Genomic DNA, 230686 nt, shown 5'->3' with positions numbered 1-230686 from the left:
GCCTTATGGAAAAGGATGAACCAAGCGATCCTCAATAAAACACTATTTACTCAGGTATAGGGTTTGAACTTAATCGCTAGGCTCGACATAATGCTTGGCATCATACCGTCATAATTACTACCCATGCTAAAACGGCTAACAACATTAGCAATACTTTGGGGCGCCTCACAGAGTGCGGTGGCCGCAGATTACATGGCTAATGTGCTAAAGGTTATTCAACCGCCCCATTCACAAATCGCCATAACAGCAACAGACTTGGCTAGCGGCAAGCTGATTTTTGAACAGAACGCCGATACGCTGATGTTACCTGCCAGTACTCAAAAATTGTTAACCGCAGTCACTGCAAGTTATCTACTAGGCCCGGATTTTAGTTTCCAAACTCAGCTTAAAGCGGCTAGCCCAATCGTTCACGGGCATTTACAGGGCGATCTGTTCATAGAGTTCAGCGGCGATCCGACCCTATCCAGTGATGAGATCCGCAGTTTACTATTACAACTTAAACAACATGGCGTTGAACATGTTGATGGCGCAGTTTATCTTGTCGGCAATAACAGTAGCCAAACCCAAGCAAACGGTTGGGTGTGGGACGACCTTGGGATCTGTTATGCGGCGCCTGTCTCTGACTTTGTAATAAACCAAAACTGTATCAAGGCACAGTTAAAGCCCAAGCTGGCCAGTAAGCAAAGCAGAGTCGTGTACCCTAACTATCTACCAGCAGTGATTACAACGTCCGCTACATTTGATAAAACCCGCGACAAAACATTTTGCCATTTAGATCTAAAACGCTTGCCTGAGAATCATTACCACATCAGTGGTTGCCATGCGGACAACAAAACATTACCTCTGGCGATTGCGGTATCGGATCCCGGACTATACGCGCAAAAAACCTTATCTAGCCTACTGAGCCACAGTCAAATTTCAGTGGCGAAAGGTGTTTACGTAATAGAGCGCTCGCCAGCTGACCTGTTCCTGATTGCTGAACATCGCTCGCAAAAATTAACCGCACTACTAAAAACGATGTTGGAAGATTCTGATAACCTCATCGCTGACAGTCTGTTTAAGCAACTTGGGCAACATTTTTACCAACGTCATGGAAATTTCAATAATGGCGCCCAAGCGATGGCATCGGCTCTAACCGATCTAGGTGTCGACATTAAACACGCGCAAATCGCCGATGGTTCAGGCTTGTCACGTTACAACCTAATAACGGCTAATCAATTAGCGCAAGTTTTAACGCTGATCCATACAGAACCAAAATTCAAATACTTACGTGAGCTTTTACCGGTATCGGGTAAGAGTGGTACGTTGAGATATAGATCGCTGTACACGCAAACACCCCTAGCTGGCGCTGTTGCCGCCAAAACGGGCTCAATGCAAGGGGTGGATAATTTGGCGGGCTTTATTCATACAGAGCGCTTCGCCGATACCCTGTTTGTCATACTTGAAAATGGTTTAAGTCCTAATGAGAAAGAACAACAATTAGCACCTTTCAATGCGTTGTTTTTGCAAAGTTTGCTCGATAGAAGCCAACCGCCTAGCAATCAATAGGACAAAAAAAGCCACAGCACTTTATGCTGTGGCTTTTCATTAAAACCAATGTCTATCAGAATAAATCTTGGTCGACCTGCATAATCGCCCTATCACCTGCATCCACTTGAGCAAGATGATAGTCTACTTTAGGCAGTAATTTATCCATATAGAACTTGGCTACCGCCAACTTGATATCGGCAAATTGTTGGTCTTCGTGGCCTACGGCTCTATCGGCTAGTAACACACTGTAATAGCCATAGATGAGGTAGCCAAATGCATCGAGGAAATCCACAGCACAGGCATTGATCAGTGCCGGAGAGCTTAATTTGTTGGTGTTGATATATTTAGCTGTTGAAAGTAAGGCATCAAAACGTTGACTGAGTGCCAATTTGTCTTTATCGCTAACTGATTGTAATTGCTGCAATGTCGATAGACACTCTTCGCTAAATTCAGTCAAAGCTGCTAGGCTATCGCCTGTGGTTTTACGGCCCAGGAAGTCAATTGCTTGAATGCCATTGGTGCCTTCGTAAATTTGCGCAATTCGTGTATCACGGACCAATTGCTCAATGCCTGTTTCGCGAATATAGCCATGGCCACCAAACACTTGCTGTGCCATGATTGCCGCATCTAATCCTCGGTCACTCAAAAAGGCTTTTGCCACCGGCGTCAGTAGGCCAACGTAGCGAGCAGCTTTGGCTTTTACCTCACCTTCTCCATGCTTAGCTAAGTCCAGTTGTTTACCGGTAAACACTGACAAAGCTCGCCCAGCATCAGTTAGCGCACGAATGGTTAACAGCATACGGCGAACATCACCATGGACGATAATCGGATCGCTCGTCGCGCCAGTGGGAGAGCCGCCGGCTGCAATACCTTGTACCCGCTCTTTGGCATAATCGGCAGCCATTTGATACGCTGCTTGCGAGGTGCCTAAACCCTGAATGCCAATTGCCAAGCGTTCGTAATTCATCATAGTGAACATACACACTAAGCCGCGGTTAGGCTTACCGACCAAATAGCCTTCGGCTGCGTCAAAGTTCATCACACAGGTAGCAGAACCTTTAAGGCCCATTTTGTGCTCAATTGAGCCTACAGTCACGCCATTGGCTGCGCCGATATTACCATTGTCATCGACTTTGTATTTAGGCACTAAGAACAGGCTAATACCGTTGGTATCCGGCAGTTTTGCCAACACCAGGTGGATAACGTTTTCGGTTAAATCATGATCACCGCCGGTAATAAATATCTTGCTACCTGTGATATGGTAACTGCCATCGTCGTTAGGCGTGGCTTTAGTGCGGATATTACGTAAATCGGAACCCGCTTGAGGCTCTGTCATATCCATAGCACCGGCCCATTGGCCACTGTACAAATTGGGCAAGTATTTTTCTTTTAACTCTGCTGTCGCGTGGGCATTGATCGCCAGTGCAGCACCAGCGGTGAGTGAGCCATACAAGGTAAAGGCGTTACATGCACTATAAGCCATTTCATCTACAAGTACGCCAAGCATTTTAGGCATACCCATTCCGCCATACTCAGGATCGCCACATAGACCAACCCAACCCCCTTCAGCATACTGATCATAGGCTTGTTTATAGCCATCGGGTGTGATCACCTTAGCATCTTCAAAGCGCACACCTTGCTCATCCCCTTCTCTATTTATAGGATGAATTAGCTCTCGGCTGATTTTGTCAGCTTCTTCCAAAATAGCACTTGCAGTATCAAGGTCGACGGCTTCAGCTAAAGCTGGCGTTTGCGCCCAAGTGGCTGGTGCGTCAAACACCTTTTCTAATAAAAAGCGCATTTCAGTCAGTGGAGCTTGGTATGGGTTCATTCGACTCTCTCAAACATGGGATTAAAACAGTTGTTTTAATTTAACGTACTCTAAGGTTAAAGCAAACCTTTTTTTAACCTATTCACCGTTAATCTGTGATGCTAATCGGTAAAGCCTAAGCAAAAAAAAGCCCCAAGCTTGCGCTTAGGGCTATATGGCGGTAACCATTACCACATTAAGTCATCTGGGATAACATAATCAGCATAAGGGTCGTCCTCTTCCACCTGAGTCGTACTATCGGTTGCCTGCCAAAGATAGCCACACCAATCCGGTACTAACAAGTTAACCCTTTCTGCTAACTTATGCGGCACTAGGTAACTCGTATCATCATGACGAACAATACCTAACTGGCCGTTAAGCAACTGGTTCTGCAATTTATCATCAACATAAACCGCAAAAATTTTATTATTTAACGTGTAGTTAAACTTTATCTCCGCAGACTGCGGCGGCTTAATTGCTAAGCGAGTAAACTCAGTGACTAAACCACGCACTAACCCTTTTTCGTTAGCTTGATTAAAACGTTCAGTATTAAGCGCTTTATCTTTTTCTGCTTGCAGACGTTTCTTCTCTGCTATCTCAGCTTTTAATGCGTCACTGCCGTCATCAACTTTTGCTTTTCTGTCTCTACGCTTTTGCGTTTTAGCCTTTTGCACTTTTTGCTTACTGACAAGGCCTGCTTTGAGCAGTTGTTCTTGAAATGGGTTAGCCATTTTACATCTCGCTATTATTTACTTTTTAAAACCGGTTATTGTTGCTGTGCCAACCTGCCTAGCTCAGCCATTGCCATACTGGCGCCGCCCAATGACCAACCACCATCCACAGGAATGACTGTGCCAGTGACATAACTTGCCATTGGCGATGCCAAAAATAGCGCTACATTGGCGATATCTTGACAAGCGCCATTACGTTGCAAAGGTACACTCTGTGCGACCCGCTGTTGCAAAGCTTCACTCGGTGCTAGGCGATTAAATCCTTCTGTATCGGCAATTGGGCCAGGGACAATGGAATTAACTCTAATCCCTTCAGCGCCCCACTCCAGTGCTAAGCTCCTAGTCAGCATATCCACGCCGGCTTTTGCTGCACTGACATGACTTTGCATTGGCATGGCAATATATGCTTGCGGTGCACTAATCTGAATAATGACCCCAGGCCGAGTGAGATATTGATGAGCTTGCTTCATTACATGGAAACTGCCCAGTAAGTCGATATCAACAACAGATTTAAAACCATTTTCAGAGAGCTTCGCCGCAGTTGCAGGAAAGTTACCAGCTGCACCGCTAACTAATACATCAATATTTTTAAACTGTTCAACAATCTTAGTAAAACCTTGGGCTACCGCATCAACGTCACGAACATCGAAACTCACTCCTAAGTGAACACCACTTTGGTTAACACTGTTAAGCGCGCTGACTGCTGCATCGACTTTATCTTGGCTACGACTTGCTACGGCCACATTAGCGCCTTGTGCTGCAAAGGACTTAGCTATTTGTAAATTGATGCCGCTTGTACCACCAATTACAACAACGTTCTTGCCTTGGTAATCAAACATAGTTACTCCGACCGTATTTCAGTTAAGCGTCCAACCTAAAAGGTTTGACTGATTAGTCAACTTATTTTATCGATTGGTAGATAGCCGTTAGCGCTTCTAAAGGTTTGTCTGCTTTGGTTATTGGTCGGCCAATTACTAAGTAATCTGAGCCTGCGCTTAGCGCTTTGGCTGGGGTCATCACACGGTGCTGGTCACCTTGATCTGCCCCAACTGGTCGAATACCTGGCGTGATTAATTTAAAATCTTGTCCAAATTGATGCTTAAGCATTTGAGCCTCTTGCGCTGAGCAGACGATGCCATCCAAACCAGCCTGCTGAGTTAGCCCGGCTAATCGCTTGACGTGGTCGGCAGCACTGACATCAATACCGAGCAGCGCTAAGTCTTGATCGCTCATAGATGTCAGCACAGTCACGGCAATCAGCATCGGCGCATCATCGCCATAGTTTTGTAGTGCTTTACTGGCTGCTTCCATCATTGCCAAGCCGCCGCTTGCATGGACGTTGGTCATCCATACGCCAAGTTCGGCCGCTGCGCTTACCGCTTTAGCGACGGTGTTAGGGATATCATGAAACTTTAGATCAAGAAACAGATCAAAATCTCGACTGTGAATATCTTTGACTAATTGCGGACCAAATAAAGTAAACATCTCTTTGCCGATTTTCAATCGACACATACTTGGGTCAAGCTGGTCGATAAGCTGCAAAGCGGTATCTTTGTTGTCATAATCTAAAGCGACAATGATAGGTTTATTACTCATTATGTTCTCCAATTGCTTTGCGTTGTTATCGTTACTCACCATCTAAGCCGCGCAGGCGCTTAATACTGCCCCAATTTTTACAAGACGGACAGTGCCAATAGAGCCGATGGGATGGGAATCCACACTCTATACAGCGGTAACCTGGGCGGAACTTAATCTGTTGTTCAACAAGCTTTTCTAACATGGTCAAACTCTCTTTTGCTTGGCCATCTTCCGCTTGTTGCAGATGCATTTTCATCAAATGCTGGAAACTTTTCATCGTTGGGTGACGGTATAATCCATCTAACACCAATTGTTCGGCCTCTTTTATTTCACCGAGCTCAATCATGTGTTGCGCCAGGGTAATAGCCACACTTGCCCCGCCCCCTTGGGACAGCGCTTGACGCAGCAAGTCTTCATAGCCTTGGGTATCTCCCAACGCCTTAAAGGTTTGTTTGGCAATATTGAGCGCTTCAGGGAAAAACGCGATATCTGCATCAATAATCCGCTGCAAACATTCATTTGCTTTGGCATACTCTTTGGCATCTAAATAACACTGGGCAGCAGCAATTAATGCCCGGCAACATTGATTATCGAACTTTAACGCCCGTTGAAACAGTGCTAAAGATTCCGTCTTATCGGATTGTTCAGCTGCTAATTCGCAGCAAAGATGCGCACTAAGGTGTTTTAGCGTCTGCTGGCGCTTACGCTTAAGCTTTTTAATAATGCCAAGTGCTTTTTGCCACTCTTTTGTGACTTGATAGATAGCGATAAGCTGATCTTCTGCTTCCTCGCTGTGATCGTCTTGCTCAACTAGATTAATAAATATTTCTTCGGCGCGGTCATAAAAACCCGCTGCAAGATAGTCTTTACCTAACTCCATCATCGCAATGTCGCGTTGCTCTGTGGTTAAACTTGGGCGGGCAATGAGGTTTTGATGAATGCGGATCGAGCGGTCGACTTCACCGCGTTTACGAAATAGTGAGCCTAAAGAGAGATGGGTATCAATGGTATCGTCATCGACATCTAACATCGAAATAAATAGATCAACTGCTTTGTCAGATTCATTAGAAAGCAGAAAGTTAAGGCCAGTAAAATAATCACGGCTCATCTGCTTGCGCTGAGTTTTTTGCTTATGGCGAACGCTACGCCGCCCCATATACCAACCGTAGCCGGCTGCGATGGGCAAAAGCAAAAATAAAATCTCTAACATTAAGCGTTAGCGTCCTTGGCAACCGAAACCGCGGTTTCGACAGGCGGTTGTTTACCTTGAAGTAATTGATTTTCTTTTTTTAACGCCCTAACCGTGAGGCGCATACGAGTAATATGGTAGATAGCAAATAGCCAGCTTACTAAAAATCCGGCAAGAAAAACCACGGCTAACACGACAGGAAGACGATACTCGCCTTGAGCGACAAAGTAACTGATGGTTACCACTTGTTCATTACGCGCACCGAATATCAGTGCTAATACAAAAAACAGCGCGACTAATATGGTTACAATAAAAGACTTCACCTTGTTCTCCATTTACTCGGTCATAGACGCCAATTATCTAAGAATTTCACCTAACTAGCCAGCGTTACCTAAAAGATAGGCACAAAAAAGCCTCCAGTTGGAGGCTTTTAAAACAAACTCATTTACGAGTTGACGAGATCAACGCGTTCGCGCAGTTCCTTGCCAGGCTTAAAGTGCGGTACATACTTGCCATCCAATTCAACTGAAGTCCCAGTTTTAGGATTACGACCAGTACGCGGTGCACGATAATGAAGAGAAAAGCTACCAAAGCCACGGATCTCAATGCGATCACCGCCTTCTAATGTTTGAGCCATTTGCTCCAACATCTCTTTAATTGCACTTTCTACTTCTTTTGCCGACAGCTGCGACTGCCTAGTGGCAAGTTTTTCGATCAGTTCGGATTTTGTCATCCTATACCCTCTATTATCAAGCCAAACACAGTCACCTAACAGGGGTGCAAGCACCCCCGAACTTCAGGCGATTTACTTACGAGCTGCTTTGAACGCTTCAGCCATGGCATTGCTCATTGCAACGTCATCTTGCTTGTTCAAGTTAGCCATCGCTTCCTTCTCATCAGCTTCATCTTTCGCACGGATAGATAGGCTGATAGTACGGTTCTTGCGATCAACGCCCATGAACTTAGATTCAACAGCGTCACCTACTGAGTATACAGTAGAAGCGTCTTCGATGCGCTCACGTGAGATATCAGCAACACGTAGATAACCTTCTACGGTTTCTGCTAGCTCAATAGTTACACCTTTAGCATCAACTGCAGTAACAGTACCGTTTACGATAGCACCTTTCTTCTTATCTGCAAGGTATGCATTGAAAGGATCGTCTTCAGTTTGCTTAACACCTAGGCTGATACGCTCACGCTCAGGGTCTACTGAAAGTACTACTGCAGAGATTTCGTCGCCTTTCTTGTATTCAGCAACAGCTTCTTCGCCAGTACCGTTCCAAGAAATGTCTGAAAGGTGAACTAGACCGTCGATGCCGCCGTCAAGACCGATGAAGATACCGAAGTCAGTGATTGACTTGATCTTACCAGAAACCTTGTCGCCTTTTTGGAAGCGCTCTGCGAAGTCATCCCATGGGTTAACTTTACATTGCTTAAGACCTAGAGAGATACGACGACGTTCTTCGTCGATATCTAATACAAGAACTTCTACTTCGTCACCTAGGTTAACAACCTTAGATGGGTGGATGTTCTTGTTAGTCCAATCCATTTCAGAAACGTGAACAAGACCTTCAACGCCTTCTTCGATTTCAACGAAACAACCGTAGTCAGTTAGGTTAGTTACGCGACCAGTTAACTTAGTGTTTTCTGGGTAGCGCTTGCTGATTTCTAACCATGGATCTTCGCCAAGTTGCTTAAGACCTAGTGAAACACGAGTGCGCTCACGGTCATACTTAAGTACTTTAACGTTGATTTCGTCACCAACATTAACGATTTCTGATGGGTGCTTAACGCGCTTCCAAGCCATATCAGTGATATGTAGAAGACCGTCAACGCCACCTAGGTCTACGAATGCACCGTAGTCAGTAAGGTTCTTAACGATACCTTTAACTGATTGACCTTCTTGTAGGTTTTCAAGAAGAGCATCACGCTCTGCACTGCTTTCAGATTCGATAACAGCACGACGAGAAACAACAACGTTGTTACGCTTCTGGTCTAGCTTGATAACCTTGAATTCTAGTTCTTTGTTTTCTAGGTGAGCAGTATCGCGAACTGGGCGAACGTCAACTAGAGAACCTGGTAGGAATGCACGGATGCCGTTTAATTCAACGGTGAAACCGCCTTTAACCTTACCATTGATGATACCGATTACAGTTTCAGCATCTTCGTAAGCTTTTTCTAGAACGATCCAAGCTTCGTGACGCTTAGCTTTCTCACGAGAAAGTTGAGTCTCACCGAAACCATCTTCAACAGAGTCAAGCGCAACGTCAACTTCGTCGCCAACAGCGATTTCAAGTACGCCTTGAGCGTTTTTGAACTGTTCAGCTGGGATTGGGCTTTCAGACTTAAGACCAGCGTCAACAAGTACAGTACCGTTTTCGATGCGTACTACTACGCCGCGAACGATAGAACCTGGACGGAACTCAAGTTGTTGAAGGGATTGTTCAAATAGATCAGCAAAAGATTCAGTCATGTTTAATTTACTTTAAGTAATAAACCACGGTCTATCCTAGACGTGGAGTCAGTATAGTTATCCGCATCATCCTTGTTGCGAATGGCAAAAAACCTCACACATTTATGCAAGGTTTGATAATTTATCTTCAATGTGACTCAAGCATTGGTGCAATACATCGTCGATACTCACACCCGTGGTATCAATAACTAATGCATCCTCTGCTGGGACTAAAGGTGCAACCGGGCGATTCATATCGCGGTCATCTCGCTCTTTAATCTCGGTCAAAAGACGGTCGATATTAACATCGAAGCCCTTGTCCTGCAACTGATTATAGCGTCTTTGCGCCCTTTCTTCAGCAGAAGCTGTCAAATATAATTTGGCCGGTGTATTCGGGAAGACCACTGTGCCCATATCTCGCCCATCTGCGATCAGGCCAGGTGCTTCGTTAAACGCGCGTTGGCGACGTAATAACGCTTCTCTTACTCGAGGAAAAGCGGCCACTTTTGACGCCGCATTAGAGCACTCTTGGCTACGTATCGCTTTCGATACATCTTCACCCTCCAGGACAACTTTAATGCCATTATCTTTGTTGGTAATGAATTGCACGTCTAAGTGCGCGGCCAGTAAGGCTAAAGATTCTTCATTTTCAACGCTGACATTGTGGTGTAAAGCGGCTAGTGCCAATACTCGATAAATTGCACCACTATCAAGAAGCTTCCATCCTAAACGGTCCGCCAAAAGCTGACTAATGGTACCTTTCCCAGCACCGCTAGGGCCGTCGATTGTGACAATAGGAGCCCGTTGTGACATATGATTCTCCAAAATAAAATCCATCATCCCTAAAAGATTCGTTAATAAGTCTACGAAAAAATAAGCGCGCGCATTATATACCAATTCACAGTATAAAGCGGTAAAAACTTACTCTTGAAAACAAATTGATTCAGGAAACAAACAGGAACTAGCGCCAGCTATTGGCTGGCGCTAGTGATACATCTAGGATTTTACTCTGCTAAGCTAGCAAATTGAGTGAAATAGTCTGGGAAAGTCTTAGAAGTGCAATCAGGATCGTTAATGGTTATGCCACAATCTGCGAACGCCATCATTGAAAAGCACATCGCCATCCGGTGATCGTTATAGGTATCAATGGCCGCAGTATGTGGCACGCTCGGTGGCGTAATGCTGATGTAATCATGTCCTTCATCGACGGTAGCACCCACTTTACGAAGCTCCGTTGCCATCGCTGCCAGTCGATCGGTTTCTTTAATACGCCAGTTATAGATATTGCGCATGGTCGTCGTGCCTTTGGCAAACATTGCCGCCGTGGCGATGGTCATGGCCGCATCTGGAATATGATTCATATCTAAATCGATAGCGTTCAACTCCCCTTTTTTGGCAATAATATAGTCATCGCCCCAGGTGATCTGTGCACCCATTTTTTCTAACACATCGGCAAATTTAACATCACCTTGAATACTCTTAAGCCCAACGCCGGTGACTTTGACTTCGCCGCCTTGAATAGCGCCTGCTGCTAAGAAATAAGATGCTGAAGATGCATCACCTTCTACTAATACGGTACCTGGGGATTGATACTGCTGATTTGCTGGTATTTCAAAGCGTTTGTAGTCTTGATTAATGACCTTTACGCCAAAACGTTCCATTAACGCTAGGGTAATATCGATATAAGGTTTAGAGACGAGTTCACCAGTAATATTGATATTAACTTGGCCTTTAGCTAGCGGTGTGACCATCAACAAAGCGGTAAGAAATTGGCTGGATAGATCACCGGCAATATCGACATCACCGCCATTAATCCCAGTGGCATTAATGGTTAAAGGCGGAAAACCGTCATTTTTTAAATAAGTAATATCAGCGCCTAAGGTTCTCAGTGCATCGACTAAATCGCCAATGGGGCGCTCTTCCATACGAGGTTCACCGGTTAACGTAAACTCTCCCGCTCCCAGTGCTAATGCCGCACACAACGGACGCATAGCGGTGCCTGCGTTACCCAAAAACAAGGTTTGCGCTTCTGTCGTGGTGAGTGGTCGCCCTAAGCCTTCAAGCTCACATACAGTGTTATTCTCAGACAGACTAAATTTAACCCCAAGTTGTTTGAGCGAGGCTAACATATAGCGAATATCATCTGAGTCTAATAAATTAGTCAGTGTTGTTGTGCCACTGGCCAGTGTTGCCAGTAGTAATGCACGATTTGAAATGCTTTTAGAGCCTGGGATATTAATGGTGCCCTGAACGTGTTTGATTGGTTCTAGTCGTAATTGCTTCATTGATCACTTCTTTGATTTATGGCGAACCCGAGCTCGCAGTTTTTAGATTACCATCACGACAAAATGGTGGGCTGTTCAAATACTGACTAATCAAGCATTGAACCTCGTGGTTATTAAATTACTGATTGAGCCGCAGGATTCAACCATTTTTTGCAAAATAGGCCTGCTTTTGTGTGTTTTTATTTCACTCTAATCCGAAAACTGAATTTCAAGGCCAAATCTAAGGGCTAAATTGTCATTTGTTTAATGTTGGAACTCTAGATTGCCAATCTATTAGATCAGATATCTACCCTGGTAGGTGTTCCCTCAGCGGATAATTAGTTTATGCTAACCCTAATAACAAAAACGGCTTTGCCAACCCTCAAACAGATTAAAGGTAGTTTTCATGAAGTTCGATTCTCTCTCCCCTATGCCAGCCGATCCCATCTTAGGATTAATGACACAATATCGCCTCGATAATCATCCTCATAAGATTGATTTGGGTGTAGGTGTGTACAAAGATGAAGCGGGTCATACGCCAATTTTGGCTTGTGTAAAAGCAGCGGAACAACATCGAATCGATACAGAGGAAACTAAAGTTTACATTGGGCCCACCGGTTCTGCTGACTTTAATCAACTCATTGCTGAATTGGCTTTTTCAGCGTCACATCAAGTGATTGAGCAAAATCGAGTGAGAACGGTATCCACTCCTGGTGGAACCGGTGCACTGCGCGTGGCTGCTGACTTTATCAAGCGGGTAAATCCACAAGCTGTCATTTGGGTCAGCGACCCAACCTGGGCAAACCATACAGGTCTGTTTGAAGCCGCGGGTATTACAGTTAAAACTTACCCCTACTATGATCATGACAACAAGACACTTAAATTCGATGAGATGCTCGCTTGCCTAGAACAGGTTAGCAGCGATGATGTGGTATTACTGCATGCTTGTTGTCATAACCCAAGCGGCATGGACTTAACGAATGCGCAATGGGATCAAATTGCAACTCTTGCGAGCGATAAGAGCTTTACGCCACTTATCGATATGGCCTACCAGGGTTTTGGTGACGGGGTTGATGAAGATGCGTACGGCGTAAGAACAGTTGCAGCCCAAGTAGAAAGCATGATTTTGTGTAGCTCATGCTCTAAGAACTTTGGCTTATACCGAGAACGCATTGGTGCGTGTTCTATTATTGGCAAAGACAGTCAAGCAGCGGATATCGCGTTTTCTGTGTTGTTATACGTGGTTCGCTGTATCTACTCTATGCCGCCAGCGCACGGGGCAGCGATAGTAGAAACAATATTGGGTTCACAAGAGTTAAAGCAGCAATGGTTAGATGAATTAGCTGTCATGCGAAATCGCATCAATGGCAATCGTGCCATGCTAGTTGACCAACTAAAAGCCCTAGGTGTACAGCGAGACTTTAGCTTCATCGCTAGCCAGAAAGGCATGTTTTCATTCTTAGGTATTAATCCACAGCAGGTAGCGGAAATACAAACTAAGCATAGTGTTTACATGGTTGATTCGAGTCGCATATCGATCGCAGGGATTGGTGAGGCTAACGTTGATTACTTAGCTAAAGCCATCGCTGACGTACTATAAAATCAGCCATTAGTTTGCGAGTAAAAAAGGGGCGGTATTTACAGCCCCTTTTTTCATTTAAACAACAACACTTCGTTCAAAATCTTGCATAAATTTAATTAAGGCCTCCACACCACAAAGAGGCATCGCGTTATAAATACTTGCACGCATCCCGCCTACACTGCGATGGCCTTTAAGCGCGACTAAATTGCACTGCTTTGCCGCCTCAAGAAACTGCTGATTTAAACTTTCATCTTGCAGATAAAAAGTGACGTTCATCTGTGAACGATTTTCTCTCGCAACTTTAGACAAGTAAAAATTACTGCTATCAAGGTATTGATATAGCGCATCCGCTTTTTGTTTATTGATTGCCGCCATGGCACTGATGCCGCCTTGGGCTTTAAGCCAGGCAAACACCTCTGCTGCGAGATACCATGCAAAGGTAGGCGGCGTATTGTACATTGAGCCGTGTTTAACCGCTAAACGATAATCCATAATTGACGACTGCGGTAACGCCGGTAAAGTAAGCATGTCATCGCGTACAATGACGATACTTAACCCTGATGGTCCGATATTCTTTTGAGCACCGGCATAGATGAGGCCAAATTGGCTTACATCAATCTCTCGCGACATAATATTAGAGGACATGTCGGCGATAACGGGCCATGGGCATTCAATACTTTCAAAAATTTCGATGCCGTCAACGGTCTCATTTGGACAATAGTGCAGGTAACGATAATCTTCAACTGAACCTGTGAACTTTGGGATTTCTATACTATTGATACCATTTTCTTTTTTTACAATGTTAATGGTATCAATCTTATCTTCACCAGCCAGTTTCTTGGCTTCATCAACAGCTGCGTTAGACCAACTCCCATCGGTTAAATACAGTGCTCTACCATCATTGCCGAGAAAATTATTCACAACAGCTGAAAACTGCCCCCGGCCGCCGCCATGCATAAATAGCACATGATAATTGTCAGGAATGTTCATTAATCCACGTAGATCGGCTTCTGCTTGCTCCGTTAGCGCAATGAATTCCTTACTTCGGTGGCTTACTTCCATCACCGACACACCCAGTCCATTCCAGTCTAATAACTCCTCTTGTGCCTTTTGCATCACGGCAGCGGGTAACATCGCTGGACCTGCACAGAAATTATATGTTGCGCTCACTTAGTACTCCTTTATTCCACTTAATGACTAGTTTTTGCTTGTGGTGTGTAATGATTATTTTTATATAGTTAAAACAAAACGAGCGTCCAAATGGACGCCCGTTTATATACTTACTGCTTATGCTTCAGGTTGTTCAGCGTCTGTCGCATCGTCCTGTGCTTCAACAGTTTCATCAGGATTATCGTTCGCTATTACGATTGGGTTTCCCTCCTCGTCTAGCTCAATCTCTTCCTGAATCTCTTCGATACGCTGCAGACCAACGACGTGTTCATCCTGTGCCGTGCGAATGATTGTTACGCCTTGGGTATTACGCCCAATGATTGATACGCCTTCAGCTGGCGTTCTAACTAAGGTGCCCTTGTCACTAATTAACATGATTTCATCATTAAGGCCAACCTGCACCGCACCGACTACTGCGCCGTTACGTTCACTCACCTTAATAGAAACAACACCTTTAGTGCCACGGCTCTTAGCTGGATACTCTGCAAGCTCTGTGCGCTTACCATAACCATTCTCTGTAACCGTTAGAATTGCACCATCTTCTTTAGGCACAATCAAAGATACAACTTTTTGACCTTCTTCAAGCTTGATACCGCGAACACCTGTTGCGGTACGGCCCATGGCACGTAGTGCGACAATCTCTTCGCCGGTTTCAGGGTCAACTTTCACTTGGCCAGTTTCGGCATCACGTGCTTTCTCGTTAAAGCGAACCACTTTACCTTCATTTGAGAACAGCATGATGTCGTTACTGCCATCAGTAATATCAACACCGATTAACTGATCACCATCTTTCAGGTTAACTGCAATAATACCGTTAGCACGCGGATTGCTATAAGCCGTTAAGGCGGTTTTCTTAACAGTACCGTGTGAAGTCGCCATGATGATATATTTATCATCGGCATATTCACGTACCGGCAGAATTGCAGTAATGCGTTCACCATCAGCCAATGGAAGCAGGTTAACGATTGGGCGACCACGAGCCTGACGACTTGCCAATGGCAGTTGATATACTTTAAGCCAGTACATCTTACCAAAGTCAGAGAAACACAAGATAGTATCATGCGTGTTAGCAACCAATAGCTTTTCGACAAAATCTTCGTCTTTGACTTTAGTTGCCGCTTTACCTTTACCACCTCGACGTTGCGCTTGGTAATCGGTTAAAGGCTGATACTTGGCATAACCTAGGTGAGATAAAGTAACGACTACATCTTCTTCGTTAATCAAATCTTCTAAGCTAATGTCGACTGCTGATGCGTTTAGCTCAGTACGTCTTTCATCACCAAAGTTCTCTAGCACTTCTTGCAGTTCTTCTTTGATCACTTCCATTAAGCGTTCAGGGCTGCGTAAGATAAATAATAGCCCTGCAATAAATTCTAATAGCTCTTCATATTCGCTAAGAATTTTTTCGTGCTCTAGTCCGGTTAACTTGTGTAGACGTAGATCAAGGATCGCTTGTGCTTGCTGCTCAGTAAGGAAATAATTGCCGTCACGAATACCATACTCTGGCTCTAGCCATTCTGGGCGTGCAGCATCATCACCGGCTTTTTCTAGCATGCCTTGCACGTTACCAAGCTGCCAACCTTGGGCAACCAGTTTTACTTTTGCTTCAGCTGGTGTCGGTGACGCTTTGATTAACTCAATAATCGGATCGATATTGGCCAGTGCGATTGCAAGCGCTTCAAGGATATGCGCTCTATCACGGGCTTTACGTAATTCAAATACTGTACGTCGAGTGACGACTTCACGACGGTGAAGGATAAAGCACTCAAGCATCTCTTTTAGGTTAAATAGTTTAGGTTGACCGTTAGTCAACGCCACCATGTTAATACCAAAAGAAGTTTGAAGTTGCGTTTGTGAATAAAGGTTATTAAGGACAACCTCACCCACTTCGCCTCGCTTAACTTCAACAACGATGCGCATACCGTCTTTATCAGACTCATCACGTAGACCGCTAATGCCTTCGATCTTCTTGTCTTTAACAAGCTCAGCAATTTTTTCAATTAAGCGGGCTTTGTTAACTTGATAAGGGATTTCGGTGACGATGATGCGTTCACGACCATTATCTTCAATCTCAACTTCTGCACGGGCACGCATCACAGCTTTACCACGACCGGTACGGTAGGCATCTTCAATACCTTTGCGTCCGTTAACGATGGCAGCGGTTGGAAAATCAGGGCCTGGTATATAGTCCATTAGCTGTTCAATCGACAAGCTTGGCTCATCAATTAATGCTAAACAGCCTGAGATGACTTCCGATAAGTTATGTGGCGGAATGTTCGTTGCCATACCGACCGCAATACCCGAAGAACCGTTGACTAACAGTGCCGGAATACGAGTAGGTAAAACAGCTGGGATATGTTCTGTACCATCATAGTTAGGTACAAAATCTACAGTCTCTTTGTCGAGATCCGCTAATAGTTGATGCGCCAGCTTATCCATGCGGATTTCTGTATAACGCATTGCAGCCGCGGCATCACCATCTACAGAACCGAAGTTACCTTGGCCGTCTACTAACGTATAACGCATTGAGAATGGCTGTGCTAAACGAACGATAGTGTCATATACCGCTGAATCACCGTGAGGGTGATATTTACCGATCACGTCACCCACAACACGGGCAGACTTTTTATACGGTTTATTCCAGTCGTTTTTTAGTTCGTTCATCGCGAATAATACGCGGCGGTGAACAGGTTTCAAGCCGTCTCTTACATCAGGTAGAGCACGCCCGACAATTACGCTCATGGCGTAATCCAAATATGAATTCTTTAATTCGTCTTCAATATTAATTGGTGTTATAGATGAAGCCAGATCAGTCATAAACTGCTCGATCCCTTGAAATTTAGCTTACCCAAAAACTGCCTACTTTATGTACGCAATCTGGATAAAGCCTGAAAACGTGATTTGGCATTCTAACACAGTTATTTATTGGTGCTAGACCCTATTGAAATTTCCCTAAAAATAACTGCTAGCCAGCAAAAAGGTTGACCCAAATCAAAACGCTAGCAACTAGTGTTCAACTGTTTAGATAATCGTCAATTGGCGTCACTTTGTTGCTAGGCAATATTCTCGGTATCGGTATAATGCCGTTAAGACTATTTCGCTTAATTAAGGTGCGCACGTGGTAGATAACCAAAATGTTGATCCGCAAGAGATCGCTAAATTCGAAAAAATGGCCGCTACATGGTGGGATTTAAATGGCGAATTTAAGCCGTTACATAAGTTAAACCCATTGCGCCTTAATTACATCGACCAAACTGTCGGTGGTCTATTTGGCAAAAAAGTTATCGACGTTGGCTGTGGTGGCGGAATTCTATCAGAAAGCATGGCGCGAATAGGTGCACAAGTTGATGGGCTCGATATGGGTGAAGAACCACTGGAAGTGGCTAAGCTCCATGCCCTTGAATCACAAGTCACTATTAACTATATCCAATCGACCGCCGAAGCCCACCGAGATCAACATCGCCAAGCCTACGATGTCGTTACCTGTATGGAGATGCTAGAGCATGTGCCTAATCCAAGCTCTGTCATCCAAGCCTGTGCCGATATGGTTAAACCCGGCGGCTATGTGTTTTTCAGCACCATTAACCGTAACATCCGTGCTTATATAGAAACCGTCATCGGCGCAGAATACCTGTTAAAAATGTTGCCTGTTGGCACCCATGACCACAACAAGTACATCAAACCTGCTGAATTAATTGCGATGGCAGACCATGCAGATTTATTGTGTACTGATGCTACCGGTATCACCTACAACCCGCTAACTGATATTTTTAAATACACAGACAGCTTAGATGTCAACTACATGATAGCGACTAAGAAGATAGATGAATAAACTCCCGCTACCCCCGCAGGCTAGTATAAAGGCGGTGCTGTTTGATTTAGACGGCACATTGGCTGATACAGCGGCCGATTTAGTCGCTGCATTGAACCTAGCATTAAAAGATCATGGCCATGAAGCCGTGACGCTTGACGCGATGCGCCACGTTGCCTCAGATGGTAGTTTGGCTCTGGTTAAAGCCTCAACTACAGGTCTTAATGATGAGCAGTTAGAACAGGTTCGCCAGAGTTTATTGAAGCATTATGCCAGCGTGAATGGTCAGCAAGCGGAATTATTTACTGGCATGGCGGCACTATTAACTGCACTTAGCGATCGTAATATCGCTTTCGGGTTAGTAACAAACAAACCTGCACGCTACACACGCCCCTATATGGACCAAACCGGCCTAACAAGTAAAATGGCAACCATAATCAGTGGTGATACCACCACGTTGTCAAAACCGCACGCAGCGCCTATGTTGCTGGCAGCACAACAAATGGCAATCGAGCCACAGCAGATTCTTTATCTTGGTGATGCACTCAGAGATCTTGAAGCAGCTCAGGTGACGAACATGCTTGGTGGCGTTGCAGGCTGGGGCTATATAAAAGATGCCGATAGTGCAGCGCAATGGCCACATCATTTCTATTTTAATCAAGTAGAAGAAATCATTAAGACCATTGATGCTATAAATCAAAGTCGCTAAACCTTGCACTATTGATTGGCAATATTGTCACAGGCACGCGCAAATAATCGCCGTATCATCAAGCGAGTCGATCGCACGATCCATACTAGGATCTTGCGATCTAGCTGATTAAGTTTAGCCGCGCAAAAATCATCCATTAAGTTTAAGTCTATAGAAAAACAAGCTTTAAAGGTTAGCTGTTACTAACTCTTCACATTATCCTCAACTTATCCACAAGATACCCCCTGATTTCGTACTTGCATTATGGCGTCAACCTCACTATCTTGTACCTAACAAAATTAAAAGCACCATATATTGTGTGTAGGTAGCAATCAACGCACCACAGAACACGGATGTGAATAACGTCTTTTTTTGTTGCAAGATTGTTTTCATATAAAAACGAAGGGCCAATCAAGGCTCCTTTTTTAAGCGATATAAACAGGCCTATCTTTAATGAACAGCAATATGAAAGTCACCAAACGTAGTGGCGAGCGGGAAACCATTGATTTAGACAAGATCCATCGCGTGATCACTTGGGCAGCCAAAGGTCTAAACAATGTCTCCGTTTCAGAAGTTGAATTACGCTCGCACCTACAGTTTTTTGACGGCATCCCCACCGAAGCCATTCACGAGACCATTATTAAGGCTGCTGCCGATCTGATCTCTCCAGAGTCTCCAGATTATCAGTTCCTAGCAGCACGTTTAGCGATTTTCCACCTACGCAAGAAAGCATTTGGCCAATTTGAGCCTCCTAAGCTTTTTGATCATGTGGTCGGTTTGGTTGAGATGGGCAAGTACGATGCACATATATTGCAAGACTATAGCCGCGAAGAGATAGACACGTTAGATAGCTATATCGATCATTGGCGTGACATGAACTTCTCTTACGCAGCAGTTAAACAACTAGAAGGTAAATATCTAGTTCAAAATCGCGTAACCCATGAAATTTATGAAAGCGCACAGTTTTTATATATTTTAGTGGCGGCATGCCTATTTGCTAAATATCCACAAGAGACGCGCCTTAAGTACATTAAAGATTTTTACGACGCGACCTCTACCTTTAAGATTTCATTACCAACACCAATCATGGCCGGCGTTCGTACGCCCACTCGCCAGTTTAGTTCTTGTGTATTGATTGAATGTGGCGACAGCTTAGATTCTATTAACGCTACTGCGTCGTCTATTGTTAAGTACGTATCACAACGTGCAGGTATTGGGGTCAATGCTGGCCGTATTCGTGCACTGGGTAGCCCAATCCGTGGCGGAGAAGCGTTCCACACCGGTTGCTTACCTTTTTTCAAGTACTTTCAAACAGCGGTTAAATCCTGCTCGCAAGGCGGTGTACGTGGTGGCGCAGCTACCCTTTTCTACCCTATGTGGCATTTAGAAGTCGAGTCACTGCTGGTACTTAAGAACAACCGTGGTGTGGACGACAACCGTATTCGCCATCTTGATTATGGTGTACAACTTAACAAGTTAATGTATCAGCGCTTGATTAAGGGCCAGCACATTAGTTTGTTTAGTCCATCAGACGTACCTGGTATGTATGATGCGTTCTTTGAAGATCAACAAGAATTCGAACGCCTGTATTTGCAATATGAAGCCGATGAGTCTATCCGTAAAAAGCAGATAAAGGCATCAGAGTTGTTCTCACTGATGATGCAAGAGCGTGCCTCAACCGGTCGTATTTATATTCAAAACGTGGATCACTGTAATACACATAGTCCGTTTGATTCACGCGTTGCACCTGTACGTCAATCGAATCTTTGTTTAGAGATTGCCTTACCTACCAAGCCGTTGAACAACATCAACGATCCTGATGGTGAAATCGCGCTATGTACGCTATCAGCCTTGAACTTAGGTGCTATCAAAAATCTAGATGAGCTAGAGCCATTGGCCGATTTAGCCGTGCGTTCGCTAGATAGTTTGCTTGATTATCAAGACTATCCTATTACCGCAGCACACAAAGCATCGATGAATCGCCGTACCTTAGGTATAGGTGTGATTAACTTTGCTAACTACTTAGCTAAAGAAGGTGTGCGTTACTCTGACGGTTCTGCAAACAATATTACCCATAAAACATTTGAAGCGATTCAATATTATCTATTGAAAGCGTCTATGAAATTGGCTAAAGAACAAGGCGCCTGCCCGTCATTCCACGAAACCAATTACGCTAAGGGTATCTTACCGATTGATACTTACAAGCGCGATTTGGATAAGATTTGTGATGAACCACTGCATATGGATTGGGACACGCTACGTGAAGAGATCAAACAACATGGTCTGCGTAACTCTACCCTTTCAGCATTGATGCCGTCAGAGACCTCTTCTCAGATCTCGAATGCGACCAATGGTATTGAACCGCCACGCGGGTTGATCAGTGTCAAAGCCAGTAAAGATGGTCAGTTGAAGCAAGTGGTACCTGATTTTGAAAAGTACCAGTATAGCTACGAGCTACTTTGGCAAATGCCAAATAACGAAGGTTACTTGCAACTTGTCGGGTTAATGCAGAAGTTTGTCGACCAAGCAATTTCGGCCAATACAAACTATGACCCGACGCGTTTTGAAGGTCAAAAAGTACCGATGCAAGCACTATTAAAAGATTTATTGCTTGCCTACAAATACGGTGTGAAGACGCTTTATTATCACAACACTCGAGATGGTGCTTCTGATAAGCACGATGACATTACCAGCATAGAAAAAGAAGACGATAGCTGTGCCGGCGGTGCGTGTAAAATTTAAGCCCGTATCCTAGTTAATTAGATAATAATGTGGGGGCCTAGCCCCCATAGAATGGAAGAGTAAAAATGGCCTATTCAACTTTTTGTCAAACACCTAATAATGCCCAACTCGAGCCTATGTTTATGGGCCAACCTGTCAATGTTGCTCGTTACGATGTGCAAAAGTATGAAGTGTTTGAGAAGCTCATTGAAAAGCAGCTGTCTTTTTTCTGGCGCCCAGAAGAAGTTGACGTCAGCAAAGACAAAATTGATTACAATGCACTACCAGAGCATGAGAAGCACATTTTCATCTCAAACCTAAAGTACCAAACCTTGTTAGACTCGATTCAAGGTCGTTCACCTAACGTGGCTTTTTTGCCGTTAGTGTCATTACCGGAACTAGAGACTTGGATTGAGACTTGGTCATTTTCTGAAACAATTCACTCGCGCTCTTATACCCACATCATTCGTAATATCGTCAATGATCCTTCGGTAGTTTTTGATGACATTGTTGAAAACGATGAAATCCTAAAACGAGCCAGCGATATTGCTGTGTATTACGATACATTGATTAATCTTACCCAAGCGTACAACTTGCATGGTGAAGGTGTGCATGAGATTGATGGTCAATCAATCAATGTGACTCGTCGCGAGATTAAAAAAGCCCTCTATCTGTGCATGATGTCCGTCAATGTACTAGAAGCGATTCGCTTTTACGTTAGTTTTGCTTGCTCTTTTGCATTTGCAGAACGTAAAGTCATGGAAGGCAATGCAAAGATCATTCGTTTGATTGCCCGCGATGAAGCGCTGCATTTAAATAGTACTCAACACATCATCAAGATAATGCAAGGTGGCAAAGACGATCCAGAAATGGGTGAGATAGCCAAAGAGTGTGAAGAGCAAGCTACCGCTATCTTTGTTAAGGCTGCTGAGCAAGAAAAAGAATGGGCCAAATACCTATTTAAAGATGGCTCGATGATCGGTCTTAACGAGCAAATCCTTTGCCAATATGTAGAATACATTACCAACGAGCGCATGCGCTCTGTTAACTTGGTTAGCCCCTATAGTGAGATTACTAACCCACTACCTTGGATGAAAAACTGGTTGGAAAGTGATTCTGTCCAAGTCGCACCACAAGAAGTAGAAGTATCTTCTTATCTTGTTGGTCAAATCGATGCGTCTATCGATGAAGATGAGTTTGCCGATTTTGACCTATAACGTCATCAAAAAGGCGCCTATCGTTAGCCTTAAAGGACAACCTGTGCTGCTGTATACCCAGCAGCACACAAGTCTGTTGCATGCACTAGAAGCCAAGAAAGTGAAGGTATTTTCAGAATGCCGTAACGGCTTTTGTGGTGCATGTAAAACCAAAGTACTGAGCGGTAAAGTAAAATATCATACCGATCCGCTTGTAGAGTTAGAGTCCGACGAATGTTTACCTTGTTGCTGTCATCCCGACAGTGACGTCGACCTTGAGCTTTCCAGCCAAGGGGCCGATATCTTTCCTGTCAGACAAACGTTAAACACTCAGGAACGAGTAGATAACGACAATAACGTAAAAACCCGCTAAAGCGTTACCCCGGCTTTTCCATCTATTGACCATATTTAGTTTGCAGTGCTTCGAAGGTTTGGCTTGCTTGTAATTTGCTAAAACTGCGTTTTAGCGTTTCCATATCTATGTGTTCAGCATGTTTTTTAGATAACTGTACCCAAGGTGTTTTCACTTCTAACACCAAGGGCTCACCCAATGTCAGTTGCATATTATCTTCATTCTGTATGGATGCGACCGCATTATTAATCGACTGCAGCGACCCAATAATCGCATCAACTCTTCCTGCCATTAATAGCCGAACACCTTGGCGATAGTCCACAACATGATATTTAGATATCGCCGTATTGGTGTCAATTGGTTCATAAAATTTAGCCCCGCGTAAATAGGCTAACTTTTGGCCTGCTAAATCATCCAAATGGGATATCGCCCAATTTTGTAAACCTATGACGACTATTTTTTTTGACGGCAGCGCGGCAACATAATCAACATATTGTTCTAGTGCGGGATTACGAAACATAATGGTAAGGTCTATTTTGCCTTGTTTTAATGCACTGACAACGCGTGCGTAAGGCACCACTTTATTGTTATCGACATAGCCCGCGTCTTTCGCCAGCGCATTTGCAAACTCGAAATAAATACCACTGAAATGACCATTTTCATCAATGCCGTAGGGCTTAAAACCTATGGTATAGATATTTAACTGTAATGGTTCAGCCTTAACTGAACCCGTCTGAGTAAAACTAACAATTAATAGGATTATGCTAAAAGATAGGCATTTATCCAGCATACTTGCCCCACTTGAGAGATGTTACTACTAAAAATAGTTGAATCTTGCTTGATAGCAAAGTCATCAGCTATAGATATTTGCCCGACATAAAGGATTTGTCTGTAGTCAAAGACCCGCTATTTAGGTTTAGTAATTGACTGATGAATTCGATTAATATCCATCAACGCTGCGCTGCCATACCACGGATGCAACTCCATGACTAAGCTGCCCGCTTGTATGGCTGGATCTGTAGCAGTTAATGCTTGCGCCTCTTCAATGGTGGTGACATTAAATATATAAATCCCCCTTAAGTCACCCTCACCCAAAAACGGACCCGCTAGTACTAATTTCCCCTCTTTTGCTAAGCGACTTATATTGTCCATATGTTGTTTTTGCAATGTACTAGCGTGCTGCTTGTCTTGAGGGCGATGAGGCCCTTTTTTAAGTAATGCCATTACATAGCGTTTCATTCCATAGTCATCGCCTTGTAATCGCTCAGCAAGTTGCGCATCGTATTGCGCCCTAACCGTTGTACTGACACTGATACACATCATAAAAATAAAGGCCGCGCACCACAGGAGGAAGTTTGAGCGCTGCAACCAAGTTGTAAGTTGATGGGTTAAACCTAAATGAAATTTAGTCGAGGATACTTTCATTAACATGACCTGTTGCCTTATTGTTAGTATTAAAACTAACTGAGAAATACATTTTAGCAAGCAGCAAACTAGATTAAATTCAGTCTATTGACTGAGAGTATTAGTACTTAGCGACGTAGTTGCCCTATGCCTAGTTTGCTATAGTCCGGTCAAATTAAATTTCAGGGTAAAACCTGCCTAGTTAGGCCTAAATGCGGCTCCTCTAGCAACATGACCGAGCTATTACGCTACCCATGTTGTCGACACCTATAATTTACTTTAAGGAAGAAGTAATGAAACAGCAGTTTTCACAATACCTATCTCGTTTACCCGCTCCAGTTGTAATTGGTTTAATGCTTTGGCTGGCCTCGACACTAGCAAGTATTCTACTTGGCGTATTTCAAGAGATATTAGGCAGTGAATCTACTAGCGGCAATGTTATGACCATTGTGATGCCAGCTATATGTATTGGCCTATATTTAGGCCAAACTACCGGGGCATTGATCAGCCGAAAAACGCGATGGCTAGCGATAATCTGTTGGACTGGCTTAAACTTAGTCGCGTTGGCACTGCTAATGTTAACAATGGACACGGCTTTGATAGACGATTTTAGTGAGCTAGGTTGGTTTAACTTAGTGATTGCAGTCGCGATGATTGTCTATCTTTTGATTGCTTATTACTGTTTTAAATGGGGTGAAAAACTCGGCGTTAAGCAATATCACAAGCAAGCAGCGCAATAATCTGCTGCAAATAGTATAGAAAAAACCAGCTAAGGTTCGTAACCAAGCTGGTTTTCAATCTAAGGTTAACCGTTAAAGCGCGATCGCAAGTTCCGCCCCCTGTCTTATCGCTCGTTTAGCATCAAGCTCTGCTGCTACATCTACACCACCAATGAGATGCACTGGCAAGCCCGTGGCTTTCATTTCATCGACCAACTGGGTATTAGATTCTTGTCCTGCACATAAGACAACATGGTCGACAGCTAGCGTTTGTGGTTGCTGATCAACCTCTATATGGAGTCCTTTATCATCAAAAGATTGATAGCTGACGCCTATTTGCATAGCAACTTGATGTTGTTTTAACACTGAACGGTGGATCCACCCCGTGGTCTTGCCAAGACCTTTACCCATCTTGGTGGTTTTGCGTTGCAATAAATGCACTTGCTTATGTTGCGGGCTTTGTTCTGGCTGGGTTAAGCCCCCACGGTCTTGATAGCTTTTATCTATGCCCCATTGCTTTAACCATTTTTCAGGTTGTAAGGTGCTAGACTCCGCTTCACACAGGAAGTGGGCCATATCAAAGCCTATCCCACCGGCACCAATCAACGCTACCTTGTCGCCTAGCTCTACCTCGCCATTAAGTACTTGCTGATATGTGACAACCCGCGGATCATCAAACCCAGGAAGGTTAAGTTTTCTCGGCACCACGCCAGAAGCGATCACCACTTCATCAAACTGCTCTTCTTGCAGCGTTGTAGCGTCCAAACGAGTGTTAAGTCGCAAGTCAACCTGATGTAATTTCATCTGCTCGTTAAAATAGCGGATAGTCTCATTAAACTCCTCTTTACCGGGGATCTTGCGCGCTAGATTAAACTGGCCGCCCACTTCATCTTTAGCTTCAAACAGCACCACTTTATGCCCACGACTTGCCGCGTAAATGGAAAATGCCATGCCTGCTGGCCCTGCACCCATGACTGCAATGCGTTTAGCCTGGGTTGCGGGAGTAAAGTTGAGCTCGGTTTCATAACATGCTCGCGGATTCACAAGGCAGGTGGCACGTTTTAACGAGAAGGTATGGTCCAAACACGCTTGGTTACAGCCAATACAGGTATTGATCAGGTGACTTTGGTCCGCTGCGGCTTTATTAACAAACTCGGCATCTGCTAAAAAAGGTCTGGCCATAGACACCATGTCGGCCTGGCCGGACTCAATAATATGTTCAGCAATCTCTGGGGTATTGATTCGATTAGTGGCGATAAGTGGTAACTTAACCTCGCTCTTTAATCTTTCTGTCACCCAGGCAAATGCACCTCTTGGTACACTCGTCGCAATGGTTGGCACTCGGGCTTCATGCCAGCCAATCCCGGTATTGATAATTGATACGCCGGCTTGCTCTAACCACTTAGCCAGCTGCACAACCTCATCCCAATTAGAGCCATTATCAACCAGATCTAACATAGATAAACGGAACACGATGATGAACTCTTTACCCACTTTTTCGCGGATGGCGTTTACGATCTCTACTGGAAACTGTGCCCGCTGAGCAAAATCACCGCCCCACTTGTCGGTCCGTTTATTGGTACGACTACAAATGAACTGATTGATCAGATAACCTTCAGAGCCCATCACCTCTACACCGTCATAGCCAGCTTGCTTAGCTAGCTGCGCAGCTTTTGCATAATCTTTAATAGTCTTACTGACTTGCCTGGTCGACATTGCTGACGGAGTAAAAGGTGTAATGGGTGATTTGATCTTACTGGGTGCTTGTGAAAAAGGATGGTAGCCATATCGTCCCGCATGCAAGATCTGCATGCAAATCTTACCGCCTGCTTCATGGACTGCTTGGGTAACCTTTTTATGTTTGCCTATTTGCCAAGAATAGGTCAGTTGGCAAGCATTAGGAGCAAGACGACCGCGCAGATTAGGTGAAATTCCCCCGGTTACGATTAGCCCAACACCGCCTTCGGCACGTTCTTTATAGAAAGCTGCCAGTTTCTCAAAGCCGCCCTTTTCTTCTTCAAGACCAGTATGCATCGAACCCATCAACACTCGGTTCTTTAGCGTAGTAAATCCTAAATCTAAGGGTTCTAATAAATGTGGAAACGACATTCAAACATCCTTTTTAAACAAGTGATTTAATCCAGCATACAACGGCTGAAGTATTTGCTCAATAGCCAGCCACCGGTTGGCATGATTAGATTCATTTACAATTCTATTTTCCCCTGCCCTCGCTTTTCAGTTAGCATAGGCCTAATCGAGCGATAAAGGAGTGGGTAATGTCCGCTAAACCCTCATTATTTAAAAGAATAGTAAAGCTTATATGGAACCTAGTGAACGGTACTCGCAAACTTTTGCTGAACCTGTTCTTTTTTGGATTTTTACTGCTGTTTGTCTTTGTATTAACAAATGAAGAAACCATAGAGATAGAAAAAGGCTCTGCGCTGGTACTCGACCTTTCCGGGGTGATAGTAGAACAAAAGCGCCCTGTTGACCCAATAGAAGCGGCAATGAAAAGCGGAAGCAATCAAGGCGATGGCGAAATACTGCTAGCCGATGTACTGGATGTCATTAATAACGCCGCATCAGATCGCCGTATTTCCGCATTAGTGCTAGATATTGGTCACCTTAAGTGGACTGGGATCAGTAAACTGCAATCCATTGGTGAAGCGCTGCATCAGTTTAAGCAAAGTGGTAAACCTATTGTTGCCAACGGTAACTGGTATGGACAAAACCAATACCTATTAGCCAGCTTTGCCGATACCATCTATTTAAATCCCCAAGGCAGCGTTGAAATTGAAGGCTTAAGCCGTTATCGCCAGTATTATAAATCTGCACTAGATAAGTTAAAAATTAAAGCTCATGTGTTTAGAGTTGGTACCTTCAAATCCGCTGTTGAACCTTACCTGCGTGATGATATGTCCGATGCAGCCAAGGCTGCGAATAAAGACCTTCTTGATGACATCTGGCAAAGTTACCAGCAAACGGTAACTACTAATCGCGGCATTGCCGACGATGCCCTCATGCTAAGCGGTGAGCGTTATCTACAAGAACTCGACAAAGCGCAAGGTAAAGGCGCTCAAATGGCGGTTAATCTTGGTTTAGTCGACCAACTTGCATCGGCAGAAGAGTTTAGACTTGCGATGGTTGAGCTAGTGGGTGAGCAAGCCAATGCCGATAGCTATAAGCAAATAGGCTTTAACGATTATCAAACACTGGTCGCTAAACACCCTAGTTTAAGCATTGAAGATACCGTTGGTATTGTCGTTGCTAAAGGCACCATCTTAAATGGTAATCAGCCTGCTGGCCAAATTGGCGGCGAAAGCACCGCTAAATTACTCCGCGATGCACGTTTTGATGACAATGTGAAAGCCGTTGTTATGCGAGTTGATAGTCCAGGTGGTAGCGCGTTTGCATCTGAGCAGATCCGTCAGGAAGTCATCGCACTTAAATCAGCCGGCAAACCAGTTGTTGTCAGCATGGGTAGTTATGCCGCTTCAGGAGGCTACTGGATATCGGCAAGTGCCGACTATATAATGGCAACCCCAACCACGCTAACCGGCTCTATCGGTATCTTCGGTATGGTAACCACTTTTGAAGATTCTTTAGCTCACCTGGGTATCCATACCGATGGAGTCGCAACTTCTGAATGGTCTACGTTCTCGACAGCTAAAGGGCTAAACAGCGAACTTAAAGCGGTTATTCAACGCTATATAGAGCGCGGTTACCATGATTTTATCTCACTGGTGGCCACTGAGCGTAACATGAGTCTCGATGAAGTCGATGCTATTGCCCAAGGTCGTGTATGGTCAGGCGCCAAAGCAAAACAACTGGGTCTGGTTGATGAGCTCGGCGACTTAAACAATGCTGTGGCAAAAGCGGCTGAACTTGCCGAACTCGATAAATATGATACCAAAGTGATTGAGCAAGAATTGAGTGCTCAAGATCAATTGATTCAAGCGATGTTTGCCAAGGCGGTCAGTTATCTACCTGAGTCACAGCTTCAAAGTACGATATTGCAAGATATCTTGCAGCAATTGGACTCTGCAATAGAAGAGTTCTCATCATTTGATGACCCCAATAATATCTACTTGTATTGCGATACTTGCAATATTTAATGTCATTGAGTTAAAAGCCCGCAACAGCGGGCTTTTTTAATGGCGACAACCTCAGTATAATCGGCTAAAAATATTAGCTGAAAGCCCAAATCAATGACTAAACGTTCGATTTATGTCGCCTACACCGGTGGTACCATAGGTATGCAAAAAACCGCTAATGGTTTTGCACCTGTTCCAGGTTTTTTAACCGACTGTGTCAAATCAATGCCCGAGTTTTTTCATGAAGAGATGCCTCATTTTGAAATATCAGAGTATTGCCCGCTGATTGACTCTTCGAACATGGCTCCCACTGATTGGCAAATGATTGCTAATGATATTAAAGCCAATTATGACAAGTACGATGGATTTGTTATTTTGCACGGCACAGATACCATGGCATTCACCGCTTCAGCACTATCGTTTATGCTGCAAGGATTGGGCAAACCTGTCATTGTTACCGGCTCTCAAATTCCGCTAGCGCAACTTCGCTCGGACGGCCAAACTAACCTGCTTAACGCGTTATACATTGCGGCCAATTATCCAGTGGCTGAAGTATGCTTGTTCTTTAACAATAAGCTGTTTCGGGGCAATCGTACCACTAAGGCCCATGCCGATGGGTTCGATGCTTTTGCGTCCCCAAACTTCCCACTGTTACTCGAAGCCGGGATTAAAATACGACTTAAAGCCGGTAAAATTGCCGATGAATCTAAGCAGCAATTAGCGGTAAAGACGATTACCCCACAACCTGTTGGTGTAGTGACCCTGTATCCAGGGATCACCACAGATGTGATTGATAATTTGCTAAGGCAGCCGGTTAAAGCCTTAATCTTGCTAACATATGGTGTGGGTAACGCGCCACAGAACCCAGAGTTGTTAGCCTGCTTAAAACGGGCCTCTGAGCGCGGTATCATTCTAGTGAACTTGACTCAATGTTTACAGGGCAAGGTCAATATGGGTGGCTATGCAACAGGCAATGCGCTTGCTAAGGCCGGCGTGATAAGTGGCTTTGATATGACAACAGAGGCGGCACTGACCAAGCTGCACTATTTATTGTCTCAGCAATTAAGTCCAGAGCAAATCCGCAGTCAGATGCAGCAAAACCTATTTGGTGAATTAAGCGAAGACTAGTCCTGCTACTCGATTTTGCTATATCACTCAAAAATAAAAAGCGCCAATTTAGATCGGTATGATCTAAATTGGCGCCAAAGTTTTATAAGTTAAAGATCTTGCTCTTTAAACTGAGCTATCGACTCACCTTTAAACTGTTTTTTCAATTCCGCCTTCGACAGCTCGTTCACTTCGCCTTGATTATTGATGGTGAAATGATCAGTCTGATTAAGCCTGCGCGCCTGATATAACATCACCAACTGCTGGGTTTGATCCCGCTGTTGTTGGCTTAATACTGTGCCATCTTCCCATTTGCCAATTTCAACGGCACTTAATAAGCTTTGATACACCTCTTCGGGCATATCATCAATCACTTTGTTAATCTCGCTCATACGCTTTTCCGTTTGTGTAGTACGATTCTTACCCTAGCAATCAGGTAGCCGACAAAGCCAAAAACAAAACAGCTGCCCGCGACATAGGCGCGCATCCCAGTCGCACTTTCGCCACCCCAGAACCAAATAACCACACCGGCTATAAACAAGGTCATGGCGATAAAACTTTGGTTCATTAACTGATTTGAGCGACGAATATGGCTAATGCGCATTTGCGATTCATTAACCTCACCCATCACGCTACCACAATGAGAGCAAGACTTAGCTTGACTCGATATGCGCTTATTACACTGCTGACATTCTACTAACGCCATCGCTGTTACCTTAATTTATCAACTACAGCTAGCATGGCCAAAAGTGAAGCTTCACCTAAATACATGCTACGCTCTGGAGACCAACCTGAAATGGGATCAGGCATATTTGCATTATCTTTAAATGGCATTTCAAGCGTATTTGATAAACATTTGAAGTGCTCTGCTACCCAGTTTGAAGCCACGGTAAGGTTCGCTTTACCTGGTTCATCTTTGTCATAGCCAAACTTATCTTGGAAATCTGCGCTAGCCATCAGTAAAGCGTTCACGAAAGACTGCTGCAACGTTGCCATCTCTTGAGTATAAGACGGCACGCCTTCACAACCTGCCAAAAATACATAAGGCAAGCCTTCATCACCGTGCACGTCATAAAATAGATCAACACCTTCTTGCTTCATTTTGTTGATCACATGAAACACTTCAGGACTGCGAGCTAAAGATGGATTTTGCCATTCGCGATTTAAGTTCACTCCGGCCGCATTGGTGCGCAAATGACCTCGCGCGCTACCATCTGGATTCATATTTGGCACAATATAAAAATTGGCTTTATCAAGTAGCGCTTTAGCTGTTGGGCAATCGCTATCTAATAGGTTGTTGAGTAGCCCCTCTACCAACCACTCAGCCATGGTTTCACCTGGGTGCTGCCTTGCAGTGATCCAAATCTTGGCTTTTTGCTCATCATCGTCACCGACTTTGACTAACGTCAGGTCACGCTTATCAAGTGTTTCACCTAAATGTGTTAATGACACTAGCGGGTGAACTTGTACTGCGGCTAACAGATCTTGATGACGCTCGTAGCTATAAGGTGCGAAATAAGCAATTTGAATCGCATCGCAATCTAACTGCACATCAATGGTGAGTTTGCCATCTTGATAACTTGTCGGTAAGCGGAACCAGGTTTGTCTGTCATAGGTTGCAGCAGCTTGGTAATTTTCCCAGCCTTTAGGATAGGACGCGCCATCGGCATTAATAATGTTGAGGGTGTATTTAGCCCCAACAACGCCTTCCAATTTGAAGTTAAACCACTGGTAAAACTCCCCGCCTTCGTCTGGACGAATAGCAAGCTGAACATCGTCGAAGTTCTCTTGATTAATTACTTCGATGTTCCCACCATCAAAATTGGCACTTATCCGCATATCTTATCCTTAATTGTATTTGTTCGTGCAGGGCCTAAGCGGCTGCGAGATAGGCCATAGAATAACCTAAACCTAACGTTTTACCCATGTATGACATGAAAAAAGCCACTCAAGAGTGGCTTTTTTCATCAAAGTTAAACTTTTATAGGGCGGCGTAGCTGTATCCTTGGCCCCGTACAGTATTAATCAAGGTTTTAGGTAATTCTATTTGCGCCAGCTTTCTTCGCGTATTGCTGATGTGCATATCAAGATTGCGGTCAAATTTACCCAGCTCTTTTTGCAACACACGCCGCTGCAACTCAGCTTTAGTAATGACCTCACCTTTACGTTCAAACAGATATTTAAATAACTTGTATTCGGTCTGCGTTAAAGTGACTTTACGACTGTCAATCAGGACTGAGTAATCCAAATCGTTAAAGTTAATGTCGCTATTGACTTGTTGATTTACCCCTTGCGCTTGCGCAATTTCAACACGGCGTTGTAGTGCAACCATTCTGACTAGTAACTCCTTTATACTGAAAGGCTTGGTGACAAAATCATCCGCACCTAGTTCATACCCTTTAATCCGTTCTTCTTCGTTATCTATGGCAGAAATCACGATAACGGGTGTCGATTTGTCGCAACTATTAAGTAAGCCAAAACCATCCATCTTAGGCATCATAATATCGAGTAGGATGACATCTGGTTGAAAGTGCTTCAAACAAGTTAATGCTTCAATACCATTGGCAGCACAGGTAACTCCATGCCCCTGTTGCTCTAACGCCTGGCATAAAAGGTCACGAAACACTTGGTCATCATCAACTAATAATATTTGGCTCATTTATCACTTACTACGAATGCGAACGATTATCATTAAGGTTACATCAAAGGTGTGACAGGTGCTAGTAGTTTTTGCTTAATTTGCGATCTTGGTAACATTTACTTTAACCTAATAAACAAAAAGCCAGCATTTGCGCTGGCTTTTTAAACAGAGTCTAAGTTTCGTTATTGGGTTAACATCAGCTCTCTTACATATTTCACCGGAGCACTGCCATAACTTAAGAACTTTTCGTGGAACGCTTTTAAATCAAAAGCCTCACCCTGCATACCTTTGAGCTCTTCTCTAAAGTCATAGATCTCACGGTAACCAGAATAGTAGCTAGTTAACTGCACTTGGCTCAGTGTTGCACGGCGCCATTTACCTTCAGCTTCCGCCTGTTGCTGGAACGCTTCTTGAGTCATAAGCTCAATCGCCTCCGCTTCGGTCATGCCTTTAACTTGGATACTGTAATCTAAAATGGTATTGGCAATAACACGTAAATTCCATTTGTAGTACATCAACCACATTTCTGGCTCAAAGTTGCCGTAGCCCTCTTCCAGCATCATACGCTCGGTATACACCGCCCAGCCTTCAACCATAGCACCGTTACCAAACAGGCTTTTTATCATGCTGGGAGATTCGTTACTGTAAACCAGCTGGGTATAGTGACCTGGAATGGCTTCATGGATGTTTAGCACTTGCAATATCCAGTGGTTATATTCGCGAAGATAGCTCTCAGCTTGTTCATCACTCATGCCATCCAGCGGCGTCACATTATAATAAGTGTTGCTACTTTTCTCGTAAGGGCCAGGTGCACTGATAGAAGCACCCGCAAAACCGCGCATATATTCCGGTGTTTCTCTTACAACCAGCGGCTTAGAGGGATCTAGGGTAATGAGGTCTTTGTCATTGACGAATTTGACTAACTCAGGGATTTGCGCTCGAACCTCAGCAACAAAATTATCACGTTGCACATGTTTGGCACTTAAGTGATCAATCAATTGTTTGATAGCAACATTACTCTGCTTAGGCTGAGGTGTATCAAAATACTTGCTCCATAGCTTATCGGTAATTTTCGCCATTTCACCTTGCACACGAGCTTTGTCATCCATGGCTTTTTCATAAAGCGCTTTGCCACTCATTCCGGCTTGAATATCAAAGGCAAATTTTTGCTCATACAACTCTTCACCAATTCTAAAACTCTTAGCGCCAGATTTAACTAACTTAGATTCGAGATCTTCTAACCAGCTTATATGCTGGTTAATTGCCGTGGTTGATTGCTCGAACCTTTGTTTAAACAACTGTTTTTCTTGATCTGTTAAGCCTGATCTTGACACTTTTTCAAGTAATTCATCAGAAAAAACGCTGAATGCGCCTTTATTTTGCATCACAGCTAACTGGGTGTGTTCAAGTGTAGGCTTACTGATATTCGCTTGAGCAGCAAGGTAGTAAGCCGGTACGTTTTCCATTCTTGCTAGGAAGGATCTTAACCTGTCATCTAGTGGAGCAAAATCTTCATTAATGATTTGTGCAAAACCGCCCGACACGTTATAGCTGCTGGGGTTCCACTGCCAAGATTTAAAGACTTCAATCTCCCAAGCACCACGTTGCAACAGATTTTCAATCAAGCGATAGTCGATCAGTTCGTTTGGCGATAGTTGCGCTTTATCAAACGACTGTAGTTTATTGAGTTCTGCCTTGACAAAGGCTAAGTAGGCACTGCGCGCCGTGTCATTGGGAACTTGTAAAATACCATCATATTTATGGTAGCCACTGTATAAAGCCCAAGTTGGCGACTGTTGCCATAACCCTTCAATAAATTGCTCAGAAAAGGCAGCAAAGCCTTCGGCCGCGACTTGCTCAGCAGCGGCAGGCTGCGTGGTCGATGAAGACTGTTGTGAAGTACATGCAGTGAGACCTGTCAGAGCACTGGCAATGGTCAGTGCGATTAGCGCTTTTTTCATTATCCTATCCTGTGATATGTTGTTGTTCTTATATATTGCTATCATCTTACTCTCTACCTAAGTTAACCACTTTCTCAGTAAAGATTCAGCTAACTATTGCGACAATTCATAGCTTGTTACAAATCCATTAATAGTCCGCTTGGTTTATAGTAATTACACGGAAATTTCACATTGTATTGACCCTATGCAGAACCTCAGCATAGGGATAATCACTAAGCTGGCCAAAGCCATTTACTTTACGCAGTTTAAGTTTGGTAAAAAGCGGCATATGCAAACCACAAAGTGCGCGTGCAAGCCGTTCATCACTATAGTGTTTAGTTAAACCAGCCTTGAGTTCTGCGGCCATTGAGGCAACATTAACACTCGCTAAAGGTGATAGCGTATCAATCTCAGGTATATGGGCGGCGCCTGAGATGCAAGCTGAGCACTGGCCACAGGGTTCGATATCTTGTTGGTCATCAAAGTATCTGGCTAAGGCAACACTTAAGCATTGGTCAGTTTGTAGTAAATTAAGTAGATTATGAATGCGCGCAATTTCGCTCGCTTCTTTGTCTCTAAACTGCTCACTAAGTTGTTTAGTGACACTATCTAGATCAAACTGAGGCGTCAGTACTTCATAGACTTGTGTCATCTGCTTACTTTGCAACTCGATTAAGTTCTGCTCGTCAAGATAGCTTAGTGCTGTCAATCCTCGTTGTTGTTGGCGATAGTCACTATCGATGTCTTTCAAGTCGATACTATGCCAAACACGGGCGCTTTTTGCCGCTGCGAAAACTTGCCCCAAAAATGCCGAGCGCTGGGGATCAAAACGATTAAGAATCGCACCTTTGTCAGCAATAAACTTAAACTTATGCTCTGCAAAATAGCTATAAGCTGGGCGAATGATGCCCTTTAGCTCTATGTATACAAGTAAGGTTTTTAGTGCCAAAGGTCTGATATTGGTTTCTGTAGACAATGAGTTGAGCATGGTTTCCCATTGACCTTGGGCCCGGCTGATACGAGATAACACAGACTCAATTGCACTTGCTTCTGGGGTATCGCCGTAGACAAAGTTCTCTAACACAGTCAAATTGTCTTTATTGGCAAGCACCAAACATTCAGACGCTTGCCCATCTCGCCCCGCTCTGCCCACTTCTTGCGCGTAGTTCTCAATTGATTTGGGTAAATCGTAGTGCACCACAAAACGAATATCGCTTTTATCAATCCCCATACCAAACGCGATCGTAGCGACCATTAACGGGATCTCACCCTGCATAAATTGTTGTTGCAGTTGTTGGCGTACCTCGTGGCCCAGTCCAGCATGATACGCACAGGCAGAAAAACCTGCTTGCTTAAGCTGTTCAGTTAATGTTTCGGCACTTTGCTGCAAGGTCACATAAATAATGCCACTACTCTGGCTTCGACTATGTAACCACTGAGTTAGCTGAGAAAACTTATCTTTTGCAGCCACCCCTCGCACATTCAGAGCCAGATTAGGTCGGTGAAAGCCGGTACGGACGATATGTTGCGGCAATATATTGAACTTAGCACGCATATCATCGGCCACTTGTGCTGTCGCCGTTGCGGTTAATAGCAGCACCTGATCAATGGCCAACTCTCGCTGATAGCCCGGTAATTTCAAATAATCAGGCCTGAAGTTGTGGCCCCATTCAGAAATACAATGGGCCTCATCAACCACTAACAAAGAGAATGGCACGGCTTTAATAAACTGCCGAAAGCGCTCATTGTTAAAGCGCTCAACCGACACCATAAGGATTTTAATCTTACCTTGCCTTATATCAGCCATCACCGCTTGTATTTGCTCACGACTTTGCGAAGAGTCTATGCTGGTTGCCGCGATACCGTGTTGCGTAAGAAATGCGAGTTGGTCTTGCATTAAGGCTAGCAATGGCGACACCACAATGGTGAGGTGGGGAAGCTGTACTGCGCTTAGCTGGTAACAAAGTGATTTACCAGACCCTGTTGGAAAAATCGCCGCGGCGCTATGGCCGGCAAGAATTGACTCAACAACAGCTCGTTGCCCGGGTTTAAAATGTGAGAAGCCGAACGCATTTTCTAATAGTTGCTTTAACATGAGACTTTAACCATGGCCTTTAGTGCAACCATCATGCATGTGGATGTTTTTAAGTGCAAAAAAATAATTAAAACTATAGATCTTATGTAGTTTTTAGGCTTTGCCATATACTTAACGTTAACATTTTATTGCAAACTACTTTGAACGCGGCATTATAGACAAATAACAATAAAAAATATCTACATTAGGTCGCCCCATGTATTGGAGAAACCATTTGAAGTCTCGTTATTCGCTTTGCAAAATTGCGCTGTTATCAAGCATCAGTTTCATCAGCTGTTATAGCAACGCGGCATCACCCGCAATGCCTAATGTCATTACCATAGCCACCCAGGCTTGGCCCCCCTATCAAATAGAAAATGGCGATAAGCAATACGGTTATGCCATAGAAGCACTTGAATGTGTCATGACTTCTATTAAACAAGATTACCGGGTTGAATTTGTGCCTTGGGGAAGAGCCCAGTCGGGCACAGCCCTAGGGACTTATGATGGCTTTTTCTCTGCATCAAAACATACAGGTAGAGATGAATACGCCATTTTAAGCGATACCTTCATTGAACAGAAATGGTCGTTCTACCTACATAAAGACAGCACGCTGGCCACCGACCTCAACACGTTACAAACTAAGGCCGTTTTTGGTAGCAGAAAACACTCAAATACGCTTTTTTGGCTGCAAGATAATGGCTTTAAGAATATTCATAAATTTAATCATGTCGATGACTTAGTTAAATTACTGGTTAACCGTCGTATTGATGCCATTATGGAAAACGAAATTCTGTTCAACAACGCCCTGTATCATGCCGATGTAAAGAGCGATACCTTCATAAAAGTCGACAATATCGAAAAGCCATTAGGGGTCTATTTTGGTAAGCGATTTTTGAATCAGTATCCCAGCTTTTTAGGTAAGTTCAATCAAGCTACGCAACAATGCCGCTTTAGCCAAGACAATAACGAAAGTTAGTTATCTAGATTGAACTTAGCCGTTATCGGGTTATGATCTGACGCGGTTGAAGGGGTTGCACTAGCCTGTACTAGCTGTAACCCACGGTAGAACAGATGATCCAATGGTTGACCAAGGACACGACTGCGGTAGTCGTGTTGAAATTTGGCAGAAATCAAATCATATTGTGCAGCGAAATCACTGACCACAGCCATTCGCCCTGCCCGCCAAGTATTAAAATCACCAGCAACAATAATAGGCCCCGAATGGACTTGTAGTTGCTTAGCGACCAAGCCCCACTGCGCTTGGTAACTCGATAAACGCCAATCAAAGTTAACGCCATGAAGATTAACGACTAACAGTGTTTGACCATTCGATAACGGATAGCGACTCACCAAGGTAGATTTAGCAAACCGAATCCAGGGCTCAGTACTCTGATAAGCACAAGCTTCTTGCGCCTTACTATTAGATAGCGTCATCACGCCCATCGTGACACCGCGAATAGCAAAACCTTTCGCCATTACCGCATGTTTGTTTACTTCAACAATTTGCTGGTTTAAAGCCTGATTTAACTTAGCTTCTTGCAATAAGACCAGATCTTTGGTCGCCAAAGCATGCAGTTGTTGCTGCCAATTGGGCTTTTGTTGCTTGTAGATATTCCAAACCGCCACTGATAACACCCCAGCATCGTCTAACACCTCTGAACCTGACTCAGAGATACAATGGTGGGTAAAATGGGGTTGTTGGCCAACACTCATAACTGCAGCGTCTCCATTGAAGGATGCAATAATTTGATGGTAACAGACTATGGCAACACTGCTCAATAACACTGCCGCTAGGCTAAATTTAACGCTACGGATTTTCAAATGCCTATCTCAGTCAATGAATCACTTCGGCTTTTAACCGTAGAATAAATTTTACTGTATACTACTGGCAACCTCATTTTGCAAACCATCTCAGTTGGATAATTAATTCCGTCTATGGAAAATTTTTACCAGATCCTCACGCTTTTGAGTGTATTACTCTATTGGCTTGTGCTTGCGGGCGTGGTCGTCCGTGTGATCAGCAAGCGCAGAAATATTGGCGTATCATTAGCCTGGATGCTGATTATCTACTTTGTGCCCTTTGTCGGCGTCATCGCCTATTTAATGTTTGGTGAGCTCAACCTAGGTAAAACCAGAGCCAAGCGAGCGATAGAGATGTATGAACCCTATAAACAATGGTTTGCACAGCTTTACCAATTGCCACAACATCGTCCCGAAAAACTCAGTTCCTATGCACGCTCTATTAGTGCTTATTGCGATACTCATGTCGGTATACCGAGCTTATCTGATAATCAGATGACGTTAAAAACCACGCCTGAGCAAATTCTTAGCGCGATCATCGACGATATAGACAATGCCCAATCTCATATCTTCATGGAGTTCTATATTTGGTATCCCGGCGGTTTAGCTGATGATGTAGCCAACGCCTTGATTAAGGCGTCGCAAAGAGGCGTCAAGGTAAAGCTACTGATAGATAGCGCAGGTAGCCGACAATTTTTTAAATCTAGCTGGCCCAAAAATATGCGCAGTCATCATATAGAAGTGATTGAAGCGCTAAAAGTCAGCCCTTTAAGAATGTTTTTCCGCCGGTTAGATCTGCGACTACACCGTAAAATCGTCATCATTGATAACCGTATTGGCTATACCGGTTCTATGAACATGGTTGACCCCAAGTGCTTTAAACAAAACGCTGGCGTTGGCCAATGGATTGATGTCATGGTACGTATTGTTGGACCTAGCGTTCCTGTTATGAGCTGTATCCATGCTTGGGATTGGGAGGTTGAAACCAATCAGCGCACCCTTCCCGCCATTGAAGTACAAAGCGACGCTGCTGCTCAAAGTGATAATCAAATACAAGTTATCCCATCTGGCCCAGGCATGCCTGAGCAGATCATTCATCAAGTGTTGATGCAAAGTATCTATCAAGCCACTGAATCGATAGTCATCACCACCCCCTATTTTGTACCCAGCGAGAATTTACAAAATGCACTCATAGCCGCTGCCAATCGTGGTGTGAACGTGAATATCATCATCCCGAGGCATAATGACTCCACGATGGTTAAATGGGCCAGTAGGTCATTCTTTAATGATTTACTCAAAGCTGGGGTTAACATTTATCGCTTTAAAGGCGGCCTATTGCATACCAAATCTGTTGTCGTCGACAATAGTCATTGTTTGATTGGAACCGTCAATGTAGATATGCGCAGTTTATGGCTTAATTTTGAAGTGACCTTAGCCGTTGATGAGCGCGCATTTACCCAATCGCTAATAGAATTACAACAGGGTTATATGGCTGACTCTGAAAAACTAGATTACCAGCGCTGGCAACGTCGCCCCTACTATAAACGTGTAATAGAGCAAGTGTTTTACTTGTTTAGCCCATTACTATAACCACGACTATAAAAAGGCATTTGCTGTAAAAGCCACCAAGCCTTTTTATCTTCAGTAGAGACAACCTGGTCATTGGGTAAAAAGATCACCGTCTTATCAGCCCATTTGTTTAACGGAAACAGGTGGGCAGTCACCATATGTTGTTGCAGAAAAGCCAGTAAACTGCCATCGTCCCGGGCAGCAGTTAACCCGTAAGTTAGGCGTTCAAGTAACTTGGTGTTTTGCTTGTCGACAAAGAACCACATATTGAACGGGTAGACAATAAGCAGATCATCAAACAGCGTTAACCGATTCCCGTTTAATACATGATATTGAGCAATCTCGCTGTAGCCTTCATGTATGCCTCTGGGAAAGTAATCGCAGCGTTCACGCTCAAGCATCACAAAGTTGGCTTCATATTTGGATGAGGTCATTACCGATAAACCCGCTTGGCGTAAAATCTCGGTATCGGGCCAATGCTTTCCATGACAAGCGACCATTTGTTTTAAATCAGCAAGCTTGCTGATATTGAGGAATTGGGGCCTATCCTGCTTGCGAATTATCAACGCCCTTACCCCAAGAATACCGCCGAGCAGATCGACTGGCACAGCCGCATAGTCTTGCTCTCTTTGTACATCACTGCCAGCCCAAATAACATCAAGGTAGCGACTGCCTTGCAGCATACGAAACCAGCGACCCTGAGTCGAAGTATCTGGACTGAGTAAAACTTGCGCTTCGCCATATTTATCTTGCGAATGGCTAAGCGCCAATTCAAGCAAGCCTAAAAAATAGCTATGGGATGCATCATTTTCTGATTGTGGCGCTATGGTTCTTACCGCTGTGACAGGATCGGCTTTGCTGGTGATACTGGCAAAGACACTCCCGAGTAAAATTGCCAATACTAATAGTTTGCTAGCCATGGATACACTCTGTAAACCAATACTAGTATTAAGTGTAGGCCAAAAATTTGAAAGGAAGATGCGCTAAAGCAAGTGAGAGTAAAACGCAAAAAGGGTGACAGTAAATACTATCACCCTTTTTTAAATATGGCGGTGGAGGAGGGATTCGAACCCTCGATACGTTGCCGTATACACACTTTCCAGGCGTGCTCCTTCAGCCACTCGGACACCCCACCGGAGTTAACGGATAGATGCCGTTAACGGAGCGCTACTTTACGCAAAAGCCCTTTTAGGGTCAAGGGAAAAAACTGTAATACCAGACGTTTGCATAATTGCTAAGCGATTTTACGCTAGGCTAATGCGCATCTGTCTCTTTACGACACATTAAATTTACTCACTAAGTTAACCATTTCACTGGCTTCTTTGAGTAACTTTTCATTGAGCATACTAAGTTCATCGGCAACTTGCTGGGTGCTTTGATAAATTTCACTTATCTTCATCGCATTGCGATTAACTTCTTCAGACACCGCAGATTGCTCATGGGTTGCGGCCGCTATCTGCTCATTCATACTGTCAATCACGCCCACTTCTCGCACGATACGCTGCAGTTCTTCTCCCGCTTTTTCCGACTCTTCTACGCTGACTGTGGCCTGAGATTTACCAACTGCCATCGCCTTAACAGCCACGTCTGCGCCTTTTTCTAACCGCTCTGTCATATTGCGGATATCTTCGGTAGAGGCCTGCGCTCGCTGCGCCAAGCTGCGAACCTCATCGGCAACAACAGCAAAACCGCGGCCCATCTCCCCTGCTCGCGCAGCTTCAATGGCAGCATTTAACGCCAATAAGTTTGTTTGCTCTGCAATACCACTTATCACGCCCAGTACGCTAACAATGCCCTGTATATCTTGATCTAAGCTATGAATGGCAGACGATGCTTGCTCAATTTCACTGGCCAATACATGGATAGATTCAGAAGTTTTGACAACTTCGCGGTTACCCTCTTTTGCTTCTATGTTTGCCGCCGCAGAAGCCTCGGAGGCTTTTTCAGCATTATGGGCAATCTCTTGCACGGTCGCGCTCATCTCCGTCATCGCTGAAGCAACCTGATCGGCTTCAACATGGCCGGCTGAGACATCGTTTTGCATGGTCACGGCACAACCTTCCATCGCCTTAGAAGCCTTAATCAACGAGTCGCTACTATTGACCACTTGGGTGATCACGGCTTCAAAATCTTGCATCATAGCGTTGTAGGCCGTGGCTAACTGGCCCACTTCATCTTGATGGTTGCTGTTAACCCGTACGGTTAAATCGAAATTTTGTTGCGCATTAACTATGGTTTTATGTAGATAGGCCAAACTATTATGAAAGTAAGAACCAATGGCGATAGACAGACTGATAACCACCACACCCGAGACCAGCATCAATATAATCACGCCATACATTAAGGTATTGGCTGCACTTAAACGCTGCTGGGTATCGCCAATCAACTCACTAGAGAGTGCTTGTTCATTTTGGCGCACTAAATCGATTCGTGCGGTAGAGGTCGCAAACCATTGCTCAGATGAGGCATTGGCTAACTTTTGTGGATCTTGCGACTGCGCCAAATCACGATAGGTTTGCACCGCCGCAAATGGCTGCGAGTTGGCGATCTGTTGATAATTACGCGCGGCACTGTCGCTTGAGAGCGCTAAGAAACGCTCTTGATAACTATTTTGCTCAGAAACCAAATTAATAAACTTTACAAACATGCCTGGTTTAAAAGCGGAATTACCAAAAGTGGAACTCAGGACCGCCCGTTCAATTCCCGCACGTTCTTTCATCTGTAAATACGCGCTAAAGGCCGCAGCCTGAATGGCGATCTGCTTATCTGCAGAGGCTTTAACGGTATGGTCGACAATGGATAACAACGCACTGTTTAAGTCCGTGTAGAATTTAACTTCTTCGGGAACACTAATACTCAGCCCCGTAACACGTTGCCTTATACTGCTGAGCTCATTTAATGCCGTTTCCACTTGGCGTAAAGTGCTATCAAAACTGGCTGGCAAACTATTGCTGCGGACAAACTGCTGATAGATCGCGATTTGGCTATCACTGAGTTGGCGTTGTTGGGGTAATTTAGATGCGAAATTTTTACCACCAGAGCCAATAAACCCGGCGCTCATGCCGCGCTCTTTTTGTAACTCGTGCACTAAGTTACCGTTAACCACGGCTAACTCACTTAACACTGCCACTTGGCTAAGGCTTTTGCTGACTTGATATTGGCTATGAAGCACATAAAAACCAAACAGAATACAGCCGATAATGGGTGGCATAAGAACTAAAAAAAGCTTGTTCTTAATGCTAACATCACCAATCCAACGCATCTTCATGATATCGTCCCTGAAAAAAGAAGTAATACAAGTTCACTTAGTCTAGCTGATTCTCAAGCACAAACAAAAAAAGTCCCTAAATTAAGGGACTTTTTTTGTTTAATATCAACTACACCGGAATCTTCAGTGACACTTTGTACATCATTGGCTAATAATCAAGCATTACCTTTGACTTTCATATTAAGTGTTTTAGCAAAGTTAAGCATGCGGTCCAGTGGTATAAGCGCTTTTTCACGCAACTGATCATCAACATGAATTTCATGTTCTGACGAATTATCATTAATCAGTGCCGCCTCAATCGCCTTAAGCCCATTCATTGCCATCCAAGGGCAATGGGCACAACTTCTACAGGTTGCACCATTACCACCTGTAGGCGCTTCAATTAACTCTTTTCCAGGCGCGGCTTGTTGCATCTTATAAAAAATGCCTTTATCCGTAGCCACAATGAAGGTTTGGTTGTCCATTGTTTGAGCAGCTTTAATAAGTTGACTCGTTGAACCTACTGCATCGGCAAGTTCTACCACACTCGCTGGCGATTCTGGGTGAACCAAAATTGCTGCATCAGGATACTGCTGCTTAAGTTCGCGCAAGGCTTTAGCTTTAAACTCATCGTGGACAATACACTCACCTTGCCACATCAACATATCGGCACCGGTTTCTTTAGCAATATAGCTGCCTAAATGTCTGTCCGGTCCCCAGATAATTTTCTTATCTTCACTGTCTAAGTGCTCAACAATCTCTAAGGCAATACTTGAGGTTACGACCCAATCTGCACGAGCTTTAACCGCTGCTGACGTATTTGCATACACAACAACCGTATGATCTGGGTGTGCATCACAAAACTCAGTGAACGTGTCTATTGGGCAGCCAACATCTAACGAACACGTTGCTTCGAGTGTCGGCATTAGTACTGTTTTTTCAGGGCTTAAAATCTTAGAGGTTTCACCCATAAACTTCACACCCGCAACAATCAATGTTTGTGCTGGATGGTCGCGACCAAAGCGCGCCATTTCGAGTGAATCTGAAACACAACCACCAGTTTCTTCTGCCAAGGCTTGAATCTCTGGATCGGTATAATAATGCGCCACTAAAACCGCTTGTTTCTCTACCAATAACTGTTTGATTCTATTTTTATAAGCTTGCTTTTCAGCATCGCTTAGCGGAATAGGTTTTGCGGGAAATGGGTACTGGATTTCTGCGACTTGTGGGGCTAACTGACTCATGCTCAAACCATAAACGGGACTAATTAGCGGGATTATACTCAAACTTGCGAGTGCATTAAACAAAAAAGAGCGCCAGGCGCTCTTTTATAGACTAAAGATAGTTAAATATTATTGCATAGCTAATAACATTTCTTGCGGATGCTCAAGGTAAGCTTTCCATTGATTACAGAATCGCGCAATGGTGCCACCATCAATGACTCGGTGATCACCAGACCAACTCACCTGCATAATCTTACGAGCTTCTACTTCACCCTCATCGTTAAAGCGCGGTAGAGTTTGCAACTTACCTAAAGCTACGATTGCCACTTCCGGTTTATTAATAATCGGCGTTGCTACCGTACCGCCTAACGCACCAATGTTAGAAATAGAGATACTGCCGCCTTTAAGATCCGCTGGCGCCACTCGGCCACTACGCGCATCGTTAGTTAAGCGGGTAATATCAGCAGCGACTTCCAAAATTGACTTGGCCTGCACATTTTTCACATTCGGTACCAACAAACCAACCTTAGAGTCCACGGCCATACCAATATTGTGATCCGCTAGATAAGTCAGCTCGGTACAGTCTTGATTCACTCGACTATTGATGATCGGGTATAGCTTAAGTGACAAAGACATGGCTTTCATGAAAAATGGCATCATGGTCAACTTAAGATCATCAGACGAATATTTCACTTTCATCTGCTCTCTTAGTGCACAAAGCTCGGTTAAATCCAGCTCTTCACAATAAGTAAAGTGTGGAATCGTTGAAACCGACTCGGTCATCATCTTAGCCATCACCGCTTTGACGCCCTTAATCGGCTCGACACGATCCCCTGCACCACTCGCCACAGCTTGACTACTTATCGCACTCTGGCTTGCTTGCGTTTGCGGCGAGCTTTGCGCTGTAGTGGCTTTTACTAATTGACCACGATAACGCTCAACATCATCTTTGTAGACTCTGCCATTTTTACCGCTGCCAGGGATTTCTGCGATATTAATATCATAACTACGCGCTAAACGGCGTACAGCTGGACTGGCCAATGCTTTGCCTTGAGCCACATTGTTATTGCTGCTTGCCTCGACTTGGCTTGCTGATGGTTGCTCGGCGCTTTGCGCACTCACTGGATCAACAGCCGCTGTTTCACCTGCAACTTCAACCGCAACCTCAATGGCAAATAATGGCTGATGAACTTTAGCTAACTGGCCTTTACGATAATGCAATTTAGCCACTCGACCATTTTTAATAGCAGGGATTTGCACTAAAGCCTTATCGGTCATTACATCAGCAATCGGCTGATCTTCAACGACGTAATCACCTTCAGCAACCAACCACTCTACTAGCTCACACTCTACGATGCCTTCACCGATATCGGGCAATAAAAACTCTTCAATTTGTTGGGCACTTTGCATTGAAGGTTTTTCATCAATAACTTGTTCAACTGCCGCTTCTACCGGAGCACTTGATGTTTCAACTTGTTCACCTTCAGCGCTAGCGTCCACATCAACGCTATATAAAGGCTCATGCACGATGGCAATCTCACCTTTTTTGTAATGAAGTTTTTTGATGACACCTGCGTGAGGTGCTGGAATTTGCACTAAAGCTTTATCTGTCATCACATCGGCAATAGGTTGGTCTTCAACCACAGTATCGCCTTCAGATACTAGCCATTCTACCAGTTCGCACTCAACGACACCTTCACCGATATCGGGCAAAATAAATTCTTTAATCACAGTTTTGCTCCTAAAATTTGACCGATGCTTTAATGGCTTCAAACGTCTTTAAGGCGTCTGGCATGTATTCTTTTTCATGCACTAACGGGTAAGGAGTGTCGAGCCCACATACACGTGCAATCGGTGATTCTAAGTGCAAAAAGCACTCTTCTTGAATTGTCGCAGCAATTTCACCGGCAAAACCACCAGTCAGTGGCGCTTCGTGGTTTATCAGTAGACGCCCTGTTTTACGAACAGAGTTAGCCACGGTTTCAACATCCCAAGGTGCCAGTGTACGCAGATCAATCACTTCGCACGAAATGCCCTTCTTCGCAGCCATTTTGGCGGCGTCTTCAATGATTTCCATTTGTGCACCCCAACTTAGCAAGGTGATATCTGAGCCTTCTGTTACCACTTCAGCTTTGCCCAGTTCTATCTCATAAGCTTCATCTGGCACTTCGCCGACGTTGGCGCGGTATAAACGTTTAGGCTCAAAGAAAATCACCGGGTTTTTATCGCGAATAGAGGCAAGCAATAAGCCTTTTGCTTGATAAGCATTACGCGGTACAACCACTTTAAGCCCTGCAGTTTGGGTAAAATAGGCTTCTGGAGACTGAGAATGATAGTGTCCGCCGGCGATGCCACCGCCATATGGCGTACGGAAGGTAACGCCACCAACATTGAACTCATTACCACTGCGGTAACGGAACTTTGCGGTTTCGTTGACTATCTGATCGATGGCCGGAAAGATGTAATCTGCAAACTGGATCTCTGCAATCGCCGTCATACCATTTGATGCTAGACCATTGGCAAAACCTGCAATACCTTGCTCGGTTAATGGCGAGTTAAAGCACCGCTGTTTACCAAACTTTTCCTGTAATCCCGAAGTCGCTCTAAAAACCCCACCAAAGTGACCGACATCTTCACCAAATAGCATGGCCTTATCGTCTGTTTCCATCGCTATCGACAAAGCATCATTGATGGCTTGCAACATATTAATTTTAGCCACGACTACACTCTCCCTGCGCTATTTGGATAAGACTCTGGATATTTCTTCACATGCTGTTTTAATGACTCAAGTTGGGCTTTTAGCCTTGGCGTTGGTTCATCGTAGACATCTTGTATTAAGGTATCGACATGCGGCAGTGGCAGCTTTTCAGCTACTTTCAACTCAGCTAAGACTTCTTGACGATACTTATCATACAACTGATTGTCTTGCTCTTCAGTTAGCCAGCCTTTATTCATCATCCACAACTTAAAGCGTTTGACAGGATCATGCATTTGCCACTTCTCTTCTTCCTCTTTAGAGCGATAACCCGATGGGTCATCTGATGAAGAGTGAGCACCAAGACGGTAAGTCATCGCCTCAATTAATACGGGTGCGTTATTCTCTATCGCGTAGGCTCTAGCCTGTTGCGTTGCAGCTAACACCGCTAGCATGTCATTGCCATCAACGCGGATTGTATGCATACCGTAACCCACACCGCGGCTTGCAATGCCATTACCAACAAACTGCTCTTCAGTAGGTGTAGAGATTGCGTAGCCATTGTTACGACAAAAGAAGATAGTGGGAGAATTAAGCACTGCCGCCATATTTAGCCCGGCATGAAAATCACCTTCAGATGCAGCACCTTCACCGAAATAACAGATAGCCAGATTGCGCTTACCCAACATTTTTAGCGAGTAGCCCACACCCGTTGCTTGGGGGATTTGTGTCGCCAAAGGAGAAGAAATGGTTTGGTAATTAAGCGCTTCGCTGCCATAGTGAATCGGCATTTGTCGGCCCTTACCCAAATCTTTTTCATTACTAAACAGCTGATTCATAAACTGCTCAGTGGTGAAGCCGCGATAACGAATCGCTGCATGTTCACGGTACTGAGCTAAGATGACATCGCCATCATCTAGCGCGGCCGTGCTACCAATAATCGATGCTTCTTCACCGGTACAGGTCATGTAAAAGCTGATACGCCCCTGACGCTGCGCACCTAACATGCGCTCGTCTAACACCCGTGTAAAGACACAAGTGTCATAAATCTTTTCGGCCAACGCCTGATCAATGACCGGTAACACGGCCTTTTCATATGTCGTGCCATCAGCTTGAAGAATTTTTAGAATAGGAATGTTCATCGAATCCTTGTCTAAAAAACTCACGCGATGCACGGTTTCTGTGCTGCTTGTTGCGTTGCTCATACTCTATCTCTTAATCAGCTGAGTGCTATTGTTCTTGAAGCCCCGATAAACTCATCGAATCTTAACTGTTTGTTATACGCCGGAAAGACATTACGTTAACGTAAACTACCTATCAAGCAATAGCACATATTGAACATCAACTAAGGCTAAATTTAATTGTATAATTTGCTTTACAACGACCCTATTATCGCAGTCTAAGCAATATTTTCAGTCGATGCAGGTTTTAACATCAATACTGTGCGCTGCCCAACAGGAACATTGGCGTTAGGGAACACAATGGCTTCAACAGGTTGTTCAATTTTAATATCATTACCGCCCTCTTTCGCTAAAATGTAGCCCTGTGGAAAAGCAGTAAAATTCTCTACATCATTAGCAAAGGTAAACTCGAAATCTTCAAAGCCTTTGTTGATGGCTCGGCACACTTGATAAAGATTAAGCTTAGCGGCATCAAACGGCTCAAGTTCGAGCGGTTTAGCGCTAACTAATCTCACTAGCATTTCTTTAAGGGCGATAAAACGAGTCATATCGTTTTGCCCCATTGGCATGACCTTACCAAGCTCAATCGTAAATGCATCAGCTTGGTATTTTTCTGATGAGTAATAGCTAAAAGTTGTGGTCGGTTCATGGTGAAACAGCACAGTTTCAATACCGCACGCAGCTAAAAACATAATCTGTTCGCTGCTGTATGCGCGTCCGGGACGATAAGGGTAGATAGCAAACTTCTCATGTTTAGAGCCACGAATCGCTGTATGCAGATCATAATGAATCTTTTGACTAGCGGCATCGCCCTCTTCAAAAAAACGGTCAACGTAGCTTTCAAGCTTTTTAGCCCGTACTCGCTCGGGATTAGCTAATCCCTCACCTTTTGAATGCGCGCCACTGAACAAGCGATTTAAATTCTCATCAATAAAACGGGTGCCGTTATGAATTGCAGCCGGATTACCAATTAGAAACATCACCCGTTGATTCAGGGTAATCGTTTCGGCAAGTATTTCGCTAATGAGCTCGTTACACAGCTCTATCGGTGCTGTCTCATTACCATGCACCGCACAAGATAAAATGATGTCTTTACCTTGACTGTCACTGGGCTCAAACACAATTACACCTGTGTCCCAAACCGACACTTGGGTGGCGTTTTTTAAGCTAAAAGCGAGTTCCTCATCGAGGCTGAAAGGGTTATCTAGGGTGAGTTTTAAAAAATCTTTTGATGCTTGGAGTGCTTGTAACACGGTGGTCTCCTTTAATTGTGCTCGCTGCTGGGCATGTCAACATGCTCTCGTGCAGTTAGATCCTTGATGCGCTCGGCGCGATTTGGCACCGATAATAGCATTTAAAGACTTTGACCACTACGACAGTTAAAGACTTTTACCACTACGGCAGTTAAAGACTTTTACCTTAAAGCGCAACTGAAGGCTTATACCATTAGATAGCTTATTGAGGCCGACCCTTTACGCTAGTTAAGTGCAATTGAGCTTACACTCATTAACGCGATAAACATTGCAACAACGGGCCGATTTATTGGCTAAGTCAACCGAGCATAAGCATGACTTTTACAAAAAGGTGTTGCAATCATTTTACCGCTAAGTCATTATTAGGCCGTATAGACGTTTGGATGGCTAAAGAGATAAAGGTGAAGGTTTAAGTATGGCGATAGCAACTTTCGGCGCGGGCTGCTTTTGGGGTGTTGAGTACTTTTTCAGACAAATCGAAGGGGTACAAACTGCTACCTGTGGTTATATGGGCGGCAATGATCAGTTCACTCGGTATGAAGAGGTCAAACAAGGTGATACAGGCCATGCTGAGGTAGTGCAGGTTGAATTTGATTCGCAGCAAGTTAGCTATGAAGCATTACTGAATGTGTTCTGGCAAAACCATAATCCGACCAGTTTAAACCAGCAAGGTGGGGATATCGGTAGCCAATATCGTAGCTGTATCTTTTTCCATGACAAAACCCAAAAGCAGCAAGCAGAGTCATCTAAGTTGCAACTGATAAAAAGTGGTAAATGGGGAACAAGGCAAATTGTCACTGAAATCGTACCCGCTCTCACCTTCCACAAGGCAGAGGAATATCATCAAAACTATCTGCAAAAGAACAATTTACCAAGTTGCCACATCAGCTATTAAACAAAAAAGGAGCCTAAGCTCCTTTTTTTGTTTGATTATCTCACTTGCTGTAGTGCACAGTACTAAGCGTACAGTACTAAACGTGCGATTTAGTCCAGCATAGTTTTAATCAAATCCTGCGCTTCTTCCAATACTTGTGCTAAATGTTGCTCAGACACGAAACTTTCTGCATAAATCTTAAAAAGCGCTTCGGTACCAGAAGGACGAGCCGCAAACCATGCATTGGCAGTCGTCACTTTAAGGCCGCCAATTGCAGCACCATTACCCGGTGCATGAGTGAGTACTGCAGTAATGGCTTCTCCCGCAAGGTCATTTACCCCAATGCTCTCTTGAGTCACCCCTTGTTTAACCAACTCATTAAAACGTTGCTTTTGTGGTAAGGCTACAGGGTTATCAATACGACGATAAAAACTCTCACCGTGTTTGCTCACCAAATCTTGATAGCGCTGTGCTGGAGTTTGGCCGGTTACCGCCAGTATTTCCGCTGCCAATAGTGCCAAGATAAATCCGTCTTTGTCAGTACACCAAGTGGTGCCGTCACGTTTTAAAAAGGCCGCACCGGCACTTTCTTCGCCGCCAAAGGCAAATTCGCCGTTGGCGAGACCATCGACAAACCACTTAAATCCAACAGGGACTTCACATAGTTGTTGGCCTAAATCTTCACATACGCGATCGATCATCGCGCTAGACACTAAGGTTTTACCCACTAACAAACCAGTTTGCCATTGTGGACGATGGGTCATCAAATATTCTATCGCTACCGCCAAGAAATGATTTGGATTCATTAAACCATAACCAGGGCAGACTATGCCGTGACGGTCATAGTCAGGATCATTGCCTACGCAAATATCAAAATCATCTTGATGGCGTAATAAACCCGCCATTGCATAGGGTGATGAACAATCCATGCGAATTTTACCGTCTTTATCTAACGGCATAAACGCAAATCTAGCATCAAGATTATCGTTAACCACTTGGATATCGACACCATAACGTTTGGCGATATGCGACCAATAGTGGATGCCTGAGCCACCCAGTGGGTCAACTCCAATACTAATGTCTGCATCAGCAATGGCTTGCATGTCGATGACAGTGGCTAAATCTTCTACATAGGGGGTAATTAAATCCTGATCATCAACCAGACCCAATGCATTAGCTTCTGCAAGCGATACACGCTTAACCCCTTCGAGTTGATTGGCTAAATACTGATTGGCCCGCGCTTCAATCCACTGGGTTATCTCAGCCTCTGCGGGTCCACCATGCGGCGGGTTATATTTGATACCGCCATCTTGAGGTGGATTATGGGACGGTGTCAGAATCAAGCCGTCTATTTTATCTTTACGTTGATTGTTTTGACTAATGACAAAATGGGAAACAACCGGGGTCGGTGTATAACCATTTTGCTGATGAACAATTGCTTTAACGCCATTGCCACCAAGCACCTCTAGCACTGAAATATTAGCCGCTTCAGACAAAGCGTGAGTATCAATACCCACAACCATCGGGCCACTTATATTGGTACCATTACGGTAATCCACCACAGCTTGGGTAATCGCGAGTAAATGATCTTCATTAAAACTGGCATTTAGGGCACAGCCACGGTGACCGGAGGTGCCAAAACTCACTCGTTGCTGCGGTAATTCACTATCAGGGTTAACTCTATAATAGGCACTCATCAGCCTAGGTACATTAATCAAATCCTTTTGTTGCGCTAGTTGTCCGGCGCGATCATGTATAGCCAAAAGCTCACCCCTCTATTTGCCTGTGTTGATTAAACTTTGCTGGTAAATACTTCGATATCAGCGTCAACAATATCAAACTGTTTTAACACTTCGGTTAAAATGGTGCGTTTTTTCGCAGTATTGTTGTTAGTTGTGACCCAAAAACCGCTACTGCCAATCTCTTTAGGGTTAGCAGACTTACTGGCTTTAAGCAGTTCGGCTTTTGAAGTGGCAAAATAGAGACGATCGCGGCCTTTAATTTGTAACACTTGGTCAAACTGCTCAGGCGTAGCTTGGTAAACCACATTGAGCAAGAATAGAAAGCGGCTAACAGCACTTTTCTGCTCGGCAAGTTGGGGGTCATCGATGCTGTCTTGTAATGTTGCAAAGCTAACTGGCGTATCTTCAGTTGGTGCAACTTTGGCATGCTCAACGTCCATACTTGGCTGGCTAATCTCTATTGGTGCGGCGACATCTTGCTCGCTTAAATCTAAACCAAGTAATCGTCGAAGGATGTCAGAAGCACTCTCGCCAATGCGTTCCGTTTTACTGGCAATATGGCGGTACAACTCTTCATCAACTTCTATATATTTCATGGTTAACTTCTTCCTTAAGCAGTAAAAACAGCAAAATCATGCACCATCGTAATATCAGGTGACAAGAAACTAAAAAGACAACTTAGTGTATGGTATTTACTACCCGATAATAAAGGGCTGATCATTCAAAAAAAGCCAAAGATCTTCTACTGATCGATTTTATATTCGAGGTTTGGGCAAAAAGTCGGCAGTGACATTAGCAAAACAAGATTTAACCTTGTCACTGTTAGCTATTTGCAGGCACAATTTGCACTCAAAAATTGCATGAGCAGGAACGGGTTGATGATCCATTTTGAACAACAAGGCACAGGCGAGACTGTAATACTTATCCATGGGCTATTTGGTAGCGCGGATAACTTGAACAATTTAGGCCGCCATTTAGCCAGTCACTATCATGTAGTACGAGTCGATGTGCCTAACCATGGTAAGAGCCCCCATTGGCAACAGATGAGCTACGCCAAATTGTCTTTAGCCATAAAGGAATTGATGGACTATTTACAACTTGGTCACTGCCACCTTGTGGGTCACTCAATGGGCGGAAAAATTGCCATGGCAACAGCACAGGCCTACCCTGACAGCATTAGCAGTGTCGTGGCCGCCGACATCTCGCCAGTTAAGTATCCGCCACGGCACGATGCCGTGTTTAGCGCACTACACTCCACCCCGCTTTCTGAGCTAACCTCACGTAATCAGGCATTACAACACCTAATCGCCTGTGGATTAGATGAAGGTACGGCCATGTTTCTTATTAAAAACCTTCATAAGGGCACTCAGGGGTTTGAATGGCGTATGAATCTACACGGTTTACAGCAAGCTTATGCCGATCTCATCGACTGGCCCACTGCACAATTACGCTATAACGGCCCAGCTTTGTGTGTTCGTGGCGGCGACTCTGATTACGTTACCGCTGAACATCGGCAAGCTTTCGTTAGCCAATTTCCGCAAATACAGTCAAAAACCATTGCCGGTACCGGACATTGGTTACACGCACAAAAACCTGAGATATTCAATCGCATAGTGGCTGATTTTATTGGTAAACACCCAATAGAGTGATCCAGCTTAAGTGCGTAAATCGTATAGCAGAGTGTGTTGAACTATGGTATATTCGCGCCTCTTTTTAGGCCTGAGGGAACTGAAGTATGTTATCTCAGTATATGGAACAAATTGAGACCTTAGGTCTTAACTTATTTTTCGCAGCGATATTTTTCTTTATCGGTATGGCGATACATGACGTGCTAAAGCAAGGGAAAGTCCCTAAATTTGGGCGTTATATAGTATGGTTAGTGCTATTTCTCGGCTGTGCCGGTTTTGTAGCAAAAGGAATCATCCAGATGTCCTGGGAGACCTCAGGCATAGGTTAAGCAAGTATTCATGGCTAAAGAAACATCTGATAGAACAACAATAGACCTGTTTGCTAATGAAAAACGTCGTGGACGTCCTCGCAGTAACCCACTGCCTCGCGAGCAACAACTAAAGGTCAACAAGAGAAACCAAATTCAACGCGACAGAGCTGCTGGTTTAAAGCGAATAGAGTTAAAGGTGTCACAAGATTTGTATGACGCCTTGAATGAAAAAGCTTTGGCCAGTAACATCAGCCGCAGTCAATTAATTGAATCCATTTTACAAAAGCAAATTAACGCTTAAGCTAAAATGACTTCTACTAGATAGTGAACTAGATAAAGGAAAGACAATGGCAACTGTAGGTCTTTTTTTCGGTAGTGACACAGGTAACACCGAAGCCGTCGCCAAAATGATCCAGAAAAAACTGGGTAAGAAAATGGTCGACGTTAAAGATATCGCTAAAAGTACTAAAGAGCAGATCCAAGATTACGATTTGTTGATTTTTGGCATTCCAACTTGGTACTACGGCGAAGCACAATGCGATTGGGATGACTTTTTCCCAGAACTCGAGCAAATTGACTTTGAAGATAAGTTAGTGGCCATTTTCGGTTGTGGTGACCAAGAAGATTATGCCGAGTACTTCCTTGATGCTATGGGCATGGTCAATGAAATTGTAGAAGCGCGCGGTGCGATTGTTATTGGTCACTGGTCAACAGACGGTTACGATTTTGAAGCGTCTAAAGGCATGGCTGGCGACAAGCACTTTGTAGGTCTAGGTATCGACGAAGATCGCCAACCAGAACTGACTGAAGAGCGTGTCGACAAGTGGGTTAAACAGATTTATGAAGAGATGTGTTTAGCAGAACTAGAAGACTAATGTTCTCTAATACACCTTAATAAAAAAGCGGCTATGGCCGCTTTTTTTGATGGAAAATGGCATGGTACAACTAAAATCAAACCATTGGGATATCTTCTGCTCCGTTGTCGACAATTATGGTGACATCGGCGTCTGTTGGCGTCTAGCTAAACAACTTGCCAACGAATATCAAATTGAAGTGGTGCTGTGGGTAGACGATCTAGCCAGCTTTAACACCATCCAACCTGAGGTTGATTTAGCGGCAACAACGCAGCAACTCAAAGGCATTACTGTCAACCTATGGCATAAGCCCCTGCCCGTCACTTACATCCCCGGACAAGTGCTCATTGAGGCCTTCGCCTGCCAGTTACCCGCAGAAGTCATCCAACAGTTAGTTGATTTAAAACAGTGCGGCCAGGGCCAACCTTGCTGGCTCAATCTTGAATACCTTAGTGCGGAAGCTTGGGTTGATGATTGCCATGCCCTGCCATCACTGCAGGCCAACGGCTTAAACAAGTCTTTCTACTTCCCCGGTTTTAGCCGAAAAACCGGTGGCCTGCTGTGTGAAGCTGACCTATTTACCCAGCGTGACGTTTGGCAAGCCGATAGTGGTAACAGACTCGCGCTATTTGCAAAGCTGGGAATAGAGCACTGCTTAGACTCTGACCGATTTATTAGTGTATTTAGTTATGAGACGGCAGCGCTGCAAGCGCTATGTGACTATTGGCAACACAGTGCAACACCAATCCGCTTGTTGGTGCCATTGGGCAGAAGCCTAAATAGCTTTGCGAAGTTCTTTAATCTAAATAACCACCAGTTTTGCGCCGGCGAGCATTGGCAAAAAGGCAACCTTCACTTACATGTGCTGCCACTTACCGATCAAATAGGCTTTGATCGACTGTTGTGGAGTTGTGATGTCAATATTGTCAGAGGTGAAGATTCTTTCTTAAGAGCACAATGGGCAGCAAAACCTTTTATTTGGCACATATACCCACAAGATGAAGACTACCACTTGGTCAAACTCGACGCATTCATGCAGCGCTATTGCGCAAATTTAGAGCCGACTGCGGCACAAGCTTGGCAGCTACTAAGTCTGAATTTTAACCAAGACCAGCAAAAAGCCAGCGTTGAATCTTGGCAACACTATGATGATGCCGAAGAAAAACTCAATAAACACGCGAAAATATGGCCTATTAGTGCAATTGATGACGAAGATCTTGCAACACGACTAGTTCATTTCGTCAAAAATAGCTAAGATACGGCGTTAAATAAAAAACCTAGCATAGGAAATAAAGTAATGAAGACTGCTCATGAACTCCGTCCTGGTAACGTGATCATGTTAGATGGCAACCCATGGGTTGTATTAAAAACGGAAACAACTCGCTCTGGTCGTAACGCTGCTATTGTCAAAATGAAACTTAAAAACATTTTGGCTGATACGACAACAGAAACCACCTTTAAAGGTGAAGATAAGATGGAAGACATCATTCTAGAGCGTCTAGATTGTACTTACTCTTATTTTGCAGATCCTATGTATGTATTCATGGATAGCGAGTACAACCAATATGATGTAGAAGCTGGCAACCTAGGTGAAGCTGCACAATACATCGTTGATGGCATGGAAGAAGTTTGCCAAGTTACTTTCTATGAAGGTAAAGCTATCTCGGTTGAATTACCAACATCTGTAAGTCGTGAAGTCACTTACACTGAGCCATCTGCCCGTGGTGACACCTCTGGTAAAGTAATGAAGCCAGCCACCATTACTGGCGGTGCTACGCTAAGCGTTGCTGATTTCGTTAAAACTGGCGATATCATTGAAATCGATACCCGTACTCACGAGTTTAAGAAACGCGTCTAGTACCGAGTTATTGATAATAAGAAGCCGATGCCTGCATCGGCTTTTTTGTGCCCCCCTCTTATGCATAGCCAGTCTAAAACACCCCCTCAGACCTCCTAAGTAGATGATTAACCTTGTGAGAGGTTTAAAAATACACACCAACAGAATTATAATCTACCGGCTGCGCTAATAAAGTTGCGGTAAAAGGCTAATTTCTCTTTCTAAACCAAGACTTTTTGGTTATTGTGCCTATTATACCAATCAGTATGAACATTTAGTCACTCAGCGAGAGTTGAGCGGTTCTGATACAAGGCTGCGCTCAACATCAACAGCGGGTTAAATTGCCGATTAAGACGGTTAGTTTGATCACAGCGCTGAGGGTTGCGTATAAGCAGTAGAGACAAATACGCCCAAAATAATATAGGCATTAACGAGGTAGCCATGCGGCCGATAATTAAGTCCAATAAATTAGATTCTGTTTGTTATGACATTCGTGGTCCTGTCCATAAGGAAGCCAGGCGCCTAGAGGATGAAGGTCATCGAATTCTTAAACTTAATATTGGTAACCCCGCCCCCTTTGGTTTTGAAGCCCCAGAGGAAATTGTCCGCGATGTGATACTAAACCTGCCAAGCGCCCAGGGTTACAGTGAATCCAAAGGGCTATTTTCGGCGCGTAAAGCTGTGGTACAACATTACCAAGCTCAAGGCATATTTGGTGTCGATATTGAGAATATCTACATCGGTAATGGTGTATCTGAGCTCATAGTCATGGCGATGCAAGGTCTGTTAAACACCGACGATGAAGTACTGGTCCCCTCACCTGACTATCCATTATGGACTGCGGCAGTGCATTTGAGCGGGGGAAAAGCGCAGCATTATCGCTGTGATGAAGAATCAGACTGGTTTCCCGATCTTGACGATATCAAATCTAAAATCAGCCCGCGTACTCGCGGCCTAGTATTGATCAATCCCAACAACCCCACTGGCGCTGTGTATTCAAAAGAGCTGTTGCTAGAGGTTATTGAGATCTGTCGTCAACATGACATTATTCTATTTGCTGACGAGATCTACGATAAGATCCTTTATGATGAAGCACAGCATGTGCCAGCTGCTGGACTGTCTGACGATATTCTTACCGTTACATTTAACGGTTTATCAAAATCTTACCGGGCGGCGGGTTTTCGCGTTGGGTGGATGATGCTATCGGGCAATCTTAAGGCCGCAAAAAGCTATATTGAAGGCTTAGATATGCTTGCTTCTATGCGCCTGTGCTCTAATGTTCCTAATCAACATGCAATTCAAACAGCACTGGGTGGCTATCAAAGTATCAATGAGCTGGTTGCTGATGAAGGCCGTTTAAAGGTGCAGCGTGATACTTGCGTGCAGTTGCTTAATCAAATTCCTGGTGTCAGCGTTAAATGCCCTAAAGGTGCCTTATACGCGTTCCCGAAACTTGATGCCAAGAAATTCAATCTGCGCGACGATGAACGCCTAGTGCTTGATCTGTTAAAAGAGAAGAAAATACTCTTAGTACAAGGCAGTGCGTTCAATTGGCCAGAGCCAGATCATGTACGAGTCGTGTTCCTACCTCACAAAGAAGAGTTAGAAAAAGCGCTCACCGAGTTCGGCGAGTTCTTAGACGGCTATCGTCAATAACTTATTTTAAGGCGACCGAGTGTCGCCTTTTTTATTCGCTGACTATTTATATGCGGAAATTGCCACGCTTTTATGGCATAACATTATTAATCTGCAAATAATTTACGGGAGTAGTATGAGTCACCTGTTTGCCCATCTCGCTAGAATGAAGTTGATCCAACGATGGCCGCTCATGTACAACGTCCGCCGCGAAAACGTTCAAGAACATTCATTGCAAGTCGCTATGGTTGCCCATGCATTGGTTATTATCGGTAATCGCAAGTTTGGCACCAATTTATCCCCTGATAGGGCTGCAACCATTGCCATCTTCCACGATGCCAGCGAAATCTTAACCGGCGATCTGCCCACACCGGTTAAGTACTTTAATAAAGAGATTGAAGCTGAATACAAAAAAATTGAAGCGATTGCCGAACATCGACTGCTCGAAATGGTGCCAGAAGAATTTAAAGAAGATTATCGAGATCTACTCACCAGTGAGCACGCCGACAACGACTATAAACGCATCGTAAAATCTGCCGACACCTTATGTGCATATTTAAAATGCCTAGAGGAGCAAGGCGCAGGCAATCATGAGTTTAACACTGCTAAACGCCGCCTTGAATCGGCAATCATGAAAAACAGCGATCCTGCAGTGAAGTACTTTATGGAATGCTTTGTACCTAGCTTCACGTTAAATTTGGATGACATTAATCGGTTACTATAGCGTGATATACCAACGATGTAGAACCGCCTATTAGGGAGTGAGTATGACCTGTGAGTTATGGCACGAAAGACGACTAGCTGAGAACAAAAAACGCCGGGATGATCATCGCTCTCCTTACCAGCGCGATCGTGCCCGTATTTTGCACTCGGCGGCGTTTAGACGCTTGCAAGCTAAAACACAGGTACTTGGCGTCGGCATGAATGACTTTTACCGCACTCGCCTTACACACTCGCTTGAAGTCTCGCAAATTGGTACCGGTATCCGAGCCCAGCTTAAGCAAAAATATCCCGATTTAAACTATCTACTCGACTCGATGAGCCTGATAGAGTCACTATGCTTAGCTCACGACATTGGCCACCCACCTTTTGGTCATGGCGGTGAAGTCGCGCTAAATTACATGATGCGAAATGATGGTGGCTTTGAAGGTAACGGTCAAACATTTCGCATATTAACTTGCCTTGAGCCCTATACCGAACACTATGGCATGAACCTGTGCCGTAGAACCTTGCTCGGCATACTTAAATACCCGGCAGCCTATGGCACCCTATACCAAGAAGAGGTCCAAGAGGATGTGGTTAATCATCGCCAGTTAAAGCCGGCGCAATGGCCGCCAGTAAAAGGCGTCTTTGAAGACGATGTCGCTATCCTTAACTGGGTATTGTCACCGCTTTCAAGCCAAGATAAACATCTTTTTGGCAGTGCTACTCAAGTACAATCGGGTAGACACAAACGTACTCGTTATAAGTCGTTTGATGCCTCTATTATGGAACTTGCCGATGACACTGCATACGCTATCCACGATTTAGAAGATGCCATAGTAATGGGAATCGTCACCCAGTCGATGTGGCAACACGATGTGCAATCAAAACTCGAGCAAAGCGATGATGATTGGATTGCTAATGAATTTATCAGCATCGGTGAGGCGTTGTTTTCTGGGCAGCACCATTTAAGAAAAGATGCCATCGGCACCTTAGTTAATGGCTTTGTTACCGCAATATATATTGAAGAATTAACAGAGTTTAGTGAGCCATTGTTAAAGTATCAGGCAACGCTCACGCCAGCATTTAATGAAGCCTTGGCGGTCCTTAAACAGTTTGTGTTTAAATACGTCATTCGTAAGCCAGAAATACAAATGTTGGAATACAAAGGCCAACAAATTGTGATGGAGCTATTTGAAGCCTTCGCATCGGACCCTACGCGACTATTACCACTGAGCACTCAAGCGCGCTGGCAACACGCCGAGCAGCATGGTTTAAACAGCCAGCGGGTAATTGCCGACTATATCTCAGGCATGACAGATGAGTTTGCCGCGCGATTACACCAGCACCTGTTTAGTCCAAAAACGGATGCGATAATTGATCTTATATAGGCTTTTGCGGCAAATGGCGTAAGCACATTTGCCGCATCAGTTTTTGGCTAGGCTACCTTAACCAACTAGCCTACTTACCCTACTAGAGTGGGAAACAATCCTTTAAAGCCGGCTGCAATCACTTCTATGCCGATGGCCAACATTAACAATCCCATCAAACGGGTTATCACGTTAATCCCGGTCTTACCGAGAATTTTATAGATCATGGGCGCCAGTCGAAAAAGAGTAAAACTGGTTAAACCAAAAATCACTACTGTCAATGACATACCAATATGATTAATAAAACTATCGTGCTCTGCGGCGGAAACAATCACCGAGCTAATCGCACCGGGTCCTGCCATCAGGGGGAGCGCCAAAGGCACCACGGCAACCGACTCCATACCCGACGACTCGCCCTTCTCTTCTTGGTTACGCTTAACTTCACCAAGCTTACCTTGCAACATCGACATCGCAATAATGGCAATCAAACTGCCACCGGCAATTCTAAAGGCGGATAACGAGATGCTGAACATATTCAAAATATGTTGTCCCGCAAAGATAGTCACCACCAAAATAACCACCACAGCAAAGTTGGCAATTTTACCCGTTTGATTACGCTCTAAAGGAGTCTGATGACTGGTTAAACTCACAAATACCGGTAGCAAACCAATGGGGTTAATAATCGCCACCAAACCTAAGAAAAATTTAACATACAAGGTTAAATCCACTGCACAATCCCCATTACTACCTCTAGACCTTTCCACTAACATAAGTGACAAAATTTGATGCGCTAATGTACCTGAGGATTTGCCTAAGTAAAATGCAGATTTTCTAGCATATCTCACAACTTTGAATTAAAAATAAAGCAGAGAAATTGAGTAAATTGTTTACTCATTCAGCAAACAAGTCGTTAACATCGTTATTTAATTACATATACAGCCATAAATGCGGGTATGATCACAGATAACAAGCCGTTTTAGGTGTAATTTTTCTCCACAGGAGAGAATTTAGCCAAAAACGACTTTTGGCTAAATTTTTTCAAGGATCGCTTTATGACAGTCACTAATGAGCAAGAACTCAATCAACTGGTGCAGCGAGTAGCGGACGCGCAAGCTAAGTTCGCTAATTTCAGCCAAGCCCAGGTCGATAAGATCTTTCGCGCCGCAGCATTGGCTGCCGCTGATGCACGGATCTCGCTAGCCAAAATGGCGGCCAAAGAAACCGGCATGGGCGTCATCGAAGATAAAGTCATCAAAAACCACTTTGCGTCAGAATATATTTATAACAAATATAAAGATGACAAAACCTGTGGCATTCTCGATGAAGACCCCACTTTTGGTACCATCACCATAGCCGAACCTGTCGGAATTATCTGCGGAATTGTCCCAACCACCAACCCGACTTCTACAGCAATTTTTAAAGCGCTAATTAGCCTTAAAACACGTAACGGTATTATCTTCTCACCTCACCCAAGAGCCAAGGAGTCTACCACCACTGCGGCTAGACTTGTGCTCGAAGCCGCCGTTGAAGCGGGTGCACCGCAAGATATTATTGGCTGGATAGATCAACCAAGCGTTGCACTTTCTAACCAACTGATGACCCATGACAAAATCAATTTGATTTTGGCAACCGGTGGACCAGGCATGGTAAAAGCAGCCTACTCTTCAGGTAAGCCTGCAATTGGTGTTGGTGCGGGTAATACCCCAATTGTTATTGATGAAACCGCAGACATTAAGCGTGCCGTCAGCTCTATTTTAATGTCGAAGACGTTTGATAACGGCGTAGTGTGTGCTTCTGAGCAAGCGGTTGTAGTCGTCGATGAAGTATACGAGCAAGTTAAACAGCGTTTTGCCAGCCATGGCGGCTACATATTGAGCGCCGAAGAAGCACAAGCCATGCAACAGGTGATCCTTAAAAATGGTGGACTAAACGCAGATATTGTCGGACAAAGTGCAGCAACCATTGCAGCAATGGCCGATATTGTCGTACCAAGTTCTACTAAGGTGTTAATTGGCGAAGCGGATGACATCAGCGAAGCTGAAGCCTTTGCCCATGAAAAACTATCACCTCTGTTAGCCATGTATCGTGCCCAGGACTTTGAACAAGCCCTAGACAAAGCTGAAGCTTTGGTAACCTTAGGTGGCATCGGCCACACTTCTGGCTTATATACCGACCAAGATACCCAAACTGAAAGAGTCAAAACTTTTGGTTTTAGAATGAAAACCGCACGTATTTTGATCAACACCCCAGCCTCACAAGGCGGCATTGGCGATCTGTATAACTTTAAGCTAGCCCCATCGCTCACATTAGGTTGTGGCTCATGGGGTGGTAACTCTATTTCTGAAAACGTCGGGCCAAGTCATCTTATTAATAAAAAGATGGTGGCTAAGCGAGCTGAAAATATGTTGTGGCACAAACTCCCTTCTTCAATCTATTTCCGTCGCGGTAGCTTACCTATTGCATTAGAAGAGCTAAGCGATAAGAAACGAGCACTAATTGTTACGGATAAATACCTGTTTAATAACGGCTACTGTGACGAGACCATTAAAATCCTTAAGTCACAAGGTTTAGAAACTGACGTATTTTACGATGTTGAAGCCGATCCGACTTTAGCCATCGTTAACCAAGGCGCCAAAATGGCTGCCAGTTTCCAACCCGATGTCATTATTGCATTAGGCGGCGGCTCGCCCATGGATGCAGCCAAAATCATCTGGGTAATGTATGAACACCCAGATGTCGACTTTGCTGATCTAGCGCTGCGATTTATGGATATTCGTAAGCGTATCTATAAATTCCCAAAACTCGGTAAAAAAGCCAGTATGGTAGCGATTCCAACCACATCGGGTACTGGATCTGAAGTCACCCCATTTGCAGTAGTGACCGATGAAAAAACTGGCATGAAGTACCCCATTGCCGACTATGAACTCACGCCTAACATGGCCATTGTTGATCCAAACTTAGTTATGGATATGCCAAAATCACTTACTGCATTTGGCGGTATTGATGCTGTTACCCATGCATTAGAAGCCTATGTGAGTGTGATGGCCAACGAATACAGTGATGGACAAGCACTACAGGCGCTGGATTTACTGTTTAAACACCTACCTGATGCCTACGAGCACGGCGCTAGCGCTCCTATCGCTCGTGAAAAAGTTCACAACGGTGCCACCATCGCGGGGATTGCCTTTGCCAACGCATTTTTAGGTATTTGTCACTCAATGGCGCACAAACTGGGTGCGGAGTTCCATTTGGCCCACGGTTTAGCTAATGCACTGCTTATCAGCAACGTGATCCGTTTTAACGCCACTGATATGCCCACTAAGCAAGCGGCATTCAGCCAGTATGATCGCCCTAAAGCATTGTGCCGCTATGGCGCGATTGCCGACCACCTAAAACTGCAAGGCAATAGTGATGAAGAAAAAGTTGAAGCACTGCTTGAAAAAGTCGATGAACTCAAGGCGGCGATTGGCATACCGGCTTCAATTCAAGAAGCTGGAGTCAACGAAGCAGACTTCCTCGCTAAATTAGATGAACTAGCTGAAGATGCCTTTGATGATCAATGTACCGGGGCTAACCCGCGATATCCATTGATAGCTGAACTTAAACAGCTATTCTTAGACAGCTACTATGGCCGCGCATACCAAGATAGCTAACCGTTTATCGGTTTAACTTACCTATTAAAAAAGCCAGCAATATGCTGGCTTTTTTATGCGATTAACTGAGTTATTCGATTTATCGAAGCTCTACCCTACAGTGAAGCTTGTTGCGCTTTGGCTAACATTCTATTGGCGTGCAATAGCGGCTCAGTATAGCCTGACGGTTGCAGTTGGCCTTCGAACACTAGTGCACATGCTGTGTTAAAGGCAATACCGTTATAGCCCGGCGCCATACTTTGATAATCTTTATCATGTTGATTTTGGCCATCGACCACCACGGCCATGCGTTTTAAACTATCCATTACTTGGGTTTTATCACACACTCCATGGAGCAACCAATTAGCCAAATACTGAGATGAGATCCTTAAAGTTGCTCTGTCTTCCATGAGCCCGACATTGTGAATATCCGGCACTTTTGAGCAGCCTACTCCTTGGTCAATCCAGCGTACAACATATCCCAATATACCTTGGGCACAGTTATCGATTTCTTGCTGGATCTGTTGCTCGGACAGTTCATCAGCGTCAGTCATTAGCGGTAGGGTTAATAACTGCGTGAGTGTGGCTCTCGCTTGGCCTTTGAGCTGCTCCTGCTGCTGTTGCACATTAATTTGATGATAGTGAATCGCATGCAATACCGCGCCTGTAGGTGATGGAACCCAAGCCGTATTAGCCCCTGATTTAGGATGCGCGACTTTTTGCTCCAGCATTGCAGCCATTTCATCTGGCATAGGCCACATGCCTTTACCTATTTGTGCCACGCCTTGCAGCCCACAAGCTAGGCCAATATCGACGTTCCAGTCTTCATAGGCTTTAATCCAGTCTTGCTGCTTCATTTGCGATTTTGCCACCATAGCGCCAGCATGCATCGACGTATGAATCTCATCGCCAGTGCGATCTAAAAACCCTGTATTGATAAACACTACTCGCGCTTTAGCCGCGTGAATACAGGCTTGTAAATTAACCGTGGTGCGACGTTCTTCATCCATAATACCCATCTTGATGGTATTTGCTGCCAGTCCGAATGCCTGCTCAATACGGCTAAACAGTTTATCGGCAAAAGCCACTTCCTCTGGGCCATGCATTTTTGGTTTCACTATGTAAACTGAACCAGTACGGCTGTTACATTGGCCGTTGCCCTGTTTATTGAGATCGTGCATTGCAGCCAGTACGGTACACAAACCATCTAGGATCCCCTCTGGGATTGGCTGGTTGTGCTGATCTAACACCGCATCAATTGTCATCAGGTGGCCTACGTTACGGACAAACAATAGGCTGCGTCCTGGTAGGCTTAACGTGTTGCCGTCTGCTACTTGATATTGTCTATCGCTATTTAAGGTGCGAGTCAGTTGCTGGCCACCTTTGTTAAGCGAGGCCGTTAAATCGCCTTTCATTAGCCCAAGCCAATTACGGTAAACTTCTACTTTGTCTTCGCCATCGACTGCGGCCACTGAGTCTTCGCAATCCATAATGGTGGTGACAGCTGCCTCAATCAGAAGATCTTTAACCTTAGCGCTATCCTCTTTGCCAATAAGGTGGCTAGCATCAATTTGAATTTCTACGTGCAAGCCATTGTGTTTAAGTAACACCGCACTTGGGTTAGCTCGCTCGCCTTGAAAACCAACAAACTGTGCTGCATCTTTAAGAGATGTTTGCTCACCGGATGCTAACCTAGCAACTAGTTGCTGCTCGTCTATGTGGTAACTGACCACTTGCTCATGACTGCCTTGGCTGAGTGCAAAGTGGCTATCAAGCATCGCTTTAGCGTATGCAACCACCTTGGCGCCTCGAGCAGGATTATACTTAGTCCCTTTTTCTGCCCCGCCACTTTCTGAAATGGCATCGGTGCCATAAAGCGCATCATATAGACTGCCCCAACGGGCATTGGCGGCATTTAGCGCAAAGCGGGCATTTTTTACCGGCACAACAAGCTGCGGCCCGGCCTGATGAGTAATTTCGTTATCAACGTTTTCCGTGGTTATCGAAAATGGCGCAACATCAGCGACAAGATAGCCAATTTGCTGTAAAAACTGCTGATACTGACTGGCATCAAACTTATCGCTGCTATGTTGCTTATGCCATTGGTCAATTTGCTCTTGTAGCTGTTGACGTTTAGCCAACAAAGCGGTGTTCTCCGGGCCGAGATCCTTGACGATATCGGCTAGTGCTTGCCAAAATTGTTCGGCGGCGACACCTGAGCCGGGTATCATTTCAGCTTCTACCAATGCAGCTAACTCGCTATCTATTTGTAGTCCACTATGCTCAACATACATTTTCATACTGCATCCCCTGCGCTGTACTCACCGCATTGCCGTGATTAACTAAACCTTATTTGATACTAACCCAACCTATAAAAATAATAAAAATATATATTATCAATCACCAATATTCACCAAAGTTATTTTAGTCGCTATTTGTCAGTAATAAAACAACATTTTAACTTCTTCACTAACACTAAGGTTTAGTACAAGCGATTGAGATCATCAGCGGTTTGGCTGATAAGCTGCCGCATCCACCTATGGGCTGGATTGTGCTGTAGTAAAGGGCTCCAAGCCATTGTTAATGCAATAGGAGGGATAATAAATGGCGGCTCTACTATGGTTACATTAGGATTATTCTCGTGTTGACGCGCCATCTTACTTGGAATTGTGGCGATCAAATCTTGTTGTTCTGCCAACATACAGGCCGCCTGATAATGGCGAGTAAATACCGTTATTCGACGTTTCTGACCGATACGACTTAAGGCTTCATCTACCCAGCCTAAGCGCTGTACATCCGCCGGATCCATACCTACCCCCACGCCCATGCCGGTTTTACTGACCCACACGTGATTAGCGCTCAAGTAACTATCTAAGCTAAAGCGTTCTAAAACCGGGTTACTGTTACTGACTAAACAACTAAAGTCATCGTTCCACAGGACTTTTTGATGAAACGACTGCGGAATACTGTCAAAACGGTTAATGACCATATCAACCCGGCCCTGCTCAACATCAAGAAAGCTCACATCACTTGGGGTCATGATATCCAAGATAACCCCTGGCGCATGTTTACGTAATTTGTCGATAAGTGGCGGTAATAGTGTGGCTTCGGCATAGTCACTGGCCATAACCCGAAACACTTGTTCACTTTCTAACGCGTTAAATTTAGCTCTGGGTTGTACGGCTTTCTCCAAACCAATAATTAACTCACTGATTATAGGTTGGATTTCTTGAGCCCTTTCGGTTGGCGTCATGCCTTTACTGGTTCTTATCAGTAATGGATCATCAAATAACACCCGCAGACGTTTTAAGCCATTACTCATAGCTGGCTGGCTGATCCCTAACTGATCTGCAGCCTTTGTCACATTTCTTTCACGTAGCAATACATCCAAATAAACCAATAAATTCAGGTCAATACGAGCTATATTCATAAAACAAATACCGAGAATAGTAAGTATAAATTAGCGTTATTAAACACGATATGACTATTATTTTCAACGTAATCAATCGCCGCTAATCATTTGTTAAAGGAATACTATCATGACGAACTACAGAGCTAACATCGATGAAGCTGCTACCTTGATTAATGCTGAAGGTAGTGCTTGGAACGCAATCAACCCAGAGTCAGTAGCGCGCATGAAGCTGCAAAACCGTTTTAAGACCGGTTTAGATATTGCCAAGTACACTGCCAAAATTATGCGTGAAGATATGGCTAACTATGATGCCGACTCTTCGCAGTACACGCAGTCATTAGGTTGCTGGCATGGATTTATCGGTCAGCAAAAAATGATCTCTATTAAGAAGCATTTGCTGACAACTAAGCGCCGTTACCTATACCTATCTGGTTGGATGGTTGCGGCACTGCGTAGTGAGTTTGGTCCCCTTCCTGACCAATCTATGCATGAAAAGACTTCTGTAGCATCGCTTATTAAAGAGCTATACACATTCTTACGCCAAGCAGATGCACGTGAACTCGGTGGCTTATTCAGACAGTTAGACGCTGCCCCTGAAAGCGAAAAAGCGGCTATCCAAGATAAAATAGATAATTTTGAAACCCATGTGGTTCCGATCATTGCTGACATTGACGCAGGTTTTGGTAACGAAGAAGCGACCTACCTCATGGCCAAACAGATGATTGAAGCGGGAGCTTGTTGTATCCAGCTTGAAAACCAAGTGTCTGACGTTAAACAATGTGGTCACCAAGATGGTAAAGTTACGGTTCCACACGTCGAGTTTTTAGCAAAAATCAACGCTGTGCGTTATGCGTTCTTAGAGCTAGGCATTGATGATGGGGTTATTGTTGCCCGTACTGACTCTCTAGGTGCTGGCTTAACCCAAAAAATTGCCGTAACCAACGAGCCAGGCGATTTGGGTGAGCAATACAACGCTTTCTTAGACGTAGAGCCAGTAGATGCCTCAACCCTTGCAAACGGTGATGTGGTATTCCAGCAAAACGGTCAACTAGTCAAACCCGCCCGCTTGCCTAATGGTCTATTTAAATTCCGTCAAGGCACCGGTGAAGCGCGTTGCGTACTGGATTGTATTACCTCTCTACAAAATGGTGCGGACTTACTTTGGATTGAAACAGAAAAACCCCATGTGGCGCAGATTGGCGGCATGGTAAACGAAATCCGTAAAGTGATTCCAAATGCCAAGCTTGTTTACAACAACTCGCCATCATTTAACTGGACGCTCAATTTCCGTCAGCAAGTATTTGATGCCATGCAAGAAGCCGGTGAAGATACTTCAGCGTACGATCGCGACAAGTTAATGAGTGTTGATTACGACGGTACTGAGCTTGCAACTGTGGCTGATGAGAAGATCCGTACCTTCCAAGCAGACGCTGCACGTGAAGCGGGTATTTTCCATCACCTAATTACCCTACCGACTTACCATACGGCGGCCTTGTCTACGGACAACCTAGCTAAAGAGTACTTCGGTGACCAAGGTATGCTGGGTTACGTCGCCAATGTTCAGCGCAAAGAGATCCGTCAAGGTATCGCCTGTGTTAAACACCAAAACATGGCTGGCTCTGATATGGGTGATGATCACAAAGAGTACTTCTCTGGTGACCAAGCACTTAAAGCATCAGGTAAAGACAACACCATGAACCAATTTAGCTAAGCCGAGACTTGTCGGTGGTTTTTGAAGTGGACCACCTACCCTCAAATTAGCCATAAGCAAAAAGCCAGCATACGCTGGCTTTTTTACTTTTAGTGATTAGCACTATTTTTACCAATAGCGGAACAAATAAATTTACTTAATTGTCACCAAGCAAAATTATCAATTAATAACTCAGAAAATCAATAACATAATTACATGCCATACTTTGCTTTAACGCATTTTCTAGTCACAGCTAATGAGGCTAGTTTCCCCCTGCCTTTCAACCTAACTAAACTTTTACTGGCCTTGCCTCAGGTACGCTAAACTTTCGCGGAATGACTATATGTTGATACTGACTTTATGATTATTCACTGCAGGTAATTTGATAATGCCTACTCACGTTTTGGCTGATCTTTCCCCAGTTTGAGGCTTTTACCCTTAACTGGTGATGATCGAATGATGCTTGGCAATCGAACACTTCATACACATTGAATCTGTTTTCAATTTCATCATCGGGACTGACCTCAAACTTAATGCAGCCCGGTTCTGCTCTAGTTAACGTACTATGAAGCACAAGCCCGCGTTTGACCGCGTCCATATCAGCAACAGGCACCATGATGTAACCTTGCAGGACTATTTTTGCCAAATCCTTATCCCTCGTTGTGTATCAAGCAAGTTAGACAAAGTAAAACAAAAGCTACGCCCAGTCACTTAGAATCATTTCAACTTGGCCACGATGAGGTTAACACTGTTTAGCTGTTTACTTGTCCCCTTTGCGTACGCTTTTTAAAAGAGTACGCGCTATATAAGCTAAAGGCGACAATAGGACTGAGACATTATGCGAAGTTAAAATACTCGCAATACGTTCAGCCCAATTCATCCACTTCGCTTAGCCACAACACAGGCCAAATTCGCTAGTCAGCTATCAAACAGTCTGCAAACTCATCAAGATTGCCGTCTACTTGCTCAAGTTTACCTTCAGCAACACAGGCTAAGTAATAGGTATGGTAGCGCTTAAGTTGCTCTAGGGTATTGCCACCGCGGTACTGAAACAGCTTGTGAGTCTGCTGCAGTGCTTTGGCCTTACAGCCCTTTTCAAATGTCACTAGCTCGTTATGGCACGCCTTAGCAGAGTCGATATTTAGACATTGATAGAAGCGCGGGTCATGACATAACTGATTGGTACCATTAATGACGCTGTCGAAAATCGTGAAGGGCTCACTTCGTTGGCTGGCGTCGATAAACTCTGAGTCATCATAGGTTTGTATAACAAAATTATGCTGTGCTAATACTCGCTCTTGGTAAATAATCTCAAAGCTCCACACTCCCGCAACTAGCTCTGTGAGGTCGCTAAACTGCCATAATGCCTGGTTATGATCGTGCTCTAACATCGTGTCTGGCCAACTACTCACCGTACGTGCCTGGCCACTTCCTGTCGGTGTAATAGGCGGATGAGTTACACGCACTGTGATCGGAAATGCTTCAGAACCGGCGCGCTGGCTATTGGTGGTGACTTTATATTGAAACCCAATCAAATCCCCTAGTTGCGGCGCAATAATCTGGCTATAAAGCGGCCTAAAGTTATCTTTAATTGTGGGTTTCTTACCGCCTTTTAGTACTGTCACGGTGGGCACTACCGCCCCTAACGCATCACCGTCAAGATTAGCTTTAGCCACAGGAGTCCCCTCAATGGATAGATGTTTTATCACTTGATTATCATCAAGGGTAAAGCTCATCAAAGGGTTGTTAAAAGCGAGCAAGCGATCTAGCTGCTTATTGTGCTGCACATCTAATTCACCAATATTGTTGTTATGCAATTCCACGTTATTAAGCTGCGGTAAACCGGCTAAATCAACCACAGAGAGTTGGTTAAAGCTCGCAAATAGCTGGGTTACATTACCCACACTAGAAAGATTTATATCTTGCAGCTGGTTGTTTCGAACATTGAGCTTAACCAGTTGAGGATGTGTACCTAATACCAGTTTATTCAATTGGTTATTTGGTACCTCTAAATTTTTAAGGTGGATTAAATGAGACAGATCCATCGCCCCTAACTTTGCACCAGAAACAAATAACTGTTCAAGCTGATGGCTTTGACCTAAATCTAACTGAGTTAACTTACTTTGGGTTACACCTAACCGCTTAAGCCCAGTGAGGTGGCCAACTTGCAACGCCTCAAGCTGGGTTTGATAGGCATACAAGCCTTCAAGCTTACTGTTGTTGCTTAAATCAAGCTTTGTAATGGCATTTCTGGAGATATTAATAAATTCAAGTTGAGGGTTTGCACTCACATCAATGGCCGTTAAGCGGTTTTCTGGTACGGTCAGCCGTTTAAGTTGTGGAAGCGATGACAAGTCAATGCGCTCAACTTCATTTTGTACCAGTTGAATCTCTACTACCTGCGTAAAAAACTTAAGCTCACTGACATCTTCAATCTCACTGTGATTGCAGATGATATGGGTCACCTGCGCCACCTGTTCAACATTGAGTTTTTTAATACAGCGCTCGAAAGCGTCATCTTTAAATTGGATATCACTTATCAGCACAGGATTAGGCGTTAAGCTACAACCAGAGAGGATGAATAACAGCGTAAACAGCGGTAAAAACGGTTTCATATTGGTCCTAAAAGCAACGCATTAACAATAAGTTAAATGCCATATTTTAAAAATCGATAGTTTACAACAACAGCAATAGCATAAACGACCGAAATAAGACCAAAATAATTTAAAGAAACAAAGTGATACAGACTTAGAAGCCCTCGTTCATAGAACAGATAGTGAAAACTAATAGCCAGTGCATTTGCAGTAAAATAAACCGTAGAACAGCGCGGCTGCCACAGAACAAAGATAACAGGCAATGTTCGTTGGCCTACTTATATAAACTAAAGCGGCTGGCTAATCCTGCTTACATCAACGGTTAGTCTGTTGACTATTACTATTAATCCATTCAACAATGCGCTGATTAACTTCATCCATTATCGGAGAGGCGCAAGAGCGGGTATAACTTGACATTGAAGGCTGATGTTTTTGAAATCTTAGCGTATGGTCCATGCCTTCAATGACATGCACTTCTACTAGGCTTGGCGAAATCTGTGGAATTAACAAGGTATCATCCGGGTGACATTGAAAGTCTTTGCTGCCCCCAATCGCTAATATCGGATGCTGCGTAGATTTTAGAAACGATTTAACGTCATAGTTGAATGTCTCGCGATAAAATTTGGTACTCACCCTGGTAAAAGAGACCCACATTCTGTTGGATTTGGTTTTTTCAACCTTACGCCTTAGGGTAGTCATTGTCTTTAATGGATCTTTGGTATAAAAAAACCATCGTAGCAACATCCCTTTTAAGCCTTTTAGCTTATCGAGATCTCGATTCAGTACCGCAGCATTTTTCACTCCGTCCTCTTCAAAGCTTCTTAAACTGGCGCATAGCATCAAGATGCCACCAATACTTGGTCTTTTAGAGGCGATTTCAGGCGCTAATACCGCGCCTTCACTGTGCCCTAGCAGATAGATATTGCGTGAATCTATATTTGGCTGTTCGCTAATAAAATCAATTGCTGCACAGGCATCGTCAACCATTTCAGATAGTCCAGCAATTTTAAAGTTGCCTCCACTTTTCGCGCAGCCTCGTTTGTCATAGCGTAAAGAAGCAATGCCTTGCTCAGCTAGAGACTCGGTAATGTACTTAAATATTTGCATGTTAAAACCGGAGATATTGCCATCGCGATCTTGCGGGCCACTGCCATGAACCATAATCACGCAAGCTGGTACGTCACAATCGGGGACCGTAAGCGTACCTGATAGTAATACTTTATCTGATGGGAACGTGACTTCTTTGTACAACTCAAACTCCTTTTGAAAACTGGTGTTGTGTTAAGAAGTGAGCAAGGATATTAAAAAATATAAGCCAGTGGTAAGCCCCTAACTTCTTAGACACTTAACTGTTTCTCAAAGTATCGTTTTTCGAACTGCACAGGAAACAGTCCATTATTACTACCATGACGACGCACAGGATTATAGAAATATTCGATATATTTAAATATTTTTGAGCGAACCTCATCTCTGTTTTGATAGATTTTTCTCTTAACTCTATCTTTCTTCAGCAATGAGAAAAAGCTGTCGGCGACAGCATTAATGTGGCAGTTTCCTCTTCAACTCATACTGGCTTCCAAATTGTGCTTTTTAAGAACTACGCCAATCAGAACAGGTATATTGCACACCTTGCTCGGATTGTATCAAAACCTTACTTTTCCGCGAACGTCTGCAAATGGCCATTGATACCGCATCAATTACCTAGTCGCCTTTAGGCGTGTTTTACATCGCTCAGTCCACGATCTGAAAAGAGAAGAGGTCAACAATACGGTAAGGAATAGCCACCCCTCAAGAGTACGGATGGAGCTCATCGAGTTAGGGGAGTATGAGGAAGGTTTACGCAAAGCACTTGTCAGAAGAGGGTAAAGGTTAGTAGATCTAATTTAAAAGAAAAGTTAAAGCACTAGAAATACAAGTAGCACTAGCCTTTGAATGGTAAATACATTAAGAATGATTAGATTTTTAACCTTTATGCATTATGGTATTGGTTTTTCGGTATATCTTTTACCAATTTGTACTATGTGGGAAATAAGTCACTATTTACATCTGAGGGCTGAGGCTAACTAAAAAAGTATTGTGTCGAAGTAATATTTAATTTAGTTTGTATGCCCGAAGCTTAAATTTTGATTTAGGCTTTCGATTTTGGACGGTTTTTGTTCAAGCCAAGTTAACTTTTTAAAGTATTTAATGGAGTAAATATGAAAGTAGTAGGTTTAGCTTTTGGGCTATTGATGATGGTTTTCTCTCACTCTACTGTAGCAGGTGACTATTACGATGATTGGAAGGTAATTCAGGTTCCAACAGGTGAGACGGAGGAACTGTATTGGGGGGTCTATCAGTGCGAATGGACAGGTTTGGCGGGGGTTCAAACAGTAATTACTCATTTATATAATAACACTGACAATGCACAGCGAGTGCGTGCTCCAGTTCATTGGGTATGGGATATTGACGGGGAAAAGAAACCATGTGAGGCGGAATCCCGTGCAGGTTGGCTTAGCCAAACTGTAATCAAAGATATAATGAAAAATGAATATTCTCCTATCGCACCTTTCCCAACCTTAGCAGTTTATGAATATAACTCATGTAGTGGTAGTAAAAGAAATGGGGCAATATTCATAGGCACTAATAACGATGCAAATCAAATGAAAGTCTATGTAAACAAAGGGACAGCTTTTCCTGAAACGCTAATTTACAGTGGTTCAGTAATAAACGAAGTTAATTTCAATACATATCAATCTGGATACCATAGCGTAAGAGTTAAATTGGATAATGGATCTAGTATGTATTCCTTTGCTAATGTTAAAGCTTGCTCTAATCCACCTATTGGAGAACCTGACCATTAGAAAATAAGGGTTATTTTATAGATTTATTTTTCAGCCATCTTGTCTTAAAAAATAGAGTTAAGAAAGATTTTTTATTAAACAAGATGGCTAAAAGTATAACTTTATCATATCGTTAACTTTTCCACACCATACTAACGTCCAAGTTTTCATTGAAGGCTTTTTCCGTAAACCATTCCTTACCTGGAACCCACTTCAACTGATTCAAAATCCTAACCGAACAAAAAAGTCAACTAATATTTAGTAAGTAGATAGTGGGCTAAAATAGCACTTCAATAGCACTTTAATGAAAAATTTAACCAGCCATTGTTTATCACATAGCAAGGTTACTGCGCGCTGTTCAAGGACAAAGCAATTAAACACCTAAAAATGCTGTACTTAGTACAAATACACATTAGAAATCTACCAAAAATAACGAAATAGCCTCTAATTGCTGATTTAGAGGCGCGAGCGTTGTTTACCCGGCCAACAAGGCCGAGGATTGCGGAAATATGAAATTTTTCAATTTAGTTGGCTGATATAAACCGGCCACTACTTGAGAAATGTCGCCTTTGCTTGTGTAGATGTTTACAGTAATGACTAAACTCTTCCAACGTCCCAACTGGGCCTTGAAAAAGTTATCCAAATTCTGTCACAATTTTAAGCCAATTGGCTGAGGGTATGTTTAGTCGACTCACTAATTCACAAACCTTTGAATCAACCGCGCCCCACTTATCGTCTCGAATAAACCTACCTGTTTAGTCAACCAGCACGAGGTACTCTTGAAGTGAGAAAGCGATACCTTTGGATTGATGAGCACGTTCATTACCAATGAAATGTAAAAGGGCCATTAACGATGGGTGGCTATATGTTTTGCGTCCATACTCTCTAATACTCAGAAATACACAGCTATTATTAGTCAGTCTTACGGCTAACTCTGTCAGTAAAGCTGATGGATCTTCATAATAAAAAGCACTAACTATCAAAAGTTAGTGCTACGATTATTAACGCTATTTCTATGTTTACACGCTAATTCAAGGTCAGTAAGACTGAAACCAAATTTTCTGATATTGACTAGCCTCTATCAAGATGGAAGTCTAACTGTACGGTGCTCTCGGCTGAAATGGCCTTACCATTTTTAAATTTTGGTGCATATCGCCATTGCTTAAGTGCTTTTAATGAAGCTTTTTCAAATTTACTGCCGCCTTCTGAGCCAACAATAGTTGCATCTTTCACAAAACCAAACTCATCGACAGTAAATCTCATTTTGACCCAGCCCTGTTTCCCCCGCTTTGCATAAGCTAAAGGATATTCTGGGTGTACTCTGTAGAGAGGTTGCTGCTCTTGATCAGCATCCCAAGGTTTCATTTGCCCTATGGCTAAACAATGCTGAGTGGCTAGATCGCTCTTATCGGTTTTCTCAAAGATGTTAACTAGCACTGCATGGGCTTGTAGCTCAAACGGATGGGTAAACTCAAGTGCTTGCATTTGCTCAATGATATTGGTGTAGTGTTGGGTCGCCAGTTTATAATCCTTGCGATTGTAACGAATGGCGGCAACTATTCTCTCAGCTTCAATGCGATCTAATGCATTTTCTGGGTATTGAGTTTCGTATATCTCTAATGCTTCAAATGCCCATTTCTGTTTGCTTTTAGTATAATATTCCGTACTGGCAATTCGATTAAATGCTGCAATGTTTGTTTCTGCTATCAGAAGACTTTTTCCAGATTCATTGGCAATATCTACTGCTTCTTCAACCAAATTTTTTGCAATTCTTGCGTCAGTTTCAACTTTAGCGAGCTCGATTAATAGCTCGATGAGTTCAACTGCATTGTCATCAAAATTCACCCGATAAATAGCAAGCGCTTGTTGGTAAAGCTGGGTTGCGGTTTCAATTGACTGTTTCCTGTGATCTTTTGAAACTTCATCCTTATGCTCGACAAGCAAACTCGCGTAATTTATTGCTAAATTCGCGACTGACAGATCGTTTTCATCAAATTCAGCTAGCCCCAACTCATAAGCTTGCTCAGCAAATATTCTAGCTTGGCTTAAATCGTTCTGTTCAATGGCCAGCTGGTAGTCTTTATAGGTGTCTGAAAATGAACTGGCATGAAGGTGTGATGAGCATAAAAGTAGTCCAATCCCCACTGCCAAAGGCGTAAAATAGCGAGTAGTCATAATGAAGTCCTTATCAAAATTGATTCGATAAGATGACATATTTTAGTAAAAAGTAGAACAATAATTTGCAACAATCTGTATCAAACTAGTCACTTAACACAAAAAGTATGTTGGCAGCCATAGTCAATCCAAACAGTTTATGCCATTGCAATACGACGTCCCTGACCAGGCATTAACTTAATCAACATTAATATAAAGCGCGACATGAAGGGGGTTGCTCCCTGTCAATAACAAAGAGTACATATGCTGCAACATCAATTGCAAACACTTCGGTGAGCTTCAAGATTTGAGTTTCTACCCAACCACGGCGGTGGTCATAATTCTTGCCAGTGTATTTATCGTCACCGCATAAGAAAGCCCGTCGTACAACGCGACTGCAGCAATGATAATAAGGTGTGTCTTCGAGACTAATGAGGGTTCGTCTTGGCCTTGGCATGCAACCTCCTTGTTATATGCGCAAACAAAGCATAGTTGGAGGTTGTCATCTACGCCATTAACGATGGCTGTCTATATATTTTTTCAATAGCGAAACTACTTCTTTTTGGTGGATAAAACTCCATGCCTACCTTTTGCAATATAACGACCCATTCAGGGGCTTTTAATAGTTGGCTAAAATAACGAACGCAGTGAGGAAAGCCAACTGTTAAAAGTCCCGCACTGCAATGGCTTGTTATGTGACGATATTTCTCTCGATTTCGGCTGCTGATGTTTCGATAGACATTGTCGTGTTATCAATGTGTATTGTTTTTACATTTGGTATATCAACTGAGAAGTCAAACCGTTTCAAATAGTCATCTAAGTATTCTTTTGATTGGATCTTGTTTGTATTGCAACGACTTGTATTAGTTACCCTTTTTACATGTTCTTCATACTCACATGATAAACGTACAAAATTTGCGTTTATTCCTGATTTATTGAGGAAATCAAAAAGACCTTCAATAAAGTAATTACTGAAAGGGTGGACATAGCAAAAAGTAAAAACAATACCTTTAGTATTGTTCTCATAAAGTGTTTTAAAAGCATCTAGGCAAATTTTACGTTGATATGCTTCAAACCCATCTTTACCAAAACCGACAACGGCACATGCAACGTCAAAAGCTAAATGTTGAGGAAATACATGCCAATCATTTCTTTTAGCAAGTTCACGTCCTACACTTTCTTTTCCGATCCCTGAGGGACCATATATCATTGTGAATTTCAAATGAACTCTCCCTGAGTCACATAACGCCGCGCTCAGCCGCAGACAAAAATGGCGCTTGTTTTGCCGGCTTTTTTGGCAAAACGAGTGACAGTTTTGGCTGTCGGTTGCAGCGCCTTGTTATAGCTTTTAGCTCTCTATCGCCTTGTTGATTTTTTTAACCACACTATCACGTACATTCTGTTTTTTGAATGTAGTCGGGATATGTAGAAGAAATTTAGACCATTTATATTGATCAGTTTTTCTCTCGCTTGATGCGATGTAGTCTCTTAACTCTACTGCAGATTCTCGATTAAAAGCCCATAACTCTTGGCCTTTAATTGAAATGTTAAAGTATGCATCGTTTGGCCATTGCAGAACATATGGCTTTCTCATTTGGCAATGACTGCATGATACCGCGCCTAAATCAGTTCCGTGATTTCTCATTAAGTACTTAGAATGATTCCAATCTTCAGGTTTATATCCTTCAGGAAGATCTCTTATTGCTAGCGTTGATCCGCCATGTAGATTTGCGTAATAAACAGCGCCATGCCAAAGGTGCCCGCATGAGTCTTTAAATTTGTAATACTCAAAGAGATCACTTTGCTCAAAAAATGGAACATCTTTCTTAAGAGAAATCTTCACAACTTCCGCAAACTCGAATAATGCATGTTCACCACAAGATGGACATTTTATGTCTACCTTATGGGGCATTGGATTCCAATCGTAAGTTCCTGTCATCTCGATCTCGATAGGCTATAACGCCCTGTTAACAGGCTAAATATAGTTGGCTAGAATAAGCGACGAAGGAGCAAAAGCCAACTGTATTTTGTCCTTGTTAAACAGCTTGTTATACGTAATTAGCTCCCAAGTATATTAATCTTGGTTTCTACAATTAACCGCGCAATTTTTAAATCATGATTAGGATTGGAAGTCATTCCCATATTTTGAATGATCGAAGTTGATAAATGTTTGGCAATCTTCGATGCATCGGCATTATCTATTGCAAGCTTAAACGTATGTGGAACATAACTATCATATTCGTCATTCCACTCATTATCTCCGTCGTTTACACCAATAGGATCCCATTCTTCCCACAGTATTCTGGCAATTTCTTTATAAAAACTCTTTTGCTTGGTGCTTAACTGATTCATAGATTACGTATAACGCCTCATTAAGAGGCAATAAAATAGTTGGTTAAAATAAGCGAGGCACGAGCAAAAACCAACTGTTTTTTGTCCTGCTTTAATGACTTGTTATAACTCAAAGTTACCAGCGCTATCGCCTTTACCACCTAAATAATACGACGGAACTTTATTTGAAATACCAAGCCTATATATTCCAACACCAGATTCAATATTGGTTTTATATTTAGCTTGAATATTGTGGGATTTCCACAACAGTTCAATTGGAGTAAAGCTTTCACCATTTTCAGGTGCTATAGCAACCTTGGGTTTATGCCCGCCATTTGCACCCAATGGAATAATCATTACTTTATCGGCTTTAATATGTTCTTGAAGCTTTAGCTTCTTAGCTAACTCCCCAATTTGCTCTTCGAATTCTTCAAGTGTTTTATATTCTGTTTGATTCCATGACCATTCGATTAAATTAGCGGTTCTATGGGGGAGTTGTGGCGAAAATTTATTGAGTTCTTTCGCACTTAACGGTTCATTTCTAATAAACGAGTAATGGTTTGAACAAAACTCTTTCTCAAGCCGATAGAAAGTAGCACTTCTAGATTTATTCAGCCCCCAAGACTCATTATGTTCCCACCATGCGTCATAAAATACTTCATGATCATCAACACCTATAACCTTGATTATTGACTCACCATCATTTTCTTTTAAAACGTCGCCGAGATTAATACGCATGACTTTCCATTGAGTTATAACATTTGTATATAAGGCTTGCGCATTTTGCCAAGCTTCGTTGAGAAAGCGTGCACTCAAATTTCAGCTAAAAATCTATTCAAAACAACTCAATAACAAAGAGCCTGCAAAATTGCATTCAATACACTTTCGGTAGAAACGCGCATGCACGCTTTGCTTTCCTATTATCTCAATAACTCAAGGTTGCACACTTTCATATTACTGAATTTACACAACTTATTTACACCACGCAACAGCAAACCGAGATTTGAAAAGTCATACATGGCTTGATTTTTTAAAAAACACGATAATACTGTATGTATATACAGTCTTTATTCAGGTGAAAAAATGAAGCACACAAGCCCTTTTTTAGAATCGGTACGACAAGACATTCGCTTACGAGGTTACAGCCTACGGACAGAAAAAGCGTACTTATACTGGATCAAAAGATATATTCTTTACCATCAGAAAACGCATCCAGAAAACCTTGGAGCAATTGATGTGAAAAATTTCTTGAGTTGGTTAGCCAACAGTCAAAACGTGGCAGTGAATACGCAAAAAGTCGCACTCAATTCACTAGTATTTCTTTATCAGCAATGTCTCAAAGTTGAACTTGGGGTTTTAGGTTTTAGCTTAGCAACAAAGCAACGCACCTTACCCACAGTATTATCCCCTAGGGAGGTTTCTCAGATATTGTCTAATATGAATGGACCCGCAAAATTGGTTATTGAAATGCTCTATGGTAGCGGTATGAGAGTCAATGAGTGTTTAAGGTTAAGACTAAAGGATATTAATCTGGATAACTTATCATTGACAATTCGGGACGGTAAAGGCAAAAAAGACAGGCAGACACTATTAAGCAAAACATGCTGTAGTAGGCTAAGAATCTACATTGATAAGTCGATTCAACTGCAACAAAAAGACAACAGTAACGGCTATGGTCCCTCTTTACCCAATGCGTTAGCTAAAAAGTATCCTAATGCATATCGTCAGGCTGCATGGATGTATCTCTTTCCATCAATTCGTATTTGCGAACACCCAGTAACTGAAACGCCTTGTCGACACCATCGTCATGACAGTACGATACGTAAATCTCTTCAACAGGCGGTAAAGAGTTCTCGCTTACATAAAAAAATCAATTGCCATACATTCAGGCACTCTTTTGCCACTCATCTTTTACAAACCGGAACAGATATAAGAACCGTACAGGAGTTGTTAGGACACAACGATGTTAGTACCACACAAATCTATACTCACGTACTTGGTCAGCATTATGCGGGAACCGTTAGTCCACTAGATACACTTTAATAGTATTAACCCCTAATTATGCAGCACCTAACTACTAATCAAACAAAAAAGCCCGCAATATGCGGGCTTTTTTATCATTAACGACTAGTTTTTCTTAGTCTTTTTTAGTCCAGCGGTCTAACCAACCCAGTACATTGGCATACCACTGTTCTAGGTTATCAGGATTCAAGATCCAGTGGTTCTCATCTGGGTAAATTAACAGCTCAGATGGAATACCGTTACGTTGCATATAGGTAAATGCCGCTAAGCCTTGACCATAAGGAACGCGGAAGTCTTTCTCACCATGGATAACCAGCATTGGTGTTTTCCAGTTCTCTACGTAGTTAACTGGGTTAAACTTCTCATACAGTTCTTTATTGTCTTCGTACGTGCCACCAAACTCATACTCTGGGAACCACAACTCTTCGGTCACATAGTACATAGAACGCATATCAAACAGACCTGCGTGGTTCACTAGGCAGCTAAAGCCATCACTCCAGTTACCTTGGATCCAGTTCATCATGTAGCCGCCGTATGAGCCACCTAATGCACAAGCACGATCGCCATCTAACCATTTTTGCTGCTTAGTAACTGCCGCTAGACCTTTTTGCAGATCTTCAAGTGGCTTGCCGCCCCAATCTTTAGAGATAGAATCGGTGAATGCTTGTCCGTAGCCGGTAGAACCGTGGAAATCAATCATCACTACACCGTAGCCGGCACCCGCCCACAGTTGTGGATTCCAACGGCTACTAAATGAGTTGCCAAACGAGCCTTGTGGGCCACCATGAACCAAGAACGCAATAGGATACTGTTTGCCGGCTTTGTAGTCGGTAGGCTTAATCCAGTAACCGTATACTTCTTCGTTGTTCCAACCTTTAAAGCTAAATTGCTCAAACTCACCAAACTTAATTTTAGCCAGCTTGTCTTTGTTAATTTCGGTTAAGCGTTGCTGGGCTTGACCATCTAAAGACATAGTATAAAGATCGCCTGGCTCGACTAAGCTCTTGTGGCTGTAGATAATCTTATCTTGGCTAACGCCAACAATGCTATTGCTACCGTCATTAAATAGTGGCTTCACATCGCCAAACTGGGTGTTAACCTCAAAAATAGACACTTGGCCAACATCTTGTGCAGTCACATATAAGGTGCGGTTATCTTTAGAGAAAGTCAGTGAGTGCGGGCTGCGATCCCACAGCGGTGCCACTTCTTTTTCTTGGCCGGTAACGGTATCTCTTAACATAATGCGTTGACGGTCAGCTTCAAAACCAGGTTTGCTCATTGCCAAATATGCTAAATAACGACCATCACCACTGTAAGTTGGGTGCGAATCCCACGCTTTATTATCTTCGGTTAGGTTGACCGCTTCGCCGCCAGTGACCGGGACTTGCCATAAATCGTAGTTAGTGATCCAAGACTGATCTTTACCCGGGGCTTTGGCGCTGTAGACAACGTGCTTGCCATCTGGGGTGAAAGTCACCTCTTCCATGCCAGAAAACGGCAGTGGCGGCGTTTCAGTATCTAGTCCTTGGGTCACATCAATTGCATCGGTGATGAGCTCACCATTAAGCTTGGCAACAAACAAGTGGCTGCGACTATGATCGCTCCACGTATCCCAGTGGCGTACCATTAGCTGTTTGTACTCACGACCAGTAGTTGTCTGGTTTTCTAGCTCGTCAAAACGCTCTACCGAACACTTGATGTCTTTACAATCAGGGAACACACGCATGTTCATCACGACCTGGCTGCCATCTTGTGACAACTTAAAGCCCTCGACATCTAACGGTAAGTTAGACACCTTCTGTGCTTCGCCACCATCAAGCGCAAGCTGATATAACTGGCTTGAACCATCACGTGCGGCTAGAAAGTAAATAGACTTGTCGTCGGCGGCAAATGCCACGCTATGCTCAGTACCGGCTACAGAGGTTAGCTTTTTCGCATCACCGCCATTTACGCTTTGAATATACAGATCAGAGCTAGCATCACCATTGCTATCAATATTTTTAACAGCGTAAACAACTTTATCACCAGAGTTGGCTAAAGTTGCTGAATGAAGCTTATTAAGTTTGACAAGGTCCTGAACCTTAAAAGGCTCAGCAGCTTGGGCGTTGACAGAAGTCATCATGCCTGATGCCGCTAACGCGAGAATGAGTGCAGTTTTTTTCATTGTTATTGTCATCTTTTAGTTAGAATTGCTGATTGTAAATAATAAGTTAATAGCGTTTGTGAGCTATTTTGCATAGTTGGCAAGCACACTAAACAAAAAACAGGGTGTAAGCAAGTCGCTGACACCCTGTATTGTTGGCTAATTCGGCAATCAAGTTAACCAAGTTAGTTGTACGCTATGATAGATTGATTAGCTCAACTTCACTTTCCAACTGGCTGGGCCAGTTTCATGGGCGTTAACCCCTTCACTGTCTACCGCTACCGTCACTGGCATATCTTTAACGTCAAACTCGTAAATCGCTTCCATACCTAAATCTTCAAATGCCACTACACGCGCTTTCTTAATGGCTTTAGAGACTAAGTAAGCCGCGCCACCCACAGCCATTAAATAGCATGATTTATGTTGCTTAATAGAAGCAACGGTAGCTGGGCCACGTTCAGCCTTACCAATCATGCCCATTAGACCGGTTTTCTCTAGCATCACATCGGTAAATTTATCCATACGCGTTGCAGTTGTTGGGCCTGCAGGGCCAACCACTTCGTCGCCAACTGGATCAACTGGGCCAACGTAGTAGATAAACTTACCTTTAAAGTCGACACCTTCTGGTAGGCCTTCGCCACTTTCAATTAAGGTTTGAATACGCTTATGTGCTGCGTCACGGCCAGTTAGCATTTTGCCGTTAAGCAATAAGGTATCACCGCTCTTCCACTCTTGCATTTCTGCTTGCGTTACTGTGTTGAGATCAACGCGGCGAACACTTTCACCCACTTCCCAGGTGATTTCTGGCCAATCTTCTAGTGAAGGCGGGCTTAAATCAGCAGGGCCGCTGCCATCTAAGTGGAAATGTACATGACGGGTTGCTGCGCAGTTAGGAATCATCACCACTGGCTTTGACGCTGCGTGGGTAGGCGCAGATTTAATCTTGATATCAAGTACGGTTGTAACCCCACCTAGGCCTTGAGCACCAATACCAAGTTTGTTTGAGCGCTCGAAAATATCTAGACGTAGCTTCTCATCGGTTGTTTGTGCGCCGCGTGCTTGTAACTCGTGAATGTCTACTGGGTCCATTAAAGACTCTTTCGCCATCACAGCCGCTTTCTCAGCTGTGCCACCAATGCCTATGCCAAGCATGCCTGGTGGACACCAACCAGCTCCCATTGTAGGTAAGGTTTTCTCAACCCATGCCGCAATATCATCAGATGGATTCAACATCACCATTTTAGATTTGTTTTCAGATCCACCACCTTTAGCGGCAATGGCCACTTCTACGTGGTTACCTGGCACCATATCGATATGCACAACCGATGGCGTGTTATCTTTGGTGTTTTTACGGCCACCGGCAGGATCAGCAACAATCGACGCACGTAGCGGATTGTCAGGGTTGGTGTAAGCACGGCGTACCCCTTCATCAACCATTTGCTGTACAGTCATGTCAGTCTTATCCCACTGCACGCCCATACCTACTTTGACAAAACAGGTCACAATACCGGTATCTTGGCATAACGGACGCTTGCCTTCGGCTGACATACGCGAGTTAATCAGAATTTGTGCAATCGCATCTTTTGCTGCGGCGCTTTGCTCTTTTTCATAAGCTTCGGCCATTGCATCAACAAAATCTTTTGGGTGGTAGTAGGAGATATATTGCAGGGCATCAGCAACGCTTTCGATTAAGTCAGCTTGCTTAATAATTGGCTGTTCTTTACTCACAGACATTTCCTTTCTCACAGATTAGTGGTGTGTTCCCATGGACTGGGAAGCGTATTTTTTTTTAATCCTTTGCCAATATGATACTCTTTCGCGACTTTTAGATAAACATCACTTTTTAGATAAGGTTAATCGATGGCTAGCGAGTCTCACACTGCCGTTTTTAGCGATAAACTTGATTGGCACCACACCACAATTGACGTCTTTAGCCATTTTGCCGATGAACCTTGGGCTATGTTATTAGACTCCGCCGATGCTAAGCATCCAGATAGCCGCTATGACATTATCGTTTGTGACCCGCTTGCCACTGTCATCACAACGGCAAACCAGACTGACATCACCCATCGACAAACGGTCATGACCGACAACCTTGCTGCTCCAATAACAAACCAACAAGGCATCTGCCCGTTTACGACGTTACGTACAGCGTTAGATCATTACTTCCCAGACAACAAAACCAGCACGCTGCCGTTTAGCGGTGGTGCTATGGGTGCATTTAGTTATGATTTAGGCCGCCATATCGAGCGCTTTGACAATATCGCCAATAACGATATTAACCTTGCCGAAATGAATATTGGTTTATATGCATGGGCGCTAATTTATGACAATCAGCAACAGCAATGGCATTTGGTGCATTATCATGGCGCCAAGGCTTTTAATCGCACCCGTGAGCACATCGAGCGTCGATTACAACAGGCACGAAGCCATAAAACCTTTAATTTAACCCGTCCCTGGCAAGCGCAAATCAGCCAAACTGAGTATCGCGCTAAGTTTGAGCGGGTGCAGCAGTACTTGCATAGTGGCGATTGTTACCAGATTAATCTAACCCAACGGTTTGCAGCGCCCTACCAAGGTAGCGAGTGGCTGGCTTATACCAAGTTACGTGGGTGCAATGCGGCGCCCTTTTCCGCATTTATTAAATTAGCGGAGCAAAGCGTGTTATCCATTTCACCTGAACGCTTTATTCAGCTACAAGGAAGCAAGATACAAACTAAACCCATTAAGGGCACGCGGCCAAGGTTTACTGACCCACAACAAGATAGCGCTGCGGCTAACGATCTGCGTAATGCCGAAAAAGATCGCGCTGAAAACTTAATGATTGTCGATCTGCTGCGTAACGATATCGGTAAAGTCGCCGCCCCGGGTAGCGTTGCCGTACCTAAACTATTTGATGTTGAAAGCTTCCCTGCGGTGCATCATCTCGTTAGCACGGTTACCGCACAATTGGCAGACAACATTGATGCCAGCCAATTGCTGCGTGCCTGTTTCCCCGGCGGGTCGATCACCGGAGCGCCGAAAATAAGAGCCATGCAGATCATTGAAGAGCTTGAACCCTCTCGGCGCTCATTGTATTGCGGCTCTATCGGCTATATCAGTCAAGACGGTAATATGGATACCAGCATTACCATTCGCACCTTAGTGGCTGACCAAGGTAATTTGTATTGTTGGGCTGGCGGCGGCATAGTTGCAGACTCTGACGTGGATGCTGAATATCAAGAAACCTATGATAAGGTAAGTAAGATATTACCCATTTTAGCTGCGGACACGGCCGACTAGCTAACTGACGCATTCATCTACAGAGGTCGACTTAGCCATCACCATGGATATAGATCTGTTACGCACCCAGTTTCAATTAAACCAACTTGCCGAAGACACCACCCCTAAGGTGAACGGCAATTTGCGTCAAGCTGCGGTGCTGGTGGCCATTGAGCAGATAGAAAACCAACCACAAATAATATTAACCCGTCGCCCGCACCACCTGCGGGCACACCCTGGGCAAATCAGTTTTCCCGGCGGAAAAGTGGAACACACTGACAAAGATTACACCGACACCGCACTGCGTGAGGCTGAAGAAGAGATAGGCTTACATCGCCACAATGTTGAGGTCATTGGGCAGTACCCCAGTTTTAAGACATTTACCGGTTTTGAAATCACCCCAGTGATGGGTATTGTTAAGCAGCCATTTACACCTAATATCGATCCCGGTGAGGTCGCGGCCTTGTTCTCTATGCCACTGAGTTTTGCCCTTGAACCAAAAAACCGCCACGTTCGCTACTTTCAGCGCGGTGACATCCACTACCCCGTGTATTTTATTCAGTATCAACAGCATTTTATTTGGGGTGCGACTGCAGCGATCATCGATCGTTTTTGTCGTCAATTTGCACTTTAGATAAAAAAGCTCAGGTAGAGTCCGGCGGTCACTGAGGTCAATAAAAGTAACGGTATATTAAACCAGTAACCCATTTTAGAATGGGTCGCAAAATAGAAGTTGAACGCCAAACTCAATAGGCTAATCCCCGCGCACGTCCAAATCACATCTTGCAGTAACACCGTATAATCGGGATCCCAAGCCAAACGGATGCTGGCACCTTTAGACAAATAATAGCCAATGGCTCGATCGGGGCGAGCTTGATCAAACAGCAACAGTGCGTAGATGGCCAAACTCCAGCCCAAAATGGACAAGGTAGCCAATATCATTTGGAAGATTTTTCTTTTCTTCATACTGCCACCTTGAGTTTGGTTTAATTAAATTTGCTTAAGCAATCGCTGATTAACTATGAATAATATTAAGCATCAATGTGTTACCTCTACCACTTTAGCAAACTTGTCTAAAACTAGCCATAGTCACTCGGCATCGTAGCTGTGTTAGAGAGCAAGATAAAACCGTCTCTGATTTACGCGGTCTTTGGGTTTGAATAGAGCCAGCGACCGGGTATTAATTGGGCAGATTTGCTCAAGTTGTAAAAAAATCACCTCATCGGGCTGAATTACCGCTTTTTTCCTTGAGAAACCTCGCTATCAAGGTAATATGAACGTCCAAATTTTTTTATTAAAACGATTCGTTGGAGAACTAAGCAACAATGAGCATTACATCTGTCGCTTCTGTATTTAAAGGTGACTTTGCGATTGGATCGCAAGTGACCGTACGCGGTTGGGTAAGAACTCGCCGAGATTCCAAGGCAGGCATCTCTTTTCTTGCCGTATATGATGGTTCCTGTTTTGACCCAATTCAGGGCGTTGTGCCTAATAGCTTAGTCAATTATAACGAAGAGATCCTCAAGTTAACTGCAGGGTGCTCTGTCATTATGACCGGCGAAGTGGTTGACTCTCCTGGTAAAGGCCAAGCGTTTGAGCTGCAGGTGACCAATGTTGAAGTCACTGGTTGGGTTGACGATCCTGATACTTACCCAATGGCGGCCAAACGTCATTCAATTGAGCATTTACGTGAATTAGCCCATTTGCGTCCTCGTACCAACATTATTGGTGCGGTAGCGCGTGTTCGTAACTGTTTATCGCAGGCGATTCACCGCTTCTATAACGAAGAAGGTTTTATTTGGGTATCGACGCCGCTGATCACTGCATCAGATTGCGAAGGTGCGGGTGAAATGTTCCGTGTATCTACTTTAGATATGGAAAACTTGCCACGTACAGACGCGGGTAAAGTTGACTATAGCGAAGACTTCTTCGGTAAAGAGTCATTTTTGACCGTATCGGGCCAGCTAAATGCTGAAACCTATGCCTGTGCACTATCAAAAGTCTATACCTTTGGTCCAACATTCCGCGCCGAAAACTCAAACACAAGCCGTCACTTGGCTGAGTTTTGGATGGTAGAGCCAGAAGTCGCCTTTGCAGACCTTGATGATGCTGCGGCCCTTGCCGAAGCCATGCTTAAATACTGCTTTAAGGCGGTATTAGCTGAGCGCCGTGATGATCTAGAGTTCTTTGCCCAGCGTGTTGATAAGACCGTGATTGAACGTTTAGAGAACTTTGTAAACAGCGACTTTGCACAAGTTGACTATACCGACGCCGTTGAAATTCTTAAAGCCTGTGGCAAGTCGTTCGACTACGACGTTGAATGGGGTATCGACTTACAATCTGAGCATGAGCGCTATCTTGCTGAAGAACACTTCAAAGCCCCTGTGGTTGTGAAGAACTATCCAAAAGATATCAAAGCATTCTACATGCGCCTAAACGATGACGGTAAAACCGTTGCTGCAATGGATGTGTTAGCGCCAGGTATTGGTGAAATCATTGGTGGTGCGCAGCGTGAAGAGCGTTTAGATGTACTAGATGCACGTTTAGCTGAAATGGATCTTAGCCAAGAAGACTACTGGTGGTACCGTGATATGCGCCGTTATGGCACAGTCCCCCATGCAGGTTTCGGTTTAGGTTTTGAGCGTTTGGTTTCATATGTAACGGGCGTATCTAACATCCGTGACGTGATTCCTTTCCCACGTGCACCTAAGTCAGCCAACTTCTAAGCAATTAACGCTATTTGAGCCACATGTTGGCGCAATTAAGTGGTAAAAAAAAGCTCCTAATATAGGAGCTTTTTTTATTGCCTAGGGCTTTTAAAGCCTGCTTAAATAAGGGTTAATCTAAGCCAGCTTCAAAAGTTAAGAAGATTTCGTTGTTAACCTTATCTGCTAAAGGGTTGCCCTTGATGGGCTGCTGGTATTCCACATGTAACAAGTAACGACCGGCAGACTGCGGCGTAAAGCTAACCATACCGTCATTGTCAGAGGTGACTTTAGTCGCGTTAAGCTGATTACGGTATACCGTGCCCTCTTTCACAACAGACACTTCAGCGCCGCTAACAGGCTTGCCCTGATAGGTTATCTTAAATTCAGCGACATCTTGTTCAACAATATCAGCTGGGTGTGTCACAGGGATCAGTTCTAAATACTCGCCTGTTGGCGCCAGCGCAGTATCATTTGGCTTGTTAAGGGTTACATAAGACTCAACCCGTGAAAAGCTCATCACACCGACAAGATCGTAACCATTGGCTGGCATTTTCGCTTTAGTGGCTTCTTTATCAGCGCGGCTATATACCGGCTTATCTTCACCTTTTACTTTATAACTAGCGTAGTAACGTGGACTGGTTTTCTTTTGCAGTTTATAAGTACCATCAGCCACTAGTTGATAGTCGAATACTGACTTGCGTGAGCCTTTGTAGCTTGAAGATGGCCACTGCTTTTTACCTTGCGGGGTGATAATTTCTACATCTTCACTGCCATAAGGTTTGTCATATTGAAAAACTTGGTTGCTAGCGGTCACGTCTGAAGTGATCCAGACTCCTTTGCCAGCTTCCGCAGAAACGGTAAAGTGACTCGGTAAGATCCAACGGTCGTGGGCCACAGCACTGTGACTAAGCACCCCACATGCTAACGCTAATACGAGTGTCTTTTTCATCTTTTATCCTTTCAATTAACCTTAAGGTTGATACTTAATGGTGATTTCTGCAGTTTCATCGGTTGGCGGCAGTGTTACCGCAAATGCCTTGCCGTCATGGTTGAACTTATGGCGCACTAGCGAGCGGTTGCCGTGTTCTCGCACAACTTCCACCAACAAGGTGTACTTACCGGCCGCAACGCTTTTACCTTCACTGTCAGTGAAGTCCCAATCGAGTTTGTATTGACCAGATGGACGTGTTGCCCCGGTAACGCCATCAATAAATCCGGCTTCATCACGACCAATTTTGCGCCACCAACGACGAATATCTTTGAGCCACTTCTCGCCTTCATCCCAAGTCCACAGTGCGATGGTGTCAACGTGTTTACCGCGGCTATCTTCTACCCAAACAGCCGTGTATGGGCGTAAGTACTGACCTTCGGTGATCTCTGCTAGGCCTAAATCGATTTCGATCTTACTGGCCGATACCGGCATCGCTAACATTGATGTGCATAGCAATGCACCAAGCAGGGTCTTGTTCATATGAATACCTATGTTAAATTCCTATCAAAAATCGTAATTGCTCAATCGAAACCACAACACTTACAGCACACTAAACCAGTAAATACCGATACAGCCTATGCTGACCACACCCATGTAGCGCATAGAACGAAACAGCTTTTTGCGCTGCGGTAACAGTAGGTAAGCGCCGGTTAACGAGAAAATAATCATTAGCACGGCACTGATGTCGATCACCCATTGCCACACTACCCCGGCATGGCGACCTTTATGTAAATCGTTAAGAATGGCGATCACGCCATATTCTCTATGCTCATAAAAGGCCATTTGCTCATACACGTCGATTGTTAAGCTCTGGTAGCGGCCAGGTTTACTCTGCACAATCGCCACTTCATCCTCGCTAATCTCCGCCTCAGTAAGCGACAAACTAAATTCACTGTTAAGCCAATATTTGGCACTTTCTTGCCAAGCCGGCGTTAAAGGTTCAACAGGCAGCAGATGCTCCGGCAAGTTGATCTCTTGGTAATCTGACTCAGCGGTGTCTGCATTGAACCACTGTGGGTGGTTAAGTGTGATGCCTGTAAACGCAAAAAACAGCATCAACAGCAGCAGCGCCATTGACACATAAATATGGATAGTACGAGCAAGTTTGAGAGTGTGTTTACGTTGATTTTGCGAGTTGCGCGCCCTTAAAGGCGCTTTGGTTAATGGCTTGTTCATACTCTCATCTTGTTATTGTTTTGATCACAACTGCGGCGCTTAATCGTCACAGATCAATAACTACAACTTAGATGAAAATAATTATCATTAAAATTTGATTTACGAAATTTACATAAGCCAACTGAACCTAACTTGAGACACTCGCCAGCCCCAGAGCAGGCATAATAAAGTCTGCGATTTAAGAGCCCCAATGGGTTGATTCGTATTTGACGTGGCACACGGCGACATCTATGCCATGCCCAACTAACCAATCGAGCCACACCTTTTGGTTATCTTGTAATTTATCAGTCGGCCCTTTTACTTCAATAAGCTCAAAGCCACTACCATTAGGGTGATAGACAAACAAGTCCGGTAAACCACTGCGGTGATGTTTAAGCGACTGCAGCATATAGGTTAACAACAGCGCGATAAACTCATCGCTGACGCTATCAAGCAAACGCTGTAAATGAACCAAGGTAACCCGGCTCCAATCCACCCAATCATTAACATAGCCAAAGTACTGCTCGTACGCCTGCTCAATACGTTGATAAATATCGGCTGTAGTTGTTAGTGCTATCTCTTTAAGACGCTGATCGATAGCCGCTCGTCTTGTATCGGTAAAGCCTGACTGGTACATATCACTGGGCGCTGACTGAAATGGATGCTGAAATGCGCCAGGACTCGGCGTGAAAATAATATCCCAAAACAATAAACCGAACAGCGAACAAAACAGGCTGTTTTCGAGATGGAATGCCAAGTAGCCACGTTGCTGGTAGGTGTAGATGACATGCTCTTCTACGCCTTTCACGCCAAGTTCATTCATCTGTTGCAATGGCAACTGCCCAATAGTCAGTTGAATTATTTTGATGACATATTGATTTTGCTTCAATCCAGTCCCTGTCACCTCTATGCCTAACTTACGTTGGCATCGGTTGAGTAAGCGCAGAAAGATGAGCTGTTCTTCGGCGTAGAGCTTATCTGAATCTAGCACCTCATTGATAAGTGTTAGCGCAGCTTGATAATGCCCCTGAGCAATCAATACCCTTGCCTTGCGCTCGATAGCCGCCGAGTGACTTAGCTTGTCATAAAGGTAAAGCGCATCATCTAAATAGCCTTTGCGCTCTAAATCGCGGCCAATACTAAATTGCAACTTGCTGCGATAATACGCTAAAAAGTCACTGCAAGTGTTAGTGGGTATATCGCTCTCAAATTTTTTCACACCAATGTAGTCTAATTGGCGCCTTTGCAGTTCAAATTGCTCTATTGCATCGCTCAATAACCCTAACTGTTCTACTGAACGCCAGTCATTAAATAACCGGCTGTTACGGTCTAATTGATAGGGATAGAATTGTTGTAAACCTAGGTCGGCCACCACAAACTGAGTTAAATCTTGATAGCGATTGCCAAAAAACAGTACTAACAACGCATCGTAATGGCATTGAATATTGACCTTGAGCCAAAGTGAGCCAATAAACTCAGCAATCTTTACCTCTGGGTGCTCTGCGGCCAATTGCTGCAGCACTAGGCTTAACTCAGCCTTTTTGGACGGCATCTGTTTTGGCGCAATGGCATATGCACCTTTGAGGATCTGCTTTAGGGTTTTTACCGTGAGTTTAAGGGCCAAAACCTCTACAGGCGGATTAGTCACACAGCTCACTAAACAAGCTTGTCCAAGCTCCTCAATGGCAGCATCAATATCGGCTATCTCAGCATAATTGAGTTTTACGGATTCAAACCACTCTCCTTGCCTGCTACACAAGCGAACTAAAAGCCGCTGAGCATCGCGCGTCAGCTGCCGATAAGCCGTTAAACATTGACTCAGCTCGGCAGGAAATAGGTCTTGATACCGCGCTGTGACATGGTCAACCACATAGTTGAAGTTATCAAGGTAGTAATCTGCTGCAAGGGACGTATCTAAAGGCTCTGTACCCTGACTGTCGTGGCTCATGTACTCTCCTTTTCACTAACGGGCGGCAGTTGTATTTTGCTGTGGTATCAGGCAATCTGCGACAAACATTGCCAATATATAATCACTATGTGGACACAGCAACTCATTGAACTCACACCGCGCCGCCGCGGAGCTCACATTATCACCGACGAGCTTGAGGCCTATTTACCCGATGTAAAAGTGGGGGTTGCGCATTTATTGCTGCAGCATACTTCTGCGGGGTTGACGCTAAATGAAAATGCCGACCCAAGCGTGCGGGTAGACTTTGAACGTTATTTAAACCGCATCGCGCCAGAGAACGAGCCTTACTACACCCACACCTATGAAGGCAGCGATGACATGCCTGCCCATCTAAAAGCAAGCCTAGTCGGTGCACAGCTCACTATTCCCATTACTCGTGGTCGATTTAGCCTCGGTACCTGGCAAGGCATTTATTTGTGCGAGTTTAGAAACCATGCCAGTGAGCGACGCATTGTGCTCACCTGCCAAGGCGAATAACCCTATTTTTGAGCGCGATTAGCGCTCATTGTCGCTCATGGGCGCTAATAGGGTTAGCCACTCATCACTGCCCATTTGCGTGCTAGGTAAGTTTTCATCCTGATAAATACCCGACGCTAGGTGCATCTTAGTTTGCTGCAATGCTTGGATACGCTCTTCAACGGTGTCTTTACAAATTAGCTTGTAAACAAATACCGGCTTTGTTTGCCCGATACGGTAGGCACGATCACTCGCTTGTTCTTCTGCAGCGGGGTTCCACCAAGGATCGCTATGGATCACAACGTCTGCAGTGGTCAGATTGAGTCCCGCTCCGCCCGCTTTAAGGCTGATTAAGAAAATCGGTACATCTCCTTGCTGGAAACGTTCAATTAAGCTGTCGCGGTTGCGAGTTTTACCGGTTAGCTGCAAGTAGTCGACCTTGATGTCATCAAGCTCTGCGGCAATCTTATCCAGCATGGTGGTAAACGAGCTAAAAATCAGGATTTTTCGCCCTTCTTCAATCATGCTAGGAATTTTATCGCGCAGCCAAGTCATCTTCGCTGATTTACCTTGCAGCTCGTCGGTAGGATCCACTTGATGGCTTAGGCCAAGCAACTGTGGGTCGCAACAGATTTGCCGCAGACGCAACAAGGCATTACTGACCGCTAAGCGGTTATGTTTAAAGCCGGATTCCTGCACCACCGCCTGAATACGTTTTTCCATCACCGCCCGCACTGACTCATACAGTTGGGCTTGGGTTTGACTCAAAGTTAGGGTGACATTCATAACCGTTTTTTGCGGCAGCTCGGTCGCCACTTGCAGTTTAGTTCGACGCAGCATAAACGGTTTTATCCGCTTTCTTAACATCTCCTGCACTAATAACGCATGGTCTTGCTCAATGGGTAATTTAAACTTGCGCTTAAACTGGCTAGCGGTGCCCAAAAAACCCGGCATCAAGAAGTTAAATAATGACCAAAGCTCACCAAGGTGGTTCTCCATAGGCGTACCGGTTAAGCAAAGCTTATGCTGGGTTTGTAAGCCATTAACTAACTTGGTGATTCGACTGCGACTGTTTTTGATGGTTTGGGCTTCATCCAGCACCAAAGTATCAAACTTATAGTGACGCAACTTATCAAAGTCTTGTGCAAGTAGCCCGTAACTGGTGATGACAATATCACTGTCGGTAAGCATGTGCTGCTCGTCATGTCGACTGCGGCCGCGCCAAATACGGGTATCTAAGCTCGGGGCGAACTTCTGCGCTTCTAAATGCCAGTTTGTCAGCAAACTGGTGGGGGCAACGATAAGTACTGGCACAGTTAAGTTGCCCTGCTCTTTCTCTGCCAGTATTACTGCCAAAGTTTGCAAGGTTTTACCTAGGCCCATATCGTCCGCTAAGATTGCATTAAACTGCTGCTTTCGCAAAAAGCTCAGCCACATCGCCCCTTGCTTTTGATAGTCACGCAATGTTGCTTGCAGACCAATCGGCGCAATATATTCTGTATGTTCTGGACTCACCTCTTCATCGAGTTGACTTGCCAGATTTTTAAGCCAAGTGTCACCGCGCCAGTGTAACTTATCGACTGTGCCGTCTTCATCACCCGCTTCTATGACTTGGTTGATTTCATTGAGTTTGCCAAGTTGATGACGAGACAGCTCTAACTGTTCTTGGCTATTAAGTGGGTTAGCTTGGTATAGCTCATCGAGCACGGCAACGATATTGGCAATACGTTCACCAGGAATATTAAGCTCTTCACCACTGTCTAACTCTAAAACAAGATTAATAGGTGCAGGCGCAGCAGTCGACTCATCGCTTGGTAAATCGCTGGTTAACTCTTGGTTTAACTCTATGAGCTTGCGTTGGCGAATAGCGCGCACAATCAGTGGCAGTAGGTTCACCTGCTGACCATCAACCTCTACGCCTAACAGTAAACTAAAGCGGTTATCAGTTTTCGATAAACTGCTAACAGTCGCAAACCAACTGTCCGCCTGCGCCTGTTTAAAGCGTCGTTGCGCTTCAAATTCAATGCACCAGCCTTTAAGGCTCAATATGCGTAACTGAATTAACTGTTCAGTCAAATCGCTCGACATCAAGCGGCTACCTAATGGAAAAGCTTGCCAAACTCGTGCCTCAAAAACCGTGGTGAGTAGCGGCATGGCGTTGAGTTCGAGCTGATAGGCAGCTAAGGTTGATAACCATTCATCATCTTCGTAGAAACTGACATAAGCCTGTTCAAATTCAACCGCTTTGGCGCCACATAGTAAACTGAACTTGGCGACATCGAATGCCATCAGAGGCTCATCTAACCAATCAAAATCGAGATGCTGATGACTGATGGTTAGCTTAGGTTGCCAAATATCATCGAAAGTCTCAGACGAAATTGGCAGACGAGTATTGCTAAACACCGCGTTGTTGGCAGCTACATCAATGCAGATGCGATCATTAATATTGACCATATAATCACGGTCTATAAAGTCTTGCTGCAACATGTAATCGACCGTCAGAGGTTGGGCCGCTTCATCCTGCCAGATACAACGGTGAGTGCTAAACAGCACCTCATAGTCTGCATCCGTCATGGTGAGCTTATCTAACGCAACCGTCATGGTATTAAGATCAATATAAGGGTCAAACAGCGCCAAAAGACTGATGTCGCTTTGGCTCATGTATTTAGGGTTTGGCCCTTTTTTGATGACTTTGAGATCCAATAGCGACTTAATTTGATATTGGCCGTCGCGTTGTAAATAGCCTTTATAAAAAGTCAGCTGTAGACCTTTAGGGCCAGGCGACAACAAGTACAGGATTCGATGTTTAGCCATTGTTGGAAATGGATCGTGATGGCGGGCCATTTCACTACGTAGCAAGCGGATCAAGGTGGCCGTTTTTCGCTTCGGGGCAGGTTTTGCGCGGGCCAGTTGATCTTTAGCACTGTACTCAAGAGCAAGCGCCGCTAGATGCTGGCAACGCTTCTGGTAACAACTGCAATAGCCTTCTGCGAATGCCCAATGGCTGCCCTGCTTTTGTAAACTTAACCGCGCCATAATCTGCGGCTGATTTGCAGCCACCTTAAACTGACCCGACAACGTAGGTAAATTGTCTTGGTAATGGCTAATACCTGTATCTAATAATATCTGAATCGCATTAAACAGGTTTTCATGGCTAAAAGTAGATAACAACGCTTGCAAAAGACCTTCCGTAACTCAGTGAGTTTAACCGCAGTGCTTGAAACGAAAGGATTAATCATAACATTCTGGTAGGGACAATCTAGGCCTTTTCGAAGCACATTGACCTAATGAGTTGAATATTAATCAGCTTTATCCTGCCGAGGCCTAATTTTGAACAACAGCAGGCAAACTTGAAATTGCAGAGGTGCTTATTGACGTTGCAGTAAGCTGAACAACGATGCTTTGTTCATCGGCTTAAAAAAGTAATAACCTTGCACGGCCTCAACACCGCAGCCACGAATAAAAGCTAACTCAGGTTCAGTTTCAACCCCTTCTGCAACCACCTGCACTTCTAATGCTTGGCTGAGACTAGAGATAGCTTTAATCAAAGCTTGTTGTTTTTTGGCGGCATCTGCGCCCTGAACAAAGCTTTTATCGATCTTAATTTGATCCACCGGAAAGTGACTTAAATAAGACAGCGAAGAGTAACCCGTACCAAAATCATCAATAGATATTTTGATCCCTTTATCTCTTAGGGTATCTAATGTTTCAATCAGATGAGAGTGTTGCTCCATCAGTACCGATTCAGTGATCTCTAAGGTGAGCCCTTGATACGGATAATCGCCTTGGCACAACTGCTGCCCTAAAGCATCGAATGACGCTATCAACTTATCTTGCAAATTATCTGACCACATTTCAAAGGTGGAAATGTTTAACGATAATCCGATGTCGATGGCCTGATTTTTCAGCTCGATTAATGTCTCCATTGCATGTAAGCGCACCCACTGGCCTATCTGCACTATCAAGCCGTTGGCTTCGGCTATTGGAATAAATTCAGCCGGCGATACATACTCTCCGTCTAACTGCCAACGTAATAAGGCCTCAGCGCGGATGATTTGGTTGGTTTCAATACACACAATGGGCTGAAAATGCAGTTCGAAATCTTGATTAATCACCGCGAGTTTAAGTGCTGATAGCAATTTTGCATGACGCTCGGCTTCTTGCTGCATTCTTAAGGTAAACAGCTGGTAGCGATTGCGCCCTTGGGATTTGGCAATATACATCGCCTGATCGGCACAATTTAACAAAGACTCTAGATTGTGAGCATCACTGATATAACGGGCGATACCAATAGAGATAGTGGCATATAACTTTTGTCCGTTGGCTAAAGTGTAGGAATGAGAAAGCGCATTGCGCCATTGCTCAGCCAACGCCTCTAGCGCTTCAGAATCACTGATAAAAGGAATAAACAACGCAAACTCATCACCACCAAAGCGCGCCAAATGGATCTCTGGGCTTAATTGCTGCTGCAAACGCTTTGCCACTGAAACTAACAACTTGTCACCACATTCATGGCCAAAGGTATCATTGATAACTTTAAAATTGTCTAAATCCATCAACATGAAACCAAAGGGCCGCTTACCGTTAGTTTGGTCAATATGTTGCTGTACTTTATCGATTAAGTGGCTTCGATTGCTCAGCCCTGTCAGCGCATCATGGTCAGCTTGGTAACGTATTAGCTCATTGGCTTGTTTACGCTCAGTGATGTCATTAAACAACCACGCAAAACGCCGCTCTCCCCCAAGCGTTTCGGAAAATGAGGTGACTTTTACTTCAAGATCTAATCGCTGATTTTTACCACTCATTGTGGCGAGCTCGCCTTGCCAAACCTGCTGGCGGCTAAGCTCATTTAACATTGATCGCACGGCAATTTCACCCGATGGAGCAAAGATCTCAAACGGGTTAAATGACACCAATTTTTCAAGTTGTAGCGTTTGGTATAGCGCGGGGTTCGCTTCAAGCACTGACCATTTATCATCGGTCGTGACCAAAGCCACCGGCAAATGACCAAAAATATTAACAGCCAATTGTTGGAACTGAAAAGCGCGTGAGCGTTCTATGGCTAAGCTAGCGAGCTTAGCCGCCTCTTGAATGAGTTTTAAATCTAATCGAGTTGGGCTTTTAACTGTGTCGTAGTACATCGCAAAAGTACCTAACACTTGGCCGGCATTATCTTTGATCGGCTCTGACCAACAGGCTCGAAGTCCCGCTTGTAACGGCAGTGCTTTATAAGCTTGCCAAAAAGGATGGTGTTCAATGTCTTCAACAATCACGCACTCGCCACTGTAAGCAGCCGTACCGCAGGAGCCGACACCATGGCCAATTTCTATGCCATGTATCGCACTATTGTAATCGTCAGGGAGGTTGGGCGCAGCGCCGGTAAGCAGGCGCTGGCGGTCTTCGCTCAGCAGCAGTATTGATGCTCGAGTGCCGAGCTTTTCTTTTTCAATCAGCAAAACAAGCGCATTGAGGATCGAACTTAATGGTTCTCCTGCGATCACCATAGTGAGAATTTTGCTATAACGTTCAATGCTAATGCTTGAACCGGAAAACTCTCTTATTGTCGGAACAATTGACTCATAATTGCTTTGCATGATCAGGCCTCAAATGAGCGAACGCTACTTAACAGGGTAGCGTAACTCTTTCATCCTAACCAACAATAAACCTTACTCGCAATAAGATTTTAGGCTAATAAAACCCAAACAATACTATTCGCTAATCCGCTTAAGTTTTGCCATGTAAAATCCATCAAAACCAGACTCAGCAACGCTGATTGTTTCATCTTCAATGAAAGAAAAGTGAGGATTATTTTCTAAAAACTCATCAACTTGAGCGCGGTTCTCTTGCGGCATGATAGAACAAGTCGCATAAACCAATATGCCATCGACTTTTACCATACGGCTATAACTTTGCAAAATATCTTTCTGCAGCTGAACTAAAACTGGTAAACGATCGGCTGTATCGCGCCATTTAGCATCCGGGTTACGTTTTAGTACACCTAAACCAGAACACGGCACATCAAGCAATACCCGATCGGCCGACAACTTAAGGCGCTTGATAGTTTTGCTGCTGGCAATAATGCGCGTCTCTACGTTATGCGCACCAGCGCGCCTTGCGCGTTGCTTAAGGCTGTCCAATTTCCATTGTTCAACATCCATTGCCAGTAATCGGCCTTTGCCTTGCATTTGCGCAGCAATGGCTAAGGTTTTACCACCCGCACCGGCACAGGCATCGACAACACGCATGCCGGGTTTAGCATCAAGGACTGCCGCTATCTGCTGCGAACCCGCATCTTGTTGCTCAAACAAGCCTTGTTTAAACGCATCGGTTCTAAATAACGCTGAGTCTGAGATGATTTCTAGGGCTGATTCCACTCCAGCGACTGCTTGGCTTTGTACCCCTTCCTTGGCTAACTTATCAATTAAACTGGCTTTGTCAGTTTTTAGACCATTAACGCGAATATAGCGTTTTGGCGCTTGGTTTAGTGCGGCTCGCTCTGCTGGCCACTGCTCACCCATCTGCTGTAAACCCAACTCATTAAGCCACTCAGGACAGCCATCCCATAATGCCTCATCAAGCTTAGCTTGAGCGACGCGCTCGTCGAAAAGAGGTTGTTCAATGGTCAACGAATAAGGCAACTTAGGTAGCGGCAACTGTTGCAGCATGTGCCATGCGTTAAGCAGTCTAGAACCTAGGCGCTCGATCTCCGACTGCTTTACATCTGCTAAATAGCAATACAGGTTAAGCTTGCGCAGAATGTCTCCCACTACAAATGCTATGCGTGCTTGCTCAGCGGGCAATAACTTTAAGCCCGAAAAGTGGATTGAATAGGCTCTATCAAGTGGCTTACCTTCCGATAATACCGTTGACAGAATATTGATAACCAATTCAGTGGAGCTTGCTGATAGCGAAGTTTGTAACATGGGATAACCTAATTGTTGAAAACGCAGCGATCATAGGAGTATCAACATCAATACGCAAGGTGAAGCGTGCATTTGTAGCTAAATAAAACCACTCAAACGTGATTAATGCCAACAACCAATCAGCCGTGCTGAATTTTTTGCAGTAGTACAAATAAAAAAAGTAACCCGAAGGTTACTTTTCTATCAATATCATCCTAGTTAATCGATTATAGCTTAGCGCCCTTTAAACCATAAAATATGATGAAGGCATAACAGATGATGGGTAAGAAGAAGGCTTGTTGAATGCCGATATTGTCAGCCAGCACACCTTGTAGTAGCGGTAAGATTGCACCACCTACAATCGCCAAACACAATGCGCCTGAGCCTTGAGAGGTAAAAGGACCTAGATCGCGTAGCGCTAAACTGAATATGGTTGGGAACATAATTGAGTTAAATAACCCAACGCCCAAAATAGACCACATCGCCAATTGGCCACTGGATGTCATTGCGATAAACACTAATATAGCTGCCATCGCCGCATTAAAACCAAGCACCTTGCCCGCTTCTACTTTGCGCATCACTGCTGCACCAATAAAGCGACCGACCATCGCCCCGCCCCAATAGTAAGCAATGTAATTGGCGGCAGTGGCTTCAGTTAACCCGGCAATATGCTCTTCGGCTAGAAAATTGACTAAGAAGCTACCGATAGCAACTTCTGCGCCCACATAGACGAAGATACCCACCGCACCTAAGGTTAAATGAGTAAATTGAAACGCGCTTGTTTTACCTAAATGGCTTTGATTAGCTGTGGTTTCAGAGGTGTCTTGATGCGCAGCAATAGTGGGTAGCTTTAGCTTGGCGAAAACGATGGCTAAAATCGCCAGCATACCCGCTAGCAGTAAGTAGGGTAACTTAACCACTTCGGCTTCTGCCTGTGCATGGGTCAACTGCGCCGATGCTTCAACTGTGACAGATAAAATCAATACCGCACCAAAAAACGGCGCTACTGTGGTGCCTAGCGCATTAAATGCCTGGGTGAGTGTGAGTCGGCTTGAAGCGGTTTCTGTCGGGCCTAACGCGTTTACATAAGGGTTAGCAGCTACCTGTAAGATGGTGATCCCAGAGGCCAAAACAAATAGCGCCCCCAAAAACAGGCCATAGGTTGCAAGCGCCGCAGCCGGGTAAAATAAGGCACAACCTAAAGCAGCAATGGTTAAACCAATCACTATGCCTTTTTGGTACCCCACCTGCTTAACGAGTTTCCCCGCCGGCAGCGACACTAGAAAATAGGCGCCAAAGAAACAAAACTGAATTAACATCGCCTCGGCATAACTTAGGCTAAATACGGCTTTTAAATGGGGAATAAGAATGTCATTAAGGCAGGTAATGAAACCCCACATAAAAAACAAAGAAGTTAAACTCACCAACGCAAAGCGATAGTTCTCTGTACCACCTTGCGCTGTTGTTGAGGTTGCAGTTGACTGCATCATAGCCATAGTAAATGTCTCTTTTATTTAAATTATATGATTAGGGTTGTTGAACTCTCGGGCCAAAATTAAGTGAAATTAACCGACCCTATCTATTTACGTAAAGCGTGTTGCAGTCAAGCATGTTTACTCTATGCAACACCCTACAACAGCAAAATGCCTATTTACCTACCCTTGGGCACTCTGCTGAAAAAATAGACCTCAAAGTTCAATGGCCTTAGTACTTAGCGTATAAACAACCAAACGGTGCAAACTCGATGACATCGTTGTTTAATATCGCACCAGGCAACATGTCCTGCGGTATAGGACTCATCGATGCCGTGATGGGATTGGTTACTGTAGTGCTGTTTGCGGTTAAATTAAATCCGACCAGATAGCGTACGCCCTGATACTCCCTTTCAAACAACAGCACATCATCTGAAACATCAAAAAATTTGATACCACCAAAAATCAATACTGGATGGGCTTTACGCCAATCTAGTAATCGCTGATAGCTAGACAACATGGAACTACTATCAATACTTTGAATATCAACTGCACGATTAAGGTGCTCGTTAGGCACAGGTAACCACGGGGCCTGAGTGCTAAATCCCCCAGATGGCTGATTGGCTTGCCAAGGCATTGGGGTTCTGCAGCCATCACGACCCTTAAACATCGGCCAAAATGCAATGCCAAAAGGGTCTTGGACTTGTTCAAACGGAATGTCCGCTTCTGAGAGCCCGAGCTCTTCACCTTGATAACTACACACGCTACCGCGCAATGAACACAGCAGCGCATTGAGCATTTTGCCCATTTCATCGCTAAATTCGCCTTTACCCCAGCGCGTAGCGACGCGCTTAACATCATGGTTACCGATTGCCCAACAGGGCCAACCATCACCAATGCTGTTTTCTAACGCTTCTACCGTTTCTCGAATATAACGGGCACTGAAATCGTCGGTTAGTAACTCAAAGCTGTAAGCCATGTGTAACCGTTTAGTCCCTTGGGTGTATTCTGCCATGGTGGCTAGCGAGTCTTCTGATGACACTTCACCTAAAGTGACCACGCCTGGGTATTGCTCTATTAGCTGGCGTAACTCTTCAATGAATTCGACCGTTTCTGGGCGGGTATTATTGAAATAATGGTACTGATAAGCATAGGGATTATCTTCGCTAAAACCGCGGCCTTGCCTTTTATCAGCCGGCTTTGCGGGATTATCCCGCAATAGATGATCGTGATAACAAAAGGTAATGGCGTCTAACCTGAATCCGTCGACACCTTTATCTAGCCAAAACTTAACATTGTCGAGCACCGCTTGGCGTACATCTGGATTGTAGAAGTTTAGATCGGGTTGGCTAGTTAAGAAGTTGTGTAGGTAGTATTGACTGCGTCTTGGTTCCCACTCCCACGCACAACCGCCAAAAATAGCGAGCCAATTGTTTGGAGCGCTGCCATCTTCTTTAGGATCGGCCCATACGTACCAATCACTCTTGTCGTTATCTTTGCTAGTACGCGACTCTGTGAACCATTGATGCTGATCTGAGGTATGACTGAGAACCTGGTCAATCACCACTTTGATTCCTTTGCTGTGAGCTTGCTCAATCAGCTCATCAAAATCCTCCATGGTACCGAACATAGGGTCAACACAACGATAGTCACTAATATCATAACCAAAGTCTTTCATGGGTGATTTAAAAAACGGCGAGATCCATATCGCATCCACATTCAAGCTGGCGATGTAGTCCATTTTATTGATGATCCCGCGTAGATCGCCTACTCCGTCTCCGCTTGCATCGTTTAAACTGCGCGGATAAATTTGATAAATTACTGCTCCGCGCCACCAAGAAACCTGACTCATTGCCACCCCTCAATGTAAGCCAACCCTGCGTAAACTACACGCCTAAGTCGCATTACTGTTAACCACTTGTAAATGATTAATCGTTATTTTCAATAATTGGAGCATACGTTAACAAGGAAATCGGGTTCAACATCTATGCATACGTATGCATAAAACACCACAAATGTAACCAACCAAAACCAATATAGAAAAATACATTAATAACAGTAGGTTAAAAAGTTTGAAAGTGACCTTTCTTTGCTGAAAATAGTCGTGATTTGACTCAAGAAAGTAACAACGTATCCTTTGAATACGTATGCATAACATTGTCGCAACCCGAAAGCCAAGAGTAGTATCGCAACTGCTCCACAACAATTTGGTCATAACCTTGATACTTATGCAGTCAATTAAGCTAATCGAGGCAAAACAAAACAATATAAAGACTGTAACCAAAAACAAATGAAAGCTAACAACGCTAATTGGACAGCTAGTTGTTACGCATTCAAAAAGGGGAAAGATGAATGTCGCTTTTTAAACCAAGCCTACTTACATTGGCAATCGCGGCTAGCATGGGCACGACAGCTCATGCAGCAGAAAACGATGCTAATACTGCCGCAGCGCAAGATGAGAATATTGAAGTAATCAAAGTTTCTGGTATTCGCCGTAGTTTACAAGAATCACAATCCGTTAAGATGTCTTCATCTTCTGTTGTAGAAGCTATTTCAGCAGAAGACATTGGTAAACTACCTGATGTATCTATCGCAGAATCTTTGGCTCGCCTTCCTGGTATCGCTGCACAGCGTCTTGATGGTCGTGCAAATGTTGTCTCTATTCGTGGCCTAGGCCCAGACTTTTCCCTTGCAACACTTAATGGTCGTGAACAAGCATCAATCAACGACAACCGTGGCGTTGAATTTGACCAATACCCTTCAGAACTTCTCAACACTGTCGTTGTATACAAAACCCCGGATGCTTCGCTAATGACGCAAGCTATTGCCGGTACAGTTGATATGCAAACGATTAGTCCACTGCGTCATGGCGAGCGTACCTTTGCGGTTAACCTACGTGGTGAAATGAACGATTTGGGCGCGCTTAATGCGGGCTCTACAGATAAAGGTTACCGGGGCAGCATTTCATATATTGATCAATTTGCCGATGACACGATTGGTGTCGCATTAGGTTACTCACGTATGCAGTCTCCAAACCAAGAAGAGCGTTGGAATGCGTGGGGCTACCCAGAAAATGATGCTGGAGACAAAATTTTAGGTGGTGCTAAGCCTTACGTGCGTTCTTCAGAATTAGAGCGTGACGGTGTGATGGCCGTATTTGAATATGAACCAAACGAGCAATTCCGTTCAGTGGTTGATGTATTTTACACCAGTTTCTTCGATGAACAGATCCTGCGCGGAATCGAGATTCCAGGGGCTTGGGGCGGCGGATGGGCTAACTCAGGCAATACTGCAACCACGACAGAAGATGGTTTAGTGACTGAAGGCTCTTTCCAAGATGCGATGGTGCTGGTTCGTAACGATACCAATACCCGTGATGCTGACTCTCTATCACTAGGTTGGAACACTGAATACATCATCAACGGCAACTGGTCTGTAGAAGCAGATCTGGCTATGTCAAAAGTTGAACGTACTGATATCGGTATCGAAACTTATGCTGGTACAGGCCGAGGCAATGGTGTTGGTGCCGTAGAACCTAACCTAGGTTTTAAATACACAGGCGATGGTCGTTACCTATTTGACCCATCACTTAATTACGCCGATCCCGATCTTATCAAATTAGGCGGTGCATTTAGCTGGGGCCCATCTATTGATGGCAACATGCAAGATGGCTTTATTAACAAGCCAGAAATTGAAGACGAGCTAAAATCACTGCGTTTAGGCACAACCTATACCTTTGATGACGGTTTTATGCGCAGCGTTGAGTTTGGCGTTAACTATACAAATCGTGAAAAATCTAAAGTTGATAACGGCGAATACTTAACCCTTAAAGGTTATGAAATCGGCAGCGGCGACAACTACATGTTAACCGTACCTGATGAGTATTTATTAAGCCCGACTTCCCTCGCCTTCTTCGGCATGGGCGACATGCTATCTTATGACGCATTAGCTGTATATAACGCAGGCTTCTATAACTCACTTGATGCAGCATTAGTTCAGCCAGAGCGTTCAACCAATACTTGGCAAGTTGAAGAAGAAGTCACCACTTTTTATGTCAAAGCGGACTTTGAAACTGAATTAGGCGATATGCCGCTAACCGGTAACTTTGGTGTTCAAGCGGTACAAACTAATCAAAGCTCCAACGGTAAAGCCGTTCAAGATGTTAATGGTAACTTAGAAGTTGTAGACAGCTACGGTGAAGATGATTACCTAGAATGGTTACCCAGCATGAACATATCGCTTGGTCTAACTGACAGCCAACGTATCGTTTTCGCAGCAGCGCGTACAATGAGCCGTGCACGCATGGATCAAATGAATGCGTCTGCCAGCTTCAATTATGACCCAACAGGCCCAGGCGGCATTTACTACACAGGTAGCTCAGGAAACCCTCAGCTTAAACCGTGGATGGCAAACCAAGTAGACTTGAGCTACGAGAACTATTTCAGTGATCAAGGTTATTTTGCGATTGCGGCATACTACAAAAAACTTGAAAACACCGTTTACACTGACACGGTATTTATCGATTTTGAAGACGTGATTCCAGGTGTTGAACCAGGGAAAGGCCAAGGCAGCTTTGATGTGCCACAAAACGGTGAAGGTGGTTACATCCAAGGTATCGAAGCATCGGTTTCGCTAGACTTTGGTTATTTTGCTGATGCACTTGAAGGCTTTGGTACTATTCTGAACGGTTCTTATAACGATTCAGAAGTGAAGGAAAAGCCAGATAGCGATCCGATTCCACTTCAAGGTCTGTCAGAAAAAACCTTTAATGCCACAGTTTACTACGAGCGTGCAGGTTTTGAAGCTCGTATTAGTTCACGCTACCGCAGCGAATTCCTAGGTGAAGTCACTGCAATCAGTTTAAGCCGCCAACAAGTGAATGTAGCAGCTGAAACCGTCGTTGATGCTCAAATTGGTTATGACTTTGGTCAAGGTGGTTTCACTTCACTAGACGGTCTATCAATTATGTTCCAAGTTAATAACTTAACTGATGAGCCATTCACTACCTACACAGGTGATGATCAACGTGAAGTTCGCGATTACCAAAGCTATGGTCGCAATTACATGTTAGGTGCTAACTACAGATTCTAATCTTAGTTAACTAACAAAAGCCTCTGTTTTCACGGAGGCTTTTTTATATACAAAGCAGGCAGCTTATGAATAATAAAATCAACCATATCGTTATTCTTGGTGGCGGTTCATCGGGTTGGATGACTGCCGCCCTTCTTTGTCGTCTTTATAAGCAAAGTTTAAAGATCACACTTATAGAGTCTGCAGATATAGGCACCATAGGTGTGGGTGAAGCCACCATTCCCCCGCTTAAAGTTTTCAATGATGTGCTAGGTATTAACGAGCTAGAATTCATTGCCAAGACTAAAGCCACCATCAAACTTGGCATCCAGTTTGAAAATTGGGGTCAGCAAGGTGATGCCTATATGCATGCCTTTGGTGAGCTGGGTAAAAACATAGGTTACTGCCCATTTCATCACTACTGGTTAGCCAGTAAACCCAATCATAGTGCTAGCCTTTGGCAATATTCATTCAATTATCAAGCGGCAATTAACAACAAATTTGCGCCCTTAAACCGTATTCATAACGACCAACTTGCGGGTATTACCCATGCTTATCATTTTGATGCTGGCCTGTATGCCAAGCTTCTCAATGAGTATTCAGCCGATAAAGGCGTGATTCGAGTTGAGGGCAAGGTTAATCATGTTGAGTTAACTCAAGATGGCGCAATTGACTCACTTATATTAGATAGCGGCCAAACCATTGCGGGCGATCTGTTTATCGACTGCTCAGGCTTTAACGCCCTACTAATGGATAAAACCCTAAAAGTCGGTTATGAGAGTTACCAGCAATGGCTAGTGTGCGATAGCGCATGGGCAGTGCCCTGTGAAAAAGTCGATCCCATAGTGCCCTACACCCGATCGATTGCCCATGACTTTGGTTGGCAATGGCGGATTCCGCTGCAACATCGCACCGGCAATGGCATTGTATTTTCTAGTCAATATGTCAGTGACGAAGTAGCGAAACAAACCTTACTGCAAAACCTCGATGCTAAACCTCGATGCTAAACCGCTGGCAGAGCCTAAACTGTTAAAATTTGTCCCCGGCAGACGTAAGCAGCAGTGGTATAAGAACTGTATAGCAATTGGCTTAGCTTCTGGCTTTCTAGAACCGCTGGAATCCACCAGTTTACATCTCGTGCAAACTGCAATCATCCGCTTAACCAAACTGATGCCCAATTTGAGCATCTGTGAAAGCTTAGTTGATGAATATAATCGTCAATCACAAATTGAGTTTGAGCAGATAAGAGACTTTATTATTTTACACTATTACCTTAACCAAAAGAGTCACTTAAACAATAGCGCCGACCTCAACGTTCACCCTAAAAACACGGATAGGGAACCACCTGAAGCAGCTAGCCTATGGCACTACTGCCAACACATGGACATTCCGCCCAGTTTGAAACAAAAAATAGCCTTGTTTAATAAAACAGGTAATCTGCACCGATTTCAAGAAGAGCTGTTTACCGAAGAAGCTTGGCTGCAAGTGATGATTGGTCAAGGGCTTATGCCGGAAGATTATAATCCGCTGGCCGACACAATTTCAGACGCTGATAGAGATGAATTCCTCAGTAACCTCAAAGCAATTTATCAGCACTATTTAACTCAATTACCCGAACATGGCGCTTTCTTGCGCGCAAACCAATAAGGATATTGTCTATGGCAATGGCGCACTTATTCACTATTAAGCAACAGCTGATTTCTTTCGCAACACAGGCCAAACGAGCCCGCATAACCTTAGCCGTTCCTCACACACTGGCGAGCTTAGTTTTGCTGTCAGTCGTCAGTGTTGCGGCTTCTGCTAATAACCAATCTATCAAAGTAGAACCCGAATTCTGGTGGGCGGGTATGCACAATGCTGAGCTGCAGCTGCTGATTTATCAACAAGGCATAGCCAACAAGCGCATTCAGCTTACTAAAGCTGATAAGGTTAAAATCAAAAAAATAGATAAAACTAGCCCAAACCATGCGTTTGTATATCTAGACCTAGGCGCAGCAACAGCACAACAACTTGAATTTACGCTTAGCGCTGCCGACGGCACCAGTTCAACACTCAACTATCAGCTTTTAACTCGTCAAGCTGACTCGGCAAGCCGTCAAGGCTTTAACAATAGCGATGTAATTTATCTCATCACCCCTGACCGATTTGTTAATGCTAATCCAGATAATGACAACCACCCTGATATGCTAGAAACGGCTAATCGCAGCGACAAAAATGGCCGTCACGGTGGAGATATTGCTGGGATCCGTATAGCACTGCCCTACCTTCAAGCGCTAGGTGTCACTCAACTTTGGATTAACCCATTGCTTGAGAACAACCAGCCTCAAGTGTCTTATCATGGTTACGCTACTACTGATTTTTATCAAATCGATCCACGGTTTGGCAGTAATGAAGAATACGCCGCACTGGTTTTAGAAGCTAAACAAAGTGGTATAGGCATTATTAAAGACATTATCGTTAATCATATGGGCTCATCTCACCCATGGATGCGGGACTTTCCTGATCAACAATGGCTCAACGGACAAGCCAAATGGCAAGCCAACCCAAAAGATATTATGTACACCAGCCATCGGCGTACCAGCGTACAAGATCCTTATGCTGCAACAGTTGACATAAATGGCTTCGAAAAAGGCTGGTTTACTGACACCATGCCGGATATGAATCAAACCAACCCACACATGGCGACCTATTTAATCCAAAACAGTATTTGGTGGGTAGAATACGCCGGCCTTAGCGGCATTAGAGAAGATACTTATTCATACGCCGACAAAGACTTCCTCACACAGTGGTCAACTGCCATTATGAATGAATACCCTAACTTTACTATCGTTGGTGAAGAGTGGAGTAACAACCCAATTACTGTTAGCTATTGGCAAGCAGGTAAACAAAACAAAGATGGTTATGTATCACAAACCAACAGTATGATGGACTTCCCTTTATATGAGTCATTAATTGCAGCGATGACTGAGCCTGAAGGATGGGATACCGGATTAATTAAGTTATTTGAGTTTCTAAGTAATGATAGCGTTTATGCAGACCCTACTAAACTGGTACTTTTTGAAGGGAATCACGACACTAACCGTTTATTTAGCTTGTTAGAAGAAGATCTTGAATTAACCCAAATGGCAATGGCCTATGTACTTACTAGCAATCGTATACCACAGATATTTTATGGCTCAGAAATTTTGATGGAAAGTCCAACCAATGGTCGCAATGATGGTGCAGTTCGTGCGGACATGCCCGGAGGCTGGGATAATGATGACATCTCAGTATTTGAAGGCAAAGGATTAAATAGCGACCAAACGGCGATGTTAGATTTTATGACCACCCTGCTAAACTACCGTAAAAATAATCACATAATACACCACGGTGACCTGCGCCATTTTGTTCCCGAAGACGGTATTTACGTGCAATTGCGTTGTGCTGAAAAAGGTTGTAGCAATGGCACTAAACTGATGGCTATTTACAATAAGCACTCAGATCCAACAACGTTAGCGTTAGCGCGGTTCTATCCATTTATTTCTGCAAAAACAGTGGGCCGTAACATCATAACCAATGAACAAGTCTTACTTGGTGACAGCATCACACTACAAAACAAAGGCGTGACTTTGATTGAAATAGCGGGAGGCAAACAATGAAGAATAACCAATGCGCTCATCGTCCTACTGGCCGTCAATACTGGTTAAGCTTGCCTTTATTACTGAGCCCTTTTTACGCAATAGCGGAATCAACCCCGTGTAATACTGCCAACGTTGATGCTTGTAAGCCGGTTATCTATCAGGTTTTTACTCGGCTATTTGGCAATACAGAAACCCGCAATAAACCCTGGGGCACCCTTGAGGAAAACGGTGTCGGCAAGTTTAGTGATTTTGATGACAAAGCACTGAACAGTATTCACCAATTAGGTGTCAGCCATATTTGGTATACCGGTATCCCCCATCATGCGGTGATCAATGACTACCAAGACTATGGAATCAGCCTAGATGATCCTGATGTGGTAAAAGGCCGAGCAGGCTCACCCTATGCGGTAAAAGACTACTATAACGTTAATCCAGATTTAGCCGATGATCCCGCCAAGCGACTCGAAGAGTTTCAGGCGCTCATTGCCAGAACCCACGCCCACAACATGAAAGTCATTATTGATATTGTGCCTAATCATGTGGCGCGTAACTATCAATCGCTTAGTGCACCTAAGGGCACGATAGACTTCGGTCAGCAAGACAATACCCGCGTTGAATATGCCAAGCATAATGATTTTTACTATATCCCTGATACCGCTTTTGAGGTGCCGGATTTACCGGCCAATCAACCCTTAGGCGGCCAAGCGCATCCATTGAGCGATGGCCATTTTGACGAGCGCCCCGCTAAATGGACCGGTAATGGCTCTCGACTGGCCAAACCAAGCGCCAACGACTGGTACGAAACCGTCAAAGTTAACTACGGGGTAAAACCCAACGGCGAACATGACTTCCCAGCCCTACCCGCAGGTTATGCGAACAAAGACTGGCAAGCGCATTTACAGTTTTGGCAACAAGTACCAGCGGCACAAATTCCAGCTTCTTGGCATAAATTTAAAGCGATCACTTTGTATTGGTTAGCAAAAGGGGCCGATGGTTTTCGCTATGACATGGCAGAAATGGTGCCCGTCGAATTCTGGAGCTATCTCAATAGCCATATAAAACAGGCGAACCCTAATGCCTTATTATTGGCAGAGGTTTATACGCCATCACTTTATCGCGACTATATCTACCTTGGTAAAATGGATTATCTGTATGACAAGGTCGGCCTTTACGATAGCTTAAAAGCCATCATTCAAGGCAAACAAACCACGGCGCAGATCGCCAAAGATCAAGCCAATGTAGCCGATATAGCGCCGCATATGCTCAACTTCTTAGAAAATCATGATGAGCAGCGCATAGCCAGCCCTGAATTTGCAGGCTCTGCGAACAACGCCTTACCGGCACTAGTGGTATCAAGCTTGTTATCTAGCTCACCTACCCTTATCTATTTTGGCCAAGAAGTTGGGGAAGCAGGCGAGCAAAACGCCGGATTTGGCCAACCGAGTAGAACAAGTATCTTCGATTACATCGGTGTGCCAGCCCACCAGCGCTATATGAATGATGGTAAATTTGACGGCGGCCAATCTACGCCAAAGGAGAAACAACTTAGACAATACTACCAGCGCCTGCTGAACCTTAGTCACACTGAACCTGCTCTACTTGGTGAGTATATTGATCTGCATAGCAGCAACCAGCAAACAAGTGGTCTTGAGGAAAATAATGGTATCCAGAAAACCAGCGGCTATGACAATCAGCTTTTTGCGTTTGGCCGAGCAAACAGTCAACAACAGATGATTGTGGTCAGTAACTTCAGTCAACACCAGCATAAACAATTCACCCTTAAACTCGCCCCCGCTTTTAACCAATACTGGGCTAATAAGGCTAGCTGCGAACAAATTCAGTTGGTGGACAAACTCACTGATAATCAGCAAGTGTCTGTGATAAAACAAGCAGATGGTTATCAGCTCAAGGTGTCACTGGCACCACTACAATCGCAAGTGTGGGTGACTAGTCCGCTTAAATAGCCAAATTCTGCTAAATGGGTAAAGCTTTGAAAGTGCAAAGCAACAAACTAAATTGCAGCTATAAGAACAAAACGCTCGGTAGCATATAACTACCGAGCGTTTTTGCATCTAGTGTTTTTGACTCTGTCATTTGTAATTATATCAGCGCCTACCATTATCAATGTCAGCGCAATGAGTATAAGAGTCGCTTTAGGCACGCGATTGGACAGCAATCAATTGCCGCTTAAGCTCATACAGCAACGAGTATTAGGCAATGTATAGCATTCGGATATGTGACAACGCCACATTAAGGATTGAGCAACGCTACCCCAAAACCAACCTTACCGGCTTAAACACTAAAACTAACAATGGAATTAAAATACCAAGCGTTATGAATCACACTTAAATGCTTTGTTAGCCACATTACTTTTGCATATCGCGATATAAAGTCGGTAAGAACTTTCCAAGGTGATTCATTTCTTCAGAGCAGTGACGCAGCAAATCAACTGCCATTTGGTCGCTGACGATTTTTTTACGGAAGAAGAGTGTATTTGAAATATGAGATACTAGGTTGCTAACTAATGGCATTCTTGGTTTGAACTCCCCTAGCCAAAACATACTTCTCATTATACATCCAGCATCGGTTGGATGAATGTAATGAACCAAGTAACCGGCTTCGGTATTCAGTGTGCGGTTAGCAGTGACACCACATATAGCGGTAGAACCATTTATGTAAGCGTCAACTAAACCAATTTGTTGCGGCTCAAAGAAGCTAATTGCCAAGCGGTGGAGACTGTTACCAATATACTCATCAACAAATGAGGTATTACCGATATACTGCGCCCTACTGTTAGTGAGCTGCGACCTATCCTCTTTCACTTTTGCCTTTTGGTGAGCATCAGGATGCCATAATTGATAACGCTCAGAATATGGCAGATGCCAACCAAACCACCAGTCAATCATGTCAGCTGATACTTCAGGCATCAACGTTTCGCAGGTGACCAAAACTTTTCCTGACTTGGAGCGAAAGGCCTTATTCTTTAGCTCATCCCAATTATCTAAAATTTCATTAGCTGATGTGACCTTTGGAAATTCAGACGCCTGAACTCCATGTGATAACGCTAGTTCAACAACTTCAGGCACAGGCGCTAGTGGTAACTTGTATTTATCAAGTATCATTGTTCTCGCTTATTTTCTGCTTTGTAAGGCTAAGGCCCTGATAACAGGCAGCCTATAGTCAACCCACGATTTAGGCTATCCTGCCACGCTGTGGCGTTCGTTGACAAACTTGTTATGTGATACACAGCACAAATGCTACTGTAAATATCAAAATCAAGAAGCAGAAGTTGTCACCTTTCTTTTTAACCTGCTCTCTTTTATAGCAATCCTGCATTGTGTCAGCAGCACCTTTGTGCCATTAACTATGGGTGTCTATATGTTTATTTATTGGCAGTTTGTCTTAAGTAATTTGTTAGGCTTTTTGATCCAAGTTAAATATAGCAGTACAACCCAATCCTGTAGGGTGAAGCATCACATTTACGCCCCCTTTATTCTCCATCCAGATGTAATCTCCAATTTCACCAACATACTCAAAAGCAGACATCTCATTAGCGTATGCCATACATGATTTTGAAGATTGAATTATTGAAATAAGGTCATATTTACATTGAGCTCCAACTTTAAACAACGTAACTTTGTTAAAAACAGAATCCCCTTTGCTCCCCCAAGTACCAACCATTGTAAATTGATTTGGGTTGTCATTATGTTTGGTAACACTAATGCGGATGTTATGGCCTCCCGCATTTTCATATATCTTTTTTATAGCAGTATCACAACCTGTAAAGCCTTTGTTATGAGCTTGTTTTACTGCAAAAGCTATAAATTCAGGCTCTCCAGAAAAGGACGGAGACGAGATAAAAAGTAATGATAGTAACGTAGTTCTAATTTTCATAAATTTTGCTCAATAGTAATTTGTAAGCCGAACGCCGCGTTAAGGCGTGACGCTTGCGCTCACGCTTGCCATGTAAAATAATAGCCAGCCATTATTAACCACTCAAGCCAAAGATTAAAGGGACAAAAACTCTGCCAAAACAGTAGCTTGCCAGTACAAATAAACAGCATAACAGCATAACTGATAGTGATTCAAGGACGAAGTAATCAAACACCATCAAATATTGTGCTCAATACAAATAAGCATTTAAAATTAGCCTAAATTGGCAAAATCAGGCGTTAAATGCTGTTTTTAGCGCAAGCGATGTTAACTATGCAAAAAGAGTTGAGGAGTTTTGAGAAATGTGAGCATTTGAATTTAGTTTGCTGGCATAGACTGGCAACTACTTGAGAAATGCCGCCTTCGCTTGTTTAAATGTTCACAGTAATAGCTAGACTCTTCTAATGTACCTACAGGGCCATGGAAAAGTTTTCCAAATACCGTGACGATTTTAAGCCAATTAGCTGAGGGTATATTTAACCTGCTCAGTATGTCACAAGCCTTTGAATCAATTGCGCCACGTTTATCGTCTCGAATCACTCTGCCTGTTTCATCTACTAGTATGAGGTAGTCTTTCAACGAGAAAGCGCTACCTTTAGGTGGTTGGCACGTTCATTACCAATGAAAGATAAAAGACGTTTAGGTTGCTCCTCATTAAGCGCGGCTTTTATTCTGAGCTTGTACTAGTGAAATCAGATTGCTCTGGTGTGGTCGCCATTTTGGCGTGTATCGGGTTAAATTCTACATATTCCATGCAGGCCAATACGGCAGCCTCATCAAGCAGCGCTTGTGATTTAAACCTCCCTTCCCACAAATTTGTATGGAACAAATTTGAACGCCTTTAGGCGGCCAGAAAGGTGAACGCCATGGATGGCTTTGAATAGAAGTGCCCCGTACAGCTATTTTCTAGATTAGCTTGTCTTGCAATAGGCTCATTAAGACACCGCAACTCTGTTGAAATCGTTAGCAGCTAATAACACGAAGGCACGAACGATTATACATTTTGTAACACTGGATTATAAAGAAGTATGTTACTGTTTTCGTGAAATTAGTTAACCATACCATTACAGATGCCCGATATGTTTTATTAAGTGATAATAGGTTAATTAGTTAAATTCAATATAAAGGGATTGTGCGTAACAAAGACCAAGCAAAGAGGATTTGATATGAGTTGTTCTTCTGTAATGCGGCTAGCATTATTAATAGTGTTGACCTCAGCTATATATGGCTGTGGTGGAGGTGGAGATTCTAGCCCAGCACCTGTCGAGCCACCACCAGTGGAGCCACCACCAATTGATCCGCCACCAGAAGAAGTGCCACCAATGACTATCGCACCTTCTAGTGCGAGCGTGTCAGTCAATGAATTGGAATCAAGCTCTCAGCTGACTTTTACCATTGACAACATCGAGGATGGTGTAAGCGTATCCGCGCCAGCTGGGTTAGGTACTGTGTCGTACAGTATCCAAGGCTCAAACCTGCTTGTCACATTCGCGGCATCAGATATGGAGAAGCACAACAATTCTGAATCCATTCAAATTACTGTCAAAGGTGAGCATTCAGAGGTAAAGGCTAATCTCAATGTGTCTATTACTAATACAAGTGGTGATGCTGAGCTCGCATCTTTAAAGCAACTCGCAGCTGGCATCAATAGCTCACTCACCGACGAAAGTGCTCAAATTGAGTACATATACCGCAAATCAGGCTACCTACTTTCTAAGCTGACTGCGTCTGAGGCCAATAATCTAGAAGTCGACTTCACTGGATTGGTTAATGACTTTAGCCAGTTCATTGAAACAAACAACACGATAAACACCTTACCAAATGTGATCTTTCAGTACGAAAACGGTTTAACCAAAGAGTCGACATTAGTGGAATCCGCTGCGAACTCACTTAACGCTTTAGATGAAGGTACAATAAGTATCACGGCATTCATCAACAACTTGAGCGATAGCTCAGGCAAACTGCCAACACTACCCACTTTGAAACACAATTTCGTTAATGGTAGTTTGTCCGCATACGTTGGTAACTTAGAATTTGGTAGCTACGAGGGCAACACCTTTGTATTCAAAGATCAGTTTGAAATAATCGGCGATATTCTTAGACCTGAATAACCGCTAAATAACAAACTCAACCGCTCTGATTTCAGGGCGGTTATTGTTTCACTTGTAATTCTTATTTTCAGCATTTAGTATTTTTCATACTTTCAAACTAAATATTGAAGATGACGTCTAACCGATAACAACTCTCTTTTCTCAATATATTAATCAAATTGTAAAAATTACATAAGTAACTATTGCAAGATACAAGTACAACAGCACTCTTTTAATTAAACACCAACACAGCCCCCTCAACGCTAAAAACAGCCCCGTAAATAGCTTTAATATTTAACAAAAACCGATTAAACAGAGTTATATCCCACAAGGAATACAATTAAAACAATTTAATAAACAAGACTATCATCAGACTATTTAATTCACATGCAAACTTGAATCAAAGTGTAACAACCGCCAACAGAACCTACCCACAACCCACTGAAATAAGTAAAATAAACCGACTTTAGCAATGAACATTACTTCGTAGCTCAGAGATTTTTAACACTAACCATCAACGAGTTTAAGCAAGCCAATAAATATAAACAAGTAACACAGCAATTTATAGGGTAATAACAATTGCCAGCTTGGTCTTCATAGAAATATATATTTCTATGAAGACCAAACTACTTTAAGGGATTCAACCAATGCGTTTATCACAAACTATTATCGCTTTATCTATCATGGCAACACCTTTTGCGAGTGCAGAAGTTTTTGAGTTGCGTATTAAACATGACATTAATCTGAGTACCCCGCAGCAAGTTGCTTCAGCCGAAATGACTCAAGCCGTGGAAGCCACTGGCGCCAAAATCAAGCACCACAGCTTTACCCCTACAGGCTTCTACACCTCCGCCACAATTGATGCTGATAGCGCCGATGAAGCGGTTAAAATGCTTGAGCAAGGTGGCTTTTTGTGGGTAGAGCCAATGTTACATGTAATTCCCGATACTCCACCAGTAAAAAGCAACAAACAGAGCCAATTATTACCCAACCCTGCACTGTTTAGCGCAAGCAACAGCACATTATCGGAGCCAAACGACCCCGTTTATGCTGAGTGGCAGTATATGTACATGGAAGCGCTTAAAACATTTGAAGCACCATGGGGCCCAGATATTTTAACTATGGGTAACAATTTTGTCGGCCTTTGGGAAAATACGACCGATAGCGCTCAAAAAGTGCGTGTTGGGGTACCTGATATTAACTTTTACAATCACGCTGACATAAACTATAGCAGTGATGGTGCAAATTTTTATAGTTACTCTAATGATCCGTTTACGGATTTTGGCCAAGAATGTAGCGAACATGGCACCCTTGTCGCATCCACAATTGGAGCAAAGCAAAATTCGGGCTTTGGTGTTTCAGGAGCCGCAGGTAATAACATTGAAGTTGTACCCGTTGAAACAGGTGGTTGTGGCTGGATTTCGCCCACTAACTACTTAGATGCGATTTATTGGCTCAGTGGAGTTTCATATAAGCATCTAGGTATTGAAGATATTTCAGAACCCGTTCAAGTGATTAATATGAGTATGGTTGGACTAGCAATCGACGGACAGTGCAACCGTTTTGATTTGGAAATGTTGGATTTCCTTAATCAACAAGGTATCCACTTGATCCAAGGTGCAGGGAACGACAATCAAGATGTATACAACTCTTCACCCGCAGTTTGTGGTCGAGGCCGAATGATTACCGCAGGAGCAACATCAGATGAGCATGATAAAGCGGCTTTTTCAAACTACGGTAACGTAGATATTTCAGCATTCGGCGTTGGTGTATGGGGTTACGGTAAAGTTGATGGTGTTGCTACAGCAGGAGCGGGCACATCGCTTTCTGCCCCACTTGTCACCTCTGCAATTGCAGGTGTGATTTCAGAAGTTGGTAATCTTGATTATGAACTAATGCATTTCTTGCTACATTCAACAGCAACCAATTTTGCGCCTGAATCCACTTGTGCTACAGATTTACATTGTGGTGGTGGTGGACTTGATGCGGGACGGATGCTACAAGCCGCTAAAGCCCACCTAGCAGGTGAGTTAAGCACCATTCGACACCCATTGGTCGGTGAGACAGACAAAACTCAATCAGTGCTGATTAAGCACCTTAGTTCAGAGGTTGAGGTTTGCGATTTATATGAGCTTAACTTTAACAGCGAAGCAATTGAGTTGGACAAAGTGACTTATGAGCTTTACGAAACTACGAAAGGTGGTGATTTAGCTTCTAGTTCTGCATTGGTAATGACGAGCAGCAACCCTCAATTAATCCACGCATTCAGTGCAGAAGATATTGAAAACAATGACTATGGTTTCAAGTTTTGTGATGCTGTTGATTGCACATCAATAATGCCAATCACTGTCGATGCAGAGCGACCTACTCAGTGCATCTAAATTGATTTAGCTAACAAAAAAGCGCCTTAATCTGGCGCTTTTACATATAATTCTAGCGCCACCCGAACAAATAAAACCCTCTTAACTATAATGCCCTCCCATTAATATCCTAAAAAGTTCGGTATATCGCTGTAAACAAAAATTTCAAACCTTTTTTGACATGAGATATTGTTACTGCGGCAATCAAAGTTTTATGATCGCCTAACAGAAGCATCAGCCACCCAACAGGCATTTAGCAACAACTGTATTATTTCCACCGATTCTAATTGGTTACCAACTAACCTTAATCTGCCTTCAGTCAAAGGCGAACTCACTTCACCGATTTATTGTATTTCGCCCAAGGATTAACTGCTGCAGCCGGTTTAGATTTATTGGCTGCTTTTGAGTCTTTGCTTTGGCTGATATTACCTGCACTACCCGCATTAGCACTGTCTCTGCGTTTACTTGGCTTTGTACCACTTGTTGAACGAGCAGGGTTTGCTGAGTTAGTAGATTTAGCCGGTTTTTTAGGGTCGCGCTTAACTTTGATTGGCGCACGATCGGCATCACGCTTGGCTTTGGGCACAAAGTTCAACACAGAAATGGGCACCACTTTTTTAGGTTCAAAACCTTCGACAACGCGCCTTTCAAGTAAATGATCAATTCGGCTTTCTATCATGCAAAGATTTTTAAAATCATCTTTTGACACTAAACTCACCGCTTCGCCACTTGCCCCCGCTCGGCCTGTACGGCCTATGCGGTGTACGTACTCATCGGCTGGAAATGGCAGATCGTAGTTGATCACCAGCGGTAACTCATCAATATCGATGCCTCGCGCTGAAACACCGGTGGAAATCAAATAGGCAATCTTGCCAGATTTGAAATCCGCTAAGATCTGTTCCCTATTAGCTTGAGTCTTACCACTGTGTAGACACTCAGCTTCAATACCACGCTTTTCTAGTTGGCTTACCAGTTTGGCGGCGCCGTGTTTGGTTTCGATAAAAATTAACGCTTTCTGCCAAGTTTTCTCTTTAATAAGATGACTGAGCAATGCTGACTTTTTATCTTTATCAACCGTCACCATCCATTGCTCAATGGCGGGCGCACTTTCTTGCTGTTTTACTGACAACTGCACCGCATCACTGACGGTGTACTTTGCTAAGTCGCGCACTTTACGTGACAAGGTCGCTGAAAACAGCAGGTTTTGACGCTGCTCTGGTAATTTGTCGATGATATCGGTGATGTCGTCAATAAAGCCCATATCCAACATACGGTCGGCTTCATCAAGCACAAACATCTCAATCTCATCAAAATGAATAGCACGCTGAGTATAGAGATCGCGCAGTCTACCTGGCGTGGCAACCAGAATATCCAAGCCATCTATTAACGCCTGCTTTTGCGGCGCAAGATCGACACCGCCATACATAGCGCTGGTGCGTATTGATAAATGCTTACCATAGGCGCTGACGCTATCATTGACTTGTATTGCAAGCTCTCTTGTCGGGGTAATAATCAATCCCCTAACCCGCTTTTTCCGCCCAGCCTCACCCTTAGCTAATTTGTCTAACATTGGCAGCACAAAGCTGGCCGTTTTGCCGGTACCCGTTTGCGCGGCGGCAATAATATTCTTACCAGACATCGCCACAGGGATAGCTTTAAGCTGAATCGGTGTCGGCTCGGTATAGCCTAACTCTTCTAGGGCGGTCTCAATAGCGGGGTTAAGCGATAGGCTTTTAAAGGACATGCAAATTCTCAGACTGTGTAATGACAATAAATCCCGCCAATGTGAGTTAATTACTTAACATCAGCGAGAAATTTTAATATTGCTGATTATAACAGGCTAATGACCTTAACAGCAGTAGAGATTGACCAAACCTACCACTTAGAATTTTAAACGCGATCACCTAGTGATAGACCAGCCATCAATAAACTCAGGCCTTGCACCAATAAACAACATTGAATACGTATGTAACGCGTTGCGGCGAGTCTATAGGTGTCACTAATATAGCCAGATAACGAGATAAATAAAAAGGATAAGTAATGTCTCATCTACTCAAGGATCTGGCTTGTACCACCCACCAAGTTACTCGACAGCTAGCCCCCATACCCTGTGCTCTTTTGCTAGCGCTATGCCCACTATCATCCATAGCGGCTAACATAGAAATAACCTCGCCTGATAAACACATTAGCATTACCGTACGTGACGACAATCTAAAGCCTGAATATCAAGTTTATTATCAAGGAAAGTCTGTTATAGATGCGTCTGCTTTGGGATTAGCTTTTCAAACATTAGGGGAACTGCAAGCTGGATTTAAACTTGTTGATAGTAAGACAAGTACTCACAAATCAACTTGGGAGCAACCTTGGGGAGAAAAACAATGGATGTTAGACCATCACCACAGTTTAACCACCACCTTCTCTAATGGTACATATCAATACAATATTGAATTTCGTGCATTTAACGATGGCATTGGCTTTCGGTATCACTTCCCTAAGCAAGCACAACTTAGCGAACTCAATATTACCCAAGAGCTAACAACATTTACTATTCCTCAACCAGAAGCTGCTCAAGCTTGGTGGATACCTGCTCGTGGTTGGAATCGCTATGAATATCTCTATCAAAAAACACAAGTAAGTGACATAGATAGAGTGCATACGCCATTTACGCTTAAATTAAACAACGGCATACATTTGAGCATACATGAAGCTGCACTTACCGATTATGCCGCTATGACATTAGATCAACGCCGCAGCGGTGTACTACGTGCTGACCTCACCCCTTGGTCAGATGGAATTAAAGTAAAAACTCACGCTGGCTTTTCTAGTCCATGGCGTACGGTACAAATTGCACCAGATGCAAAAGGCTTACTTAACTCGTCATTAATCCTTAATCTTAACGAGCCCAACAAACTAGGTGATGTTTCTTGGGTAGAGCCTGGCATATATGCAGGCATTTGGTGGGGAATGCATATTGGCGAGAATACTTGGGGTTCGGGTGACAAGCATGGCGCCACAACCAGCGAAACGAAACGCTACATGGACTTTGCCGCTGCCAGTGGTTTTATCGGCGTGTTAGTCGAAGGGTGGAACCTTGGCTGGGATGGCAGTTGGTTCCATAACGGCGATGTGTTTAGTTTCACCCAAGCTTATGATGATTTTGATATTAAAGCGGTTGCCGATTATGGCAAAACGCTCGGTGTTAGGCTGATCGGTCACCATGAAACATCCGGCTCTGTTACCAACTACCGTAAGCAGATGGATGCTGCTTACGATCTTTATGAAAAACATGGCGTCACCCAAATTAAAACCGGCTATGTCGCCGATGGCGGCGACATTAAGCGTGTTGATGAACAAGGTATTACCCGACATGAATGGCATGACGGTCAGTTTATGGTCAATGAATACCTGTATAGCATCGAGCAAGCTGCCAAACGTAAAATCAGTATCAATACTCATGAACCAGTTAAGGATACCGGACTGAGAAGAACTTATCCTAACTGGATTAGCCGCGAAGGGGCGAGAGGCCAAGAATTTAATGCATGGGGCACGCCTCCCAATAATCCTAGCCACACACCCACGCTTGCCTTCACCCGCATGCTATCTGGCCCAATGGATTTTACTCCGGGTATTTTTGATCTTGCCCCAGAAGGACTAGATGCAGTAAATCGCGTGCAAACCACGCTGATGAAGCAATTGGCGTTATATGTGGTGTTATATAGCCCAATCCAAATGGCCGCTGATCTTCCTAGAAACTATGCTAAGTACCCAGATGCCTTTCAGTTTATTAAAGATGTGCCTACAGATTGGAAAACCAGTATCGCATTGCAAGGCGAAGTAGGCGAATATGTCATATTTGCTAGGCAAGAGCGTGATGGTGCCAGCCATGGAAAGGATTGGTATGTTGGTGCGATTACCGATGACTCAAAACGTACACTAACCATTGCCTTAGACTTCCTTGATAACAATACCCGTTATCAGGCGCAAATCTACCGTGATGGACCTGATGCCAATTGGCAGAGCAACCCTTATGACTATATTATCGAAACTAGGAATGTCACTAACGCAGACAAGATTGAACTGCCCCTTGCTACCAGCGGTGGCGCGGCCATTCGTTTTAAAGCGTTATAATTGCCGTTCAATTTAAGTCGGACAGTCTTAGACCTAATCTTTTAGAGCATTCGGCGCGAGTTTCTGATGACTCGCGCCATTAATGCGCTTAGCCTGCTCTCCCGCTTAGCCACTGATTTTACTTACCTAAATCCCCCCTTTTCCCATTAACGTTAGCGCCAAAAATTATTTTTGCATCGCTATACACTGTGCAACATTTCTTAACGTTTTTGCTTAGCAAAATCTGGTGCATTTTAAATACTTTTTGTTACTGTTAATGTCGATTGCTCATTAACAACAATAATTACAACAAAGAGGCATTATGAATCAGGCTGTCACAAAATCCCTGCTCAGCGTCAGTTTATGCTGCATTAGTAGCTTATCGTTCGCCAACACTAGCGCTTACCAAGCCCCATCTGCAGAAGACCTACGTTTGTATGACATCGCTCAGGCAACACAAGCTGAGCGAATTATGAGTGATGTACAAACGCTAGTGGACTTCGGTACCCGCCACACCTTGTCTAGCCAAGATCATCCAACTCAAGGCATAGGCGCCGCAAGAAACTGGATAAAAGCGGAATTTGAGCGTATCTCTTCGCAATGTGGCCAGTGCTTAGAGGTGATAGAAGTGGGGCAAACCGTGTCTGGTAAACGTATTCCCCAAGATACCAATGTTGTTAATATCATTGCGATCCAGCGTGGCAATGCCAACCCCAATCGAATGGTGATCATGAGTGGTGATATCGACTCTCGGGTTACCGATGTCATGGACGCAACTAGCATATCGCCTGGTGCCAATGATAATGCCACTGGCGTTGCAGGGGCACTAGAAGCTGCACGTGTGCTTTCTCAATATCAATTCTCTGGTTCAATTGTTTATGCAGCGCTAAGTGGCGAAGAGCAAGGCCTTTATGGCGGAAAGATACTTGCAGACTATGCCAAAGCGCAAAACTGGCACGTACAAGCCGTTCTTAATAACGACATGATAGGCAATATTTCCGGCATTAACGGCGTAGTCAGTAACCATACGGTAAGAGTGTTTTCCGAGGGAGTCCGCTATACCGAAACAGAAGAAGAAGCTAAAAAGCGCTATTTTGAAGGCGGTGAAAATGATTCTGCATCACGTAATTTGGCGCGCCATATTAAAGGCTTAGCAGATCAATATATGGTCAATCTTGATGTAGAGATGGTTTATCGACTCGACCGCTTCGGTCGTGGTGGACACCACCTGCCATTTAACCAAGCCGGCCTGCCCGCAGTGCGTATCATGGAAACCAACGAGCATTACCATCGACAACATCAAGATCTTAGGGTTGAAAATGGCATTGAATATGGCGATGTCATTGCAGGTGTTGACGGACCGTTTACAGCTAAACTGACTGCACTCAATGCCATTAGCCTAGCGTCAATGGCGTGGGCCCCTGCACCACCTAAACAGGTAACGATTGCCGGTAAAGTTTCACCCAGTACAACGTTAACATGGCAGCTTGAAGATAATGCCCAAGTAGCGGGTTATCGAGTGTATTGGCGTAAAACAACTGAGCCACAATGGACCCACAGTCGTTATGTCGGCAAAGTAGACAGTTTTACACTTCACAATCTAGTGATCGATAATTACATTTTTGGTGTCGCCGCAGTGGGCAGCAACAGTAATACCAGCCCAGTGGTGTTTCCAGGGCCAGCCGGCGCATTCTAAGCCAACTGTTAACCTTAGCGCTAAACCTTAAGGCTACTCCCCTGCAGTTTGGGGGTAGCCTAAAGCTGTAGCGGAAACCACGATGCATTGTACCGAATATCCCACGCCAATCTTGAGTTGATCATCAATGCTAATATTTGCCAATTGAATGGTATTAGGAATTTGTGCAAATGCGTTTGATATCGCTTCTTTTGTTGCGACTTGCTCACCGCTAGGCAATAGATACAGTATCGACGTTTGACAACTCTCGCCCGTGACTTCACCTAATGCTGTCAGTGACTTTTCGTGACGACTATCCATATTAGAGCTCGCAATAAACGATCCGTGGCTGGCAATATTGCAGCCACACAGCGACATAAGGCTAATTATCAGTAACGAATTTTTTAAGCTATTCATCATTTATCTACAGTGGCCAAGGTTAACATTAAGATACGTAAAGGTTATCAAAGTAATATGAATACGTATGCATGGAGTTGTTAAAAAAAACCGCTCAAGGTTAACATGAACCTGTGCTTTATCGCGTTAAGTCATAGGAACTGACTGTAGCGAATGAGATTGTCGCAAGTTCTTCAGCAAGTGAACATTGAGTGAACACTTATAAGTAAGCTAGCTGTCGATTGAGGTCTTATTGATGTACATCTTGTCTATTACTTGAGCTAGACAGTACATTTTGGGCGAATACCGTGTGAGGGACACGTGTATTCGCTGTTTTTTTAGGGCAATTATCGGCACAACATCCGCACATCAGCGTCTATGGCATAGTGTCATAATAACAATAAGAGAACAGGCTATGTCGAAACCAACATCTAACAGCAAACCATTACTGAGTTTTTGGCAAATATTTAATATGTGCTTTGGCTTTTTGGGTATTCAGTTTGGTTTTGCCCTTCAAAATGCCAATGTTAGCCGCATTTTTCAGACCTTAGGTGCATCGATAGACGAGATCCCAATCCTGTGGATTGCCGCGCCACTAACAGGCCTACTCGTGCAACCTATTATCGGTTATATGAGTGACAAAACCTGGACTCGTTTAGGCCGTCGTCGCCCTTATTTTCTAATTGGTGCTGTCTGCACCACATTAGCCTTGTTCATCATGCCGCACTCCCCCGTTTTATGGGTAGCCGCAGGTATGTTATGGATAATGGATGCATCAATTAATATCGCCATGGAGCCGTTTCGCGCATTTGTTGGAGATAACCTACCCAAGCGGCAACGACCACTGGGTTATGCGATGCAAAGTTTCTTTATTGGTATCGGCGCAGTTATCGCCTCTGCACTGCCGTACATCTTAACCAACTACTTCCAAGTCAGTAATACTGCCCCTGCTGGTGAAATATCCGATGCCGTTCGTTATGCATTCTATTTTGGCGGTGTCGTATTATTTGCCGCGGTGTTTTGGACCATTATTAGTTCACGAGAATACAGCCCAGAGCAGTTAGCTGCGTTCGAAGAACATGACAACCAGCACAATAGCACAGCAGTGAGAAGCCAGCGCACTACCACGCAATACCATCAAGGAGCCATGTTGTGGAGCGGTGTTGGGTTAATATTCACCCTGATCATTTATGCTGCTGATTTAGATAAGCAGTTGTACCTACTATCCGCAGGTATCTTCGCCTTTGGGCCGCTACAATGGTTTTGCAGCCATTATCTTAAGCAGGGTAAAACCACACCCAGTATGGCTTTTGCGATCACCGATGCCCTATTTGCCATGCCTAAAGCGATGAAGCAATTGGCCTGGGTACAATTTTTCTCCTGGTTCGCTTTATTTTCAATGTGGATATATACCACCTCTGCGGTCACTTCATATCACTACGGCACTGATGATGTGCTATCACAAGCCTACAATGATGGCGCAGACTGGGTGGGGATATTGTTCGCGTCATATAATGGTTTTGCAGCCCTCGCGGCCGTGATCATTCCTTTGTTAGCTATGTCGGTAGGGCTTAAGTGTTCGCACTTAATTAACCTATTTTGTGGCGGCATAGGTCTGATGAGTTTCTATTTTATAAAGGATCCTAGTTTACTTTGGCTACCTATGATTGGCGTGGGTATTGCCTGGGCATCTATTTTATCTATCCCCTATGCGCTACTTGCCAATGCCTTACCCGGGAAGCAAATGGGGATCTATATGGGCATCTTTAACTTTTTCATTGTCATTCCGCAACTATTGGCGGCTAGCGTGCTAGGGCTAATTGTCAATCATGTTTTTGATGGGCAGCCGATTTTTGCTTTAGTCCTGGGTGGCTCGCTCATGATGCTGGCGGGTATTAGCGTATTGTTTGTTTCTACGCCTCCAGCAGAAAAATAACTCACACCTTAAATCAAAACAAATGAATAAATGTAAGGGATAACCATATGGCTCGCAGACCTCTATTTTCAGCAAGTAGGATCGCAGTGGCATTAAGCTGCACATTGGCATTAAGTGCATGTGCTCCTAACGAGCAACAGCCCAATGATGTACATAGTCAAATGGTTGCCCCCGGTGCACCTGGATTAGAGCCTGTGTGGGCATTTTCTGGCAAAACAGGCATAGGCACATCCTACACTCCCTACCAAAATGGTGAATCGGAGCAGATTAGCAAAGTTTGGTTCTCACTTGCTCAAGGCATTGTCACTGAAACCATGTACGGTCTTATCCACAATGCTCAGTTAAAAGAGATGCAGTTCATCATTAGCGGCGATGGCTTTACCGACACCGAGCAAGCGGACACCATCTCTAGCATTGATTACTTGCATAAAGACGACAGTGGCCGCCCTTTATCGCTGGCCTACAAGGTGGTCAACAAAGATAAACAAGGTAAGTACGAAATAGAAAAACACATCTTTACTGACCCCAATAGTCAATCATTAATGATGAAGGTATTTTTTACCGCACATGAAGCTGGTATTACCCCCTACCTTTACGTGAACCCCCATGTGGACAATAGTGGCAGTAACGATATTGCACGGGTAAGTGAAGACGGTAAAAGTTTAATCGCCTACACAGATCAATCTTCTAGTAGCGTAGTCTCTGTTATCAGTGACCAAGCATTTGTGCAGGCCAGTGTGGGCTTTGTTGGCCAATCCGATGGCCTCACTGATTTACAAAGTAATGGTGAGCTTAATTGGCAATATACCACCACTACGCAGGTATCAGACCAGCTTGGCGGAAATGTAGCCATGACGGCGCAACTGCCTACCATTAATGTGAAACCGGGGCAATCAAACACCCTAGAGGCCACTTTTGTTGTTGGCTTTGGCGACGATAAACAACAGAGCCTGCAGCATGCGCAGCGCACATTAACCCAAGGCTATCAGCAGGTGCTCGCCAATTACAATGGCATCGACGAGGCTGTGGGTTGGCAAGACTATCTTTATAGCCTAGATGCCCTGCCCGCGATGATAAAAAGTACCACAGATGATGGCCAGCTCTTGTATGCCAGTGCATTAGTACTCAAAGCACAGGAGGATAAAACCCATCCTGGTGCGCTTATCGCCTCGCTATCTAACCCATGGGGTGACACCGTATCGGCTAAAGTTGGCAGTACAGGCTACAAAGCCGTTTGGCCGCGGGATTTTTATCAATGTGCAATGGCATTTTTAGCCATGGGAGACCACCAAACGCCTAAGATCGCGTTTGAATACCTACAAAAAGTACAAGTGACAGCCCAAACACCGGGCTACGAAGGTGTACCGGGTTGGTTTTTACAGAAAACTCATGTTGACGGTCAAATCGAATGGGTTGGGGTTCAGTTAGATCAAACGGCTATGCCCCTGATGCTAGGCTGGCAGTTGTGGCAAGCAGGCGTGCTATCGGACAGTGAAATAAACCACTGGTACAGTGTGATGCTAAAAAGTGCGGCGGACTTTCTCGTTACCGGTGGTGAGGTGAAATTGGATTGGAACAACACCCACATTACGCCGCTAAAAACACAACAAGAGCGCTGGGAAGAGCAAGCAGGTTACTCACCTTCAACAGCAGCAGCCGTTATAGCAGGGTTAATCAGTGCCAGTGATATCGCCAAACACAGTGGCGATGAGCAAAGCGCTAAACGTTATCTTGATACCGCGATTGCAATGGAGCATAAACTCACTGCTTTAGTAGTCACTGAAAACGGATTACTGTCACTGCAAAATGATCAAACCCAGCCTTACTACGTCAGGCTATCTCCTAACGGCAATCCAAATAACACCGATAAACTCGGTGATAATAATGGCCGTAAAGGCCTTGATCAGCGACTGATCTTAGATGCTGGATTTTTGGAGTTAGTCCGTTACGGGGTTAAGCCAGCCAATGATAAAACCATCGTTGACAGCATTAAGCTGGTAGACAATACCGCTTTAGCAGAGAACCTAAGGGTAAAATACCTCTTTGATGCCGGTGATGGTCAACAAACTCCAGGTTATCGTCGCTATGGCAATGATGGTTACGGTGAAGATGAGCAAACAGGCAGCAGCTACGCTGAAAGTGGCGCGAATACGCCAGGACAACGCGGTAGAGTCTGGCCATTTTTCACTGGTGAGCGTGGTCACTATGAATTAGCAAAGCTCACTCAAGCTAAGCAACTTACCCCAGAAACTAAGCAGGCCTTAATTAACACCTATGTTAAAGGCATGGAAATATTTGCCAACGAAGGATTAATGTTGCCTGAGCAAGTTTGGGATGGTGTAGGAAATCCAACTCGATATAAATATCACAAGGGCCAAGGAACCAACTCCGCTACGCCACTTGCGTGGACCCATGCCGAATACGTCAAACTACTGCGTTCTATAAGCGACGAGAAAGTGTGGGACTACTATCCTAATGTCACTGAGAAACTCAACCCGTAAAACACTAAACCCCTGAATCCTTAATTCGGTAAGTTAACGCCACGACCACATGTGATCGTGGCGTTTTTGATTATAAACGGTATTGCCACATTAAGCCGAAGGTATCAAAGTCATTACCATAGCGTGTCAGCACGCCGGTGCTGAAACTCAGCTTAATACTTTGTTGCCTCGATAAAGCGAATGAATAGGTCAAGCCAAACCGTGAGTTTTCTTGGTCATCATTAGAAGCAACACCGTTTTTCTCTGTTTCACCACCAAAGAAAAAATTACCGTTTAGTGACAGCCAATGGCCGCGATTAAAATAATATATCAGGTGGCCTTGTAAATTAACCTGGGGCTGCTGCGACAGTTGACCGCTGCCTAAATACTCATTGTTATCGCTATAAAAACGCACTGAAGCAATCAAGTCATAGTACCAGCTACCCAATTGATGCGACATGCCAATGCCGGGTCGATAGACCCACCTATTAGCACCACTATTGAGCAGTTTATCTGCTTGATAACTCCCAGTCGGTGCCGTAACTTGCAGACTGGTACCAACCACAACCCCCTGCTGCCACTTAGCGTAGGATGCAATATCCATTGCTGGCGCCCCGTAGAAATTCCAAGTAAGTCGCACTGTTGGGTCAGTAAAACCACAGCGATCAACACTGACTTGGTCGCCGTTAAGCCTTGCACTGCCGCTAAAACAGGTTCGACTGATTGCGGTATCAAACTTGGCACTACTGCCTAACAACCCAAAAGTCGTGGCATAACCCAATATATAAGCATCTATGTCGAGTTTGGCATCTTCCACAGGCGAGCTTGGCGACGGCGACACCTCTCCTGATGAGTTGGCATAACCCGCTGCCAGAAAGTGCTGGCCCGTTGGCAGGTTTGTATAGCTTCGAGGCTCCAATTCTTGGGCTACAAGCTGGGGAGACAGACAAGCATTTAGCCCAAGGCAAATCAATGTGGGCCTCACAAATAATTGACAGCGTCCTAGCATAAATACCACTTATTCACGTTACTTTAATCACAACAATGTAACCACCAAGGTAACACTAACAGCCTGAAAATCTACTGTTTTCTACCTGTGTATTCGTACAACTTTATAACGGATTTTAAAATTAGTGCAGTTTGACTCTCGCTAAGGGAGTTGCGCCTCAACCCCTCTTTAGCGGACTAAACATCCGCTTTTCTTCATGCTTTGGTTGTAAATAAGTAAATTGTGCCGTTAACTGGCTCACAATTAGCAAAATGATATAAGCAATTAATCTTTGGTTACGCTTTAAGGTTAATCGGCTGAAAACGCTGATAAACATTAGGTTTTTCCGCAATATCAATGTGAGTATTCGCCACGAATTTATGTGGTTTTAAGGTTATTTAAGCAAAATTCACAAAAATCTATAAAAATATCGTGAAAGTATTGATATACTTCCCCCCGAATTTTAGAACGTAACTCAAACAGAGTAGAAAAATGACTGATTTATCAAAGTACAGAAACATTGGTATCTTTGCTCACGTTGACGCGGGTAAGACTACTACAACTGAGCGTATCCTTAAGCTTACCGGTAAGATCCATAAGATCGGTGAAGTTCATGATGGCGAATCAACAACTGACTTCATGGAACAGGAAGCTGAGCGTGGTATTACCATTCAGTCTGCTGCTGTTAGTTGTTTTTGGAACGACCACCGCTTTAACGTAATTGACACCCCTGGTCACGTTGACTTCACCGTTGAAGTTTATCGTTCTCTTAAAGTACTAGACGGCGGTGTTGGTGTATTCTGTGGTTCTGGTGGTGTTGAGCCACAATCAGAAACCAACTGGCGTTATGCTAACGAATCAGAAGTTGCTCGTATCATCTTCGTAAACAAGTTAGACCGTATGGGTGCTGACTTCTTACGCGTAGTTAAGCAAACTAAAGATGTACTAGCTGCTAACCCTCTAGTTATGGTTCTACCTATCGGTATCGAAGACGAGTTCAAAGGTGTTGTTGACCTACTAACTCGTAAAGCATGGGTATGGGACGAAACTGGACAAGCTGAAAACTACAAGATTGAAGACGTTCCAGCTGACATGGTTGACATGGTTGAAGAATACCGTGAGCAACTTATCGAGTCTGCTGTTGAGATGGACGACGATCTAATGGAAGCTTACATGGAAGGCGAAGAGCCATCTATGGAAGACGTTAAGCGTTGTATCCGTGCTGGTACTCGTACTATGCACTTCTTCCCTACATACTGTGGTTCTGCTTTCAAGAACAAAGGTATGCAGTTGCTTCTTGACGCTGTTGTTGATTACCTACCAAACCCAGTTGAAGTTGATCCACAACCTCTAACTGATGAAGAAGGTAACGAAACTGGCGAACACGCTCTTGTTGATACTGAAGAGCCATTCAAAGCATTAGCATTCAAGATCATGGATGACCGTTTTGGTGCCCTAACTTTCGTACGTATCTACTCAGGTAAGATCAAGAAAGGTGACACCATCCTTAACTCTGCTACAGGTAAAACTGAGCGTGTTGGTCGTATGGTTGAGATGCAAGCTGATGAGCGTAATGAACTAGATTCTGCTCAAGCTGGTGACATCATCGCGATTGTTGGTATGAAGAACGTGCAAACTGGTCACACTCTATGTGATGTTAAGCACCCTTGTACTCTTGAAGCAATGGTATTCCCAGAGCCAGTAATCTCTATCGCTGTAGCGCCAAAAGATAAAGGCGGAAGCGAGAAAATGGGTATCGCTATCGGTAAGATGATTGCTGAAGATCCATCTTTCCGCGTTGAAACTGATGAAGATTCAGGTGAAACCATCCTTAAAGGTATGGGTGAGCTTCACTTAGATATTAAGGTTGATATCCTTAAGCGTACTTACGGTGTTGACCTAGTTGTTGGTGAGCCTCAAGTTGCTTACCGTGAAACTATCACTCAAGTTATTGAAGATAGCTACACGCATAAGAAACAATCTGGTGGTTCTGGTCAGTTCGGTAAGATCGACTATGTTATCCGTCCAGGTGAGCAAAACTCTGGTTTCACTTTCAGCTCTTCAGTTGTTGGTGGTAACGTACCTAAGGAATTCTGGCCTGCAGTTGAGAAAGGTTTCGCATCTATGATGGAAACTGGTACTGTTGCTGGCTTCCCAGTACTTGACGTTGAACTAGAACTTACCGATGGTGCTTTCCACGCAGTTGACTCGTCAGCTATCGCGTTCGAAATCGCAGCTAAAGGTGCGTTCCGTCAATCTATGCCAAAAGCAGGTGCTCAACTTCTTGAGCCTGTGATGAAAGTTGACGTATTCAGCCCAGAAGACAACGTTGGTGACGTAATTGGTGACCTTAACCGTCGTCGTGGTATGATCAAAGACCAACAAGCTGGCGTAACTGGCGTACGTATTAAGGGTGATGTACCTCTTTCAGAAATGTTCGGTTACATCGGTTCTCTACGTACTATGACATCTGGTCGTGGTCAGTTCTCTATGGAGTTCTCACACTACAGCCCATGTCCAAACAGTGTTGCTGAAAAAGTTATCGCTGAAGTTAAAGAAAGAGAAGCTAAGAAGTAATTTAGCTGCTTAATCTTTGATAAAAGCCGCGATTTTTATCGCGGCTTTTTTGTATCTGCCAAAGCATAATACCAATCAGTATAAACATTTAGTCACTCAGCGAGAGTTTAGCGCTTCTGAGGCAAGGCAACGAGTGAAGAGCATAGTTGTTCTACGGTTAAACTCGTTAACACAGCATCAGAACCGCTAAAACTCGCCATTCTGGCGCGTTTTAGGCTGCCTACTTCTGCGTTGAATAATCTCACAAGGGAGCAACCATTGTTTCAGTTATTCGCCTTGAACTAGTTTGCCAAAAGCGCGCTGAGTTGATCAAATTCTTATACTGATTGGTATAAAACCTTAAGGAACATATTTTGTCACTGTACGCTCCAGCAGACTCGGTCGTGGTGTTTGATTTTGAAACCACCGGGCTTTCACCAGCTCAAGGTGATCGTGCGATAGAAATTGGTGCGGTTTTATTGCAAAGCGGTGCAGTTGTTGACCGATTCCAAGCACTGATGAACCCAGGTTTCGCTGTCAGTCGGTTTATTGCTGACTACACAGGTATCGACAACCACATGTTAGCGTCTGCGCCACCATGCAGCGAAGTGATGCAGCAATTTGCAGACTTCATACAAAACTATAATTTGGTTGCGCACAATGCCAGCTTTGATTGGCGGTTTTTACAACATGAGCTGGCTGCAATTGATAGAACGCCGCACAATCAGATCACCTGCTCTATGCTTATTGCAAGACGATTGGTGCAAACGGCGCCAAAACATAGCTTAGGTGAACTTGTCGAGTATTTGGATATTGAAAGCGATGGCGTGTTTCACCGCGCGTTAGATGATGCAGAGATGACCGCCAGACTATGGCTAAAGTTAGTGCAAAAATTACAACAACACTATCAAGTCACTCAACCTGACTTTAAGCTAATGCAGCAGATAGCAAAAACGCCAAAGGCTAAACTTAAGCAATTGTTCAGTAACCGATAGATATAAGCTCACCGACTAGGCAGATCCGCGGACCACTAGGCTAGTTTTAATTAATTGGCTATCGACTGGCTCACCGCGAATTTGCTTAAGTAAACACTCAACCAAAATCTCACCAGCCAATTTAGTGTCTTGCTTGACCGTGGTTAAAGGGGGATTAGCAAAACTTGCCACCGGTAAATCATCATAACCGACCACTTTAACTTGCTCTGGCACGTTAATCCCCTGCTCTTTTAGGGCGCGTATTGCACCAATGGCAATGAGGTCGCTAGCGCAAAAGATTGAATCAAACTGCTGTTTGGTGTTGATTAATGCCATAGCAGCGTCATAACCTGAAGATTCTGTGCTAATGGCGCTGTACTGCAGAGCACGATTAACGAGTAGCTTTTTGGCACTTAATGCCTGGCTGTATCCTAAATAACGAGACTTAAACTCTGGGCTATGCTCACTGGCATCGCCTAAAAATGCGATATCCTTTGCACCAAGTTGCAGTAAATGTTGTGTCGCAATGAAGCCACCTTGCTGATTATCACAACCCACACTCAAACGACCATCACTGTGTTGCTCCGGTCCCCAAATAACAAAGTGAGTATGCTGTTCAATCAGTTTGGCCAGTTTCTCTTGGTAATCTTTAAAGTCACCATAACCGAGTAATATGATGCCATCGGCTTTATTACTGTCTTCATAATCAGCATGCCAATCAGAGCTAAGCTGTTGAAAAGAAACTAATAGGTCATACCCTTGACGTGCAGTTGCACGCGTAATGGAACCCAACATCGTTAAAAAGAAAGGGTTAATATGCGAGTCGTCATTAGTGGGATCTTCGCACAACAAAAGTGCCAAAGTTAATGAACTTTGAGTTCTCAAATTACTGGCATTTTTATCCACTTTATAATTGAGCTCTTTGGCTATAGCGTGGATTTTTTGTTTAGTTTCTTCATTAACCAGAGGGCTATTGCGCAACGCACGCGATACCGTAGACTGAGAAACCCCAGCACGGTATGCGATGTCAATAGAGGTGGCTTTAATACTCATCGTTGAACGGCCTATTATTGTATTTGTTGGCGATCGATTAGTCTGAGATTATCATGCAAGCTATTAGGATTAAATGCCTAATTCATCGAAAAGATCATCGGCAATATCTTTACTTTTTGTATCATCCGCCGCTTTTGACCAAGGTGACTTTTCATTGTTGTCGTTGGTTTTTGTCTGGCCATGTTGAGCTAACAACTCATCAGGATCATGCTCTTCTTCGGCAAACTCATCCAGTTTAATAAATTCCGTTTTATCCATGGCAAATTCTAAATAGAAGATATGATTGTTGGCAGTTTTAAACGACACTCTTCGCGCAACCGCATCATCTAAATTGGTATCAATAGAGATAGTCAGCTCTTTATTAATGGTCAGCATTTTAGGTTGAGACTGGTTAATAGAGGTCTGTAACTGCTTGTTCACTTTATTGATGAAATCGCCAAGGATTTGATTCATCAACTCCCCCATCACATCACCCACTTCGTCTGAAGTATGTGAGAAGGCCAGTTCACTCTCAGGCATGCCCATTTGTTGCATATAAGCCCGGTATATCTCTATGGCGGCAGGTGCTGAGAAGTTGATGACAACCAATCCTGAAAAACCACCATCAAAAATAGAAAAGCAACCTAAATCAGGCTTTAAGCAGGTACGAGTAATACTTTGCACCATGGCCGCGTGGGAAACCTGGCTAGCAGTGGTACTGGATAATACATGGGAGACTGAATGGCAAAGTTTAAGCAAGATATCGTCTGAACTAATTACTTGTGGAGAAGTAGTCATGGAACGTAGCCTTTATTGAGTAATGATTAATTCTGCGCTGAAAATACAAAAAAATCAAAACCATTACATAACATTAACTATAACTGGGCAAATATCGTTCAGTTTTAAGACGGCAAGCTCGGTATCTATGCAGTTAAAGCGCTTTAATACTTTTGTCTATTAAGTGTTATCTGTTAGGTATTTTTGGCCAAAAGGCTGATTTTTCAGCCACTAAAAGGTGAGCAAGATCAACAAATTCAAAAACAAATTGTAAACATGATTAAGTTAATATTATTCATTCCGATGCATAGGTATATTCACTTGCATAACAAAAATATTTGCCTTGAATTTCATTAAAGGGGACATCATGGGACTTTTGCGCCAGTTGACCATCTTACAGCGACTAATTTTAATGTTAGTGCTAGCCGCGATCGGCACCTTTGTATTTGCTAGCTTTTCTATCAATGAACAGCGAAACAATCTTATTACACAGAAGTGGGTACAAAATGATGCGCAACTGAACACTGTACTCAGTGTGATTGAAGCCCATCGTCAGCAAGTCAACCAGCAAGCCATTAGCCTTGATCAAGCCAAAAGTGAAGTCGCTGAGCTTGTTAATCAAATACACTCTAGCCAAGATGGCTACTTTGTCTTAATTGATGACAATCAAACTATCATTGCTCACGGCGCCAATTCTCAGTTAATTGGCCAGCCTGCCAGCGCCATCCGCTCTCAAGATGGCCGCTCCCCCATGACAAAATTGATCAGTGATGCACGCAGTAACCAGATAGGTAAAGCGGAATTTGCCATTGCTAACCCATCGACTGGCATTGTAGAAACTAAACTGGTAGAAGCAAGAGCCTATGCCCCTTGGCAATGGACCTTAGTGACGGGTTCATACATGAGCGATATAAACGATGCAACATGGGGTGTGGTAATGAATTATCTCATTATCATGGTATTGATATCTGCACCGATTTTTGGCTTTTTCTTGGTCCTTAACCACTCTATTAGCTCGCCACTTAAAGAAGCCATCGCCGCCATGCGTGATATCGCGGAAGGCGAAGGTGACTTAACAAAGAGACTGCCCACTAAAGGTAAAGACGAAGTCGTCGACCTAGCGATTGCGTTTAATCTGTTTGTTAACAAAATCAACTTACTAGTAGCAGAGCTCAAGCCAGCCGGTGAAGAGATTAATCAAGACGCCCAACGCCTGCTTAATGCCGTTGGCGAGTCTAATGCCAGTGTGGACCACCTGCATCAAGAAACCAGCAGCGTTGCCACAGCGATCAATGAAATGCTGTCTACCACTCATGAAATGGCGAGCAACACCCAACAAGCCGCTGATGCTGCCAACAGTGTGAAAGACCAAGCGCAAAATAGTAAAGCGCAAATGGATAACACCGTACTGCATACCGAAAAGTTGGTCGAAGAGCTCCGCAGCTCTGAAGCGATCACGCATAACTTGGGGCAATCTTCTGACCAAATTGGTAGCATTCTTGACGTCATTCGTGGCATTGCCGACCAAACTAACCTCTTGGCTTTAAATGCCGCTATCGAAGCAGCTCGAGCTGGCACCCATGGACGTGGATTTGCAGTAGTGGCAGATGAAGTGAGAGCGCTAGCTAATCGCACCCAAGATTCTACCAACGAAATTCAAAAAATTATCGCTGATATTCAAGGTGGCGTTGCTTCGGTCATGACCAGCAATAGCGAAACGCAACAACAAAGTGAGCAGTTGCAGGTTCAAGCCAAAGAAGTGGGCGATGCTTTAGGTGAGATATTAGGGCTGATAGGTCACATCAGTGACATGAATACCCAATTAGCCAGTGCCACTGAAGAACAGTCTTTGGTGACAGAGGAGATTAACCGCAATATCTGCAGTATTACTGAGCTATCAGAAGTCTCGGTGCAAACCAATGAGAGTAACCAGCGCGCAGCTGAGTCTTTGCAAAAGATCAGTAAAGACAGCGCCCGCCTGCTAGGTCAATTTAAAGTAACCTAGCCTCCACCTACAATAGAGGCACTATCAAGTGCCTCTTTCACCTTCAAAAATATGTGTTAAGCTAGCCTACGATACGTGTGGACCTTCACTCAAATACGTTAAGGAACATTGATGGCCAGAATGACACTCGCGCTACATGAGCAGCTATACAGCATCCACAGCTTTGCGCCAGATACGCCGATTGACCCCATAGTGTTCACCCAACCCATGTATTTCATTGGAAAAACCCAAGACGAATTATCGATAGTCACTCCTAGCGAAATACAATTAGACAGCTTAGAGCAAGAAGATGACTGGCGATGCTTTGAAGTCATGGGACCCCTAGGCTTTTCTATGACAGGGATACTTTCAAGAGTGTCAGGTGCGTTGTCCGATGCCAACATCAGCATCTTCGCAATATCAACCTTTGATACTGACTACATTTTGGTGAAGAAAGAAAAACTGCAAGACGCTATCAATGCCCTTTCTCGTAAGAGCTATAAGATTGTAGAATACGGCTCAGATAGTTAACTACGTCATTTAAGGTGTATTGATGACACAAACCGAACATTTCCATAAAAATGTAACCATTATTGCTGAGCATGGTATTCATACCCGACCTGCTGCATTGTTGGTAAAAGCCGCAAAAAGCTACCCCTGTGATGTCATAGTTGAATGTAACGGCAAACAAGCTAGTGCAAAGAGTCTATTTAAACTGCAGACTTTGGGGCTATATAAAGGGGTTAGCGTCAATGTCAGTGCGCAAGGAGAGCAAGCGAAAGTGGCGGTTGAACATGTATCCGAGCTACTGATAACGTTAAGTTAATTGAATTATATGAAGGTCTGACATGGCATTAAAAGGGATATCAGTATCTAAAGGCATTGCCATTGGTCGTGCAGTGACTTTTAAGCCACAAGCACAGCAGCTCAATTATCAACTGATTGCAAAATCAGCCATCGGCAAAGAACAAAGCAAACTGGCATCAGCATTTGCGAAAATGATCGCTGTTTCCCAGCGTGCATTAAGTCATTGCCAACAACAAAGCGACTCATATGCGTTAGTTGAGTCAGACCTTTTACTACTTGAAGATGATGAGCTGCTTGCAGAAATAAGCGCGGCGATTAATAGCCAGCAATTCAGTGCAGCAGTGGCAGTAGAGCGCACTTTTGCAAAGCAAATTCAAGCACTAGAGAATTTAGACGACCCCTATTTATCAGCACGCGCTGACGATATTCGCTGCCTTAGCCAACGCATTATTAGTACCTTGATTTGTGGCCAATGCCAAAATATCGATACGCTACAAGACGATTCGATTGTTATCGCCAATGACCTGACCCCGGCAGAGTTTGCCTTACTACCTATAGAGAAAGTTAAAGGGTTAGTTTTGGTGACAGGTGGCCTTTCTAGTCACACAACTATCTTGGCAAAAAGCTGCAACCTACCGACTATCGTCAATTGTAAGGTGGATTTTTCCCTACTTGATGATTGCCCGATGGTGGCCATAGATTGCTTTGCCGGTGAGTTACACATTGCGCCTACCGCAGAGACGATTGCTGCCCTTAAAGCTGAGCAAGCAGCGTTAGCGCAATTGCAACAGCAGTTGGTTAAATATCAAGACTTGCCATTGCAGACTCAAGATGGTCAGCAAATAGGACTACTTGCGAATGTGGGCTCAGTGACTGAGATTGCGCATCTTAGCCATATCGCTTATCAAGGTGTCGGTCTATTTCGAACCGAATTTTTATTTATGCACGCCCAAAGCGCGCCTACAGAGCAGCAACAGTTTCAGATGTACTGCGATGCTTTGTCGTTACTCGATGGTCAACCATTAACAATCCGAACCATTGATGTGGGGGCCGATAAAGATGTCCCTTGCCTAAAAATAGCTAGCGAAGATAACCCAGCGCTTGGCCTACGTGGAATAAGATACACCCTCGCCCATCCAACACTTTTTTGTCAGCAACTAAGGGCCATCCTGCGGGCAGCAAATCACGGTTCAATTCGATTGATGTTCCCCATGATCAACCAAGTTGAAGAACTTGAACAAACCATTGCGATCATAGAGTCTTGCCGCCAACAGCTTATTCAACAAGAAAAAGGCTTTGGGCAATTGCAGCTGGGTATCGTGGTTGAAACGCCGGCTTGTGTTCTCAATCTAGAATCAATGTTGCCTTACATTGATTTCATCAGCATCGGCAGTAATGACTTAACGCAATACACAATGGCAGCCGATCGCGGAAACCCTAGCTTTATGGCTGACTACCCAAGTTTATCGCCCGCGGTAATTAAACTGATTGCAATGGCCATCAACCAAGCCAAGGCCGCCGATGTACATACCTCTGTGTGTGGTGAAATTGCCAGTTACCCGCCCGCATTGGCTTGCTTGGTAGGTTTAGGGGTTGATGAACTCAGTGTCAATCCAAGCGCCCTACTCGAAACAAAGCAAAACTTAAATAAACTTTCATTAAATCAGTGTCAAAAGCTGGCGCAGTTAGCTATGAAAGCCACTAGAATAACAGAGCTCAATAAGCTCCTTACAAACTGTTACTAAAGCTATTTATTGCTGTATGCTAGTCATTAAAACAACAACTACAGCAATAGCTAGGATAAAGAGGCCATACAAATGGGATTTTTAAGCCGCATTCGTAGATTGGTATCCGGACAGACCAAAATTGCCGGGGGAATAGAGGTTTATGCACCAGTCTCAGGAGAGATTGTTGCCATAGAAAAGGTCCCAGATGTTGTATTTGCAGAAAAGATAGTCGGTGATGGTATCGCCATTGCCCCCAAAGGCCATCAAATATTAGCTCCTGTTGATGGAACCATAGGCAAAATATTTGAAACTAATCATGCGTTTAGTATCGAGTCACCCCACGGTTTAGAATTGTTTGTCCATTTTGGTGTTGGTACCGTGGAACTGCGAGGGAATGGCTTCACACGCTTAGCCGAAGAGGGACAAACGGTTAAAGTTGGCGATCCCATTTTAGAATTCGATTTAAACTACCTAAAAGATCAAGTGGAAAGCCTGCTCACACCCGTTGTTTTAGCCAACATGGAAGATATCAAAGAGCTCGAAAAGCACCAAGGTACCATTGAAGCCGGCAAGGACATTATTTTCTCCGTGCAATTGTAGTCCCCAATTTTACGTCAGGCCGTTTAATTGGCCTGGCGTTAATCACAAAAAATAACCACTTGGCAAAGTAAAGCGATTAATTTTAATTCTCAGCGGTATTGAGTCGCTTGCAAGCCAATGCCACAATAACAAACCCTCATAAACCAAGGCTCAAGGAGTTGACGTTTGACCTTATACGGCATAAAAAATTGCGACACAGTTCGCAAAGCAAAAAAATGGCTAGAAACTAACAATATTGAGGTTAAGTTTCATGACTTTCGTGCAGACGGTATTAGTGCTGATATCATCGAACAATGGTTGACTCAAGTTGACTGGGAAACCCTCTTTAATAAACGTAGCACCAGTTTTCGCGCATTAAGCGATAACGACAAAGCCGATATAGATCAACAAAAAGCAATCAGTTTAATGGTGAGCCACCCGACGCTAATTAAGCGCCCAGTATTGGTGCTCGACGACCAAGTACTCGTTGGCTTTAAGGCCGAACTCTATCAAGGAGCACTTAGCTAATGAAAGATGATGTCTTAAAGCTCGCTCAGGATCTCATCTCTCGCCCTTCAGTGACGCCACTCGATGAAGGTTGCCAAGAATTAATGGCACAACGCTTAGCGCAAGCAGGTTTTAACATTGAGTCGATGGTTTTTGAAGATACAACCAATATGTGGGCCCGAAGAGGCAACGACGGTCCATTGTTTTGTTTTGCAGGCCACACCGATGTTGTTCCCGTCGGCGATCTCAACCGTTGGCATACCCCACCTTTTGATCCGGTAGTCATAGACGGCTATCTGCACGGTCGAGGCGCTGCCGACATGAAAGGCTCACTTGCTGCTATGTTAGTCGCCACCGAACGATTTGTGGCTAAAAACCCCGACCATCATGGCTCAATTGCGTTTCTCATCACCAGTGATGAAGAAGGACCTTTCATTAATGGCACAACCCGCGTCATTGATACCTTAGAAGCGCGTAATGAAAAGATCACTTGGTCACTAGTTGGTGAGCCTTCATCTACCCATAAACTCGGCGACATTGTTAAGAACGGCCGCCGTGGTAGCCTTACAGGTAACCTAACGGTTAAAGGCATTCAAGGCCATGTGGCTTACCCACACTTAGCCGATAATCCCATTCATAAAGCAGCACCTGCCTTAGATGAATTAGCCCGCATGAAATGGGATAATGGCAATGAATTTTTCCCGCCAACCAGTTTTCAGATAGCTAATATCAATGGGGGAACGGGCGCATCAAATGTGATCCCCGGTAACCTAGAAGTGATGTTTAACTTCCGTTACTCAACTGAAGTCACTGCTGAAATTCTAATTCAAAGAGTTCTGAATATTCTCGATGCCCATGGCCTCGATTATGACATTAGTTGGATATTTAACGGCTTACCTTTCCTCACAGGTGAAGGGCCGCTATTAGAAGCAACTAAGCAAGCAATTCAAGAAATCACTGGTACTGAAACGGATCCGCAAACATCAGGTGGGACCTCAGACGGCCGATTTATCGCCCCAACAGGCGCGGATGTTATCGAACTTGGCCCCGTTAACGCGACTATCCACAAAGTGAATGAGTGCGTTAAAGTCGCCGATTTAGACTTACTGGCTTTATGCTATGAGCGCATACTGGAAAAACTGTTGTGCCCTCAATAAGCCAGATAAAAAATAAGTCACTTTATGGCCTCGAAGAGCAACATTTAGTTGCCTTTGAAGGCCAGTTGCTGGAGCAAAAAACCGCCATTGCATTAGCTAAGATGCAGCAAGCAGCCTTTGATGATGGCGTCACGATTAGCCTATGTAGCGGTTACCGTAGCTTTGAAAAGCAGATGCAGATATGGAATAACAAAGCTAGCGGCAAGCGCCAGTTACTCGACCAGCACAATCAGCCTGTCGCATGGCAAGATTTGACTGTAAATAAATTGATCGACACCATTCTTATATGGTCAGCGCTGCCTGGAGCGTCGCGTCACCACTGGGGTACAGATGTCGATTTATTTGATGTTAGTGCAATTTCAAAGCAAGATTTACAACTTATCAGCACAGAATATCAGCCTGGCGGCCCATGTAATGCACTATACGAGTGGTTAGAAAAAAACAGCCATCGCTTTGGGTTCTACCGGCCATTCCAGCAAGGACTCAGCGGCGTCAGTCCAGAGCCTTGGCATTATAGTTTTTACCCAGTTAGCCAGCCTTTAACTCAACTTTATCAAGCAGAAGACTTAGCTGTCATTTTGAACGCCAATAATGTTCAGTTAAAACAGCAGCTAGTTGCAAGATTGCCAGAACTCGTTAAGGAGTACGTGTTCACAGTGGCACCGGCGCCCAAAGCATTCGTACAGGAACAAGTTATATGAAACTCCCAAACCTAACACTGGATCTCGATTCGCACCGTAAGACCTTTACGCTACACGATAGCAGTATTAGCTATATCGACATTGGCGAAGGCCCTACCATTTTGTTAGGCCATAGTTTTTTATGGGATAGCAGCATGTGGTGGCCGCAAATAGCAGCATTAAGCGAACACTACCGTTGTATTGTGCCAGATTTGTGGGGCCATGGTTTATCCAGTCCTGTCCCAGAAAATACCACCAATTTGAAAAATATTGCCGAGCAGTATTTGCAATTGATGGATAGCATTGGCATTGATAAGTTTTCAGTAGTCGGTCTATCTGTAGGTGGCATGTGGGGCGCAGAGCTCGCCCTGTTAGCGCCTAAACGCGTCACGACCTTGGCGATGCTTGGCTGTTTTATCGGTTTTGAACCCGAAGTCAGTCGCGCTAAATACAATCAGATGCTCGACACCATGACCATGCTACAGCAGATCCCTGCTGAAATGGTTAATCAAATTGCCCCTTTGTTTTTTGCGTCAAGCTGCCAGACCGACAACCCAGAGCTGTATGCAGCTTTTGAAGCACATTTGTTAGGCTACGCTGGCGACAGCTTAGATAGCATAGATAAAATGGGCAAAATGATTTTTGGTCGCCGCGATTTAATGGAAGAGAGCGATAAGTTAACCTTGCCAGTGTTAATCATGAACGGCACCGAAGATAAACCCAGACCCATCATTGAAGGTTATTTGATGCATGATGCCATTGATGGCAGTGAGTTTGTCCATATCCCCAATGCCGGACACATCTCAACCCTGGAGCAAAGTCAGTTTATCAACCAGCAATTACTCAGCTTTTTAGGAAAATACCTTGCCTAAATATGCCGACTATTTAACTATGCAATTAGCGAATCAAGTCTGCCCTACTAAGCTAGATTCGATAACACTCAGCCCAGCAATCTTATTAAAGGTATTTGCTAAAATATGAAATTACTCAAACCCTTATTTGATAATAATCGCCGTTGGGCCGGACGAATTCTTGAAGAAGATCCGACCTTCTTCAAACAACTTGCCGAACAACAAAGTCCCGAATACCTCTGGATTGGTTGCTCAGACAGTAGAGTACCGTCAAACCAGATCATCGATTTGATGCCTGGCGAAGTGTTCGTCCACCGCAACATTGCCAATATGGTTATTCATACTGACTTAAACTGTTTATCCGTTTTACAGTATGCCGTTGAGGTGCTTAAAGTTAAGCACATTATGGTTGTCGGCCATTATGGCTGCGGTGGAGTTAAAGCGTCCATGGGCACTGAGCGCCTCGGATTAATCGACAACTGGTTAGGCCATATTCGTGATATCTCACGGCTGCATGAAGTTGAATTAGCTAAACTCGACGAGAAAACCCGTTTTGACCGTTTGTGTGAGCTCAATGTCATTGAACAGGTCGGCAATGTTGCCAGTACAAACATCGTCCAAGATGCATGGCAAAACGGCCACAATGTCGCCATTCATGGTTGGATCTATAGCGTTGAAAACGGACTATTATCCGACCTTGATGTGACCGTCGATAACGACACGTTGAAAAAGCCAACTTAAGCCTGCATGGCTGAAAACAACGCGTTTTCAGCCACTTTATTGATTAGGCTTTAAGCTAACAGACCCAATATTGGTATTTTTGTTTAAATATTGCTTAATAAACATCGCAGTCTTGCCCCCTTCCCAGTTATAATCTTTTAGTTATGTTTTATTTCTAGCGCACGTTGCGCAGCGAATTCTAAGGAAATCTCCATGCCTGGTTTTGAATTATTTGGTCCTGAAGAAAAACAGGAAGTTGCAGATGTAATGGAAAATGGTTTTACCTTCCGTTATAACTTTGATCACATGCGTAATGACCGTTGGAAAACGCGTGAGATGGAGCAACTGCTTTGTGAAAAAATGAACGCAAAGCACGCACACCTTGTATCGAGTGGTACCGCAGCATTGCAAACCGCGATGGCCGCAGCCGGTATTGGCGCGGGTGATGAAGTGATTGTGCCGCCATTTACTTTCGTAGCCTCTGTCGAAGCCGTATTTATGGCGGGTGCGATTCCTGTCTTTGCCGAGATTGATGAAACCTTATGTTTATCTCCAGAAGGTATTGAAGCGGCTATCACTCCACGTACTAAAGCCATCAATTTGGTTCACATGTGTGGTTCTATGGCTAAGATGGACGAAATCAAAGCCATTTGTGATAAACACAATATTCTTATCCTAGAAGATGCTTGCCAAGCAATTGGTGGCAGCTATAAAGGCCAAGCGCTGGGTACTATCGGCGATGTAGGTTGCTACTCTTTTGACTCAGTAAAAACCATCACTTGCGGTGAAGGTGGTGCCATTATGACCAATAATGAGACCATCTATAACCATGCCCATATGTTCTCTGATCATGGCCACGATCATGTTGGTAATGACCGCGGTGCCGAAGGCCACCCAATTATGGGGCTAAATTTCCGTATTTCAGAAATGAACTCGGCGATGGGATTAGCGCAACTGCGTAAGCTGGACAAAATCATCGATATTCAGCGTACCAACAAAAAGCTGATTAAAGATGCCATGGCTGAAATTCCAGAGGTCACGTTCCGTGAAATCCCCGATCCAGAGGGTGATTCAGCCGGTTTCTTAACTTTCTTTATGCCAACTGAAGCGCGTACCATCGAGATCAACAAGAAGTTAGCTGAAAATGGCGTTGATGGCTGTTTCTACTGGTATATCAACAACTGGCATTACCTGTCTAACTGGAAGCACATTCAGGAGCTACAATCGCCAGCTGCTTTGCCGATCACATTAATCGAAGATAAGCCAGACTATACTCAGGTTTCTGTGCCTAAGTCAGACGCTATCATGAGCCGCACTATTTCTATGCTCATCAAGCTGTCTTGGACAGAAGACGAAATTAAGCAGCGTATTGAAAATATCAAACGCGCTTTCGCATAAAACCCATTCCTTTCCGCTACACCACGCGGTGTAGCGGTACTTTTTACAGTTAACGTCTCAATGGAGAAGGTTGTAATGAGTTTCAAAAATTTCAAATGCGTACCAAAAATGATTTTCGGTCGCGGTAGTTTCGCTCAGCTAGACCAAGTCCTTAGTGAAGAACGTCAATCAGACGATGATTTCGTGGTTTTTTTAGTTGATGATGTTCACCAAGACAAGCCATTAGGTGCACGTGTACCTGCTAAAGCACAAGATTTAGTCATCTATGTTAACGTTGATGATGAGCCTACAACTAAGCAAGTCGATGATTTAACTGAACAAGTTCAAGCTTATAATGCTAAGTTGCCAGTCAGTGTGATTGGTTTGGGCGGTGGTTCAACCCTAGATTTAGCTAAAGCCGTATCACTAATGCTAACCAACCCAGGCGGCAGCGCCATGTACCAAGGTTGGGATCTTATTAAGCATGCCGCTGTGCATCATATCGGTATTCCAACGGTGTCAGGCACTGGTGCTGAAGCGTCACGTACTGCGGTACTTTGCGGCCCAGTACGTAAACTCGGCCTCAACTCAGATTACACCGTATTTGATCAAATCATTATGGATTCTGAGCTCATTGATGGTGTGCCAACTGATCAATGGTTCTACACAGGTATGGATTGCTATATTCACTGTGTTGAGTCATTAGAAGGGACTTACCTTAACGAATTTGCTAAGGCCTTTGCAGAAAAATCTATGGATCTGTGCCGCGAAGTCTATTTAGACGATCACCCAGAAAAAGATGACAAGCTGATGATGGCATCTTACATGGGCGGCATGAGTATCGCCTACAGCCAAGTGGGCGCATGCCACGCAGTATCTTACGGCTTAGGCTACGTACTGGGTTACCACCATGGTATCGGTAACTGTTTAGCCTTTGATGTGTTAGAAGAGTTCTACCCTGAAGGCGTAGCTGAATTCCGTCAGATGATGAAGAAACACAGCATCACGCTACCAAAGAACATCTGTAAAGACCTACCGGATGAAACGATCGCTAAAATGGTCGCGGTAACTAAGAGCATGGGCCCACTATGGGACAATGTTTACGGTGAAGGCTGGGAAGAGAAAGTGACCGACGAAATGCTCACTAAACTGTTCCGTCGTATCTAGTCTAGCTGGCAATCGGGCGGAGAAAGTGCTCCGCCCTTTTATTGTAATCACATAGGTAAATGTAATGAATGTTACTCTGTTAATCCCCGCTCGCTATGGTTCTAGCCGCTTCCCAGGGAAACCACTCGCGCCGATTAACGGTAAGCCAATGATTCAACATGTTGTTGAACGCGCTTCGTTAGCCAAAGGCTTAACCAATATCTATGTCGCAACAGATGATGAACGGATTAAAGAGTCTGTTGAATCATTTGGCGGCCAAGTCGTTATGACTGATCCTAACGCGGCATCGGGTACTGATCGCATTGAAGATGCCATAACCCAGTTAGGCTTAGCCGATGATGACTTAGTGATCAACCTTCAAGGTGATCAGCCATTAATCGACCCCATTTCAATAGAACAAATTATTAGTTTGTTTGAACGCCATCCAGGCGAATTTGGCATGGCAACCCTAGGCTTCGAAATCACTGAAGAGCATGAACTCAACGATCCTAAACATGTAAAAATGGTTTTTGATAATGATTTTTACGCCTTGTATTTTTCGCGTGCTCGTATCCCTTTTGGTCGTGACACAGATGATTACCCTGTGTACAAACACTTAGGTGTTTATGCATACACGCGCAAATTTGTATCGACCTTTTCCAAGTTGCCGCTTGGGCGCCTTGAAGACCTAGAGAAACTTGAGCAACTGCGCGCTCTAGAGCATGGGTACAAGATTAAAGTGGCCATTAGTGCCTTTGATTCTCCAGAAGTTGATACCCCAGAAGATATTCGTATTTGTGAAGCTAGACTCGCAGTCGATTAATCCACGCTTAAATAGGGAGTTACTATGTCAGATTTGGAAGTCGCTCTGCTGATTTTATTGGTCGTCGGTGTTATCGCCAGCAACCTGGCAGTACTTAAGTACAGCGCCAAATTTAAGATGACCCAGTTTGGTAAAGACCATGGCAAGATTAAAACCAGCCAAGATAAACAGGTAAAACCAAGCGATGGCGATAGCGATAGCAAGCAGCAGTCAAACAAACCTGATTAGTGACCTAAAAGCATTAAAAAAGGCCAACTTTAACAAGTTGGCCTTTTTGTTTTATTAGCTGTAATGGCAACAGCGACTAAGGCTGGTCAGTCCCCACTTTAACTAGGAACTGACTTTATGCCAAAACGTTAGTCTTTTTGTAATTCGAGCTCTAGCTTACGAGCAATCTCCTCCGGAGAGCCGGTATTGCGCGCCAGCAGGCCATAAACAACCGGTATAACTAACAGAGTAAAGAATGTCGCTAGAATGATGCCCGACAGAACTACCACACCAATAACGAACCGGGTTTCAGCACCAGCGCCTTGAGCGAGTACTAGTGGCATGGCCCCCGCGGCGGTGGTGATACCTGTCATCAAAATCGGACGTAAACGCTGCGCGGCTGCTTGAACTATCGCTTGCTCAAACTCAACGCCTTTATCTCGTAGTTGGTTAGCAAACTCAACGATCAAAATACCATTTTTAGCCGCAAGACCAACTAACATAATAATCCCGATCTGCGAGTAAATGTTGAGACTTTGACCAGTGAAGTACAGGCCAACTAACGCACCTAATGTCGCCAATGGCACCGTCAACATGATGACCAAAGGATGTACATAGCTTTCAAACTGCGCCGCCAATACCAAGAATACGATGCCGAGTGCTAACACAAAGACAAACAGCATCGAATTACCAGAGTCTTGGTAATCCAATGATTGGCCTTTGTAGCTAATCACCGCCTCAGCTGGCAAATAGGTATAGGCGATATCATTGAGGTAGTCCAGTGCTTCACCTAAGCTGTATCCGTCAGCCAAGTTGGCTTCAATCGTAATCGAGCGCATACGATTATAACGGTTTAACTGACTGGCATCGGCAAACTCTTCCACGCTCACTAAGTTTGCCAATGGGATCAGTTCACCACTACGATCGGAGCGTACATAGATGTTACTTAAATCATTGGCCGTGTTTTGGTTATCACGATTACCTTCAATGATCACATCATACTCTTCACCGTCGCGCATAAAAGTGGTCACTAAGCGTGAGCCAAGCATTGATTCTAATGTCCGACCAATATGCGATATCGACACGCCTAAGTCAGCTGCCCTGTCTTTATCAATCACCACACGTAATTGCGGTTTGGTCTCTTTATAGTCATGGTCTACTCCGACCAAGTTAGGGTTTTCTTCGACTTTTTCCAGCATGATATCGCGCCACTGAGCAAGCGCTTCGTAGCTTGGACCGCCGAGTACAAATTGCACGGGTTTACCGACACCGCGGCCAAACGCTTGGCGCATGACAGGAAAGGCTCTTACTCCAGCTAAATCTGACAACCGGCCTCGAATATCGCCAATTATTTCATTGGCAGGACGACGCACAGACCAATCTTCTAACACGATAATCGCCATACCATTTGAAAAATCTGCGCCGCGACCGAAACCACGAGGTGCACGGATTAACAAACGCTTGATTTCACCCGCCTCAACCAATGGCATTAATCGATTTTCGATTTCATCCATATAAGGTTGAACATAGTCAAAACTGGCACCCTGTGGGCCATTAACAATCAAGAACATTGAACCGCGATCTTCTCGAGGAGCAAACTCCTGTGGTACTTCCTTCAGCAGATAGCCACTTGTACCTAAAGCCGCAAGAATAATTGAACTGACAATAATCGGGTGCTTCATTGCTCGAGTCAAAATGCGTTGGTACAGATTGGCAAGCGATGTCATGCCTTTATCAATTTGACGCACTAACCAAGGATCTTGCCCAGCAGGTTTGAGTAACTTGGAACACATCATCGGACTTAGGGTGAGTGCAACGATGCTAGAAAATATCACCGCGGCGCTCATCGCCACAGCGAACTCTTTAAACAGTTTACCCAAATCACCTTCTAGGAAGGTAATAGGCATAAACACCGCCACAAGCACTAAAGTGGTCGCTACCACTGCAAAGGCGACTTCCCGTGCACCTAAATAGGCCGCTTTTAGGGGGCTATCGCCCTCCTCAATGCGTCGATGGATGTTCTCCAATACCACAATGGCATCATCTACCACCATACCAATGGCCAAAATCATTGCTAACAAGGTTAATAAGTTGATGGTGTAACCTAAGGCATATAACACGATAAACGTCGCCATAAGCGAAACCGGAACTGTTAATGCAGGTATTAACATTGCCCTGACACTGCCAAGGAACAAGTAAATCACAATGATCACCAGCCCCATAGCAATAAACAGGGTTTGGTATACCTCTTTCACCGACGCCTCAATAAACACCGAACTGTCGTAAGAGCGTTTGATTTCCATACCCGCGGGTAAAGTAGGATTGATCACATCGACCAATTGATTCGCAGCACGGGCAACATCTAAGGTATTAGCAGTAGATTGCTTAGATACACCAAGACCAATCATCGCCTCCCGGTTACCTCTAAAGGTAATACGTTCCTCTTCTGAGCCAATTTCGACCCGAGCCACATCCCCTAACCTAACGAGGTAGCCATCTTCCCCTTCAGACAATACTAAGCTGGCAAAATCATCTTTGTTTTTAAAGCTACGTTCTAATCGTACAGTAAAATGCCGCTCAGCAGATTCAACCGAACCTGCCGGTAGCTCAACGTTTTCTGAACGTAACACCCGCTCAATATCTGCCACCGTAAGATTTCGGGCAGCTAACGCCTGGCGGTCTATCCAAACTCGCATGGCATAAACTTTACCACCACCAATACGAATATTGGCTACGCCGTCTAAAACCGAAAATCGGTCGACTAAATAACGGCGAGCGTAATCAGTAAGCTGCAACGTGGTCATTTGATCTGAAACCAAGTTCAACCACATGATCACTTCGTCACCGCCGTTAGATTTTTGTACTTCTGGTGGATCCGCTTCTTCAGGTAAGTTATTCAGCAAGCCCGAAACGCGATCACGTACATCATTAGCAGCCGCTTCAATATCTCTTTCAATATCAAACTCTAAAGTGACTGAAGAGCGGCCATCACGGCTCGAAGAGTTAATGTGGCGTATACCTTCAACGCCACTAATTCTATCTTCAATCAATTGCGTAATACGGCTTTCAACTACTGCAGCGCTGGCGCCGCGATAATTGGTTTGAATCGATACCACGGGGGGATCAATATTCGGGTATTCTCGTAATGGCAGTTTCTCGAAAGCCACTAAACCAAAAGCAATTAATAATATGCTGATCACCGAAGCAAATACGGGGCGTTTAACCGATAAGTCCGTTAAGATCATACTGTCGGTTCCACCTTAGCTCGGTCAAGAAAACTAAAGCGCTCACTAAACTGCACTTTTACTTCATCACCTGGTTTAACTTTCAATATGCCACGTATCATCACTTGTTCGTTTAGCTCGACGCCATCAACAATCTCCACCCAGCCTCTTTTGCGTAAACCTAATTGCACCTGACGACGCTCAACAACATTGTCACTGTTAACTAGGTAAACAAAATGATTACTTTGAATAGGAATGATTGCAGACTCAGGGATAATCAAGGCTTCACGATTTTGCTTGATTAAATTAACCTTCATCAACATACCGGGTAATAAGCGTAAGTCTGGATTAACGATTTCTGCCCGTACGATCACCGCACGGGTTGTAGGGTTGATACGGCTGTCAATCGATACTACTTTGCCTGTGAACACAGTATCGGGATACGCAACCGCTTTAGCCTCGACATCTTTGCCCACTTCTAAAGATTGCAAGAAACGCTCTGGCACTGAAAAATCCAGTTTGATAATTGAGATATCATCTAACGTTGTGATCACCGTGCCAGGTGTAACTAGACTACCGGCACTGACTTGTCTAAGCCCTAAACGGCCGCTAAATGGTGCAATGATGCGGCGATCTTTCAAAGCGGATTCAGCCTGCTCGAGTTCTGCTCTTGCTGTATCGATAAGCGTTTGCAACCTATCACGTTCAAGCTCAGCAACTGTTTGGCTGGTCACTAGGGTGCGAATACGGTCAAGTTCGCGACGGTGATCGTTCACCCGTACTTTTGCCACGGTGACCCGTGCAGCTTGCTCTCTGTCCTGTAGCTGCACCATCAGATCGCCTTTGTTGACCAATTGACCATCTTTAAAGTTAATCAGTGTGATCACATCGCTCACTTTAGGCGTCACGGTAATCGACTCATACGCTTTGCTTGTACCAAGCGCTTCAACCTCATCTCGAACAGGAGACAGCATGGCTTTCGCAACGACAACATTAGGAGTCGGCCTTTGGCGGGTTTGTTGGGTAGAGTCGGTCGGTGCGAGCTGCATGTACACCGTGACGGCCAATGCTGCGAACACTAAAATTATTATTATTTTTTTCATTAATTTTCCGAGTACTGACAGGGTTTAGTGCAATTAGTTTACCTTTACGCTCAGTTGCTTCAAGGGGTTTTACCTTTGCTTACAAAGTTCACATTTTGATAACACGAAAGCGCTTACACAATGTATAAGTGCAAACGCAAAAACCAGGTAATTTTGTAGTGAAATACTCGCTGTATGTGCAAGTTAGAAGGGTATTACGTTAGTCAGTCACAACTGGATCAAAATATGTGGCTAAATTTGATAATTGAACGCACCGTAATCTGGGGCGAGTTGTAGTAATTCCAATAGACTGTTTTGATTAATAGGTTTGGACATAAAATAACCTTGAGCATACTGACAATCCATATTCCGCAACGCCGTGTACTGATGTTGAGTTTCTACCCCTTCGGCTATGGTGGCAATATCCAGTGTTTTAGCCAGGCTCAATATTGCATCTAAAATCGCTTGATTACCCTCACCCGCTTCCATGTGACTGATAAATGAGCGGTCAATTTTAAGCGAGTCAAAGGTATATTGTTGCAGATAACTTAACGATGAATAGCCTGTGCCAAAATCATCCAAGGAAATACTGATCCCCATTTGGCGCAATCGCTCTATGGTGTCTTTGGTTTCCTCTACTGAACTGACAATCGTCTGCTCGGTAATTTCAATTGCGAGATGTTTCAATAATTTGGGCGATTCAGCAAAATATTGATTTAAGCGTGCAATGAGTTTGCGTGAATTAAAGCCTTCACCAGATATATTGATACTGAGTTTGAAATCAGCGCCAAACTGCGCCTCTTGCTCTGATAAAAACGCCAAAGCCGCTTTTACCACATAATTATCTAGCTTGCCCATCAACTGCGCTCGCTCAAACTCTGGCAAAAAACGCGCTGGCGGGATCTCGCCAAGTTCCGGATGCTGCCAGCGAATTAGCGCTTCAGCGCCATAAATAGTCCCCGTATCTAAGTCGACCAAAGGCTGATAAACCAGGAATAACTGCTTATCCTTAACCGCCTGATTAAACTCAGTTTCAAGCTTATAACTCGACGTTTGGCTACGCTTGCTGTCATCAAAACAATATACCTGACCACGCCCTTTGAGCTTAGCTTGATACATGGCCTCATCGGCAAACACCAACAGTTGCTCGGTGTTATCACCACCGTAAAAATGTTCAGCAATACCGATACTGACCGACACCACTATTTCAATGTCGCCCAACTTAATAGGCTTGTTTAATACCGTTAATATTTGCTCTGCAGTGCGTTTAACTTCATCGACACTAAAAATATCTTCAATCAGTATGGCGAACTCATCACCGCCTAACCGGCATAAAGTATCTTGCTTGCGCAAACAGGCATTTATCCTGCGGCTCACCTCAACCAATAGCTGATCACCAATGTGATGACCATGATTGTCATTGATCTGTTTAAACCTATCTAAATCCAAATAGCAAACAGCAATACCTAAAATGCTCTCCGCTTCGATATTATCTATGGCATGACTTATTCTATCTGCAAAAAGTAACCGATTAGGTAGCTTTGTGAGCGGATCATGCAGCGCAAGAAACTCCATTTTTGATTTGGCATTTTTACGTTCGATGGCGTTACGAATGTGCTTAGCAACAAAAACAAGTAACTGCATATCTTTATCAGTAAACAGATAGGTGTCACTGTAGCTTTGTACCACGACAATACCGCTAAAACTGTCATCGCCAAAAGGCACACCTAACCAGGCTTTGGGCACGGTACCTTCTACGGTTAGCTCGCCGGCTTGCACCAAATGACCAATTTGTGCTTCGGTCACTAACAGTGGCTTTTGACGCTTAAGCACATAACTTGTAATGCTGACTATCTCATCATGCAGTGGGATGGTCCTGCCCTGTACATCAGTATCAAACTCATCGGCATAATAGGGAAGCGAAACAGTTTGAGAGGCGTTATCGAGTAAACCAACATAGAAATTTTTAGCAAAAGTCAGTTTACCAATACAACGATGTAATTTTTGGTAAAAGCCACTCATGCTGTCGGTTTCAAAGATGATTTCTGCAATTTCAAACAACGAATCTTGGATCTTACTGCTGTACTCTAATTCTTCTACGGTACGCTGTAGTTGCTGCAGTGTGAGTAGTTTTTGAATTTTAACGGCGGCTATTGATGCTAAGGCAAACACGGTGCGCTCGTGTTGTTTGGTGTAAAAATCCTGCTGGGGATGCTCAGAATCAATGACACCAATAACCTTACCGTCAGCCAACATAGGTACAGCAAGCTCTGATAAACGCACCTCATCATCAACAATATACTCGGGATGTAAACGTGTATCGCCAATACGGATTGGCACTCTTTCTCGAGCGGCTTTGCCGACAATACCGGTATTTAATGGGATCACAATGGGAGACAAAATGAGCTTGGCAACCGGGTTTTTATTACCAAAAGTCGCCTTTTGTACCAAGTGCTGTTGGTCGCTATCTAAAAGATAAATAACAATGTCATCTAGGCCCAATTGCGACACAACATTTTGTGCAACGTGCCAAAGAATGTCATCAACACTTTTTGCAGTGAGTAAGTCGACCGCAAATTCACTGACAATTTTGAGATTTGTGGCTTCTATTTCTTGCAATTGAAGCGTTCGCTTCATAGAGTCGCTCCCTACTGCCTACAACGCAACTTTTATTATCATTATTGATTCAGATATCTTCCGTACCCAATACAGACGACAATATTTACTATATGGTACAGCCCGCCCAACCGCAACATTTTGTTAACAGCATCAATTTGGCAAATCGAATACCAATCAGTATAAATATTTAGTCACTCAGCGAGAGTTTAGCGGTACTGAGGCAAGGTCATTAAATGCTCCTGCATTAATGACATTCACCACATCCATGTGGCTTGCAACGAGTGAAGAGCATAGTTGTTCTACGGTTAAACTCGTTAACACAGCATCAGAACCGCTAAAACTCGCCATTCTGGCGCGTTTTTGGCTACCTATTTCTGCGTTGAATAACCTTACAAGGGAGCAACCATTGTTTCAATTATTCGCCTTGAATTAGTTTGCCAAAAGCGCGCTGAGTAGATCAAATTCTTATACTGATTGGTATAACCCCTCGATGGCCTCCTTGTCATCATCACCTATAAACGCCCAATAAAAAGGAGGCCATATAGGCCTCCTTCAAGTTTGAATCATTTATTGCACTGCATAACTAGCGAACTTTTCGATCTTCACTCATTAGCTCAGCAAGACCATCATAGACAGCTTCTACAACTTCATTGCTTAATGGTTCGTCGTCGACGTTATTCAAATCAATACGAGTTTGGTTTTCAGAGTCGCCATCTTGTAATAACAAGCGATATGAACCTTCATCGATTGGCAGCTTCTTCTCACTCCATAGTGAGCTCCAGAAACCAGAATCATCAGTGACGTTGATATAGTACAAGCCTTTATTGCTGTCCATATCGATAATTTCAAAGCCAAGCTCTGGTAACACGATACGCAGCCTATCCCAGGTACGCTTAAACGGCGCATCAGCAATCCAATAGCTTCGGCTTGCTTCGGAGTCAGCATCGTCATTCACTTCAGCTTTAACTAGGTCAACGTCAATACCCAAGCTTTCTTTGAGGCGTTTAGCCTTAATCGCTTGCGCACGTTTAACGCTAATATAAGCGACGGTGTTGTTAAGCATATCGATGGTATAACGACGTTTATCTTCGCCGCTTAAGAAAATCTCTTTCTGAGAACCATCAAAACTTTCTTCATGTTCGATGAGATCAATCAGCAGGCTACCACTGCGGCCATGGGGACGCACATCGACATCAAACTGGTAACGCTGACGTAATACATAGACTTCGTCACTGCCCCAAAAACTTGAATCAATTACTTGCTTATCTTCAATCCAGCCAGTCTCGATAATACCAGCTTCGTAATCTTCATTGACGATTTCGACCGATTTACTGTTTAAGTACTCTTTAAGTACATTAAAGAGCTCTTCTTTTAGATCGACGTCATTGTCAATTGACTCGACAACAATCTTGATATTGTCACTGCCTTCTTCAACATGCGTACCTTCAGCCATAGGCAGAACCTGCAACGGCGGACGAATATCGAGCGTTTTACCCACTAAACTTGAGTCAGCATTATTGCCTAACTCAGGGATAGCATACTCTTTGCTGTAAGTCGGCTCGTTTAAACCTTCAGGAATAACCAACAAAGGCGCAGACTCAACTTTTGCGTATTCATCAGAACCATTCGCTTGGCGTCGATCCACGGGGGTACTACAAGCTGTCGTGACGGCAAGTAATAGTAATACAGGGGTGACTTGCTTTAGCATTTATCTTTTAACCTCTATTCGGGCATTTTTCATCGCTTCTAGCAACAGACCATGATTTGGGGTAGAAAGTTCCGTTAATGGCAAACGAATAAAGCCATTATCAATCAATCCCATCTGTTTCGCTGCCCACTTTACAGGAATAGGGTTTGCTTCACAAAATAGTGCGCTGAATAATCCGCCGATCTGGCTCTCAATCTCTTTTGCTGTAGCAGTGTCGCCAGTTAAAGCGGCATCGCACATCAATTTAAATTCACGCGGCACGATATTATTCGCTACAGAGATAACACCATTACCGCCCAAAGCTAAAAACTCTCGTGCTGTGGCATCATCACCGCTGTACAGAAGGAAATCGTCCCCGCACAGCGCTCTTAAACGTGCAACTCGACTCACATCACCTGTGGCTTCTTTCACGCCGATGATGTTGCTAACATCAACCAGTTGAGCGACTGTTTCAGGTAACATATCAACGGCCGTTCTTCCCGGTACATTGTATAGGATCTGCGGTATATCGGTTGCTGCAGCGACGGCTTTATAATGAGCTACTAAGCCCGCTGGAGAAGGTTTATTGTAATAAGGAGTGACGCCTAACATGGCGGCAACGCCCACTTTAGACTGCGCCTTTGTTAACTCGATGGCTTCGGCAGTGGCATTGGCGCCATTACCACCGATAACGGGAATACGACCCGCTGCAAATTTCACCGTCTGCGACACAACTTCAATGTGTTCTTTCATAGGTAACGTGGCAGACTCGCCTGTGGTACCAACTGCGACTATGGCATCGGTACCTTGGGAGATATGGTACTCTACTAACTTTTCAAGACTTGCATAATCGACTGCGCCATCACTATTCATTGGTGTGATTAAGGCTACGATGCTTCCGTTTATCATGATACTTCCCCAAGGATTCAGGACTGGCTATGGTACTTATGCTCTTAAGTAAAAACAAGCACTACGACATAATGTTGAAACTTATCGTTGTTGTGGCCAATATACTGTTGATATATGGAAGAGATTACTTAGACGGGGGTCTCAAAACTGGCAAGTTGTGGTAACATTGCGCCCTCTAAAAATTAACCCTTCTTAATTGATGAGTTAATGAACAAATTACCGTACTAATTGAGGGAAGTTTCATGTCCAATCATCTAGTCATTACTGCTCTGGGTAGCGATCGTCCAGGTATTGTCAGTAGGTTTGCAAGGCTAGCCAGTGAGTGTGACTGCGATATTGTTGATAGCCGCATGGCGCTATTTGGCAATGAATTTACGCTCATCATGATGATGTCGGGTTCTTGGGCTTCAATTACAAAAATGGAAACCAGCTTGCCCGCCTTAAGTGTTGAGCTGGAACTAATGACCGTAACCAAGCGGACTTCTAAACATACCCCTCTTAATTATGTCAGCCGGCTAGAAGTTACCTTTAATGGTAAAGATCAGCGCGGAACCATGAAACGAATCACCCAGTTCTTAGCAGACCGCTCACTTGATTTAGCCGCAGTTCGCTCACACGCTGAAGAAGATAGTGACGGCAACCCAACACAAAACGTTTTTCTAACCATTAATGTTCCCGAAAAAGTCGATATTGATAAGTTAGAAGTCTCAATAGCAGAGTTGGCAACCGATATGTCATTAAGCTGCCATATTGAAAGAATGCAAGGCATAGATAACAACTAATAAAAGTGAGTATTCAACGATGAAAACATTAACCGTAGGTGACACCGCCCCCGCATTTGCATTGCAAAACCAGTTCGACAAAAGCTGTGAGCTACAAGCGGCGCTTAAAGATGGACCCGTGTTAGTTTATTTCTACCCTAAAGCACTTACCCCTGGCTGTACTGTGCAAGCATGTGGCCTGCGAGACAGTTCAAGTGAGCTCAATGATCTCAACGTTACCGTTTTTGGCATTAGTCCAGATCCAGTTAAGAAGTTAGCCCGTTTTGCTGAAAAACATGAACTAAACTTTTCGCTACTTAGTGATGAAGACCATGCCATCGCTGATGCTTTTGGCGTTTGGGGCGAAAAGAAGTTTATGGGTAAAATCTATGATGGCATTCATCGCCTCAGTTTCCTTATCGGCCAAGATGGTAAGGTTGCCCATGTATTCAACAAATTTAAAACCAAAGAGCACCATACTGTGGTGCTTGAACATTTAAAAACCGCTTAATATAAAAAGCCCTCAATTGAGGGCTTTTTATCAGTTACTTTATGTTCACTACTTTCGTTTAACTCATGTAGGGATAAATCAGCCCTAATCCTATCGCCCACATCGTCAGCCAAATAAAGCGGTCCAAATAACACCAAGCTTTGGGATTTTGAAATAACGGACTTAGGAATCTCGCCCCAAAACTCAGGCTAAAGAACCAGAGAAATGATGCCAGTACCGCGCCGGCTCCAAACATAGAGCGATCACTCCCAACAAATTGGGTGCTGATACTCCCAAGCAACACTACCGTATCTAAATAAAGGTGTGGGTTTAATAAGCTAATTCCCAGCGTGGTGAGTATCGCGGCCTTTAACGTTTGCCCTTGCAGTTGGCTAGCTTGTTCCATAGTGTGCTCCACAAACGATGACTTCAGCGCAGCAGTGCCATAGGCAAATAAAAACACCGCGCCACCAATGCTAGCGATATCTTTTAGCAGCGGGAACGCTTGAATCAAATGGCCAAATCCAGCGACGCCGGCCAAAATCATGACCGCATCAATGAATGAACATAACGCTGCTATTGGCATTGAATGTTGCTGCTTTAACCCTTGCTTTAGTACAAAGGCGTTTTGCGCGCCAACGGCCATAATGAGGCTCGCGCCAATCCCTACACCTTGAACAAATGCGTGCACAGCTAATACTCCTTTCAAATGAAAAATTTTAGTCGATTCATAGGACTAAATTTACTGGTGATATTTCAATGAGTGCAGTGTAGTTCTAAGCTAGAATTAAATAAAACTAATTATTTTAATGCACCATAAGTTATACTAATACATCGAAAGTAAGGAGATAACAGATGTTGGACTATGGACAATTACACGCGCTATACGTAGTAGCAAACCAAGGTAGTTTTGAGCGAGCCGCCAAAATATTGTGTGTGACACAGTCAGCGGTATCTCAACGTATCAAGCAATTAGAAGAGCGAGTGGGTCAAGCGCTACTGATCCGTTCTAGCCCTGTGACGGTAACGGAACTTGGCAAGCGGCTATTGCGTCACTTTAATCATGTGCAGCTGTTGGAAGATGAACTTAACCATGAAATTGGTTATCAAGACAGCCACCTACCGGTTAAGGTCAGTATTGCTGTTAATGCCGATACACTAGCAACTTGGTTTTTACCGGCACTTGCTGGTGTCTTTAGTCGCCATGGTTGGATTCTTGAATTAATCATTGATGACGAGTCTTATACTCATCACCTATTAAAAAACGGAGAAGCTGTCGGCTGTGTGACCACCACAGCAAAGGCATTGGCAGGATGCAGCAGCGATCACCTTGGTGACATGCGCTATCTTTGCCTAGCAACCCCAGAGTTTTATCAGCAGTACTTTGCAAACGGCGTCAATCAAGACACCCTATCTAAAGCACCGGCAGTAGTCTTTAATACAAAAGATCTGTTGCATCAGAAGTTTTTGGCTGAACATTTTCAAATGCAAGCCGGGCAATGGGCTGAGCACCAAATCCCCTCTTCTGAGAGTTTTCTAGAAGCCATTAAACTAGGCATGGGTTATGGGTTAGTGAGTCACCTGCAAGCTCAAACATGGCTCGACAGCGGCAGTCTAGTTGAAGTGACTCCCGATATTCACATTGATGTGGCGCTATATTGGCAACACTGGAATATTAAAGCGCAGCATACCAGTATCATCTACCGCGCTCTAGCCTCAGTAGCTAAAGACCAACTTAAGTAGCTCCTCACAGCTAAGACACAGCATGAGGAGCGCCCTATTGTTAAGAACTGACTTGTTGCTCGGCTGATTGTTGCTGCTGAGCTTGATCTTGCGCGCTTTGCTCTTCAGGTAGTTGCGGCCACGCATTAATGACAGCCTTAACCAATGACGCCAAAGGAATGGCAAAGAATACGCCCCACACCCCCCATAAGCCGCCAAATACCAATACGGCAGCAATAATAAACACTGGGTGCAGATCGACAGCATCTGAAAACAGAATAGGAACCAACAAGTTACCATCTAAAGCCTGAATGATACCGTAACCCAGCATCAAATAACCAAACTCAGGACTGATCCCCCATTGGAAAAAGGCCACTAACGCAATCGGCAGTGTAACTAACGTGGCGCCAACATACGGAATAAGTACAGATAGGCCCGTCAATACACCCAGTAGCGCGGCATAACGTAGATCCATGATGGCAAAAAACAGATAGCTCACTACACCGATGATCACGATTTCAATAATTTTACCGCGAATATAATTGAATATCTGTTGATGCATTTCGTACCAAACTTTACGGGCGAGATCACGATTGGTAGGAATAAAACGCTTACTACCTTTAATCAGGCTGTCTTTATCCTTAAGGAAGAAAAACACTAATAACGGCACCAAAATCGCGTATACCATCAACACCAAAAGCGAGGCAGAATAGCCAATGAGTTGTTTACCAAAATCCAGTAGATGCTGAGTGTCTAGCATTTTTTTAAGCTGATTAACCATGCTATCTAGCTGATCTGCTGCAATAAATTGTGGGTATTGATTGATATAACCCTGCGCGGTGATAAGGCCTTTGTCTATCATACTCGGCAAATCGGATATCAAGGCTAAGCCTTGTCGCCAAATACTGGGCATCAATACTAAAACGATGAGCAACATCAACCCCACAAACAGCACTAACACCAAAGATGCGGCGGTTGAACGGTTCATCCCTAACCTCAGCATTTGGGCTACCGGCCACTCCAGCAAAAATGCTAGCACCAATGCCACAAGTAACGGCGCTAACAATCCACCTGCAAAATATAGTATTAACGCTAAGCCGATGATAATCATCACTAAGGTGACGGCTTGGGGATCGCTGAAGCGGGCTTTATACCATTTATTTAAAAGGCTTAACATTCACTCTTCCTAAAAATTAAGTGGCAGAACCACAAACATGATTTTTTGCGCCAACTAAAGAAAACATAAATTTACTGCACATTATTTTCAACTTCTACCACACAGCATTGTGGCGTATCGCTGACTATACGGTAGCGATATTGCGCTTTTTGTAAAAACCGGGGAACATCTTGCCTAGTTCCAGAGTCTGACAAAGTAACAGACAAGACTTGTTGATGTGATAACTGTTTTAACGCAAGCTTCAACTTTACCAAGGCTAATGGACATTTGTACGGAGTTAAATCAAGAAAAATCATAATCAACTTGCTAAAGACAAACTAAGGCCATTATCCTTAGTCTCCGATAAAAGCTCAAGCAGTGAGTTAATGCCATCGCCCGCTTTTAACGATAATAACGATTAAAACGGTATTATAGCTAATTTGAGTTGTAGGTTTTTGTATCAACAACGAAATTTTTTGCTGACGAAAACGAGTAAAACTGTAAGGATTCGCTTGACTAATATCAAAACCAAAAAGCAAGTGTTGGCTGGCATCGTCTCTTTGATGTTTACCGTAACCGCACCATTGGCAGTGGCTAATAATGATTTACCTGATCTTGGTACTGCAGCGGTCAACACATTTAGTTTAGAAAAAGAAACCGAATATGGCGACGCTTATATGCGCGTTATTCGATCTTCTGCACCTATGGTCAATGACCCGGTTTTAAATCAATATCTAACTGAGTTAGGCAATAAACTTGTCGCCCATGCCACCGGCGTTAAGACCCCGTTTTATTTTTTCTTGCTGCGCAATGATGAAATCAACGCATTCGCATTTTTTGGTGGCCATGTCGGGGTTCATACCGGGCTGTTTCTCAATGCCGATAACGAAAGTCAGTTAGCTTCGGTACTCGGTCACGAAATTACCCACGTTACCCAACGCCATCTAGCACGCTCAATCGAAGCACAACAAAAAAGCTCGACGGCTACTATCGCCGGTATGCTAGGTGCTATCTTACTCACCATTGCCGCGCCACAAGCGGGCATGGCAGCTTTGGCCACCACCCAAGCATTGGCCACCCAGGCACAAATTAACTACACGCGTCTACATGAAAAAGAAGCTGACCGTATTGGCATGCAAATCTTGGTTGATGCCGGATTTGACCCTAATGGCGCTGCAGACTTTTTCGCAAAGTTAGCCACTCGCTATCGCTTTACCAGCAAGCCTCCGCAAATGTTGCTGACTCACCCATTGCCAGAATCGCGTATTACTGAGGCTCGCAACCGCGCTGCACAATACCCGCACCGCTACATTCCCGATAACTTAGACTTCCAGTTGGCTAAAGCTCGTATTCAAGTACGTTTCAGTAGTTTTAGTGATGAAGCCGCTATCATGTTGTTCGATAGACAATTGCAGCGCCGCACTTATGAGTTCAGAGAAGCAGCTCTTTATGGTAAAGCACTGGCATTGTTTAGAACCAAGGATTTTGTCAACGCAGAAAAAATTATTGATGACCTATTGGCCAACGACAAAAATAACCTTTTCTACATTGATACCAAAACAGATCTGCTGATTGAGAAAGAGGACTTTGAAGGCGCACTTGCGCTGCTCGAGCGCCATAGACGCTTAAAACCCACTTCTGCTGTGATAAACACCAACCTTGCACATGCCTATATCGAAAGCGGCAAAGCCAGCAAAGCGATTCCTTTGTTAGAAGAGATGATTTTTCTGGATAGACAAAACCAGCTGCCCTTGTACCTACTTAGCGACGCCTACAAAAAGACCGGTGATAAGGCCATGGAGCACTTTGTTAAGGCCGAGACCATGGCACTCGGGGCTGATTATGGCGGTGCAATAGATCAATTAAACTTTGCCTATCGCCTGTCAGAGAAGAATCCATTACAACTTGCTAGGATTGAAGCCAGAATAAGGCAGTTTAAACAATCCAAGCGCGCTATTGAGGCGCTTCAATAGCGTGAATAGTGAGCGGTAGTTTTGTGACTCCGCTCAACTTTTCAAGTATTATAGTCACATCGTTTCTATCGAGAATAACTCAATGACTCAAGTTAGTATTATTCACAACCCTCGCTGTTCAAAAAGCCGTCAAACATTAGCCCTGCTTGAAGAAAACAATTGTGAGATCACCACAATAGAGTACTTAAAAAACCCGCTTAGCGTCGCTGAAATCAAAGACATATTAGCCAAGCTAGCCATTGATGCACGCCAGCTAATGCGCACCAAAGAAACTGAATACAAAGAGTTAGGTCTCGCCAATGTCACCGATGAGCAAGCACTTATCAGCGCGATGGCCAGCACACCTAAGCTGATTGAACGCCCGATAGTACTGGCTAACGGTAAAGCAGCAATTGGTCGTCCTCCAGAAAACGTTCTATCAATTATATAAAGAGCTAACCATGACAACATCAGCCTTATTTCAGTGGTGCCGGGCAGGCTACATCATCTTGGTGCTGCTGCTAAGTGGATGGTTTATCAATAAGGGCTTAAGCGGTGAATACTCCATGGCATTTAGCTTACTGTGGGTACTCCCCTTGTTAGCGCCTTTAAAAGGCGTGTTACAGGGTAAACCCTATACCTACGCTTGGGCCAGTTTCATATTATGTTTGTACATGTTGCATGGCCTAACCTTACTTTGGGTAACAGAAACACACCTATTGTTCGCCATTGCCGAAGTACTGTTACTGGGCTTATTAATGCTAGGATTCCCCTTTTATGCACGGTTACGCGGCCGCGAATTGGGCTTAGGTTTGAAAAAGAACAAAAACAAAAGCGCTTAACAGCGCTTTTTTTATCTGTCGCCCCTACCGGAGAGTCCTGCCACCTGAAAGTCCAGCCTTGTGCCTGATTGTGATGACATTTTTATAACGAGCGTGTAATGTGTTCACAACCAAACAAAGCACACTCATACACGCTAAATCTAACTTTTCGATCGTGTAACGCTTTAAAAACGTATAACTATAAATAGCAAATTTAACACCGATATCATGCTGATTGAGCTGATATTTGATGGAGGTTTACATGCGCAGACTTAGCCTACTTACGCTAACTATGGCACTCACCATGACCGCATGCGGTGGTGGCAGTGACAGTAGCGATTCGGGTGAACCCACCACGCCACCGCTACCCGATCTTAGCCGCTGCGACACATCGACTGAATTGGTGCTGCTTGATACCGACTCAGATATCAGCTTTTTGACCGAACAAAACTACTATCAAGGCCAACCGGCTAGTATCATTGCACAGTTAGCCAATACGCCAAGCTACCAGTTAAGCTATCAATGGCAACAGGTCGCCGGCGCACCATTAAGCCTTACCAGCGTGCGCTCTCCGGTACTAAATTTTGAAGCTCCGCAAAATGGCAGTTATCAATTTAGCGTCACAATTAATAGTCAAAATACCAACCTAACCGAGCTGGTTACTATCGATGTTGGCCAGTCAGGCTCGGCACTTAAAGTTAACGCCGATCATCAAGTCGTATCAGGTAATGGGGTCAGTATCAGAGCCCAAAGAATTGCAGGACAAGTCATTAACGATTTGTCTTGGTGTATTGCTCAAGGGCCGACAGTTGGTTTGGATTTATCTAATCCTGAAAGACCACTATTCACTGCCCCGCAAGTCAATGACGATACTATTATCACGTTAAGAGCCAGCGGCACTAATGCAGGAGTAAACTACAGCGACGATGTCAATGTGTTGGTCACCCAACAACCAGCGATTACCTCCCCTTATTTCGATGAGCCTGTCGCGACAACCTTTGCTTATAACCCAAACTCACCCTACGCAGCAGTACTTGATGAGTGCGTATACTCCAATCAACTTAATGAGCCCTGTAACATCGCAACCTTGCCACTAATTGGTCAACAAAGTAGCCAGATTGATAAACAAGCAATCATGGATAGATTGTTGGTTTCTCATCAATGGATGGGTGAAAATTTTGAACGTTTTCTAACAGAGCTCGATCCCCATAGTGATTTTGCTACCTTATTACAATCGGTCACAGCGATAGTGATCAGTTATGACGTACGCCCCTCTTTTTACTGGGTGGTAACCGGTGCCATCTATCTTGACCCCAATGATTTATGGCTAACGCCAGAGCAACGAGATAGTATCAACGAGGCACCAGATTATCGTTCTGGTTTTAGCAATGAGTTAGCCTTTTTAATGCCTTGGCGCTATGTAAAAGATAATCAATATGTCTCTTATATTGATGACATTACGCAGCGAAATAGCCGCGAACTGCAGCAATTGTCTGGCGATCTTGCCTCTTTGTTATACCATGAGCTAGCCCACGCTAATGACTTCTTTCCTCGAAGTATCCATGGCGAGCTTACCGGGCCGACGCTGTACGACGATTACGTCAGGCGCAATAATGATAAAGCGCTCATTTCAGATATGTTGACTTCACAATACCCACTCAACAGCCAAGAACTGTTTGACTTAGCGGATGTTCGTTTTAGAGGTGAAAGTGCCACGGAAACTCAAAAAGGCTATACCCCAGCCGACATTACTGGCTTCTTTAGTGCTGACAGAGCGTCTGATTCCTATGCCTATTCAACACCGCGAGAAGATGCAGCAATGTTGTTTGAAGAAGCTATGATGAGCTACCGCTATGGCATTTTGCGTGATGTGGGTGTCACTGATAGCCCCGACACACCAAGCAGCGCCAATATCATCGTCGATTGGGGCCAAAGAGGCAGAATTGGTGAAGCAGCACTAGAAAACCGCTCGGCATTGGTCATAAACCAAATGATGCCAGAATTAGATGGCAATGCCTTAGTTAGCTCTCTGCCTGCGCCAATTGCTATGGAAGCAGGAAAAAGCTGGGCTGACAATTTAGTTTTAATCAGTCCGCAGCAAGCAGGAGTACAAAGTTATCAGCGGACATCGGCTGTGAGCGCTCAAATGGAGCCGCCGCTGCAGTTAAGTGGCAATCGCCACTGAATATGATGTGAGAAAACCAAGGTGCTTAGGCTATAGCCTAAGCATCTCTTTCACAAATGGGATTGTTAGCTTACGCTGATGGACCAATGAATCTTTATCAAGACGATCAAGCACATCAAACAATGTCCTTAGATCCCTCGCCAGTCGATTAAGTAGAAAACGCCCGACATCTTCAGGGAGTTGTAAGCCTCGCATTGCTGCTCGGCGCTGCAGTGCTGCAAGCTTTTCTTCATCAGCCATAGGTTGTAACTGATAAGTGAGCCCCCATTGCATTCTGGATACTAAATCAGGCAAAGTGAAACCAGCTTCAGTGGCGGCACTGCTGGCACTCACCACTAAGGTGTTGCCATGCTGCTCTGCCATTCGATTATACAAATCAAACAAAGCTTCTTCCCATAACGGGTGCCCTGCGATGGCATCGATATCGTCGATGCACACTAGATCAAGTTGTTCAAGGCCTTCTAACAGCTCGGTAGAAATACTGGCATGGATGCCCAACGGCAAATAAAAACTACTTTTTCCTGCTTCATTGGCTTGTGCACAAGTTGCGTGCATTAGATGGGTGCGGCCCGATTTAATGGGTCCCCATAGGTAAACCGAGCTTTCTGAAGTGCCAAGGGCACATGCCTGCAAGCTTTGGATCAATTGATCATTGCCTGCAGCGGGGTAATAACTACTAAATGTCTCATCATCCGGTAAGTGAACCGGCAGTGACAATTGTCTTGGTGAGTTAAAATTCACTCAATAAAATCTCTATCTATTTATATATTTACAAATGGATGAGCAAACTAGCCCTGCCAAATGTACTCAGGAACGCGCAAACTTTGTTGATCAAGCTCGAGTTCCAATTGTGGCAATTCATCAATTCTTGACTCTAATTTCATTAACCGATGCAAATCTTCTTCGGTACCAAATAAGTTAAGCTGATACTCTACCGATAAGCCATTAAGTGAGACCAACCTCACGGCGCTCACCGCACTAAGTTGTAGCAAGTACTTTTCAATATCGACCAACTGTTTGCGATTGGCGATATCGACAAAGCGTATATTAGTGGTGTTCGCTTCACCACTATCTGCAATCGCATAGCGGCCCGCATAATATTCGCTAACAGCAGAAAGAATTTGTGCCGCAGCGTCATCGGCACTGGTAACCTCAGCACGTTTGGATACTAACGGCGTTAAGAGTGCATCATCAGTCTGAGTTTGGTAAAGCGAAAAAGCATAACGGGTTTGCTCATTCACCGTATCGATAGAAGCCAAGACAAAATAATCAGGTTGGTATCTAGCACTGGCTAAGGCCACTGGCTCGACAAACAACCCTCGGACGTCATTGACTGAAATGTTCATCGAATCATCAAGATCCATTAAAGGAAAAACTGACGGGATAGCCCTTGCTTGGGTGAAGTCATTAAAAACTTGTCTTAACTCGCTATCAGAAGAGTCACTGATAATCATTCTGTCAGTCATATCTGACTGCGCCAGCCAAAATAACGTTGTTGGCCGCTGTTTACCCCAAACGGGTAATTGTGCTTGACGTAACAGTGCAATAATTTTGCTGTGATCAAAACTGACATTGAGCAGCAACTCGCCATCGGCTTCTTGGTAACCAAACTGTGTCGTCAGGCTACTGGGATTCTTGAGACTCTCGAGGATAACGGGGTGAGATAAAGCGGCCTCACTGCCAGAGTTCTTTAAAATCACATCCTGCAATGCAGTCTTAAGTGCCTTGCTACGCAGTGTGCGAGAACGGTCTTCAACAGCAACAGTGCTCTCATCTAAAGCACTGCTCACAGCAGCCAGTAGGGGTGATGTAATGAATAAGCTACTGAATATGACTAGTGATGCAGCAATTAGGCGTATAAACATCCGTATCAAAATCTATCTCGATGAATAATGAAAAGAGTGTAACACATTAATCTGTTAGCGATGCACATTCAGTCCTATTGAAACAACCTTTTGCTGGTTCTTTATTCATAAAAAAGAGGGATATGTGAGCAAAGATAATGAAAAAGTATCCAATGGTGGTTACTATTGTTAAGTTTATCCAAAAATGAGAATAACAATGAAAAATTTAGCTTTGCCACTTCAAGGTGCGCAGATGTTATTTGTGGCTTTTGGTGCGCTCGTACTGATGCCATTGTTAACCGGCCTTGACACTAACGTTGCCTTGTTCACCGCCGGTATCGGTACCCTCCTCTTTCAGTTAATCACTAAACGTCAAATACCCATTTTTTTGGCCTCCTCTTTTGCTTTCATCGCCCCCATCATGTACGGGGTTCAAACTTGGGGGATCCCCTCAACCATGGGCGGGTTAATGGCAGCAGGTTTAGTTTATATCTGTTTGGCGTCGCTGGTAAAAGTACGAGGAGATGGCTTTATTAAACGTCTATTGCCTCCCGTTGTTGTTGGGCCCGTTATTATCGTTATTGGCCTCGGACTTGCGCCCGTTGCGGTCAATATGGCGCTAGGTAAAACGGGAGATGGCAGCGCGGTATTAGTCGACTATAACACTGCAATAATCATCTCTTTAGCTTCGTTACTCACCACAATTACCGTAGCGATATTTGCTAAAGGCTTATTAAAGTTAATGCCCATCTTAGCGGGTATTATTGTCGGCTACAGTTTGAGTCTGTTTTATGGAATTGTAGATTTTTCTGTTGTCGAGAAAGCCGCCTGGTTGGCAATGCCAAACTTTGTCGCACCGGAGTTTAACTGGCATGCAATCGCCTTTATGATCCCTGTCGCAATCGCCCCTGCTGTAGAGCATATAGGAGATATTTTAGCGATCTCCAATGTTACCGGTAAGGACTATATGAAAAAACCTGGTTTACATCGTACTTTAGCCGGTGATGGTGTCGCGACAATTGCAGCATCAGCGTTTGGTGGGCCACCTAATACCACTTACTTCGGAACACAAAGATGGGGATTCAGGTCAGATTACCAATTAGCTGTATAAGATCTTTACTAGTTGTTCCCGCCGCTACTCACCCTCAATAAACATCTGAAAAGAAAGACATATTAACTACGGCATAAATTTCCTTATAGTCACTTTGCAAATAAATACTCTTTTAATCATGGAGTATTTGAAAAATGAGACTAAATCTATGTGTAATTTGTGGAGCCACAGATGGACTAGAAAATCACCACATTATTCCCCGTGCCGAGGGTGGTTCTGATGAAGATACCAATATCCTAACCTTGTGTACCAGTTGCCACGCAAACTTACACCACATACAAAACCGCAAACCACTATCAGAACTAGTTAAGAAAAAACAAAAAGTAATTAGAGCATCTGGTAGGTTTGATATTTTACCCAGCTGGATTGATAGAATAGATAACCCTGATGGAACATACTCCTATATCCTTAATGAAGATGCGAAAGATGTAAAATTAGTGCTAGATCTACTGGAGTCTGATAAGCATATGTCTGAAGTGAAATCTATTATGAAGAAAAGCGGCTTGAACTGGTATGAATCAAAAATTAATAGGCTAAAAAATCATAAAGCAGTTTATGGTGATCATTCCTATGGTGATGACTACTATGAGGGTGTATTCCCAGCTTTGAAAACAAAGGCTGAAATGGAAGCGATTGTGTATAACCGTTCCAATTATAGTTACTCCATGATTTTCATTAAAGAAGTCATAAAGTACTTCAAAACCTGCACAGAAACCGAACTTATAAACAAGTACGGTGTTTGGCCACGGACAGTCAAACATTGGACAAAGAAATATGGTGATCAGCTTTAACGTCCCTATCCTACAAACGGTGTTAAATCACTATTTTTAATAGATTATCCATAAAAATCTTAATCCTTCACCAAACAAATGAAAGCAATATATTTTTGAGTTAAGATTACGATATTAAGTCTATTATACAGAGCACTATCTCCTTATGAACTTTCTAACTCAGTTACCACTGCCCTCTGCTGAAGTTCCCGATACTTTAAGAAACCTATTAGAAGTTGAAACGACAGTCTCTCCGTCAAAGAAAGTTCAAGTCACCACAAATTTTGAGAAAGACCAATACGGTGATAGTCATGAAGCCCTCCAAATGATCATGGCTTGTGTTCCTGAAAGCAAAATAACCAACTTAGGACAGTTAAATGAAAGTAGTAACGGTGTAGTTTCATTTTCAACACCAATCTGTGACATCAAAGGTGATATCAGTGGTATCAAGCCTAGTATCTCAGGTTATGACTATATAGTAGCCTCTTGGGGAGATAGTCAACGGTACTCATACTCATTGGCTGAAAAGGTATGGATGACTTTAGGTTTGTCACCTAGGGTCATAGGTAACGCCATTCAAAAAGTAACATATGACGACCTTTCAAAACCAGTCATTGATGTCGCTAGTGGAGATTTTGCTAGCCAGTATTACTTTCACTCTAGCCGTGATATCAATTGGGAAATGCGCAATGATTACCTGAGAAAGTACCTGTGGATGAACGGTTGTTGGGGAGTTAGGGTTTTCTACTATGAGACATATATTAAAGACTCACCAGAAATTAGAGAACTATTTGGAAAAGAAACATACTACCAATGTAACAAGCCAAATAGTTGGTACGATCTAGTATTAAGAGAACATCAAAACAAAATTATGCTACAAATTCATGCAACGGTCCCTGTTGTCTCACCTGAAAGATGTGATGTCATTGATAAGTATTCTTTAGTTTGGGCAGGAGATAATTATCCAATGTCTGAAGACCGAGCATCCAGTTACATGAGGGATGAGTACGTTTACGTTGATGATAGGTTCTTAGAAAAATATGAACGCAATAGTATGTTTGAATGCATTCCTTTTAAAATGCACTCTTCATTTGGTAGTAGCCCTTCCTATGGCGGTCAGTGGTCATTTCGAGACTGTAAAAGAGTTGGTAGAAACATGCTTAAGGTATCAATCTACGAGCTGTATAGAGGTGTACCATCACAAGAAATTCTCCATGTTCACAAACATGCTATTTCAGCTGTTAAAGCTAAAGGTTTCTCTGAAGATCAGGAGCATATAGTTTGCAAGAGTTTCAGATTGCTTGAAACTTTAATAGACCTGTCAGAAAATTTAGCAACACTAGCAAAAGTAGCCAACGGCACCTCGATTCAACCTACCGACTTCATTCCATTTGGTAGACAAGAGTACGACAATGAGGGAATTAGGAACTTCTCTATAATTAAGAAGTTATCCCAAGTTGCACCACTTGATATGTATGAACAAGATTTTTTAGCTCGATGTAAAACACTTAATGAAATATTAGGTAGGTTTAAACCTGTCCCACTACGCAACGTTTTACTCGCTTTAGGCGCAAAGAAAAAAGATATCAATGAAATCCAAGGCATCAGATTATTTCAAGCATTATGTAACGTTCTTGAAGATCATAACGGTAAATCTGAATCGCATGAGCTTTTACATAAAGCAGCTAGCGATATCAACATTAAAAATCGTAACATAAAAATAGCACCACTCTTCATAAACAATGACTTGAGAAATGCTGAAGCACATGAGTCGATTGGTAAATCACTGGAACATTTAGAAAAGCTAGGATTTGACATATCTTCAGTTAGTGAAGGATATGGCTACGCATTAGATTACATTCTTGATTCAGTAACAAATGCACTCATAGATCTAAATACTTCAATTCAAGGTGCTATTCACCGATAAAAGAGCAGGTATTATAACCTGCTCTATCGTTTCTAAACTGACACTAAACTACCGAAGCTTTAATTAAAATAGCATTTAACCATTTCTCTTCACGATCTGGTCGAGCATCTACAGTTACCCAAGTTTTCAGTACTTTTAACTGCCCTACCTTGTCCACCAGCTCTTGTAGTAAAGCTTCATTAAGGTCAGTAAAATGCCTACCACCTTTAGATCTTTCTTTATCACCATACTTAAATGAAAGATACCAAACACCTTTAGGTTTCAATGCATTAGATAGGTTACTAAATGCTTCTTCTAACGAATCCTTAGCCACGTGTAGCAACGATGCGCAAGCCCAAATACCATCGTAAGCTTCAACTTCGTTCACCTGTGAGAAGGTTCTATGGCTAACCTGAACCCCACTTAGTTTTGTAGCATGTTGAACCATTTCTAGGGACGCATCTAACGCACTAACCTCGTAACCTTGTTCAACAAAATACTTAGTATCTCTTCCTGAACCACAACCAGCATCGAGTACTGAAGCACCTTTTGGTAGTAAAGAAATGAACTCATGATATAAGGCACTCATATCAACACTTTCGGTATCAGTTATGAAAGACCTAGCGTTTTGGTTGTAGTAATCAATTGTATTCATTTGTAGTGAGAGTCTTTGTTGTTTAAAGCTGTAATTAGTCGTCTGAAAAATGGGTCTGTAGCTGGATTGTAGTTTTCACTACCACCCCAGTAGTTCTTACCTAGAACAGTTTTGATATTGTCATAGTGTTTTGACAAGGATGCACTTCTTTTCTTAGGTGTTGAACCTAGTGAATCTGAAATCTTTTTCTTCCATGGATGGTTACTACCCATGATGTTTTCATTTCTATGAATAAGTTTGATAATGAAGTGTTCACCTACCACCTTATCCGACTTTATAAGATTACATTCTTTATGACTAAGTACTAGGTTCCAAATTTCATCATGGTTGATAACTTGTCTAGGTAAGACATGATCAACATGAGTTATACCTGACAGTTTTTCACCACAATAGAAGCATGTATTACCTTGGTAGCCAGATAAGAAAGGTATATTGCTAGTTAAAGCTTTACGTTCATAACCTTCTTCTAGGTAGATATCCCTGATGTCATTAGCTAGAGAGAAATTAGACTGATTAATGGTAAAAGCACCTTCAAGTAGCCCCCATCTAGCCTCCATCTCTTCATCTAAGGTTTCAAACTGTTCTTGGGTAAAATCTAGAAGAGAGTCCTTTAGAACTAACCTTTCTTTATCATGGATCTCATAAAAGTAATCACCAATGATACTCTTATCTGTTCCAATTGTTTGGAATCTAGGTACTACGTCTGTAAACCCTTCGTCAGCTACACGTTTAACTGTTTGAGCATGATTGTACTTACCTAATTCAAGCTCTTTAACAAAGCGTTCCATTTTTGTTTGTCTATGAGGATTACTTTGCTGTGGCATTGGGTTATTAGTTAATCTAGCGATGTACTGATTCAAATATGCTTCACTTAGTTCCCCCCAATGGACTTCATTTTTACCTTGTTTGGCGAACTCAAGAAGAGTCTTACCTAAACCCATTTTATAAGTAGCAGCATTCAATCCAAAAAGGATGATTCCTTTTAGATAGTCTTCATTAGTGAATTTATTCATATTTTGAATTATTACTCATAATAGAACAGCTCTTGTAAGAGCTGTTCTTGTTATCAACACAATGCTTCGCTAACGATGTCTTATCGTCACCGTATGCTATTGCGGCAACAACCTCATCAATTTCAGTACCAACTGGTGGGAGGATATTTTGGAAATACTGACTATTGATACCATTAGCGATTAACTTCACGGATATGCTCCAGAATGATAATTATTGTTTTTAGCATGAAATCAATAGTTAAACCATGATCTAGAACTACCAATTGTAGGTTTCCTCCACCATCATAAAAAACGAATGTTATTGATTTGTATCGTTTTATGTGTTTTAAATGAACTATCACTATAATTAAGGTATCAGAATGAATGAAGTTACAATAGATGAGCCTTCCGTAGATGCAAGGAATAGTAAATCTATACAAATTCGACTAAGTAAGTCTGGCAGGAAAAAAACCTTTTCTTCTCCAGAGCAACTTAGTGCATTTATTAACGAACAACGTTTTTCGTTCAACTTCACAGAAGAACAGTGGAAGAGTACGCACGAAAGCCTTGTTGGTGATTATATTTGGAATAATTTTTATACTCCTGTTCTAGAGCAAATGAAGTCAATAAAGACTGCTTGGGAATATAATCATGATCACCTAGATAGTTTAATAGAAAGTTTTGAAGTCAATTACTTTGAATTTTATATTCCTTTATCAAATAGTGCCCTAGGCCAATTCATCATTAAACATAGTAAGACGAGTCCGATAGAAGCCATACTAATTAGTTTTGCTTCTATCACACCTGATCTGACACCTTTAAAAAACCCGAACAAGGTAATGTATACTCATTACATAAACTTGATAGGTGCTAAGCGAAATGGAGATAACGACTCAAATTGTCAGTCCTTTAAGACATTAAACGGATATTACCTAAAGGCACAACGATTGCTCACAGCTTTTGAATTGAGCGCTAATAAGGCTGCGATCCAAAGCCATATTGATCATCTTGACTCCGTAGTTAAAGATACAACAGAACTTTATGATCAAAGCGTTAAAGACAAACAAAACTTTGATGTTTGGCTAAAAAACGAACAGGCATCACTTGAAACGTTAAAGGACGAGAAAACTAAGAAATATCAGCTAGACTTTTCGAATTCCATAAAGAAAATAATCAAAGCTAAACGAGCTATCACAAGGCGAGTTGATACGGACGTTCAAAGTTCACTTGATAGACTCGAACAAGCTGAAATTACGTATAAATCAAAAATCGAATTAAGTGCATCTGTTGCCTATTGGGAAACTAAGAAAGTAACTCATAAGACAGAACTTAAAACGTGGCTTATCGCTCTTATTTTATTCTCTTTAAGCACTGTAATTTTTCCCCCCTTGTTAGGCTATCTAGTAGCAGGTTGGACTCAGGAGTTGTTCACAGATAAGCTTTTGTTTGGTGCTATAAATCCTCTTGCGTTAACCACTACAGTAATTCTTCTGTCTCTTTGTACTTACGCAATCAGGTTTAGTTCTAGACAGTACTCATCTGCAAAACACTTAATGTTGGAAGCTGTTGAGCGTAAGACAATGATTTCTACTTATTTGGCATTGATGAATGAAGATAAACTCAAAGAACAAGAAGATAGAAAGATAGCTCTAGACACTTTGTTCAGACCTTCATCTACAGGAATTGTTGCTGATAACGCAGCTATTATGCCAACAGATGCCGTTATAAAAGTTCTCGACAAAAGAGCCAATTAAGTAGGTTTATTTTTAGACACTTCTTAAAGTCATGTCATAATAAAGTATAAGGTTTTAAAACCTTTAGGTGGTGAATTCTATTTCAAGCCCTTTCAATTCTAAATTGATAAATACATATACAAAGAACGCACTAGAATGAAAGTCATGAGTCATTCGAAATATCCCCACTCAGATACCGTGCGCTTTCTTCTTTTTGAGTGGCCTTCTATTGAGTGGAACTAAACTTCCTGAAATAAAAGTAGAACACTAAAATGCTTCCACGTTTGTCGTAATTTTGTGTTAACAATATCAGATAAAATGATCATGGATGATCGGTGAACTCATTTGCAGAACATTGCAGTATCCTTAACAGGACTCGTGAATGATAGCCTTGTACACTGATAGTACACGTAGAAAGTAAAGTCCGTCTTGAACGGTAAAGTACGAATCGCTACGTTAAATAAAGGTGGTAACAATGACAAGTTACCGTGTTACAACAATAAAGAACAAGCTTAGTTAGTTGTTCAGCATATGTAGTCGCTTACTTGGCTTATATGTAGTGAGGATAAACCCCTTGACCCCTGTTGTACGGCATTGATTCTGGTTTTTCGGGCAGGTTTCCAGATCTCTTTTATAGATAGATGCTAAGTAAGTTAAAGATCACTCTCACAGTATCTTAGTATTTCTCCTTTGTAAGTTCAGTCTATTCTACTGGATTTACAAGGGGGAAATTAATATTGCGATATCTAAAAGTTCTTAGAGATATTACTACTAAAGCTGATTATAACTACATTATATATTTCAAGTATTTAACTTAGAAGCTAAATCAAGTACTTCATGAAAGAACTGCTCTTGTTCTTGAATGAATACGTAGATTTCTGATTGTTGCTTTAGCAACGAGCAGCACAAGAAGTATTAGAAGTTCCTTAAGATCTTGGAGTACTTGATCAGTGACAAGCAAATGAGTTCTAAGCTCTTGAAGAGAAACAGAAGTAAGATCCTGTGTTGTTTGGACAAGCCCAACACAAAACATTTCCTGCATTTCATTCCTTCTCTTCATTGTTGAAAAGCGAAGACACAAGACAATGGAAGGACAAATTATGTTTCTGCGAAACAATAGATCGTACTTAATTACCTAGCACCTATTGGAAGGTGTTCCGTTAGTAACTAAAGTCTTTAATATCGACTTCCAGATCTTTCACCTGACTACCAATTTTCTTATGAAATTCATATTTGATTTCAGTAGCACTTAAGCCTTTAAGTTCGTAACCAAAGTACTTAATCAAAACTTCGCTCATCTTAGCAGTGTCATAATCATCAAAGTTTGGTACATAAGTAGTCTCATATTTCCTATGTGTAATTTCTTTAAATGAACGTACAAATTTCTTTGGTACAACATTTACATCGAATCTCTTACATAGCTTTGATACATAGTGATCTAGACGGTGAAGAAGCTGTTCATCATTAATTTCTGAGAAGAAAAATAGCCATCCTTTGCTCTTATTTTCAAATATACAGCCAGTAATTCGCAAGTTGAGTCTCCATTCAAGAAATTCAGGTCTTGGAGAGTTAACATGTTTATGACTAGTAAAGATACCTGCTAGTGATGATTTTAAGTTCTCAATTGTCCCATTTCTAGCTGAAATGATATCGGCTCTAAAGTCATAACCTAGATAGTCGAAACCATTACGTATTGTGTCAATTTTTGACTTTTCAGGGCTTTTTGTAGGGCAGTGAACTGTTAGTCCGACATCTTTAAATTTTCTGATAACTTCATCAGCAATCTGTTTAGACTCATGTTGTTGGCACAATATAAGAACATCATCAACATATCGATAGCACTTAGCATTCGGAATCGTTGATAGGTACTTATCAATGTTCTGAAGATAGATAGCTGCCAATATATTCGATATAGCTAATCCTTGTGGTATTCCTAACTCAGTAGGTTCATCGTTTGGCCTTGAAACTGAAACTGTTGGTGAGCAGATAGCAGAGGTAATAAAATCCAGTATAGGTTTTATACGAACTCGTTTTCTTAGCTGTTTCAATAAGATATCGTGTTTTATTGATGGGTAGAAATTTGAAACATCTAACTTTATATAGCTATCGTATTGCTGAGTATCGATATCTGACTTTACTTCTTTGATAACATTTTGTGGTAACTTGAACTCGACAGCTGACTTGAATCGTTCTTGTAAAAACCTACACATGGCTTTCAGTGCTATACGATCACGTACTGTTGGAATCGATATTTCTCTTGGTACTTTGTTTCTGCCTTTACTGATCAGTTTTAATTTATACTTTGTGAACTGATAAGAACCATCTTTTGCTTTCCTAGATAGTATCTCTGTTTGACTATCGAGTTGTTTTCTAAAAGCATATTGGTTTAGGTTATCAATTCCAGTAGCGCCTGAATACACGACATAATCAGTAAAAAGTTCTTTCAAGTTATCTACTTCGAACTCTTTATTGAATTGATCTTGTACTTTCATGTTCTTCCCTTGAAAACTACTTTTGACGTAGAACTGCTTAAGGCTTAAGTAAACACATAATTATGATTGGTAAAGCGTATAGAATAGATAGGACTAGAAAACGTTTGATATAATAGAAGAAAAACTGCACTTTTTGGTAAAACGTAGGTTCTTGCGTTATATATTTTGCAGTTGTATCTGTTGCAGTTGTAGTCGTTCTGCTTGATGACCAATAATCATTACAAAGAGCTACAATATAATCCTCATCAGTGTGATTTTCACAAGCATTTAAAGATTGTTCATAGTCATTTGAAATTATTGATAATTTTATTTGATCGTTTCCATTTCCCTCGTTGTGCTCAGCTTTTAAATGTAAGCTTTTGAGTCCTATGTAACACTCTTTAATCAGGCCAGCTCTTTCTTTAAACGACAAGCCATTGATGAAGCATGACATAACTAAAACAAGTACGGAGTACACAACCCAATAGGTAGCACCAAGTTCTGATTGGGTATCATTTAGGTAATAGATTGAAACTGCAACAGAAAAGAATGAATACCACAATAGCAATAATTGTGATTGAAATGCATTTGATAGGAGTCGTTTTTCGGCTCTGATACGAGCTTTTCTTGTCCACCAGATATTACTAGAAAGTGCCACTAAACTTCTCCATAAGTTAATAGTGTGTTCCAAGGAGTTTATGAGTTATCAGGTTAACACCCCATACAGGGCAAGCACGAAGCTAAGAGCAAGCTCTTCAAAATTAGTTTCACTCTTAAGAGAGTGGGAACCACGAATGATTCCACTCCTTGAAACACTAGAATAATGTAAGTGATTTATGATACGTATACAATATTAAAGTTTTAAAAAGTAAATACTTGGAAGATATTGTTAGAGATTTATAACTATTTTATAGGCTCTAAACCTCTATAATGTGATTTATGAATTAAGCTACTTCTTGATCTGAATCTTCAGGCATTGGTAATAATAGGTTCATCGTGATAGCAACGATACCGCATAAACTGATACCAGTAAGACTAAATGAACCGATACCGAATGCCATCCCACCGATACCGAACACTAAAGTCACACCAACAATACATAAGTTTCTAGGTTCGCTTAAATCGACTTGATTACGTATTAATGAGTTCAAACCGACAGCAGCAATAGAACCGAATAATAAACACATGATACCACCCATAACAGGAACAGGGATTGTTTGCATCAATGCACCTAGTTTACCCACGAATGCAAGTAAAATAGCTGTGATTGCTGTATATGTCATGATCACTGGATTAAATGCTTTTGTAAGAGTTACTGCACCAGTAATTTCTGAATAAGTTGTGTTAGGCGGACCTCCAAATGCTGATGCTGCAATAGTTGCAACACCATCACCAGATAGTGTTCTATGCAGACCTGGCTTCTTCATATAGTCCTTTCCTGTGACATTTGAAATAGCAAGAATATCACCGATATGTTCAACAGCTGGAGCAATAGCAACTGGAATCATGAATGCAATAGCGTGCCAATTCAATTCAGGAGCGACAAAGTTAGGCATAGCAATCCAACTTGCAGTTACAACAGGGTTGAAGTCAACAATTCCAAAACTAAGACTCAAGCCATAACCAACAATAATACCTGCAAGAATCGGCATTAATTTAAGCAATCCTTTAGCAAAGATAGCTACCGCAATTGTTGTCAAAAGTGCTGACAATGAAATTATTAATGCTGTACTTTGTTCAACAAGTACCATTGAACCATCACCAGTTTTACCTAGCGCCATGTTCACGGCAACTGGAGCAAGTCCTAAACCAATAACGATAATTACAGGGCCTACTACAACTGGTGGAAGTAGACGTTTTATAAATCCATCACCTCTAACCTTTACAATTGAAGCAAGTACTAAGTACACACAACCAGCCGCCATCAAACCACCCATGGTAGACGGTACTCCCCATGTTTGAACTCCATACATAATGGGTGCAATGAATGCGAATGATGAAGCGAGAAAGATTGGTATCTGTCTTTTGGTTATAAGTTGAAAAAGTAAGGTTCCGATACCAGCAGTGAATAAAGCTACGTTAGTATCTAATCCAGTTAACAGCGGCATTAGAACAAGAGCGCCAAATGCTACAAAAAGCATCTGTGCACCTTGAAGTGGTAAGGCTAAGTTTTTCATTGTTATCTCTATTATTAGTTCCGATTCAATGTTAACAGGATGGTGTTACTTTCCTAGTGGAAGTTTCACGTTTCATGCAAAAAGACAAACTTACTCACGAAAGTTGCTTCTGGGATGTATTCCTAAAACACTTCTTATCATATTGAAGGTAATAATGTATGTTGTACAAATATTAACCTACAAGGACTTTGTAATGAAAGGATTCATACTGCTAGTACTAATAAGCTTCCCGTTGATTTCAATCGCAGAACCATTGAAGTTCAACTCCGCTAAAACCAAACTAAGAACTGACGTTTACTACGATGTTCCAGATACGTTTTATTGTAGTTGCCAATTCGCATTCACGGACAATGACAACGATGGCAACAAAGATGAGAATACTATCTACCCTACTTCTTGTGGATATACACCTAGAAAGCCTATAACAAGTTCTGGTAATCCAAATAAACGAGCTGTACGAATAGAATGGGAACATGTAGTTCCTGCTGAACAATTTGGTGGACATAGAGATTGCTGGAAGAAAAATGGTTCTTTAAGTGCTAGAGATAATTGTCGTAGAAATGATTCAGTCTTTGCTTTAGCAGAAGGTGATATGCATAACCTTACAGCGGCTGTAGGTGAACTAAATGGTGACAGGAGCAATAGAAGGTTCGGTCAGGTTCAAGGTGAACCTAGAGTATATGGCTCATGTGATTTCGAAATTAATTATGATACTGATTTAGTCGAGCCTAAAGACTCCGTAAAAGGCGATATAGCAAGAATATACCTGTATATGATGCTGCATCATGAAGCACAAGTTAGTCCAAAAAAGTTAGCTATGTTCAATGAATGGGACGTATTAGATCCAGTTTCACCACGTGAATGTGTGATAGATGAAAGGATTTCTAAAGTTCAAGGTAATCACAACCCCTTCGTATGGGAACATTGCCTTAAATAGCGTCTTATCTATATGATTATTATTGAATAACTCATATGAAATAGCTAAAGTGCACTACATAGTAGTACACAGGACATTCTAATGAAATTGATCTTCGCCCATGTTGTAGACCACAAGGTTCTACAAAATATATCTATACCCTTTAGTTCTCAATTTATCGTTACGTATAAGCATGAAGTATTAACGATAAAGGATAACCCTGATTATCTTCCTGAGTACTACGATGGCGTAGACATTACTGCAATTATCGGTGTTAATGGTTCAGGAAAGACTTCTATTCTTGAATTCATTGAACAAAGCTTTGGCTATACAGAAAGCTCAGGGTTTATTGTTTGGTTCAATGAAAAAGAAAGAGCATTTGAAATACAAGATGTTAATTTTGATAAGTCATTTGGCTTTGACGATGGAAGCCCCACTTATAACGTAAAAGTAAAATCATGCTTTAATTGTCGCAAAAAAGAGAATTTTCGTTCTAGTGAATTAAAACTGCTAAAAATAGATAATATATCCAAAACACACATTAATAATGAACAACAAAAAAATAAAAATAGTAGAATTGTAAAAGAGGTTTCCGCTAATTACAAAACCACCTCAAATCAAAAATCAAAATACCTAACTGATTTAATCGAATATCTAAATAGCGAATATTGGGACAATAACAACTCAAAAAAAGTAAGTTATGCTATTTCAATAAAACATACGACCTTACAGTTTAATAAAACTATACAATCATCATTAATGCTATTTTACAGAGTGTTGTATCAGCCTTTGATGTATAATAAAGGTGAGGTAAAACACACTTTCCTATCAACTAGGCTTACTGAAAACTTATCAAAATTGAAAAGTTTATTCCCATATGTCGACCTAGAAAATGAAGATAATAATCATTATTTACTTAGTAGAACAGAGATAGGAAATATTACAAATAGATCTGTAGGCAGGAATAATGACTTTAATTCGATACTTACTGATAAAATTAACAATTTAACGAGAAATGCATCGAACGATTTCAAAGCAATACTTGAAGGTAAAAATAGCGATAGTTCTAAATCTATACTTGAGAATCAACATTTATGCCTGATAATAAAGTCAATTAATTATGTATTAAAATCAGCATTCGAAAATAACACTACATCTTACATATTCAACGCAATACTAGTTATAAGTTTCCTAACAGAAAACTATGGGAATAGATATCCAATCAATCATGAAATTGATAAAGTAAAAGAGTTTATAGAGCTTACTCTCAAAAAAACAGAGTCATTTTGGGAAGAAAGTGACTATGACTTTGATGGACAAGATATGACCTATGAAAGTAACGTTATAAGTAATTACCTAGAAACAGGTGAGCTTGAGCTAGATAGTACTTTAAATTTTTGTGAATCTTTATATTTTATTCTTGAACAAATAAATGAAGAGAATATTATACTGACGAACAAAGGAGAAATAGAAGCATACCTTGATAATGGGGATAATATACAAAAAATAAACATTTTAAAAGACGAACTTCCATCATACCTTAAGTCTACTATAGATTTAAGATGGATAGGCTTAAGTAGTGGTCAGTTTGCACTCGCCAATATATTCTCCTCTATATACAATAATTTTATTATCTCTGATAGAAAGCCCTTCGCTGGTGCCGATGATTTTGCCCAGTCAATAAGCCCTAGATATCATTTGATTTTTATTGATGAAGCTGACCTATACCTCCATCCTGAATGGCAAAGAGTGTTTGTAGCAAGATTAATAGAAATGCTAGATAAGATGAAAGTATCCAATCGTATTCAAATCGTTATCACATCTCACTCTCCTTTAATTATAGGAGACTTCCTACCAGAAAATATAATATCTTTAGAAGTGGATGATAATAAGTCAAGTCTATTAGAAGCTCACGGTTTTGGAACTGAAATCACAGATACATTGCTTAACGGTATGCAACTAGACTCAACCTACGGTGAACTCGCCAGAACCAAGCTGTCAGAGCTTATAGAGATTAGAAAAGCTAATGGTATATTTTCAGAAGACCAAAAAAAATTAATCCACAAAATAAAAAATGAATCTCTAAGAAGTGCATTGTTAAGTGGCTCCACAAGCCATACAGGTGAAGCTCATGATTAAATTCTCGTACTCATACCCTGATGGTTTCGAAGATGACTTTAGAAGTGATTTCATTGTTGATATATGTCAAGTCAAAGCTAGAGAAGAGCTAGATAATTGCACTGCTGAAGAACGAGTAGAAGCAGAGACGCTATTAAGTGATGAGTCTATTCACAACCTAGCGTTCTGCAATGCAACTGAATTAAAGCAAGAAATCAATCGTATATTCACAGGACACCCAGTTATTGTAGATTACTATAATCCAGTGATGTTTTTCAGTAAGTACAACTTTAGATTCGATCTTTTAAAGCTAGATCTATCTCGACAGAATATAGAAAATAGAGATAGGGTTACGAATTATAAAGATGAGCTTCTAGAAACCCTCTTTAGAATAAAAGATGAAAAATCATCACTGTTAGCACAATATTTACATGATGAACTTAAAGAGCTTAATACCCCAGTAGAAATTAGAGACTTGCTTAGAGCTGTTCAAAGCTTACATCAAGGTAAGAGTAAACCTTTTAAAGATGAAGCACCTTACCCAAGCTGGGTTAAAAACTTATCTAATATTTTTGATTATGAAAAGTGTAGAAGTGAATATGGATTACAAATAGTAAAGTCAAGTAATCTTGAAGTCTGCCCTTTTTGTAATAACAACCCCATTATTATAGCTGAAGGTAAACGCCATATAGATAAACCTGATTTAGATCATTTTTACCCAAAAAGTATATATCCATTCCTAGCCATTACCTTAAGCAACTTCGTCCCATCTTGCCATCGGTGTAATCGTACCTTTAAAAGAGATGAAGATACTTATGTCGAAATTATAGAGCCAGAGCTTATTACCGATACCTATAGTGACTATATGCATCCTCTGGTTGAAGGTACATTGAAGAGTACAGTCTTTCATTTCCTTCCTGCTACAGATAGACTCACTTCACCTACTGTTTTAGTATCTGGCTTCGATGGCTTTATGAAAAACATCGATTTATTTGAACTTAAAAGTGTTTACGAAGTTGATAAGTTTGTACGTGAATACAAAAGTCTGAAATATATATTCGATCAAAAGAAGGGACTTGAAGGCTCTGCTCAAGACGCAATTGATGATGAGGAGTTTATGGCAATGGCTCTTAAACTAGGACAAGCATTTAATGAAAAAAATGTTCCTAATTTTAAATTTAATCTAGATGCTATCGAATCGATTTCTAACCTGAAGGTTAATTTGTAAAATGTCATGGATAGAAGCTGAAACCTTCGACTAGCTCCTCAGCTTCTTTGTGCTAATCATAGAAAAGCCTATCTTTCAAATTGCACAAAGTTCATACCATTCAAATAGCTTCAGTGGTGATCTAACAGTCAAGTTTCAATCATTAAAATTAGGCTGAAACCCAAGACCATATTGTCTATTTCTTGTTCATCCAGTCATAACTTCCTAATTTATACTTTGAAACTAACAAACGAGTAAACAGCTACATACCAACCTACACCTGTATCATTCAGAGAAAAAGGAGCTAACATACAGAAAATGGGAAGCTTAGTGTGGGATGGGTTGCACGTTCATCTCAGGATTACCTCTTCAAACTTAGATTTATATTAACTAGGCATTGGAAAACGAAGCAAGAAAAATGTGGGTAAACATTTGATTCTTCTTGGGAACTGAAAAACGCTACCTTACTCTAATTTTCTAAACTTCTTTCTTAAAGAAGCTTATTCACCAGTAAGGGCAAATACTCCTTACGTACTCTTAGATTGTTTTCACCTTAAATAGCAAAAGATGCACTGACACATATATTAACACCTAGTTATGCAAGCATCAGCATTAGGTGATGTTCACGTATAAAAAATGTAACCACCTGTAAGTTACGAAGTCTACCTACTCAGAAGTCACCGGTGCGGTAACCTTAACCAAGAATTTCAATCCAGTCATCATGACCTGGACAGCCATCACAGCCATCGTGTTGGCCTTTGTCGGTAAACTCGGTGCGTTAATGCAAACCATTCCAGTGCCCGTTATGGGCGGCATTATGTGCTTGTTATTTGGCTCTATTGCTGCAGTTGGTTTAAATGCACTGATTAAGAATCAAGTCGATTTAAGCGAGCCAAGAAACTTATGTATTGTTGGCGTGACATTGGTGTTTGGTATCGGCGGCATGGCATTTGGTATCGGCTCTTTCAGCCTAACGGGAATTAGCTTGTGTGGCATTGTCGCCATTACAATGAACTTGCTACTTCCTTTGCCTGAAAAACCAGCGCAAGTGTAAATAAAAAAGCCCGCGAAAGCGGGCTTTTTTAAGTAATATTTAGGCTGTAATTAGCTTTCTTGCGCTGGGTATTTAGCCGCAGTTTCAGCAATCAGCGTCTGTAGCTCACCTTTTTGATACATTTCAACCAAAATATCACAGCCACCAACCAATTCACCCTCTACCCATAATTGTGGGAATGTCGGCCAATTAGCGTATTTTGGTAACTCAGAACGAATATCAGGGTGCTGCAGAATATCAACATAAGCAAACTGAGCGCCACAGTTGATCATAATTTGGCCTACCTGAGAAGAGAAACCACAGCTTGGTAATTTAGGTGAACCCTTCATGTAAAGAATGATTGGGTTTTCTGCGATTTGCTGCTTAATCTTTTCTACTGTTTCATTGGTTTCCATATAAATTCCTAATACTCACATCATAAGGTAATCGTTGGTTTAGGCTATTGTACGTCAGGAAGGGGCATAACTAAAACCTACTTTTTTTAGGGGCTTTAGCTACAAGGTAAAAACCGATTAAAATAATCTATAAAATGCCAAAAACAATGATTCACATCACGTTATTATCAGGTAGAATGTGGCGCAGTGAGCAAAACTAATAAAGACAATTGAATGTCAATGGAGAATACAAATGGCTTTTGAATTACCCGCATTACCTTATGCTAAGAACGCACTTGAGCCCCATATTTCTCAAGAAACTATTGAGTTTCACTACGGCAAGCATCACAACACCTACGTAGTAAAGCTTAACGGTTTAGTTGAAGGTACTGAACTTGCAGAAAAGAGCCTAGAAGAGATTATTAAGACCTCTACTGGTGGTATCTTTAATAACGCAGCCCAAATTTGGAACCACACTTTCTATTGGAACTGCCTATCACCAAATGGTGGCGGTGCAGCAACCGGTGATATCGCCGCAGCAATCGATGCAGCGTTCGGTTCTTTTGATGAGTTTAAGGCTAAATTTACCGATGCAGCTGTAAACAACTTCGGTAGTGCTTGGACTTGGCTAGTTAAAAATGCTGACGGTAGCGTGGCAATTGTTAACACTAGCAATGCAGCAACCCCGTTAACAGATGAAGGTGTTACCCCTTTAATGACTGTTGATGTTTGGGAGCACGCATACTACATCGATTACCGTAACGTTCGCCCTGACTATCTAGCTCACTTCTGGGAACTAGTTAACTGGGAATTCGTTAACCAAAACTTCGCTGGCTAAACTATGCCACAAGTTAAAAAGGAGCCTTAAGGCTCCTTTTTTTATGGTTTTTTCACTCAACCTTTAACACATCACTAATTGCAACTGTTGCAATTGCAACGTTTTCTTATTGTTTTTATTAGACTTTTTCTCTGCAAGTTTGTAAAAGCCGACTATATTTAAATATAGGTGGCTTGGTTTAGTCACCCCAATTTATCTTATTTGAGCGTCTCAGGGGGTGGAAAATGGGTATATTTGAGCATTACCAACAGCGCTACGAAAAAAAGCTAGATGAAGAGTATTCATTGCAAGAATTTCTGCAGATTTGTAAGGAAGATCGCATCGCTTATGCCTCGGCAGCAGAGCGGCTTTTGATTGCAATCGGTGAGCCTGAAGTTGTCGATACCTCAAAAGATCCGATATTAAGCCGAATTTTTTCCAATAGACTCATTTCACGCTATCCCGCATTCAAAGACTTCTATGGCATGGAAGAAGCCATCGAACAAATTGTCGCCTATTTGAAGCATTCTGCTCAAGGGTTGGAAGAGTCCAAGCAGATCCTCTATTTGTTGGGTCCTGTGGGTGGCGGTAAATCCTCTTTAGCAGAGAAGCTCAAAGCACTTATGCAGCATGTGCCTATTTATGTGCTGAGCGCCGATGGGGTGAGAAGTCCAGTTAACGACCACCCTTTTAGCCTATTTGACCCAGAAGAAGATGGAGAATTATTAAAAAGCGAATATGGTATCCCAGAGCGCTATATCAAATGCATTATGTCGCCGTGGGCGGTTAAACGCTTGCATGAATATGGCGGCGATATTTCTAAGTTCCGCGTTGTTAAAGTCTATCCATCAATCCTCGACCAGATGGCAATAGCAAAAACAGAACCAGGGGACGAAAATAACCAAGACATCTCCTCATTGGTGGGCAAGGTGGATATTAGGCAGCTGGAACATTTTGCCCAGCATGATGCTGATGCCTACTCCTATTCAGGCGCACTATGCCGCGCTAACCAAGGTTTAATGGAGTTTGTGGAGATGTTTAAGGCGCCGATAAAGGTACTACATCCGCTGCTTACAGCCACTCAAGAGGGTAACTTTAATGGCACTGAGGGATTATCTGCTATTCCCTATAGTGGCATCATCTTGGCACACTCTAATGAATCGGAATGGACGACGTTTAGAAACAACAAAACCAACGAGGCTTTCTTAGACCGTGTTTACATTGTTAAAGTCCCCTACTGTCTCCGGGTATCTGAAGAGATCCAAATATATGACAAATTGCTGGCCCATTCGGAGCTCAGTACCGCTCCTTGTGCGCCAGGAACCCTGGAAACATTAGCCCAATTTAGCGTGCTATCCCGCATAAAAACACCGGAAAACTCCTCTGTTTACTCCAAAATGCGTGTGTATGATGGTGAAAGCCTCAAAGACACCGATCCTAAAGCTAAGTCCTATCAAGAATACCGTGACTACGCTGGTGTAGATGAAGGGATGGAGGGGTTATCTACCCGATTTGCGTTTAAGATTTTGTCAAAAGTGTTTAATTTCGACCACAGTGAAATCGCAGCGAATCCCGTTCATCTATTTTACGTATTAGAAAGGCAAATAGAACAAGAGCAATTCCCATCGGAGATGGCCGAGCGTTATTTAGAGTTTTTAAAAGGCTACTTAATCCCCAAATATGTGGAGTTCATCGGCAAAGAAATCCAAACCGCGTATTTAGAGTCTTATTCTGAATACGGGCAAAACATCTTTGATAGGTATGTCACCTATGCCGATTTTTGGATTCAAGATCAAGAATACCGCGATCCTGAAACCGGACAATTATTCGATAGATCGGCATTGAACGCCGAACTGGAGAAAATAGAGAAGCCCGCAGGCATTAGTAACCCCAAAGATTTCCGCAATGAGATTGTTAATTTTGTACTGCGAGCCCGCGCCAACAATGAAGGCACTAACCCATTATGGACTAGCTACGAAAAACTCAGAACGGTGATAGAGAAGAAAATGTTCTCCAACACGGAAGACCTATTACCGGTTATTTCATTCAACGCAAAAACTTCGACGGATGATCAGCGAAAACACGATGATTTCGTCAACAGAATGATGGAAAAAGGCTACACCAAAAAGCAAGTAAGATTGCTATCTGAGTGGTATTTACGAGTGAGAAAGTCGTCTTAAACTTTGTCATGGGGAGGCAACTCCCCGCTTGACTAGCGAGGTGTATATGGCCAATTTCATAGACCGCAGGCTTAATGCCAAAGGAAAAAGCACCGTAAATCGACAGCGCTTTATTAATCGTTATAAGAAGCAAATCAAAAAAGCTGTCAGTGACGCCGTCACTCGTCGTAGTGTTACTGACGTTGATAAAGGTGAAAAGATCAGTATTCCAACTCGCGATATTAGCGAGCCAACTTTTCATCAAGGACAAGGTGGTGTCAGAGAACGGGTTCACCCCGGTAATGACCAATTTACCAAAGGAGATCAAATAGAAAGACCACCTCAAGGCGGTGGGCAAGGCGCCGGGCAAGGCGAAGCATCAGATTCCGGTGAAGGACAAGATGATTTTGTGTTTCAAATTTCAAAAGACGAATATTTGGAGCTGTTATTTGAAGACTTAGAGCTGCCAAACCTTCAAAACAACCGCCTCAATAAACTGGTTGAGTATCAAACCTATCGTGCTGGATTTACCAATGACGGCGTACCGGCCAACATCAATATTGTACGTTCACTACGCTCATCATTAGCGAGACGAACGGCGATGACCAGTAATAAACGCAAACAACTTGCGGCACTTGAGGAAACACTAGCGGACTTGGAAAACACCCCAGGTTCTAGCAGTGATGAGATTTTGGCGACTAAAGCAGAGATATTGCAGCTTAAAGAGCGCATCGCCAAAGTGCCATTTATTGATACCTTCGACCTTAGGTACAACAATTTTGCTAAAAAGGAGGTCCCCTCTAGCCAAGCAGTGATGTTTTGTTTAATGGATGTGTCAGGTTCGATGGATCAAGCGACTAAAGATATGGCGAAACGTTTTTACATTTTGCTGTACCTTTTCCTCACCCGGACGTACAAAAATTTAGAAGTGGTCTACATTCGTCATCACACTCAGGCTAAAGAAGTCGATGAACACGAATTTTTCTACTCTCAAGAAACCGGTGGCACCATAGTCTCAAGTGCGTTGAAATTAATGCATGAGATCCAACAAAAACGTTATCCAGAGAGCGAATGGAACATATACGCTGCGCAGGCCTCCGATGGCGATAACTGGGCCGATGATTCTCCTGCGTGTCGCCAATTACTGCAAAAACAGTTACTACCAGTAGTTCGCTACTTTAGCTATATCGAAATCACCAACCGGGCGCATCAAACCTTGTGGCGAGAGTATGAAGCTTTACAAAGTGCCTACGACAATATTGCCGTACAACACATAAAACAAGCCGAAGATATTTACCCTGTGTTTAGGGAGCTATTTAAAAAGCAATCGGTCTAGTAGGAGGCGCTATGGAAAATCCTAAAAAACAGCCATTAAGTGACGGTCCAGATTGGACATTCGAGCTATTACAACAATATTTAGGGGAAATTGAGCGAGTAGCCAATCACTACAAGCTTGATGCTTACCCGAATCAAATTGAAGTGATCACTGCTGAGCAGATGATGGATGCCTACGCTGGAATTGGTATGCCCATTGGTTATACCCATTGGTCATTTGGTAAAAAGTTTATTGAAACAGAACAAGGTTACAAACGCGGGCAAATGGGCTTAGCCTATGAAATTGTTATCAACTCTGACCCTTGCATCGCTTATTTAATGGAAGAAAACACCATCACCATGCAGGCATTAGTGATGGCCCACGCCTCCTTTGGCCACAACAGCTTTTTTAAAAATAACTACCTATTTAAAACCTGGACCGACGCCAGTTCTATTATCGACTACCTCGTATTTGCTAAAAACTATATCAGTGATTGTGAAGAGCGCCATGGTACCGAGCAAGTTGAGCTAATTATCGATTCTTGCCATGCCTTGATGAATTACGGGGTTGACCGTTATAAACGCCCTAGCGAAATATCATTTAAAGAAGAAAAGGTTCGCCAGAAACAACGAGAAGAGTATCTACAAAGCCAAGTGAATGATCTTTGGCGCACGGTACCATTAAGTCAAACCGCAGCGCCTGAAGAGTTACAACCAACCTTCCCCACTGAACCACAAGAAAATGTTTTGTACTTTATAGAAAAACACGCACCATTACTTGAACCATGGCAGCGCGAGATCGTGCGTATCGTGCGAAAAATGGGCCAATACTTTTACCCACAAAAGCAGACCCAAGTGATGAACGAAGGCTGGGCTACCTTCTGGCACTATACGATATTAAACCACCTGTACGATGATGGATTAGTTACCGATAGGTTTATGATGGAGTTCCTGCAAAGCCATACTAATGTCGTTGCTCAGCCCAGTTACAATAGCCCTTATTACAGCGGCATTAATCCCTATGCGCTGGGCTTTAATATGTTTGTGGATATTCGCCGGATATGTGAAAACCCCACCGAAGAGGACAAGCAGTGGTTTCCAGATATGGCGGGTAGCAACTGGTTAGAAACCGTTCATTTTGCTATGCAGAATTTTAAAGACGAGAGTTTTATCAGTCAGTATTTATCACCCAATATCATTAGGCAATTCAAACTATTTGGTATTTTAGATGACGATCAAAAACAAAACCTTAGTGTCTCAGCGATACATGATGAACAAGGGTATCGCGATATACGTCAAATGCTGTCCCAGCAATACAACTTGTCAAACTTAGAGCCCAATATCCAAGTGCAAAATGTCGCCATTAGCGGTGATAGGTCGTTAACACTAAGGTATGTCCCCAACAACCGCATACCACTAGCGGAAAGCCGTCATGAGGTGGTGAAACATTTGCATCGGCTTTGGGGGTTTGACGTCATGCTAGAAGAACAAAGCCCTACCGGAGAAACACAAATAATCGCGCGCTGCCCAGAGAAAACCGACGAATAGCAGCCATAAAAAAAGCGCCTTAAAGGCGCTTTTTCGTTGTTAAACTCAGCAATTAAGCGTAAGTGAAATCAACGTGCTCGATTAGAGGCTTGAATGCGTGACGTTGCATAGCTTGTGCACGTACAGTGATATCTTTACCGTCTAAAGTAATAGTGATATCGCTGGTGTAGAAATCAGCATTCTCTTGAATGTTGATGATATCTTTGTGAGCAAATTCGATAGAAACTGCTTCTTTACCTGCGCCATAGATAACTGCAGGTACTTTACCAGCATGACGTAGGCGGCGGCTCGAACCTTTCCCACTTGTAGTACGTGTTTGTGCAACGATTGTATAAGACATGTTTTTCTCACTTATAATAACAAATTTAGGTTGGTTGCCATTTTCGACCAATGACAACCGCTTTTTAAGCGCGGCAATACTAGCACAGCCGCCCCACAACAACAAATACTTTCAGCCTCTAGCGCAATAGGTGACTTACCAGGTTCTTACTGGGCCTGTATCGACATGAATAAAGCCCGAACGTGGGTAATAGCCCACACCACCGAGCTTGAGTTCTATCGCAGCTTCGCGCAAGGTTTTAAGATCAACCCCTGGCACCGCAATATCCATCGCCATGCCTTTCATATGATAACTTTTCTTGGCTACGCCATTGCTCTTAGCCGCAAGCATTGCATTGGTTTTAGGCGAACGATAACCAGAAATCACATGAAACTCTTCATCAAAGTTCACTGATTGCTGCAAATTGAATAAAAAGTCATACAGGCGCTTATCCATCGGCGCAGATTCATTACGACGATGATCACGCAAAACATGGCTAAACTCGGTCAAGGTTTTATGCTGATAATCACCGTCAACCCAGTACCGCCCTTGACTCTGCTCACCAGTATGTCTGTTATAAAAGCTTAGCTGTCGAATTCCTTTCGTTGAACGACTTGCGTGTGCCTTACTCGGTAACACTGAATACATCGCCACGCCACTTAATCCTAATAACACTTGTCTACGAGAGGTACAAACTATCGACACATTAACCACCAAAGCCTATTTTTTAACCAAAACAGGCGACAAATTAGCCGTTTTAATCAATGAAAGCAAGTTTAATGCGGATAAAGTTGACTTGGGGTTATTGCCTACAACCCTTATTGGCTGGCGAGTTCAAGGCTAAGCTTTTGATGACGTTTATATATATCTGTTCTAAATTGGAGTTTATTTTGTTTTCCGACCCAAGAGGTCCAATATACTAAATGAACGGGTAGTGTTTGATGTAATGAAAACCACTGAGTCGTGTTTCTATCATCCTGCATCTCTACCCATGTTTGCTTATCTTTGACAAGATTCGCCGCCATCCAGTTGGCAAGTTGCTCGATTTTTTCAACCCGAATACATCCAGACGATAACGCTCTATCACTGCGCTCAAACAGCTCTGTGTCTAATGTGTCGTGTAAATATACATTGTAGGAGTTTTCAAAAAAGAACTTATAACGCCCAAGCGTATTCGACTCACCAGCTTGCTGAACTAACCGGTAAGGGAAGTCACCAAAAGCTAAGTCTTGCCACTCTTGATCAGATTTAACCACCAGATCACCTGCGCGATTGTAAACTTGAAATTTACCTTCACTGATATAGCTACCATCTGCACCGACTTTCGGTAACAAATCGCGTTTAAGCAATTTACGTGGCACACGCCAGGTAGGGTTAAGCACCATATTACTGATCTGACTCTGCAGCAACGGCGTTTTACGGTACGGTTTACCGACAATAACCCTAGAATTTAATACTACCTGATCGCTGTCGACTAACACCATTTCGTATGCAGGAATATTAATCAGTAAATACCGTTGCCCGACGGAAGCTAAATAACGGCTTCTATTAACAAAATCTTCAGCAATGATTGTCGCCCGTTGATAGGCTGTCGTATTAAGCCAACGTAATGTTGCGGGGCCGACCACGCCATCAGGTTCTAACCCATGGCGCCTTTGAAAGTTTAATACTGTCTGCTCTAAAGCCTCATCGAACACGACATTATTCAGATCTTGCACTGAGTTATCACTTAAATGCGCTAATCGAGTGCGTAGCTTTGGAATACTGCGGTGCGCATCGCCTAATTTTAACCAGCCACCTGGGCTAATAGGTTGCCAATCGTATTGGGCACTAGCAAAACTTAAATAGCGAATTCGATTACTGACCGCTAAATAGTCTTCTAACGCTGGCTCACTACCAAGCACTTGGCTGAGTATGGTATCAGTTGATGGTTCATCAAAGTTAGTTGATCGATCACGTAGGGGAATTTGCTGACTTTGCCAGAACATACGCACATCGTTAATAATTGGCTGCAACTGGCCAATAGCGGGCTCATTATCAAGCGTATCTAAATGGCTGGCGAACAGTTCATCATGAGTAGCAAAATGAATGATGTTAACTTGGTGCCTTAAACTGCTAATCGCGAGGTTGAGATTATCCCCAGCTTGAAGGGTCAAACTGCTGAGTAACACCAATATACATAGAGCACGAACCAAGCTGACCATTGCCATACCTCCAGTATAAATTATGGCAAAAAGTCAGCAAATTGGTACTATCAACTGGAAATGAAATAAAAACTTAATTTAACTCGGTGTTTAACCTAAACAATTAACCTAATGTCGCGCGCGTCACGACTGTTTTACCCTCTCCAGGGTAATAGCGTAATTGCCAATTCTCTTGTCCCTTGCGCTGATCATCGGCAATGTAGTTGAAATAGCAGTAGGTGTTAGGGCTACTGACAGCACCACCGGCATACCAATAGACAATATCTGTGTCGCCACCAAATGCAGCATCGTGATGATAGTTCAATACAAACTCATTATTGTCTAGCAATCCTTGCCAGAGTTCACGACAGTATTCACCATTAAGTTGAGTACCGTTGTTGCCGCCAGCTAAGGTGTCTTGTCCTAAAGGATAACCAGTGTTCGTGGAGTCAATACTGCCATCACCATAGCAGGCTAAGTTGAACTCATTGCGGTTACTGCCTTCGACTTGCCAACACTGATGATATAACCCAACCGCAGTGCTAAACGCACCAAACGCTGCTTTAGCAACTGATTCATGGGCATCTTGACTTAGGTTAATAAATCGCGGCGCGGCCACAACGGCAAGCACACCCAATATGATGATAACCACCACTAATTCAATTAGTGTAAAACCATGATTTGATTTCATAATACGACCACTACAGAAACTTGCATACATTATACCTATCTATTACAGATAAGAAAATTGAAATTAGATTGAGCAAACAAAAAAGCCCCAACAAATGTTGAGGCTTTTTTGTCATCGAATGATGGTACCCGAGGCCGGACTTGAACCGGCACGCTTATTCAGCGAGGGATTTTAAATCCCTTGTGTCTACCAATTCCACCACTCGGGCAAAGTGTGTTTTACCGCTTACGCACTAAAACATTAAAGTGGAGGCGCGACCCGGAGTCGAACCGAGATCGACGGATTTGCAATCCGCAGCATAGCCATTCTGCCATCGCGCCTTAGTAGATTGGAGCGACATATCGGGTTCGAACCGATGACCTATACCTTGGCAAGGTATCGCTCTACCAACTGAGCTAATGTCGCAAACCATTTCTAACTTTGCAATCAATGTTCTGCTAGAAGCTTTCCCCTGACTGCGGAATGGCATTCTACCGATTTAGATGCCAGTGTCAACGCTATATTTACGAATAAATTACTGCTTGAACACTAAATGATCGCATTGCATTTTAATTATGCGATTCTGCAGTTAAATCACCCCACGCTGCGCGAATATAACTCACCATAGACCAAAATGTCAGAACCGCTGCAACGTAAAACAGAGCGATAGCAAGATAAGTAAGCCATTCATTGGGCTGCCAAATTAATCCAACGATCGCCACCATCTGTGCAGCAGTTTTATACTTGCCTATCCAAGATACCGCCACAGCCCCACGTTTACCGAGCTCAGCCATCCACTCTCTTAACGCAGAAATGACAATCTCGCGACCAATCATAAACAAGGCCGGCAGCGTCAACCAAATACTATTGTAATGGGCAACCAACAAGACTAACGCGGTGGTCACCATAATCTTGTCTGCAACAGGATCAAGAAAAGCACCAAAGCGGGTAGATTGTTTTAATTTACGCGCAGCATAACCATCTAAGGCGTCAGTTACAGCAGCTAACCAGAAAATAAAGGCAGCAGCAAACGCTGACCAACTGTATGGCAAATAAAAAACAACTACAAAAACAGGCAATAAAAACAACCTGAAAAGAGTTAACGCAATAGGTACATTAAACGGCATGTGGTAACCAATTTTCCAAAAGCAGCGCCAATCTTGCCTTAATTTTCTTACCCTCGCAATGCATCGTGTATTGTTTGCGCCATTTCTATGCTAATTCCGGGAACTTTTGCTAGTTCTGCCACACTTGCTCCCTTCACTTCCTGTATGCCACCTAAATATTGCAGTAAGGCCTTACGACGTTTGGGTCCAACTCCTGAGATAGATTCCAGTGTGGACGTATTGCGGGTTTTCTGCCTTTTATTACGGTGCCCAGTTATCGCAAATCGATGCGATTCATCTCTTATATGCTGTACTAAATGCAATGCAGGCGAGTCTGCTGCCAAATTAAACGCTATTTCGCTTTCTCCATAAATAAGCGTCTCTAGGCCGGGCTTTCTGCCCTCGCCTTTTGCTACACCAATTAATAACGGAGCGTGGGCTAAATGGGCAAATTTTTCGTCAACCACTTCTTGTGCTATACGCAGCTGCCCTATCCCGCCATCGATAAACAGAATATCAGGTACTTTTGCACTGCTTGTCAGTTTATCAAATCGTCGACTGAGCGCCTGCTTCATCGCAGCATAATCATCGCCAGGTGTGATTCCATTGATATTGTAGCGCCGGTAATCTGATTTACTCGGCCCTTCTCGATTAAACACTACACACGATGCAACAGTGCTTTCACCCATTGTATGGCTAATATCAAAACACTCCATACGTTGAATAAGCCCACCGTATTCGATGGCCTCTTCTAGCAGTACGAAGCGTTGCTCTACCGTATTTTTATGACTTAAGCGACTCGTTACTGCATTAGTCGCGTTGGTATCTGCGATACGTAAAAAGCTGGCACGCTCACTACGCACATTGGTTTTAATGCTTATTTTCTTTGACAATGCTTGGGATATAGCCGCTTCGCATTCAGCGATCTCTTCAAATGACTGACTTAGAATAATCTCTGTTGGCAGGGTTCTTTGGCTTTCGGTATTGAGGTAAAACTGCAGCATAAATGCGCGCAAGATTTCACCTAAGCTAGTTTGTGCTGGTATGTCAGGATAATAGCTGCGACTCCCAAATATCTTGCCATTGCGGACAAACAGTAGATGGAAGCAAGCAATTCCCGATGCGAAGTGCACGCCAATGACATCCATATCACCACTTTGATTAGATACTTCCTGCTGCTGAGTTACCCGGCGCAGCGCCGAGATCTGGTCTCGATATAGTGCTGCCTTTTCAAACTCTAATGCCTGTGATGCTAAATCCATTTGAGAGACTAGCTCCCCCATGACTTGTTGATCTTTGCCTTTAAGAAACAAGCTTGCCAATTTAACCTGCGCGGCATAATCCTCATCACTGACCTTACCTACGCAAGGCGCACTGCACCGGCCTATTTGATATTGTAAGCACGGACGAGACCGCGCCTTATAATAAATATCTTCACATTGGCGAATAGGAAATATCTTTTGCAATAAGTGTAAACTTTCACGCACCGCACCACCGTTTGGATACGGCCCAAAATATTGACCTTTCTCACGTTTTACACCGCGATGATAAGCCAATCTTGGATGTTTGTGACCACTCAATAAGATATAGGGGTACGACTTATCATCTCTGAGCAATACATTGTATTTCGGCATGTATTGCTTGATGTAATCATTTTCTAGGATCAGCGCATCGGTTTCACTATGTGTCACAGTGACATCGATATCGACGATATGAGAAACTAAGGCTTGGGTTTTAACATTAGGTATGTTGCTACGGAAGTAACTTGTTAAACGTTTTTTGAGGTCTTTGGCCTTACCCACGTATATTACTGTATGGGATTTATCGTACATGCGATAAACCCCAGGAGAAGATGTCACTGTTCGCAGAAAAGCTTTAGCGTTAAAAGTATCTTTCATCTAATAAGCTACAGGCAATTAAAACTGTCCGGTATCGAGCATTTTATAACGAATCGCTAAGCGAGTGAGCTCAACATCACCGCTAATGCCCAATTTAGCAAACAATCGATATCGATAACTATTAACAGTTTTAGGACTAAGATTAAGCTGCTCAGAGATCTCGTTAACCTTCTCACCACTGGTTATCATCATCATGATCTGTAACTCACGTTCAGACAGCGACTTAAACGGGTTCTCTTCACTTTGGTTAAACTGGCTTAGCGCCATCTGTTGAGCTATTTCTGGCGAAAGGTAACGCTGACCATGAGCCACCTGCCTAATAGCTTGCAATACTTCAGGAGGAGTCGCACCTTTAGTTAAGTATCCAGATGCCCCTGCCTGCATAACCTTAGTTGGAAATGGATCTTCTGTATGAATAGTTAATACAATAATTTTAGCGTGGGATTGATAGCGCAAAATTTTCCGCGTTGCCTCTAATCCACCAATGCCGGGCATATTCATATCCATTAATATGACATCGGCTTCATTACTGCGCGCCCATTGCACTGCTGTCTCGCCGTCACCAGCTTCACCGACAACATTGATTCCGCTTTCATCTTCAAGAATCCGTCTAATCCCGGTACGGACAAGTTCGTGGTCATCAACTAAATATACGGAAATCAACCTGTTCAACCCCTATCAACGATAGTTAAAACTATGTGGTTTATTGGTAAAAGAGCCTGTTTAATTTATCTTAAACCGAGGTAATATGAAAGCTTTAAGTTGTTAACCTAAGTATCTAAAAAAAATGAAAATTTGAAAGAGCTTATCTAAGATACTGATCATAATATCATTAGCACAATAAGCGCTGAAATTGTGTACAAAAACACACTGAATGGCTAACAAAAATGTAAGCTATAAGCACTATTCAATATCGATGACAAACTGGCAATTGGTAAAGGATTAGGTGTTAATCGACTAATATTGCGTTTATTTGCTGATTTTAACGAAATTACTTTGGCTTACATTGATCGTTGCAACGCTTAGTTCTACCATTAACAACGATGATAAAAGTCCTTGACGGAAATTGAGTTGTAACAAGACAAAATCAACCCCATCAGGTAATGACATTGACAGACCCTATAGAATATTTATTGCCAATCATAAGTGTCGATAACTTTAAAGTGGTCGAATACAATGATGCGTTTTGTAAGCTAACAGGGTTTAGTGATGAGCAACTCTTAGGCTCTGAGATAAATGACTATATACAACTGCTCCCCTCATCAGCAAAAGAATCAAAATTGTCATTAACCGCTTTCATTGAGCAAGTCGGTTCCAACTCCGAGATTGACGCCACGGTACTCACCCAACACTATTTCCCATTACCAGTTAGATTGAAACTATTAAAATCTGACCAGCCGAGTTCAACAACCAAGATAGTGCTGCAGTCATTTTTGAATAAATCGATAGATCCGATCACCAAGCTACCCAATGGCTGGGCAATGCGCTGCCATGCTGAGCATATATTGGCCGATAACCAACAATGCTCGTCGCTGTCCTTGATAGTATTAAGTGTCGATAATTTCTCAACAATTAATTTTCGATATGGTTTTGAAATCGGCGATATCTATCTCTCCAAATTGGGGGAAATATTAGTGGCAACAGCTGTTGAAGCGGTGATCGTCGCGCGTTATTCAAACGCCAAATTTGGTATCTTGCTCAATCGCTCAAAACAGACATCTGTTACAGATTTCAATGCTCAAATTGACAAGTTGATTAATCAACTCATGTTGTTATCTTACAAACCATTAGCGGTAACAAAAGAGATTGCAATTAAGAAGAGTTTTAGTATTGGGATCAGCAGCCAGAACGCTGATTTAAGCCATTATCATCCCTTAGAAATCGCGGCAGAAACCGCTATGCAGCAGGCCAAAAAGCTAGGGAAAAGCTCAGTAGTGTTTTCAAAACTAGATACCAGTCAAAAGCTTATTGATAAAAAATTGATTATTGACGAGTTACCTAATGCACTAAGGCAAAATCAAATTGAACTACACTATCAACCTCAATATGAAATCAGTAGCGAAAAACTTGTGGGTTTTGAAGCGTTGTCACGCTGGAATCACCCCGCCTTAGGACCATTGTCCCCGCAAACGTTCACTACTATTGCCGAAGAAATTGGTTTACATTTAGAATTTGATATCTGGGTCTTTAAACGAGTCAGACAACAACTGAACAAATGGCTCGAACACGGTTTTTCCGTTCCCAAAATAGCCGTCAACGTTTCCTTCAAAACTGCCGAGATGCCAGAATTCATAGACAGATTAGCAATTATTTTTCAAAATCAGCCACATCTCATGCAGTCGATTGAAATAGAAATCACCGAAACTGCAGCAATTAACAATGAATTCTCATTAAAGACCAACATCACTAAGCTACGAGAGTTAGGTTTCTCTATTGCAGTAGATGATTTTGGTACAGGTTATTCATCATTAAAGCTGGTTCGTACTTACCACGGTTATTTTGACAAGCTAAAATTGGACAAATCCTTGATAGACCCGATATGTGATAGCGACATGGACCGTGAATTTGTGGGTAAGTTGATTGATTTAGGCCATATTTTACAACTCAAGGTATTGGCAGAAGGCGTAGAATCTCAAGCACAATTAGTAAACTTGAAGAGCTTAGGCTGTCACTTTGTTCAAGGTTACTATTTCGCTAAAGCGCTACCAATCACCGAAGTCGAAGCCCTTTTAAGCTCGACTAACTCGTAATTGACGATCCGATATATTGGACAAAAAAATACCTGCTGAAAGCAGGTATTTTCATACTAAATTAATCGTTTATGCTTTACGAACAAATTTTGATTTAAGCATCATTTGACCGTGGCCATCGACTTTACAATCGATGTCATGGTCAGCATCAACAAAACGTTGAATAACCGCTTTAGTACCCACTTTCAGTACCAAAGATGAGCCCTTAACTTTAAGGTCTTTAATTAGCGTGACCTTATCGCCTTCGGCCAACAAGTTACCTACTGCATCCTTAAGAATAATCGCATCAGGATCAATGATCTCTTCATTAGGGTTCCACTCATGAGCACATTCTGGGCACACTAATTGTGAACCATCTTCGTAAACATATTCAGATTCACATTTCGGACAAGGCGGGATATTACTCATTATTTAACTACTCTAAGGTAAAATTGACACAAATAACTAAGCGCTAGTGTTCGGCAACTAGACGCAGACATAGTAAGGATTATAGCAAAAAAATGACAATTCGGTCTAGCCACAACAATAGCCAGTAACGATGTCAAATCACTGTAATTAAATAGAAACTTTCAGGTAACATTTACAGCACAACCAAGCTGGCCAGCCTTTTATCCCCCCCTATTGCTCAATACCTCATAGTCTGTTTTCAGACAATTAACCATTCAATAAGGAATGTGCGAGCCAGAGTTAATCAGCGGGTAAGGCCATCTAGTTTTAATTCACTATTTGTTGCGATGACATTAACTCGCCTTGGCCAATTAAACAGCAAAACATATTAACAACCAAAATTTATTGTTAATTTATGCTACAGCACTTAGCAAATTGAATTGTATCACAGCAAAAAATATAAATAGCAGGTAGCATCAATAAAAACATAAGGAGTAAAGATGAATACTGATAAAAATACTGTGCCTAGTGCTTTATTACTTAATATGTTAGCAGAAATTTTCTATCGACCCGCAGATCAAAGTTTACTAAACACATTGGTTAGAACACATAAATTCATAACAGATAACAAATACTCATTAAACAACGATCAGCTACAACAGTTAATCGACTTGGTTAATACTACTGAAGATTATTCTTTGAAAGAATTAAACACTGACTTTAACAACCTATTCACCAGACCTAAGGGAAAGTTAGCTTACCCTTGGGGTTCTGTGTATTTAAATGTCCATAACCGCTTATTCGACGAAACCACATTATCTTTTATGGATTTTTGCAAAAAACACCAACTAAACTTTAATCTTAAGCAGAATGAACCTTTGGATCATTTTAGCTTAATGCTGGTTGCCTTGGTTCACTGTTTAGAACTAGATGAAAGCTCTTTAGCCAATGAAGAGATAACAGAACCGTGCACCGCGGTATTACTGCAACAACATTTACTGCCTTGGAGCGATCGTTTCCTTGAGTTAGTGATTAACCATAGTCAAACAGAATTCTATAAAAAGTCAGCTAAACTAGCGGCTAACTTGCTGGCGCAGTTAACTCAGCAACATCAAATTGAACTAGAGCCTGCCAGACTATACAAGTAAAACTTAAAATCCTAAATACAAGGGGTTACATAAAATCACAAACTTGAACAGCGTGACCCCTTACCCGTTTACTAAAAGGAAGGTACATGGCTGATAAGTCACAATCTAACACTGAAAAACACCGGGCAAACAACCAAATCCAGATAATATAGAAATTACTAATGTAGCATATTTAAATTTGCTAATTTTGAGTAAGCACAAAGAAGATTAATCAAGGATAAACGTCCAGACTCATGACAACAGAGCAGAAAAACCATACTAAAAATATTAACTTTAATTTTTTATTCTAAAAATTAAATATTGACTTAGATCAGCTATAAACAGACCAATATTAAATACAATAAGATATCGACCAGATACTTAAGGGCAAATAATGATATCTGCAGGAATAAAAGAAAGATGGCGCGCAGCAGAATTAGCAAATATTATTGAACCGCAATTGGCAAGTCACTCAGTATGGCTGTCATCTTCTAATCCTAACTACTCACTCGATTCAATATGTAGAAAAACAGCCAAACTAATCATAAGTCAATATGACGACATCCAAGATCTACCTAAAGGAATATCAGAGCCGACCCTTATAAAAATTTTTTTCGATGCTTTCAACATAATAATTAATAAGAGTATAAATCAAGAGCCAATAAACAAAACCGATTACGCTATTATTGCATTGGCCAGAGGGTTCGCTGCAGATATGGACTTAAGCCATGACCAAGAATTGATAGATCATGCAGGTTTAGTTAAAAGCGTTGCTAAAGAATGGGAAAAGCATATCAGAGAGCTAAACCAAACAAGAACCAGCCGGTTTACTGTTTAAAAATACCTACCTTATTCATAATAATATTAAGGCATCAGCGATTAACTGATGCCTTAATTTTATATAGCCTTAAGCAATATAGTGGTTTAGCTTCTTAATTTAATAAATACCGTCGATGGTCCTGTCCCTAAGTCTTGATGTCCATCACCGGATAAACTTGCGCCTGGTAAAGCTAGCGCTTCACTTTGATTCATTACATCTAATACCTGAACCGGGCAACCTCTAACACAATGTGGTTTTTCGCCTTCCGCAAGTCTGCCTTTACACATATCGCATTTAGTGAGTACACCTCGGTTAGGGTCAATTTTGGGCGCATCATAGGGGCATGCAAATTTACACATGCCGCAACCAATACACATAGAATCGTCAATATAAACAATCCCGTCAGTTCGCTGTACCATAGCACCTTGGGGACATTTTTCGACACAAACTGGGTCGCTACAATGGTGGCATGATTGACTCAGAAAAATGGCCACCTGCTGACCTTGGCTGTTACTTGTTTCACCTTGGCTAACATCGCGCAAAGTAATATGTTCATTCAGTTGGTTTCCGGCCTGACAGGCAACAGTACAAGCCTCACAACCTACACAGTTTTCCTGGCGAAAAACAAAACATTTTTGTTCAGTCATTTTTTAGTCCTTAATGAATTGGATTACGCCAAAGCGATATCAACACGGGTTGAGTGGAAGGTAGAACCGTAGTTCATGTCAGTTAACTCGCTATTAGTTAACTGGTTCACCGCCGTGCCACTGCCATTTTCATTGAGTTTTTTCCAGGCATTTTTCCAAGCAAAAATGGTTCCTGGAGACGTCATAGGTTCAACTCTTGCCACATATTGAATAGTGACATTTCGCTGTCCATAACGACTTGCGACCAAATTAACCTGATCACCATCACTGATTCCCTTACGCATCGCGTCGTCGGGATGAATATAAACTGTGTGTTGGGGGAATGTTCCCTCAATAAACTTAATATTCGCCCACTGTGAGTTACTTAGCTTAGGGTGAGCTGGCGATAACAATCTGAACTCGCGCGCCTTTTCATCATCGGTCATGCCTTTATGACTAAAGGAGTCGCTCTCGGGTGTGCCCGTATCGATAACAGGATTGAATTTCTCAGAATCGAAATAGGTGTTACTGGTGTCTTTGAACTCAACTTTGCCACTCGGCGTTGGAAAGTCATAATTTTTACGATATGGATAATCGACAATTGGGCTGTCTCTATTTTGAATACACAGCTCATCGTAGCTAATATTACCTTGCCAGGTCCCCCGTAGAATATCTTCAATACTCTCACTAAATTCAGGGTCACTATAGCCCATCGCTTTGGCAATATCTTGGAATATCACCGTGTCAGGCTTCGATTGATAGAGTGGACTGATCGCCTGGGTACTGTGCTGCGCATAATAACAATGGTAGCTATCAATCATATTCGCTTGCTCGATGTAGCTCGAAGCAGGCAGTAGATAGTCAACATAGTCCATGGTATCGGTTTGGAACAAGTCGATACCGACTAAGAACAGATCTTCACGCTTTAATCCTATTTCAATAAGATCAGCATCGGGGGCAATCGCAATCGGGTTGCTTGAGTAGATGATCATCGCTTTTAGCGGATCACAAGGCTTGTCATAGGCTAGTGGCCCTACTTGACCATCTTCATGTTGGTAGTCTTCAGGCAGCAAAGACTTGCCAATCTCACTAATGTTAACAGTGTCTCTAACCGCGCCTTCTGGCGTTAAATGCGGGGCATTACTATAGCTCCAATCGAATAGACTACCCGCTTGGGTATTAAGGTAGATAACCCCTGCCCCCACCTTGCCGATGTTACCCGTTAGGGCAGCAATTGTTGGGATCGCTTTCACCATACGCCCACCATTTAGTGTACGTTGTAGACCGTATCCAATACGAATCATCGCACACTCAACACCGGCATACGCTCTTGCAAACGCTTGATACTGTGATTTAGAGACTCCCGTTTCTTGTTCAATCTGTTCGTGGGTATACTCCTCTAAACGAGCTAGTAGTGCATCGTAATCTTGGGTATGAGCTTCAATGAACCCAGTGTCGTGCAAGCTCTCTTCTATGAGCACTTTGGCAATACCGACAACAAGCGTTGCGTCTGTGCCGGGCGTAGGTTGCAGCCAGATATCCGCTTGTGATGCCAATGGCGTTCTGGCTGGGTTAACAACAAGAATAAGTGCACCTTTATCACGCGCTTCATTAATAAACTTCAAATGGTGAATATTGGTCGCTTGCTCGTTCGTGCCCCAAGACACATAACATTTGGTGTTAACATAATCCTCAGGGCTCGGGCCTGAAAACTCACCCAATATCGAACTCATCCCCGAGTAACCTGCACTGGCACAAATATTTCGCTCCAAGTTACGGCCAGCAATCCTATTGAAGAAACGATTGGCTCCAGAGCCTGCTCCGATCCCGCTATAACCCGAATAAAAGTAAGGTGCAATCGCATTGCCGCCATAGGTATCAATGATATTATTTAATTTGGCTGCGATTTCACTGTTAGCTTCTTCCCAAGTGATCGGCTCAAATGTCGCCCCGGGTCCGCGAGGTCCAACTCGCTTCATTGGCTGCTGAATACGATCTGGGCTGTAAATAGACTCTAAATATGCATGGCCCTTAACACAGGGGGTTCCCGCAGTAACTGGGTGCGTAGGGTCACCCGTTATTGAAATCGCGACGCCGTCCTTTGTGGATACTAAAAGGCTGCATCTATCGCCACAGTTTCGTGGACATGTGGTATGAAATACTCCATCAGGTTCCGGTGTTGGAGGGTCAATAACAGGTGGCTCTGTTGGTTTGTCATCATCACTGCTAGAACACCCCATTATGCTTGCAGAAAATGCAAATGCGCCACTGCCTTTTAAAAAACTACGCCTATTTATTGACATATTGTTCTCCTATTTATTTGCGAAAACAATATCAAAGTCACCCAGATTTACATATGTTGTTTTCAGAGATTATTGAACGCAGTCATACATTTAGGAAGAGCTAGCAAACAGTCACAAATGCTATTTTCGCAAATCTAAAATACCGCTAACGACTATCTAAGAATAAATAATCTCACCATTCATTATCGCTTAGACAACGTAAGTGATTTAGGTTATTTGGCTAGAAACAAGCGACTAGTCAGTACAAGGATGAATAAACATAGGTGTTAATAACAGCTAAGTAAGATAATAGTGCAACGATTCCTATTAGTTTTGAAAAGGCTAAACATCAAAGCTGCAATCATGCTAGATAGGAAAAAACCACTATCTTTGATTAACGGGCCCTTTTGAGTATGGCCGCGAATTAGCTGGAGTTCGACATGAGGAACCCTAGGGTTCACTTAAGCTAAAAAGCAAAAAGCCCACTATAAAATAGCGGGCTCTTCTTAATATGGTGGCGAGGTAGCTGGACTTCAGCATTAGGAACCCTAGGGTTCACTTAAGCTAAAAAGCAAAAAGCCCACTATAAAATAGCGGGCTCTTCTTAATATGGTGAAGAGATAGCCGGACTTCGACATGAGGAACCCTAGGGTTCACTTAAGCTAAAAAGCAAAAAGCCCACTATAAAATAGCGGGCTTTTCTTAATATGGTGAAGAGATAGCCGGACTTCAACATGAGGAACCCTAGGGTTCAATTAAGCTAAAAAGCAAAAAGCCCACTAAAAATAGCGGGCTCTTCTTAATATGGCGGAGAGATAGCTTGGACTTCGACATGAGGAACCCTAGGGTTCACTTAAGCTAAAAAGCAAAAAGCCCACTATAAAATAGTGGGCTCTTCTTTATATGGTGAAGAGATAGCCGGACTTCGACATGAGGAACCCTAGGGTTCACTTAAGCTAAAAAGCAAAAAGCCCACTATAAAATAGCGGGCTTTTCTTAATATGGCGGAGAGATAGGGATTTGAACCCTAGATGGGCTATAAACCCATGCCGGTTTTCAAGACCGGTGCATTCGACCACTCTGCCATCTCTCCGAACGCGCAAGATAATATAGCGATAGCGATGGCTTGTAAAGCTCTTTAATGCAATAACCATGATTAAACTACAACTTTGACTGAAATAAGCTGCAACATTTACTGATTTTCAGTTTAAAGCCTTCAGCGTTAGCGATTACTGCATAGAAATAGTTCTCAAGCCAGTAGGTGTGCTAACATTCTGGTTAATCGACTATGAATACACAACTCTATGACCGTTAAACCTTTACTAGCTCAGTCACTCGCTCCCCAATACACGCTACCTAATGTTGAATCAATTAGTGTCAGTAAACAAAGTTTGCTTATCGGCCAAGCGCGTCTATCGCGAGGTTTTCAACTGTTGCTTGATAGCGATAACCAACACATGTTCATCGCAGATCAAGCTGCCATTGACCGAAAGTTGATTGTTGAAAGCCTCTATCACCACCATGTGAGTGAAGCTGACCAACGAGCTAACGGCGCAAGCTATCTTCATGGCGCGATAAGACGCTATCAACTTACCGGCACAATAGATCCCCGCTCTGGCGCGCTAACGCCCGGTATATTTAGCCAAACAGGACCAGTATTTATCTGTGCAGAGTCCTTATGGAAAAGAGAACCACTATGGGAATTGCTGTTACAAGCATTAACTGACGGTTATTTCAGTATCGGCCATCAACAACATCCGTTTACCTGTAAGGTTGTCTTAATTGGCCCAAGCCAGCTATATAGTTTGGCTTATTTAGAAGAGCGCAGCTTTCAACAACATTTCGCTATTCTTGGCGAACTGGTTAATGAAATCGCTTTAGCAGAACTAACAAAAGCTGATGACAGCCACATGGCACTAGATCAATGTTCAATGAGCGAGTACGCACAATGGCTGGTTACCCTAGCAGATACCCATGCCATCACCTTAGCGCAAAGTGCGTTAACCGCGCTATTTAGCTACAGTGCCAGGTTGGCTGAGCATCAACAGCACTTAAGCCTGCTCAGTACACCGATTAGCCAGCTATTATGCCAAAGCGCTGCAATTTCTAAACGTAAGCACCTTGATGGTGAAGATATAAAACTGGCATTGCAACATATTGAGTTTCGCCACAACGCATCAAAGCTATTGTCAGCGCAAAACTTTGATGAAAAGTTTATTAGTCTGCAAACCGACGGCGAAGTCATCGGACAGATCAATGGTCTCACCGTATTGGATATGGCTGAATACAGTTATGGCGAACCGGCGAGAATTACCGCATCTGTGCATTATGGTGATGGTGAAGTCGCAGATATTGAAAGAAAGTCAGAACTTGGCGGCAATATTCATGCTAAAGGCATGATGATTTTGTCATCTTGCTTATATCGTATTTTTGGTAAAGATGCCCCGCTACACCTGAACGCCAATATTGTGTTTGAGCAATCTTACCAAGAAATTGACGGCGATAGTGCCTCACTGGCTGAATACTGTGCATTGATCTCAGCGATCACCGACAAACCAATACAACAAGGCATAGCCGCTACCGGCGCGATAGACCAATTTGGCAACGTACAAGCCATAGGTGGCGTCAATGAAAAGATAGAAGGATTCTTCGAGCTCTGTCGAAAACGTGGCCTCAATGGTAATCAAGGGGTCATCATCCCTACTGCTAACGTACAGCAACTCAATCTTAATCAAGATGTCATCAAAGCAGTGCAGGATAAGCAGTTCAGCCTCTATCAAGTTTCTCACATAGATGAAGCCGTTGAGCTACTCACTAATGTTTCCGCTGGCGAAGCCAATGAGCATAACCAATTTCCAACGGACACATTATATGGGCTGGTACAGTCAAGATTAGAAGCATTGGCAGGCTATCAAGAACCAGAACTCAGCTTTTTTGAGAGATTACTCGATAAATTAAAGATATCCAGCTGATCGGAGTTGTTTAGCGTACACGTGTTCGCTAATCTTGGCACCACTAATTGCTGGAGTGAAGTATATAATGAGTAAAGCTAATAGTTTCAACAAAGAAGAACTAGTCGCCTGTGGACATGCCAAACTGTTTGGCGCTAATTCTCCGCGTTTACCCATCGACAACATGTTGATGATTGACCGTATCACGACCATCAATGCCGATGGCGGTGAATTTGGTAAAGGTGAAATTGTCGCTGAACTCGATATTGATCCAAAACTTTGGTTTTTTGATTGTCACTTTGAAAATGATCCCGTGATGCCTGGTTGCTTAGGGCTAGATGCAATGTGGCAACTCGTAGGATTTTTCTTAGGTTGGGAAGGCGCTGAAGGTAAAGGCCGTGCATTGGGTGTAGGAGAAGTAAAGTTCACCGGGCAAGTATTACCGGACGCTAAAAAAGTTACCTACAAATTAACTGTAAAACGTAAAGTATATCGCAAATTGGTGATGGGTATTGCTGATGCCGTAATGGAAGTCGACGGCCGAGAAATCTACAGTGCTAAAGACCTAAAAGTCGGCATTTTTAAAGATACTTCAACCTTCTAACTCTACCTCACCTGTACAGCTGATAATGATGATCAGCAATGCGGAAAAAGGTTGTTAGGGCTTTAACGTGAAATGCCCTAGTTGTGCAGTCAACTAGGGCATAAATACTTTAACAAACTAGAACTGCTGCGCTATTTATTAAACAAGCCACTTAGGCGGCCATCAACTCCCTCTCGCCATCCCCCAAGCCACTGAGATTTAGAATCCAACGTTGAATATGGGCAATTCTCTTTTGAGCGCCCTCCTATCCCAGCTTGAAATCCTTTTGAAAAAGCTCTATCTAAACGGTCTCTTTTCTGTCTTTTCATGCAAGCATCCTCTATTGAACTGTCCTAGGAGCTAAACTCCACCCAATACAAATAGAACGTTTTTTAAACAAGATCAAACAATATTTTTGTCATATTTGCCGTTTATAATTTAAGCGCCTGAGTTATCAAAATAAAAAAAATCGAAGCATTTGCTTCGATTTTTAGTAGAAAATATTCTAAGAAAAGACTAGCGTTTTACGCGACGTCTTAACCACAGTAACGGCAACAGCAATAAAGCACCTAACGACGCCGCACCTTTGCGCTCGTAGTTACCATTGCCACTATTATCGTTCTCTTCAACTGGACAAGCTTCTCCAGTACTAGAGGGCTGTAATACCACCATACGTGGAATAAACGCGGTAACCGGATCACCATTGCCATCGATTTCAAACAACGGTAAGCCGTTATCACCGATAATCAAATTACCATCTGAATCGAACTGGTACGAAGGCTTACGAATAAACGCAGTGCCAACAATAGTGCCATCTTCGCCGATACTATTTGCCTCTACGATGCGAATTTCACTTTCGTAAGATAACGTATCACCACTGCCATCTTCAACTTCAACACGATTACGTACCCACTCACCTTCTGCATCTTGCTCATAGCCTTTTGAGCCACAAGTAAGCAAGGTATTCAGATCACTGAACTCATCTTTATCTTTATCGAATAAGAAACCCGCTTTCACACGCGGTTTCTCTTTGTCAGCCGTGACTTCGATATACCCAACAACTTGGTTTAAGTTATTGATATCTTTTGGTCGACTGGCTCTGTCAGAGATAGTCTCGAAAAAGTCATGCGGCGTGACAAAACCTTCATCAGGGTTGTTAGTATCGAAGTAGAAAAACTTGTCTCGCGGATAGCCATCTAAGTACTGATTGTAGCTACCGACCAAAATACCGTTGTCGTTGATGTCGTAGGCGATAGAGTATCGTTGATCATCCTTCATCGGGATCCAATGATACTGATAATCACCATCGCTATCTTTCTTCCAATAAGCTGCATCATAAGCCAATTTATCAGTATTACCGTTACGATAAACATGCGATCGGCCAGCAACGATACCGTCAACATTAATTCCAAGACCCTGAGCGGTAAAAACAGTCTCTGATTCAGACTCTAAACCAAGCGGTAGCTCAATACCCTGAGCGTTATCCACATCCCACACATAAGCTCGAGTTTGATAAACAATATTTCTATAACCGCTAGAATTAGGATACTGTTCACGCTGCACACAGATATCTATCGGATATGTCTCACCGGTAATACAGCTTTCAATACGATCGATACTGGTCGAAGACAGCTCAGTGCTCGCGTAGCCTGCAACAACATTATGCTCATTAATAGCAGCAGCAATCGACATACCACCAACCGTCACAGTGACATCCTCGTCTTCACTGTAATATTCTGTAATAGGCGGAAGCAAAGGTACTTCAGTGCCATCAGCTAGCTTTACAAATCCACGTTCTTCAAATTCTCGATAATACCAATACTCTTGGTCTTCATTGCTACCGGTATACTCGACTGTCTGCTCTGGTGCTGTATATGCACCCACTTTTACACCTGCAGTGCTAATACCGTAGTAGTAAGCATCAATTGAGTTAATAGTTTCTGGCACATCAGGGTCTGAATCTTTCGGCGGCGTAGTGCCAAAAACGCTTTCAAATGTGGGTATCCATGCGCCAGAGGCGCCATTTTCATCCGAGGTAAACGTAAAGTTGTTGGCTACAATAGGCAGATCTATCGAATAAATTATTTGTTCTTCTGGTGCAATACCGTCTTCGATATCGATGACACCGTCATCGTCATCATCTGAGACACTAAGTTTCTTCTTACCCTTTGAAACACCAACTGACTCGTTATTACCATTAACGAACATACCGTAACCATTACGGGTACTTTCAATGGTGCCATTTAGATCAAAGTCTTCAATATTCTTGATTTCATATACAGGCGCTGCTTGCACGCCTTGCAATGCACTGACAACGCCAATAGCCACTAATGATAATGTTTTATCCAACTTCAACTTCATTAATTATATTCCTATTATTTATGTGGCTTACTTAAGCGACTCAAGCTCTTCCCAACGCTCGAAACACACTTCTAGCTCTTGTTCTTTATCTGACAACAGCTTGAGCTGTTGGTTTACCGTATCTTGGTCCTGTGAATAAAAGTCTGCTTCACTGATAACCGCCTGTAGCGATTCTATCTCAGTTTCAAGCGCTTCCATTTTTGCAGGTAACTGTTCCAACTCTCTTTGTAATTTGTAAGAGAGCTTTTTTTCTACCTTAGCAGCCTGCTTTTTAACAGGTTTAACTTCAGCAACTTGTGCTTGGACAGCAGCAGAGGCCACAGGTTCCTCAGAATAAAACTTTGCACCTTGAGCAACTGCATCTTCATAGCCGCCAACGTACTCACTCCAGCCACCGTTACCGGTAAACCACCATGAGCTTGTCACTGTATTATCGATGAACGCTCTATCGTGGCTCACCAACAATAATGTCCCTTCATAATCTGTTAGCAAGGACTCTAACAACTCTAGGGTCTCAATATCAAGATCGTTTGTTGGTTCATCTAAGATTATTAAGTTTGCAGGCTTAATTAGCAGCCTAGCAAGCAGCAACCGGTTCTTCTCGCCACCGGATAAAGCTTTGACTGGCGTACGAGCACGCATCGGCGAAAACAGAAAATCTTGCAGGTAGCTTAAGATATGACGATCTTGGCCATTAATGGTAATCGTCTTCTTGCCTTCGCCGACGTTTTCCTCAACAGTTTTTTCAGGGTCCAGCGCTTCGCGGTATTGGTCAAAATAGGCAATCTCGAGTTTAGTACCAACTTTTACACTACCTGATTGCGCTTCGAGTTTACCGATCAGCAATTTGATTAACGTTGATTTACCACAGCCATTGGGACCAATCAATGCAATACGATCACCGCGCATTACGCTTGTGGTAAAGTTTTTAACCAAATTCTTATCGGGTAAATTAAAATTCAAGCTATCAACATCGAATACTAACTTACCAGAGCGCTCTGTATCGGCAACTGCCATTTTCGCGCCACCTTGACGCTCAAGCCTAGCTCTGCGCTCGACACGCAAGGCTTTTAGTGCACGAACTCGACCTTCATTACGCGTACGACGAGCTTTAATACCTTGCCTAATCCAAACTTCTTCTTCTGCCAGTTTCTTATCGAAATGGGCATTTTGCTCCGCTTCTACGCGCAACCACTCAGCCTTTCCTTCAAGATAAGTTTGATAGTTGCCAGGCCATGATGTCACGACACCACGATCTAAATCGACGATACGCGTGGCCATGCGTTGAATAAACCCACGGTCATGACTAATAAAGACAATAGCGCCTTTATAGCTAAGCAAAAACTCTTCTAACCATTCGATGGTATCAATATCCAAATGGTTAGTTGGCTCATCAAGTAGCAGTAAATCAGGCTCGCTAACCAATGCTCGTGCGAGGGCTACTTTACGCTGCCAACCGCCAGACAAAGTATTGAGTTGCGCTTCAGCATCGAGTCCTAACATCTGACATGTTTGAGTGATACGGGTATCGAGCTGCCAACCATCTAAATGGTCTAAGTCAGATTGCAAACGCTCCATCTGTTTGAGCATTTTCTCCATCTGCTCGCCATCAGCAGTGGCTACATCGTGAGATAACTGATGGTAACGTTCTAACTTTTCACCGACTTCTTTAAGCCCACCAGAAATGTAGGCATACACAGTGCCCTGTTCTGCTTTAGGTGGATCTTGTTGGAGACGGCTTACTTTGACGTCGGTAGCAATATTAAACTCACCGTCGTCTAGCAGTACTTCTTTACAAAGTACTTTCATTAAGCTGGACTTGCCCGCCCCGTTACGGCCAACAATACATACCCGCTCTCCAGCTTCAATGGTGAAATCGGCGTTTTGTAATAACGGAGTATATCCGTATGCTAACGAGCCATTATTTATACGTACAAGACTCAATTTATACTCCTAAAAAAGCTTGTATTTGTGGCAAATCAAACGGCCAACATAATTCTAATTGACTGTCTACACGCTGCAGTACCGGAATTGAGATGCCATAACGTTCTGCTAAATGTGGATCATCACAAATGTCTACATGTGTATAGCTTAAACCTGCCCCTTGAAGCAGCGCTGCGGCTTGCTCACATAAGTGACAATGTTCGGTATGAAACAACACTAATTGCGGCTGACTCATGCTGACTTAACCACGGGTAATCGACCAGGTATTATGAATTTGTGGGTTACGTTTGTAATCCAAAGGCAGCGTTTGCTTATCAAGATTAGTCACCTTAAGCCCCAAGGCATTTAGGCCAGCACTGTCCATCTTAAATTTGCGTTTATTATTTGAGAAAATTATCTCACCGCCTTGGTTTAGCAACTTCACCAGACTGGTCAATAAAGGCAGGTGGTCGCGTTGAACATCAAACGAATCTTCCATTCGCTTCGAGTTTGAGAACGTCGGTGGATCGATAAAAATCAGATCAAATTTATCTTGGCAATTATCTATCCATTGCAAGCAATCACTTTGAACAAAATGATACTGGCTGCCAGATAGACCATTCAACGCAAAATTATCTTTGGCCCAATTCAGGTAAGTATTAGACATATCAACGGTAGTGACCGACTTAGCCTTACCGATGGCAGCATGAACAGAAGCGGTACCTGTGTAAGCAAATAAATTTAACACGTCACGACCTGCCGATTTTTCACCTACCATTTTGCGCGTTAAACGGTGGTCTAAAAATAAGCCGGTATCAAGATAGTCTTTAAGGTTTATCTTAAATTTTGCCCCATACTCCATGGTGTGCAGTTCTTGATGAGTCGCATCAAGCTTTTGATATTGACTGGTGCCCTTTTGTCGCTCACGGGTTTTGAGGACAATATGCTCAGGATCAATGCCAATAGCCTGCGGTAGAACCAACAAAACATCGGTCAATCGACGTTTAGTGACCGCTTCAGGAATATCTTTTGGCGCTGAATATTCTTGAATAACGACATAATCAAGGTATTTGTCGACTGCCACGTTATACTCGGGAATATCAGCATCATATAAGCGATAGCTATCGATACCTTCACGTTTTGCCCACTTTGATAACTGCTTGTAATTCTTCTTAATGCGGTTTGCAAATGAGCTGGCGACCTCACTCACTTCGCCTTGATTTTGTACCGCAACAGGGTCAATTCTTCGAGTGCTTTGGGCATGAACGGTATACAGATTAAATGCACACTCTAGCTGGCCATTGTACATTTTCATCTGTTTATCAGCTTTTAACTTAAGTGCTGACAACAATTCAACGTCACTATTGAGTACGGCAATCTGCCAACCACCAAATTGTGATTTGAATTTATCACCCAGTTGATAATAGAGCTGCAGTAAAGAGGTCACATTACCTAATCGCTCACCATATGGCGGGTTAGTGATCAGGGCACCGCTCTTAGCGGGGACTTCGACATCCAGTGCATTGCCAACAGAGAACTCGATTAACTGTGCCACACCGGCATTTTCGGCGTTACGTTTCGCTAAGGCAACGAGGCGAGAATCAATATCACTGCCGTAGAACTTAGTTTCACAGCGGCTAATACCTAGGCTAGCTCTTGCTTTGGCCTCAGATTTTAACTCATTCCAAACCGCATCCTGATGACGAAGCCAGTGAGAAAAACCAAAACGCTGACGATATAATGCGGGTGCAACATCACAGGCCATCATCGCCGCTTCAATCAGCACCGTACCCGAACCACAAAATGGATCGAGTAAGGTGACAGGTTCGGCTTTCCAACCACTGCGCACCAACATATTGGCGGCTAAATTCTCTTTTAGCGGGGCTTCACCTGTGGTCGCGCGATATCCACGTTGATGTAAAGCGGGGCCGGAGAAATTAATTCCTAAAGTAATTTGGCCACGGCGGTAATGAGCGTCGATACGAAAATCAGCTTCAGAACGGCCAACATCGGGGCGATTTAAACCGTCATCTCTAAACCGGTCAACAACCGCATCTTTAACTTTGAGCGCGCCAAATTGAGAGTTTTTAATAAAACCACCAACACCATGAAAATCGATGCTAAAGGTGCTTTTATTGGAGAAGTGTGTTTGCCAGTCAATGCAATAGGCCGCATTATAAAGTTGCTCCGGCGTTTCGCACGGGCCTTTATAAATCACCATGACTATTCTACTCGCTAAACGAGACCATAAAGTGATGCGATAAGCTAATTCTAAAGGCGCAGAAAAATAAACCCCTGCAACACTCTCTTTCACATCTTTGGCGCCTAACTCTACAAGTTCTAGAGATAACGCATATTCATAGCCTCTTGGGGCAGCAGCAAAAAAATTTAACATTGATTGGTAAACACACTCATTTAAACAATCCGCCATTATAACCTGTCACAGCAGCAAAAGATAAAAGTTATCTCCCCTAGCGGTTAATTTATTGGCCCTTGTGACAAGAAAACCTTGTGGTTGTCGCATTTATGAACGCTCAAACAGATAAACACATAAGTCGCTTGCATTCACAGAATCATGTCGTTATAGTTCGCCCCGCTTTAACGGACGCGGGATGGAGCAGTTTGGTAGCTCGTCGGGCTCATAACCCGAAGGTCGTCGGTTCAAATCCGGCTCCCGCAACCAATTTTGGTTGCCAGTTAAAGCACATTCGGACGCGGGATGGAGCAGTTTGGTAGCTCGTCGGGCTCATAACCCGAAGGTCGTTGGTTCAAATCCAGCTCCCGCAACCAATTCTTACGTATACAGAATTAAAACAGATACGATTCTACGGACGCGGGATGGAGCAGTTTGGTAGCTCGTCGGGCTCATAACCCGAAGGTCGTTGGTTCAAATCCAGCTCCCGCAACCAATTTCACAAATACACCCCTACAACTCTCAGCAGCCAAGACAATATTCTCGTTATTGCTCAACCCTCTGCCGTGCTAACAACTCGTCACCCAGCGCTACTTGCGCAAAATGGTTCGATAATAAACAAAAAAGCCGCCTCGTAGGCAGCTTTCTCAATAAGTATTTATTTGGCAGACGGTTTACTAATGCAGTTACGCTGCAGCGATTTGGCGCTTTACTTTTAAAGGTTGAAGACGGTCATTCATCACTTTAATGCATTCAAATTGACGCAATGACTTACTGCCATTGAGTGAGAGTTCAGGTTCAAGCAACATGACTAACGATGCTTGGATATTTGACTCCACTACCATAACCTGTGCATCGACACCTTGGCAGCGAAGTTGAAACACTTTAGCTAACTCGCTATATACGCACATACTACTGACATCAAAAAACCATGATTTTGGCATTTGCGGTTTCATAAGAAAATGCGCAGCTGTGGCATTCAGGGCTAATTGCACCCGCGCAGCATCCGATAACGAGGCAATTTTTACGAGCTTTTCAATAAACTCAATATAGAATTTGGCATGCTCAACATTAAACTCTAACGCCGACATCGCATCGGGAATCAAAGTCTTTGCTTTATAAGGAGTTAAAAACTCCATCTCTGAGCCTAACGAAACGCTTAACACACCATACGTATCGTTATATCTCCATTGCCAATCCCTTTTTGGCATTAATAACATAACGCTTACCTATTAAATAAATACCCCTCGATAATAGATGATTAATTGCCCAATATCAAAAAAATTTTATAAATTATAACTGAAATAACAATACCTTAAGACAAAAAAGCGCGATCGTTTTTCGATCGCGCGATCTGCAAATTAGATCAAATACGGATCAATTGATCAGCGCACTCGATAGGCATCAACAATCTCTTTGATCAATTGCGGGCCCTGATAAATAAAGCCGGAATAAATCTGTACCATCTCTGCACCGGCATCAAGCTTGTCCAATGCATCTTCGGCGCTATTAATACCGCCAACACCGATAATAGGCAACTTGCCGCCTAAGGCGTCAGCCAGCTGTTTAATTACTTTAGTTGACAATGAATTCAATGGCTTACCACTTAAACCGCCAGCTTCATTTGAATTCATCAAGCCACTTACACCGTCTCGAGTTAACGTCGTGTTGGTGGCAATTGCGCCATCAAACTCATTACGGATTAATGAATCGGCAATCGACTGAACTTCTTCTTGACTCAGATCTGGCGCAATTTTTAACGCGATCGGCACATACTTACCATGCTGCTTGGCAAGATCTTTTTGTTTCGCTTTTAACGATCCCAATAGATCATCAAGCAGCTCACCATATTGCAAAGCACGCAGACCAGGCGTATTGGGAGACGAAATATTTACCGCAATATAAGCTGCATATTGGTAGACTTTGTCCATACAGATGAGGTAATCATCTTTACCCTGCTCAACCGGTGTGTCCTTGTTCTTGCCGATATTGACGCCGACCATCGCACCTGACTTGGCTGCTTTTAGGTTATCTACAAGCGCATCAACACCTTTGTTATTGAAACCCATACGGTTGATGATGGCTTTAGCAGGTTTAATGCGGAATAATCGCGGTTGGTCATTACCAGGTTGAGGACGTGGTGTAACAGTACCCACCTCAATGTGGCCAAAGCCCATCGCATGAAACGCATCAATACACTCGCCATCTTTGTCCATACCCGCCGCTAAACCAACAGGATTTGGAAAAGTGAGTCCCATAAATGTAACCGGTGCAGGATCAAACTTCTGGCCATAGAAGCAGTTCAGTGGCGAATTAGCGGTAGATTTCAAGCTATGTATTGCGAGGTTATGCGCTTTTTCAGGATCCATCTGAAACATCACCTTTTGCGCGATTTTGTAAAACATGCGTTCTCCTAGACCGAAAAAAGCCCCGGCTAATGCCAGGGCTAATAGTTATTATTAATTGTCTACTTTTGACCTTCACAATGAAGGATAAGTAAATTGAGCTCTCGCAGTGCGACAGAGAACTTCGCAAATTCGTGGCTTTGAGAAGTCTTAAAGTCTGCAAGCATGTGGAACCATCTCTCCAACAAGCCCTGGTTGGAGTCTATCCACTGCTCAATAATGGTTTCTGCATCACAGCTAGCTGTACATGTGCGTAAAACCACAGAGCTTAATGCACGTTGCTGCCAATCTAACTCTTCTCTAAATGCCGCTCTTGCCAATGCTTGCCAGTGATTCGCTACTGGTTGAGCACTAATCTGGTCAAGGAACCAATGTAGTTCTACACGTGCACCTAGTTTAAAGTAAGTTTCAGCAACTAATGCCACTGGCTTGTTTTCAAACTCAGCAATTTGAGAGATATCAAGTGCAGAGAAAAGTGTACTCATATTGACAACGTCAGTAGCAACACTTTCGGTCACGCCTTCTTTAGCAAGCGCGATAATCTCAGCCTGAATATCACCAACTTCATCAGCAACCATATACTGGTGAACGTTAGCGCGTAACTCTTCAAATACTGGGCTGTAGAAAGCCACCGTCTGCTCTATGCTTTGGTTACGATTGCGATGGCGTAGGAACCAACGACACGCTCGACGCATGTTACGACGTAACTGATGCAGCATTTCACCTTGTACAACAGCCGGCACGATACCGTTTAATGCCGTAATTGACTTAGTTAAATCAGCTAAACCAAATACTTCACGAGCCATAGTGTAACAGATTGCCGCTTCGGCAACTGAGGCACCTGTCTCATCTTGCATACGTTGTACAAAATTTAATCCCATATCGTTAACGAGTTCATTTGCCAACGATGTGGCAATAATTTCTGCGCGCAGTGGATGGGCAACCATACGTTCGCTGTACTGATCTTTAAGTTGCTGCGGGAAATAAGCAATAAGCAGCTGGCTCAAGAAAGTATCTTCGGTAATTTCTGGCGTCAGTAGTTGCTCTTTGAGCACCATTTTCGCATACGCAACCAGAACCGATAACTCTGGGCGTGTCAGTGCTTTGCCATTCGCTAAGCGCTCAGCTAGCTCATCTTCTGTAGGCAAGAACTCCAGCGCTCTATCAAGCTTATCTTCTTTTTCAAGATAATGAATGAAACGAATTTGTTCTTTAAGCTGCTCTGCACCGCGTACTTGAGTAACTGAAATTGTCCGCGTTTGGTCTTTACAATCTTGTAAGACAATACGGCTGACTTCTTCTGTCATATCAAGCAATAAACGGTTACGTTGCTTCATGGTTAGCTCACCATCGGCAACTAAAGCGTTCAGAAGAATCTTGATATTCACTTCGTTATCAGAGCAGTCAACACCGCCAACGTTATCAACAAAGTCAGTATTCATACGACCGCCATTAGCGGTGTATTCTATACGACCAAGCTGAGTGCAACCTAAGTTGCCGCCTTCACCGATGATTCGTGCTTGAACTTCATTACCGTTTACACGCAATGCATCGTTTGCACGGTCACCTACTTCAGCATGCGACTCAGACGCGGCTTTAACATAGGTACCAATACCCCCATTCCAAATCAAATCGACCTTCATTTTAAGCAGCTCTTTAAGCAACTCATTGGGCGTCATGGTTGATTTCTTAGTCTCAAGCATGGCTTTCATTTCTGGCGTCAAGCTAATTGACTTCGCCGAGCGAGAGAAAATGCCGCCACCTTTTGAAATGAGCGATTGGTCATAATCTTCCCAGCTTGAACGTGGCAGCTCAAACAAGCGCGCACGCTCTTTATAACTGCTTGCTGCATCTGGATTTGGGTCGATAAAGATATGTAGGTGGTTAAACGCTGTAACCAAACGGGTGTGTTCTGATAGCAGCATGCCGTTACCAAATACGTCACCAGCCATATCACCCACAGCTAGACAGGTAAAATCAGTGGTTTGGCAATCAATGCCAATTTCACGGAAGTGACGTTTAACCGACTCCCATGCACCACGTGCGGTGATCCCCATCTTCTTATGATCATAACCATTACTGCCACCTGATGCGAAAGCATCACCCAGCCAGAAGTTATATTCTTCAGAGATTTCGTTAGCGATGTCAGAGAATGTCGCTGTCCCCTTATCGGCAGCAACAACTAAGTATGGGTCATCTTCATCATGTCTAACAACGTTAACTGGTGGCACGACTTCGCCATCGATAATGTTGTCTGAAATATCTAACAAGCCGCGAATAAACAAACGGTAACATTGTTGACCTTCGGTAAAGAATGCTTCTCTGCCACCTTCAACAGGGAGTTGTTTACAAACGAAACCACCTTTGGCACCCACAGGTACAATCACGGTATTTTTTACTTGTTGCGCTTTCACTAGGCCAAGAACTTCGGTACGGAAGTCTTCTCGTCTGTCTGACCAACGTAAGCCGCCGCGAGCCACTTTACCGCCACGCAGGTGTACACCTTCTACACGTGGTGAGTAGACAAAGATTTCGAACTTAGGCAAAGGCTTAGGCATTTCAGGAATGTCATCTGGAGAAAACTTAAATGAAATATAAGCTTTCTCAGTACCTTGCTCATTGACCTGATAAAAGTTGGTTCTCAATGTGGCATTAATCAAATCTAAATAACGACGAATGATACGGTCGTCATCAAGACTTGATACATCATCTAGACGTAAATCAATTTGCTCAACAAACTTACTTAATGTCCGTGTTTTAAGTTTAGGGTTGAACTTACGAATAAACATCTTAACCAAGAGGTCCGCAATTTGCGGATAGCGGCTAAAGGTTTCTTCAATGTATGCTTGGCTGAAAGTCGCATCGATTTGGCGCATATACTTAGCGTAAGCACGCAAGATAGATACTTCTCGTCCAGTCAGGCCGGTAGCCAACACCAAACGGTTAAAACCATCATCTTCTAGCTTTTTGTTCCATACTTCTGCGAGTGCAGTTTGGAAACGATCTTGGCTATCGGCTAGATTTTCTGTAGCGCCGCCCTGCACTGTCATTAAGAAGTCTAAAATCCAGAATGTCGCACCATCATCCGTTTTCACTTCATAGGGACGTTCATTGATCACACGTAGACCAAAGTTCTCAAGCATAGGTAGCACATCAGAAAGATGAATAGGCTCATCTTTATGGAAGAGCTTTAAGCGTACTTTGTTGTCGTTTAATGCGGTCTCTTGCGGCTGATAAAACAACATGCCCAGCTTATGCGAATCATCAAGTGCTTCTAGTTGCTGTACATCTACTACTGCCGAACTAGGCAACACATCTTCTTTATAACTGCGTGGGAATGCTTTGATATAACGTTTAACTAAGCTGTTACCAGACTCTTCACCTTGGGCAGTAGTCAGTGCGTTGTTGAGCTTGTCTTCCCAAGACTTCGCGGCCTCAGTCAGGTTATTTTCGATTGCAGCCACATCGACATCCATATTGTTATTATCAACTTTCACTATGTAGTGGGTACGAGCCAAAGTCGATTCTGAGAAATAAGTGGTAAATTCCACTTCTTCTTCACTGTTAAAGTGCTGAGCTAAAATGCGTTGAGTATCTTCACGTAATTTAGTGTTATAGCGATCTTTCGAGACATAAACTAAGCAAGATAAGAAGCGACCAAAGTCATCTTTACGAACAAACAGCTTTAATTTGTCACGGTCTTGCATCTCTAACACGCCATGGGCCACTGATGCTAGCTCTTCAACATTGGCTTGGATCAGCTCATCGCGCGGCAGCGTCTCAAGAATATGCATCAATGCTTTGTAGTCGTGAGAGCGCGGTGTCAGACCTGAACGGTCAAGTACACGTTGTACTTTTTCAGCTAATAGCGGTATCTCGCGTGGACTGCGGTTATATAAATTAGATGCGTAAAGCCCTAAGAAGCGGTCTTCACCTATCACGTTGCCTTGCTTATCGAAGCGTTTAACACCGATATAGTCGACATAAGCCGGACGATGAACACGGCTCTTTTCACTGCTTTTAGTCAAAACCAGTAAGCTATTATCTAAGGCATCTTTACGAGCACTCTCTGATAAGCTTGATAGCATCAGCGACGCAGGCTTTGGCTTACCAGGAATATTCATTAGGCCTAAACCCGTTGATAGATCCGGTACTAGCTCTAAATCACCTTCAACTTTGTTCAAATCGTAGCGGCGGTAACCCAGCAAAGTAAAATGATGGTTGTTAAGATAGCTTAAGAAATTAACCGCTTCTTCAAGCTCTTGCTTTTCACCTGGATAAGGACGTTTGGCTAAATCGCTAACGGTCTCTCCCAGCTTCTCAGACATTTTTTGCCAGTCTTTAACCGATGCTTCAACATCGCCAAGGACTGATGCTAACTCTTTTTCCAGCTGCTTAATGTCAGCGTTGCTGCTTAGACGGTCAATCTCAATTAGAAATACCGCAACTTTCTCAGCTTTGCTGCTGTCGTCATTGTAAGCAACTTTAGAAATCATCCCTTTGGTACGGGTAATCGCCATTGGGGTGTGCAGCATCATATGCGCGGTAATACCCATGCGGTTTAATGCCATGCCGACTGAATCGACCAAGAAAGGCATATCTGGCTGCACAACCTCGATAATGGAATGCGACGATTTCCAGCCGTGCTTGGATTGAGCTGGATTGAACACGCGAATATGGCTACTACCTTTGGCCGTTTTATTGGTGGCATTCCAAAGGCTAAGCACTGCGCCATATAAATCACTATCATTACGCGCATACAGGTCGTCTTTTGACATATGTGCATACAGACAGGTGGCAAAGTGTTCTACTTGTTTGGCTTGTGTATTGGGAACTTTAGAGTGAATTAGGTTGACTACATTCTCAAGTAGTACTGAAGGCATTGCATCTTTCAAGGCCATGTTGCTGTTTCCTTAAGGGTCTATGGCAGCGTATTCTAGTTATATGGATGCTTGAGCATATGACGGGCCAGAAAATTGTGACCTAGGTCATAGCGCGAAGTTTATTACTAAATTTGCCATATTTCGAGAATTATTTTAGTGGTAGATCCTCATAAAAACCAGTTACAGCAACATTTTGCTGCGATAGATGCAAAAACAATCGACTATAGAGCGTAACTATGCAAAAAAAAGGAGAGCTAAGCTCTCCTTTTAATGACTAGGCGCGTGGTTTTCGCCAGAATACCGCCGCAATGGCTGGCAAAATAATTATTGCCCCTAACATATTCACTAAAAACATAAACGTGAGCAAAATTCCCATGTCCATTTGGAACTTAAGTGCAGAGAAGAACCAAGTACTGACACCAATAGCCAAAGTAAGGCCAGTGAATATCACCGCACTACCCCGTTCAACCAACGCCTGATAATAAGCATCTTGCACTGGTACGCCGTCTCTTAACTTCACCGCCATGGTCGACAGAATATAGATACCGTAATCCACCCCAATACCTACACCTAAGGCAATCACCGGCAGCGTACTGACCGCTAGACCGATATCAAGCTGGGTCATCAAGGCCTGAGCCAATGTAGAAACCACATACAAAGGAATAATCACTGCAACTGTTGCGCGCAATGAGCGGAAACTGAGTAAACACAGCACAAAGACCGCACCGTATACATAGAGCATCATGGGTAGCTGCGCTTCAGCAACCGCTTCATTAGTGGCAGCCATTACCCCAACAGGGCCTGAAGCTAAGCGGAATGTCAGTTGCTCATTATTCATCGTGGCGGCAAGGGTTTTAACTTTATCTACCACGACTTCAACAGTTTCAGCCTTATGATCTTGCAAAAACAGATACACAGGCATGACCGAGCAATCACTGTTAAGCAGCCCCGATGTCGTTGGAATACGCCCTACCGCCTGCACGAGACTCGCAGTCGTACGTGGCAAAACCTGCCACTTAGGATTACCCTCGTTAAAACCAGCATTAACCCTTTTCGCTACAGACGCTAAACTCGCGGTTGATTCAACACCCGGTGTATTGGCAACTTGCCACTCAAACTCATCTATCTGCATTAACTGATCATGATAGGTACACGCTTCAGGTTTAGCTTCAACAATGACAGTCATGACATCGGTAGTGATAGAGAAATGATCAGTGATGAAAAACGTATCTTGGTTGTAGCGCGAATCAAAATGCAGCGCTGGCGCGCCGCCCTGCAGATCGCCAATTTTCATTTTATTGGCTTCATACAGCCCAACCCCATAAAGTACCGCCGTGACGCTTAAGACAACCGCCGCATATTTGGGTGTGGCAAAACAGGAAAGTTTGCGCCAAATATCATTGCCATCAGCCTTTTTAACCGCTTTAACGCTTGGCGATAACTTACAGTATGAGATCAGTAACGGTAACAGGATCAAATTAGTCAAAATAATCACTGCCACACCTAATGAGGCAGAGATAGCCAGCTCACGAATAATACCAATATCGATAGCCAACAAAGTCATAAAGCCCACGGTATCAGACAGTAAAGCAATACCGCCTGGCACTAATAAGCTTCTAAAGGATGAAGCTGCAGCGGCCTTGGTGGTCTCACCTTCACCCACACGTCGACGCACAGCATTGATCATCTGCACACTGTGGCTGACACCGATGGCGAACACTAAAAACGGGATAAGAATCGACATGGGGTCTAACCCAAAGCCAACAACCGTCAGCAAACCTAGCTGCCAAATTACTGCGACTAAACTACAAGCTAGCGGCAGCAGGGTAAGCAAAATAGATTTAGAAAACAGATACACCATTACCGCAGTGACTAAAATGGCGATTAAGAAAAACAGCACCACCCCTTTGGCACCTTCTGCGACATCGCCCGCCATTTTAGCAAAGCCGATAATGTGCACTTTGATATGCTCATTTTCAAATTCACCACGCAGCTGTTCTTCCAACTGGGCAGCAAACGCTAAAGTATCAAGCGGCTCGCCCGTTTGTGGGTCGAAATCCATCAACTGTGCACTGACCATCGCCGCAGAATAATCCTCAGCAATCAGACGCCCCACAATACCCGCTTTTTCAATATTTCCGCGTACTATGGCAAGGCCTGCATCGGTAGTTGAAAAATCGGCTGGGATAACCGGCCCACCGGCGAAACCATCTTCGACTACCTCAGTAAAACGCGTTGAAGGTGAATACAAAGACTTTACTTGGGCTCTATCCACACCTGGGATAAAAAACAGTTGGTCATGGACCTTTTTTAGCGAATCGAAAAAGTTAGCATTAAAAATATCGCCGCTAGTGTCTTCTACCGCCACCATAATGCTATTTGCACCACCAAATTGTTTTTGGTGTTTCAAATAGGTCTTCATGTATTCGTGGTTCAGGGGAATATTTTTGACAAATGCCGCATCCATTTTCAGGTTGCTGGCTTGCAATGCTAAAAATACTGTCACTAACAAGAAAGAGAAAATGACAACTAGCCTTTGCCTAAAAAGGAATGCCTCTAATCCATTTACAATTTTATCTAACATCTTAAGGCCCTATTATTCTTGTTCTAATTTAACGAACCCTTTGGTTCCAGCAATCCAGAGTTGACCTTGAGGGTCGGTCATTATACTGACCAAATTTTCTCCTTGTCTTTGTGCTACCAGCTTAGCTTCGCCATCGCTTTTAACATCAAGGATCACCCCTGCGTTACCAACCAAACGAACGGTAGAATCATTCAGCACTATGCCGCCGTTAATGGTCGACTGCGTTGGTAAACTGATTTCTTGCCATTGACCCGTTCCTGTATTGGAATAAAAAAGGTGGCCTCTGAGCCCCATCACGTACACACCGGTTTCGGTCACTACGCTATTAAACAGTGAGCCTTCATAAAGAAAATCTTGCTTTTGCCAGGTAAAACCTAGGTCATCTGAGGTGGCCACAAGCCCTAACTCGCCAACCATTAGTAATGCGCCACTATTAAGACGAACAATACGATTAAAGTGCGGCAGCAAGGTACTACGCTCACTTAAATAGAGTGCTTCATCCTCAGCTTTGAGTTCTTCAAGATAGGCAACGTCTTCTTCAAATAAAAGTTCGTGATGAAATTCGCTTTGCCATGTTTTACCGCCGTCCTGAGTGCGATAAAACAAGCCATATGCACCAACAGCAACACCGGATTTCTCGTCAAACATTAAAATATCAAGCAATGGCTTCTCAATTTCAGGAGAGCTCATCTGCACTTGCCAAGACTGACCTGCATCTTGGGTATAAAGAATAGTCGCGTCGTGACCAACGGCCCAGCCCTGATCTGCATTAACCAAAAAAGCGTTAGTTAGCAGAGCTACCGTTGGCGAACTCACCTGCTGCCATTGACCGTTAAATTTAAATAGGTGACCACGTTCACCTACAGCGATAGCTGTATTGCTAAAAGTCGCAATATCAAGCACAAGAGATTGGTCGGCTAGTGGTTGCAAAGCGATCTCATTTGCCGACTGCGCATAGGCGCTGATAAACAATGAAAGGGAGATAAAACTGACTACAACAAACCGAAGCATGCTAAACAACATACAAACTTCCTTAGATAAATGAGGGGCGCAACGCGCCCCTACTTTATTGTCGATTAACGTATACCTGCACGCCTTAGTGCTGCTGGAGTGAAGTTAGCTTCACTTAGCTTAGCGTCGAAATCATACATACGTCCTTCGTTATCTAAGCCCATAGCGATATAACGACGCGACTGTAAATCATGGAATACTTCTAAGGTACTCCAATGAGTTGGCACTTCGTAATAGTTAATCGCATGTGCTACCGCTACGCGATATAGCTCGTCACGGTTATCATACATATCCGCTAATGACACCTGCCACGAATCTTCGTCAATATAGAAAGTACGTGTCTTATAAATATGACGCATGCCCTCTTTCAACTGAGCTTTAACCACCCAAACACGGTGCTTTTCCCAGCGAACATGTTCAGGGTTAATGTGGCCTGCCTTGATAATCTGATCATATTTCAAATTGTCAGAATGCAGTTTGTAGTCATTGTAAGGAATATAGATCTCTTTTTTACCCAATAACTCCCAGTTGTAACGTACTGGTGAGCCGTTGAACATATCGAAATCATCGGTAGTACGCAGACCATCAGAGACTGTACCTGGCGTATCGAAAGCCACATTAGGGGCTTTACGAACGCGGCGTTGTCCAGTGTTATAGGTCCAAGCCTGGCGTGGTAGCGCCTCTTGGTCCATCGTTTCTTTCACTAACAAAGCCGTACCCGCTAAACGTGCAGGCTGAGTCACTACCTGCTTAAAGTAAAATAGCGTATTGGTTGAGCTTAATTTATCTAAAGTAATTTCTGGTCGAGAATATTCAAAGCGAATCTCTTCTGCTGTTTCAACCAAGGTATAGCCACCGCCGGCTGTTGGTGCAGCTTGGCTACGCGCAGTTTTGATATCAACACCGCGGAAACGTAATACGTGATTCCAAATAGCTTCTAAACCGTTCTGTGGGATTGGGAAAGGCACACCAATTGACGCACCTGAAATACCGTTACCATCTGCAACTAGCTCAGCGCGAGTCGCGTTGGCCTTGGTCGCTTCATAAACAAACTCAGGCACTGAAGCAGTACGGCGAGTTTGATATACATTCATTTTGAATGTATCTGGATACAGTTCAAACAGCTTACGCTGGCCATCAGTGAGATGGTCTTTATATTGATCTTTATTGGCATTGGTAATGGTAAATTCAATTTTGTCACCGGCAAAAGGATCTGGATGATGCATGCCTTTTTCATAGCCAGCAGGGGCAGAAGTGATGCCACCATCCCACGCTGGAATACTGCCATCTTCGTTCCCAGCCTTCTCGCCACCAAGTGGTGTTAATTCAGCACCCAGTTTAGCGGCTTCCGCTTCGGAGATTTTTGCATAGCTCGCTGGTGCACATAATGCTACCGCCACAGCTGCCGACAATATCGCAAGTTTGTTCATTATTATTGTCCTTGTGATTAAATTGAATACTTGATGTTGAAAGAGACATAGTCGCGATCTGACATCTGGTTAGTGGTACCTACTCCACCGAAGAACGAGTTATAGGAAATATCCGCTCCCCAACGGCTACGGTAGTCAAAGTTAACGCCAACCGACACAGCCTTTTTACCTTCAGTAAACAAGAACATTGGATCTGGCGTAATACCGTCAACATCATGTGAGAAAATCACTCGTGGCGACATGTTCACACCGGCGAACAAGTTGTTGTAATCTGCTTTAGCCACTAAACGGTAACCCCAAGCGAAATCTGTTGGGAATGGGTTAGTCTCTGGTCCATTATGTAATGCTTCAATAATACCAGGCATATCTGGGTTGCCGCCTGAGCGCGCAGTTCCAGGTCCATTTAAGCGCAGTTCATCAAAACCTGGCATATCGTGGATCCAAACCCCGCCGACTTCGGCAAGCATTGTTAGGTTACTGGTACCTAGCACCGGACCAAATAAGTGGGTAAATGTCATCTGTGCTTGAGTAGTATCACGTAGGATATAACCCTGAGCACGCTCGCCAGGACCTACATCGCTAACATAGCTGGTGTATTGCGATACACCATCAAGATCAGGACGTAAGCCAGCATTAGCTAGCTGCTGTGGCATCGCGGCAAATAATAGCTCAACATCATCGATTTGCAGCGGTTCATCTTGACGATGCGCAATTTCACCGGCAACCGACGTGTCACCCACTAAGGTGTTAAAGCTAAAGCCATAAAGTTTGATATCTTCTGGGTATTCAATTTGCGCTTTAGAGAACGTCTCAAGGGCGAGCATATCTTCACGCGTCACCGAGTTACCACTCGCAGCAATACCGGCAAGTGTGGCAATATCAGCTTGAATAGCATCGGCTTCAAAGTTGGCGGTAGTACCACTGATAAGTGGGCGACGGCTATGATAATT

At 43.3% G+C, this 230686-nt stretch carries 180 protein-coding genes, 8 tRNA genes and 6 pseudogenes (2 of these 194 running past the window's edge); 84 read left to right on the top strand and 110 right to left on the bottom strand.

Annotated features, from left to right (window positions below):
- A protein-coding gene (locus FLM48_RS10830) for a hypothetical protein (RefSeq protein ID WP_169732690.1) crosses the window boundary here: on the top strand, positions 1 to 38 show its 3' portion. 139 nt of this gene lie to the left of the window's left edge; 38 of the gene's 177 nt are visible here — the last part of the coding sequence; its start codon lies off the left edge, out of view; the stop codon is at positions 36 to 38.
- A gap of 154 nt (positions 39 to 192) precedes the next feature.
- Complete coding sequence (dacB, locus tag FLM48_RS10825) at positions 193 to 1548, top strand: D-alanyl-D-alanine carboxypeptidase/D-alanyl-D-alanine-endopeptidase (RefSeq protein ID WP_256871117.1); 1356 nt, start codon at positions 193 to 195, stop codon at positions 1546 to 1548.
- Positions 1549 to 1603: 55 nt separating this feature from the next.
- Here dacB and FLM48_RS10820 read toward each other — a convergent pair whose 3' ends face one another.
- From FLM48_RS10820 to aroA, 10 genes are all read right to left on the bottom strand, one after another.
- Positions 1604 to 3361, bottom strand: a complete 1758-nt coding sequence (locus FLM48_RS10820) for an acyl-CoA dehydrogenase (RefSeq protein ID WP_179024642.1) — start codon at positions 3359 to 3361, stop codon at positions 1604 to 1606.
- A gap of 167 nt (positions 3362 to 3528) precedes the next feature.
- A complete protein-coding gene (locus FLM48_RS10815) occupies positions 3529 to 4071 on the bottom strand; it encodes a DUF2058 domain-containing protein (RefSeq protein ID WP_179024641.1) in 543 nt (180 codons plus the stop codon).
- A 35-nt stretch (positions 4072 to 4106) separates the two neighbouring features.
- Positions 4107 to 4910 carry an SDR family oxidoreductase gene (locus tag FLM48_RS10810; protein ID WP_179024640.1) on the bottom strand — a complete coding sequence of 268 codons (804 nt, stop codon included), beginning with the start codon at positions 4908 to 4910 and terminating at the stop codon, positions 4107 to 4109.
- 61 nt (positions 4911 to 4971) lie between these two features.
- Positions 4972 to 5667, bottom strand: a complete 696-nt coding sequence (gene pyrF / locus FLM48_RS10805) for an orotidine-5'-phosphate decarboxylase (RefSeq protein ID WP_179024639.1) — start codon at positions 5665 to 5667, stop codon at positions 4972 to 4974.
- A 31-nt stretch (positions 5668 to 5698) separates the two neighbouring features.
- Positions 5699 to 6859, bottom strand: coding sequence for a lipopolysaccharide assembly protein LapB (gene lapB, locus FLM48_RS10800; RefSeq protein WP_179024638.1), 1161 nt, complete (start codon positions 6857 to 6859; stop codon positions 5699 to 5701).
- The gene (locus FLM48_RS10795) at positions 6859 to 7161 is read right to left on the bottom strand and encodes a LapA family protein (protein ID WP_028772203.1); all 303 of its coding nucleotides are present in this window, start codon (positions 7159 to 7161) and stop codon (positions 6859 to 6861) included. Before FLM48_RS10795 ends, lapB begins: the two co-directional genes overlap by 1 nt.
- A gap of 122 nt (positions 7162 to 7283) precedes the next feature.
- Positions 7284 to 7571 carry an integration host factor subunit beta gene (ihfB, locus tag FLM48_RS10790; RefSeq protein WP_028772202.1) on the bottom strand — a complete coding sequence of 96 codons (288 nt, stop codon included), beginning with the start codon at positions 7569 to 7571 and terminating at the stop codon, positions 7284 to 7286.
- Positions 7572 to 7643: 72 nt separating this feature from the next.
- Positions 7644 to 9311 carry a 30S ribosomal protein S1 gene (rpsA, locus tag FLM48_RS10785; RefSeq protein ID WP_028772201.1) on the bottom strand — a complete coding sequence of 556 codons (1668 nt, stop codon included), beginning with the start codon at positions 9309 to 9311 and terminating at the stop codon, positions 7644 to 7646.
- 102 nt (positions 9312 to 9413) lie between these two features.
- On the bottom strand, positions 9414 to 10103 hold the full coding sequence (gene cmk, locus FLM48_RS10780) for a (d)CMP kinase (RefSeq protein WP_028772200.1): 690 nt from the start codon (positions 10101 to 10103) through the stop codon (positions 9414 to 9416).
- Positions 10104 to 10294: 191 nt separating this feature from the next.
- Positions 10295 to 11575: a 3-phosphoshikimate 1-carboxyvinyltransferase gene (gene aroA / locus FLM48_RS10775; RefSeq protein ID WP_179024637.1), complete on the bottom strand. Its 1281-nt coding sequence runs from the start codon at positions 11573 to 11575 to the stop codon at positions 10295 to 10297.
- Positions 11576 to 11960: 385 nt separating this feature from the next.
- On the opposite strand from aroA, the gene FLM48_RS10770 reads away from it, so the two are divergent.
- On the top strand, positions 11961 to 13154 hold the full coding sequence (locus FLM48_RS10770; RefSeq protein WP_179024636.1) for an amino acid aminotransferase: 1194 nt from the start codon (positions 11961 to 11963) through the stop codon (positions 13152 to 13154).
- 57 nt (positions 13155 to 13211) lie between these two features.
- On the opposite strand, the gene serC is transcribed toward FLM48_RS10770, so the two are convergent.
- Together serC and gyrA are read right to left on the bottom strand one after the other, a co-directional pair.
- Positions 13212 to 14306: a 3-phosphoserine/phosphohydroxythreonine transaminase gene (gene serC / locus FLM48_RS10765; RefSeq protein ID WP_179024635.1), complete on the bottom strand. Its 1095-nt coding sequence runs from the start codon at positions 14304 to 14306 to the stop codon at positions 13212 to 13214.
- A 117-nt stretch (positions 14307 to 14423) separates the two neighbouring features.
- A complete protein-coding gene (gene gyrA / locus FLM48_RS10760; protein ID WP_028772196.1) occupies positions 14424 to 17123 on the bottom strand; it encodes a DNA gyrase subunit A in 2700 nt (899 codons plus the stop codon).
- Between the two features lie 301 nt (positions 17124 to 17424).
- Here gyrA and ubiG point away from each other — a divergent pair, with 301 nt between their 5' ends.
- The 5 genes from ubiG (at position 17425) to yfaE (ending at position 23095) form a co-directional block, all read left to right on the top strand.
- Entirely contained in the window at positions 17425 to 18138 is a 714-nt protein-coding gene (gene ubiG, locus FLM48_RS10755) for a bifunctional 2-polyprenyl-6-hydroxyphenol methylase/3-demethylubiquinol 3-O-methyltransferase UbiG (protein WP_028772195.1), read from the top strand.
- Positions 18131 to 18826 carry an HAD family hydrolase gene (locus FLM48_RS10750; RefSeq protein ID WP_179024634.1) on the top strand — a complete coding sequence of 232 codons (696 nt, stop codon included), beginning with the start codon at positions 18131 to 18133 and terminating at the stop codon, positions 18824 to 18826. Before ubiG ends, FLM48_RS10750 begins: the two co-directional genes overlap by 8 nt.
- A gap of 432 nt (positions 18827 to 19258) precedes the next feature.
- Positions 19259 to 21547 carry a class 1a ribonucleoside-diphosphate reductase subunit alpha gene (gene nrdA, locus FLM48_RS10745; protein WP_179024633.1) on the top strand — a complete coding sequence of 763 codons (2289 nt, stop codon included), beginning with the start codon at positions 19259 to 19261 and terminating at the stop codon, positions 21545 to 21547.
- 65 nt (positions 21548 to 21612) lie between these two features.
- A complete protein-coding gene (gene nrdB, locus FLM48_RS10740) occupies positions 21613 to 22743 on the top strand; it encodes a class Ia ribonucleoside-diphosphate reductase subunit beta (protein ID WP_028772192.1) in 1131 nt (376 codons plus the stop codon).
- On the top strand, positions 22712 to 23095 hold the full coding sequence (yfaE, locus tag FLM48_RS10735; RefSeq protein WP_051484450.1) for a class I ribonucleotide reductase maintenance protein YfaE: 384 nt from the start codon (positions 22712 to 22714) through the stop codon (positions 23093 to 23095). The genes nrdB and yfaE overlap by 32 nt, the downstream gene beginning before the upstream one ends.
- 22 nt (positions 23096 to 23117) lie before the next feature.
- Here the strand turns inward: yfaE and FLM48_RS10730 are convergent, their stop codons facing one another.
- Positions 23118 to 23864: an ABC transporter substrate-binding protein gene (locus tag FLM48_RS10730; protein WP_179024632.1), complete on the bottom strand. Its 747-nt coding sequence runs from the start codon at positions 23862 to 23864 to the stop codon at positions 23118 to 23120.
- Positions 23865 to 23980: 116 nt separating this feature from the next.
- Entirely contained in the window at positions 23981 to 24499 is a 519-nt protein-coding gene (locus tag FLM48_RS10725; protein WP_179026345.1) for a YciI family protein, read from the bottom strand.
- Between the two features lie 272 nt (positions 24500 to 24771).
- Here FLM48_RS10725 and FLM48_RS10720 point away from each other — a divergent pair, with 272 nt between their 5' ends.
- A complete protein-coding gene (locus FLM48_RS10720; RefSeq protein ID WP_028772189.1) occupies positions 24772 to 25218 on the top strand; it encodes an ABZJ_00895 family protein in 447 nt (148 codons plus the stop codon).
- A 72-nt stretch (positions 25219 to 25290) separates the two neighbouring features.
- Here FLM48_RS10720 and FLM48_RS10715 read toward each other — a convergent pair whose 3' ends face one another.
- Positions 25291 to 27306 carry an FAD-dependent oxidoreductase gene (locus FLM48_RS10715; protein WP_179024631.1) on the bottom strand — a complete coding sequence of 672 codons (2016 nt, stop codon included), beginning with the start codon at positions 27304 to 27306 and terminating at the stop codon, positions 25291 to 25293.
- Between the two features lie 167 nt (positions 27307 to 27473).
- Here FLM48_RS10715 and sppA point away from each other — a divergent pair, with 167 nt between their 5' ends.
- Positions 27474 to 29312 carry a signal peptide peptidase SppA gene (sppA, locus tag FLM48_RS10710; RefSeq protein ID WP_028772187.1) on the top strand — a complete coding sequence of 613 codons (1839 nt, stop codon included), beginning with the start codon at positions 27474 to 27476 and terminating at the stop codon, positions 29310 to 29312.
- Between the two features lie 93 nt (positions 29313 to 29405).
- Positions 29406 to 30419, top strand: a complete 1014-nt coding sequence (gene ansA / locus FLM48_RS10705) for an asparaginase (protein ID WP_028772186.1) — start codon at positions 29406 to 29408, stop codon at positions 30417 to 30419.
- An 89-nt stretch (positions 30420 to 30508) separates the two neighbouring features.
- Here ansA and FLM48_RS10700 read toward each other — a convergent pair whose 3' ends face one another.
- The 6 genes from FLM48_RS10700 to FLM48_RS10675 all read right to left on the bottom strand — a co-directional run bounded on the left by FLM48_RS10700 (position 30509) and on the right by FLM48_RS10675 (position 37074).
- Complete coding sequence (locus FLM48_RS10700) at positions 30509 to 30790, bottom strand: DUF1315 family protein (RefSeq protein WP_179024630.1); 282 nt, start codon at positions 30788 to 30790, stop codon at positions 30509 to 30511.
- Positions 30787 to 31104, bottom strand: a complete 318-nt coding sequence (locus FLM48_RS10695) for a zinc ribbon domain-containing protein (protein WP_179024629.1) — start codon at positions 31102 to 31104, stop codon at positions 30787 to 30789. The genes FLM48_RS10700 and FLM48_RS10695 overlap by 4 nt, the downstream gene beginning before the upstream one ends.
- A gap of 5 nt (positions 31105 to 31109) precedes the next feature.
- Positions 31110 to 32237: a M14-type cytosolic carboxypeptidase gene (locus FLM48_RS10690; RefSeq protein WP_028772183.1), complete on the bottom strand. Its 1128-nt coding sequence runs from the start codon at positions 32235 to 32237 to the stop codon at positions 31110 to 31112.
- 142 nt (positions 32238 to 32379) lie between these two features.
- Entirely contained in the window at positions 32380 to 33057 is a 678-nt protein-coding gene (locus FLM48_RS10685; RefSeq protein WP_179024628.1) for a response regulator transcription factor, read from the bottom strand.
- A gap of 164 nt (positions 33058 to 33221) precedes the next feature.
- Positions 33222 to 35000 carry a DUF885 domain-containing protein gene (locus FLM48_RS10680; RefSeq protein WP_179024627.1) on the bottom strand — a complete coding sequence of 593 codons (1779 nt, stop codon included), beginning with the start codon at positions 34998 to 35000 and terminating at the stop codon, positions 33222 to 33224.
- A gap of 166 nt (positions 35001 to 35166) precedes the next feature.
- A complete protein-coding gene (locus FLM48_RS10675) occupies positions 35167 to 37074 on the bottom strand; it encodes an ATP-dependent DNA helicase RecQ (RefSeq protein ID WP_179024626.1) in 1908 nt (635 codons plus the stop codon).
- A gap of 214 nt (positions 37075 to 37288) precedes the next feature.
- Here FLM48_RS10675 and FLM48_RS10670 point away from each other — a divergent pair, with 214 nt between their 5' ends.
- Positions 37289 to 38032, top strand: coding sequence for an ABC transporter substrate-binding protein (locus tag FLM48_RS10670; RefSeq protein WP_179024625.1), 744 nt, complete (start codon positions 37289 to 37291; stop codon positions 38030 to 38032).
- Here FLM48_RS10670 and FLM48_RS10665 read toward each other — a convergent pair.
- On the bottom strand, positions 38029 to 38877 hold the full coding sequence (locus FLM48_RS10665; RefSeq protein WP_179024624.1) for an endonuclease/exonuclease/phosphatase family protein: 849 nt from the start codon (positions 38875 to 38877) through the stop codon (positions 38029 to 38031). The two genes, FLM48_RS10670 and FLM48_RS10665, sit on opposite strands and share 4 nt — an antisense overlap.
- 114 nt (positions 38878 to 38991) lie before the next feature.
- Here FLM48_RS10665 and cls point away from each other — a divergent pair, with 114 nt between their 5' ends.
- Complete coding sequence (gene cls, locus FLM48_RS10660) at positions 38992 to 40446, top strand: cardiolipin synthase (RefSeq protein WP_179024623.1); 1455 nt, start codon at positions 38992 to 38994, stop codon at positions 40444 to 40446.
- On the opposite strand, the gene FLM48_RS10655 is transcribed toward cls, so the two are convergent.
- The 8 genes from FLM48_RS10655 to astE form a co-directional block, all read right to left on the bottom strand.
- Complete coding sequence (locus FLM48_RS10655; protein WP_179024622.1) at positions 40422 to 41345, bottom strand: hypothetical protein; 924 nt, start codon at positions 41343 to 41345, stop codon at positions 40422 to 40424. The genes cls and FLM48_RS10655 overlap by 25 nt on opposite strands.
- A 127-nt stretch (positions 41346 to 41472) precedes the next feature.
- Positions 41473 to 41560 (bottom strand) — tRNA-Ser (locus FLM48_RS10650).
- Positions 41561 to 41698: 138 nt separating this feature from the next.
- The gene (locus FLM48_RS10645) at positions 41699 to 43693 is read right to left on the bottom strand and encodes a methyl-accepting chemotaxis protein (protein WP_179024621.1); all 1995 of its coding nucleotides are present in this window, start codon (positions 43691 to 43693) and stop codon (positions 41699 to 41701) included.
- A 155-nt stretch (positions 43694 to 43848) separates the two neighbouring features.
- Positions 43849 to 44916, bottom strand: coding sequence for a quinolinate synthase NadA (gene nadA, locus FLM48_RS10640; protein ID WP_028772176.1), 1068 nt, complete (start codon positions 44914 to 44916; stop codon positions 43849 to 43851).
- 108 nt (positions 44917 to 45024) lie between these two features.
- Entirely contained in the window at positions 45025 to 46626 is a 1602-nt protein-coding gene (locus tag FLM48_RS10635) for a dihydrolipoyllysine-residue acetyltransferase (RefSeq protein ID WP_179024620.1), read from the bottom strand.
- A 10-nt stretch (positions 46627 to 46636) separates the two neighbouring features.
- Complete coding sequence (locus FLM48_RS10630; RefSeq protein WP_179024619.1) at positions 46637 to 47614, bottom strand: alpha-ketoacid dehydrogenase subunit beta; 978 nt, start codon at positions 47612 to 47614, stop codon at positions 46637 to 46639.
- Positions 47615 to 47616: 2 nt separating this feature from the next.
- Positions 47617 to 48795 (bottom strand): thiamine pyrophosphate-dependent dehydrogenase E1 component subunit alpha, encoded by a 1179-nt coding sequence (locus FLM48_RS10625; RefSeq protein WP_028772173.1) that lies wholly within the window; start codon positions 48793 to 48795, stop codon positions 47617 to 47619.
- A 194-nt stretch (positions 48796 to 48989) separates the two neighbouring features.
- Positions 48990 to 50024 (bottom strand): succinylglutamate desuccinylase, encoded by a 1035-nt coding sequence (gene astE, locus FLM48_RS10620; RefSeq protein ID WP_179024618.1) that lies wholly within the window; start codon positions 50022 to 50024, stop codon positions 48990 to 48992.
- 415 nt (positions 50025 to 50439) lie between these two features.
- Here astE and msrA point away from each other — a divergent pair, with 415 nt between their 5' ends.
- On the top strand, positions 50440 to 50919 hold the full coding sequence (gene msrA, locus FLM48_RS10615) for a peptide-methionine (S)-S-oxide reductase MsrA (protein WP_179024617.1): 480 nt from the start codon (positions 50440 to 50442) through the stop codon (positions 50917 to 50919).
- A gap of 89 nt (positions 50920 to 51008) precedes the next feature.
- On the opposite strand, the gene pgm is transcribed toward msrA, so the two are convergent.
- Positions 51009 to 52661, bottom strand: a complete 1653-nt coding sequence (pgm, locus tag FLM48_RS10610; protein WP_179024616.1) for a phosphoglucomutase (alpha-D-glucose-1,6-bisphosphate-dependent) — start codon at positions 52659 to 52661, stop codon at positions 51009 to 51011.
- A 29-nt stretch (positions 52662 to 52690) separates the two neighbouring features.
- Positions 52691 to 53236: a replication initiation negative regulator SeqA gene (seqA, locus tag FLM48_RS10605; protein ID WP_179024615.1), complete on the bottom strand. Its 546-nt coding sequence runs from the start codon at positions 53234 to 53236 to the stop codon at positions 52691 to 52693.
- Between the two features lie 285 nt (positions 53237 to 53521).
- On the opposite strand from seqA, the gene FLM48_RS10600 reads away from it, so the two are divergent.
- The 9 genes from FLM48_RS10600 (at position 53522) to FLM48_RS10560 (ending at position 60998) form a co-directional block, all read left to right on the top strand.
- A complete protein-coding gene (locus FLM48_RS10600; RefSeq protein WP_372847480.1) occupies positions 53522 to 54289 on the top strand; it encodes an alpha/beta fold hydrolase in 768 nt (255 codons plus the stop codon).
- Positions 54290 to 54375: 86 nt separating this feature from the next.
- Positions 54376 to 54597, top strand: coding sequence for a DUF2788 domain-containing protein (locus tag FLM48_RS10595; RefSeq protein WP_028772167.1), 222 nt, complete (start codon positions 54376 to 54378; stop codon positions 54595 to 54597).
- Positions 54598 to 54607: 10 nt separating this feature from the next.
- The gene (gene ybfE, locus FLM48_RS10590; protein WP_028772166.1) at positions 54608 to 54880 is read left to right on the top strand and encodes a LexA regulated protein; all 273 of its coding nucleotides are present in this window, start codon (positions 54608 to 54610) and stop codon (positions 54878 to 54880) included.
- Between the two features lie 46 nt (positions 54881 to 54926).
- Positions 54927 to 55454, top strand: coding sequence for a flavodoxin FldA (gene fldA / locus FLM48_RS10585; protein ID WP_028772165.1), 528 nt, complete (start codon positions 54927 to 54929; stop codon positions 55452 to 55454).
- A 61-nt stretch (positions 55455 to 55515) separates the two neighbouring features.
- Positions 55516 to 56688, top strand: coding sequence for an elongation factor P maturation arginine rhamnosyltransferase EarP (gene earP / locus FLM48_RS10580; protein WP_179024613.1), 1173 nt, complete (start codon positions 55516 to 55518; stop codon positions 56686 to 56688).
- Between the two features lie 42 nt (positions 56689 to 56730).
- Positions 56731 to 57291, top strand: a complete 561-nt coding sequence (efp, locus tag FLM48_RS10575) for an elongation factor P (RefSeq protein ID WP_028772163.1) — start codon at positions 56731 to 56733, stop codon at positions 57289 to 57291.
- A 420-nt stretch (positions 57292 to 57711) separates the two neighbouring features.
- Positions 57712 to 58926 (top strand): pyridoxal phosphate-dependent aminotransferase, encoded by a 1215-nt coding sequence (locus FLM48_RS10570; RefSeq protein ID WP_028772162.1) that lies wholly within the window; start codon positions 57712 to 57714, stop codon positions 58924 to 58926.
- A 115-nt stretch (positions 58927 to 59041) separates the two neighbouring features.
- Entirely contained in the window at positions 59042 to 59629 is a 588-nt protein-coding gene (gene yfbR, locus FLM48_RS10565; protein WP_179024612.1) for a 5'-deoxynucleotidase, read from the top strand.
- A 43-nt stretch (positions 59630 to 59672) separates the two neighbouring features.
- Positions 59673 to 60998: an anti-phage deoxyguanosine triphosphatase gene (locus tag FLM48_RS10560; RefSeq protein WP_179024611.1), complete on the top strand. Its 1326-nt coding sequence runs from the start codon at positions 59673 to 59675 to the stop codon at positions 60996 to 60998.
- Between the two features lie 74 nt (positions 60999 to 61072).
- On the opposite strand, the gene FLM48_RS10555 is transcribed toward FLM48_RS10560, so the two are convergent.
- A complete protein-coding gene (locus FLM48_RS10555) occupies positions 61073 to 61705 on the bottom strand; it encodes a YchE family NAAT transporter (RefSeq protein ID WP_179024610.1) in 633 nt (210 codons plus the stop codon).
- A gap of 324 nt (positions 61706 to 62029) precedes the next feature.
- Here FLM48_RS10555 and adhE point away from each other — a divergent pair, with 324 nt between their 5' ends.
- Positions 62030 to 64630, top strand: a complete 2601-nt coding sequence (gene adhE, locus FLM48_RS10550) for a bifunctional acetaldehyde-CoA/alcohol dehydrogenase (RefSeq protein WP_179024609.1) — start codon at positions 62030 to 62032, stop codon at positions 64628 to 64630.
- 95 nt (positions 64631 to 64725) lie between these two features.
- On the opposite strand, the gene FLM48_RS10545 is transcribed toward adhE, so the two are convergent.
- Positions 64726 to 66909 carry a malate synthase G gene (locus FLM48_RS10545; protein ID WP_179024608.1) on the bottom strand — a complete coding sequence of 728 codons (2184 nt, stop codon included), beginning with the start codon at positions 66907 to 66909 and terminating at the stop codon, positions 64726 to 64728.
- 182 nt (positions 66910 to 67091) lie between these two features.
- Entirely contained in the window at positions 67092 to 68039 is a 948-nt protein-coding gene (locus tag FLM48_RS10540) for a LysR family transcriptional regulator (RefSeq protein ID WP_179024607.1), read from the bottom strand.
- Positions 68040 to 68148: 109 nt separating this feature from the next.
- Here FLM48_RS10540 and FLM48_RS10535 point away from each other — a divergent pair, with 109 nt between their 5' ends.
- Positions 68149 to 69732, top strand: coding sequence for an isocitrate lyase (locus tag FLM48_RS10535; RefSeq protein WP_028772155.1), 1584 nt, complete (start codon positions 68149 to 68151; stop codon positions 69730 to 69732).
- 343 nt (positions 69733 to 70075) lie between these two features.
- Here FLM48_RS10535 and FLM48_RS10530 read toward each other — a convergent pair whose 3' ends face one another.
- The 4 genes and pseudogenes from FLM48_RS10530 to FLM48_RS10515 form a co-directional block, all read right to left on the bottom strand.
- The gene (locus FLM48_RS10530) at positions 70076 to 70357 is read right to left on the bottom strand and encodes a putative quinol monooxygenase (protein ID WP_179024606.1); all 282 of its coding nucleotides are present in this window, start codon (positions 70355 to 70357) and stop codon (positions 70076 to 70078) included.
- 268 nt (positions 70358 to 70625) lie between these two features.
- On the bottom strand, positions 70626 to 72326 hold the full coding sequence (locus tag FLM48_RS10525) for a leucine-rich repeat domain-containing protein (RefSeq protein WP_179024605.1): 1701 nt from the start codon (positions 72324 to 72326) through the stop codon (positions 70626 to 70628).
- Between the two features lie 294 nt (positions 72327 to 72620).
- Positions 72621 to 73556, bottom strand: a complete 936-nt coding sequence (locus FLM48_RS10520; protein WP_256871115.1) for an alpha/beta hydrolase — start codon at positions 73554 to 73556, stop codon at positions 72621 to 72623.
- 86 nt (positions 73557 to 73642) lie between these two features.
- A pseudogene (locus FLM48_RS10515) lies at positions 73643 to 74143 on the bottom strand (IS3 family transposase); the annotation flags it as partial.
- 360 nt (positions 74144 to 74503) lie between these two features.
- Between FLM48_RS10515 and FLM48_RS10510 the strand changes: the two are divergent.
- Positions 74504 to 75148 (top strand): hypothetical protein, encoded by a 645-nt coding sequence (locus tag FLM48_RS10510; protein WP_179024604.1) that lies wholly within the window; start codon positions 74504 to 74506, stop codon positions 75146 to 75148.
- Positions 75149 to 76198: 1050 nt separating this feature from the next.
- Here the strand turns inward: FLM48_RS10510 and FLM48_RS10505 are convergent.
- The 6 genes and pseudogenes from FLM48_RS10505 to FLM48_RS10485 all read right to left on the bottom strand — a co-directional run bounded on the left by FLM48_RS10505 (position 76199) and on the right by FLM48_RS10485 (position 80350).
- Positions 76199 to 77302 (bottom strand): energy transducer TonB, encoded by a 1104-nt coding sequence (locus tag FLM48_RS10505; RefSeq protein ID WP_179024603.1) that lies wholly within the window; start codon positions 77300 to 77302, stop codon positions 76199 to 76201.
- 180 nt (positions 77303 to 77482) lie between these two features.
- Positions 77483 to 77738, bottom strand: a pseudogene (locus FLM48_RS22750) (transposase); the annotation flags it as partial.
- 234 nt (positions 77739 to 77972) lie between these two features.
- Positions 77973 to 78503 carry an AAA family ATPase gene (locus FLM48_RS10500; RefSeq protein ID WP_256871114.1) on the bottom strand — a complete coding sequence of 177 codons (531 nt, stop codon included), beginning with the start codon at positions 78501 to 78503 and terminating at the stop codon, positions 77973 to 77975.
- 126 nt (positions 78504 to 78629) lie between these two features.
- On the bottom strand, positions 78630 to 79220 hold the full coding sequence (locus FLM48_RS10495) for a hypothetical protein (RefSeq protein ID WP_179024602.1): 591 nt from the start codon (positions 79218 to 79220) through the stop codon (positions 78630 to 78632).
- A gap of 119 nt (positions 79221 to 79339) precedes the next feature.
- Positions 79340 to 79633: a hypothetical protein gene (locus FLM48_RS10490; RefSeq protein WP_179024601.1), complete on the bottom strand. Its 294-nt coding sequence runs from the start codon at positions 79631 to 79633 to the stop codon at positions 79340 to 79342.
- A gap of 102 nt (positions 79634 to 79735) precedes the next feature.
- Positions 79736 to 80350 (bottom strand): hypothetical protein, encoded by a 615-nt coding sequence (locus tag FLM48_RS10485; protein WP_179024600.1) that lies wholly within the window; start codon positions 80348 to 80350, stop codon positions 79736 to 79738.
- A 345-nt stretch (positions 80351 to 80695) separates the two neighbouring features.
- On the opposite strand from FLM48_RS10485, the gene FLM48_RS10480 reads away from it, so the two are divergent.
- The gene (locus tag FLM48_RS10480; RefSeq protein WP_179024599.1) at positions 80696 to 81655 is read left to right on the top strand and encodes an integron integrase; all 960 of its coding nucleotides are present in this window, start codon (positions 80696 to 80698) and stop codon (positions 81653 to 81655) included.
- Positions 81656 to 81749: 94 nt separating this feature from the next.
- On the opposite strand, the gene FLM48_RS10475 is transcribed toward FLM48_RS10480, so the two are convergent.
- A complete protein-coding gene (locus tag FLM48_RS10475) occupies positions 81750 to 83798 on the bottom strand; it encodes a S9 family peptidase (RefSeq protein WP_179024598.1) in 2049 nt (682 codons plus the stop codon).
- Between the two features lie 189 nt (positions 83799 to 83987).
- Entirely contained in the window at positions 83988 to 85511 is a 1524-nt protein-coding gene (locus tag FLM48_RS10470) for a fumarate hydratase (RefSeq protein ID WP_028772146.1), read from the bottom strand.
- A 126-nt stretch (positions 85512 to 85637) separates the two neighbouring features.
- On the opposite strand from FLM48_RS10470, the gene pabB reads away from it, so the two are divergent.
- Positions 85638 to 87059 (top strand): aminodeoxychorismate synthase component I, encoded by a 1422-nt coding sequence (pabB, locus tag FLM48_RS10465; RefSeq protein WP_179024597.1) that lies wholly within the window; start codon positions 85638 to 85640, stop codon positions 87057 to 87059.
- A 43-nt stretch (positions 87060 to 87102) separates the two neighbouring features.
- The gene (locus tag FLM48_RS10460; protein WP_179024596.1) at positions 87103 to 87672 is read left to right on the top strand and encodes a CoA pyrophosphatase; all 570 of its coding nucleotides are present in this window, start codon (positions 87103 to 87105) and stop codon (positions 87670 to 87672) included.
- Here FLM48_RS10460 and FLM48_RS10455 read toward each other — a convergent pair.
- Positions 87669 to 88004, bottom strand: coding sequence for a hypothetical protein (locus tag FLM48_RS10455; RefSeq protein WP_028772143.1), 336 nt, complete (start codon positions 88002 to 88004; stop codon positions 87669 to 87671). The two genes, FLM48_RS10460 and FLM48_RS10455, sit on opposite strands and share 4 nt — an antisense overlap.
- Before the next feature lie 359 nt (positions 88005 to 88363).
- Between FLM48_RS10455 and asnS the strand changes: the two genes are divergently transcribed.
- A complete protein-coding gene (gene asnS, locus FLM48_RS10450) occupies positions 88364 to 89764 on the top strand; it encodes an asparagine--tRNA ligase (RefSeq protein WP_179024595.1) in 1401 nt (466 codons plus the stop codon).
- Positions 89765 to 89876: 112 nt separating this feature from the next.
- Here the strand turns inward: asnS and FLM48_RS10445 are convergent, their stop codons facing one another.
- The 4 genes from FLM48_RS10445 to FLM48_RS10430 all read right to left on the bottom strand — a co-directional run bounded on the left by FLM48_RS10445 (position 89877) and on the right by FLM48_RS10430 (position 93840).
- A complete protein-coding gene (locus FLM48_RS10445) occupies positions 89877 to 90695 on the bottom strand; it encodes a DUF4198 domain-containing protein (protein WP_028772141.1) in 819 nt (272 codons plus the stop codon).
- A gap of 21 nt (positions 90696 to 90716) precedes the next feature.
- Positions 90717 to 91217, bottom strand: a complete 501-nt coding sequence (locus FLM48_RS10440) for a DUF2271 domain-containing protein (RefSeq protein ID WP_179024594.1) — start codon at positions 91215 to 91217, stop codon at positions 90717 to 90719.
- Positions 91218 to 91277: 60 nt separating this feature from the next.
- Positions 91278 to 91913, bottom strand: a complete 636-nt coding sequence (locus FLM48_RS10435) for a PepSY-associated TM helix domain-containing protein (RefSeq protein WP_179024593.1) — start codon at positions 91911 to 91913, stop codon at positions 91278 to 91280.
- Positions 91914 to 92091: 178 nt separating this feature from the next.
- Positions 92092 to 93840 (bottom strand): VRR-NUC domain-containing protein, encoded by a 1749-nt coding sequence (locus FLM48_RS10430; protein WP_179024592.1) that lies wholly within the window; start codon positions 93838 to 93840, stop codon positions 92092 to 92094.
- Between the two features lie 87 nt (positions 93841 to 93927).
- Between FLM48_RS10430 and FLM48_RS10425 the strand changes: the two genes are divergently transcribed.
- Complete coding sequence (locus FLM48_RS10425; RefSeq protein ID WP_179024591.1) at positions 93928 to 94338, top strand: secondary thiamine-phosphate synthase enzyme YjbQ; 411 nt, start codon at positions 93928 to 93930, stop codon at positions 94336 to 94338.
- Between the two features lie 18 nt (positions 94339 to 94356).
- Here FLM48_RS10425 and FLM48_RS10420 read toward each other — a convergent pair whose 3' ends face one another.
- The 5 genes from FLM48_RS10420 to FLM48_RS10400 all read right to left on the bottom strand — a co-directional run bounded on the left by FLM48_RS10420 (position 94357) and on the right by FLM48_RS10400 (position 104543).
- Positions 94357 to 97497 carry a DEAD/DEAH box helicase gene (locus FLM48_RS10420; protein ID WP_179024590.1) on the bottom strand — a complete coding sequence of 1047 codons (3141 nt, stop codon included), beginning with the start codon at positions 97495 to 97497 and terminating at the stop codon, positions 94357 to 94359.
- 188 nt (positions 97498 to 97685) lie between these two features.
- Positions 97686 to 99911 (bottom strand): EAL domain-containing protein, encoded by a 2226-nt coding sequence (locus tag FLM48_RS10415; RefSeq protein WP_179024589.1) that lies wholly within the window; start codon positions 99909 to 99911, stop codon positions 97686 to 97688.
- A 114-nt stretch (positions 99912 to 100025) separates the two neighbouring features.
- Positions 100026 to 101240, bottom strand: a complete 1215-nt coding sequence (locus FLM48_RS10410) for an RsmB/NOP family class I SAM-dependent RNA methyltransferase (RefSeq protein WP_179024588.1) — start codon at positions 101238 to 101240, stop codon at positions 100026 to 100028.
- Between the two features lie 206 nt (positions 101241 to 101446).
- The gene (locus FLM48_RS10405; RefSeq protein WP_179024587.1) at positions 101447 to 102715 is read right to left on the bottom strand and encodes a sugar MFS transporter; all 1269 of its coding nucleotides are present in this window, start codon (positions 102713 to 102715) and stop codon (positions 101447 to 101449) included.
- Between the two features lie 208 nt (positions 102716 to 102923).
- Entirely contained in the window at positions 102924 to 104543 is a 1620-nt protein-coding gene (locus FLM48_RS10400; RefSeq protein ID WP_179024586.1) for an alpha-amylase family glycosyl hydrolase, read from the bottom strand.
- A gap of 500 nt (positions 104544 to 105043) precedes the next feature.
- On the opposite strand from FLM48_RS10400, the gene FLM48_RS10395 reads away from it, so the two are divergent.
- The 4 genes and pseudogenes from FLM48_RS10395 to FLM48_RS10380 all read left to right on the top strand — a co-directional run bounded on the left by FLM48_RS10395 (position 105044) and on the right by FLM48_RS10380 (position 113345).
- Positions 105044 to 107782, top strand: a complete 2739-nt coding sequence (locus tag FLM48_RS10395) for a TonB-dependent receptor (RefSeq protein WP_179024585.1) — start codon at positions 105044 to 105046, stop codon at positions 107780 to 107782.
- A gap of 65 nt (positions 107783 to 107847) precedes the next feature.
- Positions 107848 to 109408: pseudogene (locus tag FLM48_RS10390) on the top strand (tryptophan halogenase family protein).
- Positions 109409 to 109419: 11 nt separating this feature from the next.
- Entirely contained in the window at positions 109420 to 111399 is a 1980-nt protein-coding gene (locus tag FLM48_RS10385; protein ID WP_256871113.1) for an alpha-amylase family glycosyl hydrolase, read from the top strand.
- Positions 111396 to 113345, top strand: coding sequence for an alpha-amylase family protein (locus tag FLM48_RS10380; RefSeq protein WP_179024584.1), 1950 nt, complete (start codon positions 111396 to 111398; stop codon positions 113343 to 113345). Before FLM48_RS10385 ends, FLM48_RS10380 begins: the two co-directional genes overlap by 4 nt.
- 402 nt (positions 113346 to 113747) lie before the next feature.
- On the opposite strand, the gene FLM48_RS10375 is transcribed toward FLM48_RS10380, so the two are convergent.
- The 3 genes and pseudogenes from FLM48_RS10375 to FLM48_RS10365 form a co-directional block, all read right to left on the bottom strand.
- Positions 113748 to 114503, bottom strand: coding sequence for a DAPG hydrolase family protein (locus FLM48_RS10375; protein WP_179024583.1), 756 nt, complete (start codon positions 114501 to 114503; stop codon positions 113748 to 113750).
- A 292-nt stretch (positions 114504 to 114795) separates the two neighbouring features.
- Positions 114796 to 115275, bottom strand: coding sequence for a hypothetical protein (locus FLM48_RS10370; protein WP_179024582.1), 480 nt, complete (start codon positions 115273 to 115275; stop codon positions 114796 to 114798).
- A 357-nt stretch (positions 115276 to 115632) separates the two neighbouring features.
- Positions 115633 to 116284 (bottom strand): annotated as a pseudogene (locus FLM48_RS10365) (hypothetical protein); the annotation flags it as partial.
- 196 nt (positions 116285 to 116480) lie between these two features.
- Here FLM48_RS10365 and FLM48_RS10360 point away from each other — a divergent pair.
- Together FLM48_RS10360 and FLM48_RS10355 are read left to right on the top strand one after the other, a co-directional pair.
- Positions 116481 to 117425 carry a hypothetical protein gene (locus tag FLM48_RS10360; protein ID WP_179024581.1) on the top strand — a complete coding sequence of 315 codons (945 nt, stop codon included), beginning with the start codon at positions 116481 to 116483 and terminating at the stop codon, positions 117423 to 117425.
- A 626-nt stretch (positions 117426 to 118051) separates the two neighbouring features.
- Positions 118052 to 119785 (top strand): S8 family serine peptidase, encoded by a 1734-nt coding sequence (locus FLM48_RS10355; protein WP_179024580.1) that lies wholly within the window; start codon positions 118052 to 118054, stop codon positions 119783 to 119785.
- A gap of 310 nt (positions 119786 to 120095) precedes the next feature.
- On the opposite strand, the gene FLM48_RS10350 is transcribed toward FLM48_RS10355, so the two are convergent.
- Complete coding sequence (locus tag FLM48_RS10350) at positions 120096 to 121508, bottom strand: DEAD/DEAH box helicase (protein WP_179024579.1); 1413 nt, start codon at positions 121506 to 121508, stop codon at positions 120096 to 120098.
- A 296-nt stretch (positions 121509 to 121804) separates the two neighbouring features.
- On the opposite strand from FLM48_RS10350, the gene FLM48_RS10345 reads away from it, so the two are divergent.
- Positions 121805 to 123892 (top strand): glycoside hydrolase family 97 protein, encoded by a 2088-nt coding sequence (locus tag FLM48_RS10345; protein ID WP_179024578.1) that lies wholly within the window; start codon positions 121805 to 121807, stop codon positions 123890 to 123892.
- A 301-nt stretch (positions 123893 to 124193) separates the two neighbouring features.
- Positions 124194 to 125567 carry a M28 family metallopeptidase gene (locus FLM48_RS10340; protein ID WP_179024577.1) on the top strand — a complete coding sequence of 458 codons (1374 nt, stop codon included), beginning with the start codon at positions 124194 to 124196 and terminating at the stop codon, positions 125565 to 125567.
- Positions 125568 to 125600: 33 nt separating this feature from the next.
- Here the strand turns inward: FLM48_RS10340 and FLM48_RS10335 are convergent, their stop codons facing one another.
- Complete coding sequence (locus FLM48_RS10335; RefSeq protein ID WP_179024576.1) at positions 125601 to 125867, bottom strand: hypothetical protein; 267 nt, start codon at positions 125865 to 125867, stop codon at positions 125601 to 125603.
- 490 nt (positions 125868 to 126357) lie between these two features.
- Between FLM48_RS10335 and FLM48_RS10330 the strand changes: the two genes are divergently transcribed.
- Positions 126358 to 127878 (top strand): MFS transporter, encoded by a 1521-nt coding sequence (locus FLM48_RS10330; RefSeq protein WP_179024575.1) that lies wholly within the window; start codon positions 126358 to 126360, stop codon positions 127876 to 127878.
- A gap of 47 nt (positions 127879 to 127925) precedes the next feature.
- Positions 127926 to 130379, top strand: coding sequence for a glucan 1,4-alpha-glucosidase (locus tag FLM48_RS10325; protein ID WP_179024574.1), 2454 nt, complete (start codon positions 127926 to 127928; stop codon positions 130377 to 130379).
- A 70-nt stretch (positions 130380 to 130449) separates the two neighbouring features.
- Here FLM48_RS10325 and FLM48_RS10320 read toward each other — a convergent pair whose 3' ends face one another.
- Positions 130450 to 131277 carry a transporter gene (locus tag FLM48_RS10320; RefSeq protein ID WP_256871112.1) on the bottom strand — a complete coding sequence of 276 codons (828 nt, stop codon included), beginning with the start codon at positions 131275 to 131277 and terminating at the stop codon, positions 130450 to 130452.
- A 561-nt stretch (positions 131278 to 131838) separates the two neighbouring features.
- Here FLM48_RS10320 and fusA point away from each other — a divergent pair.
- Positions 131839 to 133923, top strand: a complete 2085-nt coding sequence (gene fusA / locus FLM48_RS10315; protein ID WP_028773858.1) for an elongation factor G — start codon at positions 131839 to 131841, stop codon at positions 133921 to 133923.
- Between the two features lie 107 nt (positions 133924 to 134030).
- On the opposite strand, the gene FLM48_RS10310 is transcribed toward fusA, so the two are convergent.
- Positions 134031 to 134168: a hypothetical protein gene (locus FLM48_RS10310; protein ID WP_179024572.1), complete on the bottom strand. Its 138-nt coding sequence runs from the start codon at positions 134166 to 134168 to the stop codon at positions 134031 to 134033.
- Positions 134169 to 134276: 108 nt separating this feature from the next.
- Here FLM48_RS10310 and FLM48_RS10305 point away from each other — a divergent pair, with 108 nt between their 5' ends.
- Entirely contained in the window at positions 134277 to 134897 is a 621-nt protein-coding gene (locus FLM48_RS10305) for a PolC-type DNA polymerase III (protein WP_179024571.1), read from the top strand.
- Positions 134898 to 134912: 15 nt separating this feature from the next.
- Here the strand turns inward: FLM48_RS10305 and FLM48_RS10300 are convergent, their stop codons facing one another.
- On the bottom strand, positions 134913 to 135929 hold the full coding sequence (locus FLM48_RS10300; protein ID WP_179024570.1) for a LacI family DNA-binding transcriptional regulator: 1017 nt from the start codon (positions 135927 to 135929) through the stop codon (positions 134913 to 134915).
- A 69-nt stretch (positions 135930 to 135998) separates the two neighbouring features.
- A complete protein-coding gene (locus tag FLM48_RS10295; RefSeq protein ID WP_028773860.1) occupies positions 135999 to 136706 on the bottom strand; it encodes a DUF3334 family protein in 708 nt (235 codons plus the stop codon).
- Positions 136707 to 137049: 343 nt separating this feature from the next.
- Here FLM48_RS10295 and FLM48_RS10290 point away from each other — a divergent pair, with 343 nt between their 5' ends.
- From FLM48_RS10290 to FLM48_RS10225, 14 genes are all read left to right on the top strand, one after another.
- Positions 137050 to 138690 (top strand): methyl-accepting chemotaxis protein, encoded by a 1641-nt coding sequence (locus FLM48_RS10290; protein WP_028773861.1) that lies wholly within the window; start codon positions 137050 to 137052, stop codon positions 138688 to 138690.
- Positions 138691 to 138801: 111 nt separating this feature from the next.
- The gene (locus FLM48_RS10285; protein WP_179024569.1) at positions 138802 to 139200 is read left to right on the top strand and encodes an ACT domain-containing protein; all 399 of its coding nucleotides are present in this window, start codon (positions 138802 to 138804) and stop codon (positions 139198 to 139200) included.
- Between the two features lie 22 nt (positions 139201 to 139222).
- Positions 139223 to 139495, top strand: coding sequence for an HPr family phosphocarrier protein (locus FLM48_RS10280; RefSeq protein WP_028773863.1), 273 nt, complete (start codon positions 139223 to 139225; stop codon positions 139493 to 139495).
- 22 nt (positions 139496 to 139517) lie between these two features.
- Positions 139518 to 141221 (top strand): phosphoenolpyruvate--protein phosphotransferase, encoded by a 1704-nt coding sequence (gene ptsP / locus FLM48_RS10275; protein WP_179024568.1) that lies wholly within the window; start codon positions 139518 to 139520, stop codon positions 141219 to 141221.
- 72 nt (positions 141222 to 141293) lie between these two features.
- Complete coding sequence (crr, locus tag FLM48_RS10270; RefSeq protein ID WP_179024567.1) at positions 141294 to 141803, top strand: PTS glucose transporter subunit IIA; 510 nt, start codon at positions 141294 to 141296, stop codon at positions 141801 to 141803.
- Positions 141804 to 141968: 165 nt separating this feature from the next.
- Positions 141969 to 142310 carry an ArsC family reductase gene (locus tag FLM48_RS10265; protein ID WP_179024566.1) on the top strand — a complete coding sequence of 114 codons (342 nt, stop codon included), beginning with the start codon at positions 141969 to 141971 and terminating at the stop codon, positions 142308 to 142310.
- The gene (gene dapE / locus FLM48_RS10260) at positions 142310 to 143446 is read left to right on the top strand and encodes a succinyl-diaminopimelate desuccinylase (protein ID WP_179024565.1); all 1137 of its coding nucleotides are present in this window, start codon (positions 142310 to 142312) and stop codon (positions 143444 to 143446) included. The genes FLM48_RS10265 and dapE overlap by 1 nt, the downstream gene beginning before the upstream one ends.
- Positions 143434 to 144147, top strand: a complete 714-nt coding sequence (locus FLM48_RS10255; protein ID WP_256871111.1) for a M15 family metallopeptidase — start codon at positions 143434 to 143436, stop codon at positions 144145 to 144147. The genes dapE and FLM48_RS10255 overlap by 13 nt, the downstream gene beginning before the upstream one ends.
- Before the next feature lie 17 nt (positions 144148 to 144164).
- The gene (locus tag FLM48_RS10250; protein WP_179026340.1) at positions 144165 to 144998 is read left to right on the top strand and encodes an alpha/beta fold hydrolase; all 834 of its coding nucleotides are present in this window, start codon (positions 144165 to 144167) and stop codon (positions 144996 to 144998) included.
- Between the two features lie 105 nt (positions 144999 to 145103).
- Entirely contained in the window at positions 145104 to 145718 is a 615-nt protein-coding gene (gene can, locus FLM48_RS10245; RefSeq protein WP_179024564.1) for a carbonate dehydratase, read from the top strand.
- Positions 145719 to 145910: 192 nt separating this feature from the next.
- Positions 145911 to 147095, top strand: a complete 1185-nt coding sequence (kdnA, locus tag FLM48_RS10240) for an 8-amino-3,8-dideoxy-alpha-D-manno-octulosonate transaminase KdnA (RefSeq protein ID WP_028773871.1) — start codon at positions 145911 to 145913, stop codon at positions 147093 to 147095.
- 75 nt (positions 147096 to 147170) lie between these two features.
- Positions 147171 to 148241, top strand: coding sequence for a 3-deoxy-alpha-D-manno-octulosonate 8-oxidase KdnB (gene kdnB, locus FLM48_RS10235; RefSeq protein WP_179024563.1), 1071 nt, complete (start codon positions 147171 to 147173; stop codon positions 148239 to 148241).
- Positions 148242 to 148305: 64 nt separating this feature from the next.
- Positions 148306 to 149043, top strand: a complete 738-nt coding sequence (kdsB, locus tag FLM48_RS10230) for an 8-amino-3,8-dideoxy-manno-octulosonate cytidylyltransferase KdsB (protein WP_028773873.1) — start codon at positions 148306 to 148308, stop codon at positions 149041 to 149043.
- A 24-nt stretch (positions 149044 to 149067) separates the two neighbouring features.
- Entirely contained in the window at positions 149068 to 149271 is a 204-nt protein-coding gene (locus FLM48_RS10225; protein ID WP_179024562.1) for a DUF2897 family protein, read from the top strand.
- Between the two features lie 128 nt (positions 149272 to 149399).
- On the opposite strand, the gene FLM48_RS10220 is transcribed toward FLM48_RS10225, so the two are convergent.
- From FLM48_RS10220 to dapA, 6 genes are all read right to left on the bottom strand, one after another.
- Positions 149400 to 152495, bottom strand: coding sequence for an efflux RND transporter permease subunit (locus FLM48_RS10220; protein ID WP_028773875.1), 3096 nt, complete (start codon positions 152493 to 152495; stop codon positions 149400 to 149402).
- Positions 152492 to 153523, bottom strand: coding sequence for an efflux RND transporter periplasmic adaptor subunit (locus FLM48_RS10215; protein ID WP_372847479.1), 1032 nt, complete (start codon positions 153521 to 153523; stop codon positions 152492 to 152494). Before FLM48_RS10215 ends, FLM48_RS10220 begins: the two co-directional genes overlap by 4 nt.
- Positions 153524 to 153808: 285 nt before the next feature.
- A complete protein-coding gene (locus FLM48_RS10210) occupies positions 153809 to 156193 on the bottom strand; it encodes an EAL domain-containing protein (RefSeq protein WP_179024560.1) in 2385 nt (794 codons plus the stop codon).
- Between the two features lie 177 nt (positions 156194 to 156370).
- Positions 156371 to 156523, bottom strand: a complete 153-nt coding sequence (locus tag FLM48_RS10205; protein WP_157577587.1) for a hypothetical protein — start codon at positions 156521 to 156523, stop codon at positions 156371 to 156373.
- A gap of 235 nt (positions 156524 to 156758) precedes the next feature.
- Positions 156759 to 157883, bottom strand: a complete 1125-nt coding sequence (gene bamC, locus FLM48_RS10200) for an outer membrane protein assembly factor BamC (RefSeq protein WP_179024559.1) — start codon at positions 157881 to 157883, stop codon at positions 156759 to 156761.
- Positions 157884 to 158771 carry a 4-hydroxy-tetrahydrodipicolinate synthase gene (gene dapA, locus FLM48_RS10195; protein WP_179024558.1) on the bottom strand — a complete coding sequence of 296 codons (888 nt, stop codon included), beginning with the start codon at positions 158769 to 158771 and terminating at the stop codon, positions 157884 to 157886.
- A 242-nt stretch (positions 158772 to 159013) separates the two neighbouring features.
- On the opposite strand from dapA, the gene FLM48_RS10190 reads away from it, so the two are divergent.
- Both FLM48_RS10190 and bcp read left to right on the top strand, forming a co-directional pair.
- On the top strand, positions 159014 to 159553 hold the full coding sequence (locus FLM48_RS10190) for a glycine cleavage system protein R (RefSeq protein ID WP_179024557.1): 540 nt from the start codon (positions 159014 to 159016) through the stop codon (positions 159551 to 159553).
- Positions 159554 to 159572: 19 nt separating this feature from the next.
- Complete coding sequence (bcp, locus tag FLM48_RS10185; RefSeq protein ID WP_028773881.1) at positions 159573 to 160043, top strand: thioredoxin-dependent thiol peroxidase; 471 nt, start codon at positions 159573 to 159575, stop codon at positions 160041 to 160043.
- Positions 160044 to 160101: 58 nt separating this feature from the next.
- On the opposite strand, the gene FLM48_RS10180 is transcribed toward bcp, so the two are convergent.
- The gene (locus tag FLM48_RS10180; protein WP_179026339.1) at positions 160102 to 160668 is read right to left on the bottom strand and encodes a LysE/ArgO family amino acid transporter; all 567 of its coding nucleotides are present in this window, start codon (positions 160666 to 160668) and stop codon (positions 160102 to 160104) included.
- Positions 160669 to 160877: 209 nt separating this feature from the next.
- Between FLM48_RS10180 and FLM48_RS10175 the strand changes: the two genes are divergently transcribed.
- Entirely contained in the window at positions 160878 to 161765 is an 888-nt protein-coding gene (locus FLM48_RS10175; RefSeq protein ID WP_179024556.1) for a LysR family transcriptional regulator ArgP, read from the top strand.
- A gap of 40 nt (positions 161766 to 161805) precedes the next feature.
- Here FLM48_RS10175 and FLM48_RS10170 read toward each other — a convergent pair whose 3' ends face one another.
- Both FLM48_RS10170 and FLM48_RS10165 read right to left on the bottom strand, forming a co-directional pair.
- Entirely contained in the window at positions 161806 to 162921 is a 1116-nt protein-coding gene (locus tag FLM48_RS10170) for an AI-2E family transporter (protein ID WP_179024555.1), read from the bottom strand.
- Positions 162922 to 162992: 71 nt separating this feature from the next.
- Positions 162993 to 163217: a sulfurtransferase TusA family protein gene (locus FLM48_RS10165; RefSeq protein ID WP_028773885.1), complete on the bottom strand. Its 225-nt coding sequence runs from the start codon at positions 163215 to 163217 to the stop codon at positions 162993 to 162995.
- 246 nt (positions 163218 to 163463) lie between these two features.
- Here FLM48_RS10165 and FLM48_RS10160 point away from each other — a divergent pair, with 246 nt between their 5' ends.
- The 4 genes from FLM48_RS10160 to FLM48_RS10145 all read left to right on the top strand — a co-directional run bounded on the left by FLM48_RS10160 (position 163464) and on the right by FLM48_RS10145 (position 167858).
- The gene (locus FLM48_RS10160; protein ID WP_179026338.1) at positions 163464 to 164873 is read left to right on the top strand and encodes a M48 family metalloprotease; all 1410 of its coding nucleotides are present in this window, start codon (positions 163464 to 163466) and stop codon (positions 164871 to 164873) included.
- A gap of 82 nt (positions 164874 to 164955) precedes the next feature.
- Positions 164956 to 165303 carry an arsenate reductase (glutaredoxin) gene (gene arsC / locus FLM48_RS10155; protein ID WP_179024554.1) on the top strand — a complete coding sequence of 116 codons (348 nt, stop codon included), beginning with the start codon at positions 164956 to 164958 and terminating at the stop codon, positions 165301 to 165303.
- 10 nt (positions 165304 to 165313) lie between these two features.
- On the top strand, positions 165314 to 165694 hold the full coding sequence (locus FLM48_RS10150) for a DUF2069 domain-containing protein (RefSeq protein ID WP_179024553.1): 381 nt from the start codon (positions 165314 to 165316) through the stop codon (positions 165692 to 165694).
- Between the two features lie 241 nt (positions 165695 to 165935).
- Positions 165936 to 167858 carry a hypothetical protein gene (locus FLM48_RS10145; RefSeq protein ID WP_179024552.1) on the top strand — a complete coding sequence of 641 codons (1923 nt, stop codon included), beginning with the start codon at positions 165936 to 165938 and terminating at the stop codon, positions 167856 to 167858.
- 30 nt (positions 167859 to 167888) lie between these two features.
- On the opposite strand, the gene hda is transcribed toward FLM48_RS10145, so the two are convergent.
- Positions 167889 to 168599, bottom strand: coding sequence for a DnaA inactivator Hda (gene hda / locus FLM48_RS10140; RefSeq protein WP_028773889.1), 711 nt, complete (start codon positions 168597 to 168599; stop codon positions 167889 to 167891).
- Positions 168600 to 168646: 47 nt separating this feature from the next.
- Positions 168647 to 169723: a DUF2066 domain-containing protein gene (locus FLM48_RS10135; RefSeq protein WP_179024551.1), complete on the bottom strand. Its 1077-nt coding sequence runs from the start codon at positions 169721 to 169723 to the stop codon at positions 168647 to 168649.
- Between the two features lie 196 nt (positions 169724 to 169919).
- On the opposite strand from FLM48_RS10135, the pseudogene FLM48_RS10130 reads away from it, so the two are divergent.
- The 3 genes and pseudogenes from FLM48_RS10130 to FLM48_RS10120 all read left to right on the top strand — a co-directional run.
- Positions 169920 to 170762, top strand: a pseudogene (locus FLM48_RS10130) (uracil-xanthine permease family protein); the annotation flags it as partial.
- 185 nt (positions 170763 to 170947) lie between these two features.
- Positions 170948 to 171604, top strand: a complete 657-nt coding sequence (locus FLM48_RS10125) for an HNH endonuclease (protein WP_179024550.1) — start codon at positions 170948 to 170950, stop codon at positions 171602 to 171604.
- 145 nt (positions 171605 to 171749) lie between these two features.
- Positions 171750 to 173510 (top strand): hypothetical protein, encoded by a 1761-nt coding sequence (locus FLM48_RS10120; RefSeq protein ID WP_179024549.1) that lies wholly within the window; start codon positions 171750 to 171752, stop codon positions 173508 to 173510.
- Positions 173511 to 173553: 43 nt separating this feature from the next.
- On the opposite strand, the gene FLM48_RS10115 is transcribed toward FLM48_RS10120, so the two are convergent.
- From FLM48_RS10115 to FLM48_RS22620, 3 genes are read right to left on the bottom strand one after another with little or no spacing between them, the layout of a single operon-like run.
- Positions 173554 to 174144 carry a bifunctional 2-polyprenyl-6-hydroxyphenol methylase/3-demethylubiquinol 3-O-methyltransferase UbiG gene (locus FLM48_RS10115; protein ID WP_179024548.1) on the bottom strand — a complete coding sequence of 197 codons (591 nt, stop codon included), beginning with the start codon at positions 174142 to 174144 and terminating at the stop codon, positions 173554 to 173556.
- The gene (locus tag FLM48_RS10110) at positions 174141 to 175157 is read right to left on the bottom strand and encodes an HNH endonuclease (protein WP_179024547.1); all 1017 of its coding nucleotides are present in this window, start codon (positions 175155 to 175157) and stop codon (positions 174141 to 174143) included. Before FLM48_RS10110 ends, FLM48_RS10115 begins: the two co-directional genes overlap by 4 nt.
- A complete protein-coding gene (locus FLM48_RS22620) occupies positions 175150 to 175347 on the bottom strand; it encodes a hypothetical protein (RefSeq protein WP_218645335.1) in 198 nt (65 codons plus the stop codon). The genes FLM48_RS10110 and FLM48_RS22620 overlap by 8 nt, the downstream gene beginning before the upstream one ends.
- Before the next feature lie 169 nt (positions 175348 to 175516).
- On the opposite strand from FLM48_RS22620, the gene FLM48_RS10105 reads away from it, so the two are divergent.
- The gene (locus tag FLM48_RS10105; RefSeq protein ID WP_179024546.1) at positions 175517 to 176890 is read left to right on the top strand and encodes a DUF6161 domain-containing protein; all 1374 of its coding nucleotides are present in this window, start codon (positions 175517 to 175519) and stop codon (positions 176888 to 176890) included.
- A gap of 1139 nt (positions 176891 to 178029) precedes the next feature.
- Here FLM48_RS10105 and FLM48_RS10100 read toward each other — a convergent pair.
- The 3 genes from FLM48_RS10100 to FLM48_RS10090 form a co-directional block, all read right to left on the bottom strand.
- On the bottom strand, positions 178030 to 179361 hold the full coding sequence (locus FLM48_RS10100) for a reverse transcriptase domain-containing protein (RefSeq protein WP_179024545.1): 1332 nt from the start codon (positions 179359 to 179361) through the stop codon (positions 178030 to 178032).
- A 37-nt stretch (positions 179362 to 179398) separates the two neighbouring features.
- Positions 179399 to 179998, bottom strand: a complete 600-nt coding sequence (locus FLM48_RS10095; protein WP_218645334.1) for an SLATT domain-containing protein — start codon at positions 179996 to 179998, stop codon at positions 179399 to 179401.
- Positions 179999 to 180284: 286 nt separating this feature from the next.
- The gene (locus FLM48_RS10090) at positions 180285 to 181517 is read right to left on the bottom strand and encodes a uracil-xanthine permease family protein (protein ID WP_179024544.1); all 1233 of its coding nucleotides are present in this window, start codon (positions 181515 to 181517) and stop codon (positions 180285 to 180287) included.
- Positions 181518 to 181710: 193 nt separating this feature from the next.
- Here FLM48_RS10090 and FLM48_RS10085 point away from each other — a divergent pair, with 193 nt between their 5' ends.
- The 4 genes and pseudogenes from FLM48_RS10085 to FLM48_RS10070 form a co-directional block, all read left to right on the top strand.
- On the top strand, positions 181711 to 182454 hold the full coding sequence (locus tag FLM48_RS10085; protein WP_179024543.1) for an endonuclease: 744 nt from the start codon (positions 181711 to 181713) through the stop codon (positions 182452 to 182454).
- An 81-nt stretch (positions 182455 to 182535) separates the two neighbouring features.
- The gene (locus FLM48_RS10080) at positions 182536 to 184572 is read left to right on the top strand and encodes an AAA family ATPase (protein ID WP_179024542.1); all 2037 of its coding nucleotides are present in this window, start codon (positions 182536 to 182538) and stop codon (positions 184570 to 184572) included.
- Positions 184565 to 185779 carry a hypothetical protein gene (locus tag FLM48_RS10075; protein ID WP_179024541.1) on the top strand — a complete coding sequence of 405 codons (1215 nt, stop codon included), beginning with the start codon at positions 184565 to 184567 and terminating at the stop codon, positions 185777 to 185779. Before FLM48_RS10080 ends, FLM48_RS10075 begins: the two co-directional genes overlap by 8 nt.
- 640 nt (positions 185780 to 186419) lie before the next feature.
- Positions 186420 to 186812 (top strand): annotated as a pseudogene (locus FLM48_RS10070) (solute carrier family 23 protein); the annotation flags it as partial.
- Between the two features lie 50 nt (positions 186813 to 186862).
- On the opposite strand, the gene FLM48_RS10065 reads toward FLM48_RS10070, so the two are convergent.
- Positions 186863 to 187207 (bottom strand): Grx4 family monothiol glutaredoxin, encoded by a 345-nt coding sequence (locus FLM48_RS10065; RefSeq protein WP_028773891.1) that lies wholly within the window; start codon positions 187205 to 187207, stop codon positions 186863 to 186865.
- Positions 187208 to 187439: 232 nt separating this feature from the next.
- On the opposite strand from FLM48_RS10065, the gene sodB reads away from it, so the two are divergent.
- The 4 genes from sodB (at position 187440) to FLM48_RS10045 (ending at position 193024) form a co-directional block, all read left to right on the top strand.
- Positions 187440 to 188024, top strand: coding sequence for a superoxide dismutase [Fe] (gene sodB / locus FLM48_RS10060; RefSeq protein WP_028773892.1), 585 nt, complete (start codon positions 187440 to 187442; stop codon positions 188022 to 188024).
- Between the two features lie 224 nt (positions 188025 to 188248).
- Complete coding sequence (locus FLM48_RS10055; protein WP_179024540.1) at positions 188249 to 190183, top strand: PrkA family serine protein kinase; 1935 nt, start codon at positions 188249 to 188251, stop codon at positions 190181 to 190183.
- A gap of 46 nt (positions 190184 to 190229) precedes the next feature.
- Positions 190230 to 191498 carry a YeaH/YhbH family protein gene (locus FLM48_RS10050; RefSeq protein ID WP_028773894.1) on the top strand — a complete coding sequence of 423 codons (1269 nt, stop codon included), beginning with the start codon at positions 190230 to 190232 and terminating at the stop codon, positions 191496 to 191498.
- A gap of 11 nt (positions 191499 to 191509) precedes the next feature.
- Positions 191510 to 193024, top strand: coding sequence for a SpoVR family protein (locus FLM48_RS10045; RefSeq protein ID WP_179024539.1), 1515 nt, complete (start codon positions 191510 to 191512; stop codon positions 193022 to 193024).
- 52 nt (positions 193025 to 193076) lie between these two features.
- Here the strand turns inward: FLM48_RS10045 and rplY are convergent, their stop codons facing one another.
- From rplY to uvrY, 10 genes are all read right to left on the bottom strand, one after another.
- Positions 193077 to 193364 (bottom strand): 50S ribosomal protein L25, encoded by a 288-nt coding sequence (rplY, locus tag FLM48_RS10040; RefSeq protein ID WP_028773895.1) that lies wholly within the window; start codon positions 193362 to 193364, stop codon positions 193077 to 193079.
- A 135-nt stretch (positions 193365 to 193499) separates the two neighbouring features.
- Positions 193500 to 193991: a DUF882 domain-containing protein gene (locus tag FLM48_RS10035; protein ID WP_372847478.1), complete on the bottom strand. Its 492-nt coding sequence runs from the start codon at positions 193989 to 193991 to the stop codon at positions 193500 to 193502.
- 170 nt (positions 193992 to 194161) lie between these two features.
- A complete protein-coding gene (locus FLM48_RS10030) occupies positions 194162 to 195547 on the bottom strand; it encodes a L,D-transpeptidase family protein (RefSeq protein ID WP_256871110.1) in 1386 nt (461 codons plus the stop codon).
- A gap of 103 nt (positions 195548 to 195650) precedes the next feature.
- The gene (locus FLM48_RS10025; RefSeq protein ID WP_179024536.1) at positions 195651 to 196217 is read right to left on the bottom strand and encodes a type II secretion system protein; all 567 of its coding nucleotides are present in this window, start codon (positions 196215 to 196217) and stop codon (positions 195651 to 195653) included.
- Between the two features lie 122 nt (positions 196218 to 196339).
- A tRNA-Leu gene (locus FLM48_RS10020) sits at positions 196340 to 196425 on the bottom strand.
- A 38-nt stretch (positions 196426 to 196463) separates the two neighbouring features.
- Positions 196464 to 196537 (bottom strand) — tRNA-Cys (locus tag FLM48_RS10015).
- A gap of 9 nt (positions 196538 to 196546) precedes the next feature.
- Positions 196547 to 196622: transfer RNA gene (locus tag FLM48_RS10010), tRNA-Gly, on the bottom strand.
- Positions 196623 to 196765: 143 nt separating this feature from the next.
- Positions 196766 to 197323, bottom strand: coding sequence for a CDP-diacylglycerol--glycerol-3-phosphate 3-phosphatidyltransferase (gene pgsA / locus FLM48_RS10005; RefSeq protein ID WP_028774797.1), 558 nt, complete (start codon positions 197321 to 197323; stop codon positions 196766 to 196768).
- Between the two features lie 47 nt (positions 197324 to 197370).
- A complete protein-coding gene (uvrC, locus tag FLM48_RS10000; protein WP_179024535.1) occupies positions 197371 to 199200 on the bottom strand; it encodes an excinuclease ABC subunit UvrC in 1830 nt (609 codons plus the stop codon).
- An 18-nt stretch (positions 199201 to 199218) separates the two neighbouring features.
- Positions 199219 to 199863 (bottom strand): UvrY/SirA/GacA family response regulator transcription factor, encoded by a 645-nt coding sequence (uvrY, locus tag FLM48_RS09995; protein ID WP_179024534.1) that lies wholly within the window; start codon positions 199861 to 199863, stop codon positions 199219 to 199221.
- Positions 199864 to 200309: 446 nt separating this feature from the next.
- Between uvrY and FLM48_RS09990 the strand changes: the two genes are divergently transcribed.
- On the top strand, positions 200310 to 201950 hold the full coding sequence (locus FLM48_RS09990) for an EAL domain-containing protein (RefSeq protein WP_179024533.1): 1641 nt from the start codon (positions 200310 to 200312) through the stop codon (positions 201948 to 201950).
- Between the two features lie 69 nt (positions 201951 to 202019).
- On the opposite strand, the gene FLM48_RS09985 is transcribed toward FLM48_RS09990, so the two are convergent.
- The gene (locus FLM48_RS09985) at positions 202020 to 202358 is read right to left on the bottom strand and encodes a zinc ribbon domain-containing protein YjdM (RefSeq protein WP_179024532.1); all 339 of its coding nucleotides are present in this window, start codon (positions 202356 to 202358) and stop codon (positions 202020 to 202022) included.
- Positions 202359 to 202837: 479 nt separating this feature from the next.
- On the opposite strand from FLM48_RS09985, the gene FLM48_RS09980 reads away from it, so the two are divergent.
- Together FLM48_RS09980 and FLM48_RS09975 are read left to right on the top strand one after the other, a co-directional pair.
- On the top strand, positions 202838 to 203485 hold the full coding sequence (locus FLM48_RS09980) for a molecular chaperone (protein WP_179024531.1): 648 nt from the start codon (positions 202838 to 202840) through the stop codon (positions 203483 to 203485).
- Between the two features lie 373 nt (positions 203486 to 203858).
- The gene (locus tag FLM48_RS09975) at positions 203859 to 204302 is read left to right on the top strand and encodes a hypothetical protein (RefSeq protein WP_179024530.1); all 444 of its coding nucleotides are present in this window, start codon (positions 203859 to 203861) and stop codon (positions 204300 to 204302) included.
- 86 nt (positions 204303 to 204388) lie between these two features.
- Here FLM48_RS09975 and FLM48_RS09970 read toward each other — a convergent pair whose 3' ends face one another.
- The 3 genes from FLM48_RS09970 to FLM48_RS09960 all read right to left on the bottom strand — a co-directional run bounded on the left by FLM48_RS09970 (position 204389) and on the right by FLM48_RS09960 (position 208285).
- Positions 204389 to 204931 carry a 4Fe-4S dicluster domain-containing protein gene (locus FLM48_RS09970; protein ID WP_179024529.1) on the bottom strand — a complete coding sequence of 181 codons (543 nt, stop codon included), beginning with the start codon at positions 204929 to 204931 and terminating at the stop codon, positions 204389 to 204391.
- 23 nt (positions 204932 to 204954) lie between these two features.
- Complete coding sequence (locus tag FLM48_RS09965; RefSeq protein ID WP_179024528.1) at positions 204955 to 207213, bottom strand: molybdopterin-dependent oxidoreductase; 2259 nt, start codon at positions 207211 to 207213, stop codon at positions 204955 to 204957.
- Positions 207214 to 208194: 981 nt separating this feature from the next.
- Positions 208195 to 208285: transfer RNA gene (locus FLM48_RS09960), tRNA-Ser, on the bottom strand.
- A 211-nt stretch (positions 208286 to 208496) separates the two neighbouring features.
- Here FLM48_RS09960 and FLM48_RS09955 point away from each other — a divergent pair.
- Entirely contained in the window at positions 208497 to 210164 is a 1668-nt protein-coding gene (locus tag FLM48_RS09955; RefSeq protein ID WP_179024527.1) for a S16 family serine protease, read from the top strand.
- A gap of 67 nt (positions 210165 to 210231) precedes the next feature.
- Positions 210232 to 210747, top strand: coding sequence for a bifunctional 3-hydroxydecanoyl-ACP dehydratase/trans-2-decenoyl-ACP isomerase (gene fabA / locus FLM48_RS09950; RefSeq protein WP_179024526.1), 516 nt, complete (start codon positions 210232 to 210234; stop codon positions 210745 to 210747).
- Between the two features lie 131 nt (positions 210748 to 210878).
- Here the strand turns inward: fabA and rmf are convergent, their stop codons facing one another.
- The 5 genes from rmf to rlmKL form a co-directional block, all read right to left on the bottom strand.
- A complete protein-coding gene (gene rmf / locus FLM48_RS09945) occupies positions 210879 to 211055 on the bottom strand; it encodes a ribosome modulation factor (protein ID WP_084632599.1) in 177 nt (58 codons plus the stop codon).
- Positions 211056 to 211242: 187 nt separating this feature from the next.
- Complete coding sequence (locus FLM48_RS09940) at positions 211243 to 213087, bottom strand: DUF3466 family protein (protein ID WP_179024525.1); 1845 nt, start codon at positions 213085 to 213087, stop codon at positions 211243 to 211245.
- Between the two features lie 27 nt (positions 213088 to 213114).
- Complete coding sequence (locus FLM48_RS09935) at positions 213115 to 215031, bottom strand: ABC transporter ATP-binding protein (RefSeq protein ID WP_028774780.1); 1917 nt, start codon at positions 215029 to 215031, stop codon at positions 213115 to 213117.
- Between the two features lies 1 nt (position 215032).
- On the bottom strand, positions 215033 to 215266 hold the full coding sequence (locus FLM48_RS09930) for a glutaredoxin family protein (RefSeq protein WP_179024524.1): 234 nt from the start codon (positions 215264 to 215266) through the stop codon (positions 215033 to 215035).
- Positions 215267 to 215272: 6 nt separating this feature from the next.
- Positions 215273 to 217405 (bottom strand): bifunctional 23S rRNA (guanine(2069)-N(7))-methyltransferase RlmK/23S rRNA (guanine(2445)-N(2))-methyltransferase RlmL, encoded by a 2133-nt coding sequence (rlmKL, locus tag FLM48_RS09925; RefSeq protein WP_179024523.1) that lies wholly within the window; start codon positions 217403 to 217405, stop codon positions 215273 to 215275.
- A 211-nt stretch (positions 217406 to 217616) separates the two neighbouring features.
- Here rlmKL and FLM48_RS09920 point away from each other — a divergent pair.
- The 3 genes from FLM48_RS09920 (at position 217617) to FLM48_RS09910 (ending at position 217919) form a co-directional block, all read left to right on the top strand.
- Positions 217617 to 217693, top strand: a tRNA-Met gene (locus FLM48_RS09920).
- 30 nt (positions 217694 to 217723) lie between these two features.
- Positions 217724 to 217800 (top strand) — tRNA-Met (locus tag FLM48_RS09915).
- 42 nt (positions 217801 to 217842) lie between these two features.
- Positions 217843 to 217919, top strand: a tRNA-Met gene (locus tag FLM48_RS09910).
- A 190-nt stretch (positions 217920 to 218109) separates the two neighbouring features.
- Here the strand turns inward: FLM48_RS09910 and FLM48_RS09905 are convergent.
- From FLM48_RS09905 to FLM48_RS09875, 7 genes are all read right to left on the bottom strand, one after another.
- Positions 218110 to 218643 (bottom strand): cell division protein ZapC, encoded by a 534-nt coding sequence (locus tag FLM48_RS09905; RefSeq protein ID WP_179024522.1) that lies wholly within the window; start codon positions 218641 to 218643, stop codon positions 218110 to 218112.
- 165 nt (positions 218644 to 218808) lie between these two features.
- A complete protein-coding gene (gene pyrD, locus FLM48_RS09900) occupies positions 218809 to 219828 on the bottom strand; it encodes a quinone-dependent dihydroorotate dehydrogenase (protein WP_179024521.1) in 1020 nt (339 codons plus the stop codon).
- 62 nt (positions 219829 to 219890) lie between these two features.
- Positions 219891 to 224729, bottom strand: a complete 4839-nt coding sequence (locus FLM48_RS09895; RefSeq protein WP_179024520.1) for an NAD-glutamate dehydrogenase — start codon at positions 224727 to 224729, stop codon at positions 219891 to 219893.
- A 256-nt stretch (positions 224730 to 224985) separates the two neighbouring features.
- Entirely contained in the window at positions 224986 to 227295 is a 2310-nt protein-coding gene (locus tag FLM48_RS09890) for an RND family transporter (protein ID WP_028773992.1), read from the bottom strand.
- A gap of 12 nt (positions 227296 to 227307) precedes the next feature.
- Positions 227308 to 228318 carry a YCF48-related protein gene (locus FLM48_RS09885; protein WP_179024519.1) on the bottom strand — a complete coding sequence of 337 codons (1011 nt, stop codon included), beginning with the start codon at positions 228316 to 228318 and terminating at the stop codon, positions 227308 to 227310.
- 53 nt (positions 228319 to 228371) lie between these two features.
- Positions 228372 to 229736: a DUF1329 domain-containing protein gene (locus FLM48_RS09880; RefSeq protein WP_179024518.1), complete on the bottom strand. Its 1365-nt coding sequence runs from the start codon at positions 229734 to 229736 to the stop codon at positions 228372 to 228374.
- A gap of 17 nt (positions 229737 to 229753) precedes the next feature.
- A protein-coding gene (locus FLM48_RS09875) for a DUF1302 domain-containing protein (protein WP_028773995.1) crosses the window boundary here: on the bottom strand, positions 229754 to 230686 show its 3' portion. It continues 1128 nt past the right edge of the window; only the last 933 of its 2061 coding nucleotides appear in the window; the start codon falls outside the window, past its right edge; the stop codon is at positions 229754 to 229756.

It is taken from the genome of Shewanella sp. Scap07, assembly GCF_013394145.1.
Lineage (GTDB): Bacteria > Pseudomonadota > Gammaproteobacteria > Enterobacterales > Shewanellaceae > Shewanella > Shewanella waksmanii.
Note: the sequence above shows the minus strand (reverse complement) of the source record. Positions and strands in the feature narration are given on the sequence as shown.

What these genes read in the sequence shown, in the direction of transcription:
- dacB (WP_256871117.1), top strand. Translation starts at nt 193, where the DNA reads ATGGCTAATGTGCTAAAGGTTATTCAACCGCCCCATTCACAAATCGCC.
- FLM48_RS10820 (WP_179024642.1), bottom strand. Translation starts at nt 3,361, where the DNA reads ATGAACCCATACCAAGCTCCACTGACTGAAATGCGCTTTTTATTAGAA.
- FLM48_RS10815 (WP_179024641.1), bottom strand. Translation starts at nt 4,071, where the DNA reads ATGGCTAACCCATTTCAAGAACAACTGCTCAAAGCAGGCCTTGTCAGT.
- FLM48_RS10810 (WP_179024640.1), bottom strand. Translation starts at nt 4,910, where the DNA reads ATGTTTGATTACCAAGGCAAGAACGTTGTTGTAATTGGTGGTACAAGC.
- pyrF (WP_179024639.1), bottom strand. Translation starts at nt 5,667, where the DNA reads ATGAGTAATAAACCTATCATTGTCGCTTTAGATTATGACAACAAAGAT.
- lapB (WP_179024638.1), bottom strand. Translation starts at nt 6,859, where the DNA reads ATGTTAGAGATTTTATTTTTGCTTTTGCCCATCGCAGCCGGCTACGGT.
- ihfB (WP_028772202.1), bottom strand. Translation starts at nt 7,571, where the DNA reads ATGACAAAATCCGAACTGATCGAAAAACTTGCCACTAGGCAGTCGCAG.
- rpsA (WP_028772201.1), bottom strand. Translation starts at nt 9,311, where the DNA reads ATGACTGAATCTTTTGCTGATCTATTTGAACAATCCCTTCAACAACTT.
- cmk (WP_028772200.1), bottom strand. Translation starts at nt 10,103, where the DNA reads ATGTCACAACGGGCTCCTATTGTCACAATCGACGGCCCTAGCGGTGCT.
- aroA (WP_179024637.1), bottom strand. Translation starts at nt 11,575, where the DNA reads ATGAAGCAATTACGACTAGAACCAATCAAACACGTTCAGGGCACCATT.
- FLM48_RS10770 (WP_179024636.1), top strand. Translation starts at nt 11,961, where the DNA reads ATGAAGTTCGATTCTCTCTCCCCTATGCCAGCCGATCCCATCTTAGGA.
- gyrA (WP_028772196.1), bottom strand. Translation starts at nt 17,123, where the DNA reads ATGACTGATCTGGCTTCATCTATAACACCAATTAATATTGAAGACGAA.
- FLM48_RS10750 (WP_179024634.1), top strand. Translation starts at nt 18,131, where the DNA reads ATGAATAAACTCCCGCTACCCCCGCAGGCTAGTATAAAGGCGGTGCTG.
- nrdA (WP_179024633.1), top strand. Translation starts at nt 19,259, where the DNA reads ATGAACAGCAATATGAAAGTCACCAAACGTAGTGGCGAGCGGGAAACC.
- nrdB (WP_028772192.1), top strand. Translation starts at nt 21,613, where the DNA reads ATGGCCTATTCAACTTTTTGTCAAACACCTAATAATGCCCAACTCGAG.
- yfaE (WP_051484450.1), top strand. Translation starts at nt 22,712, where the DNA reads ATGAAGATGAGTTTGCCGATTTTGACCTATAACGTCATCAAAAAGGCG.
- FLM48_RS10730 (WP_179024632.1), bottom strand. Translation starts at nt 23,864, where the DNA reads ATGCTGGATAAATGCCTATCTTTTAGCATAATCCTATTAATTGTTAGT.
- FLM48_RS10725 (WP_179026345.1), bottom strand. Translation starts at nt 24,499, where the DNA reads ATGAAAGTATCCTCGACTAAATTTCATTTAGGTTTAACCCATCAACTT.
- FLM48_RS10720 (WP_028772189.1), top strand. Translation starts at nt 24,772, where the DNA reads ATGAAACAGCAGTTTTCACAATACCTATCTCGTTTACCCGCTCCAGTT.
- FLM48_RS10715 (WP_179024631.1), bottom strand. Translation starts at nt 27,306, where the DNA reads ATGTCGTTTCCACATTTATTAGAACCCTTAGATTTAGGATTTACTACG.
- sppA (WP_028772187.1), top strand. Translation starts at nt 27,474, where the DNA reads ATGTCCGCTAAACCCTCATTATTTAAAAGAATAGTAAAGCTTATATGG.
- ansA (WP_028772186.1), top strand. Translation starts at nt 29,406, where the DNA reads ATGACTAAACGTTCGATTTATGTCGCCTACACCGGTGGTACCATAGGT.
- FLM48_RS10700 (WP_179024630.1), bottom strand. Translation starts at nt 30,790, where the DNA reads ATGAGCGAGATTAACAAAGTGATTGATGATATGCCCGAAGAGGTGTAT.
- FLM48_RS10695 (WP_179024629.1), bottom strand. Translation starts at nt 31,104, where the DNA reads ATGGCGTTAGTAGAATGTCAGCAGTGTAATAAGCGCATATCGAGTCAA.
- FLM48_RS10690 (WP_028772183.1), bottom strand. Translation starts at nt 32,237, where the DNA reads ATGCGGATAAGTGCCAATTTTGATGGTGGGAACATCGAAGTAATTAAT.
- FLM48_RS10685 (WP_179024628.1), bottom strand. Translation starts at nt 33,057, where the DNA reads ATGAGCCAAATATTATTAGTTGATGATGACCAAGTGTTTCGTGACCTT.
- FLM48_RS10680 (WP_179024627.1), bottom strand. Translation starts at nt 35,000, where the DNA reads ATGAAAAAAGCGCTAATCGCACTGACCATTGCCAGTGCTCTGACAGGT.
- FLM48_RS10675 (WP_179024626.1), bottom strand. Translation starts at nt 37,074, where the DNA reads ATGTTAAAGCAACTATTAGAAAATGCGTTCGGCTTCTCACATTTTAAA.
- cls (WP_179024623.1), top strand. Translation starts at nt 38,992, where the DNA reads ATGGAAAATTTTTACCAGATCCTCACGCTTTTGAGTGTATTACTCTAT.
- FLM48_RS10655 (WP_179024622.1), bottom strand. Translation starts at nt 41,345, where the DNA reads ATGGCTAGCAAACTATTAGTATTGGCAATTTTACTCGGGAGTGTCTTT.
- FLM48_RS10645 (WP_179024621.1), bottom strand. Translation starts at nt 43,693, where the DNA reads ATGAAGATGCGTTGGATTGGTGATGTTAGCATTAAGAACAAGCTTTTT.
- nadA (WP_028772176.1), bottom strand. Translation starts at nt 44,916, where the DNA reads ATGAGTCAGTTAGCCCCACAAGTCGCAGAAATCCAGTACCCATTTCCC.
- FLM48_RS10625 (WP_028772173.1), bottom strand. Translation starts at nt 48,795, where the DNA reads ATGAGCAACGCAACAAGCAGCACAGAAACCGTGCATCGCGTGAGTTTT.
- msrA (WP_179024617.1), top strand. Translation starts at nt 50,440, where the DNA reads ATGGCGATAGCAACTTTCGGCGCGGGCTGCTTTTGGGGTGTTGAGTAC.
- seqA (WP_179024615.1), bottom strand. Translation starts at nt 53,236, where the DNA reads ATGAAATATATAGAAGTTGATGAAGAGTTGTACCGCCATATTGCCAGT.
- FLM48_RS10595 (WP_028772167.1), top strand. Translation starts at nt 54,376, where the DNA reads ATGTTATCTCAGTATATGGAACAAATTGAGACCTTAGGTCTTAACTTA.
- ybfE (WP_028772166.1), top strand. Translation starts at nt 54,608, where the DNA reads ATGGCTAAAGAAACATCTGATAGAACAACAATAGACCTGTTTGCTAAT.
- fldA (WP_028772165.1), top strand. Translation starts at nt 54,927, where the DNA reads ATGGCAACTGTAGGTCTTTTTTTCGGTAGTGACACAGGTAACACCGAA.
- earP (WP_179024613.1), top strand. Translation starts at nt 55,516, where the DNA reads ATGGTACAACTAAAATCAAACCATTGGGATATCTTCTGCTCCGTTGTC.
- efp (WP_028772163.1), top strand. Translation starts at nt 56,731, where the DNA reads ATGAAGACTGCTCATGAACTCCGTCCTGGTAACGTGATCATGTTAGAT.
- FLM48_RS10570 (WP_028772162.1), top strand. Translation starts at nt 57,712, where the DNA reads ATGCGGCCGATAATTAAGTCCAATAAATTAGATTCTGTTTGTTATGAC.
- yfbR (WP_179024612.1), top strand. Translation starts at nt 59,042, where the DNA reads ATGAGTCACCTGTTTGCCCATCTCGCTAGAATGAAGTTGATCCAACGA.
- FLM48_RS10560 (WP_179024611.1), top strand. Translation starts at nt 59,673, where the DNA reads ATGACCTGTGAGTTATGGCACGAAAGACGACTAGCTGAGAACAAAAAA.
- adhE (WP_179024609.1), top strand. Translation starts at nt 62,030, where the DNA reads ATGACAGTCACTAATGAGCAAGAACTCAATCAACTGGTGCAGCGAGTA.
- FLM48_RS10545 (WP_179024608.1), bottom strand. Translation starts at nt 66,909, where the DNA reads ATGAAAATGTATGTTGAGCATAGTGGACTACAAATAGATAGCGAGTTA.
- FLM48_RS10540 (WP_179024607.1), bottom strand. Translation starts at nt 68,039, where the DNA reads ATGAATATAGCTCGTATTGACCTGAATTTATTGGTTTATTTGGATGTA.
- FLM48_RS10535 (WP_028772155.1), top strand. Translation starts at nt 68,149, where the DNA reads ATGACGAACTACAGAGCTAACATCGATGAAGCTGCTACCTTGATTAAT.
- FLM48_RS10525 (WP_179024605.1), bottom strand. Translation starts at nt 72,326, where the DNA reads ATGAAACCGTTTTTACCGCTGTTTACGCTGTTATTCATCCTCTCTGGT.
- FLM48_RS10510 (WP_179024604.1), top strand. Translation starts at nt 74,504, where the DNA reads ATGAAAGTAGTAGGTTTAGCTTTTGGGCTATTGATGATGGTTTTCTCT.
- FLM48_RS10505 (WP_179024603.1), bottom strand. Translation starts at nt 77,302, where the DNA reads ATGACTACTCGCTATTTTACGCCTTTGGCAGTGGGGATTGGACTACTT.
- FLM48_RS10495 (WP_179024602.1), bottom strand. Translation starts at nt 79,220, where the DNA reads ATGACAGGAACTTACGATTGGAATCCAATGCCCCATAAGGTAGACATA.
- FLM48_RS10490 (WP_179024601.1), bottom strand. Translation starts at nt 79,633, where the DNA reads ATGAATCAGTTAAGCACCAAGCAAAAGAGTTTTTATAAAGAAATTGCC.
- FLM48_RS10485 (WP_179024600.1), bottom strand. Translation starts at nt 80,350, where the DNA reads ATGCGTATTAATCTCGGCGACGTTTTAAAAGAAAATGATGGTGAGTCA.
- FLM48_RS10480 (WP_179024599.1), top strand. Translation starts at nt 80,696, where the DNA reads ATGAAGCACACAAGCCCTTTTTTAGAATCGGTACGACAAGACATTCGC.
- FLM48_RS10475 (WP_179024598.1), bottom strand. Translation starts at nt 83,798, where the DNA reads ATGAAAAAAACTGCACTCATTCTCGCGTTAGCGGCATCAGGCATGATG.
- FLM48_RS10470 (WP_028772146.1), bottom strand. Translation starts at nt 85,511, where the DNA reads ATGTCTGTGAGTAAAGAACAGCCAATTATTAAGCAAGCTGACTTAATC.
- pabB (WP_179024597.1), top strand. Translation starts at nt 85,638, where the DNA reads ATGGCTAGCGAGTCTCACACTGCCGTTTTTAGCGATAAACTTGATTGG.
- FLM48_RS10460 (WP_179024596.1), top strand. Translation starts at nt 87,103, where the DNA reads ATGGATATAGATCTGTTACGCACCCAGTTTCAATTAAACCAACTTGCC.
- FLM48_RS10455 (WP_028772143.1), bottom strand. Translation starts at nt 88,004, where the DNA reads ATGAAGAAAAGAAAAATCTTCCAAATGATATTGGCTACCTTGTCCATT.
- asnS (WP_179024595.1), top strand. Translation starts at nt 88,364, where the DNA reads ATGAGCATTACATCTGTCGCTTCTGTATTTAAAGGTGACTTTGCGATT.
- FLM48_RS10445 (WP_028772141.1), bottom strand. Translation starts at nt 90,695, where the DNA reads ATGAAAAAGACACTCGTATTAGCGTTAGCATGTGGGGTGCTTAGTCAC.
- FLM48_RS10440 (WP_179024594.1), bottom strand. Translation starts at nt 91,217, where the DNA reads ATGAACAAGACCCTGCTTGGTGCATTGCTATGCACATCAATGTTAGCG.
- FLM48_RS10435 (WP_179024593.1), bottom strand. Translation starts at nt 91,913, where the DNA reads ATGAACAAGCCATTAACCAAAGCGCCTTTAAGGGCGCGCAACTCGCAA.
- FLM48_RS10430 (WP_179024592.1), bottom strand. Translation starts at nt 93,840, where the DNA reads ATGAGCCACGACAGTCAGGGTACAGAGCCTTTAGATACGTCCCTTGCA.
- FLM48_RS10425 (WP_179024591.1), top strand. Translation starts at nt 93,928, where the DNA reads ATGTGGACACAGCAACTCATTGAACTCACACCGCGCCGCCGCGGAGCT.
- FLM48_RS10415 (WP_179024589.1), bottom strand. Translation starts at nt 99,911, where the DNA reads ATGCAAAGCAATTATGAGTCAATTGTTCCGACAATAAGAGAGTTTTCC.
- FLM48_RS10410 (WP_179024588.1), bottom strand. Translation starts at nt 101,240, where the DNA reads ATGTTACAAACTTCGCTATCAGCAAGCTCCACTGAATTGGTTATCAAT.
- FLM48_RS10405 (WP_179024587.1), bottom strand. Translation starts at nt 102,715, where the DNA reads ATGGCTATGATGCAGTCAACTGCAACCTCAACAACAGCGCAAGGTGGT.
- FLM48_RS10400 (WP_179024586.1), bottom strand. Translation starts at nt 104,543, where the DNA reads ATGAGTCAGGTTTCTTGGTGGCGCGGAGCAGTAATTTATCAAATTTAT.
- FLM48_RS10395 (WP_179024585.1), top strand. Translation starts at nt 105,044, where the DNA reads ATGTCGCTTTTTAAACCAAGCCTACTTACATTGGCAATCGCGGCTAGC.
- FLM48_RS10385 (WP_256871113.1), top strand. Translation starts at nt 109,420, where the DNA reads ATGGCAATGGCGCACTTATTCACTATTAAGCAACAGCTGATTTCTTTC.
- FLM48_RS10380 (WP_179024584.1), top strand. Translation starts at nt 111,396, where the DNA reads ATGAAGAATAACCAATGCGCTCATCGTCCTACTGGCCGTCAATACTGG.
- FLM48_RS10375 (WP_179024583.1), bottom strand. Translation starts at nt 114,503, where the DNA reads ATGATACTTGATAAATACAAGTTACCACTAGCGCCTGTGCCTGAAGTT.
- FLM48_RS10370 (WP_179024582.1), bottom strand. Translation starts at nt 115,275, where the DNA reads ATGAAAATTAGAACTACGTTACTATCATTACTTTTTATCTCGTCTCCG.
- FLM48_RS10360 (WP_179024581.1), top strand. Translation starts at nt 116,481, where the DNA reads ATGAGTTGTTCTTCTGTAATGCGGCTAGCATTATTAATAGTGTTGACC.
- FLM48_RS10355 (WP_179024580.1), top strand. Translation starts at nt 118,052, where the DNA reads ATGCGTTTATCACAAACTATTATCGCTTTATCTATCATGGCAACACCT.
- FLM48_RS10350 (WP_179024579.1), bottom strand. Translation starts at nt 121,508, where the DNA reads ATGTCCTTTAAAAGCCTATCGCTTAACCCCGCTATTGAGACCGCCCTA.
- FLM48_RS10345 (WP_179024578.1), top strand. Translation starts at nt 121,805, where the DNA reads ATGTCTCATCTACTCAAGGATCTGGCTTGTACCACCCACCAAGTTACT.
- FLM48_RS10340 (WP_179024577.1), top strand. Translation starts at nt 124,194, where the DNA reads ATGAATCAGGCTGTCACAAAATCCCTGCTCAGCGTCAGTTTATGCTGC.
- FLM48_RS10335 (WP_179024576.1), bottom strand. Translation starts at nt 125,867, where the DNA reads ATGGATAGTCGTCACGAAAAGTCACTGACAGCATTAGGTGAAGTCACG.
- FLM48_RS10330 (WP_179024575.1), top strand. Translation starts at nt 126,358, where the DNA reads ATGTCGAAACCAACATCTAACAGCAAACCATTACTGAGTTTTTGGCAA.
- FLM48_RS10325 (WP_179024574.1), top strand. Translation starts at nt 127,926, where the DNA reads ATGGCTCGCAGACCTCTATTTTCAGCAAGTAGGATCGCAGTGGCATTA.
- fusA (WP_028773858.1), top strand. Translation starts at nt 131,839, where the DNA reads ATGACTGATTTATCAAAGTACAGAAACATTGGTATCTTTGCTCACGTT.
- FLM48_RS10300 (WP_179024570.1), bottom strand. Translation starts at nt 135,929, where the DNA reads ATGAGTATTAAAGCCACCTCTATTGACATCGCATACCGTGCTGGGGTT.
- FLM48_RS10295 (WP_028773860.1), bottom strand. Translation starts at nt 136,706, where the DNA reads ATGACTACTTCTCCACAAGTAATTAGTTCAGACGATATCTTGCTTAAA.
- FLM48_RS10285 (WP_179024569.1), top strand. Translation starts at nt 138,802, where the DNA reads ATGGCCAGAATGACACTCGCGCTACATGAGCAGCTATACAGCATCCAC.
- FLM48_RS10280 (WP_028773863.1), top strand. Translation starts at nt 139,223, where the DNA reads ATGACACAAACCGAACATTTCCATAAAAATGTAACCATTATTGCTGAG.
- ptsP (WP_179024568.1), top strand. Translation starts at nt 139,518, where the DNA reads ATGGCATTAAAAGGGATATCAGTATCTAAAGGCATTGCCATTGGTCGT.
- crr (WP_179024567.1), top strand. Translation starts at nt 141,294, where the DNA reads ATGGGATTTTTAAGCCGCATTCGTAGATTGGTATCCGGACAGACCAAA.
- dapE (WP_179024565.1), top strand. Translation starts at nt 142,310, where the DNA reads ATGAAAGATGATGTCTTAAAGCTCGCTCAGGATCTCATCTCTCGCCCT.
- can (WP_179024564.1), top strand. Translation starts at nt 145,104, where the DNA reads ATGAAATTACTCAAACCCTTATTTGATAATAATCGCCGTTGGGCCGGA.
- kdnA (WP_028773871.1), top strand. Translation starts at nt 145,911, where the DNA reads ATGCCTGGTTTTGAATTATTTGGTCCTGAAGAAAAACAGGAAGTTGCA.
- kdnB (WP_179024563.1), top strand. Translation starts at nt 147,171, where the DNA reads ATGAGTTTCAAAAATTTCAAATGCGTACCAAAAATGATTTTCGGTCGC.
- kdsB (WP_028773873.1), top strand. Translation starts at nt 148,306, where the DNA reads ATGAATGTTACTCTGTTAATCCCCGCTCGCTATGGTTCTAGCCGCTTC.
- FLM48_RS10225 (WP_179024562.1), top strand. Translation starts at nt 149,068, where the DNA reads ATGTCAGATTTGGAAGTCGCTCTGCTGATTTTATTGGTCGTCGGTGTT.
- FLM48_RS10220 (WP_028773875.1), bottom strand. Translation starts at nt 152,495, where the DNA reads ATGATCTTAACGGACTTATCGGTTAAACGCCCCGTATTTGCTTCGGTG.
- FLM48_RS10215 (WP_372847479.1), bottom strand. Translation starts at nt 153,523, where the DNA reads ATGCAGCTCGCACCGACCGACTCTACCCAACAAACCCGCCAAAGGCCG.
- FLM48_RS10210 (WP_179024560.1), bottom strand. Translation starts at nt 156,193, where the DNA reads ATGAAGCGAACGCTTCAATTGCAAGAAATAGAAGCCACAAATCTCAAA.
- FLM48_RS10205 (WP_157577587.1), bottom strand. Translation starts at nt 156,523, where the DNA reads ATGGCGAGTTTTAGCGGTTCTGATGCTGTGTTAACGAGTTTAACCGTA.
- bamC (WP_179024559.1), bottom strand. Translation starts at nt 157,883, where the DNA reads ATGCTAAAGCAAGTCACCCCTGTATTACTATTACTTGCCGTCACGACA.
- dapA (WP_179024558.1), bottom strand. Translation starts at nt 158,771, where the DNA reads ATGATAAACGGAAGCATCGTAGCCTTAATCACACCAATGAATAGTGAT.
- FLM48_RS10190 (WP_179024557.1), top strand. Translation starts at nt 159,014, where the DNA reads ATGTCCAATCATCTAGTCATTACTGCTCTGGGTAGCGATCGTCCAGGT.
- bcp (WP_028773881.1), top strand. Translation starts at nt 159,573, where the DNA reads ATGAAAACATTAACCGTAGGTGACACCGCCCCCGCATTTGCATTGCAA.
- FLM48_RS10180 (WP_179026339.1), bottom strand. Translation starts at nt 160,668, where the DNA reads ATGGCCGTTGGCGCGCAAAACGCCTTTGTACTAAAGCAAGGGTTAAAG.
- FLM48_RS10175 (WP_179024556.1), top strand. Translation starts at nt 160,878, where the DNA reads ATGTTGGACTATGGACAATTACACGCGCTATACGTAGTAGCAAACCAA.
- FLM48_RS10170 (WP_179024555.1), bottom strand. Translation starts at nt 162,921, where the DNA reads ATGTTAAGCCTTTTAAATAAATGGTATAAAGCCCGCTTCAGCGATCCC.
- FLM48_RS10165 (WP_028773885.1), bottom strand. Translation starts at nt 163,217, where the DNA reads ATGATTTTTCTTGATTTAACTCCGTACAAATGTCCATTAGCCTTGGTA.
- FLM48_RS10160 (WP_179026338.1), top strand. Translation starts at nt 163,464, where the DNA reads ATGTTTACCGTAACCGCACCATTGGCAGTGGCTAATAATGATTTACCT.
- arsC (WP_179024554.1), top strand. Translation starts at nt 164,956, where the DNA reads ATGACTCAAGTTAGTATTATTCACAACCCTCGCTGTTCAAAAAGCCGT.
- FLM48_RS10150 (WP_179024553.1), top strand. Translation starts at nt 165,314, where the DNA reads ATGACAACATCAGCCTTATTTCAGTGGTGCCGGGCAGGCTACATCATC.
- FLM48_RS10145 (WP_179024552.1), top strand. Translation starts at nt 165,936, where the DNA reads ATGCGCAGACTTAGCCTACTTACGCTAACTATGGCACTCACCATGACC.
- FLM48_RS10135 (WP_179024551.1), bottom strand. Translation starts at nt 169,723, where the DNA reads ATGTTTATACGCCTAATTGCTGCATCACTAGTCATATTCAGTAGCTTA.
- FLM48_RS10125 (WP_179024550.1), top strand. Translation starts at nt 170,948, where the DNA reads ATGAGACTAAATCTATGTGTAATTTGTGGAGCCACAGATGGACTAGAA.
- FLM48_RS10120 (WP_179024549.1), top strand. Translation starts at nt 171,750, where the DNA reads ATGAACTTTCTAACTCAGTTACCACTGCCCTCTGCTGAAGTTCCCGAT.
- FLM48_RS10115 (WP_179024548.1), bottom strand. Translation starts at nt 174,144, where the DNA reads ATGAATACAATTGATTACTACAACCAAAACGCTAGGTCTTTCATAACT.
- FLM48_RS10110 (WP_179024547.1), bottom strand. Translation starts at nt 175,157, where the DNA reads ATGAATAAATTCACTAATGAAGACTATCTAAAAGGAATCATCCTTTTT.
- FLM48_RS10105 (WP_179024546.1), top strand. Translation starts at nt 175,517, where the DNA reads ATGAATGAAGTTACAATAGATGAGCCTTCCGTAGATGCAAGGAATAGT.
- FLM48_RS10100 (WP_179024545.1), bottom strand. Translation starts at nt 179,361, where the DNA reads ATGAAAGTACAAGATCAATTCAATAAAGAGTTCGAAGTAGATAACTTG.
- FLM48_RS10090 (WP_179024544.1), bottom strand. Translation starts at nt 181,517, where the DNA reads ATGAAAAACTTAGCCTTACCACTTCAAGGTGCACAGATGCTTTTTGTA.
- FLM48_RS10085 (WP_179024543.1), top strand. Translation starts at nt 181,711, where the DNA reads ATGAAAGGATTCATACTGCTAGTACTAATAAGCTTCCCGTTGATTTCA.
- FLM48_RS10080 (WP_179024542.1), top strand. Translation starts at nt 182,536, where the DNA reads ATGAAATTGATCTTCGCCCATGTTGTAGACCACAAGGTTCTACAAAAT.
- FLM48_RS10075 (WP_179024541.1), top strand. Translation starts at nt 184,565, where the DNA reads ATGATTAAATTCTCGTACTCATACCCTGATGGTTTCGAAGATGACTTT.
- FLM48_RS10065 (WP_028773891.1), bottom strand. Translation starts at nt 187,207, where the DNA reads ATGGAAACCAATGAAACAGTAGAAAAGATTAAGCAGCAAATCGCAGAA.
- sodB (WP_028773892.1), top strand. Translation starts at nt 187,440, where the DNA reads ATGGCTTTTGAATTACCCGCATTACCTTATGCTAAGAACGCACTTGAG.
- FLM48_RS10055 (WP_179024540.1), top strand. Translation starts at nt 188,249, where the DNA reads ATGGGTATATTTGAGCATTACCAACAGCGCTACGAAAAAAAGCTAGAT.
- FLM48_RS10050 (WP_028773894.1), top strand. Translation starts at nt 190,230, where the DNA reads ATGGCCAATTTCATAGACCGCAGGCTTAATGCCAAAGGAAAAAGCACC.
- FLM48_RS10045 (WP_179024539.1), top strand. Translation starts at nt 191,510, where the DNA reads ATGGAAAATCCTAAAAAACAGCCATTAAGTGACGGTCCAGATTGGACA.
- rplY (WP_028773895.1), bottom strand. Translation starts at nt 193,364, where the DNA reads ATGTCTTATACAATCGTTGCACAAACACGTACTACAAGTGGGAAAGGT.
- FLM48_RS10035 (WP_372847478.1), bottom strand. Translation starts at nt 193,991, where the DNA reads ATGTATTCAGTGTTACCGAGTAAGGCACACGCAAGTCGTTCAACGAAA.
- FLM48_RS10030 (WP_256871110.1), bottom strand. Translation starts at nt 195,547, where the DNA reads ATGGTCAGCTTGGTTCGTGCTCTATGTATATTGGTGTTACTCAGCAGT.
- FLM48_RS10025 (WP_179024536.1), bottom strand. Translation starts at nt 196,217, where the DNA reads ATGAAATCAAATCATGGTTTTACACTAATTGAATTAGTGGTGGTTATC.
- pgsA (WP_028774797.1), bottom strand. Translation starts at nt 197,323, where the DNA reads ATGCCGTTTAATGTACCTATTGCGTTAACTCTTTTCAGGTTGTTTTTA.
- uvrC (WP_179024535.1), bottom strand. Translation starts at nt 199,200, where the DNA reads ATGAAAGATACTTTTAACGCTAAAGCTTTTCTGCGAACAGTGACATCT.
- FLM48_RS09985 (WP_179024532.1), bottom strand. Translation starts at nt 202,358, where the DNA reads ATGAGTAATATCCCGCCTTGTCCGAAATGTGAATCTGAATATGTTTAC.
- FLM48_RS09980 (WP_179024531.1), top strand. Translation starts at nt 202,838, where the DNA reads ATGAATACTGATAAAAATACTGTGCCTAGTGCTTTATTACTTAATATG.
- FLM48_RS09975 (WP_179024530.1), top strand. Translation starts at nt 203,859, where the DNA reads ATGATATCTGCAGGAATAAAAGAAAGATGGCGCGCAGCAGAATTAGCA.
- FLM48_RS09970 (WP_179024529.1), bottom strand. Translation starts at nt 204,931, where the DNA reads ATGACTGAACAAAAATGTTTTGTTTTTCGCCAGGAAAACTGTGTAGGT.
- FLM48_RS09965 (WP_179024528.1), bottom strand. Translation starts at nt 207,213, where the DNA reads ATGTCAATAAATAGGCGTAGTTTTTTAAAAGGCAGTGGCGCATTTGCA.
- FLM48_RS09955 (WP_179024527.1), top strand. Translation starts at nt 208,497, where the DNA reads ATGACCGTTAAACCTTTACTAGCTCAGTCACTCGCTCCCCAATACACG.
- fabA (WP_179024526.1), top strand. Translation starts at nt 210,232, where the DNA reads ATGAGTAAAGCTAATAGTTTCAACAAAGAAGAACTAGTCGCCTGTGGA.
- rmf (WP_084632599.1), bottom strand. Translation starts at nt 211,055, where the DNA reads ATGAAAAGACAGAAAAGAGACCGTTTAGATAGAGCTTTTTCAAAAGGA.
- FLM48_RS09940 (WP_179024525.1), bottom strand. Translation starts at nt 213,087, where the DNA reads ATGAAGTTGAAGTTGGATAAAACATTATCATTAGTGGCTATTGGCGTT.
- FLM48_RS09930 (WP_179024524.1), bottom strand. Translation starts at nt 215,266, where the DNA reads ATGAGTCAGCCGCAATTAGTGTTGTTTCATACCGAACATTGTCACTTA.
- rlmKL (WP_179024523.1), bottom strand. Translation starts at nt 217,405, where the DNA reads ATGTTAAATTTTTTTGCTGCTGCCCCAAGAGGCTATGAATATGCGTTA.
- FLM48_RS09905 (WP_179024522.1), bottom strand. Translation starts at nt 218,643, where the DNA reads ATGTTATTAATGCCAAAAAGGGATTGGCAATGGAGATATAACGATACG.
- pyrD (WP_179024521.1), bottom strand. Translation starts at nt 219,828, where the DNA reads ATGTTTTACAAAATCGCGCAAAAGGTGATGTTTCAGATGGATCCTGAA.
- FLM48_RS09895 (WP_179024520.1), bottom strand. Translation starts at nt 224,729, where the DNA reads ATGGCCTTGAAAGATGCAATGCCTTCAGTACTACTTGAGAATGTAGTC.
- FLM48_RS09890 (WP_028773992.1), bottom strand. Translation starts at nt 227,295, where the DNA reads ATGTTAGATAAAATTGTAAATGGATTAGAGGCATTCCTTTTTAGGCAA.
- FLM48_RS09885 (WP_179024519.1), bottom strand. Translation starts at nt 228,318, where the DNA reads ATGTTGTTTAGCATGCTTCGGTTTGTTGTAGTCAGTTTTATCTCCCTT.
- FLM48_RS09880 (WP_179024518.1), bottom strand. Translation starts at nt 229,736, where the DNA reads ATGAACAAACTTGCGATATTGTCGGCAGCTGTGGCGGTAGCATTATGT.